Source organism: Nonomuraea sp. NPDC003214 (assembly GCF_053590035.1).
Genome location: NZ_JBSFSX010000007.1, coordinates 336180 through 561348, shown reverse-complemented (window position 1 = coordinate 561348; position 225169 = coordinate 336180). Strand labels below are relative to the sequence as shown.

The window sequence follows — 225169 nt, the reverse complement described above, 5'->3', positions numbered from 1 at the left end:
TCCCCTCAGATGCTCGCGTGCCGTTCGGCGAGCGCGATGAGGGTGCGGGCGAAGGCGCCGGTGCCGCCCTTGGGGGTGTAGCCGTGCGCCTCGCCCTTGTTGAAGGCCGGGCCGGCCATGTCGATGTGCGCCCAGCGGACGCCGTCGGGCACGAACTCCTTGAGGAAGATGCCCGCGGCCAGCATGCTGCCCCAGCGCTCGGGCTGCAGGTTGGCGATGTCGGCGACGGGGGAGTCGAGGCCCTTGCGCAGCTCCTCGGGCAGCGGCATGCCCCAGGCGCCCTCGCCGGCGGCGGTCGCGGCCTCGAGGACGAGCTCGCGCACGGCGTCGTCGTTGGCCATGACGCCGGCGGTGCGCCAGCCGAGGGCGACGATCTGCGCGCCGGTCAGGGTGGCGACGTCGACGATCAGGTCGGGGTTGTCCTCGGCGGCGCGGGCGATGCCGTCCATGAGGACGAGGCGGCCCTCGGCGTCGGTGTCGAGCACCTCGACGGTCTTGCCGCTGTAGCTGTGGATGACGTCGGAGGGGCGCTGGGCGGTGCCGCTCGGCAGGTTCTCCGCCAGGCAGAGGTAGCCGATGGCGTTGACCGGCAGGCCCAGGCGGGCGATGCCGACGAGCGCCCCGAAAACGGCGCCCGCGCCTCCCATGTCGGACTTCATCCAGTCCATGGACGCCGACGGCTTCAGCGACAGGCCGCCGGAGTCGAACGTGATGCCCTTGCCCACGTACGCCAGCGTCTTGGTGGCCTCGGGGTGGGTGTAGGACAGCCGGACGAGCCGCGGCGGGTTGGCCGAGCCCTGGCCGACGCCGACGAGGCCGCCGTAGCCGCCGTCGCGCAGCTGCTTGTCGTCGAGCACCTCGACGCTCAGCCCGTGCTCGGCGCCGGTGCGCTCGGCGATCTCGGCGAACTTGGCCGGCCACAGGTCGGACGGCGGCGTGTTGACCAGGTCGCGCACCAGCGTGACGGCGTCGGCCAGGATCGCGGCGCGCTCACCGGCGGCGGCGTCCTCGCCCGACAGGACGGTCAGCTCGCTCACGGGCTCCTTCTGGCCCTCGCCGGTGCGGTAGCGCGAGAAGCCGTAGGCGCCCAGCAGGCCGCCCAGCGCGACGGCCTCGGCCTCGGCGGCGGAGCCGGCGGGGAGGGCGAGCGCGGCGCGGGCGGTGCCGGCCAGCGAGCGCACGGCGGCGCCGGCGGCGCGGCGCAGCCCTTCGGCGTCAGGGGACTCGCCGAGCCCGACGGCCACCAGCACCGGAGCGGTGACGGAGCCGAACGTGGGCAGTTTGGCCAGCTCGCCCGGCTTGCCGGAGAAGCCCACGGAGGTCAGCGAGGAGGCGAGCTTGCCACCGAAGGCCGCGTCGAGGGATTCGGCGCCTGTGGCGGGGCTGGGACCGCCGGGGCCGGACAGGAACCCGACGATGAGCGCGTCGGTGTCGAACGAGACGGGATCTGCTGAGTTCAGCCGCACAGTGGTCACGTAAACCGATGCTATCCAGGGTTTCCAGGCCCCACAAACAGGGGTTCATCCCATGAATCATGACCAGCGACATGGTGCTATTGTTATTAGCACCATGTTGCTGACGCTCGACCTCAACGACGCCCGTCCCCTGCACGAGCAGGTCGCGGGCGCGATCCGCCGCGCCATCGGCGAGGGCTCCTACGCGCCGGGCGACCGGCTGCCGCCGGCCCGCGACCTCGCCGACGCGCTCGGGATCAACCCCAACACCGTGCTGCGCGCCCTGCGTGAGCTGCGGGAGGAGGGGCTGCTGGAGTTCCGGCGGGGGCGCGGCGTCAGCGTCGCGCGCCACGCCGACGGGCGCGCCCTGCTCCGCGAGCGGGCGCGCGAACTGCTGGACGAGGCCAAGAGGTACGGATACCGCCGGGAGGACGTCATCACGCTGCTGGAGGAGCTCGCATGAACATCCGGATCGCCGCCCTCACGGGGGCGGCCGTCACCGCCGTCCTGATCCTGCTGCCGCTGGCGGCGCGTGACCGGCTGCCCGAGCCGCTGGCCGTGCACTGGGGGCCGGGCTCGGTGCCCGACGGCTCGGCGCCGCTCGCCGTGTTCGTCACCACGCTGCTCGGCACCTGGGCGCTGATGTGGCTGTTCGCCCTGGCGGCGGTGGCCCGCGGCGCCGCCAGGCCGGGCGCGGGCCCGGGGCGGGCGGCTGCCGGGCCGGGGCGGGCGGCTGCCGGGCCGGGGCGGGTGCGGGCTCCGGGGGCGTGGGCGTTGCTCGCCGGCGGCGGGCTGCTAGCGCTGGGCGTGGCCGTCTCCACGGTGCTGGCCAACCTCGACGCGGCGAGCTGGACCGACGCGCGCCTGCCCGCCTGGGCGCCCCTGGCCGTCGCCGTGGTGCCGCTCGCCGCGATGGCGGCCGCCGCCTGGCTCGGCCGGGGCGGCGGGGAGCGGGCGCCCGAGGGGGAGCCGCCGTCGCTGGAGCTGCGCCCCGGCCAGCGCGCGGTGTGGGTGAGCCGGGTGGGCAACCCGTGGCTGCTCGCCGCCACCTGCGCCGCCGCCGCCGCGCTCGCCGTGGCGGGGGTGCTGCGCCTGACCGGCATCGCCTCCGGCGCACCGCTCGACGCGCTGGCGCCCGTGCTGACCGTGGTGCTGATCGCCGGTCTGTTCACCTCGTCGGCGCGCGTGCGGGTGACGGCGGACGGGGTGGCGATCGGGTTCGGCCCGCTGGGTTGGCCGGTGCGCCGCATCTCCCTCGCCAAGATCGACAGCGCCTGGCCGGAGCAGCGCTACCCGAGCCAGGTCGGCGGCTGGGGCGTGCGCGGGCTGCCCGGCGGCGCGACCATCATGCTGCGCGGCGGCGACTGCCTCGTCATCCGCTACCGGTCCGGCGGCGAGCTGGCCGTCAGCATCGACGACGCAGGCCGCGGCGCCGCCCTGATCAACGCGCTCGTCGCCGAAAGGAGCGTCGCGTGAAGCCGCTGCCCGTCTTCCTCGCCGTCGCGTTCGTCCTGTCCTGGGTGGTCGCGCTGCCCCTGTGGCTGGCCGGCGGGCTGGCCTCGCCGCTGGCCCGGCCGCTGGCGCTGCTGATGATGTTCACGCCCGCGATCGGCGTGCTGGCGGCCTGGCTGGTCAGCCGGACGCCGCCGCGCCAGTGGGCCCGCGAGACCGGGCTCACCCTGGGCGAGCGCAAGGGACGCACGGGCCTGCTCGTGCTGGCCGCCTGGCTGGGCGTGCCGCTGCTGGTGCTCGCCGCGGTCGCGATCAGCGCCGGTCTCGGGCTGATCACGCTGGACCTCGACGGGATGAGCCTGTTCCGCGAGCAGTTGCGGGCCACCGGCGTGCCGGTCCCCGAGAACCTGGCGCCCGTCGCCGTCACCCAGGTCGTGGTCGCCGCGCTGGCCGGGCCGCTGCTCAACGTGCTGCCGTCGCTGGGCGAGGAGTGGGGGTGGCGCGGCTACCTGGCGCCGCTGCTGGCGGAGCGGCGCGGGGTGCTGCCCGGGCTGGCGCTGTCGGGCGTCGTCTGGGGGCTGTGGCACGCGCCGCTGACGCTGCTCGGCTACAACTACCCGATGCTCGGCTCGTGGGCCGCCGTCTACTTCGTCGGCTTCTGCGTGCTGGCCGGGGTGCTGCTCGGGTGGCTGCGGCTGCGCTCGGGCAGCGTGTGGCCCGCCGTCGTGGCGCACGGCTCGCTCAACGCGGTCGGGCCTGCGGTCTTCCTGCTCGGCGACGTCGCGTCGCCGCCCGACCTGGTGCTCGCCGGGCCGTCCGGCCTCGTCGGCTGGGTCCTGCTCGCGGCCTGCGCGGCCGTGCTGCTGAAGAAGCTCCCGGTACGGAGCACGCCGGCGGTGTGATCAGCCGAGCGCGGCGCACACCACGAGCGTGACCGCCGTGGCCGTCTCGACCAGGGCGCCGAGCACGTCCCCGGTGACCCCGCCGAGCCGCCGCCGGGCGTGCCGCAGCAGCGCCAGCGCCGCCCCCAGCCCGGCCAGCGCCCCCGCCACGAGCACGACCGGCCCGGGGATCCCGGACCTGGCCAAGGCGGCCCCACCGGCCCACCCGGTCCCGAGGGCCGCGCAGCCTGCCAGGGCGGCCACGGTGACGAGCCAGGCGGTGCGCGCGCGTACCGTGCCCGCGACCAGGACGCCGAGGCCGTCGGGGCGGGCGGCGGGGACGCCCGCCCGGCAGGCCCAGGTGAGCGCCAGCCGGCCGGTCACGCAGGCGGTCACCAGCGCGGGCGCGCCCGCCAGGAACAGCGCCGGACCGCCGCCCGCCGCCGCGGTCCCGGCGGCGGAGAGCGCAGTCCCGGCCCCCGAGAGCGCGGCCGCCTGGATCAGCAGCGTGAACACCAGCGTCACCACGCCGAACGGCCCGATGTCCGACTTTTTCATGATGTCGAGCGCCTGAGACGCCGGCCTGCCGCTGCCGAGCCCGTCGGCCAGGTCCGCCAGCCCGTCCAGGTGCAGGCCGCGCGTCAGGACCGCCAGCAGGCCGAGAGCCAGGGCCGCGCCCATCAGCGGCGGCCCCGGCAGCAGCAGCGCGAGCGACGCCACGACGCCCAGCGCCAGCCCCACCAGCGGGGCCAGCGCCATCGCCCGCCTCGCCACCTCCCGGTCGACGCGCTCCACCCGCACGGGGAACACGCTCAGCGTCCCGACGGCGAACCGCAGCCCGTCCATCAGAGCAGCCCGCCCATCAGACCGGCCCGCGCATCAGAACAGCTCGTCCAGCAGCCGGTAGTAGCGCAGCCTGTCGTCGTCCACCTCGGCCGCTCCGTACGCGCGCAGGAACTCCTCGGCGGCGGGCCCGTCGAGCTCGCGCAGCGCGAGCGCCAGGTCCACGTGCCGGTCGGCCACCCCGAGCGCGCCCACGTCGATCAGGACCGCTTCGCCCGACGGCGAGGCCAGCACGTTGGCCGGGGTGTAGTCGCCGTGCGTGACCACCAGGTCCTCGCGCGCGGGCCGTTCGGCCACCAGCCGTTCGTAGACCTGCGCGGGGGTGAGCCCGGCGGTGTCGTCGTCGAAGTCGCCGTCGTCGACCAGCCCGTCGCGCACCCGCCCGGCAGCTCGCGCCAGCTTGACGTCGAGCCGCTCGTCGAACGGGCACTCCGCGACCGGCACGTCGTGCAGCGCGCGCAGCGCCGCGCCCATGACGGCCCCGGCGTCCGCGGACGGCCTGCGCTCCAGGCTGAGCCATCCGGCGTCGGCCAGCACGAGCGCGTCGCCCTCGAAGGCCACCACGTCCGGCACGCTCATCCACCGCTTGAGCCACAGCAGCCGCTCGTGCTCGGCCCGCGCCCCCGGGCCCTGCTTGACGTAGAAGGCGCCGGTGGGGCCGGTGACGCGCAGCGTCTCGCCGCTGAGGCCCTCGTGGTCGTCGGACCAGATCGCGTCCTCGCCGAAGAGATCGAACATCCGCCCAGGGAGCTGCATAACCGACGATCCTATGGGGCCGACTAGGGTGGCCGGATGCACGTGCTTGAACTCGAAGGCGTAGGCGTCCGGGTCGTCGGCAAGACGTTGCTGGACGGGATCGACTGGCAGGTGGCCTACGGCGACCACTGGGTGATCCTGGGTCCCAACGGCGCCGGGAAGACGACGCTGCTCTCGCTGGCCGCGGCCGTGCGGCATCCGACGACGGGCGCGGTGAACGTCCTGGGCCACCGGCTCGGCCGCGTCGACCTGCGGGAGCTGCGCCGCCACATCGGCCTGGTCGCGGCCAGTCAGCGGCTGATCGACGAGGAGCTGATGGAGGAGGAGGGGGCGACCGCCCACACCGTGGTGCTCACCGGCCACACCGGCACGAGCGCCCCGATCTGGGACAAGTACGGCGACGCGGAGCGGGAGCGGGCGCTGCGCCTGCTGGCCGACCTCGGCTGCAAGGACCTGGCCGAGCGGCCCTTCCGGGTGTGCTCCCAGGGCGAGCGGGCCCGGGTCAGGGTGGCCAGGGCGCTCATGGGTGACCCGGCGGTGCTGCTGCTGGACGAGCCGTTCGCCGGTCTCGACCTGCCGGCCCGCGAGGACCTGATCAGCGCCGTGGAGAACCTGGCCGGGACCCGGCCGGTGCTCACCACCGTCACCGTGACCCACCACCTGGAGGAGGTCCCGGCGACGACCACGCACGCGCTGCTCATGCGCGACGCCCGCGTGCTGGCGGCCGGGCCGGTCGACGACGTCCTCACCCCGGCGAACCTGTCCGACTGCTTCGGCCTGCCGCTGCACGTCGACCGCCTCGACGGCCGCTGGTACGCCCGTTCGGTCCGGCCCTGAGGCTCACAGCGGCAGCGGGCGCCCCGCCACGACCAGGGCGACGTCCTCCGACTCGGCGGCCAGGCGCTCGTTCAGCCGGCCCAGCGCGTCCCTGAAGGCGCGCACGCCGGCCGTCGCGGGCACCACGCCCATGCCGGTCTCGTCCGACACGGCCACGATTCGGCGCGGCGCCTGCCGCCAGGCGCGCACCAGCTCGTCGCAGCGCCGCTCCACCGGCGCGCGGTCGCCCTCCCAGGCCGCGTGCTCGTCGAACACCGCCGCCAGCCAGGTGCCGAGCCCGTCGATCAGCAGCGGCCCCATGGCGGCCCCGATCGCGCCCGTCAGGTCGGTCGTCTCGGCCGTCGCCCAGTGCGCGGGCCTGCGCACCCGGTGGGCGCGCACCCGCGCCGCCCACTCGCCGTCGCCCTCCCCGCCCGGCCCGGTGGCGACATAGGTCACGTACGGCTCGGCGGCCAGGCGCAGCTCGGCCTCGGCCGACTTGCCCGAACGCGACCCGCCCAGCAGCAGCGTCCGCCGGGGCGCGGGGGCGGGCGGCGACGGCGGCACGCGCGTGTCCAGGACGGCGCCGTCGGGCACGGCGCGGGCGCCCCACAGGCGCAGCCGCCTGGCCAGCTCGTCCTCGGACCGGACGCGGTGGTCCAGGCCGACGGCGACCACGTGGGTGCCCTCGTCCACCAGCCCGGCCCGGCGCATCTCTCCCAGCCGCTCAGGGCGCTCCAGGAGGTCGATCAGCACCGCGTCGTAGCGTCCGGGGCCGTCGGGGGGCGGCGGCGCCCCCGCGGGCGCGTACAGGAGGGCTGAGCCGTCCGGGGCGGTGAGCCCGAGGCCGCCCGCGTGCGCGCGGTAGCCGGGCGGCGCGTCCGTCCACGGGTACGCCGCCCTCCCGTCGACCACGAGCCCGAACGGCGCCCGGCGCGAGGGGCGGGTCAGGCACGACGCGCAGGGGCAGCCCGGTTCGGGCCAGCCCGCGTCGCCGGCGGTCCCGGTGAGAAGCAGCTCCACCGGGCCGAGCGTACAAACCCCCGCGAGCCGGCCGTCACACGCCCCGCACGAGTGGCGCCGGTGGGACGGGGGAGGACAGGAGGACGGCCGTGCCGGGCGCGGCGGCGAGCCGGAGTAGGGTTCCAGTGCCGTCGAGAGGCTGCGCCGGCGAACCCGCGGAAAAAGGAGCGTATGGCATGACATGGCGGTGGCGTTATGAAAACGCGCAGGGCGGTGAGGTGACGGATCGCCCTTTGCCGCGAGAGGTTTTCCCGAGCCAGGCCGACGCGGAGTCCTGGCTCGGGGAGAACTGGCGTGAACTCCTCGAATCCGGCGTCGAGCAGGTAGCCCTGCTCGACGAGGACCGGGTCGAGTACACGGGTCTGTCATTGCGCCAGCAATAGCCGCCGGAATGGGAAAAACCCCTTGAGCGCGTACGCCGCTCAAGGGGTTTTCGTTACGCGCGTGACTAGGGGCGCTTGGGCGGGCTGGCGGTCTTGGCCGGGTCGCGCTCCATGATGGGCGCCACCACGTCGTCGATCCGCTTCATCACCTCGGCGTCGAGCTTGACGCCCGCGGCCTTGACGTTGTCGCGCACCTGCTCGGGGCGGGAGGCGCCGACGATGGCGCTGGCCACGTTCGGGTTCTGCAGGACCCAGGCGACCGCGAGCTGCGCCATCGTCAGGCCCAGGTCGGCGGCGATCGGCTTGAGCTCCTGCACGCGGGCCAGCACGTCGTCCTTCATGAACCGGGCGATCATGCCGCTGCCGCCGGCCGTGTCCGTGGCGCGCGAGCCCTCGGGCGGGGCCTGGCCAGGCAGGTACTTGCCGGTGAGCACGCCCTGCGCGATCGGCGACCAGACGATCTGGCTGACGCCCTCACGCTCGCTCAGCGGCACGATCTCCGACTCGATGACCCGCCACAGCATCGAGTACTGCGGCTGGTTGGACACGATCCGGTCGAAGCCCATCTCGTCGGCGATCCTGAGCGCGTCGGCGATCTGGCCGGCGGTCCACTCGCTGACGCCCACGTACAGGACCTTGCCCTGGCGCACCAGGTCGTCGAAGGTCTTGAGCGTCTCCTCCAGCGGCGTCTCGTAGTCGTAGCGGTGCGCCTGGTAGAGGTCGACGTAGTCGGTCTGCAGGCGGCGCAGCGAGCCGTTGATCGACTCGGTGATGTGCTTGCGCGACAGGCCGCGGTCGTTCGGGCCCTCGCCCGTCGGCCAGTAGACCTTGGTGAAGATCTCCAGGGACTCCCTGCGGACGCCCTTGAGCGCCCTGCCGAGCACCTCCTCCGCCTTCGTCCCCGCGTAGACGTCGGCGGTGTCGAACGTGGTGATCCCCTCGTCGAGAGCCGCCTGCACGCACTGCTTGGCGGCGTGCTCCTCGACCTGGGAGCCGTGGGTGAGCCAGTTGCCGTAGCTGATCTCGCTGACCAGGAGACCGCTGCGGCCGAGGTGACGGAATTCCATGCATCCGACCTTAGGGGTTGTCCCGGCATCACGGTCACCAGGGGCGCGGAGGGGAGATCATCCGTCGGTGCGGGGCGATAGGGTCGGCCGGTGCCCAATCTCCTCCGGGCGGCGCTCACCGCCGCCGTCCTGGCGGCGATCGCCGTGCGGCTGCGCCGTCGCGCCCGCCTGCCACGCACCGAGCCGCCCGCCCCCGACGCCCTCCCCGCGCCGCGCCCGCGACGGCGGGGCCTGGGACGGTCGAGCGCGCTCGTGGCGGGCACAGTAGCGGGTACGGTGGCCGTCCTGGCCGCGCTGGCGCTCCTCGGGACGGTCCTGTGGCCGGGGCAGCCCGCGCGCGAGGCGTCCTCGCCCGGCGGCTCTCCCGTACGCGACGCCGCGCCGGAGCGGGCCGAGCCGCCGGCGGAGCTTCTCACGGAGCCGCATGCCCTGCCCTCGCGGGAGGGGAGCGCGGCGCCGCAGCCGTGCGATCCCGGTCACCCGGCGGTGACGGTGCGCCCGCTGGACCCGCAGGTGAAGCGGGCCGTCAACCGGCAGTGGCGGCGCATCGAGCGCTGGCTGAGGACGCACGCGCCGAAGACCTACGCGGGGCTCGGCCGTCCCGGCAGGGCGCGCACGATCGCGGTCGCCGAGGCGCAGACGGGGCTGGAGTTCCCCGACGACCTGAGGGCCTCGCTGCTGCGCCACGACGGCGCGCGGGGCTTCGGGTTCGGCGGCGCGGTCAACCTGCGCGTCCGGGAGATCAGGGACGCCTGGCGGGCCAGGTGCGCGCGCGACGCCGAGGGCCGTCACCGCGGGCTGGTCCCGTTCGGGCTCAGGCCGGGGCGCGGCGGCCACGCGCTCGTCACCGCCGCCAGGCGAGACGGCGCGGCGGGGCGGGAGGCAGTGACGGGGCGAGAGGCCGTGACGGGACGGGAGGCCGCGACAGGGCGAGCGGCCGCGGCCGGTGACCGGCCGTCCTACTACGCGCTGATGCGCGAGGTCGCCGCCGCCCTGGAGACGGGCGCCCCGGTCGACGGCCGCCGCCCGGTCGTCAAGGGCGGCGTCCTGCGGTGGACCCGCGCCCGTTGAGCTACTTCTTGGGCGGCACCGGCTTGCCGCCCGGCAGCAGCTGGGGCGGCGGGAAGCGCAGCTTGCGGATCTGCAGCGCCCGCATCGCGGCGTAGAAGCCCACGCCCTTGAGGCTCTCGTTGGGCAGCTTGGCCGCGACCTCCTTCTTCACCTTCCACGCCACGTAGACGGAGGTGAAGACGACGCCGATCATCATGATCGGCCAGCCGAACACGATCACCGCGTTGAGCACCTGGACGCGGACGGCCGGCGGCCACGGCACCCAGGTCGCCAGCAGGATCAGTAGCGAGAAGGGCAGGAAGTACTGGCTCGGGAGGCGGCGGGAGTCGACCCAGTCGCGGGCGAACTTGCGCGCCGGCCCCTTGTCACGGGCCGGGAAGTAGCGCTCGTCACCTGCCAGCATGCCGCGCCGGGCCCGGTCGCGCTCGGCGGCCTGCTTGGCGCGCATCTGCCGGTAGGCCTCCTTGCGGTCCTTCGGCGCGCTGACCAGCTGGCGCCGCCTGCCTTCGGCATCTCGGCGCTTGGGTGTGGGACGACCCTTACCTTGGGGCTTAGGATCGTCAACGGGGACGGGGGTGTCGTCCACGGAGGTTTGGGAACGGCGTCGCAACACGACGTCAACCCTACCTGGAGTGCAACTTAGTGACGCCCTCGTGCGTTATGCGTAGGGTAATCCCAAGGCGGCTGCGCTGCAGTGGGTGAACGACAGCACGACCTAAGAAGGGGACGGCCGACGCGCATGAGCGTGATGAAGAGACTTTCGATGATCTTCAAGTCCAAGGCCAACAAGGCCCTGGACAAGATGGAGGATCCACGCGAGACCCTCGACTACTCCTACCAGCGGCAGCTGGAGCTGCTGCAGAAGGTGCGTCGTGGCGTGGCGGACGTCGCCACCTCTCGCAAGCGTGTGGAGCTCCAGATCAACGGTCTGGAGCAGCAGGGCAAGAGGCTTGAGGAGCAGGGCCGCAAGGCGCTGTCGGTGGGGCGCGAGGACCTCGCCCGTGAGGCGCTGTCGCGCCGCTCCGGCCTGCAGTCGCAGATCGCCGATCTGCGCGTGCAGCATGACAACCTGCAGGCCGAGGAGGAGAAGCTCACCACGGCCTCCCAGCGGCTGCAGGCCAAGGTGGACTCCTTCCGCACCAAGAAGGAGACCATCAAGGCGACCTACACCGCGGCCGAGGCGCAGACCCGCATCAACGAGGCGTTCTCCGGCATCTCCGAGGAGATGGGCGACGTCGGCCTGGCGATCCAGCGGGCCGAGGACAAGACGGCCCAGATGCAGGCCCGCGCCGGCGCCATCGACGAGCTGCTCGCCTCGGGCGCGCTCGACGACTTCAGCGGCACCCGCGGCGACGACATCCAGGCCGAGCTCGACCGCATGGGCGGCGGCATGGACGTCGAGCTGGAGCTGGCCCGGATGAAGGCCGAGCTCGGCCAGGGCCCGGCCCCGCAGGGCGCCATCGAGCAGGGGCAGCAGCAGCCTCAGCAGCAGCAGCCCAACCAGCAGACGCAGCAGCTGCGCCAGCCAGGGGAGGGCGCATGATCGTCAGGATCATGGGCGAGGGCCAGGTGGAGATCTCGGCCGACGACATCGCCGTGCTCAACGAGCTCGACACCGAGCTCGAGGCGGCCATCGACGCCGACGACCAGAAGGCCTTCCGGGTCAAGCTGCACGCCCTGCTCGACAAGGTGCGCCACGTGGGCAAGGCGCTTCCCGACGACAGCCTTGAGCCGTCAGAGCTGATCCTTCCCCCCGCGGACGCCTCGATCGAGGAAGTCCGGGAGATGCTGGGCGACCAGGGCCTCATCCCGGGCTGAGCCCGTGCGCACCCGGTTCGCGGCCGACCGCGGCCTGACCCGCCGCATGGTCGTGACGATGTTCCTGCTCGGCCTGCTCTACGTGGTGTTCGTCGGCGTCCTCGTCGCCCTGGGCGTGCGGGCGCTGACCGTGCTGGTGATCGCGGGGGTCCTGCTGCTCGCGCAGTACTTCCTGTCCGACCGCATCGCCCTTTACGCGATGCACGGGCGGGAGGTCTCGCCCCAGGAGGCCCCCGAGCTCCACGGCCTGATCGACCGGCTGTGCGCGCTGGCCGACATGCCCAAGCCGCGCGTCGCCATCGCCCAGTCCGACGTTCCCAACGCCTTCGCCACCGGCCGCAACCAGAAGAAGGCGGTCGTGTGCGTGACGACCGGCATCCTGCGCCGCCTGGAGCCACGGGAGCTGGAGGGCGTGCTGGCCCACGAGCTGTCCCACGTCGCGCACCGCGACGTGGCGGTGATGACGATCGCCTCGTTCCTCGGCATCGTCGCCGGGCTCATGACGCGCGTCGCCCTCTACACGGGCCTCGGCGGCCGCCGCCAGAACGGCCAGGGCGGCCTGCCCATCGGCCTGATCGTCATGCTGGTCTCGGTTCTCGTGTACGCGATCAGCTTCGTCCTCACCCGTGCCCTGTCGCGCTACCGTGAGCTGTCGGCCGACCGGGCCGGCGCCCTGCTCACGCAGCAGCCGTCGGCGCTGGCCAGCGCGCTGACCAAGGTGTCCGGCGAGATGGCCAGGATCCCGACCCGCGACCTGCGCGAGGCCGAGCCGTTCAACGCCTTCTACTTCGCCCCGGCGCTCGCCAAGGGGGAGACGCTGGCCAACCTGTTCTCCACGCACCCGCCGCTGGAGCGGCGGCTGGAGCAGCTCGCGCGGATCTCCGCGCAGCTCGGGAGGGGCTGACGACGATGGGCTGGCTCGATGCGATTCTGGGCCGTTCCAAGCCGGCCAAGCCCGACCTGGACGCGCTGTTCGCACTGCCGTCGGCGGCCGTGACGCTGCAGGCGGCCACGGGGCTGGCGCCCACCGGGCTCGGCTCGGTGGCCTTCCGCGCGGCCGAGGGCGGCGCGTTCGCCCGGCTCGAACAGGACGTCAAGGCGCTGCTCGGCGGCCGGGTCGAGGAGTCCGACGACGGCTACGGCTACACCTGGCTGCTGGTGCGGCGCGCGCCCGACCTGCTCGGCGACCTGGTCACCGAGCTGCACGCGGTCAACTCGTCGCTGGAGTCGGCCGGGTTCGGCCCGTCGCTGCTGTGCTCGCTGGTGTCGTTCGCCGATCCCGGCGGCAGGCGGCTGGCCGTCGTCTACCTCTACAAGCGCGGCACCTTCTACCCGTTCGCCCCGCTGGGCGGTGACCGCCGCGACAACGCGCTGGAGCTGCAGGTCAGAGGCGCGCTGGCGGGGGAGCTGCCGCTGGAGGAGGACCTCGGCCGCTGGTTCCCGGTCTGGGGCGCTCCGGGCCTTTGAGTGCGCTCGGTGATGTAATCATCACGTGGAGCGAAGATTGTACGTGCTCGCGGCTTCCGCGTTCATCGTGACCGCCGTGCTGTACTCCGCGTGGATCACCGGCCAGTTCACCACGCCGGCGGTCGACCGCGCGCACGGCTACGTGAGCGAGCTGGCGGCCCGCGACCAGCCGTGGACGCGCCTGTTCCGCACCAGCGACGCGCTGGCGGGGCTGGCCTGCCTGGCCGGGGTGGCGCTGATGCCGAGGGCCGGCCGGGAGTGGCCCGGCTGGCTGGCGCTGGCCGCGTTCGGCGCGCTGACGACCGCCGGGGGGCTGTTCCCGCTGGACTGCGCCGCGCTGAGCTCCCCGGCGTGCGGGCGCGGCCCGCTGACGCCCGCCCACCACGCGCACGTCGTGACCGGTTTCCTCGCCGCCGTCGCCGCGCCGGCCGCGATGGCGCTCCTGGCCGCCCGCTGGCGCACCTGGCCCGCCTGGGTCCTCACCGGCCTGACCGTCGCCTCCACGCTCGTCACCGCCGCCGCCCTGGCCGCCGGGCACCTGGCCGGGCTGGCGCAGCGCTTCCAGCTCCTCGTCGTGGCCGCCTGGCTGGTGTACGCGGCGCTGCGGCTGCTCGTCGCGGACGTGCCCGTCCCGGCGCCCGCCCTGCCGCACGTGGTCCGCCAGGGCCGGGGACCGGCCGTGCTGATCGCCGGGGGCCCCTCGGCGGCCTGGTGCCACTGGGACGGCGTCGCCAGGGAGCTGGCCCGCACCCGTACGGTGATCAGGTTCGACCGGCCGGGGCTGGGGCTCAGCCCCGCCTCCCCGGTGCCGCCCACGCTGCACGGCGAGGCGGCGCGGCTGGCCGCGCTGGCCCCCGAGCACCCAGAACGGGTCACGGTCGTCGCGCACCGGGCCGCCGCCTGGCACGCCGAGGCGTTCGCCCGGCTGCACCCGCTGCGCGTGTCGGCGCTCGTCCTCGTCGACCCCGCGGCGGCGCCCCGGGGCCGGCGGGGCACGTCCTCGCCCGGCAGGGCGCTCGGCCGCTGGCTGCCCGCGCTGGGCGGCACCTGGGGCGCGGCGGCGCTGGCCCGCCTCACCGGCCCGGCGCTGCACCGGCTGCTCTGCGGGACCGCCGACGCCCACGGCCTCTACAGCCAGGGCCGGGTGCTCGCCGCCGCCGCGGGGGAGTGGCTGGCGCGCCGGGACATGGCCGCCGACCTGCGCCTCATCCGCGCCGAGCACGCCTTCCCGGACGTGCCGGTGACCGTGCTCGTCAGCGGGCGCGCCCGCGGCGCCAGGCTGGTGGAGGAGCTGAACGGCAGGCTCGTCCGGCTGCCCGTCACGCGGCTGCGCGTGCACCTGAACGTGCTGCCCGCGATCGCCGACGCCGTCTGAAGGCTAGTGTGGTCGGCATGGCCCTCGGGAAAGGGGCAAGGGTGGACATCACCGTCGTCGGAGAGGGCACGGTCGCGGCCGTGCCGGACGTCATGCGGCTGCAGGCCGGGGTCGAGGTGCGCCGGCAGACGGCCGCCGAGTCCTTCGCCGGGGCCAGGGCCGCCGCGAGCAGGCTCGCCGAGGCGCTGCGCCAGGCCGGGATCGCCGAGCGCGACCTGCGCACCACCGAGCTGTCGCTCGGCCCCGAGTACGAGGCGTACCCGAAGGTGTCGGCCTACCGGGCGGCGCAGGGCGTCGAGGCAGTGATCCGCGACCTGTCGCGGGCCGACGAGGTCATCGACACCGTCGCCCGGGTGGGCGAGGAGGCCAGGCTGCACGGCGTGGTCTTCGAGGTCTCCGACCCGGCCGCCGTGCTCAGGGAGGCCAGGGCGGCGGCGTTCGCCGACGCCCGGGCCAAGGCCGCCCAGTACGCCGAGCTCGCCGGACGCCCCCTGGGCGGGGTCGTCGCGGTGAGCGAGGAGGTGGAGCGGGGGCCGCAGCCGATGCGGCTGGCCGCGGCCGCCGAGCAGGGCTCGGTCAGTCCCGGGCAGCAGGGCCTGACCGTCACCGTGCGGGTGGTGCACGCCTTCGGAGACCAGGCGTCCTAGCCGGGGCTAGGCCAGGGCGAGCATCCGGTCCAGGGCGACGCGCGCCCAGTGGGCGGTGTCGGCGTCGACCGTGATCTGGTTGACGACCTCGCCCAGCGCCAGCGACTCCAGCGCCCACACCAGGTGGGGCAGGTCGATGCGGTTCATCGTCGAGCAGTAGCAGACGGTCCGGTCCAGGAACGAGACGTTCTTGTCCGGGAACATCTGGGCCAGCCGCTTGACAAGGTTGAGCTCGGTGCCCACGGCCCAGCTCGACCCGGCGGGGGCGGCGGCCAGCGTCTTGATGATGTGCTCGGTCGAGCCCACGTGGTCGGCCTTGAGCACCACCTCGTGCCGGCACTCGGGGTGCACCAGCACGTTCACGCCCGGGACGCGCTCGCGTACGTCGTCGACCGACTCGGCCGTGAAGCGGCCGTGGACCGAGCAGTGGCCCTTCCACAGGAGCATGCGCGCCCGCTCGAGCTGCTCGGGGGTGAGGCCGCCGTTGGGGCGGTGCGGGTTCCACACGGCGCAGTCGTCGAGCGACATGCCCATCTCCAGCACCGCCGTGTTGCGGCCCAGGTGCTGGTCGGGCAGGAACAGCACCTTGGAGCCCTGCTCGAAGGCCCAGTCCAGGGCCCGCCTGGCGTTGGACGAGGTGCACACCACGCCGCCGTTACGGCCGCAGAAGGCCTTGATGTCCGCGCTGGAGTTCATGTACGTGACGGGCACGACCTGGTCGGCCAGGCCCGCGTCCTCCAGCGCCTCCCAGCACTCCTCGACCTGGTCGAAGGTGGCCATGTCGGCCATCGAGCAGCCCGCCGCGAGGTCGGGCAGCACCACCCGCTGGGAGCCGGTGGTCAGGATGTCGGCCGACTCGGCCATGAAGTGCACGCCGCAGAACACGATGTACTCGGCCTCGGGCCGGGCGGCGGCCTGCTGCGCCAGCTTGAAGGAGTCGCCGGTCACGTCGGCGAACTGGATGACCTCGTCGCGCTGGTAGTGGTGGCCGAGCACGAAGAGCCGGTCGCCGAGCGCCTGCTTGGCCTTGCGCGCCCGTTCCACCAGGTGCGGGTCGGAGGCGGGCGGCAGCTCGCCCGGACAGTCCACCCCCGTCTCGCTGTGCGGATCGGCGCCCCGGCCGAGGACGAAGAGCGGCAGCCCAGTCTGGGTGGCCATGGCCGTACCCCCTTATCGTCGAACTGACGACTAACTATGACACACGGTATGGGGGCATATATTCCGGGGTCCGGTGGGGGAGGGAATGTGTAGCACCCGGCAGGTGTTGGTAGCGTCATCAGTAGACGTCGGAACAGACAGCCGGGTTAGGGAGTCAGCAGATGACGGTTGAGAGCAGCGAGACCACGACGCAGGGCCTGATCCTGACCGACGCGGCCGCCGCCAAGGTCAAGAGCCTGCTCGAGCAGCAGGGCGAGGAGGGTCTGCAGCTGCGCGTGGCCGTGCAGCCGGGCGGCTGTTCCGGCCTGCGCTACCAGCTCTTCTTCGACGACCGTTCGATGGACGGCGACGTCGTGACGGACTTCGGTGGCGTCAGCGTCGTCACCGACCGGATGAGCGCCCCCTACCTGATGGGCGCCTCCATCGACTTCGTCGACACGATCGAGAAGCAGGGCTTCACCATCGACAACCCGAACGCCACGGGCTCCTGCGCCTGCGGCGACTCCTTCAACTAGTCGGGTGCGCCCGCAGGCCCCGTCCGCCCTGGTGCGTACGGGGCCTTCGCGTGCCCTTGGCCGGGCCCCAGGGGGCCGCACGGTTCGGTAGGGTGTCCGGGCGGTGGCCGCAACCGAGCCACCGGACGAACATCGGCACCACCTCGCCGCCGGGCCGGCGGAGAGCTGAAACGCCTGCGGATCCGGCGCGCGACCCTGACGAGAGTCCTCTCAGGAGGGCGACCGGCGGTGAAGCAGGAACCCTCACGGGCGACCGTGAGGACCCCCCTCGTCCACAGAGGGGGAGGATGTCCATGGCCTGCTGACAACGAGGAAGAAGAATCCCGTGCGCATCGCCGTCACCGGCTCCATCGCCACAGACCACCTGATGACGTTCCCCGGCAGCTTCGGCGATCAGCTCATCGCCGAGCAACTCGACCGGGTGTCACTGTCGTTCCTGGTCGACGATCTGCAGATCCGGCGCGGAGGATGCGCCGCCAACATCGCCTTCGGCATGGCCTGTCTCGGCCTGAAGCCCTATCTCGTGGGCGCCGTCGGCAACGACTTCGCCGACTACCGGTCCTGGCTGGAGCGCCACGGCGTCGACTGCGACTCGGTGCACGTCTCCGAGACCCAGCACACCGCGCGATTCCTGTGCACCACCGACAAGCACCACAACCAGATCGCCTCCTTCTACACCGGGGCGATGGCCGAGGCGCGGCTCATCGAGCTGCAGCCGGTCGCCGACCGGGTGGGCGGGCTCGACCTGGTGCTCGTCGGCCCCAACGACCCCGACGGCATGCTGCGCCACACCGACGAGTGCCGCCACCGCGGCATCCCGTTCGCCGCCGACATCTCCCAGCAGCTCGCCCGCATGGAGGACGAGCAGATCCGCCAGCTCGTCGACGGGGCCGCCTACCTCTTCTCCAACGACTACGAGAAGGGCCTCATCGAGCAGAAGACCGGCTGGAGCGACGAGGAGATCCTCGACCGCGTCGGCGTCCGCGTCACCACGCTCGGGCCCAAGGGCGCCGTCATCGACCGCAAGGGCGAGCCGTCCATCGCCGTCGCCCCCGCCCCCGAGCGCGGAAAGGCCGACCCGACCGGCGTCGGCGACGCCTTCCGGGCCGGCTTCCTCGCGGGCCTGGCCTGGGACCTGTCCCTGGAGCGGTGCGGCCAGATCGGCAACCTGACCGCCACGCACGTGCTGGAGCGCGTCGGCGGCCAGGAGTACGAGCTGGGGCAGCGGGCGTTCATGGAGCGCTTCAGCTCCGCCTACGGCGCCGAGGCGGCCGCCGAGATCGCCCCGCACATCCGCTGCTACCACCCCTGATCCCGCCACCGGGCAGGCCCCGCCCGGCGGCGGGGCCGCTCAGGACCGCGCGTAGACGCGGTGCACGAACTCGGCGAGCTGGTCGTCGGGCAGGTGCCTGGCCAGGTCGGCCTCGGTGATCATGCCGACGATGCGGTTGTCGTGCATCACCGGCAGCCGCTTGATCTGGTGTTCCTCCATGCGCGCCAGCGCCTCTTCCACGGTGGCGTCGGCGGCCACCCACACCAGCCCGGTCGCCAGGTCACCGGCCCGCACCTTGGCGGGGTCGTGGCCCGCCGCCACGCACTTGATGACGATGTCGCGGTCGGTGATGATGCCGCTCACGCGGTCGTCGGTGCACACCGGCAGCGCCCCGACCCCCATGTCCCGCATCATCTGCGAGGCGCGGTCGAGCGTCTCGTGAGCCTGGATGCACTCCGCGCCCGGATTCATGAGGTCGCGAGCAGTCTGATCGGTCATGTCTCTTTCCCCCGGATATCGGTGCTTTCCGGGGGCCCTACCCCGTTCAGGCGTCAGTAGTTACGCCGTACGTGAATCGCCCAGCCCCCCTGCGGAAGCTCGTACGAGCCCACGTGGCGGTGCGACTTGAGCCGGCACCACGCGGGCACGTCGGTGAACGCGGCGGGGTCGTCGGCCAGCACGGCCACCACCGCGTTGAGCGGGATGTGGTTGATCTGCTCGGCGAGCATGATGATCGGGATCGGGCACTTCTTCCCGAGCGCGTCGATCGTCAATGCCGGCTGAGTGGCCTCGGTCATGAGACTCCTGCGTCGTGGCGGATCCGGCTCACCAGCTCGGGCAGCACGGCGAGGAACCTGTCGACCTCGGCCGCCGAAGCGCCCCTGGGCAGTGACACCCGGACATTCCCGTGCGTCAGCACGCCCATCGCTTCCAGGACGTGCGATGGACGAAGCGTACTAGCGGTGCACGAACTGCCGGACGACACGGCGAACCCGGCCTTGTCCAGCTCCGCCAGCAGCGCCTCCCCGTCGACGTACAGGCACGAGAACGTGACGATGTGCGGCGCCCGCTCGACCGGGTCGCCGATCACCTCCACGTCCGGCACGACCTTCGGCACGGTCTCGCGGATCTTGTCGACCAGAGCCGACAGCCTGGAGCGCTCCCGCGACGCCTCGGCCGCCATCGCGCGCAGCGCCGCGGCGGCGGCCACGATGCCCGGCACGTTCTCGAACCCGGGCACCCGGCGGCGCTCGCGCTCGTCCTCCGGCACGAACGAGCGGAACCGCGTGCCCTTGCGCACGGCCAGCACGCCCACCCCGGGCGGCCCGCCCCACTTGTGGGCGCTGGCCGTCAGCACCGACCAGCCCGGCGGCACCGGCATCCGGCCCGCCGTCTGGGCCGCGTCGACCAGCAGCGGCACCCCGTTGCGCCGGCACGCCGCGGCGGCCTCGGCCACCGGCTGGAGCGTGCCGACCTCGTGGTTGGCCGTCTGCAGGCAGGCCAGCGCGGTGTCGGGCCTGGCCACGGCCTCGGTGAAGGCCGCCAGGTCGACCCGGCCCATCAGGTCCACGCCCACCGTCTCGACCGTGCCGCCGTCGCGCTCGTGCAGCGCGGCGGCGTGCAGGACGCTGGAGTGTTCGACGGCACTGGTCACCAGATGTCGGCCGACTCGGCGTCTGCCCTGTATTGTGCCGAGCACGCCGAGATGCACGGCCTGCGTGCCGGACGAGGTGAACGACACCTCGTCGGGGCGCGCGCCCAGCGCCTCGGCCACCTCCGTGCGAGCCTGCTCCAGCAGCAGGTGGGCACGGCGGGCCTGGCCATAGAGTCTCGCGGGGTCGGCCCAGCCGACGTCGATCGCCGCCAGGAGCGCTTCGCGCGCCTGAGGGTGAAGCGGTTCGGTCGAGGCCGCGTCAAAGTACGCCACGAGACCTATCGTCCCATCCGCGGCGCGCCACCGAGGGGGCGCGCGGAAGGGCGAGGCCCTTGCACGCTAATGTGTCTGCAATCAGCTGTGCATCTGGAAATACGAGCGCTCAGGAGAAGACTCCTGGGCTTCATCTGTGGGGTAGGCGATCCGTGAGTCCGACCCGCCGTACGACGCGGCGTTCGTTGGCCCGGCGTAGAGTGCCGCGCGCCGCCGCTTTGGCGTTGCTTCTGGCCTCCGCTACGGCGTGTGCAAATGACGTTCCCGAGGCCGATTGGTCCCGTGGCCTTCTGCCGGAGTCAGTCACCACGCAGGGTGACGTCGTCACGAATCTGTGGAACGGGGCGTGGATCGCCGCGCTGGCCACGGGCGCCGTGGTCATCGCCCTGATCGTGTGGGCGTGCATCTTCCACACCAAGCGCAAGGCCAAGGCCGAGCTTCCGCCGCAGGTGCGTTACAACCTGCCGATCGAGATGCTCTACACCCTGGTCCCGCTCGTCATGGTGTCGGTGTTCTTCTTCTTCACCGCGCGCGACAGCGACACGCTGACCAAGGTGTCCGGCAACCCTGACGTCAAGGTCAAGGTCGAGGCGTTCCAGTGGAGCTGGCGCTTCACCACGACCGTCGAGGGGAAGACCGGCAAGCCGGTGGTCGGCATGCCGGTCAGCGACTACCAGCAGGGGCCGCAGCTCGTGCTGCCGGTGAACTCCACGGTCGAGTTCGACCTGTTCACCGATGACGTCATCCACTCGTTCTGGGTGCCGAACATGATCTTCAAGCGTGACATCATCCCCGGCATCCCGGACGACAACCCGGGACGCAAGTTCGAGATCAAGACGCTGGACAAGCCCGGCGTCTATGCCGGACGGTGCGCCGAGCTGTGCGGCGCCGACCACAGCCGCATGCTCTTCTCGGTGAAGCTCGTCAGCCAGGATGAGTTCAAGTCGTACACCGCGTCCAACCAGGCTGGGAGTGCCCAGTGACCGCCATCCATGAACCACTCGTGACGAGTGCCCCCCGGCCCGTGACGAAGGGTCAGGTGATCGCCAAGTGGCTGTCCTCCACCGATCACAAGATCATCGGACACCTCTACCTGATCACCTCGTTCGTGTTCTTCCTGATCGGCGGCATCATGGCGCTGGTCATGCGGGCCGAGCTGGCGCAGCCGGGGCTGCAGTTCACCAGTAACGAGCAGTTCAACCAGCTGTTCACCATGCACGGCACGATCATGCTGCTGATGTTCGCGACGCCGCTGTTCGCCGGCTTCGCCAACGAGCTGATGCCGCTGCAGATCGGCGCGCCCGACGTGGCGTTCCCGCGCCTCAACATGGTCAGCTACTGGCTCTACCTGTTCGGCAGCATCATCGCCGTCTCCGGGTTCTTCACCCCGGAGGGCGCGGCCGCGTTCGGCTGGTTCGCCTACACGCCGCTGTCCAACGCGATCAGCTCGCCGGGCATCGGCGGTGACCTGTGGATCATGGGTCTGGCGCTGAGCGGCCTGGGCACCATCCTCGGCTCGGTCAACTTCATCACCACGATCATCTGCATGCGGGCGCCCGGCCTGACCATGTTCCGCATGCCGATCTTCACCTGGAACGTGCTGCTGACCAGCATGCTCGTGCTGATGGCCTTCCCGGTGCTGGCCGCCGCGCTGCTCGCCCTGGAGGCCGACCGCAAGTTCGGCACCCACATCTTCTCGTCGGACAACGGCGGGCCGATGCTCTGGCAGCACCTGTTCTGGTTCTTCGGCCATCCAGAGGTCTACATCATCGCCTTGCCGTTCTTCGGCATCGTGACCGAGATCCTGCCGGTCTTCAGCCGTAAGCCGATCTTCGGCTATATCAGCCTGGTGGGCGCCACGATCTCCATCGCCGGCCTCTCCATCACGGTCTGGGCGCACCACATGTTCCCGACCGGGCAGGTGCTCCTCCCGTTCTTCTCGTTCATGACGTTCCTCATCGCGGTGCCGACGGGCGTGAAGTTCTTCAACTGGGTCGGCACGATGTGGCGAGGGCATCTCAGCTTCGAGTCGCCCATGCTGTTCTCCATCGGCTTCCTGGTGACGTTCCTGCTGGGCGGCCTGACGGGCGTCATCCTGGCCTCGCCGCCGCTCGACTTCCACATCAGCGACACGTACTTCGTGGTGGCGCACTTCCACTACGTGGTGTTCGGCACCGTGGTGTTCGCGATGTTCGCCGGGTTCTTCTTCTGGTGGCCCAAGTTCACCGGCAAGATGCTCGACGACAAGCTCGGCAAGCTCCAGTTCTGGCTGCTGTTCGTCGGCTTCCACGCCACGTTCCTCATCCAGCACTGGCTCGGCGTGCTCGGTTTCCCGCGCCGCTACGCCGACTACAGCCCGGCTGACGGCTTCACCGACCTGAACATGATCTCGTCGGTCGGCGCGTTCGTGCTGGGCGCCTCGACGCTGCCGTTCTTCTACAACGTCTGGAAGACCTGGCGCACCGCGCCCAAGGTCACCGTGGACGACCCGTGGGGCTACGGCGGCTCGCTCGAATGGGCGACCTCCTGCCCGCCGCCGCGGCACAACTTCACCTCGCTGCCGCCCATCCGGTCCGAGCGCCCCGCGTTCGACCTGAAGTACCCGCACACGTCCGCGAAGCCCGCCAAGGAGGTTGAGGACTGATGAAGGTCCAGGGTTGGCTGTTCCTCCTGTGCGGCCTGTTCTTCGCCGGCGTCGACGTCGCCTACTGGTTCTGGACCAAGGCGGCCACGGGGCAGGGTGAGCCGGTCGGCACCACCGCGATGGCGATCTCGGTCGGCTTCGCGTTCATGATCGGCTACTACCTGATGTTCACGGCCAAGCGCATCGGCGCCCAGCCGGAGGACAACAAGCAGGCCGACATCAGCGACGGGGCCGGCGAGATCGGCTTTTTCAGCCCCAGCAGCTGGTGGCCGCTGTTCGTCTGCCTGGCGGCGGCCTTCGCCTTCGCCGGGTTCGTCATCGGCCTGTGGATGTTCATCATCGGCGTGTTCCTGGTCATCATGGCGATGATCGGGTTCGTCTTCCAGTACTACCGGGGCCACTTCTCGCACTGAGCGACCCCGCCGGGCGGGCGCCCCTCCTTTTCGGGAGGGACGCCCGCTTTTTGGCGTTCTTTACCGGGGGGCGGATGTGGTGATTCGATCACTCAGGGTAATAAGGGAGGTGAATCTGCTCTACTCGGACGGGGGAGTACTCGTGGGGCGCGTTGCGTATCGAACAGCCGGCCTGCTGGCACTGGCGCTGCTGACGGCCTGCTCGACGAGCAGCGCCGCCGACGAGGAGAAGGCCGCCAAGGCGCCCGACGCCACCGTGACGATGTACCCGCACGACAGGGCCGCCAACGTGCCGACCGACCAGACCGTCGTCGTGGCGGCCCAGGCGGGCACGCTCAAGAGCGTCACCGTGCGCGGCAAGGACGGCGCCCTGCCGGGCACGCTCAGCGCCGACCGCACCCGCTGGCGCAGCACCGCCACCGCCCGTCCCGGCACCACGTACACGATCACCTCCGTCGTCGCCAACGCCGACGGCAAGGAGTCCGAGCAGAAGAGCACGTTCTCCACGGTCAAGGCGGTCAAGACCTTCGACATCGAGCGCATCACCCCGAACCGGGACGACACCGGCCTCACCGTCGGCGTCGGCATGCCCATCATGATCGCCTTCGACCAGCCGATCACCGACCGCGTCTCCGTCGAGCGCAACCTGCTCGTCCGCAGCTCCAAGCCCGTCGAGGGGGCCTGGCACTGGTTCGACGACCGCCACGTCGACTTCCGGCCGCGCGAGTACTGGCCCGCCCGCACCGACGTCCGCGTCGAGGCCAACCTCGCGGGCGTACGGGGCGGCAACGGCCTGTACGGCAAGCGCGACCTGGCGCTCGACTTCAGGATCGGCCGCTCCCAGATCACCGCGGGCAGCACCGACGAGCACGTCCTGCACGTCAGGCGCGACGGCAAGAAGATCCGCGAGATGCCGATGAGCGCCGGGCAGGGCGGCCAGTGGAAGTACTACACGACCTCCGGCATCCACCTGGCCATGTCCCGCGAACCGGTCACCATCATGATCTCGCCCGGCATCGGGCCCGGCTCGCCCGGCTACTACCGGATGACCGTCTACAACACCGTCCGCATCTCCAACAGCGGCGAGTACGTGCACAGCGCGCCCTGGTCGGTGGGCTCGCAGGGCAACTCCAACGTCAGCCACGGCTGCGTGAACATCAGCCCGGACAACGCGGCCTGGTTCATCAAGAACACGCTGATCGGCGACCCCATCATCATCACCGGGTCGCCGCGCAAGCTGGAGCCGACCAACGGGTGGGGGCACTGGCAGGAGAGCTGGAAGCAGTGGCTCAGGTGGAGCTCCCTGAAGGCGGGCCCCACCCTGGCCTTCTCCTGACGCCTCCGGCCGGGCCCCGGCCCCTTGCGCGCCCGTACGAGCCCGCCCCTGACCCTGAGGCGGCAGAAGCCCCCTGAGGGCCCGGACGAGGGTCAGCGGGCGGGGAAGGCGCTGCTGACGGCGATCCAGTTGTCGAGCGTCCGGGCGGCCTGCCCGGAGTCGACGGCCTGCACGGCGCGCGAGTAGGCGTCGATCATGGCGGAGTCGAGGTCGTCGCCGGGCCCGTCGAGGGCCACGAGGGCGGCGGCGGTGTTGAGGAGGACGGCGTCGCGCACCGGCCCGGTCTTGCCGCCGACGAGGTCGTGCACCGCCTGGGCGTTGAAGGCGACGTCGCCGCCGCGCAGGGCGCCGACCTCGGCGCGCGGGATGCCGAGGACCGCCGGGTCGAACGTCGTCCGGGTGGCGGCGCCGTCGTGGACCGTCCAGACCGTCGAGGTGGTGGCGATGGTGAGCTCGTCGAGGCCGTCGTCGCCGCGGAAGACCAGGGCGGACACGCCGCGCTCGGCGAAGACGCCGGCCAGGACCGGCAGCATGTTGGCGTCGTAGACGCCGATGGCCTGCGCGGAGGGGCGGGCCGGGTTGGTGAGCGGGCCGAGGAAGTTGAAGACCGTGGGGACGCCGATCTCCTTGCGCGTCGGCCCGGCGAAGCGGAGCGCGGGGTGGTAGACGGGCGCGAAGCAGAAGGCGATGCCGGCCTCGGCGGCCACCCGGGCGGTCTGCTCGGGGGTGAGGTCGAGGCGGATGCCGAGGTGCTCCAGGACGTCGGCGGCGCCGCAGGAGGAGGAGGCGGCGCGGTTGCCGTGCTTGACGACGCGGGCGCCGGCGGCGGCGGCGACGATGGCGGCCATGGTGGACACGTTGACGGTGTGGGCGCGGTCGCCGCCGGTGCCGACGACGTCGACGACGGGGCCTTCGACGTGGAGCGGGGTGGCGAGGTCGAGCATGGTGCGGGCCAGCCCGACCACCTCGGCCACGGTCTCGCCCTTGGCGCGCAGCGCGATCACGAACCCGGCGATCTGCGAGGGCGTCGCCGAGCCGGACATGATCTCCCGCATGGCCCAGGCGGCCTCGTCGGCCGTGAGGTGCTCGCCGGACAGGAGAGCGGAGAGCAGCGCCGGCCAGGTCGTCCGCGAGTCCACGGTAGGCACCTACTTAGCGTTGAGTCGGCTGGAGGAGCGGCGGCGCATCAGACCGGCCACGGCGTCGGCGAGCGCGATGGGCTCGAGGGGCTGCGGGACGACGGCGTCGGCCTTGGACCATTCGGCCAGCCAGCGGTCGTCGCGCCTGGCGATGATCAGGCAGATGGGAGGGCAGTCGTAGACCTCGTCCTTGGCCTGGCGGGCGACGCCCATGCCGCCGGCGGGCTGGGTCTCGCCGTCGAGCACGGCCACGTCGATCTCGCCGGAGGCGAGCCACTGGTGGACCTTGGGCTCGGTGGCGCACTCCACGATCTCCACGAAGGGGACGTCAGCAGCCGGCCGCCGCCCGATGGCCTGCCGGACCTCTTCACGGGTGGCGGCGTCGTCGCTGTAGACGAGGACCCTCATCGTGTCGTCGGTGCTCACGGTCGCGCTCACTATCGGTCGTAGCGGTATGGTCACCTGGGATCGTACCGGTGGTGTGGTGTGGAAGCCCAGGCTGGCACCTCTTGTGGGTGTTTTGTGGCAATTATCCCAGCTTGGCTCCCGGTTTGTACCCGCTAACGGGGGGTCGTGCGCCGGACCGACCACCGGAGCCGCAATAATGCTGCCCGTGGCGACAGCATCCGCAATAACTTCGACGACGACAGCCCAGCCGTACCGACGACCGAACCTGGTCAGCGTCGGGACGATCGTCTGGCTGTCCTCTGAGCTCATGTTCTTCGCGGCGCTGTTCGCGATGTACTTCACCATCCGGTCGGTGAGCCTCGGCCAAGGTCTCGAGTGGGGTCCCGCGCTCCTGCAGCAGGGCGCCTCGAGCGAGCACGCGGCTCACCTGAACATCCCGTTCGCGACGGCCAACACGATCATCCTGGTTCTGTCGAGTGTGACGTGCCAGCTCGGCGTGTGGGCCGCGGAGAAGGGGCAGGTCGGCAAGCTCCGGTTCTGGTACTTCGTCAGCTTCCTCATGGGCTCCGTCTTCATCGCGGGCCAGCTGTACGAGTACATGGAGCTCGCGAGCGAGGGCGCGACCCTGTCCGCCAACGCCTACACCTCGGTGTTCTACCTCACGACAGGCTTCCACGGCCTGCACGTGACCGGTGGACTGATCGCGTTCCTGTTCATGCTGGGACGTACGTACGCCGCGAAGCGCTTCACGCATGAGCAGGCCACCAGTGCGATCGTCGTGTCCTATTACTGGCACTTCGTGGACGTCGTCTGGATCGGCCTTTTCGCGACCATCTACATCATTCAGTAAGGAACGGGATCTCTGTGACTAGGATCACCGCATGGCGGCGGCATCCGCTCGCGAGATACGCCGTCCTGATCCTGGCGTTGGCGCTGGTCGGGACGGTATATGCCACGTTTGTGCAGGTGAGCAGGCCCGCTGACGCGGCACTCGCGGCGGGCAAGGTCGACGACGTGGCGGAGGGCAAGAGCCTCTTCGAGGCCCACTGCTCCAGCTGCCACGGGCTCAACGCGCAGGGCACGGCGACAGGGCCGACGCTCATCGGCGTGGGCGCCGCGGCGGTCGACTTCCAGATGAGCACCGGCCGCATGCCGGCCTCCGACCCGGGCGCCCAGGTGCCGCGCAAGCCGCTGCCCGACTGGGTCAAGAAGAACCCGGACGCGATCCGGCAGATCTCCGCCTACGTGCAGTCGCTCGGCGGCGGCCCGCAGGTGCCGGGCAAGGAGCAGGTCGACCCCAAGCTCGGTGACGCGGCCAAGGGCGGTGAGCTGTTCCGCGCCAACTGCATCCAGTGCCACAACTGGGCGGGCGCCGGCGGCGCGCTGACGCGCGGCAAGTACGCGCCCAACCTCAACGAGGCCACCCCCGAGCAGATCTACGAGGCCATGGTGACCGGTCCCCAGGCGATGCCGGTCTTCAACGACTCGACGATCACGCCCGAAGAGAAGCGCAACATGATCGCCTACATCACCCAGGTCCGCGAGCAGAAGGATCCCGGAGGTTTCGGCCTCGGGCGCATCGGCCCGGTCACCGAAGGCCTCGTCGTGTGGATCGTGGGCATCCTGGCCCTGGTCCTCGCCTCCATCTGGATCACCGCGAAGAAGCGACAGAAGTCATGACAGACAACGAGCACGAGATCGAGCAGCCGGACGAGCGCGTCCCCAAGCGCGTCATCGGCACCCCCGCGCCGGGCACCTCGCTGCTCGGCGACCAGCCCGAGGCCGGCGCCGCCGCGACGGCCGGCGGCGAGACTCCCGGCGTCACCCTGCAGGACGAGCAGAAGGCGCGCAAGGCGGAGAGGATCGTGTCGCTCTGCTTCCTGATCACCTTCGCCGCCGGCATCGCCTTCCTCATCTTCTACGTGATCCTCCCGGTGGGCAGCCCGGAGGCGACGGGCCTGTCCAACCTGGCGCTCGGCGGCACGCTCACGCTGGCCGTGCTGGGCCTGGCGGTCGGCATCGTGGTCTGGGTCCGCCAGATCATGCCGAAGTACTCCCTGGTCCAGGAGCGCCACGACATGGTCTCCGCCAAGGAGGACCGGGCCGTCGTGGCCGAGACGTTCCTCCAGGGCGCCAACGAGAGCGGCTTCGTCAAGCGCAAGATGCTGCGCCGCACGCTGCTGCTCGGCGCCGCGCCGCTCGGCCTGATCCCGCTGATCCTGCTGCGCGACCTGGACAACAACGACATGCCGGCGTCGCAGTTCCACAACGAGCTGCGCCACACGGTGTGGGGCGAGAAGACCAAGGAGGGCAAGAACCTCCGCCTGGTCGTCGAGGGCACCGGCCAGCCGATCCGCGCGGCCGACTTCAACTCGCCCGGCGGCATCCTGTCGGTGGTGCCCGAGGGCTACGAGCACGACCTGACCGTGCTCGCCAAGGCCACGCTGATCCTGATCAAGTTCCGGCCCGAGGAGATCAAGTCGGGCACGAACAAGAACTGGACGCACGACGGGATCGTGGCCTACTCGAAGATCTGCACGCACGTGGGCTGCCCGGCGGCCCTGTACGAGCAGACGACCCACCACATCCTGTGCCCGTGTCACCAGTCGACCTTCGACGCCGCCGACGGCGCCAAGGTGATCTTCGGTCCGGCCGCGCGGCCGCTGCCGCAGCTGCCGATCTCGGTCGACGACCAGGGCTACCTCATCGCGCAGGGTGACTTCGCGGTGCCGGTCGGTCCCAGCTTCTGGGAGCGTGGCGACGCCGAGGCCGCTGTCCGGGCCAAGGGAGGCCAGGCATGAGTGACGACCTGAACAAGGTGCCCAAGGCCATCGCCGGCACATCCAGCGTCCTGGACGAGCGGCTGGGCGGGGCCAACTTCCTCAAGCGCAACATGCGCAAGATCTTCCCCGACCACTGGTCGTTCCTGCTGGGGGAGATCGCCCTCTACGCGTTCATCATCCTGCTGCTCACCGGTACGTTCCTGACGTTCTGGTTCCAGCCGGGCATGGGGCACGTGATCTACGAGGGTTCGTACGCCCCGCTCAAGGGCGTCATGATGTCGGAGGCCTACGCGTCGGCGCTGAACATCAGCTTCGACGTCCGGGGTGGACTGCTCATGAGGCAGATGCACCACTGGGCGGCCCTGCTCTTCGTCGCGGGCATGATGGTGCACATGCTCCGGGTGTTCTTCACCGGCGCCTACCGCAAGCCGCGTGAGATCAACTGGATCATCGGCATCCTGCTGCTGACGCTGGCCCTCGCCGAGGGCCTGACGGGCTACTCCCTGCCCGACGACCTGCTCTCCGGCGCCGGTCTGCGGATCACCCAGGGTGTGGCGATCTCGCTGCCGCTGGTCGGCACGTACATCTCGTTCTTCCTGTTCGGCGGCGAGTACCCGGGCGAGGACGTCATCGCCCGCTTCTACTCGCTGCACATCCTGCTCATCCCCGGCATCCTGCTGGCGCTCGTCACCGCGCACATGGTGCTCATGTGGGTGCAGAAGCACACGCAGATGCCCGGCAAGGGCCGCACCAACAAGAACGTGGTGGGCGCGCCGTTCTACCCGGCCTTCATGGCCAAGGCGGGCGCGTACTTCCTGTTCACGCTGGCCGTGGTCGCGGGGCTGGGCACGTTCGCGCAGATCAACCCGATCTGGATCTTCGGCCCGTACACACCGGCCGACATCTCGGCGGGTTCGCAGCCCGACTGGTACATGGGCTTCCTCGAAGGCTCGCTGCGCCTGATGCCGGCGTGGGAGATCAACCTGTTCGGCACGGCCCAGGCGGGCACGCTGCCGCTCAGCGTGATCATCCCGGCCCTGGTGCCGCTCGGACTGGTCATGACGGGCCTGGCGCTCTATCCGTTCCTCGAACGGTGGATCACCGGCGACCACCGCGAGCACCACGTGGCCGACCGTCCGCGCAACAACCCGCACCGCACCTCGATCGGCATGTCCGCCATCGTGTTCTACGGCGTGCTGTGGCTGCTGGGCGCCAACGACGAACTGTCGGCGTTCTTCCACATCAACCTGAACATGACCACGTACGTGGGCCGGGCGCTCATCTTCGTGGGGCCGGCGCTGGCCTACATCATCACCTACCGCATCTGCCTGGGCCTGCAGCGTTCCGACGCCGCGGTGATCAGCCACGGTGTGGAGTCGGGTGTGATCAAGCGTCTGCCGCACGGCGAGTTCATCGAGGTCCACACGCCTCCGGCGGAGGACATCGCGGCGCACATGCGCGGCAAGGAAGCCGTCCCGATGCTCCCGGTGGACGAGGACACCTCGGGCATCCCGCCCAAGGGCATGCGCGGGCCGCTCGGCAAGCTGCGCGGCCGCATGTCCAAGGCGTACGGCGGGGAGAAGATCCCGCTGGACGAGGGGCACGAGCACGGCCACGAGGACGAGCACGCGGCGGTGGGCCCGGGCGAGGACAAGTCGCTCACCCACTGACACACCGCCTGACGGAACAGGCCCGGACTTCGCGAGAGGTCCGGGCCTGTCCCGTTTCCGGGGCTCGCGGAGGCTCCGGGAACGCGAAAGCCCCCGCCGCGGGCGGGGGCTCCGGTGAGGTGAGGGGCGGGACGGGTCAGTCGGCCTCGTGCAGGCCGATGGAGAACGCCGCGTCGAGGTCGTGCTTGGAGTAGGCGCGGAAGGCGATGTGGGTCTCCGTCTGGAGCACGCCGGGGACCTTGTTGAGCCGGCCCGGGACGACCTCGGCGATCTGCTCGTAGGCCGCCACGCGGACCATCGCCAGCAGGTCGTAGTCGCCGGTGATGGAGTAGACCTCGCTGACGCCGTCGATCTCGGCGATCTGCGCCGCAACCTCCGGAATCCGGTCGACCTCGGCGTTGATGTGAACGATAGCCGTGACCATGTGCCAACTGTATCGAATCACAGGCCGCGATAGGCCAGGTCGATGCGGGCCTTGTGGCGGGCGGCGCCGTGGGCGGGCAGGCTCCACTGGCCGTCGACCTCCACCAGCCGCACGCCGGGCGACTCCAGCCAGCGCAGGATGCACTCGGTCTCCTCGGCGCTGGCCGCGTGGACGGGCCCGGGGCCGGGGATGACCGCCTCGGCGGTGGCGGTGAGCGAGGCCACGAACGGCTTGGGGTGGGCGCCGCGCGGCATGACGGCGGCGGCGGCGAGCCGCCCGTAGCGCACGACGTGCATCTCCCAGCCGCCGTCGAACGCCGGGCTGGCGGCCACCAGGTGGGGGATGCTGGTGATCGAGGTGAGCCGCTGCATGCGGGCGGCGGCGCGGACGAACGCGGCCAGCCGGTCGCGGTCGACGGAGGCCTCCTCGTAGCGCTGCTCGACCGACAGGCGCTCCATCCGGGCCGAGACGGCGGAGAAGACCGGCGAGGCGTCGAGCGTCATGGCCCGGCGCGCGGTCTCGACGTGGACGGCGTAGTCGGCCTGCGACTGCTTGCCCTCGCACGGCGCGCCGCAGCGGCCCATCTCGTGCAGCACGCAGGCCGAGCGCCGGGTGCGCAGGCTGATCGGCTGGGTGCACTGGCGCAGCGGCACCGCCTCGTGCAGCGCGATGCGGGCCTCGTCGGCGAGCCGGGTGCTGGAGAACGGGCCGAGGTAGGAGGCGCCGTCGTCCTTCAGGTCGCGCACGATCGACAGGCGCGGGAACGGCTCGCCGGTGAGCTTGAGCCAGACGACCTTCTCCGGGAAGCGGGAGCGGCGGTTGTAGCGCGGTTTGGCGCCGCCGATCAGGCGCAGCTCCCTGACCTCGGCCTCCAGCGCGGTGGCGCAGACGATGTGGCGGACCCGCTCGGCGATGCCGATCATCTCGCGGATGCGCGGCCTGGTCTCGCCGGCGGTGAAGTAGGAGCGCACGCGGTTGCGCAGGTTGGTGGACTTGCCGATGTAGAGGACCTCGCCGCGCTCGTCCTCGAACATGTAGACGCCGGGGGCGTGCGGCACCGACTCGGCCAGGTGGCGCTTGCGCTGCTGCTCGGGCGTGGGGGCGCGGACGAACGACTTGAGCTCTTCGAGGGTGTGGACCTGGAAGGAGCCGGCCCGCTCGATGAGGCCGTGGAGCACGTCGACGGTGGCCCTGGCGTCCTGGAGGGCGCGGTGGCACGGCTCGGTGGCGCTGCGGAAGAACCGGGCCAGCGTGGACAGCTTGGCGTTGGGCGTCTCGTCGCGGGTCAGCACCCGGCGGGCCAGGTCGACGGTGTCGACCACCGGGTTGACCGGCGGGGGATAGCCGTGGGCGGCGCAGGCGGCCTTGACGAAGCGGGTGTCGAAGCTCGCGTTGTGGGCGACCAGCGTGGCGCCCTTGATGAACTCCAGGAAGCTCGGCAGCACCGACTCGATGCGCGGCGCGGCCACCACCATGGCGTCGGTGATGCCGGTCAGCACGGAGATGAACGGCGGGATCGGCCCGCCGGGGTCGACCAGGGTGGAGAACTCGCCGAGCACCTCGCCCGCCCGGACCTTGACCGCCCCGATCTCGGTGATCATGTGCTCGGCCGGCGAGCCGCCGGTGGTCTCGAGGTCGAACACCACGAACGTGACGTCGCTCAGCGGGGTGCCGAGCTCGTCGAGAGTGCCTTGTACCGGGTCCACGAACCAAGACCATAGAGACGGGCACCGACAGATACGGATCCGAACGAATAACTATTGCGCTTGATCCTTAGTTAGTCTTCCCTCTATGTCCGGGGCAAGACTCGCCAACCGCTACTCCCTGCTGCGGCCGCTCGGCAGCGGCGGCATGGGCCGGGTGTGGCTGGCCAGGGACGAGATGCTCGACCGCGAGGTGGCGGTCAAGGAGCTGACGCTGCCCGAGGGGCTGTCCCCCGGCGAGCGCGCCGAGCTGGTCACCCGGGCGGTGCGCGAGGCGCAGGCCACCGCGCAGCTGCGCCATCCGGGCATCGTGGCGCTGCACGACGTCGTCGTCGAGCACGAGCGGCCGTGGCTGGTGATGGAGCTGCTGCGCGGCCGCACGCTGGGCGAGGCGGTGCAGGCGCACGGCCCCATGCCGACGGAGTACGTGGCCAGGATCGGCGCCGACATGCTCGACGCGCTGTCGGCCGCGCACGCCCGCGGGCTGCAGCACCGCGACGTCAAGCCGGGCAACGTGTTCCTCACCGACAGCGGCCGGGTGGTGCTCACCGACTTCGGCATCGCGCGGCAGGAGGGCCAGGCGACGCTCACCGAGCAGGGCCTGATGATCGGCTCGCCCGGGTTCATCGCGCCCGAGCGGCTGGAGGGCGAGCCCGGCGGCCCGGCCAGCGACGTGTGGTCGCTCGGCGCGACGCTGTTCCTCGCGGCCACCGGCAGGGCCGCCTACGACGGCACCACCGCCGACCGGATCAGGGCGACGCTGACCCAGCCGGTCCCGGTCGCGCCGCAGCCGCTCGGCCCGCTGCTGGCCGCGATGATGGCGCGCCACCCGGCGGCCCGGCCGGTGGCGCCGCTGATGGCCCAGGCGCTGCGCCGGGTCGCCGCGGGCGAGCCCGCCGCGCTGCCGCCGCAGCACGACGCCACCGTGCCCGGCCACGTCAGGAAGCGGAGCAGGGCCGTGCTGTGGATCGCGTCGGCGGCGGCGCTGGCGATCGCGGCGGCCACCACCATCGTCTTCCTGGTCCTGAAAAATCAGGACAACGGGGTGCCGGCCGCCTTCACCGTGCCGATGGACCTGTGCACGCTGCTCCCCCCGGAGGACGTCGGCCTGCTGATGCGCACCCAGCAGATCCCCAAGGGCGTGCCCGCCTCCGACGAGTACGGCCCCGAGTGCAACTGGACCAAGCCCGGCATCGGCGTCTCGGTGCAGCTCCAGAAGGACTCCGACACCCGCGACCCGTGGAGCATGACCCCCGTCACGGCCCGCAGCCTCTTCGCCAACCAGCAGCGCTACTGGGCCAAGCACGGGAGCTTCGGCTGGGTGTGGAAGGAGATCGGCGTCACCAAGCCGCAGGACGTCACCCGCACCTCCGTCAGGTCGTTCGGCGGCCTGGGCCAGGAGGCGTTCGCGTTCGAGCTGCTGGGGGAGACCGGCCGGATGCACTCGGCCATCGTCTACTTCCGCCTGGCCAACCTCGTGGTCGCCGCCGAGTTCACCAGGGTCGACGACCGCACCACCGACGACCAGATCAAGGAGTCCGCCCTGAGGGCGGCCAGGACGGCCGAGCGGGAGCTTCGCGGTGCGGGGTGACGGCTACGTGCTGGCGGGCCGCTACCGGCTCGTCGAGCGGCTCGGGGAGGGCGGCGCGGGCACGGTGTGGCGGGCCCGCGACGAGATGCTCAACCGGGAGGTCGCGGTCAAGCAGGTCCGCGTCCCGGCCGAGCTGTCGCCGCGCGAGCGCGCCGAGTTCGCCGACCGGGCCATCCACGAGGCCAGGTCCGCCGGGCGGCTGCGCGACCCGGCCATCGTGCTGGTCCACGACGTGGTGCTCACGGGTGAGCAGCCGTGGATCATCCTCGACCTGGTCAGCGGCCGGTCGCTCGACCGGGTGATCAAGGAGGACGGGCCGCTCCCGCCCGAGGCCGTGGCCCGCATCGGCCTGCGCGTGCTGTCGGCGCTGACCGTCGCCCACTCCCACGGCATCGTGCACCAGGACGTCAAACCGGCCAACATCCTGCTCGACGCCGACGGCTCCGCCATGCTCACCGACTTCGGCATCGCCGTCCCGCTCGGCGGGCGCGGCGACCGCTACGGCAGCGCCGGCTCGCCCGGCTACATGGCGCCCGAGCGGCTCAACGAGCAGCCCTCCGGCCCCGCCTCCGACCTGTGGTCGCTCGGCGCCAGCCTCTACACCGCCGTGGAGGGGCGGGCGCCGTTCGAGCGGGCGATGCCCGCCGCCGTCGCCGCCGCGGTGCTGCTGCACGACCCGCCGCCGCCGGTCCGGGCCGGGCGCGAGCTCGGCGGGCTGCTGCTGGCCATGCTCGCCAAGGACCCCGCCGTCCGGCCCGGCGCGGCGCAGGTCCGCGACGGGCTCCAGCGGCTGCTCGGCACGAGTACCAGCCCCGGCGCCGTCCCGCCGCGCGCCCGTCGCCGCCGCTGGTGGCCGGCCGTGGCCGCGCTCGCCGCCGTCGCCGTGCTGGGCGCCGGAGGCTGGTACGGCGTGCGCGCGCTCACCCAGGAGGACACCGGCCGGTTCGCCGCCGCGCCCGCCGCCTGCGGCCTGCTCACCGGCGCCCAGGTGACCGAGGTGATGAAGAGCGAGGTGCGGGGGCAGCAGACCAGACCCGGCGAGTGCGAGTGGCGCCTGAGCAGGGGACCGCGCGAGATCTCCTCGCTCACCGTCAGGGTGTGGGCCGAGCGGCCCGCCGGCGGCCGGGGCGCGCCCGAGGTGGCCGTCCAGCGCTTCGCCATCGAGCGCGCCAGCCGCGCCGGAGCCGCGGGACAGGCGTTCAGCAACCACGTCGGCAAGGTCCGCGACGTGCGGGGCCTGGGGGAGGCCGCGTTCGTCCAGAACTCCTTCCGCTTCTACAGCAACTCCGATCAGCTCGGCACCGGCACCAGCACCGTGCTGCTGCGCACCAGCAACGTGCTCGCCGAGGTGGTCTGGCAGCGCAGGGACATGCCGAAGGACGATCCGGCCGACGAGGAGCCCGCCCGCGCCGCCGCCGCGATGGTCTCGGCCGCGTTGCGGTCCTGAACTGGTGCAAGCATCCTGCAACCGGGCTGACTAGCATGTTTCACCGCACGTCATGGCAAACCCCAGGAGTCCCTCGTGAATCCCGGTAGCGAGCACCAGCCGCCGACCCACCCGCACCCGGTGCCCGGAGGGCAGTTCGAGCCGCCGACCCAGCCGCCGACTCTGCCGCCGATGCCGCCTCCCGTGCCGCTGCCCCCACGGCCGCCGCGGCGCCGCCCGTGGATCCTGCCGGTCGTCGCCGCCACGCTCGTGGTGCTCGTCGGCGCGAGCGCGGGCGCCTACCTGCTGTACGGCCAGCTCACCCGGGGCCAGGGCATCGCCGGGCCGCCCGCCACGGGCCAGCCGTCCACGGCCGGGCTGACCAAGCCCGCCGCCGTGACCGGCCCCGACGTGTGCGCCATGCTGCCCAAGGAGGAGGCCGAGCGCCTCGTGCCCGGCGCGACCGTGTCCAAGGACTCCCGCGACAGCGAATACACGGTCAACTTCTCCTGCAACTGGAACAACCAGCGCATCTCCCACGGCGAGTGGTGGCGCAGCCGCGAGGTCGACGTCAAGGTCCAGCAGCACCGCGGCGACGGCGCCAAGACCGGCCGCGCCATGGCGCAGAACTCCTACGAGGTCGACTACGGCGGCGCCAAGTACGCCGAGACCGCCAAGCCCACGCCGAAGAAGGGCGAGAAGGACTACACCTCCCCGGTCACCGACATCCAGGGCGCCGGCGACGCCGCCTTCGCCCAGTACACCTGGCGCCGCTCCGGCAGCCTGATGTGGTACTCCTACGGCAAGGCGTACGCGCGCGTCCATGACATGACGATCGAGGTCCGCTACCAGGCGAGCCAGCAGCGCAAGGACGCGCAGATCCTCAGCAACGAGACCACCCAGTCCGTCACCGAGTCGAACGCGATCCGCGAGGTCAGCGGCCTGATCAAGCACTTCGCCAAGGGCGTGGCCGACTGGAAGGCGCAGCACCCGGACGTCCTGGCGCAGCCGTACAAGGCGGCGACCGCCTCGCCCAGCGCCGCCGCCACGCCCTCGCCGACGCCGCTGGTCGTCTTCCCGCCCGTCTGCGAGACGGTGACGCCGACGGCCGCCAAGCTCGTGCCCGGCCACACGCCCCGGGCGCGCGGCCTGGAGGTGGGCGACGACACGCAGACCGAGTGCCGCTGGCTCAACCTGGACGTGCCCGCCGGCGACAAGGTGACCAAGATCCGCAGCGTGCTCATCACCGTGCACTCCTTCACCAACCGGGCCGGCGTGGCCGACGAGACCGCCGCCCGGGCGTTCTACACGGGCCAGCTCGGCGGCGACAAGAACCTGGCGCAGTCGTCGCTCGGCGGCATCTCGTGGGGCAAGGTGCGCGACGTGCCCGGCCTGGGCGAGGAGGCGTACAGCGTCTATGTCGGGACCCGTAAGGGCGAGGTGTTCGCGGGCAGCGGCACCGTGACCGTGCGGCGGGGCGCCGTCGTGGTGGAGATCGACTACGCGGGCGCGCAGCGGCCCAAGGGCGAGCCCGCGGCCTCCGGCAACGTCGTGCTGATCCCCGAGAAGGAAGGGCTCGACGGCGCGCTGACCATGGCCAAGGCGTTCATGCAGGCGCTGTCGCAGCAGCCGGTCGGCAGCTGACCCTCACGCGGGGGTGTCGCGCAGGCGTTCCACGCGGATGCCGCGCAGCAGCGCCTCCGACACGGCGACCGCGCACAGCAGGGCGGCCAGCAGGCCGGCGCCCGTGAGCAGCGCCACGGGCGCCGCCGCCACGTCGTGCGCGAGCGGCGGCGTCACCAGCGGCTCGGCGAACTGCGGGATCCGGCCCAGCGCGGCCCCGGCCGCGAGCAGTCCGGCGACCAACCCGGCCAGCGTGCCGGCCGCCGCCGTGATGAGCTGCTCCAGCAGCAGCGCCACGCGCAGCGCCGCCACCTTCGCGCCGGACGCCTCCAGCGCGGCCAGCTCGTAGCCGCGCCGTCTGGCCGCCGTGTGCAGCGCCAGCACGGTGCGGCCGAGCGCGAGCGAGGCGGCGGCCAGCGCGGAGATCAGCAGCAGGACGAGGGCCAGCCCCGGACCCTGCCGGACGAAGGCGGCGGCCACCTCGCTCTCGTAGTGGGTGGAGACCACGGTGAGCCCCTGCTCGCGCAGCGCCCGCTCCAGCGCCGGGACGCCCGCCGCGCGGGTCCACACCTGGTAGACGGCCTGCTCGTGCACCCCGTACGCGATCCGGTCGGCCTGTTCCAGGTCCATCACGACGCCGGGCCCGGTCAGGCCGGGCGCGGCCGAGGCCGTCGCGACCGCCCGCACGCCCGTGGCGAAGGCGTGGTCCAGGCCCGGCACCAGCTTGGCGCCCACGCCGACGACGACGGCGGCCGGCCGGGGATCGTAGGTGGCGGGCCGGAGCGTCTGGTTGTTCTGGAGCGAGACGACGAAGCCGCCGTCGTCACGGTCCGGGTCGCCGTCGACACGCCAGCGCGGGGTGGGGACGCGCTGCCAGCGGCCCTCGTCCCGGAGCTCCAGCCGCGTCACGACGACCTCCATCCGCGGGATCGTCGCCTGCTCGTCCAGCGGGGTGAACTCGGCGTGCACCCGGCGCAGCTCGCACGGCGCGTCACGGCAGGACAGCGGCAGGTTCCACGCGTACGAGCCGCCGCCGGCCGGGCGCAGGACGCCGAGCGGGATGGCGGCGGGCTTGAGCCGGTCCGGGATGCGGAACGTGGCGAACAGCCGCACCTGCCAGCCCTCGGGCGGCACGTCATGGCGGGCCGTGAGCCGGAACCGGTCGCCGCTCACCATCACCCTGGGCGTCCCGGGGCCGGGCAGCGCCGCCGTCGCCTCGGCCAGCCGCACCCCTCCGGCCAGCTCCGGGTCCCAGGTCGCGACGCGGGCCAGCCGTTCCGGGTCCGTGGCGATCAGCTGGGGCGGGCCCGGAACCTTGATCACCGGGGCGGCCGTGCCGCCCGGGTCGGCGGCTTCCACCGCGTCGGCGAACGCGCGCGGCCCGACCGGCTGGACCGTGATCGCCGCCGGGGCGCCGTTGTGGAAGGCGGCGGCCCGCCGGTAGTCGGCGGACGTGGCCGTCCACGCCGACACCGCGAACGTCGCCAGCCCGAACGCCGTGCCGAGCACGATCACGCTCCCCGTGGTGACCGGCCCCCGCGCCACCTGCCGCAACGCCAGGAACGGGCCGAGGCCGCCCCGCCGCCGGGTGAGGCCGAACAGCCGCCGCGCCAGCACCGGCAGCCCGCGCGCGGCCAGCAGCGCCACGCCCAGCGCCATCAGGCCGGGCACGGCCAGCGCGCTGGAGGACTGCCCCGTCGTGTCGCTGATCACCCCGCCCGCCAGCAGCTCGACCAGGCCGAGCGCCGTCACGACCAGCACGACCGCGTCCGGCACCCAGCCGCGGGCGCTGCGGCGCGGCGTGCGCCGCCACTCCTCGGTGACCGGGCGCGTCGCCACCCGCCAGGCCGACACGACCGCCGCCATCAGGCCGCCCGCCGTCGCAGCCAGCCCCGCGTACGCCGCCTGCGCCGGGAACACAGCGGGGATGCCCGGCGGCAGCAGCGCCTCCACCATCGCCCGCGCGGCCAGCAGCCCCGCCGCCAGCCCGAGCGGCACGGCCAGCGCGAGCAGCAGCAGCGGCTCGGCCAGCGCGAACCGCCACACCCGCGCCCGGCCGTGACCGCGCAGCCGGGCCAGCGCGATCTCCGCGCCGCGCGCCCGTACCAGATCGCCCACGGTCTGGAACAGCAGCAGCCAGGCCAGCCCCACGAGCTGCGCCGACACCAGCAGCGTGGGCACGCCGAGCGTCTCCGAGCTCGTCGTCATCGCCCGAAGCGTGACGGGCATCCGTGAGTAGACGATGTCGTCGGTCTCGCGGCCCGCCGTGTCGGCCGCCGCCTGCAGGGCCGTCAGCGCGCCCAGGTCGGAGCCGAGGACGCGCCCCGCGTCGACGGTGACGATGGCGTAGTCGGTCCACCCGCCACGCTGCGCCGGGTCCGCCGTCAGCGCGGCGCCCGCGACGGCCGTCTCCTCGCGCGTCTGCGGCACCGTGAACAGCGGGTCGATCCGCGACGAACCGCTCTCGCCCCCGGGCGTGGTCAGCGTGCGGCCGAACCAGAACGGGTCGCCCGCCGACTCGTGCCCGTAGACGCCGACGACCTTCAGCGGCGCGGGCCGCAGCTCCGTGGTGCCGGGCTCGCGCCTGACCAGCGCCGCCAGCCGCACCTCGGAGCCGACCGCCATCCCCGACGCCCGGCTCGCCATCACCTCGCCCGCCGCCCGGGGGCAGCGGCCCTCGACCGGCCGCAGGCGCTCGCACTGGCCGTCCTGCCACACCAGGGTGTACGAGAGCTCCCTCGACAGGTCGGCGTCGCCGCTGGCGATCTCCATCCCGTACACCGGGGCGGCCGTGAACGACGCCGTCAGCGCGGCGGCCTTCGCCTTGATGCCGCCGGTCCTGGTCGTGTAACGCCAGCCGCGCCCGTCCACCGGCGCCGCCAGCAGCGCGTCACGGACCACCGTGGTGGCGGCCGCCGCCGTGTAGATCGGGCCCACCGCCGCGCAGGCGATCGGCACGACGGCGATGAGCAGCACGACCAGCGAGAGCGTACGGCGTTCCCACAGGCCGCGCAGGATCACGAGCCGGCCCTCCTGAGCACGATGCCGTCGTCCAGCGGCTCGATGTGGGCCATCGAGCCGGGCGGGAGCAGATGGTGGAACTCCGGCGGCACCTGCACCGCGCCCTCCCGGCCGACCACCACCAGGTCCTCGCCGCGCCTGCCCTCCGAGCCGACCCGGCCGTCGCGGATCGTCACCGTACGGCTCAGCGCCTCGCTGACCGCCACGTCGTGCGTCACCACCACCGCCGTCGTGCCGTCGACCTGCGCCGCGTGCTTGATCAGCTCGATCACCCGCGCCCCCGAGGCGGCGTCGAGCTGGCTCGTGGGCTCGTCGGCCAGCAGGAGCGCGGGCGCGTTCGCCAGCGCCACCGCCAGGGCCAGCCGCTGCTGCTCGCCGCCCGACATCCGGTTCGCCGGCCGGTTGCCCGCGTCGTCCAGGCCGACCCGGCGCAGCAGCTCACGCACCCTGCCGCGATCCCGCCTGACCGCCCGCTGGGCGAACGCCACGTTCTGCGCGGCCGGCAGGTAGCCGATCAGGTTGCGGGCCGGGTTCTGCAGCACGGTGCCGATCCGCCGGGCGCGCAGCCGGTCCAGGCGGCGCTGGTCGAGCCGGCCCACCTCCACGCCGTCCAGCCACAGCCGCCCGGCGCTCGGCCGCAACAGCCCCGCCAGCAGCCACAGCAGCGTCGACTTGCCCGCCCCGGACGGGCCCAGCAGCGCCACCGTCTCGCCCGCGTCGATCACCAGGTCCACGTCGCGCAGCGCGACCACCTCGACGTCGCGGGCCCGGTAGATCTGCACGACCCCGTCGCAGCGCACCATGCTCATGGGCCGCCCACCGCCTGCCGGGCCCGGGGCGCGCGGAGCTCGACCACCCGGTCGCACCGCTCGGCCACCTCGGGGTCGTGGGTCGCGATCAGCAGCGCGACGCCGTCACCGGCCGCCGCCAGCAGCTCCTCCAGCACGACCTCCCGGTGCCCGGCGTCCTGCTCGGCCGTCGGCTCGTCGGCCAGCAGCGCCACCGGGCGCAACGCCAGCGCCCTGGCCACCGCCACCCGCTGCTGCTGGCCGCCGGACAGCTCCTCCACCAGGTGATCGGCGAACCTCTCCACCCGCAGCCGCTCCAGCGCCTCCGCCGCCAGCCGCATCGCCTCACGTGGCGACCGACCGGCCGCGCGCAACGCCACCTCGACGTTCTCGGCCGCCGTGAGCAGGCTCAGCACGCCGTACGACTGGAAGACGAGCGCCAGCCCGGCCCGCAGCCCCGGCTGCTCGTCCAGCGGCACGCCGCCCACCAGCACCCGGCCCGCCACCGGCGGCGCCAGCCCGGCGAGCGTCGTGAGGAGGGTCGTCTTGCCCGACCCGGACGGGCCCATGAGCGCGACCCGCTCGCCCTCGCCCAGGTCGAGCGACAGATCCTCGATGACCGTGCGGCCGCCCGCACGGCAGGTGAGAGCGCGGCACGAGATCACCGGTCCGGGCGCCACGCGGAGATCCTCCGCCAGCCGGGGGGCGTACGTCAACAGTTAAAGATCCTGCAACTCCCCTGCAAGCGTGACAAATACGGTTATGTCAGCAAGCAGTACGTGAGCCGCGCGAGCACGCCTGCCCAGCACAGGGGCCTGGGCAGGACCGACGGGGATTCGCGCGGCTCACGACCGGGGCGGCTCGCTGCTTCGCCGCCCGGTGACGCGGTGGGGCCGACCCAGGTCAGGGGGAAGCATCGACTTTGGTCGCTACCGCCCGCCCGCGGCCACCGCATAACCTCGGGAAACGTGAACGGACCCGAGCACGCCCCCGAATACCGGTGGGCCCTGCCGTCCGTGCTGCTCGGCGACGGCGGCGCGGGCCGGCCCGTGCGCCGCTCGACGCGCGACTGGATCGTCGACCTCACGCTCTTCCTCGGCGCCTGCGGCCTCACCCTGATGACCCTCGTCGAGATCCGCGACGCGCCCGAGCCCGTCCAGGCCGTCGAGCAGGCGCTGGGCGTGCTGTCCTGCCTCGCCGTCTGGCTGCGCCGCCGATGGCCGGTCGCGCTCGCGCTGGTCACCACGATCCTGTCCTCCTCGCTGCTGCTCATCGGCGGGGCGGCCGTGGTCGCCCTCTTCACCGTCGCCGTCCACCGGCCGTTCAAGATCTCCGGGCCGGTCGCGCTGCTCGGCGTCATCACCCTGGCGCCCAACGCGATGATCTGGCCCGACGCCGAGCTGGGCTGGCTCGGCACGTTCGTCTTCGGGCTGGCGATCCTGCTGACCGTGTTCGCCTGGGGCATCGTCATCCGGGCCAGGCGGCAGCTCGTCTGGTCCCTCCGGCAGCGCGCCGACGGGGCCGCCGAGGAGGCCAGACGGCTGGAGCGCGAGCGGATCGCCCGCGAGATGCACGACGTGCTCGCGCACCGCCTGTCGATGCTCAGCCTGCACGCCGGCGCGCTCGAGTTCCGTCCCGGCGCGCCGGAGGCCGAGGTCGCCCGCGCCGCCGGCGCCATCCGCCAGGGCGCCCACCAGGCGCTCCAGGACCTGCGCGAGGTCATCGGGGTGCTGCGCCACTCCGGCGCGCCCGCCGACGACCCCGTCCCCGACCGCCCCCAGCCCACCCTCGACGACCTGCCCGCCCTGGTGGCCGAATGCCGCCGCGCCGGCCTCGACGTCCGCCTCGACCTGCACGTGAACCCGCCCGCCGACGTGTCCGCAGAAGCGCCCTCCGACGTACGCGCCGCCGCGCCTGCCGTTGTGTCCACGGACGCGCCCGTTGCCGTGCCCGCCATCGTGCCTGCCGGCGCGCCCCCTGCACGGAACGCCGGACCGGCCGCCGAAGGGCCCGCGCCGTACGGAGGGCAGCGGTTGCCCGAGGCGTTGGGGCGCAACGTCTACCGGATCGTGCAGGAGGCGCTCACCAACGCGCGCAAGCATGCAGGCGGGGCACCGGCCACCGTGACGGTGACGGGTGCGCCGGGGCGTGGGCTGTCGGCCGAGGTACGCAACGCGCTGGGGTCCAGGCACAACGCGCTCGGGTCCCGGCATGCCGCCCGCATCCCGGGGGCCGGTGCCGGGCTCATCGGGCTGGCCGAGCGGGCTGAGCTCGCAGGCGGCCGGTTGGAGCACGGGCCGACGCCGGACGGCGAGTTCGTGGTGCGCGCCTGGCTGCCGTGGCCTTGCCCGGAGGAGAGCGCATGACGGACCCGATCCCGGGCCGGGTCCCCGGGCCGACGTCCCGCCCGGCATCCGGACCGATCCTCGGAGCAACCGCCGAACCGAACTCCGGATCGTTCCTACAGCGGGTTCCAGGGCCGGTCGCTGGACCACCTCCCGGGGCCATGAGCGGGGCGGAGAGCGGGGTGACGACCGGGGCGATGAGCGGGCTGACAGGGGCGACAGGCGGGGCCATGAGCGAGTCAAGGAGTGGGCCGACGGCCGGATCGGCGGCTGGGTCGATCCGGGTGCTGATCGTTGATGATGACGCGCTGGTGCGGGCCGGGCTGGCGATGATCCTGGGCGGCGTGGACGGGATCGAGATCGTGGGCGAGGCGGGCGACGGGGCACAGGTGCCGCCGCTGGTCGCCGAGCACCGGCCCGACGTGGTGCTGATGGACATCCGGATGCCCGGCGTCGACGGGCTGGCCGCGACCGAGGCGCTGCGGGCGACCAAGGCGCCGCCGGAGGTGGTGGTGCTGACCACGTTCCACGCCGACGCGCAGGTGTTGCGGGCGCTGCGCGCGGGTGCCGCCGGGTTCCTGCTCAAGGACATCCCGCCCGTCGAGCTCGTGGCCGCGATCAGGAAGGTGGCCGCGGGGGAGCCGATCCTGTCGCCCGCCGTCACCCGGCAGCTCATCACCCATGTGTCGCACGGCGGCGCTTCCGGACGGGCCGAGCGGGCGCGCGGGCTGCTGGCCCGGCTCAGCGAGCGCGAGCGTGAGGTGGCGCTGGCGGTCGGGCGGGGCAGTTCCAACGCGGAGATCGGCCGCGAGCTGTACATGAGCGTGCCCACGGTCAAGGCGCATGTTTCGCGCATCCTTACCAAACTGGCGCTGAACAACCGGGTCCAGATCGCGCTGCTGGTCTACGACGCGAGCTGACTGGGCTGGGATTCCAGCTTTCCCGGGTTCTGTCGCGACGGAGGAGTCAGGCGGCTACCGGTCCGTGAGGCGTACCGGCCGGAGGCGAGGCTGGGAGCGGGGATTTGGGGGCGGGGCTGAGGCGCCGTGCCGAGGCTGGCGTGTGGGCGTCGGGTCCCCGAGGGTCGTGCCAGGTTCGGGGGTGCCGTGCCAGGCCCGGAGGTGCGGTGCCGGGTCCGTGGGTGCCGGGCGCAGGGGTGCGGGGCCCGGGGTGTTGCGTCCGGCCCGGGAGGGGGGAGGGGGCCGTGTCCGACCCGGGCGGGCCGCGTCTGTCCGACCCGGCGGGGGCCGTGTCCGACTCCGTGCGTGCTGTGGTCGGGCCTGTGCGGGTCGGAGGGCGGTGCGCTGGGCCTGTGGGGGCGGCGTGTGGGGGCGCGAGGGTTGGACGAGCGCTTGTCCCATCATGGGTGGCCGTTACGGACAGGTAGCGGGCAGCCGTACCCTTGTCTGAAAGGGCATGTCATGAAGGGACAGTGGGATGAGTTCAGCGGGTGAAGGCCTGTCTCGCCCGCTTCCCGAGCAGGTGCGGCTCAATGTGGTCGACCTCGCGGCCCAGGTTCTCGGTTCGATGCCCGCTGTGGCGGTGCCGGCGCCGTTGCGCGGCATCGCCAAGTTCGACCCACGTAAGCGCGCCCGGCTGGGCAGTGCGCCGATCGCCGCGCAGTTGGAGAACGACAAGAAGTTCCGTGAGGTGGTCGCCGAGTCGGTGGCCTCCGGCTGGCCGGAGCTGGTGGCCTCGCTGGCCGAGGGCAACGTGCCGCCCGCCGCCGATCCGGTGCTGGTCGCCGCCGCGGCTTATCTCACGCGGCCGCCCGGCTGGGCCGACATGGTGGAGTCGGCCCGCGCGGATCTGGAGCAGTCCGCCGCCGCGGCCGAGGGGTCGGAGCGCGAGGAGGTCGTCTCCCGGCTGCGTGAGCAGCTCGCCGCGCAGAAGAGCGCGGCCAAGGAGGAGGCCGAGCGGCTGCGCGAGCAGCTGAAGGCGGCCCGCGGCGAGAACTCCGAGCTGCGCCGCAAGCTGCACGAGGCCCGCGAGCGCGCGAAGGGCGCGGTGCGGCGGGCCGAGGAGATGGAGCAGGCCGCAGAGGAGGCCAGGCACGCGGCCACGGCCGCCGGCAGCGCGGGGGAGTCGGAGCTGCGGCGGTTGCGTGAGCGCCTGGCCGATGTGGAGAAGCAGCTCGAAGCCTCGCGCCGGGCCGCGCGCGAGGGCCGCAGCGTCGAGGACGCGCGCATCCGGGTGCTGCTCGACGCGTTGCAGGACGCCTCGGCGGGGCTGCGCAGGGAGCTGGCGCTGCCCACCATGATCAGCCGGCCGGCCGACTCGGTCGCGGCGCTCACCGGTGAGCGGCCGGGTGTGCGCGGCGTGCCCGCCCGCGCGCTGGCCGACGACGACCCGCAGCTGCTCGATCAGCTTCTGGCGCTGCCGCAGGTGCATTTGATCATCGACGGCTACAACGTGACCAAGTCCGGCTACGGCACGCTCACGCTCGCCGACCAGCGCGCCCGCCTGATGACCGGGCTCGGCGGGCTGGTCGCGCAGACGCGCGTCGAGGTGACCGTGGTGTTCGACGGCGCCGAGCTCAACTCTCCGGTGCAGGTGGTGGCGCCGCGCGGGGTGCGGGTGCTGTTCAGCGCGCCGGGCGAGATCGCCGACGACCTGATCCGCCAGCTCGTCCGGGCCGAGCCGCCCGGCCGGGCGATCGCCGTGGTCTCCTCCGACCGCGAGGTGGCCGAGTCCGTCAGGCGGATGGGCGCCAGGCCCGTGCCGTCCGCGCTGCTGCTGAGGCGGCTCGGTCGCGCATAGATGACGAATATGGCGTTTAGGTGAGGATTACTCGCCACTTCTGTACTATTTCGCCCCGAGGATGATCCCCTGGGAGGCGACGCTGTGAGGTTGGGCCGGGTGCCGCTGGCCGCGGGTCTGGTGTTCGGACTGGTGATGACCCCCGTCGGAGGGGTGCTGGCCGATCCCAAGCCGACTCTCGCGCAGGCGAGAGCGAAGCTCGACAAGCTCAACGACAAGGCCGACAAGGTCGTGGACCGCTACAACACGGCCACCGAGAAGTACAAAGAGGCCAAGGCGCGCTACAGCCGGCTGAACGACACGTACAAGCGCAAGCTGGCGACCGTCGCGGATCTGCGCGGTGAGGTCGTCAACATGGCCGTCGAGACGTACAAGCTGGGGGGCGACTTCTCGACCCTGCCCAGCATGATGACCAGCGACGATCCGGCCGATCTGCTGTACGGGATGGCGTTACGCGGGCAGCTCGCCCAGGAGCGCACCCAGAAGCTCGCCGCCTTCGACCGGGCCAACCGGGGGCTGAAGACCGACCGTGACCGCGCCGAGGAGGCGCTGGCCGCGGCCGACAAGGAGCGGGACGCCGTCAAGAAGGACCGGGCGGAGATCCTGGACCTCATCAAGGACCAGAAGAAGCTCCTCGACCGGCTGGGCGCGTACAAGGCGGGCAATCCCAACAGCACCGGCCTCAAGTACACGGGTCCCGCCTCGGGCAACGCGGCGGCCGTGCTGCGCTTCGCGTACGCGCAGGTCGGCAAGCCGTACGTGTTCGGCGGCACCGGGCCGGGCGGCTACGACTGCTCGGGGCTCACGCAGGCCGCCTGGCGGGCCGGTGGCGTGTCGCTGCCGCGCACGACCTGGCAGCAGTGGTCGTGGGGCGCCAGTCGCAAGGTGTCGCTCAACGCGCTGGAGCCCGGCGACCTGATCTTCAGCGAGGGCCTCGGGCACGTGAGCATCTACGCGGGCGGCGGCAAGATCGTGCACGCGCCGCAGACGGGTGACGTGGTGAAGGTGGTCACACTCTCGTCGTACGGGCGCCGTCTCGTGGGCGCCGTACGTCCCTGACAAGACGGGGTCGGCCCAAGTGTGAGGAGGGTCACACTTGGGTAACGAAACCCGCTGCTCCGGCGGGGGATGAGGGCCTGACTCCCGGCGTGTCTGATCTTTACTCGCTTACTCAGGCTTTGCCATTACGTGACTTTTCGGCGTAACTTCTGGCGTCGCGGCGTTCCAGCCAGGACGCCCGCCGGTCACCATCGGGTCCCCCGATGTTCGACAGAAAGAACCATCCGCCGGTCACCGCGGCCAGCGCCCCCGAGGCGCGAAGACGCGGCGGTGGCCTGCCGAGTCCGTGCAGCCAGGAGGCACGGAGCCGGGGACCCAGCGATCCCGTACGCGGTGATCAGGGGTGAATCGGCGCGTTCAGCGCCGTAGGGCGACTTCCAGGCCCGAATCCGTCAGCTAACCCGGTAGGCGTTCGTGGAAGCCCCTAGGAGCAATCCTGTCTACCCTCTCGCACAACCCCCGTCTGTCCCGTCTCGCCCTGAGTGGCGCAGCGCTGATCACCGTGACGGCCGGAGGTCTGGTCGTCCACGCCCCGACGGCGCAGGCGGCGACGACGAATGAGTTCGCCACCACTGCGGTGACAAAGACGGAGAAGTCCGTCAAGTCGTCGAAGGTGGCCAAGGTCGCTCGGCAGAAGGCCAAGGCCCGCAAGGCCGTGGCCGTGGCCAAGAAGCAGATCGGCGACCCGTACCGCTACGGCGCCACCGGCCCCGGGTCGTTCGACTGCTCGGGCCTCGTCCAGTACGCCTGGAAGAAGGCCGGGGTGAAGATCCCGCGCGTGACGAACAGCCAGTTCGCGCGCATCAGGAAGAAGGTCTCCTACAAGCACCTGCAGCCGGGTGACCTGATGTTCTTCCGCGGGCTCGGGCACGTGGGCATGTACGTCGGCGACGGCAAGATGGTCCACTCGCCGAGAACGGGCCAGCGCGTGCGCGTCGAGAAGCTGCGCGGCTGGCGCAAGGCGTCGTTCGCCGGCGCGGTGCGTCCCGGTCTGTGACCTGCGCCGAAGGCCCCGTCCCCGCCCCGGGACGGGGCCTTCGGCCTTCCCGGGCTCCGGACCGGGCCGACGCTCAGGAACGGCGGCTACGATCGGGCAGCGTGTCCGACAAGGGGTCCGGCAGCGGACCTGGAAATGGGCCCGGCAGCACGTCCGGTATCACGTCCGGGAGAGCGCCCGGCAGCGCGCCCGGCAGGGTGCTCGTGCGGGGGCGTCGGCGGGTCGTGCCGGTGGTGCTGCTGGTTGTCGCGGCGTTCCTGGCCGGTGGGTCCGGCGCGGTCCCGGGGCCGGGAGGCGCCGCCACCGAGGCGGGGGTGCTCGCCGGCGTGCGGGCGCGCTGGGGCGACGGGCTCGACGTCGTACGCGGTGAGCGGTCGCTCGTCGCCGGGCAGGACGCGCCCCCCGGGCTGCTGGCGGACCTGGCGCGCCGGGCCGACACCGCGGGGCGGCGGGTCGGCGGAGTGCTGGGCGGCGACGTCCGGGCCGTGGTCCTGGTGCCCGCCTCGGCGCGGGAGGCCGCCGCGCTGGCGGGCGTCGCGTCGGTCGACGGGCTGGCGGCGGTGGCCGACCGGGGACGCGTGATCGTGGTGCCCGAGCACTTCGCCCGTCTCACCCCGGTCGGGCGTGACGTCGTGCTGGCCCACGAGCTGACCCACGTGGCCGCCGGGACCGACGGGCTGCCCGTCTGGCTGTACGAGGGCTTCGCCGACTACGTGGCCTACCGGGACGCCGGGCTGCCCGTCGAGGTGGCCGCCGCCGAGCTGGCCGCCGAGGTGCGGGCCGGGCGGACGCCGTCCGATCTGCCGGACGCGGCCGACTTCGTCCCCGGGGCCGAAGCGGGCCGGCTCGCCCGCGCGTACCAGGAAGCCTGGCTGGTGTGTCGCCTCGTCGCCGCGCGCTGGGGTGAGAAGAGCCTGGTGAGGCTCTACCGTGATGCCCAGACGTACGGCGTGGGCCGGGCGCTGGCCTCGCTGGGGCTCTCGGCGGGCACGCTGACCCGGCTGTGGCGCGCGTACGTCCGGGACCGACTGGCGTGAGGGGACGCGACATGGACGACCGGCAGGAACGGCGCGAGACGACCGAACAGGACGTCGGCCCGCCCGCCTCCCGAGCCCTGAAGGGGGCGGACCTCGCCGAGCCGTCGCCCGAGACCGGGGACGAGGACGTGGCCGGGGACGGGCACGCGGCCGGGGACGGGGCCGGCGACGGGGGCGGGCGTGAGGCGAGGCTGCGGCGGGAGGCCGGGGCCGGGCTGGCCGTGCTCGGGGCGGTGATCGCCGGGGTGGTGGCGTTCACGACGCCGTGGACGGCGCTGCCCGCCGGGGCGCCCGAGGTGACGCCCGACCCGGCGCGTGACTTCGGCGCCGCCGAGATCGCCCGCTCGCAGGCGTTCGACGCGGCCACCAGCGTGCCGAGCTACCTGTCGCTGGGCGTCACGCTGGTGTTCGCCGGGCTGCTCGTGGCCACGCCGCTCGGCGCGAGGCTGCTGGGATGGCTGCGGGGCCCGTGGTGGGCGCGGGTGCTGCTGGGCGTGCTCGTGCTCACGGTGATCGAGGAGGCCGTGCGGTGGCCGCTCGGCATGTGGTTCGAGGGCGCGCTGCGCGACTTCGGGCTGTCCACGCAGGACTGGGCGGCCTGGACGGGCGACCGGCTCAAGAGCGTCGGCATCAACGCGGCCCTGCTGGCCGTCATGGTGCTGGCCGTGGTGGCGCTGGCGCGGCGGATCCGGCGCTGGTGGATCCCGGCCGCCGCCGGGGCGTTCGCGCTGACCGTGGGGGCGTCGTTCGTCTACCCGGTGGTGTTCGAGCCGGTGTTCAACGACTTCCACGCCATGCCGGACTCGCCGCTGCGCGCCAACCTGATGGCGATGGCCGAGCGTGACGGGGTGCCGGTGGAGGACGTGCTGGTGGCCGACGCCTCGCGCCGGACGACCGCGCTGAACGCCTACGTCTCGGGGTTCGGCGCGACGCGCCGGATCGTCGTCTACGACACGCTGCTCAAGGCGCCGCCGCGCGAGGTGGAGCTGGTGGTGGCGCACGAGCTCGGCCACGCGAAGAACCGCGACGTGCTGCACGGCACGCTCGTCGGGGCGCTCGGCGCGGCGCTGGGGGCGGTCCTGCTGTTCCTGGTGTTCGGAGCGGCACGGCGGCGTACGGGCGGCGCGCCGATCACCGATCCCCGGGCGGTGGGCGTGGTTCTGGGGCTGATGACGCTGGCGACGTTCCTGTCCGGCCCGGCGCAGAACGTGATCAGCCGCCACATCGAGGCCAGGGCCGACGCGCACGCCCTGGACCTGACGGGCGACCCGGCGACGTTCGTCGCGATGCAGAAACGCCTGGCAACAGCCAATATTTCCGACTTGTCGCCAGATGCGGTGGAATATGTGCTCTATGCCTCCCATCCCACGGCTGCCCAGCGGATCGCCATGGCCCGCTCCTGGGCCGAGCTGAACGGCCGCCCCCAGCCGTGAGCGCACCTCCCCGGGTGGTCGTCGTCACCAACGACTTCCCGCCGCGCCCCGGCGGCATCCAGTCGTTCGTGCACGGCCTGGCCCTGCGCACCCCCGGCGTGGCCGTCTACGCCCCGGCCTGGCCCGGCTGCGCCGAGTTCGACCGGCGGCAGCCGTACCGGGTCGTGCGTCACCCGGGCCGGCTGATGCTGCCGACGCCCGCCGTCGCCCGGCGGGCGGCGCGGCTGGTGGCCGAGCACGGCGCCGACACCGTCGTGTTCGGCGCGGCGGCGCCGCTCGGCCTGCTCGCGCCGCGCCTGCGCGCGGCGGGCGCGCGGCGGATCGTCATGCTCACGCACGGCCACGAGGCGTCCTGGGCGGGCGCGCCTGTGTTCCGCTCGGTGCTGCGCCGCATCGCCGGCCACGCCGACGTGGTCACCTACCTCGGCCCCTACACCCGCGCCCGGCTGGCGCCGGTCGTCCCCGAGGACAAGCTGGTACGGCTGGCCCCGGGCGTGGACGTGACGCAGTTCCGGCCCGACGTGGAGCCCCGGCGGCCCGGCGGCGGGCCGGTGGTGGTGTGCGTGTCCCGGCTGGTGCCGCGCAAAGGGCAGGACCAGCTCATCAGAGCCTGGCCGAGGGTCCTGCGCGAGGTGCCGGGCGCGGTGCTGCTGCTGGTCGGCGGCGGCCCGCACCGGCGCAGGCTGGAACGGCTGGCCGCGGGCAGCCCGTCGATCGTGTTCACCGGCAGCGTCCCGGCCGCCGACCTGCCCGGCTACTACGCGGCCGGCGACGTGTTCGCGATGCCGTGCCGTACCCGGTGGGGCGGGGTCGACGTGGAAGGGCTCGGGATCGTGTTCCTGGAGGCGTCGGCGACGGGGCTGCCGGTGGTGGCGGGCGCGTCCGGAGGCGCGCCCGAGGCGGTGCGGCACGGCGAGACCGGCCTGGTCGTCGACGGCCGCGACACCGGGGAGGTGGCCGCGGCCCTGATCGAGCTGCTGAGCGCGCCCGAGCGGGCGCGGAAGCTGGGCGAGGCCGGCCGCGACTGGATCGCCGCCGAATGGTCGTGGGACCGGGTCGCCGACCGCTTCCGCGCCCTGCTGTGATCATCCCTGCCTGATCATCCCTTCGTGGACCCGAGCGTGAGCCCGGCGACGAACTGCTTGTGCAGGAGCTGGAAGACGATCAGCGTCGGCAGCGCGACCAGCACCGACCCGGCCGCCAGCAGGTTGTAGTCGGTGAAGAACTGGCCGCGCAGGTTGTTCAGCGCCGAGGTGACGGGCAGCTTGTCACCCGACGACATGAGCACCAGCGCCCACAGGAAGTCGTTGTACATCCAGGTGAACTGCAACGTCGCCAGCGCCGCCAGCACCGGGCGGCACAGCGGCAGCGTCAGCTTCCAGTAGCGCCGCCACACGCCCGCCCCGTCCACCAGCGCCGCCTCGGTGATCTCCTCCGGGATCGTGCGCATGAAGTTCGCCATGACGAACACGCAGAACCCGAACTGGAACGCCACATGGATGAGGATGAGCCCCAGGTAGGAGTCGTACAGCGCCTGGGAGTCCGACAGCCACAGCGGCAGCGGGACCAGCGTGTAGAGCGTGTAGAGCGGGGTGATGAGCACCTGCGGCGGCAGCAGGTTGCCCGCGGTGAAGACGATGAGCAGGGTCCGGCGCCCGGGGATCCTGGCCCGGGCGATGGCGAAGGCGGCGAACGAGGCCAGGAAGAGCGTCAGCAGCAGGGCCGGGATCACGATGATCAGCGTGTTGAGGTAGTAGCGGGGCAGCTCGGCCTGGCTCCACGCCTGCCCGTAGTAGTCCAGCGTGAGGCTTTCGGGCAGCGAGAAGTAGCCGAGCCGGGCCGTCTCCTCGTACGGGCGCAGCGAGGCGTACACGGCCAGCGCCAGCGGCAGCAGCCAGCCCAGCGCCACCAGCGCGAGGAAGGCGTGCAGCAGGACGCGCAGCGGCCTGGCCCGCCGCCGGGCCGGGGCGAGGGCCGTCATCGTTCCTCCCTGAACAGCTGCGACAGGTACGTCACGATGAACCCCAGCGAGATCACCAGCAGCACCACCGCGATCGCCGAGCCGAACCCGATCCGGCTGGCCTCGCCCACGATGTTCTCCGTGACCAGCACCGACAGCAGTTCGAGCCCGTTGCGGCCCTTGTTGATCGCGTAGACGATGTCGAACGCGCGCAGCGCCTCGATCACCGTGATCACCAGCACGATCACGTTGACCGGCCGCAGCGTCGGGAACACCACCCGGAAGAACGTCTGCGCCTCATTGGCCCCGTCGATGGCCGCGGCCTCCTTCAGCGCCGGGTCGACGGCCTTCAGCCCCGCCAGGTAGATGATCATCACGTAGCCGACGTGCCGCCAGGCCGCCGCGACCATCACCACCCAGATGTTGACCGACCGGTCGCCCAGCCAGTCGACCGACAGCCCGGTGACCGCGTTCAGCACGCCGTAGTCGGTGGAGTAGACGAGCTGCGCGATGAACCCGACCACGGCCAGCGACAGCACCACCGGCAGGTAGAGCGCGCTCTGGTAGAACCGCGACAGCCGCAGCCGCCGGTCCAGCAGCACCGCGCAGAACAGGCCGAACGGGGTCGCGACCAGCCCGAGGAAGCCCAGCCACAGGACGTTGTTGCGCACGGCCGACCAGAACGGCGGATACTCGCCGGCCAGGTCGCCGTAGTTGCGCCCGCCGACCCACTCGATCGGCCCGAAGCCGTTCCAGTCGGTCGCGGACAGCACCACGGAGGCGAGCGTGGGCCCCCAGACGAGGCCCACGCTGGCGATGACGGCCACCCCCAGCCCGATGACCAGCACGGTCACGTCGCGGGCGGAGTAGCGACGGGTTTTGACGGCCATCAACGGAAGATGTTGGCCTTCTGCTTCTCGATGGACACGAGTAAGGAGTCGATCTCGGCAGGTTTGTCGATGAACGACTGCAGCGACGGGATCATCACGGTGGAGGCGAAGTCGGGCCGGGTGTCACGGTCGAGGAACTGGGCGATGTGCGACGCCTGCGAGACCAGCTCGGCGCCGCGCTTCTGCAGCGCGCTGTAGCCGCTGGTGTCGGCCTTGGAGCTGGCCGCCAGCGTGCCGGGGTCGGCCTCGGTGGCCACGTTCTGCGCGGCCGCCTGGGCGAAGTGCTTGATCAGCGCCTTGGCGCCGTCGACGTTCCTGGCCTTGGCCGAGACCATGTAGCCGTCGATGGGCGCGTCGATCGAGTCGGTGCCGTAGGCCGGGTTGATCTCCGGGAACGTGAAGAAGTCCAGGTCGTCCCGGTCCGCCTCGGGGAACTGCTGGGCGACGAACATGCCGAGCAGGTACATGCCGGTCTTCTTCTCCGCCAGCGACTGCGCCGCCTCCTGCCAGGTGCGGCCCAGCGCGGCCGGCTGGTGGTGCTCCAGCAGCCCGCGCCACGTCTCGAACACCTGCTTCACCCGGGGATCCGTCCACGACTCCTTCCCCGCCATGAGCGCGATGTGGAAGTCGTAGCCGTTCGTGCGCATGTTGATGATGTCGAACGTGCCCATCGCCGGCCAGCCGTCCTTGTCGGCGAACGCGATCGGGACCAGCCCGTCGGCCTTCATCCGCCGCGACAGCGCCGTCAGCTCGTCCAGCGTCCTCGGAGGCTCGTACCCCTTCTCCTCCCACACGCTCTTGCGGTAGAAGACCGCCCACGGATAGTACGTGAACGGCACGAAATACTGCTTGCCGTCGGTGCCCGTCGACGCCGCCTTGAAAGCCGGGGTGTAGTCGGCCCCGATCTCCCGCCACACGTCCGAGATGTCCGTCGCCAGGCCCTGCTCGGCGAAGAACTGCATCCGGTATCCCGCGAACCAGGTGAACACGTCGTCCGGGGTGCCGCGCAGGTAGCGGTTGATGTTCTCCTGGAAGGTGTTGTGGTCCACCGTGTTGACCTTCACCTGGCCGGAGGTGAAGCCCTTCAGCACGGTCTCCAGTGACTTCTTCGGCACCTCGTCCGAGGCGTTGGACCCCAGCGTCACGGCGCCGGCGGCGGCGGTGTTGCCGGTCGTGCTGCCGCCGGGCGCGGGCGCGCCGGAGCCGCACCCGGTCAGGACGGCGGGCACGCCGAACGCTGCGGCGGCCCCTATCAGGAGATTGCGGCGGGAGAGTGGCGGACGTTGGTCCATGATGGTTCCTCCTTGCCGGACCCTCAAGTTCCCCCGAGTTCACTCACCCTTCATCGAAAACGCACCATTTCAAACTGTCAACGTGTGCGTTTCCGCCCCGCGAACACCGAAGAGGCCGCCGAACCCGCTCCCGCGGGCCGACGGCCTCTCAGTTGACCGGCTAGTTGCAGGCGCTCGGGTCGCTCAGCCTGCGCTGGATGTCGACCAGGATGCCCATCATGTCGTTCTGCGTCTTCTGCATGGTCTCGAACCTGCGGTCGACCGCTTCGAACCTGCGCTCCACGGCCTCGAAGCCCGCGTCGACCTTCTCCTCCAGGCGGTCGACTTTGACCTCCAGACGCTCGACCCTGACTTCCAGGCGGTCGACCTTGACCTCCAGGCGCTCGACGCGCTTGTCGAGCAGGGTGACCTTTCCGTCGAGGGTCTTGACCCGGGCGGCGACGCCGTTGATCCTCTCCGTCAGATCCTGCGCGAGTTCCTTGTTGTCCGCTCGGATGTGAATCACCTCATCGTGGATTGCCTGCGCGAATCGAACGCCTGTCTCCTTGATACTCACGGTGGAACTCCCTACCTTCGGAAGGCAGGGACCGGGGATGTTAGGGATCTCCGGTCCCGATGTCATCCAAAGGCTACTCCGCGTGCGCAGGCGACTCCATACGGTTTCTTGGCAATGCTGGAGCCCCAGCCTTACCCGTACAGGGCCTCGATCTCGGGGTCGAAGTCGCGCATCACGAGGTTGCGCTTGACCTTGAGGGTGGGGGTCAGGTGGCCGCTCTCCTCGGTGAGGTCGGCGGCCAGGATCGTGAACTTCTTGATCTGCTCGGCCTTCGACACCATGGCGTTGGCCCGGTCGACCGCGCCCTGCACCTCGGCCAGGATGCGCGGGTCGGTGCGCGGGTCGGCGGGGCGGCCGTTGCCGGACGACCACTGCTCCAGCGCCTCGGGGTCGAGCGTGACGAGCGCGCCGACGAACGGCCTGCCGTCGCCGACGAGCATGGCCTGCGAGATGAGCGGGTGGGCGCGGAGGGAGTCCTCGAGCGGCCCGGGGGCGACGTTCTTGCCCGCGGCCGTCACCAGGATCTCCTTCTTGCGCCCGGTGATGCGCAGGTAGCCGTCGGCGTCGAGCTCGCCGACGTCGCCGGTGTGGTACCAGCCGGCCTCGTCGATCGCCTCGGCGGTGGCCTCGTCGTTGTTCCAGTAGCCGGCGAACACGTTGCGGCCCCGGGCCAGGATCTCGCCGTCGTCGCCGATGCGCAGCGTCACGCCGGGCAGCGGCTTGCCGACCGTGCCGATCTTGTTGGCGCCCGGCATGTTGACCGAGCAGGGGGCCGAGGTCTCGGTGAGCCCGTAGCCCTCGTACACCTCGATGCCGACGCCGCGGAAGAAGTGGCCGAGCCGGTCGCCGAGCGCCGATCCGCCCGACACCGCCGCGGTGAGCCTGCCGCCGGTGGCCGCGCGGAGCTTGCCGTACACGAGCTTGTCGAACAGCGCCCGCCGCAGCCGCAGGCCGAGGGGGGCGCCGCCGGAGCTCTCGGCCTTGCTCCAGGCCACGGCCACGTCGACGGCGCGGGCGAAGATCTTGCCCTTGCCGCCCGCGATGGCCTTCTGCTCGGCGGCGTTATAGACCTTCTCGAAGACGCGCGGCACGCCGAGCAGGAACGTGGGCTTGAAGTCCTGGAGGTCGGGGGCGACGTTCTTCATGTTCGGGGTGTGCGCCATGATCGCGCCCGCCTCGACGAGCACCACCTGGATCATCCGCGCGAAGATGTGCGCCAGCGGCAGGAACAGCAGCGCCGCCGGGTCCCTGGAGGCGAACAGCGGCTCCAGTGGCCCGCGCAGCACGTTGACGGCGGTGAACAGCAGGTTGTCGTGGGTGATCCGGCAGCCCTTGGGCCGGCCGGTGGTGCCCGAGGTGTAGACGATCGTGGCCAGGTCGGCGGCGCACACCAGGGAGCGCCGCTCGTGCACCGCGGCCTCCTCCACGTCGGCGCCCTCGGGGCCGGCGTCGACCCGCCACACGAGCTTGAGGTCGGGCGCGGCCTCGCGCACGGTCTCCTCGTGCGCGTCGAGCTCGACGAAGACGGCCTTGGCGCCGCTGTCGGCGAGGATCCAGCGGACCTGCTCGGCCGAGGAGGTCTCGTACACCGGCACGGTCACCGCGCCGATCGACCAGATCGCGTAGTCGATGAGCGTCCACTCGTAGCGGGTGCGCGACATCAGCGCCACCCGGTCGCCGTGCTCGATGCCGGCCGCGACGAGGCCGCGGGCCCGCGCCACCACCTGGTCGCGGAACTCGCCCGCCGTGACGACCGGCCAGGCGTCGTCCTGCTTGCGGCGCATGACGACCCGGCCGGGCTCCTGCTCGCCCCGCCGGAACACGGTGTCGGGCAGGCAGGCGGCGGCAGGCACATCCACCAGCACCGGGACGCTGTACTCGCGCACGGATCCACTCCTAGTCGGGTGCACGCTTCTGGGTATGCGCTGGACGTTACCGCGACAAGTTACGCGCCGGTAGGTTCGTCATCCAGACGTGATGAAGGGCATTCATCACGCTAGCAGCCGTTGTTCATAGGATCGGCCCATGAGGGTCCACGTGGTCAGTGACGTGCACGGCAGGGCGGACGCGCTGGCGCGGGCGGGCGACGGCGCCGACGCGCTCATCTGTCTCGGCGACCTGATCCTGTTCATCGACTACGACGACCACGCGCAGGGCATCTTCGCCGACCTGTTCGGCGCCGAGCAGGCCGCCCGGTTCATCGCGCTGCGCACGGCCAAGCGGTTCGACGAGGCCAGGGCCATGTCGGCGGCGTTGTGGGCGAGCCTCGACGGCGACCCGCGCGAGCACATCGAGCGCAACGTGCGCGCCCAGTACCGCGACCTGTTCGCCGCCATGCCCGCGCCCGCGTACCTCACCTACGGCAACGTCGACCTCCCGCGCCTGTGGGCCGACTACCTGCGCCCCGGCCACCAGGTGCTCGACGGGGAGACGGCGGAGATCGGCGGGCTGCGCTTCGGGTTCGTCGGCGGCGGGCTCAAGACCCCCTACCGCACCCCGTACGAGATCAGCGACGAGGCGTACGCCGCCAAGGTCGAGGCCCTCGGCGAGGTCGACGTGCTGTGCTGCCACATCCCGCCCGCCGTGCCCGAGCTGCTCTACGACGTGGTCGCCCGGCGCTTCGAGCGGGGGAGCGAGGCCACGCTGGAGCTGATCAGGCGGACCCAGCCGCGCTACGCCCTGTTCGGCCACGTCCACCAGCCGCTCTACCCGCGCCTGCGCATCGGCCGCACCGAATGCGTGAACGTGGGCCATTTCCGGGGAAAGGGCGTTCCGTACATCCTCGAATGGTGAGCGGCCCAGTATCTTGGTCGCATGGCTGATCGCACCAGTTCGAGCATCGTCATCGACGCCGATCGCGCGGGCGTCATGGCGGTCATCGCCGACCTGCCCGCCTACCCCGAATGGGCCGGCCAGGTGAAGAGCGCCGAGGTCCTGTCCACCGGCGCCGACGGCAGGCCCGAGTCCGTGCGGTTCGTCCTCGACGCCGGCATGATCAGCGACACCTACACCCTCGCCTACACCTGGAACGACGACGAGAGCGTGAGCTGGCGGGTGTCGGAGCCCGGCAAGATGGTCTCCCGCCTCGACGGCAGTTATCTGCTCGCCGACACGGGCAGGGGGATCGAGGTGACGTACGAGCTCGCGGTCGACCTCGCCGTCCCGATGATCGGCATGATCAAGCGCAAGGCGGAGAAGGTGATCGTGGACACCGCGCTCAAGGGCCTCAAGAAGCGCGTCGAAGGCCGCTGAGGTGAGCCCCCGCGTCCTGCTGTTCACCGGGAAGGGCGGCGTCGGCAAGACGACGGCCGCCGCGGCCACCGCCACGCTCGCCGCCCGGCGCGGGCTCAAGACGCTGATCGTCTCCACCGACACCGCCCACTCGCTGGCCGACGCGCTCGCCGTCGAGCCGGGCGAGGTCGCGCCCGGCCTGCACCTGCACCAGGTCGACACACAGCGCTCGCTGGAGCGCCACTGGGGCGAGCTCCGCGACTACGCCCGCGGCCTGCTCGCCGAGCTGGGCCTGGACGAGATCACCTCCGAGGAGCTGACCGTGCTGCCCGGCGCGGAGGAGCTCATCGCCCTCATGGAGCTGCGCGAGCACGCCCGCGAGGGCCGCTGGGACGTCATCGTCGTCGACTGCGCGCCCACCGCCGAGACGCTGCGCCTGCTCGCGCTGCCCGAGGCGCTCGACTGGCACGTCAACCGGCTGATGCCGCTCGGCCGCCGGCTGCTGCGGGTCGCCGCGCCGTTCGTGCGCGGGGTCGCCCGCGTCAGCGCGCCCGGCGACGAGGTGGTCGGCGCCGCCGAACGCTTCCACCGCGGCCTGATGGAGGTGCGCGACCTGCTCACCGGCGGCCACGCCTCCGTCCGCCTCGTGCTCACGCCCGAGTCGGTGGTGCTCGCCGAGGCCCGGCGCACCCTGACCTCACTCAACCTGTACGGCTACCGCGTCGACGCCGTCGTCGCCAACCGGGTCTTCCCCGCCGGCGACGCCGACCCGTGGCGCGCCCAGTGGGTGGAGGCCCAGAGCAGGCTGCTGGCCGAGGCCGAGGAGTCGTTCGCGCCGCTGCCCGTGCACGTCGTCCCCTACCTGCCCGCCGAGCCGGTCGGCAAGGAGGCGCTGGCCAGGCTCGGCGAGGCGCTCTACGGCGAGGCCGACCCGTTCGCCCCGCCCGCCGCGCCGCCGCCGCTGCGGCTGTCGGCCGACGAGCTCACGCTGGCGCTGCCCGGCGCCCGCCACGGCGACGTCGACCTGGCCCGCAAGGGCGACGAACTGATCATCACCGCCGGGCCCTACCGGCGCATCCTGGCGCTGCCCGCCGCCCTCGCCCGCCGGAAGATCAGCTCGGCGGTGCTCCGCGACGGCGCGCTCCGGGTACGGTTCACCTCGGAGGCGAAATCCGACGAAGCGCACGCGACGGGATGAGCGCCGCATCAGCCGGGAGGGCCACATGACCGACAACAACGACAGAGATCCCATCGGGACCGTCGCCGAAGAGGCGCGCAAGCTCTTCGACGCGATCCAGGGCCGGGCCACCCGCCAGGTCGGCAAGACCGTGTTCAACTCGTTCACGGGCGGCGGCGGGCGGGAGCAGAAGGACGTCTGGGGCGAGGCCGTGTCCGAGCCCGAAGGCGAGTACGTCTGCAAGGCGTGCCCCTTCTGCCGCGCGATCGCGGCGCAGCGCGAAGGCGCCACGAACCGGGCAGGCGAGGCGGCGGGCGACGTCGCCGGGCACATCATGGCCGCCGGCGGCGAGCTGTTCGCCGCCTTCCGCGAGGCGCTCGACGCGCTGAGCAGGCCCGCCCCCCGCCGGCCGCGCGACGAGCGCGACCGCGACAATGTCGAGCACATAGACCTGGGATAAAAGGGGAAGGCGGGCAATGTTCACGATCGGTGTGGACATCGGCGGCACCAAGGTCGCCGCCGGTGTGGTCGACGACGACGGACAGATCGTCCAGCACGCGCTCAGGCCCACCGCCGCCGACCGGCCCGACCTGGTCGCCGAGACGGTCGCGGACGTGGTGCGCGAGCTCGCGGGCGGCCGCGAGATCGAGGCCGTCGGCGTCGGCGCGGCAGGGTTCGTCGACGAGACCCGGTCGATCGTACGTTTCGCCCCCAACCTCGCCTGGCGCGAGGAGCCCCTGCAGAAGAAGATCAGCGGGCTCGTCGGCCTGCCCGTGGTGATCGAGAACGACGCCAACGCCATGGCCTGGGGCGAGACCAGGTTCGGGGCCGGACGCGGGCAGTCCCACGTGGTCTGCCTGACGATCGGCACCGGCATCGGCGGCGGCATCGTCTTCGACGGCCACCTCTACCGCGGCCACTGGGGCATGGGCGCCGAACTCGGCCACATGCAGGTGGTGCCCGACGGGCGGCTGTGCGGCTGCGGCCGCCACGGCTGCTGGGAGCAGTACGCCAGCGGCAACGCGCTCGTCGCCGAGGCCAGGGAGACCGCCGCCCTGCACCCCGAGCGCGCCCGGACGCTGCTCGGGCTGGCCGGCGGCCGGATCGAGGGCGAGGAGGTGACCGAGGCGGCCCGGATGGGCGACGAGGCCTCGCTCGCCGCCTTCGCCAGCGTCGCCGACTGGCTCGGCCAGGGCATGGCCGACCTCGCCGCCGTCCTCGACCCCGGGTGCTTCATCCTCGGCGGCGGCGTGTCCAGGGCCGCCGACCTGTTCCTCGACCGGGCCCGCGCGGCCTTCGAGGAGCGGCTCACCGGCCGGGGCCACCGGCCCGTCGCCGAGGTGCGGATGGCCGAGCTGGGCGCCTCGGCCGGCGTCGTGGGCGCCGCCGACCTCGCCCGCCGCCGCTGACCGCCGGCGCCCCCGGCGGCGTCGCCGGGCCCGAGTCTGCCGCCATGCCCGGCGTGCCCGGCCGTGACGTTCCCGCTGTACCGGATGTCCGGGTGGTCACGTACAACCTGCATGGGCTCAGGGACGACGGGGCCGCGCTGGAGCGGGTGATCGCGGCGGCCCGCGCCGACGTGATCTGCGTCCAGGAGGTGCCGCGGCTGCCCCACCGGCGGCTGCGCTGGCGCCGCCTGATCGCGCGCCACGGGCTGCGCACGGCCGGCGGGCACGCCAGGCGCGGCGTCGCGGTGCTGGCCGGGCCGCGCGCCCGGGTGCTGCACGCCGAGAGCCACGTGCTCAAGGTCTTCGCCGGGCTGGAGGCCCGCGCCGTGGCCGTGGCCGTCGTCGAGGTCGAGGGGGCGCGGCTGGCGGTCGGCTCGTTCCACCTCGACCTGCACGAGGCCGCCAGGACCTGCCACGCCGCCGAGGCGCTGGAGCTGATCGAGGCGGTCGCCGCCCGCCACGACGCCGAGGTGGTGCTGGGCGGCGACCTCAACGAGCACCCCTGCCGGCCGGCCTGGCGGCTGCTGGCCGCCCGCCTGGCCGACTGCCACGCCGCCGCGCCGCGCGGCGACGGGCTGACCTTCCCCGCCGCCAAGCCACGCCACCGCATCGACGCCCTGTTCGCCGCGCGCGGGCTGCGTGTCGTGTCGTGCGGCGGCGTGGAAGCCGCGAGCCCCGACCTGACCGGGGCCAGCGACCACCTCCCGGTGCTCGCCGAACTGCGAGTCTTCCCCTAACGGGGCATCAGCGGCGTTCAGCCAATAGCATTTGATCCATGACCCGTCGCTCTCAGCGGCGTGCGCTCTCCTTGACCTTGGCGACGTCCGTGGCCCTGTCCGGGGTCACGCCCGCCGCGCATGCCGAGCCCCGCCCCGCCGCCATCGACGCGTGGGAGCGGACGACGAGCGTGCGGCTGGTGGCCGACGGCTCGCTCTCCGACGTGCTGGCCCTGTCCTCCGGCGACGTGTGGGCCGTCGGCCAGCAGCAGATCTGGGACGTGTGGAAGAACCGCGGCACCATCCGCCACTGGAACGGCGAGCGCTGGAGCGAGGCCCCCATCCGCGACACCACCGGGGCGGGCAGCCTGCGTTCGATCTCGGCCGCCTCCTCCGGCGACGTGTGGGCGGCCGGCGACGGCCACGACGGCGTCCCGTTCATCGCCCGCGGCGACACGGGCGGCTTCGACCGCGTCCGGCCGGAGGGGCTGCGCAGCGGCGACTGGCTCGGCGGGATCGACGCGGCGGGCGAGCGGGTCACCGCCGTCGGCAGCCGCGACGACAAGGGCCTCATCGTCACCTGGCACGACAACGAGTGGACGTTCCAGCCGACCAAGGAGAAGGGCGCCCTGTACGCGGTGTCCGGCGGCTTCGCCGTCGGCGACACCGGGCGGGCGCCGCTGATCGTGCACCAGTCCGGCGGCGACTGGAAGAGCATGCCGGTGCCGTCGGTGCCCGGCGGCTACCTGCGTGACATCCACGTCGACAGCGGCAAGCGGGCGCTGGCCGTCGGCGGCGTCTACCACGGCCCCGGCAAGGTCGGCCCGCTCGCCCTGGCCTGGAACGGCAAGCGGTGGAAGCGGCTGTCGCTGCCGGTCAAGGGCGCCCGCCTCTACGGCGTCACCGGCGACGGCAAGGGCCGCTACTGGATCTCGGGCTACGACCCGGCGCGCGCCTCGCAGGCGTTCATGCTGCGCTGTGACAAGCGTTCGTGCGAGGTCCTGCGCGGCGCCGCAGCCGAGGGGCGCAGCAGCGTGCGGCTGCAGGCGGTCGCCTACCTGGCGGGCAGGCAGGCGGTGTGGGCCGTCGGGCACGCCGTCGACGACCAGGAGCGCTACACCGACGTGGTGGAGTCGTTCGGCCCGGGCCAGCCGGACGACCCCGACTCCTGACCCGGCCCTTCCGGGGCGCCGGTCCTCCAGAGCTTCCTAGAGCACCGCGCCGTCGTCCCAGCCGCTGTCGTTCGGCGGGCCGTCGCCCATGCGCACCACCAGCGCCACGAAGCCGCCGATGAACGCCGCCACCGCGGTGAACAGCGCCCAGCCCTCCATGCGCCAGTCGGCCATCGCCGCCACCAGCAGGTAGGCGGGGCCGCCGAACAGCGCCAGCCAGGCCAGCTTGGTCGGCAGGTCGAGCTTGGGCAGCGGGGGAGGAGGCGGCGGCTCGAAGTGGCCCTCGTCCTCCTCGTCGCCCGGCGTGTCGCCCTCGTCACCCCGGTCCAGCGTGTCGCCGTCACGGGACTCGCGGGGCTCCCTGGGCTCGCCGTTCAGGTCGAGGTCGGCGAACTCCTCCGGTGGTTTCACCACCCGCCGCAGCGGTTCGGCGGGGACGTTCTCGCTGTCCGGCCATGGCTGATCAGCCGAGTCGCGCTCGGCCGTGTCGTTGAAGGACGCGACGATCTGCCGCCAGACCTCGTCCTCGTCACTCTGGGGCGTCACCTAGATGGGCCTCTCCACAGCGATCGCGACTTCCCCCTGGGTGCGATCAGTCCCTCTGCAAGGGTACCGAGGCATGTGTCCGGATGAAGTCGAGGCTCCCGGCAAAGATCCTGTCGGCATCGTTGTCAAGCGTCGCAACATGGTAGCTATCGGTAAGCTCCTCGATCGTGGCCTGGGGCACCTTCCGGCGGATGATCGCCACGCTGGCCGGTTTCACCACATGGTCCTCGGTGCTGTGGAAGACCAGCAGCGGCTGCGTCACCCGTTCCAGGTCGGCCTGGACCAGGGACCAGAGCCGGGGCAGCGACGCGGCGGCCTTCACCGGGGTGCGCGCGTAGCCGAGCTCGGTCGCGCCCGGCTTCTTGATGTCGTTGGCCACGCCCGGCACCGAGGCGACGAACCACTTGAGCACCGGCGCCAGCCGCAGCAGCGGCACGTCGTTGGTGATCGACGGGTTGACCACCACGACGCCCCGGACGGCGTCGCCGTGCACCTCGGCCAGCCGCAGCGCCAGGCAGCCGCCCAGCGACAGCCCCGCCACGAACACCTCCGCACAGCGCCCCTGGAGGTCCTTGAACGCCTTCTCCACCTCGGCATACCAGTCCTCCCAGCGGGTGTGGTTCATCTCCTGCCAGGTGGTGCCGTGCCCGGGCTGGCGGGGCAGCGAGACGCTGACGCCGTGCGCGGCCAGGTGCTCGCCCCAGGGGCGCAGCGACTGCGGGCTGCCGGTGAATCCGTGGCACAGCAGCACGCCGACCTGACCTGCGTGATGGTGATAGGGCTCAGCGCCTGGCATGAGCGGCATAACAGCTCCTCCATGCATTTTCATCCCCGAACTGCCCGATCGTCGCACGATCCGGGGCAATTGTGCGAGAGCTGGTGTAGGAGCATCGGGGCCGGGATGGGAAGATGACTGTGCTCGCGCAGAGTGCTCGCAGACAGTCGCATGAGGAAGAGGTGGCCGGGTGTTCTACTGGGTGGTCAAGGCCATCTTGGCGCCGATCCTCCACCTCGTCTTCAGGCCGTGGGCGGAGGGCATCGACAACGTGCCCCGGCAGGGCCCCGCCATCCTGGCCGGAAACCACCTGTCCTTCGCCGACCACTTCTTCGGCCCGCTGCAGCTCAGGCGCAAGGTCATCTCCCTGGGCAAGTCCGACTACTTCACCGGGCGCGGCGTCAAGGGCTTCTTCACCCGGCTGTTCTTCAGCGGCGTCGGCACCGTGCCGATCGACCGGTCCGGCGGCAAGGCCAGCGAGGCGGCGCTCCGCACCGGCCTGCGCGTGCTGCGCGAGGGCAACCTGCTCGGCATCTACCCCGAGGGCACCCGCTCGCCCGACGGCCGCCTCTACAAGGGCAAGACCGGCGTGGCCCGGCTCGCGCTGGAGTCGCGGGCCCCGGTCATCCCGTGGGCCATGGTCAACACGTTCGAGATGATGCCGCCCGGCCGGCCGCTGCCCAAGCTCGGCATCCGGCCCGGCGTCCGGTTCGGCAAGCCGCTCGACTTCTCCCGCTACTACGGGATGGAGGACGACCGGCTGGTGCTGCGCGCGGTCACCGACGAGATCATGTACGCGCTGATGGAGCTGTCGGAGCAGGAGTACGTCGACAAGTACGCCGCCAGCGCCAAGGTCGAGATGGAGCGCGCCGCCCGCGCCGCCCCGGCGGGCTGACGGCCGCCCGCCCAGGTCAGTCGCGCAGGGCCTGCTCGGTCCTGCCCATCGCCTTGGTCATCGTCTCCAGCTCCTCGCGGGTGAGCCGGTCGATCAGATAGGCGCGCACCACTTCCACGTGCCCCGGGGCCACCTGCTCCAGGCAGCGCGTCCCGGCGTCGGTGAGCACGGCCAGCACGCCGCGGTCGTCGGACGGGCAGGTGGTCCGCTCGACCAGCCCCGCCTTCTCCATCTGGGTGATCTGGTACGTCAGCGCGCTCTTGGACACCACCACGCCCCGGGCGAGCTCGGTCATGCGCATGCGCCGGTCGGGCGCGTCGGCCAGCCTGACCAGGATCTCCCACTGCGGATGGGTCAGCCCCGCCGCCGCCTTGAGCTGCTCCTCGATGCGCCGTTCGAGCAGGTGGGCGGTGGAGAGGAACGCGCGCCAGGCCGCCATTTCCGTCGGGTCGAGCCACCGGGTGTCACTCATCAGATCAGTCTACTTGTTGTTCACATTTGAACTTTCGCGGTAGAGTCTCGTTCAAATCTGTACGAACTTCAAGGAGTCAACATGCTTGACCGAGCGCGTAACATCGCACTGCTGCTCGCCCGGGTGGCCACAGGCGTGATCTTCCTCGTCCACGGCTACCAGAAGTTCGCCACCATGGGGATCGCCGGGACCACGCAGTTCTTCGAGTCGATCGGCATCCCGCTCCCCGGCCTCGCCGCCCCGCTCGTCGCCGTGCTGGAGGTCGTCGGCGGCATCGCGCTCATCCTCGGCGTCGGGCTGCCCGTCTTCGGCACGCTCCTCGCGCTCGACATGGTGGGCGCGATCTTCTTCGCCCACCTTCAGGCGGGCTTCGCCGTCGGCGACGGCGGCTACGAGTACGTGCTCGCGCTCGCCGCGGCCAGCCTGGCCATCGGCTTCACCGGCGGCGGCGCGCTGGCCCTGGACCGGATCCTCGGCCTGGACAAGAAGCTGACCGGCAGCCGCGCCGCCTGACCACGACGACGCGGCGCCCGGTCAGGACAGCCCGATCAGGACAGGTGGGCGCGGACCTCGCGGATGTGGTCGGGAGTGGTGCGGCAGCAGCCGCCGATCAGCGCGGCGCCCGCCGCCTGCCACTCCTTGGCCGCCTGGCCGTACTCCAGCGGGTCCGACAGCCCCAGCCAGCGGCGCCCGCCGGCGTCCCACGTCTCGCCCGAGTTGGGGTAGACGACGACCGGCAGCTTGCCGGTCAGCTCGGTGATCAGGCCGGGGATGTGGCGCGGCGCGGTGCAGTTGGCGCCGACGGCGACCACCTGCGGGTTGCCGGTGAACAGCGCCGCCGCCTCCGCGATCGGGGTGCCGTCGCTGATGCGGGCCGCGTCACGGCAGGAGAAGCTCACCCACGCCTTGACCGACGGCGTCTCGGCCAGCAGCCGGGCCAGCGCCCGCGCCTCGGCGTAGGAGGGAATGGTCTCGCAGGCCAGCAGGTCGGCCTGGGAGGCGGCCAGGATCTCCCAGCGCGGCCGGTGCCAGGCCAGCAGGCTGTCCTCGTCCAGGTCGTAGTCGCCGGTGTATTCGGCGCCGTTGGCCAGGAACGCCCCGTATGGGCCGACCGAGGCGGCGACCAGCCCGCCGCCCGCCTCGTCACGGGCCTGCGCGGCCAGCTCGACCGACAGCCCGATCAGCCGCTCGGCCTCGGCCAGGTCCAGCCCCCGGCGCCGGAAGCCGGGGATGGACGCCTGGTAGCTCGCGGTGGTGGCCACGTCGGCGCCGGCGGCGAAGTAGTCGGCGTGCACCTGCCGGACGAGCCCGGGGTCCTCCAGCAGCAGCCGGGCCGACCAGAGCGCGTCGCCGAGGTCGGCGCCGAGCGCTTCGAGATGGGTGGACAGGCCGCCGTCCAGCACGAGTGTGGTCACCCGTCCAGAGTATGGTCCCCGGACGGGTGCGCGGGGCCGCCGCGCCCGCGTGCGCCGGCCCCGCCTTGCCCTTCCCTTGACGTGCCGCTGCCCCGGCTCAGGCGCGCTTCCAGAAGGGCCGGCGCGGCCCCTCACCCCCGGCCCGCCCCTCCGGCCCGGCCCCTCCACCAGGCCCGGCGCCGCCGCCGGTGGCAGGCCCGCCGCCCAGCCCGGGGCCTTCCTCCGGGGTGGGGCGGTCGGGGGCGGTCAGGGCGGTCAGGACCTCGATCGCCCGGCGGCGCAGCGCCTCCGGGTCGGCGCCCGGCCGCTCGGCCGCCTCCAGCTCGCGGGCCAGCGCCGCCAGCTCGGCGTGCCCGCCCAGGTAGGAGGCCAGCGCCGCCAGCCGGGAGCCCAGGTCCGCCAGGTAGAGCACGTCCGGCACGGTCAGCGCCTTGAGCCGGTCCAGCTCGGCGGCGAGCTGCGCACGGACCGTGTCGAGCCCGTGCGGCACCGGCCTGGCCCCCATCGGCGCGCTCCGCGCCGGCCCGGCCGCCATCGGCGCGGCGAACAGCGGCCCGCGCGCCGCCGCCATGACGACCGGGTCGCCCCCGCCGCCGGGGTTGAGCCCGGGAGCGGGCGCGGCCATGGCCCGCATCCCGCGCGGCGCCTCCGCCGCCATCCACGCGAACCCGCCCGTCGGCGCCGGCATCTCCCAGCCGCTCGGCGGCTCGGCCGGCTGGATCGCCCGGTGCTCCGGCGCGCCCTCGGCCACCTGCCTGCTGTCGACGGCCACGTACGCGGTGAAGCGGCACAGCACCCCGTGCTCCAGCGACACGCGGACGATCTCCGGCTCCAGCCCGTGCTCGCCCATCGCGTAGCGGTCCTCCAGCTCGCGCAGGTGCGCGCGGGCCCACACGGCGCGCAGCGCCGGGCTGTCGACGGCCGTCGCCTCGACCCGCTGCTCCCACGGCGCCCCGGCCGCCAGCCCGCGCACGGTCACCGCCGAACCCTCCCGGCACCGCCCGTAGGCCCGCAGCGGAACGCCCGGGAAGATCGAGCCCAGGTGCGTGAGCGTGCCCGGCTCCACGTCCAGGCCCTTCAGCGACAGGTCCGTCACCAGCGGCGCGCCGATCCGGCGGTGGATCTGTTCCATCGCCGCGTCCAGCCGGTCCTCCGACTCCACCAGCTCGCACCGGCCCGCGCCCAGCCCGGCCAGCCTGCCCAGGAACGCGGCGTTCACCGCCCGGTCGATGCCCACCGCGTGCACCCGCATCGCCGACAGCGCGCCACCGGCCCGCTCCAGGATCTGGTCCTCGTTGCCCACCTGGCCGTCGGTCACCAGCACCACGACCCGCTCCCGGCCGCCGTCGCCGCCGCTCAGCAGGTCGATCGCGCGGCGCAGCGGCTCCAGCAGCTCGGTGCCGCCCCGCGCGTCGACCCGCGCCAGATGCTCCACCGCCCGGTAGCGGTTGCGGTCGCCGCCCTCCGCGAGCCCCTCGAACGCCTCCTCCACCACCGAGTCGAACGCCAGCACCGCGAACCGGTCCTGCGCCGTCAGCGTGTCGACGATCCGCGCCGCCGCCCGCCGCGCCGCCACCATCTTCCAGCCGGCCATGCTGCCCGACCGGTCCAGCAGCAGCACCAGGTCACGCGGCGCCCTCGGCGACTCCAGCGCCGGGGGCACCACCGTCAGCGCGAACGTGCCCGCGCCGTCCAGTTGCAGCGCCGTCGAGGCGTCGAACGCCATCCGCAGGATGAAGTCGCGGTCCAGCCGCTCGCCGGGACGCACCCGTACGACACCGCCGGCCTCCTCCACCACGTGCAGGCTGGACGCCAGCTCCCGCAGCTCCAGCCCGCCCGCGTCGACCTTGACCGCCAGCGACAGCCGCACCGGGTCCGGGAAGCCGGGCAGCAGCACCGGGGGACTGATCCTGGACGCGTCCGGCACCGCGTCCGTGTCCGGCGCCACCCCGTCGCCCGCCGCGGGCCCGTCCAGCGGCGTGCCCGGCACGTAACGCGGCGCCACCACCAGCGGGAACCGGAACGTGGCCGCCCCGTCCTCGTACGGCAGCGGCTGGCTCAGCTCCAGCCGCACCGTCACCCGCTCCCCGGGCAGGATGTTGCCCACCCGGATCGTGAACACGTCAGGCCGGTCCTCCTCGGCGATCGCCGCCCGCCGCCCCTCCCGCAGCGCCCGGTCGTAGTCGGCCCGCGCCTGGCCGCGCTCCTTCAGCACGCCCTCCACGACCCGGTCGTCCGCCTCCATCCGGAACGCCGTCACCGCCGCCCGGTCCGGCAGCGGGAACACGTACGTGGCCTCCAGCGTGACGTCGAACGGGTTGCGGAACCCCTGCGCCACCTTCACCCCGGCGACCAGCCCGGACACCTCGGCGGACACGTCCACGCTCTCCAGCGGCAGGTTGCCGCGCCCGGTCCGCAGCGCGCCGATCCCGGCGTCGGGCACCGGCGCGCACCGGGCGGGCTCGAGTGTCGTGATGTTCATGCCAGATTCCTCTCTTCGAGCACCGCGAGCAGCGGTTGCGCCGCCGCCAGCACGGCCTGGATGTCCTCGTCCGACAGAGCCCGTCCCTCCACGAGCAGCGTCACCCGTTCCCCGAGCCTGACCCCCCACAGGGGCGAAGCCTCTCCGGGACCGTGCCCACCGGCAGCCCTCCGGCCACGCACCGCCGGACCCTCCGGCTCCTCCGAAGCGCCCGGCCCGCCCGATCCCCGGGGCCCGCCCGCACCCCCGGACGGCGGCCCCGAGGGTGCCCGTGCGGGGGCTCGCGGTCCTGAGAGGCCCTGCGCCGCAGCCGGGGCGTCCTGGGCGTTCGGCAGGTCCCGGGGCCCGTCCGAGGAGGAGCCGGGGGCCGGGTGGCGGGTCCAGAACCGGGGGCCGGGATCCGGGGTGAGGCGGGCCGCCTCCTCCAGCATGGCGTCCGTGGCTCCGGCGAGGGCCGTCTGGATGTCGGCGATGGACAGCCCGGCCGCCTGGAGGCGCTTGACGGCGACGAGCTGGAGCAGGTGCCTGCGCCCGTAGCGGGCGATCCGGCCCTGGCGGGTGAGGGGCGGGTCGACGAGGCCGATCGTGGTGTACCACCTGATCAGGCGCTCGCCCGGCACCTCGCGGACCCGGCCGTTGAGCGGCTGCGCCCGCGAGCGGAGCTGGTCGGCCGCGCGCTCCGCCAGCTCGCCGATCGTCCACGTCTCGCTCATGCCACCACACTGACACTGTCATTGTTGCACTGTCAAGAACGGGGGGAATGAAGCCCGCTTCCCCGGGGAGAGGGGAGGACATGTCTACGATTTCCGGCCCGATCAAGGGTGACGCGCAGAAGACCACCGCCCAGGCTCTCCAGGGCGCTCTCATCGACCTGATCGACCTGTCCCTGGTCGCCAAGCAGGCGCACTGGAACGTGATCGGCTCCCATTTCCGCCCCATCCACCTGCAGCTGGACGAGCTCACCGACCTGGCGCGCCAGCACACCGACGTCGTCGCCGAACGGCTCGTGGCGCTCGGCGTGAGCCCGGACGGCCGCGCCGCCACCGTCGCGAAGGCGACCAAGCTCCCGCAGCTGGAGCACGGCTGGATCGAGGACGGCAAGGTGGTCGCCACGATCACGGACGTCCTCGACGGCATCAGCAAGCGGATGCGCGAGCGCATCGACGCCACCGAGGAGCCCGACCAGGTGTCGCAGGACATCCTCATCGCCGTGACGCAGGACGTGGAGAAGCAGCGCTGGATGTTCCAGGCCCAGCGCTGACCCTGCCGGGGGGATTCGAGACCGAAGCCCGGAGCCGGAGTCCCGCGCCCCGGGCTTTCGCGTGCCAGTTTGCGTACTGTTCGGACTTGGGGATCCTCCCCATTCACGTCGGTGCGGTGGACTAGCGTGGCATCAAGAGGGAGGCCTGACGATGTCCCGCAAGACTCTCCTCCGCACGGGCCCGATCCGGCAGAGCGGCGCGAGCCCGTACGGCCCGATCACCGAGCCGATCACCGAGCCGAGCCCCGGCGAGCCCGCGGCCCCAGGCGGCACAGGCGGCCTGGGCGGTCAGGCGGGCTCGGGCGGTTCGGCGGGGCCGGGGCGGCCGGCCGTGCCCGGCGGGTTCCGGGGGCGGGTGGTGGCGCGCTCCGGCGGCAAGGTGGCCGGGCTGACGTGGCACGCCGCGCCCGGCGCTGGCGCGTGCTTCCCCGACGGCCCCGGCTGGATCTACGTCTCCAACGCCGCGCTGCCGGTGGTCGGCGGCGCGTCGGCGCTGCGCTTCCGGCCCGACGGCAGCGTGGGCGGCGCCTATCGCATCCTGTCGGGCACCGAGGTCAACCGGGGCGGCGGCGCCACCCCGTGGCACACCTGGCTGTCCTGCGAGCTCGGCCACCGGGGCCGGGTGTTCGAGTGCGACCCGTACGGCATGCGCGCGGGCAGGCCGAGGCTGGCGATGGGACGGTTCGCGCACGGCGGGGCGGCCTGCGACCCCGGGCTCGGCGTCGTCTACCTGACGGAGGCCGAGCGTGACGGCTGCTTCTACCGGTTCCGGCCGGGCGACTGGGGCGACCTGACGGAGGGCACGCTGGAGGTGCTGTGCGGCTCCGGCGCGTGGGAGCGGGTGCCGTCACCGGCCGCGCTGCTCAAGCCGGTCCGCCACCAGGTCGCGGGGGCGCGCCGCTTCGACGGCGGCGACGCCTGCCACTACGCGGACGGCGTCTGCTTCCTCACCACCCGGGGCGGCAGCACCCGAAGCGGCGCCGTTGGCGGGGCGTTGTGGGCGTACGACACGCGGACCGGCGCGGTGGAGTGGGTCTGCGACGGCGTCGGCGCCGTCACGGCCGCGCCCTCCGGTGACCTGTACGTGGCCCGCCGGGGGTCCCGGATCGACGTCGTGACGCCGGACCGGGAGATGGCGCCGTTCCTCACGCTCGACGGCGACGCCGACCTGTCCGGCCTGGCGTTCGCGCCCGGTGGCGACCGCCTCTACTTCTCGGCCACGGCGGCGTCCGGCGAGGCGACCACGTACGAGGTGGCGGGCCCGTTCCGGAGCTGATCAGCTCAGATAGCGCACCAGCATCACCTTGAGCTCCTCGACGAGCTCGGCGGCCCGCTGTGGGGTGGCGTCGCCGGCCAGCGGCATCACGGCCTTGACCATGGCCACCGCCATCGTGCCCATCATCAGCGCCCGCTCCTCGTCCAGCCCGGGGGAGCGGCGGCGCAGCATGGCGGCCACCTGGGCGGCGACGGCCTCGTGCAGCACGCGGGCGGCGGCGGCCAGCTTGTCGCCGGTCGCGCTGCCGTACAGCAGCGACCAGTAGGCGGGGCTGGCGGCCTTGAACGCGACGCTCTCGTCCACGAGCGCGCCGACCAGCGCCTCCAGCGGCACGTCGGGCGTGACCGCCGCGAGCCGGGCCGCCCAGAACTCCTCCCGGTCGGTGGTGTAGCGGGTCACCAGGCCGTCGAGGATCTCCTCCTTGTTGCGGAAGAACTGGTAGAGCGAGCCCGGTGAGAGCCCGGCGCGGGCGGCGACCTGGTTGGTCGTCAGGTCCGGGTAGCCGACGTCGGCGATCACCAGCTCGGCGGCGTCGAGGATCTCCGCCATCCGTTTCAGCCCGCGCGCCTGCCGGCGCACTGCGCGTTCGGTCATGCGGTCTCCCCGTTGACAAATGCGAGCATTTACTTGTATTTCTGGTTCGGCCAATGAAACACGAGTAGTTTACCGAGTTTGGGGGCGGGGAGTGGTGACGACCCAAGGGCGGGACGCGCCGCTGCGCAGGCTGGGGTTCTTCCTGGTCAGGCGGCGGCGCGCGGTGCTCGGGCTGGCCCTGGCGCTGGCCGTGCTGGCCGGGGCGCTGGCGGCGGGCGCGGTGCCCCGGCTGTCGCTGGCGAGGTTCGAGGCGCCGGGATCGGAGTCGGACCGGGCGCGGGCCGAGCTGGCCGCCCGGTTCGGCACCGGCAGCCCGGACCTGATCTTCCTGGTGACCGCGAAACGCGGCACGGTCGACGACGCCGCCGTGGAGGCCGCCGGGCGCGAGCTCGCGGCCCGCGCCGCCGCGCACGACGGAGTGGCCGAGGTCGCCTCGTACTGGGGCCGGGGCAGGCCCGCCACCCTGCGCAGCGCGGACGGCAGGCACGCGCTGATCCTCGTGCGCGTCCCCGGCGACGCCGACCACGTGCGGGCGGGCGTGCTGCCCCGGCTGGTCCCGGCGATCACCGCCGAGCACGAGCTGCTGCGGGTGCGGGCCGGGGGAGGGGAGGAGGTCTTCCGTGCCACGGTGCCGCTGGCCAGGCAGGACTTCGTCCGCGCCGAGCTGGTGATCTTCCCGCTGGCGTTCGCGCTGCTCTGGCTCTACCTGCGCCGGGCCCTGGCCGCGCTGGTGCCGATCCTGGCCGGGGTGTTCGCGATGGCGATCGCGCTGGCGCTGCTGCGCGGGCCGCTGCTGTTCACCGGCATCTCGACGTTCGCGCTCAACCTGACGCTCGCCATGGGGCTCGGGCTGGGCATCGACTACTGCCTGTTCGTGATCGCGCGCTTCCGCGAGGAGGTGGCGCTGGGCCGCGACCGGGCCGAGGCGGTGGCCGGGGCGGTCGAGCACGCGGGGCGGACGGTGCTGTTCAGCGGCCTGACGGTGGCCGCGTCCCTGGCCGTGCTGTTCGCGCTGCCGTTCGACTTCCTCAGGTCGTTCGCGTACTCCGGCATCGCCGTGGTGATCGGCGGGCTGGTGGCGGCGGTGCTCGTGCTGCCGGCGGTGCTGGCCGTCGCGGGCGGCGCGATGCTGCCACGGCGATCCCGGCCCGAGCGGCCGGGCACGTTCTGGCACGCGCTGGCGGTCCGGGTGATGCGGCGCCCGCTGCTGTACGGCGGGGTGGCCACGGCGGTGCTGCTCGTCCTGGCCGCGCCGTTCCTGGGGCTGCGCTTCGGCGTCGCCGACGACCGCATCCTGCCCCCGGACGCCGGGCCCCGCCAGGTGCAGGACGTGATCCGCCAGACCTTCCCCGCCGAGGAGACCGACGCCATCCAGGTCGTCTCCACCGGCGCGGGCGGCGACGTCACCGCCTACGCGGCCGAGCTGTCACGGCTGCCCGGCGTCGCCCAGGTCGACTCGGCCGCCGGCGTCTTCGCCGAGGGGCGGCGGACCGGCGACGGCGATCCGTCCCGGTTCGAGGGGCGCGGGAGCTGGCTGTCGGTGGTGCCCTCGGCCGAGGCGCTCGCCGGCGACCCGGTCCGGCTCGCCGGGGCGGTGCGCGCGGTCGAGCCGCCGTTCGAGGTGCTGGTGGGCGGCTATCCCGCCGAGCTGGCCGACTATCGCGCCTCGGTGGTGGACCGGCTGCCGCTGCTGCTGGCGCTCATGCTCGGCGTGACGCTCGCGGTGCTGGCGCTCATGACGCGCAGCGTGATCCTGCCGGTCAAGGCCACGATCCTGAACGTGCTCAGCCTCGGCGTCATGTTCGGCGCCATCGTCTGGGTCTTCCAGGAGGGCAACCTGTCGGGGTTGCTCGGCTTCACCCCGACAGGGTCGCTCGACCCGAGCATCCCCATCCTCATGCTGTGCGTCGCCTACGGGCTGTCGATGGACTACGAGGTGTTCCTGCTGTCGCGGGTCAAGGAGGAGTACGACAGGACCGGTGACACCGAGCAGGCCGTGGCTGCCGGGCTGCAGCGCGGCGCGCCGCTGATCACGGCGGCGGGCGGCATCCTGGCGCTCAGCTTCGCCGCCTACGCCACCGCGTCGGTGTCGTTCGTGCAGATGCTCGGCGTCGGCATGGCGGTGGCCGTGCTGGTGGACGCGACGGTGATCAGGGCGGTGCTGGTGCCGAGCCTGATGCGGCTGGCCGGGCCGCTCAACTGGTGGCCGCGAGGTCGAGCGACCACATCTCGTCGACCACCTCGACCCCGTTCTCCAGAGCGGGCTCCTGCGAGTCGAGCGTGAACCCGGCGGCCCGGTAGATGCGCCGCGCGCTCTCCAGGCAGGAGCGCGTCCACAGCACCATCCGCCGGCATCCCTCGGCCCTGGCGTGGCGCACGCACTCCTCGACCAGCCGCCGGCCCAGGCCGAGCCCGCGCGCGGACGGCTCGACGAGCAGCAGCCGCAGCTGCGCCGTCGTGGCGTCCTTGCGCACGCAGAACACGCAGCCCGCGGGCGCGCCGCCGGCCTCGGCGATCCACGCCGCGTCGCGCCCCGGGTCGAACTCGCCGACGACCTTCGCCACGGTCCGCTCGAAGTCCATGCCCCAGCCGTACTCCTGCGCGTAGAGCACGCCGTGCCGGTGGACGACCCAGCTCAGGTCGCCCGCGCGGGGCGCCCTGATGACCACCGGCTCGCGCTCGGGCGGCGGGCCGAGCACGTCGCGGATCGTCGCCATCGCCTCGACCAGCCGCCGCTGGCCCTCCTCGGGCAGCCGGGCCAGCAGGCGGCCGATCTCCTCCTGGGAGCGCCGGTCGAGCATGCCGTACGCCTCCGTGCCGGCCGCGCTGAGCCGGATGACCTGCTTGCGCCCGTCGGTGGCCGAGCGCTCGCGGACGATCAGCCCGTCGCTCTCGAAGCGCGTCAGGATGCGGCTGAGGTAGCCCGCGTCCAGGTCGAGCAGGGCCCGCACCTCACCGGTCTCCAGCTTGCCCGCCTGGGCGAGCTCGAACAGCACCCTGCTCTCCGTCAGCGAATAGGGCGAGTGGTGCATGCCGGCCTGGAGGACCCCGATGGCCTGCGTGTAGAAGCGGTTGAACGCCCGTACCTCGAAAGCTCTTGACTCTGTCAGCGAATCCATTGCCTCAGTCAAGCATGAGATGATGGCGGGTGTGAAGAGGCACCTCTACGTCGGCGGCTACGGTCCCGGCATCCTGAGCACCGGCGAAGGGCTGACCCGCCTCGCCTCGCCGTCGTTCCTGGCCCCGCACCCCTCGCTCCCGGTGCTCTACGCGGCCGGCGAGCTCGCCCAGGGCTGGATCACCGCGTTCGGCACCGACGGCGGGCTCTCGCCCTGGGACGAGCGCTCCTCCGAGGGCGACAGCCCCTGCCACCTGGCGGTGCACCCGTCGGGCGAGCTGCTCGCGGTCGCCAACTACGGCGACGGCGTGGCCAGCCTGCACCGCCTCGACGGGCGCGGCGTGTTCGCCGGCGACCCGATCGTGCTGCGGCACCAGGGCTCCGGCCCCGACCCCGAGCGCCAGCAGGGCCCGCACGCCCACCAGTGCGTCTTCCACGACGACGTGCTGCACGTCTCCGACCTGGGCACCGACGAGATCCGCCGCTACTCGCTCGACGGCGCGCCGCTGGAGCCGATCCGGCTGCCGCCCGGCACCGGCCCCCGCCATTTCGCCTTCGCCGGCTCGCGCCTCTACGTGGCGGGCGAGCTCGACGGCACCGTCACCCTGCTGGAGGGCGGGAGGCTCACCACCGTGCCCGCCTCCGCCTCCGGGGAGACCAACTACCCGTCCCACCTGGAGCTCGACGGCGACTTCGTGTACGTGGCCAACCGCGGCCCCAACACGATCGCCGTGCTGCGCGCCGACGACCTGAGCCCGGTCGCGGAGGTGCCCTCGGGCGGCGACTGGCCGCGCCACTTCGCCCTCGACGGCGACCGCCTCTACGTGGCCAACCAGCAGTCGGGCGGCGTCGCCGTCTTCGCCCTGACCGGCGGCGTGCCGGCGCCGACCGGCGAGGTGATCGAGGTCGAGAGCCCGTCCTGCGTGCTCCCCGCGTAGCCCTGGCCTGGCCTGCCGGTCCCGGTCCCGGGTCAGCGCACCGTGATGACGAGCTTGCCCGGCGCGTCGCCCGCGGCCAGGTCGCCCACCGCGGTGGCGGCCTCGGCCAGGGCGTACGTGCGCCCGACGGCCGGTCGCACGGCCCCGGCCTCGATGAGGTCCCGCAGCGTGTCCAGGTCGGCGGTGCGGGTCAGCGAGAGCAGCGGGTCCAGGCGCTGGCGCGTGAACGGATTGATCAGCCGGGCGGCCTGCAGCCGGCCGAGCCCGCCGAACCACCGGCCGCCGCCCTCGCCGCCGACGAGGGCGAGCCGGCCCCGCTCGGCGAGCAGCCCGCGCAGTTCGCGCAGCGGCCGGTTGCCCGCGATGTCGATGATCAGGTCGTACGTCCCGGTGAGCGGCTCGCGGGTGTAGTCGATGACGGCCCCGGCGCCCAGCGACCGGACGAGGCCGGCCTTGGCCGTGCTGCACACGCCGGTGACGTCGGCGCCGCCGGCGACCGCCAGTTGCGTCGCGAAGCTGCCCACTCCGCCGCCGGCGCCGATGACCAGCACCTTCTCGCCGGCCGTGACCCGGCCGACGGCCCGTAACGCGGTCACCCCCGACACGGGCACGGCCGCCGCCTCGGTGAAGCTCAGGTTGGCGGGCTTGCGGGCGAGCTTGCCCGGGCGGGCGACCGCGAACTCCGCGTACGCGCCGGTCGCCGCGCCGTACACCTCGTCGCCGGGGCGTAAGCCGCTCACGCCGGCGCCGACGGACTCCACGACGCCGGCCACGTCCATGCCCGGCACGCGGTTGCGCGGCCGCCGCAGGCCGAAGGCGAGGCGGCCGACGAGCGGCAGCCCGGTCATGAGATGCCACACGCCGTAGTCGACGCCGGCCGCGTGCACCCGGATCAGCACCTCGCGGGCGCCCGGCTCCGGCGTCGGGACCTCGCCGAGGCTCAGCGTGCGCGGCGGGCCGTACTCGTCCTGGACGATCGCCTTCATGGGGAGTCTCCTTCGGTGTCGGGGTACTGGAAGACGTCGTCGAGCCCGACGCGGAACACCCGGGCGATGCGGAACGCCATTTCCAGGGAGGGGGAGTAGCGGCCCTGTTCGATCGCGATGATGGTCTGGCGGGTGACGCCGACCCGGTCGGCCAGCTCGGCCTGGGTCATCTCGCCGTGCGCGAACCGCAGGGCCCGGATCGTGTTGGTGACCTGCGTCGGCTTCACCACGTCTGGAAGCCGCCCTTGCGGTAGGCCATGATCTTGGCGATCGAGCTGAGCACCGAGGACAGCACGAACGCCAGGTAGACGGCGTTGGCGATCCAGAAGTGGCGCAGCTCGGCGACGGCCATGATCAGTGCGGCGAGCGCGCCGATGACGACGAAGGACTGCCCTATGCGCTCGCTGACCTGGTTGATCTCGCGGTCGCGCTCGTCGGTGCGGCCGGCGCCCTTGCCGCCCGCGACGGCCATCGCGATGTTGGCAGCGATCCCGGCGACGACGGCGCCGCCGATGGTCCACAGCAGGGCTCCGGCGTAGGGGACGTCGGCGAACGGGCCGTCGCCGGCCCGGCTCAGGACGATCGCCACGTAGATCGCGTACGCGCCGACGGAGAGCACGATCATCACCCAGGCACGCTTTTCCTCGAAGGCCATGCCCGCTCCTTATGTAAAACAAAGCTGACATTGGTCAAGGTAAAACGCCGCGGACACCATGTCAAAGTTTATTTACACGCTAGGCCGCGCCGCGCCGCGCCGGGGCAGGTGAGGGCGGGGCAGGCTATCGCCGGTCGTCACACGCCAGGGCCACGGCCGCGCGCCAGCGGTCGTAGGCGGCGTCGTCGCGCGCGCCCGGCTCGAAGCGCCGCTCCAGCCGCCACGTCTCGCGCAGCTCCTCCGCCGACCCCCACACCCCCGCGCCCAGCCCCGCCAGGAACGCCGCGCCCAGGGCCGTCGTCTCCCGCACCGCCGGGCGCTCCACCGGAGTGCCGAGCTGGTCGGCCTGGAACTGCATGAGCAGGTCGTTCGCGCTGGCCCCGCCGTCGGCCTTGAGCACCGGGATGCCGTCGCCGCCCATCACGGCCGCCACGTCGCGCACCTCGAACGCGATCGCCTCCAGCGTCGCCCGCACCAGGTGGGCCCGCGTGGTGCCGCGCGTGATGCCGGTGATCAGCCCCCGCGCGTCCGGGTCCCAGTACGGCGCCCCGAGCCCCGTCAGAGCGGGCACGAACACCACGCCGCCGCTGTCGGGCACCGTGCGCGCCACCGCCTCCGACTCCGGCGCGGTGCCGATCAGGCCGAGCCCGTCGCGCAGCCACTGCACCGCCGCGCCGGTCACGAAGATCGACCCCTCCAGCGCGTACGTGCGCTCGCCCGACGGCGCCTGCCAGGCCACCGTCGTCAGCAGCCCGTCCGGCGACCTGACGATCTCCGTGCCGGTGTTGGACAGGATGAACGAGCCCGTCCCGTACGTGCACTTGACCTCGCCGGGCGTGTAGCAGGTCTGCCCGAACAGCGCCGCCTGCTGGTCGCCGGCCACCCCGCTGATCGGCAGGTCCAGGCCGAGGAACGCGGCCGGCTCGGTGCGCCCCAGCTCGCCGAAGTTGGGCACGATCGCCGGCAGCGCGGACTCCGGCACGCCGAACAGCTCGCACAGCTCCGGCTCCCACCCGCCCGACTCCAGCCCGTACAGCAGCGTGCGGGAGGCGTTGGACGGGTCAGTGACGTGGCGCGCGCCCGCCGTGAGCCGGGCGATCAGGTAGGAGTCGACGGTGCCCGCCACCACCCGGCCGGACGTGACGCCCTCCCAGGCGTGTGGGTCGTGCGCGGCCAGCCAGGCCAGCTTGGAGGCGGTGAAGTAGGGGTCGAGGCGCAGGCCGGTCAGCTCGGCGACGCGCGGCTCGTGGCCCTGCTCGCGCAGGCGGGCGCAGATCCCGGCGGTGCGCCGGTCCTGCCAGACGATCGCGCGGCGCGGCGCGGCCAGCGTCTCGCGGTCCCACAGCACCGCGGTCTCGCGCTGGTTGGTGATCCCGACGCACACCGGTGTGGCGGCGGCCCCGCGCAGCGCCTCGGCGCAGGCGCTCAGCGTGGCCTGCCAGATGTCCTCTGGGTTGTGCTCGACCCAGCCGGGCTCCGGGAAGTGCTGGGCGAACTCCTCGTAGCCGCGGGACTCGGCCCGGCCGTCCTCGGACACCACGAGAGCGGTGACGCCCGTGGTGCCGGCGTCGATGGCCAACACGCTCACGAAATCGCCTTTCACTCGGTCCACACGCGTTTGGTCTAGACCAATGCCCGCCTGTATGGGCACAATGCGATTCTGGTCGTGAACCCCGTCGGGAGGAACCCGTTATGCGTATCGGAGTGCTCACCGGAGGTGGCGATTGCCCCGGTCTCAACGCTGTGATCAGGGCTGTCGTCAGGAAGGGAGTGGGCGTCTACGGTCATGAGTTCGTCGGCTTCCGCGACGGCTGGCGGGGCCCGCTCGAAGGCGACACGATGCCGCTCGACATCCAGGCCGTGCGGGGCATCCTGCCCAGGGGTGGCACCATCCTCGGCTCGTCACGGACCAACCCGATCAAGATAGAGGGCGGCGTCGACCGGATCAAGGACAACCTGGCCGCGACCGGCGTCGACGCGCTGATCGCCATCGGCGGCGAGGACACGCTGGGCGTCGCCAAGCAGCTCTACGACCGCGGCGTCAAGGTCGTCGGCGTGCCCAAGACGATCGACAACGACCTGTCCGGCACCGACTACACCTTCGGCTTCGACACCGCCGTCAACATCGCCACCGAGGCCATCGACCGGCTGCACACCACGGCCGAGTCGCACCACCGGGCGCTGATCTGCGAGGTCATGGGCCGCCACGCCGGCTGGATAGCGCTGCACGCCGGCATGGCGGGCGGCGCCAACGTCATCCTCATCCCGGAGAAGCCCTTCGACATCGACCGGGTCTGCGAGTACGTGGAGTCCCGCTTCCGCACCCGCTACTCGCCGATCATCGTCGTCGCCGAGGGCGCCCACCCGATCGAGGGGCAGATGGCGCTGCAGGCGGGCGAGCTCGACGCGTTCGGGCACGTCCGGCTCGGCGGCATCGGCGAGGTGCTGGCCAAGGAGATCGAGAAGCGCACCGGCAAGGAGGCCCGCACGACCGTGCTCGGCCACATCCAGCGCGGCGGCACGCCGACGGCCTACGACCGGGTGCTGGCCACCAGGTTCGGCCTGCAGGCGATCGACGCGGCGCACGAGGGCGACTTCGGCATGATGGTGGCGCTGCGCGGCACCGACATCGTCCGGGTCGGGCTCGACGAGGCCACGGCCGAGCTGAAGACCGTCCCGGCCTCGCGCTACGCCGAGGCGGAGGTGTTCTTCGGCTGATTGAAAGCGGCTTGCAAGCGGGCGGCCGTACCTTCTGGAGCAGCGGGGTTACCGCTACAACCCCCTTCGAGGGTACGGCTTGCGCCGCGGAGAGTCGGCGGCCCACCACGCGTCGCAAGCCGTACCTACGCATAGTTCAACCGCGGGGCGTGCCGAAGAGATCCACCTCCGGCGCGCCCTCGTCGCCTCCCCGCAGAGCCGGGCAGCGGCCCCGACATCGCGTACGCGCGAGGTCAGCAGGGTGCCCCCACAAGCCGACGCAGGGAGTGTGGGGGCACATCGCCGCACAGGCGACTATCTCCGGCGGCTGCGCGGCGCGGCCTGCTGGTGGGGCACCGGCGCGGGGTAGACCGGCTGCGGCCCGGGGGCGGCGGCGGGGTAGCTGAGCTGCTGCTCCTGCGCGGCCTTGCGGCGCAGCTCCAGGCGGGCCAGGAGCTCGGCGTCCTCGTTCAGCTCCTGCTCCGACGGCGCCAGGATGACCATGAGCAGCATGGTCAGCGTGATGAGGCTGATCACGGTCATCAGCGGCACCAGGAAGTCGAGCGCGTCGGCCCCGGAGACGGCCGTGGGCTGCGGGTGGAGCTGGACGATCATCGCGAACATGCCGGTGTAGTGCATGCCCGCCACGGCCAGGCCCATGACGAGCGCCGCGGCGGTGATCCAGACGGTCCGCTTGACCCGCAGCGTGAACCACAGGGCGGTCGTGGCCGCGACGACGGCGATGATCACCGAGGCGATCACGAGGGTGCGGTCGTAGGAGACGTGCGCGGACATGTTCATCGCGTACATGCCGAGGTAGTGCATGCTCGCCACGCCGAGCCCGGTGAGCAGGCCGCCGCCGAGCAGCGCGGGGACGCGGCCCCCGCCGTAGGAGACGAGGAAGAGGCCGGTGCCGACGACGATGATCGCGACCAGGGCCGAGGCGACGGTGAGCGGCACGTCGTAGCGGATCTGGGTGCCCTCCACCTCGAAGCCCATCATGGCGATGAAGTGCATGACCCAGATCCCGGTGCCGCCGATGGAGATGGCCGCGCCGATCAGCCAGCGCATCCGCGAGGCACCTCGCGAGGCGTGGGCCTGGGCGGTGAGCCGCAGTCCGAGCATCGATCCCATGCACGACATCACGTAGGCGAGGACCGGCGTGAGCGGACCGTGGGTGAAATGGTCAACAGCGGACATGTAGTGAGATTCCTTGCATTAGGGGTCTCCGGATTGTGCCAGGAGCGCTGTCCCTTTCGCATGGATATCTCGACTATCTGTCAACTTGACAAGTCGGAAATGTGAGAAGTGCTCATGGATCCCTCGGTGGCCGGTCACGGACTAAACTCGGTGGGTCGCCGCGTTGGTACGAGCGCGCATTCCCTGTCTTCCCCGGAGGTTCCACCATGACGATGTCCGCCCTGGGCGAGCCATGCGTTCTGCTCAAGCTGGGCGAGATCGTCCTCAAGGGCAAGAACCGCGAGCTGTTCGAACGCCGCCTGATCAGCAACATCCGCGACGCGCTCCAGGAGCTCGGGCTCAAGCTCGACGTGCGCCGCCGCCACGGCGTCATCGCGATCTTCCTGCCCGACGGCTCGTCGGCCGAGCAGGCCATGACCGTCGCCGAGCGGGTCGCCGACGTGCCCGGCCTGGTGTGGATCCACCCGGCCTGGCGCGTCGCCAAGGACCCCGACGCGGTGCTCAAGGCCGGTCTCGAGCTCGTCGGCGAGCGCGAGGAGATCGCCCGCAAGCCCGCCTTCGCGGTCCGCTCCCGCCGCCGCGACAAGCGCTTCCCGCTGCGCTCCAACGAGCTCGACCGGCTCGTCGGCGGCGCCATCAACGACGCCTACGGCCTGCCCGTCGACCTGCGCAACCCCGAGCTGACCCTGTTCATCGAGGTCGACCGCGACGAGGTGTTCGTCTTCACCGGCGGCCTGCCCGGCCAGGGCGGCCTGCCCGTCGGCAGCAGCGGCCGGGCGCTGGTGCTCATGTCGGGCGGCATCGACTCGCCGGTCGCCGCCTACCGCATGATGCGGCGCGGCCTGCACGTCGACTTCCTGCACTTCTCCGGCATCCCGTTCACCACCTCCGAGTCGATCTACAAGGCCTACGCGCTGGTCAGGAAGCTCGACCGGTTCCAGGGCAAGTCGCGGCTGTGGGTGGTGCCGTTCGGCAAGGCCCAGCAGTCGATCCGCAACTCCGGCCAGGACCGGCTCGCGGTGATCGCCCAGCGGCGGCTCATGCTCAAGACCGCCGAGGAGGTCGCCCACCGCATCCGCGCCGCCGCCCTCGTCACCGGCGACGCGCTCGGCCAGGTCTCCTCCCAGACGCTGGCCAACATCACCGCCCAGGACCACGCCGTCGAGCTGCCGATCCTGCGCCCGCTCGTCGGCTGGGACAAGACCGAGATCATGGCCGAGGCCCGCCGCATCGGCACGCTGGAGATCTCCGAGCTGCCCGACGAGGACTGCTGCAGCCTGCTCGCCCCCAAGCGGGCCGAGACCCGGGCCAAGATCGAGGACCTCAAGCAGATCGAGAAGCGGCTGGACGCCGAGGAGCTCGCCGTCCAGCTCGCCGACTCGATCCAGGAATACACCCTCTAACCGGGTCAGACCGTCGCCGGGGCCGCCGCCGTCTTGCCCAGCAGCGGCGGCAGGTCCCGCATGACCTGGGCCAGCTCGCCCAGGTCGGCGTCGACGAGCGCCTGCGGCCCGTCGCACAGCGCCTGCTCGGGGTGCGGGTGCACGTCGATGATCACGCCGTCGGCGCCCACCGCCAGGGCCGCCCTGGTCAGCGGCATCACCAGGTCACGCCGGCCGCCCGAGTGCGACGGGTCCACGATCACCGGCAGGTGCGACAGCCGCTGCGCCACCGGCACCGCCGAGACGTCGAGCGTGTTGCGGGTGGCGGTCTCGAACGTCCTGATGCCCCGCTCGCACAGCACCACGTCCAGGTTGCCGCGCTGCGCGACGTACTCGGCCGCCATCAGCCACTCCTCGATCGTGGCGTTCATGCCGCGCTTGAGCATCACCGGCCGCCCCGCCGCGCCCACCGCCTGCAGCAGCGCGAAGTTCTGCGCGTTGCGGGTGCCGACCTGCAGCATGTCGGCGTAGGAGGCGACCAGCTCCACGTCGCGCGCGTCGACGACCTCGGTCACGATCGGCAGGCCGGTCTCCTCGCGCACGTCCGCCAGGATGCGCAGCCCCTTCTCACCCAGCCCCTGGAACGCGTACGGGGACGTGCGCGGCTTGAACGCGCCGCCGCGCAGCAGCGTCGCGCCCGCCGCCTGCGCCATCCGCGCCGCCTGCAGCGTCTGCTCCGGCGTCTCCACCGCGCACGGCCCGGCGATCAGCGTCACCGTGCCCGGCCCGATCGGCACCCCGCCCACCCGCACCGTGGACCGCTCGGGGTGGTTCTCCCTGCTCACCAGCTTGTACGGGGTCGAGACGCGCATCACGTCGCGCACCCCCGCCATCCCGCGCAGGCTGCCCGCGTCGAGCTGCGTCACGTCGCCCACCAGGCCGACGATCGTCCGCGTCACGCCCTTGCTCACGAACGCCTCCACCCCGGCCGCCCGCACGACGGCGACGATCGAGGCGACGTCGTCGCCGGTGGCTTCCTGGCCCATCACGATCACCATGCTGTACTCCTCCGGAAAACGCGAAAGGCCCCGGGTCCTGGTGGACCCGGGGCCTTTCTGCTCGCCTGTCTGCTAGCGCAGCGTCAGGTGGCGAACGGTCCGACCTGTGGGTCCGTCGCCATAAAAAAACACGAACGCGGTGCGCATAGTGCGCCAATGGTAGCGCACTCGACCCGCTGACGAACCGGCGCGCGGCCGGTGGCAGGATGGTCGGGACCGCGAGTCCCGTGAGGAGAGTGATCGTGGAGGAGCCGCGCCTGCCACCGGGCCAGTACGTGCCCCGCGGCCTACCCGTGATCCACTACGGCAGGGTCCCCCCGTTCAAGCCCGCCACGTGGGACCTGCGCGTGTCCGGCGCCACCGCGTCGGGGGAGGAGCACCGCTTCGGCTGGGACGACTTCGACCGGCTGCCGCGCACCGACGTCGTGGCCGACTTCCACTGCGTCACCAAGTTCTCCGTGCCCGGCCAGCGCTGGCGCGGGGTCACCCCGGCCGACCTCATGGCCGCCGCGCCGCCCGACCCCGGCGTGCGCCACGTCATGATCTGGGCCGAGTACGGCTACAGCGCCAACCTCAGGTGGTCCGACTTCACCGCCCCCGGCACGCTGTTCGCCACCGACCTCGACGACGCCCCCCTCACCGCCGAGCACGGCGCCCCGGTGCGCATGGTCGTGCCCCACCTGTACGCGTGGAAGAGCGTCAAATGGGTGCGCGCCGTCGAATACCTCCTGGAGGACCGGCGCGGCTTCTGGGAGGAGCGCGGCTACCACAACGTCGCCGACCCGTGGCGCGAGCAGCGCTACTCCTACCAGGAAGAACCCGGCGAGGGCCCGCCGTAGGGTTTCCGCCCCCACGCGCGACGATGTTGGTTACGGTTTGCGCATGCTGACCACCGCGTGCGTGGTGCTGCCCCTCCTCGCCTTCGTCCTGGGCTACACGCTGGCCCGACGCCGTGCCAGGGAAGAGGGCCGCTCCGGGGCCGAGGCGACCTTCACCACGCTGCACACGGCCGCGCTGGCCGCCCCCGCGCTGCGGACCGGGCTGCACCGCGACTCCGCCCGCAAGGCCGTGCGTCATCTGCGCGCCCTGCTCGGCACCCACTCCGTCGCGATCACCTCGACCGACGCCGCGCTCGCCTGGGACGGCCCGTGCACCGACGAGGTGCTCAGCTACGCGCGCACCACGCTGGCCGCCGGCCGCGCGCAGGTCTTCCCCGGGGAGCCGTACGGGGCGGTCGTGGTGCCGCTGACCGCCGACGGCAAGATCATCGGGGCGCTGGCCGCGTACGACGAGGAGCTGAGCGCCGCCCTGGTGCGCACGGTCACCGAGGTGGGCCGGTGGGTGTCGGGTCAGCTGGAGCTGGCCGAGCTCGACTCCTCGCGGCGGCGCGCGCTGGAGGCCGAGATGCGGGCGCTGCGGGCGCAGATCTCCCCGCACTTCGTCTACAACGCGCTCACCACGATCGCGTCGTTCGTCCGCACCGATCCGGGGCGGGCCCGCGAGCTGCTGCTGGACTTCGCCGACTTCGCCCGCTACGCGCTGCGCCGGGCCGACGACTTCACCACGCTGGCCGACGAGCTCACCTGCGTCGACCGCTACCTGCTTCTGGAACGTGCCAGGTTCGGCGACAAGCTGCGCTTCAGCCTTCAGGTGATGCCCGAGGTGCTGCCCGTCCCCGTGCCGTTCCTGTGCCTGCAGCCGCTGGTGGAGAACGCCATCAAGCACGGAATGCGGGGGCGCGGCGGCACCGGCGAGGTGCGCGTCGTGGCCCGCGACGCGGGTCCGGAGGCGCACATCACGGTCGAGGACGACGGCGTGGGCATGGACCCGGACCGGGCCAGGAAGGTGCTCGACGACGACCCGGGCCGCGAGGGCGCCGGGATCGGCCTGGCCAACGTCGACCTGCGGATGCGCCAGATCTACGGCGACGACTACGGCCTCGTGGTCGAGACCGCGCCCGGCACGGGCACGAAGGTGCGGCTGCGCGTGCCCAAGGCGCAACTCGGCGCGCCCTGATCGGCCCCGAACTGTAATCGATTCTTTACGGAACGTGGCCGAGGGGGTTGTGAGCAAGGCTTTCTTACGGCAGCTTAGAGGGCATGCTACGTGTTCTGGCCGTTGACGACGAGGTCCCCGCGCTGGAGGAGCTGGCCTACCTGCTGCGTCAGGACAGCCGGATCGAGCACGTGCGCACCGCCTGCGACGGTGTCGCGGCGCTGCAGGACATGGTGGCGATGATCGGCGGCGGCGAGCGGCTCGACGCGGTGTTCCTCGACATCCGCATGCCCGGCCTCGACGGGCTCGACCTGGCCCGGCTGGTCGGCGGGTTCCCCAGCCCGCCCAAGCTCGTCTTCGTCACCGCCCATGACGAGTGCGCCGTCCAGGCGTTCGAGCTGGAGGCCGTCGACTACCTGCTCAAGCCGGTGCGGGCCGAGCGGCTGTCGGAGGCGGTGCGCCGGCTGGAGGTCGCCTCCGCGCCGGCCTCGCCCGCCGAGCAGGGGCAGGACGACGTCATCCCCGTCGAGCTGGGCGGGCGCACCCGGTTCGTGCCGCAGCAGGCGGTGCGCTTCGCCGAGGCCAAGGGCGACTACGTGCGCCTGCACACGGTCGACGGCAGCTACCTGGTGCGCATGTCGCTGGCGGCGCTCGAGCGCCGCTGGGCCGAGGCCGGCTTCATCCGCGTGCACCGCAGCACGCTGGTGTCGGCCCGCCACGTCAGCGAGCTGCGCTTCGAGGGCGGGCGCGTGATGCTCACCGTCGGCTCCGAGACGCTCCAGGTCAGCCGCCGCCACACCCGCCAGGTACGCGAGCAGCTCGTCCGCCAGCATCGCGGCGCCGTCACCTGACGGTCCCGCCCGCCTGCGCCCCCCTGCGAGGGGGGCGTGATCGCCATGCGCGGCGTGTGCGGGCGGGCAGGCGTGAACGCGGGCGCGCTGGCATCCTGCCCCGCGCTCGCGTCCCTTGTCATGCCGGGGAGATTTCCCAGGTCACACCGGTCGGGCCGGGCCGTGACGGCGATCCGGTGACAGCTCGGAGGGCCTGTCGGCCGACCGCTCGTCGCACCAGGGTGACCGCTCGTCGATCAGACACGCTCCGTACATCGATGACTACGCACCGCTTACCGAGCTATGAGCCAACGGGGTTTCCCCGGCAAGATCGCGACCGTAGTGTTTCGGCATCGGAAGCCACTCCGGAGCATCGGGGGCGAGCCGCAAGGCTCCCCGCGGATGCGCCGGACTCCCTGGTGACCACCTGGGTCACCGCGGCTGCCGGGCCCTTTACCGGGGGGTAGGGCCCGCCGGCCGACCACGTGAGGGGGTGCCCGCCGTGGCCCCGATCCGGCCACACGGGGGCGGCCGGACGGTGCCGGCGGGCACCCCTGTCACGACGGGTCAAGGGCGTGAGCGGGGGGCGGCCGTGCGCGCCCCGTCAGCCGTCACGCAGCCGCTTGAGCGTCTCGATGTCCTCGCGGTGCTTGTCGGCCTTGCCGGGCGTCTCGATGCAGACCGGCACCCCGGCCACCGCCGGGTGGCGCATCATCTCGCCGAACGCCGCGGCGCCGATCAGCCCGGCCCCGATGTTCTCGTGGCGGTCCTTCTTCGACCCGCACGCGTCCTTGGAGTCGTTGGCGTGGATGAGCTTCAGCCGCCCCGGCGCGAGCTTGTGCAGGAGGTCGAACGTCTCCCGCACCCCGCCCTCGGCCGCCAGGTCGTGACCCGCCGCGAAGGCGTGACAGGTGTCGAAGCACACCCCGGCCCGCGGATGCCAGTCGAGCGCCGCCAGATAGGGCTCCAGGTCCTGCACGGTCGCGCACAGCATCGCCCCCTGCCCGGCCATCGGCTCCAGCAGCAGGTCGGGACCGCCGTCGGGGATCTCGTCGAGCAGCGGCAGCAGATGCTCGCGCAGCTGCCGCATCGCGTCGTCGCGCGGCTGCGTCACCGCCGAGCCGGTGTGCACCACGACCCCCTTGGCGCCGATGTCGACGCCCCGGCGCAGCGTGTGACGGACGATCGCCACCGAGTTGGCCAGCGTCTCCGCGCTGGGTGAGCCGAAGTTCGCCAGATACGGCACGTGGACGAAGGTGTCGACGCCGGACTCGGCCAGCAGCGCGTCCTGGTCGGGACGGCCCTCGGCCAGCGCCCACCCGCGCGGGTTGGTGACGAACACCTGGATCATTTCGGCGCCGATGTCGGCCATGTAGGCGAGCCCGCCCTTGGCCAGGCCGCCCGTGACGGAGACGTGCCCGCCGATCAGAGAGGTAGGGGTCATGATGGCACTCAGTGTATGGCCAGGCCAGGACCCGTCCGGATGCGGCCTTGGAGCATGACACAAAAGTCTTGGCCAACCGCCGCCCCGGTTGGGAGTTCCCGGGGATGGACCGGGCACCACCGCCATGTGTGTACTCGAGTCATGCCCGACGACGCGCTGGCCCGCTTCAACGCCCTGCCTCCCGAGGAGGCGGAGCGCGACCTGCTGGCCTGCTGCGCCTCCCGCGCGTTCGCCGGCCGGGTCGCCGCCGGCCGCCCCTACCCGTCGCCGGACGCCCTGGCCGACGCCGCCGCCCTGGCCGCCCGCGAGCTCGCCTGGGACGACGTGCTGGAGGCGCTGGCCGCCCACCCGAGGATCGGCGAGCGGACCGGCGGCGCCTGGTCGCGGCAGGAGCAGTCCGGCGTCGAGGACGCCCTGCGCGCCGACCTCGCCGAGGCCAACCGCGCCTACGAGCGCCGCTTCGGCCACGTCTACCTGATCTGCGCCACCGGCCTGACCGGCGCCCAGATGCTGGCCAGGCTCCGCGCGCGGCTGCGCGACGACGACGAGACCGAACGCCGGACCGTGCGCGCCGAACTGGCCGCGATCACCCGCCTGCGGGCCGGCAAGCTCCTGGAGGCCGGCCGATGAGCTTCTCGACGCACGTGCTCGACGCGGTCACCGGCCGCCCCGCCGCCGGGATGCGCGTACGGCTGGAGCACGACGGCCGCACCCTCGCCGAGGGCCGCACCGACGCCGACGGCCGGATCACCGGCTGGCAGCCCCGCAACGGCACGAACCGCGTGGTGTTCGACACCGGCGGCCCCTTCTACCCGGAGGTCGTCGTCGCCTTCACCGTGACCGACCCCGCGGAGCACCACCACGTGCCGCTGCTGCTGAGCCCGTACGCCTACTCCACCTACCGAGGGAGCTAGATGGCGATCGTCCTGGGACCCAACCGGTACGGCAAGGCGGAGACCCGGCTCGTGCGCGTCACCAAGGACGGCGGCGTGCACCACCTCAAGGACCTCAACGTCAGCACCGCCCTGTCCGGCGACATGACGGCCGTCCACCTGACCGGCGACAACGCCGCCGTGCTGCCGACCGACACGCAGAAGAACACCGTCTACGCCTTCGCCGCCCGCCACGGCGTCGGCGAGATCGAGGACTTCGCGCTGCTGCTCGCCCGCCACTACGTGAACGCCCGGCCCTCCATCCACCACGCCAGGGTCGAGATCGAGGAGTACGCCTGGGACCGGCTCGGCGACCACTCGTTCGTGCGCGCCGGCGGCGAGAGCCGCACCTGCCTGGTCCACCACGACCGCGACGGCCGCACCAGCGTGGTGTCGGGGCTGAGCGGCCTGGTCGTGCTCAACTCGACCGGCTCGGAGTTCCGCGGCTTCGCCGTCGACGAGTACACCACGCTGCGCCCGGCCGCCGACCGCGTCCTGGCCACCGCCGTCGACGCCCGCTGGCGCCAGCACGGCGGTCGCGCCGACCACGCGACCGTACGCCGCCACCTGCTGGAGGCCTTCGCCGGGACGCACAGCCTCTCGCTCCAGCAGACCCTGTACGCGATGGGGGAGCGGGTGCTCGCCTCCTGCCCGCAGGTGTGCGAGATCAGGCTCGTCATGCCCAACAAGCACCACGTCGCCGTGGACCTGACCCCGTTCGGGCTCGGCAACGACAACGAGGTGTTCCACGCCGCCGACCGACCCTACGGCCTGATCGAGGGCACGGTGCTGCGCGAGGACGCCCCCGACGCCGGATTCGCCTGGGAGTAGCACCGATGGACTTCTTGCGCCCCACCACGTGGGCCGAAGCGCTGGCCGCCAAGGCCGACCTGCCGGACGCCGTGCCGATCCAGGGCGGCACCGACGTCATGGTGGAGATCAACTTCGGCGTGCGCCGGCCCGCCGCGCTGCTCGACCTCACCCGGGTCGCCGAGCTCGCCACGTGGACGAACCAGGACGGGCGCCTGCGCATCGGCGCCGCCGTCCCGTACAGCGTGATCATCGACCGGCTCGGCGGCGAGCTGCCCGGGCTGGCCCAGGCGGCGCGGACCGTCGGCTCGCCGCAGATCCGCAACCGCGGCTCCGTCGGCGGCAACCTGGGCGCCGCCTCGCCCGCCGGCGACAGCCACCCGCCGCTGCTGGCCGCCGGCGCGCTGGTCGAGGCCGAGTCGCGTGACGGCGGCGTCCGCATGATCCCCGCCGACGCCTTCTACACCGGCGTCAAACGCCACGCGCTGCGCCCCGACGAGCTGATCAGGGCCGTGCACCTGGCCCCGGCGACCGGCCCCCAGTACTTCTCCAAGGTCGGCACCCGCAACGCCATGGTGATCGCCGTCTGCTCGTTCGCGATCGCGCTGCACCCCGGCGAGCGCCGCGTCGGCACCGGGCTCGGCTCCGCCGCGCCCACCCCGCGCCGCGCCCTGGAGGCCGAGGAGTTCCTGGCCAAGGAGCTCGACTGGGCCGCGCCGCTCGCCCCCGCGCTGCTGGACCGCTTCGGCGAACTGTGCGCCGCCGCGGCCTCGCCGATCGACGACGTACGCGGCAGCGCCGCCTACCGCCGCCATGCCGTCGCCGTGATGGCCCGCCGCACGCTCGCCTGGGCGTGGCGCGACCACCTGGGAAGGAGGGCCGCCTGATGCGTCTGACCTGCACCGTCAACGGCCGCGAGGAAACCGTCGAGGACGTCTGGGAAGGCGAGAGCCTGCTGTACGTGCTCCGCGAGCGGATGGGCCTGCCCGGCTCCAAGAACGCCTGCGAGCAGGGCGAATGCGGCTCCTGCACCGTCTACCTCGACGGCGTCCCCGTCTGCGCCTGCCTGGTCGCCGCCGGGCAGGCCGAGGGCCGCCGCGTCCGCACCGTCGAAGGGCTCGCCGACGGCGACCGGCTCGACCCCGTCCAGGAGGCGTTCGTCGAGTGCGGCGCCGTGCAGTGCGGCTTCTGCACCCCCGGGCTGATCGTCCAGGCGCACGACCTGCTCGCCCGCGTCGAACGGCCCTCCGACGCCGAGATCCGCGAGGCCCTGGCCGGCAACCTGTGCCGCTGCACCGGCTACGAGAAGATCCTCGACGCCGTACGGCTCGCGGCCGAGCGCAAGGCGTCCGCGTGACCACCCTGCTGATCGAGAACGCCTACCTCGCCCCCGTCGCCGGACCCGAGATCCCGCACGGCTACCTGCGGATCGACGGCGACCGGATCACCGCGCTCGGCCCCATGGACCGGCTGCCCGCCCTCCCGCACGCCGAACGCGTCGACGCCACCGGCTGCCTGGCCACGCCCGGCCTGGTCAACACCCACCACCACCTCTACCAGTGGGCCACCCAGGGCCTCGCCCAGGACGCCACCCTGTTCGACTGGCTCGTGGCGCTCTATCCCGTGTGGGCCGCCATGGACGCCGAGGTCGTGCACGGGGCCGCGCTCGCCGGGCTCGCCCACCTGGCGCTGTCCGGCTGCACCACCTCCAGCGACCACCACTACCTGTTCCCGCACGGCCGCGGCGACCTGCTCGCCGCCGAGATCGCCGCCGCCCGCGACGTCGGCCTGCGCTTCCACCCTGCGCGCGGCTCCATGGACCGCGGCCGCTCGTCGGGCGGGCTGCCGCCCGACGACGTCGTCGAGCCGATCGACCGCATCCTCGCCGCCACCGCCGACGCCGTCGACGCCCACCACGACCCGTCGCCCTCCTCCATGCTGCGGATCGCCGTGGCGCCCTGCTCGCCGTTCTCCGTCAGCGGCGAGCTGATGACCGAGGCCGCCCGGCTGGCCAGGGACAAGGGCGTGCGCCTGCACACCCACCTGGCCGAGACCCTGGACGAGGAGGAGCACTGCCTGGCCCAGTTCGGCGTGCGGCCCGTCGCGTACATGGAGCGGCTCGGCTGGCTCGGGCCCGACGTGTGGGTGGCGCACGCGGTGCACCTCAGCGACGGCGACATCGGCAGGCTCGCCGCCACCAGCACCGGCGTCGCCCACTGCCCCTCGTCCAACGGCCGCCTCGGCGCCGGCGTCGCCCGGGTCGCCGACCTGCTGCGGGGCGGCGCCAACGTCGGGCTCGGCGTCGACGGCAGCGCCTCCTCCGAGCTGACCACGATGGCGGGGGAGATGCGGCAGGCGCTGCTCTTCCAGCGCGCCCGCTTAGGGCCCGACGCCCTCACCGCCCGGCAGGCGCTGGAGCTCGCCACGCTCGGCGGCGCGCGCAACCTCGGCCGCCAGGCCGACCTCGGCACGCTGGAGCCCGGCAAGCTCGCCGACGTGGCGCTGTGGCGGGTCGACGGCCCCTTCACGGCCGCCGTCGGCGACCCGGTGTGCGCGCTCGTCCTCGGCCCACAGCCGCCGCTGGCCCGGCTCCTGGTCGGCGGGCGCACCGTCGTCGCCGGCGGCGAGCTGCGCACGGTCCCGCACGACGCCGCCGGCCGCGCGGGCGTCGCCGCCCACCGCCGCCTCCTGCGCCTCGCGGCGGAGCGCCGATGACGGGCCGATGCCCGCCCGACGCCCGTGGGTGCCCGCCCGATGCCCGCCGGTGCCCGCCCGATGCCCGCTGGTTCCCGCCCTCTGCCCGCCGGCTCCCGCCCGATGCCCGCCGGTTCCCGCCCCGGTTTTCCACAGGGGGCCGGGGCACGCGCACGGGGCCGCGGGCGGGGTGTGATGATGGGGACCGCCGGCCCGCCCGCCCCCGGCAGGGGGGCCGCCCGTGTCCGTCTCGTGTGGGAGTTCGCAGTGGTTGAGCACGTGCTTGTCGCCCCGGACAAGTTCAAGGGTTCGCTGACGGCGGCGGAGGTCGCCGCCGCCGTGTCGTCCGGGCTCGGCGTCCCGGCGGTGCAGCTGCCCGTCGCCGACGGCGGCGACGGCACCGTCGAGGCCGCCGTGGCAGGCGGCTTCACCCGGGTGACCGCCCGCGTCACCGGCCCCACCGGCGAGCCCGTCGACGCCTCCTACGCCAGGCGCGGCGACACCGCCGTCATCGAGCTCGCCGAGGCGTCCGGCCTGCGCCGCCTTCCCGGCGGCCCCGAGCCGCTCACCGCCACCAGCCACGGCACCGGCGAGCTGATCGCCGACGCCGTCAAGCAGGGCGCCACCCGCGTCGTCCTCGGCCTGGGCGGCAGCGCCTGCACCGACGGCGGCGCCGGGATGGTCCAGGCGCTCGGCGCGCGCCTGCTCGACGCCGAGGGGCGCGAGCTGCCGCCGGGCGGCGCGGCCCTGCGCGACCTCGACCGGATCGACATGTCCGGCTTCCTCGACCTCTCGGGCGTCGAGGTGGTCGTGGCGAGCGACGTCGACAACCCGCTGCTCGGCCCGCACGGCGCCGCCGCCGTCTACGGGCCGCAGAAGGGCGCCACGCCCGACCAGGTCGCCCTGCTGGAGAGCGCGCTGTCCCGGCTGGCCGCCGTCGCCACCCGCATCCACGGCCTCGTCGGCGCCGTCGAGCACGACGACGTCCCCCGCCCGATGGGCGTCGCCGGAGCGCCGGGCGCCGGGGCCGCCGGCGGCGTCGGGTTCGCCGCGCTCGCCTTCCTGCGCGCCGACATCCAGCCGGGCATCGACTACCTGCTCGACCTGCTCGGCTTCAACGAGCAGGTCGAGGGCGCCCGCCTGGTGATCACCGGCGAGGGCTCCCTGGACGAGCAGACGCTGCGCGGCAAGGCCCCCGCCGGCGTCGCCCGGGCCGCCGCCCGCGCGGGCGTCCCCGTCGTCGCCGTCTGCGGCCGGCGCACGCTCACCGACGACGACCTGCGGGCCGCCGGCTTCGCCGCCGCCTACGCCCTCACCGACCTGGAGCCCGACCCGGCCCGCTGCATGGCCGCCGCGGCCCCCCTCCTCCAGCAGCTCGCGGCCCGCGTGGCCGCCGCCCACCTACCCTGATGCCCCCACCCGCCCCGCCCCCGGTCCCCCCGCCCCAGGCTGCCCCGACCCCGGCGGCCTCGGTTGGGGCCGCCTCGGTCTCGGCGGCTTCGGTTGGGGCCGCTTCGGTCTCGGCTGCCTCGGTCCGGGCTGCTTCGGCCCCGGTGGCCTCGGTCCGGGCTGCTTCGGCCCCGGTGGCCTCAGCCGGGGCGGCCTCGGGCTCGGTGGCTTCGGTTGGGGCAGCCCCGGGCTCGGCGGACTCGGTCCCGCCCGCCCATGTCCCGCCCGCCCATGTCCCGCCCGCCCATGTCCCGCCCGCCCAGGTGCCGTCCACCCAGGTGCCGTCCGCCTCGGGCTCGGCGGCTTCCGTCCCGGGGCCGGTTGTCTTCGCCTGCGTCAGCTCGGGCGGGGGTGCGTACGAGCTGGTGGTGCGGTCGCGGAGGGGGGTGACGCCCGACGGGGTGCGCCCGGTGGCCGTGGCGGTGCGCGGCGGCCGGATCGAGGCGCTGTGCCCGTACGACGCCGAGCTGACCGCCGCCGAGGACGTCGACCTGCGCGACCTGGCGCTGCTGCCCGGCCTGGTCGACACGCACGTGCACGTGAACGAGCCGGGCCGCACCCACTGGGAGGGGTTCGCCAGTGCCACCAGGGCCGCCGCGGCCGGAGGCGTCACGACGATCGTCGACATGCCGCTCAACTCGCTCCCGCCGACCGTGGACGCCGCCGCGCTGGCCGTGAAGCGGCGCGCCGCCGAGGGCCGGTGCCACGTGGACGTCGGCTTCTGGGGCGGCGCCGTGCCCGGCAACCTCAAGGAGCTGCGGCGGCTGCACGAGGCGGGCGTATACGGGTTCAAGTGCTTCCTGTCGCCGTCGGGCGTGCCGGAGTTCCCGCCGCTCGGGCCGGGCGAGCTGCGGGAGGTCATGGCGGAGATCGCCGGGTTCGGCGGGCTGCTGATCGTGCACGCCGAGGATCCGGCGCTGCTCACGGACTGCGCGGGCCCCTCGTACCGGGAGTTCCTGGCGTCGCGGCCGGGAGTGGCCGAGCGCAGCGCGGTCGAGCTGGTGGTCCGGCTGGCGGCCGAGACGGGCGCGCGGGCGCACGTCCTGCACGTCTCCAGCGCCGAGTGCCTGCCGGTGCTGGAGGCGGCGCGGGCCGCCGGGCTGCCGGTCAGCGCCGAGACCTGCCCCCACTACCTGGCGCTCGACGCCGAACGGGTGCCCGAGGGCGGCACCGCGTACAAGTGCTGCCCGCCCATCCGCTCGGCCGCCAACCGCGACCTGCTGTGGGACGGGCTCGCCCGGGGCGTGCTGAGCTGCGTCGTCTCCGACCACTCGCCCGCCACCGCCGACCTCAAGGTGCCCGACTTCGCCGCAGCGTGGGGCGGCGTCGCCTCGCTGCAGCTCGGGCTGCGCGTCGTGTGGACGGAGGCGGCGCGGCGCGGCCACGAGCTCGCCGACGTGGCCCGGTGGATGGCGGCGGGCCCGGCCGCGCTGGCGGGGCTGCCGGGCAAGGGCGGCATCGTCCCCGGCAACGACGCCGACCTGGTGGCCTTCGACCCCGACGCCGTCGAGCCCGTCGACGCGGCCCGGCTGCACCACCGCCACCCGATCACGCCCTACCACGGCCACGCGCTCAGGGGCGCCGTCCTGACCACCTGGCTGCGCGGCAGGCCCGCCGACGGCGTGCCGCACGGGACCTTGCTGAGGGGAACGTAGATGCCGAGCTTCACCCACCTGCCCGACCTCGCGCTGCGCGGCCACGGCGGAGCGGTCGTCGCCGCCAGCGACGAGGCGTTCGCCGAGAAGGAGGCGCTGATCCGGCCGGGCCGCCCGGAGTTCCGGCCTGCCACGTTCGGCGGCAAGGGGCAGGTCTACGACGGCTGGGAGACCCGCCGCCGCCGCGAGCCCGGCCACGACTGGGCGCTGGTGCGGCTCGGCCTGCCCGGCGTGATCCGCGGCGTGGTCGTCGACACCGCCTGGTTCACCGGCAACCATCCCTCGTCCGCGTCCGTCGAGGCCGCCGAGGTCGCCGGGCATCCTGCGCCCGCCGAGCTGGCCGGGGCGGCGTGGACGGAGATCGTGCCGCGCAGCCCGCTCGGCGGCGACGCCGCGCACCCGTTCGAGGTCACCGGCGAGCGCCGCTGGACGCACGTGCGGCTGAACATCTTCCCCGACGGCGGCGTCGCCCGGCTGCGGGTGCACGGCGAGCCCCGGGCCGACCTGTCGGTGTACGAGGGGCTCGGCCTGGACCTGGCGGCCATGGCCAACGGCGGGCTGGTCACCGCCTGCTCCGACGCGTTCTACTCCGAGCCGCACCACGTCATCGCCCCCGGCCTGCCCCGCCACCAGGCCGAAGGCTGGGAGACCGCGCGCCGCCGCGACGGCGGCAACGACTGGCTGGTCATCCGGCTGGCCGGGCGCGGCCTCATCAGGGTCGCCGAGATCGACACCACCCATCTGCTGCACAACGCGCCCGCCGCCGTCACGCTCACCGGCCTCGACGGCGACCGCGAGGTCGAGCTGCTGCCGACGACCCCGCTGCTGCCCGACACGCCGCACCGCTTCCGGCTGAGCCACACCGAGCCCGTCGAGCGCGTACGCGTCGACATCCACCCCGACGGCGGGCTGGCCAGAGTCCGCCTGCTCGGCACCCTGGCCTGACCTCTCAGCGCCGGGCGCCTAGTGCCAGAGCAGCACTTCGGAGTTGGGCGGGCGCTCGCTGTTGGGGGCCGGGCGCTGGAAACGCACCACGCCGCCGCCGCCCACCGTGCGCACCCGCACCCGGAAGCCCAGCGCCCGCAGCTCGTTGCGGGCGTCGTTGACGTTCTTGCCCATCACCTGCGGCACGATGACGAACTGCTGGTCGTCGCGGGCCTCCTGGTCACCGTTGAACCAGTGCCAGAAGTCCGTCTGGCAGCGCGACACCGTGATCATCGCCGGGATGCCCTGGTCGACCTCCGCCTTGGCCTTGGGCGCCTGCGCGATCACCGTGCACGGCTCGGCGTCGTCGTCGACCTCGGTGACCTGCACCTGGAAGCCCTGCTGGCTGAGGAACGCGGCGGCCTGGTCCTTCGGCATGCCGTCGACGTCGGGCATCACCAGCCCGGCGCTCACGTACAGGTCGATCTTGGCGCCTTCCTTGACCTTCTCGCCCACCTGCGGGGAGGTGCGGATGACGGAGTTGCGCGCGACCTCCAGGTTCTGCAGGCGGCGGACCTTGCCCACGGTCAGGCCGGCGCTGCCGATCGCGTTGCGGGCGTCCTGCTCGGTCAGGCCCTGCACCTTCGGCACCAGCACCCGCTTGGGGCCGAGCGACGGCACCAGCGTGATCGTCTGCCCGGCCTCGACCTCGGTCTTGGCGGCCGGGTCCATCTCCAGGACGAGCCCCTCGGCCACCTCCTCGTCGTGGCGGCCCTCCACGCGGCGCACCTTGAAGCCCAGGTTGCGGGCGTTCTGCTCGGCGACCGCGAGGTTCTTGCCGACGAGGTCGGGCACCACGGCCAGCGTCTTCTGCGAGAAGTAGAGGCCGGTCAGCGCCACGGCGACGACCATCACCGCGGCCAGCCCCACCAGGAACCAGTTGGGCCGGAACCCGCCGCCCTTGCCCCGCCCGCGCGGCGGGGGCGGCGGCGCGGCCGGCACCTCGGCGCGCGGCTGGATCAGCGTGTGCGCGGGAGCGGCGGCGGGCGGCATCGTGGACGGCATCGGGTGCGGCCTGGAGTGGGCGCCGGATGCGCGGCCGGGCTCGCTCAGCCGGGGCAGCGTGCGGTGCGCCTCGACGGCCGCCACCAGCATCGCGGTCGCGTCGGCCGGGCGGTCGTGCGGCTCGCGGGCCGTGGCGTGCGCCACCAGCGCGTCGATCTGCGGCGGCACGTCGTGGATCAGCGACGACGGCGCCGGGACCGTGTCGTGGACGTGCCGGTAGGCCACCGACATGGGCGTCTCGCCGTCGTACGGCTGCCTGCCGGTGACCAGCTCGAACAGCATGATGCCCGCCGCGTAGACGTCGCTGCGCACGTCGGCGCCGCCGGTCGTCACCTGCTCGGGCGACATGTAGCCGATCGTGCCGATCATCACGCCGGTGCGCGTCTGGTTGGTCGCCTCGATCGCCCTGGCCAGGCCGAAGTCCACGACCTTGACCCGGCCGTCGGCGGTCAGCAGCACGTTCTCGGGCTTGACGTCACGGTGGACCATCCCGGCCTGGTGGGCCGCGCCGAGCGCCGCCAGCACCGGGATCATGATCTCCAGCGCCTCGCGGGCCGGCAGCCGGTCGCGCTCGCGCAGGATGTCACGCAGCGTCTTGCCCGGCACGTACTCCATCGACAGATAGACCACGTCGGTGTCGGTGCCCTGGTCGAAGACGTGCACCACGTTGGGGTGGGAGAGGCTGGCCACCGACTTCGCCTCGCCGATGAACCTGCGCACGAACGCCGGGTCGTCGGCGAGCGAGCGGTGCATGACCTTCAGCGCGACGGTCCGGTCCAGCCGGATGTCGAGCGCGAGGTAGACGGTCGCCATGCCGCCCCGGGCGATCCGGGACTCGACGCGGTAGCGTCCATCGAGCAGCCGGCCGACCAACGGGTCGGCAGTCGTCGTGTCCACCCCGCTGAGTTTACGGGCGTTTCGCACCCGGGAGGGCCTGACCATCCGAAACCGATGCCGACCCGTGCCCCGCCCGGCCCCTCACGTGCCGCGCCGTCGCACAGGCCACCCCGGCACCGGCCCCGGAGAGCCGGTGCGCCCCCGGCAGACGGGAAGGACGTCCCGTCAGGGGGTCAGCGGGGAGGACGCTTCGGCGTAGCGGCGGCGCGGGATGCGCCCCGCCTGCCGCGCCATGCGGCCCGCGCGGACCGCCTCGCGCATCGCCGCCGCCATCAGGTCGGGCCGCTGGGCCCGCGTCACGGCGGTGGCCAGGAGCACGGCGTCGCAGCCCAGCTCCATCGCCAGCGCCGCGTCACTGGCCGTGCCGATGCCCGCGTCCAGGATGACCGGGACCCCGGCCGCCTCGACGATCAGCTCGATGTTGTGCGGGTTGCGGATGCCCAGCCCGGAGCCGATCGGCGCGCCCAGCGGCATCACCGCCGCGCACCCGGCCTGCTCCAGCCGGCGGGCGAGCGCCGGGTCGTCGCCGATGTACGGCAGCACGGTGAACCCGTCGGCCACGAGCCGCTCGGCCGCGTCGAACGTCTCGATCGGGTCGGGCAGCAGGGTCCGCTCGTCGGCGATGACCTCCAGCTTGACCCACGAGGTGCCCAGCGCCTCCCGGGCGAGCCGGGCCGTCAGCACCGCGTCGCCCGCGGTGAAGCAGCCCGCCGTGTTGGGCAGCACCTTGATGCCGCGCTCGCGCAGCACGTCCAGCACCGAGCCGCGGGCGGCCGGGTCGAGCCGCCGCATGGCCACCGTCGTCAGCTCGGTGCCCGACGCGGCCAGCGCCTGGTCCAGCACCTCCAGCGACGGCGCGCCGCCGGTGCCCATGATGAGCCGGGAGGAGAACTTCTCCCCAGCGATGATCAGGTCATCCACCTTGCACCGCCGTCAGCACCTCCACGCGGTCGCTGTCGCGCAGCGCCGTCGTCTCCCACGCGCCGCGCGCGACGACCTCGTCGTTCACGGCCACCGCGACGCCGGTGGTGGCGGTGGTCAGGGTCTGTACGGCCTGCGCGACGGTCATGCCGTCAGCCACGTCGTGCGTACTTCCGTTGATCAGCAATTTCATGAAATATCCCGAAATCTAGCGGGTGAGCACAGGGACGCGAGGTCGCCCTCCTCGCCCTGCAGGATCGCGGCCGTGAGCGGGGCCATCAGCACCCCGCCCCGGAAATGCCCCGTGGCCAGCACCAGCCCCGGGGCCGAGCCGGGGCCGATGATCGGCAGGTTGTCCGGCGTGCCCGGCCGCAGCCCCGCCACCACGTCGGCGACCTCCAGCTCCGTCACCCCCGGGACCAGCTCCCTGGCGTCGCGCAGCAGCTCGTACAGCCCGCCGGCGGTCACCCGGGTGTCGAACCCGAGCTCCTCCTGCGTGGCCCCCACCACGAGCTCCCCGTCGCCCCTGGGTACCAGGTAGACCGGCGTGCCGTGCACCATCCCGCGCACGCACCGGCCCAGCAGCGGCTCGGGGGAGCGCAGGCGCATGATCTGCCCCTTGACCGGCCGTACCGGAACGTCGGCCAGCCCGGCGCTCCACGCCCCGGCGGCCAGGACCACCCGCTCGCCGAAGATCTCCTCCCCGGACTCCAGGCGTACGCCGGTCACCCGGCCGCCCTCGCGCGACAGCCCGGCCGCGCGCTCCCGTACCAGCGGGACGCCCCGCCGCTCCAGGGCCACGAGCAGGGCGGCGGTGACGCGGCGCGGGTCCACCCACGCGTCGCCGGGCGCCAGCAGACCGCCGCGCACGGACGGCGCCAGCATCGGCTCCAGCCGCCGGCACTCGCGCCCGGTCAGCCGCTCCACCGGCAGGCCGAGCTTCTCCATGAACGCGGCCAGCTCCCCGAGCGCGGCCAGGTCGTCCCCGCCGAACGCCACGTCCAGCGTCCCGTCGGAGCGCAGATCCAGCACGTCCCGCCCCTCGGCCGGCACCCCGCCGAGCGCCGAGAGCCCCCCGAGCGGGTCAGCCCCCGCGGCGTCGCCGAAGGAGGGAGCCGCGCCGGGCCCGGAGGCGGCGGGACCGTCCTCACCCCCAGCCGCACCCCCGGCCGGACGGCCGGTCGGATGGCCGGTCGGCTCGCCGGCCCGTGGCGCACCGCCGGATCCCGCGGGAGGTCCGTCCAGGGAGGCGCCCCCGGAGGGCGGGGGTGCGCCGGTGGCGGTGGGGCCGCTCGTGCGGGCGCCGGTCCGTCCAGGGGGGAGGGCGGCGTCGACGGTGAGGTCGGCGGCGAAGGCGGGCCAGCGGCGCAGGGCGGCGATGCCGAGCCGGAGCAGCGGCTCCTCGGTGTAGGTCACCTCGCTGACCGGCGCCAGCATCCCGGCCGCGGCGTGGGAGGCGCCCGAGGCGGGGGCCGGGTCGACCACGGTGACGGCGCGGCCCGAGCGGGCCAGGCGCCAGGCGATCGACAGTCCGACGACTCCGCCGCCCACGATCACGTCCATGTCCGCTCCCTTCGCCGGCATGATCCGGATCAGGTGTCTTGCGGTCGAAGGCCCGGTGAAGCCTTCCTCTCAGCCCGGTTACGGCCGGACTCCCGCGCGTCTTACGTCCCCCAGCCTACGGCCTCGGTGCGACGCCGCGGCACCGCCCCCGTTATGGTCATGAACGTGAATCGCGTCGTGGTGGTGGGAGCGGGTCTTGCGGGCGTGCGCAGCGTCGAGGCGCTGCGGGCACGGGGGTTCGGCGGCCGGATCACGTTGATCGGCCAGGAACGGCACCGGCCCTACGATCGGCCGCCGTTGTCGAAGGCGGTGCTGCTCGGCTCGGCCGACTCCAGCTTCGTCGACTCCGACCTGGACGCGCTGGAGGTGGACTTCCGGCCGGGCGTCTCGGCCAAGTCGCTGCGTGCGGGCGTGGTGGAGACGACCGAGGGCGAGCTGGGCTACGACGGCCTGGTCATCGCGACGGGCGCGGAGCCGATCCCGCTGCCGGGTGACGGCCCGCAGCACGTGCTGCGCACGCTGGACGACTCGCTGGAGCTGCGGGCCCGCCTGGTGCCGGGCGCGCGGGTGGTGGTCGCGGGCGCGGGCTGGATCGGCGCGGAGGTGGCCACGGCCGCCCGCCGGGCCGGCTGCGCCGTCACCGTGCTGGAGGCGGGCCGGACCCCGCTGGCGCAGGCGGTCGGCGAGGAGATCGGCGCCCGCACGGAGAGCTGGTACGACGGCATCGACCTGCGGCTGGAGACGATGGTCGCGTCGGTCGACGAGGGCGGCGTGGAGCTGGTCGGCGGCGGGTTCGTGGAGGCGCACGTGGTCGTGGCGGGCATCGGCGTCCGCCCGGCCGTGGAGTGGCTGGCGGGCTCGGACGTCGACCTGCACAACGGCGTGGTCACGGACGAGCGGCTGCGCACGTCGCTGCCCGGCGTGGTGGCGGTGGGCGACTGCGCCGCCTGGTGGTCGCGCCGCTACGGCGCCCGGCTGCGCGTGGAGCACTGGGACACCGCGCTGAGCGCCCCGGAGGTGGCCGCCGCGACGCTGCTGGGCGAGGAGGCCGTGTACGATCCGGTCCCGTACTTCTGGTCGGAGCAGTTCGGCCACATGGTGCAGTACGCCGGCCACCACCCGGCGGGCGAGCGCCTGCTCTACCGGGGCGGGCCGGAGGGCAAGTGGTCGGCCTGCTGGCTGACGGCCGAGGGCGGGCTGGCGGCGGTGCTGGCCGTCGACCGGCCCCGCGACCTCGTGCAGGGCCGCCGGATCATCCAGGAGGGCCGTCGTCTGGACGCGGAACGCCTGGTAGATCCAGATGTACCCCTACGGGATTGTGTTGTTTGAGCAAGCGCGGCATGTGGTAGTTGTGGTTTCGTGACGCTTTCTGTTGCACAGATCGACCGGGAGACCGACCAGCTCGTTGACGAGTGGCTCACTCTCCCCGAAGTGGCCCAGCGCCTCGACCTCTCGATGGGACGGGCCAAGCAACTCCTCAAGGATCACAAGCTGCTCGGCGTGCGCCGCGGCAGCGGCGGGCCACAGGTGCCCGCGGTGTTCCTCGACGGAAAGGACGTGGTGAAAGGCCTTCCGGGCACGCTGACCGTGCTCCGCGACGCCGGGTACGACGATGTGGAGGCGCTGCGCTGGCTGTTCACCCCTGACGACTCGCTGCCGGGGTCGCCCGTCCAGGCGATCAAGGCCGGTCGTCACACCGAGGTCAAGCGCCGTGCCCAAGCCCTCGCTTTCTGACGCCCGCCTCTACCTGTGCACCGACGGGCGGCGTGACAGGGGCGACCTGGCCGATTTCCTCGACGCGGCGCTGGCCGGCGGCGTGGACATCGTCCAGTTGCGGGAGAAGGGCCTGGAGGCGCGCGAGGAGCTCGCGCTCCTGGAGGTCTTCCGCGACGCCTGCGACCGGCACGGCCGGCTGCTGGCGGTCAACGACCGGGCCGACATCGCCTTCGCCGCCCGGCCTGACGTGCTCCATCTGGGGCAGGACGACCTTCCGGTGACGGTCGCGCGAGAAATGCTCGGCGACGACATCGTCATCGGCCGGTCCACCCACTCCGCCGCCGAGGCTTCCGCCGCGGCGGTGGAGGAGGGCGTCGACTATTTCTGCTGTGGGCCGATCTGGCCCACGCCGACCAAGCCGGGCCGGCACGCGCCGGGCCCGTCGCTGCTCCGGCACGCGGCGGCGCTCGGCGGTGACCGGCCCTGGTTCGGCATCGGCGGCATCGACCTGGCCAACCTGGACGAGGTCATGTCCTACGGGGTCCGCCGCGTCGTGGTGGTGCGCGCCATCACCGAGGCCGACGACCCCGGGGCAGCCGCCGCCGAGTTCGCCAAGCGGCTCACGTCCGCCGTGACGTAGCCGCCACGGCGAGCCCGGCCAGCGCGGTGCGGGCTTCGGGCGTGATCGGCGCCTGGTCGAGCGAGGCGAGCGCCTCGCCGAGATAGTCGCCGATCATGTCCTCGCACGCCCGCAGCGCGCCCGTGCCTTCGATGATCTCGCGCAGCGCGGCCACGCCAGGCTCGTCGAGCTCGGGGTCGCCGAGCAGGCGGCGCACCACGCCGGCCTGCTCCGGGGTGGCGGCGGCCAGGGTGCGCGCCACCAGCATCGTCCGCTTGCCCTCACGCAGGTCGTCGCCGGCCGGCTTGCCGGTCTGCGCGGGGTCGCCGAACACGCCGAGGATGTCGTCGCGCAGCTGGAAGGCGATGCCGACCCGGGTGCCGTACGTGGTGCACAGCTCGTCGATCCACGGCTCCAGGCCGCCGGAGGCGAGCGCCAGGCCGAGGCGGAGCGGGTGCTCGACGGAGTACTTGCCGCTCTTGTACAGGGCCACGCGCAGCGCCGAGTCGAAGGTGTTCTCGCCGTGCGCCTGCTCCAGCAGGTCGAGATACTGGCCGCACATGAGCTCGGTGCGCATGTGGTCGTGCACCGGCTGGGCCGCCGCCAGCGCCCGCGCGGGCAGGCCGCTGGTGCGCCACATCTCGCCCGACCAGATCAGCAGCAGGTTGCCGAGCAGGATCGCGGCGCCCTCGCCGAACTGCGTGGCCGAGCCGTGCCAGCCCGACTTCTCGTGCAGCGTCTGGAAGCGCCGGTGGGCGGCCGGCATGCCGCGGCGCAGGTCGCTCTTGTCCATCACGTCGTCGTGCACCAGGGCGCTGGCCTGCAGCAGCTCCAGCGAGGCGGCGGCGGTGAAGATCTCCGGCACGTCGCCGCCTCCGGCAGCTCGCCAGCCCCAGTAGCAGAAGGCCGGGCGCAGTCTCTTGCCGCCCGCCAGCAGCTCGTCGGCGGCGGTGCGCAGCGGCTCCAGGTCGGGGTCGCCGGTGACGGGCAACTGCCGTTCGACGAACTCCCTGATGCGACGGTCCACCTGGGCGCGCAGGTTGTCCATCTTCGCGGCGTCTGTGCTCATGCCTTGAGACTAGTGGCCGGACATATCGGCCATACCGAGCAGGTAGAGAGTCGGGCGCCGCACGGCCACCGGGTAATCTTGTCGCATGGCCCTTGGTCGACCCTCCGTCCTGCCCGATCGCGTCCCCACCGTCCGGGAGCTGCTCGCCTCCGGCGGCCGGTCGTTCTCCTTCGAGTTCTTCCCGCCGAAGACCGACGAGGGCGAGCGCCAGCTGTGGAAGGCGATCAGGGAGCTGGAGTCGCTGCGGCCGACGTTCGTCTCGGTGACCTACGGCGCGGGCGGCACCACCCGTGACCGCACCGTCGACATCGTGGAGCGGGTCGCGCGCGGCACCACGCTGACGCCCGTCGCCCACTTCACCGCCGTCAACCACTCCGTGCGCGAGCTACGCCACCTGGTCGGCCGCTTCGCCGACGCCGGGGTGCGCAACATCCTGGCCGTGCGCGGCGACCCGCCCGGCGACCCGGGCGGCGAGTGGGTCCAGCACCCCGAGGGCGTCCTCTACGCCGAAGAGCTGGTGCGGCTGATCCGCCAGGCCGGCGACTTCTGCGTGGGCGTGGCCGCCTTCCCCTACAAGCACCCGCGCTCGCCGTCCATCGAGTCCGACACCGAGTTCTTCGTGCGCAAGTGCCGCGCCGGGGCCGATTACGCGATCACGCAGATGTTCTTCCAGGCCGACGACTACCTGCGGCTGCGCGACAGGGTGGCGGCCCGGGGCTGCGACACGCCGATCATCCCGTGCGTGATGCCGGTGACGCAGATGAGCACGATCGCCCGCTCCGAGCAGCTGTCCGGCGCGCCGTTCCCGCCCGACGTGGCGGCCCGCTTCGAGGCCGTCGCCGACGACCCGGCCGCCGTGCGCGCGCTCGGCATCGAGCACGGCGCCGAGCTGTGCCAGCGGCTGCTCGACGAGGGCGCCCCCGGCATCCACTTCATCACCTTCAACCGCTCCAGCGCCTCGCGCGAGGTGTTCCAGCGGATCGAGCCGGCGCCCGTCCCGGGCTGATCTCCTGTTGACTGGACGGGTGATCGCAGACTTCTGGCTCGACCCGTCCTGCCCCTACACGTGGCTCACCTCCCGCTGGCTCGTGGAGGTGACCCGGGTGCGGCCGGTCGAGGCACGCTGGCACGTGATGAGCCTGTCGGTGCTCAACGAGGGGCGCGACGACGATCCCGAGGGCGACCCGGAGGGCTACCTGTGGGTGCCCGCCCGGCTGTGCGCCTCCGTGGCCGACCGCTACGGCTCCGACGCGCTCGGCCGCCTCTACACCGCGCTGTGGACCACCGGCGGCGACGACCAGGACTGGCTCGGCGACCTGGCGACGGCCCTGCGGGCCGCCGGCCTGCCGGAGGACCTCGCCGACGCGGCGCTCACCCCCGAGTCCGACGACCTCGTACGGGCCTCGCACGCGCGGGCGATGGCCGCGATCGGCGGCGAGTCGGGCACGCCGGTCGTCGCCGTGACCGCGTCGCCGGGGGAGCGTGTCGCCTTCTTCGGCCCGGTGATCTCCCGCGTCCCCGAGGGCGAGGCGGCCGGGCGGCTGTGGGACGGCGTGCTGCTGGTGGCCGGCACCCCGCACTTCCACGAGCTCAAGGGGCGGCCGAGGGCGAACCCTGTGCTGCGCTGAGCGGCGCCGCCACCCGCCCGCAGGGGGACCGGGCGGGTGACGGCAGGGGACCTGCGATCGGAGAGTAAAAGAGCGTGTGCTCTCTGTAATGTTTCGTGCCCCGTGCCAAGCCTGATAAAACCTCACGTCAGACGAAGGGCAGCGGGAGGGGTCAGGCGGAGGCCGGCGGGAGGGGCCAGGGGGAGGGCGGCGGGAGGGGGAGCGGGCGGGCCGCGATCGCGTACGCCTCGTGGCCGCCGGGGAAGACGAAGCCGGTCAGCAGGTCGGTGAAGCCCATGCTGGCGTAGAGGTGGCGGGCGGCCGTCGGCCGGTCGTGCGTCGACAGGACCGCGGTGCGCTCGGGGCGGCCGGCGCACAGCGTGGTGATCATCGCGCGGCCGATGCCCTTGCCCTGGTAGTCGGGGTGCACGTGGATCTCGGCCAGCTCGAAGGCGTGGCCCATCCAGGCCTCGGCGGCCTCGTCGCCCGCGCGCTCGCGCAGGGCCCGCAGCACGACCTCGTGCCACCACTGGCCCGGCGCGCCGCGGAACCCGTACGCGAACCCGACGACCAGCGGACTGGCCGTACGGGGTGAATCGTGCAATTCTGCGAAATAGCACTGGAAATAGGGATATGTCCCATGATTTCGCATGATTGTGGTGCGGCCGGCGATCTGCTCGGCGGGCGGGCGCATGGCGGCGGTGTAGATGCCGATCACCGTGTCCAGCCGCTCGGCGAACTCGGCGGGCCCCGCACCGCGAAACTCGATCATCGTCGCACCCTACTCCCGTCCGGGCCACGCGCCCGGCACGCCGTCACGCGCCTACTCGACGTCGGCCGGGGTGCCGCCGGTGATGCGCACGAGCTCGTCGAACGTCGTCGGGAACACCGTGTGCGGATGGCCGCCCGCGGCCCACACCACCTCGTGCTTGCCCAGCCAGGTGTCCACCAGTGTGCGCACCGGAGCCGGGTGACCCACGGGCGCCACGCCGCCGATCGGCTGCCCGGTCGCCTCCCGGACGAACTCCGGCGTGGCCCGGCGCACCTTCCGCGCGCCGGCGGTGCGCGCGACGAGCTCCACGTCGACCCGGTGCGCGCCGCTGGTCAGCACCAGCAGCGGCTCGCCGTCGGCGTCGAAGATCAGGCTGTTGGCGATCGCGCCGACCTCGCAGCCGAGCTGGGCCGCCGCGGTGGCGGCGGTGGGCGCCTTCTCCGGCAGGACGACGATCTCGCCGGCCGCTCCCAGGCTCCGGAGCGCGGCTTCCACGCGTATCGCGTTGGCGGGCAACTTCTCAGACATGCGCACACTCTAAACAGGTTGAGCATCACTTGACCGTGTCCAGTGGTGGTATAGGGTCCGTTGATTCGTTTGTTAATGATTTGAGAGGTGATACCGGTGCGGGGTCGACCTGGGATGGCCGCTCTCCTGACGGCGGGGGCCGTCGCACTCGCCGGATGCGGCACGACGACGGTGGCGCACACGTCAGCAGCCGCTCCCTCCGCCGTTCCTGCCGCCGCTGTTCCTGCCGCTGTGCCCCTGGCCGCGGGCGCCGCCGCCTCGGCCCCTGTCACGGCGCCGGACAAGAAGCTCAAGCTGGGCGACAAGGGCAAGGCCGTCGTCTGGCTGCAGCGGCGCCTGCGGGACCTCGGCTACCGCCCCGGCAAGGCCGACGGCCGCTACGGCGGCACCACGCTGGCCGCCGTGTGGGCGTTCCAGAAGGTCAACGGCATCAAGCCGACCAGCACCGTCGGCAAGGCCACCTGGTCCGCCCTGGAGGCGCCCAAGGTCCCGAAGGTGCTGGCCCCCAACGGCAAGCCGACCCGCGCCGAGGTCAACCTGACCACCCAGATCCTGGTCCTGTACGTGCGCGGCGAGGCCAGGCTGATCAGCCACATCTCCTCCGGCAGCGGCATCCCCTACTGCGAGACCACCGTCTGGCAGGGCAAGGAGCAGCGCTTCTGCGGCTCGGCCACCACCCCGACGGGCACGTACAAGACCACCTGGCGCCGCGACGGCTGGCACAAGTCCTACCTCGGCGAGCTGTACAACCCGATCTTCTTCAACGGCGGGATCGCCTTCCACGGCGCGCTGTCGGTGCCGCTCCAGCCCGCCTCGCACGGCTGCGTCCGGCTGCCGATGAACGTGGCCGAGGAGCTGCCCGGCCTGCTCGGCACCGGCGTCCCCGTGCACGTGCGCGGCAAGTTCCGGCGCTGACCCCGGCTTGCTGATCCCCGCATAACGTCCGCGTCACCACATCGGGTGACGTGGGGGTTATGCGGCGCTTGGTGGACTCTCCGGGCCGGCGCCGGGAGGGACCCGGTGACGGCACTGGGGGAGATCCGTGCTGTCCGCTGCCGTCCCGTCCGTCGTCCCGCCCGCCGCGCTGGAACGGCCACCGCGCGCCCGCCGCCGGTTCGCGCTCCCGAGCCTGCTGGTGGCGGGCTTCGTGGCCCAGGTGCTGGTGAGGCTGTGGCTGTCGCGCTACCACGCCGGGCCGGTGGCGAACCCGGACGAGACCGGCTATCTCGCCGGGGCGCGCTGGCTGGCCGGCGGGCCCGCCGCCGACTTCAGCGGCACCACGTTCTACCGGGGCGGCTACCCGCTGCTGCTGGCGCCGATCCACTGGCTGACCTCCGACCCCGCCACCGTCTACCGGCTGGTGGTCGTGGCCGGGTCGGTGGCCGCCGCCACGGCGTTCCCGCTGGCGTACCTGCTGCTGCGGCGGTTCGGGATCGGCCGGCGGGGCGCGCTGGCGCTGGGGTTCGCCGCCGCGCTCGCGCCGCCGGGGCTGCTGTTCTCGGGGCTGGCGCTGGCCGACGCGATCCTGCCCAGCATCGTGCTCGCCTGGCTGCTCGCCGTGCACGACCTGGTCAGGCGCGGTCCCGGCCGGCTAGGGGCATGGGCAGGAGCACGGGCAGGGGTGCTGGCGGGCGCGCTCGCCGCGTACGCCACGGCGGTGCACCTGCGCGGCACGGTCGTCCTGGCCGTCCTCGTCGTGCTCATGGCCGGGCTGGTGCTCGCCCGCCGCGGGTACGGGACCGCCGTGCTCCCCGGGGCGCTGGTGGCCGCGGCGGTGGCGGCGGCCGGGTGGGCGCTCAACGCGGCGGTGTCCGCGGCCCTCTACCCGCGCGGGCCCCGCGACCTCACCGCGCTGCTGGTCTCCCGGCTCACCACGCCGGACGGGCAGGCGTGGGCGCTGTCCGGGGCGGCCGGGCAGCTCTGGTACTTGATCGCCGGAACGTGGGGGCTCGCGGGCGTCGGCCTGGCCGGGGCCGCCGTCGTCGCCGTGCGGCGCGGGCCGCTCGCGGGCCGGGTGACGGCCGCCGCGCTGCTGGCCGTGACGCTGGGCATCGCCTACGCCTCCTCGGCCGCGCTGCCCGACGAGCACCGGGTCGGCAACTACGCCTACGGCCGCTACCTGTCGTGCGTGGCGGTCGCCTGGATGCTGGCCGGGCTGCTCGTGCTGGTGCGCGCCCGGCGGGCGGCGGCGCTGCGGCACGTGGCCGCCTCGGCAGTGCTGCTGGCCGCCACCGGGGGCGTCGCCGCCTGGTACGCGGGGGACCGGCTGCGCCGCTACGCGTACATCGCCTTCGACTTTCCCGAGACGTCCTTCCTCAGCGGCGTACGCGACGCGCTCGACCTGGTCGCGACGTTCCGGGCGGCGCTGATCCTGCTGGCCTGCCTGGCGGCCGCCTGCCTGTTCGCCCGCCGCCGTACCCGGATCGTGGTGGCCACGGCGGTGCTGGCGGCGGTGCACGTGGCCTTCGCCGCCGATCTCGCCCCGAAGGCGCCGCCCGCCCCCGCCACCGGCTGGCTGCACGCGCCGCCGCCCGGCGGCGGGTTCGCGGTCGACACGCGGGTCCACTGGGGGATCTGGGTGCCGCTCACCCACCGCGTGTGGTGGACGGCCCTGGACCTGTACGACGGCCGCAAGCAGGGGCCGCCGCCGGGCGCCTGCAGCGCGCTCGTGCCCGAGGACGCCGGGCCGCCGCCCGCCGGGTGGGTCGCCACCGGCGAGGGCGGAAAGGGTCACGGGTGGACGGCCTGGCGCGACCCGGCGTGCCCCGCGTCACCCAGGAGGTGACTCAGGCGGACATCCTCCCGGGACGGGCGCCGCCCGGCTCGGCCGGGTCCCCGTGGGCCAGGCCGCGCACGGCGACGCCGGCGGCCATGGCCATCACCTCCAGCACCTGATCGCCGACGTCGCCCCTGTTCAGGCTCGCCATCGTGGCGAGCTTGACCGCGCCCACCAGCGAGCCGACGACGGCCGCCGCCTCCACCAGGTCGAGCTCGCCGGCGTAGGCCTCGTGCACCGCCTCGGCGAGCCGCAACTGGCTGTCGAACAGCAGGCGCAGGCCCCGCGCCTGGAGCGCCGGCACGCTCATGATGAGGTCCATGCGCCCCTTGGCCTCGTCCAGGACGTGGCTCGCACCGCCGACCGCGGACTCCATGCCGTCCTGGAGCACCCGCGTCAGCAGCTCGGCCACCGGCTCGCCCGGCCGCCGGTCGGCGACGCGGGCCAGCAGCTCCTCCAGCCGCGCGGCGGAGTCGTAGAAGACCACGTCCTCCTTGCTGGCGAAGTAGCCGAAGAACGTGCGCGTCGACACGTCGGCCGCGGCCGCGATCTCCGCGATCGTCGTCTCCTCGTAGCCCTTCTCGGTGAACATCCGGATCGCGGCGTCGGCCAGCGCCCGGCGTGTGCGCTGCTTCTTGCGCTCCCGCAGTCCTGACATGTGCGAACTGTACTGCATGCGAGTCGGTTTTTCATCTGTTGCAAATTTGCATCCGATGAGCTTTTCTGGAGATCGAGGCGAGAGGAGCCCATCAGATGACCGATCTGACCATGACCACCCGGCGCGAACGCCCCTTCGACCCGCCGGACACCTTCACGCGCATCCGGCAGCAGGCCGCGGTCCACCGGATGACGTACGCCGACGGCCACGAGGGCTGGCTGGTCACCGGCTACGACGAGGCCCGCGCCGTGCTGGCCGACCCGCGCTTCAGCAACCGGCCCGAGCTCATGCACCCGCCGATCGCCCGGCCCGGCTTCAAGCCGGAGGACGCCGGCAGGTTCAGCGTCCCGCCCGGCTTCTTCCTGCGCATGGACCAGCCCGAGCACACCCGCTACCGCAAGCTCCTCACCGGCCAGTTCACGGTCCGCCGGATGAAACTGCTCGAACCGCGCGTCCAGGAGATCGCCGAGTCCTGCCTGGACGCCATGGAGGCCGGGCCGCGCCCCGCCGACCTGGTCGAGGCGTTCGCGCTGCCGATCCCGTCCCTGGTCATCTGCGAGCTGCTGGGCGTGCCGTACGAGGACCGCGAGCAGTTCCAGGACGACTCCCGCATCCTGGTCAACCTGGAGACCAAGGCCGACGACGCGCTCGCCGCGCTCGGCCGGATCTCCGCCTACCTGAGCGGCCTCATCGGGCGCAAGCGCGCGCACCCCGAGGACGACCTGCTCAGCGGCCTGGCCGTGGGCGGCGAGCTGGACGACGCCGAGCTCACCGGCGTCGCGATCCTGCTGCTGATCGCCGGGCACGAGACCACCGCCAACATGCTCGGCCTCGGCACCTACGCCCTGCTCACCAACCCCGACCAGCTCGCCGCCATGCGCGACGACCCGTCGGTGGTCGACAACGGCGTCGAGGAGCTGCTGCGCTACCTCAGCATCATCCACCTGGGCCCGATCCGGGCGGCGCTGGAGGACGTCGAGATCGGCGGGCGGCTCATCGCCAAGGGCGACGCCGTCACCCTCCACCTGCCGGTCGTCAACCGCGACCCCGGCCGCTTCCCCGGCGCCGACACCCTCGACGTCACCAGGCCCGCGGGCGGCCACCTGGCCTTCGGCCACGGCATCCACCAGTGCCTCGGCCAGCAGCTCGCCCGCATCGAGATGCGCATCGGCTACGCGGCCCTGCTGCGCCGCTTCCCCCGTCTGCGCCTGGCCGTGGAGCCGCACGAGGTGCCCATGCGCACGGACATGAGCATCTACGGTGTGCACCGGCTGCCCGTCACCTGGTAGGTCTAGAACATGGAGATCAAAGCCGACACCACGGTCTGCATCGGGGCGGGCATGTGCGCGCTCACCGCGCCCCAGGTGTTCGACCAGAGCGAAGACGACGGCACGGTCATGCTGCTGAAGCCCGAGCCGCCCGCCGACCAGGAGGACGCGGTCCGCCGGGCCGTGACCCTCTGCCCGTCAGGGGCGATCGCGATCGCCTGACGCCGGTGGCCGCCCGTCCTCCACGGGCCGGCGGCCACCGGCGTCGCTGACGGCCGGGACGACCTCGTACACGCGGGTCGTCCCGTACACGTCGCCGGGCCGCCCGCCGCGACGCGTCACCGTGCGCACGTGGCGGAAACGCCCGGTCCCGAGCAGGTACGCCTCCTCGACCGGGTTGAAGTAGATCACCGTGATCGGGCGGGGCCGCCGGTCGGCCGAGGCGATCAGGCCGTCCATCGTGGCCGCGAAGATCTCGCCCCTGAACGGGTTGTTCAGGAACACCACCGTGGCGTCGTCCGGGATGACGTAGTCCAGCACGTCGGAGTTGACGAACTCGACGCCGCCCGCGCGCAGCCGCAGCCGGGTGCCGGCCAGGTTCGCCCGCGCCACCTCGGTCAGCTCCGCCGACAGCTCCACGCCGATCACCCGCCTGAACGGGTAGCGGCTGGCCGCCTCCAGCGCCATCCGGCCCTTGCCCGCGCCCAGGTCCACGAACACGTCGCCGCCGCCCACGTGGTCCCGGGGCAGCGCGCGCCGCAGAGTTCCCCAGTGGGCGGGGGAGTAGTAGACCCGTTCCGGATGGTCGAGCCCGAAATCCGACAGATCGGCGAAGTCAGCCGTGCTGACGCCGAACCGCCGGTCGTACAGCAGCCGCGACAGCCGGTTGCGCACCGAGCGCAGGCTCAGCGGGCCGCCCAGGTGCATCACGTCCTCGCCGAGCTGCAGGCCCGCGTCGAAGGCGAACGCGGCGGGCGCGCCGATCGCCACCGCGCCGATCAGCAGCGGCACCCGCCCCCGCACCGCCCCGGTGAACCTGGCCAGCGAGCTCGTGTCGTACGCGACGGTCATGGAGCCTCTCCTCGGGGGGTGTGAAGTCGGGGCGGATGGCACGTTCCCGGGCGTACGCGCTCCCGGACGTCAGGAGCCGGTCGCGAGCTCCCGGTTCACCCGGGCGGCCACGAGGTGCGCGCGCCGGCCGATCAGCGCCAGCCCGCCCACCAGCAGCAGCGCCTGCGCCAGGACGAACGCCACCCCGGCCGGCTCCGGCAGGTCCAGCGCCGCCTCGGCGGCCACGGCGGCGGCCAGCACCCCCGCCATGACCAGCGCCAGCCCGCGCATCGGCCCCCGCGCCCAGGCGTGCGCCGCGTCCCACGCCTCACGCGAGGCCAGCGTCTCGCGGGTGCGCAACCCGGCCAGGCCGTTACGGGAGTCGGTCGCGCCGGACTCGTCGTGGAACGGGACCAGCAGCAAGGCGAGAGCCGGAAGGGTCAGGATCGCGGTCATCAGAACGGGGCCCATGCCGGTCATGCTAGCCAGGGCCGGGGACGGGCGTCAGGCCTCCCCCAGGCGACGGTTCGGCGGCTCTTGGGACACGCTGATCGAACCTGTGTTCGTGGAACAGGTTGACACCGAGCGTGATCGAAATTATGTTCGACCTAGTGGCGTGAGGCTCGCGGCTCACGTCGTCGGACCTGGTCGTGGGTGCCGCTTCCCCCAAGCGGCACCCGCGGCCAGGCTCCACGGGCGAAGGGCGCGTCCTCGTCGTCGGCGGAGACGAGTGGGCGCGTCCTGGCCGGACGGGGAGAGGGGAAGCTCCTCGTCCGGCCGGCCCGGCGGAAATGTCGGTGCGGTCTGCGATTGTTGACCTCACCGGCTGGACGCCGGGGAGTCGCCCCACGACTCGAAGGAGGCGCGCAAGATGGCACCACGGCACAGAGAAACGCCCGGGCCCCGGCTGTCGCCTGCGGTTCGGGCACACCTGACCGACTCCCGTTCCTGCCTGGCGGAGGCGGCCGCCGCCCGCACCCCGGCCTCGCGCTACGTGTCGGCCCACCTCGCGGCCCTGCGCGCGGCAGCGGCGATCCTCGCCGCCCGCCCCCGGCCCATGGAAGGCCGCCGGCGTCGCCTGCGCAGCGCCTGGGAGCTGCTGCCCGAGGCCGAGCCCCAGCTCGCCGAGTGGGCCGCCTACTTCTCGGTGAGCGCCGCCAAGCGCGCCGCCGCCGAGGCGGGCATGGTCCGCGGCGTCAGCGCCGCCGACGCCGACGAGCTGCTGGCCGAGGCCGACACGTTCGTCTCGACGGTGGAGGACCTCCTGGGCGTCCCCGCCCAGCCTCAGCTCCCCACCGCCGTCCCCCTCGCCGGCTGACACCGTCCCCGCTTCGTAGGCGGGTGTTTGCCCGAGGTGACCCTCACGTCCGCCACGTGAGGGTGCCGCCGCCGCCCGGCCTCACGCCCGTGGCGTAACACCTGCGGCCGGTCCGCGTGCTGTGGCGGCGTTCCGGGCTGCCCCGGCGCGGCAGTCTCGGTTCGGCGTACGCGCACGCCCGGACGGCCCACTCCCGATTCCGATGCGCCGCCCTCACACCCCGCGAGCACGGCCCCGGCCTGGTCTTCCCAGGTGAGCCCCGGCTGGGTCCTCTGGGCGCGGCCCTGGCCCGTTCTTCACGGGCGTGCGCCCAGGGCCTGGTCTTTTCGTGCGCGTTCACGCCCATCCCCTTGGGGGGCGTTGCGCCCGCCCGGCCTTCCCGGGGCGGTTCCAGCGGGGCAGGGGCGGGCCCAGCCCTTCAAGAAGGCGCCCCAAGCGCCCGGGAAGGCGGTTTCCGCGGCCCCAGGAGGGCGCTTGTGGCCCCTTGGGTCACCTTGGGCGGGTTCGTCGCCTGGAGAGCGTTCTCCGGGCCTTAGGGAACGCTCCCGCGCGCCCGCAGGAGCGGTCCCGGACCCGAGGAATGGGTGGGGGTGGGTTGCGAAGCGGCCGACAGTGGGAGAGGCGGGGAATGGTGACCAGATTGGCGTGCTTTGTTGGGTTTGTCCTAAAACGGTCAACATGCCAGTAAATGAGCATGAAAAAGGGGCGCTCCGTGGGTCTCGGGCGCCCCTGGGGGAGTCGGTCGCGGGTCAGAAGGACTCGACGGCGCGCCGGGCCTCGGCGTCGAGGACGCCCCAGCTGATGAGCTCCTCCGTCAGCTCACTCGGCGACTTGTCGTAGATGACCGCAAGGGAGCGCAGGTCCTCCTGGCGGATCGACAGGACCTTGCCGTTGTAGTCGCCACGCTGGCTCTGGATGGTGGCGGCGTAGCGGGCCAGGGCGCCGGCCTTCTCCTTGGGCAGGGTGGCAAGCCGCTCCAGGTCGATGACAAGCTTGGGCGTCGGCCCGAGCGGGCTCGGCGCGGCGCCGCCCGGCAGCAGCTCCGAGACGGGCACCCCGTAGAAGTCGGCAAGCTCGGCAAGCTTCTGCACGGTGACGGCGCGGTCGCCACGCTCGTACGAGCCCACGACCACGGCTTTCCACCTGCCGCGCGACTTCTCTTCGACTCCGTGCAGGGACAGGCCCTGCTGGGTGCGGATGGCGCGGAGTCGTGCACCCAGCGACTTTGCGTACTCAGACGGCATTGTGTGGCCCCCCGGCTCTCGTATCTATAGCTCTCAGTAGATTGTGCTCCCTTGCGGCGAATGCCTGAGCCACCGGGGGTACGGTGCCGGGTCCGGCGCCATGGGGTGGCCGTGGCCCCCGGGCTGCCCCCGGGAACGCCGCGCGGTGTTGGTTACGCTCAGTGACGGTAAAGGGGTGGACGCCTAAGGTCAAGCTGATTGGAAAAAAGATGCCGAATCCGATCCGGTATGGAACGCCACTTAAGCCCCTCATGTCCCGGTGGTAACACTACTTCGTCATAGTTTGCCGAGTAACACGGCCGGTTTCGGCACCGGGGCGAAAGCGGATCAAGGCTGACGGGTCAGGATCATGACCGGCCTGGTCGCCGCCCGTACGATCTTGATGCTGGTGTCGCCGAGGAACACCCGCCTGAGCGGCCCCGAGTCGCTGGAGGCGCAGATGACCAGCTCGCCGGGCAGCCACGTGCCCGCGCGCATGGCCTGGGCGACGTTGCGGCCCTCCAGGATCTCCACCTCCACCTGGGTGCGCCGCCGGTGACCCCGGGCGGCCGACTTCAGGTCGGCGGCGGCCTGGTCGCGCAGCCGGGCCAGCATCTCCTCCTCGGCCCTGGCCGGGCGGCCGCTCCTGAGCACCAGCGTGACCAGGCGCAGCGGCAGGTCCAGCCCGGCGGCGATGGCGGCGGCGCGCTTGACGGCGGCGTCCGCGCCGGGGCCGCGCCGGTAGGCGACGGTGAGGCGCTCCAGCGCGGCGGGCGGCTCGTCGGCGTAGCCGCGCGGGGCCAGCAGCACCGGCACCGGCGAGGCGTGCAGGAGCTGGTCGGCGGTGCTGCCGAGGGCGATGCGGTCCTTGCCGCCGCCGGGCGCCGACCCGATGACGACCACGTCCGCCGAGCGCTTGCGCGCCAGCTCCACCAGCCCGCGCCCGCTGCCCTTGTGCGTGTAGGCGAGGTAGGCGGCCTCCTCGCCGGCCTCCTTGCCGGCCAGCTCGCCGGTCAGCTCGCGCGCCTGGTCGAGGGTGGCTGCGGCCTGCTCGTCGAGGTAGGCGGCCCACGCCCCGGCGTCGGCGCGCGCCGGTCCCGGGGGACCCCAGGCGGGCGGCTTGACGGCGGCGACCGTCAGCCGCGCGCCGGTCTGCCGGGCCAGCAGCACGGCCAGCGTCAGCCCGTCGCGGCCGCGGGCCTCCGGGATGAATCCGGTCAGCACGTTCTCGAACCGCATCAGCGCACCTCGGCGTTCAACCGCGAGTGGCGGTAGCCGTACAGGAAGTAACAGACGAGCCCGGCCAGCATCCACAGGCCGAACGCCGCCCAGGTGACCCCGGCCAGGCCGGCCATCACCAGGACGCACAGGATGACGCCGAGCACCGGCGTCAGAGGGAACAGCGGGGCGCGGAAGCTGCGCGGCAGGTCGGGGCGCCGGTAGCGGAGCACGAGCACGCCGGCGTTGACGATGGCGAAGGCGAACAGCGTGCCGATGCTGGTGGCCTCGGCGAGCTGGCCGAGCGGGACGAGCCCGGCCAGCACCGCGATGAACAGCGTGACGATGAGCGTGTTGGCGACCGGCACCTGGCGGCGCGGGTTGACCCGCTGGAAGATCCGCGGCACGAGCCCGTCGCGGGACATGGCGAACAGGATGCGCGTCTGGCCGTACATGACGGTCAGGACGACGCTGGCGATCGCGATCACCGCGCCGAACGAGACGACGAGCCCCGCCCACGTCGAGCCGGTGGCCAGGTCGGCGATGAGCGCCAGGCTGGCCTCGGTGCTCTCGGGGTCGAAGTCCGTCCACGGCATGGCGCCGATGGCGGCCAGCGCGACGAGCACGTACAGCAGGGTGACGACGGCCAGTGACAGCACGATGGCCAGCGGCAGGTCGCGTTTGGGGTTCTTGGCCTCCTCGCCCGCGGTGGAGGCGGCGTCGAAGCCGATGTAGGAGAAGAACACCTGGGACGCGGCGGCCGTCACCCCGGCGACGCCCATCGGCGCGAACGGGGCGAAGTTGCCCGCCTGGAAGCCGGTGAACGCCACCACGCAGAAGAACACCAGCACGGCGATCTTGATGAGCACGAACACGCTGTTGGCCGTGGCGCTCTCGGAGGAGCCGCGCAGCAGCACCCAGGTGGCCAGCAGCACGATGAGGATCGCGGTGACGTTGACGACGCCGCCGTCCTGGCCGGGCGAGCGGGTGACGGCGTCGGGCAGCGTCCAGCCGGTCAGGCCGTACAGGAAGGCGTTGAGGTACTCGCCCCAGCCGACGGCGACGGCGGCGACGGAGACGGCGTACTCCAGCATGAGGCACCAGCCGCACACCCAGGCCACGAGCTCGCCCATGGTCGCGTACGCGTAGGAGTAGGACGAGCCGGACACCGGGATGGTCCCGGCGAGCTCGGCGTACGACAGCGCGGAGAACAGGGCCGTGATCGCCGCCAGCACGAACGCCAGCACCACCGCCGGTCCGGCCTTGGGCACGGCCTGGCCGAGGATGACGAAGATGCCGGTGCCCAGCGTGGCGCCCACGCTGAAGAGCGTGAGCTGCCACAGCGACATGGTGCGGCGCAGCTCGCCGCCCTCGCCCCGGCCGCCCTCGGCGACGATGCGCTCGGCCGGCTTGGTGCGCAGCAGGCCGCGGATCAGTGACACGGCGGGCCCTCAGATGCCGTCGCGTTCGAGCGGGCAGCTCATGCAGCGCGGCCCGCCCCGGCCCCGGCCGAGCTCGCTGCCCCGGATGGTGATGACCTCGATGCCGTTGTCGCGCAGGTAGTTGTTGGTCGTGGTGTTGCGCTCGTAGGCGATGACGACGCCCGGCTCGACGGCCAGGCCGTTGCAGCCGTCGTCCCACTGCTCGCGCTCGGCGGCGGAGACGTCCTGCGTCGGCGTCAGCACGGTGATCTCCGGCAGGTCCAGCGCGTGCGCGATGGCGGCGTGCATGTCCTGCGGCGGATGGTCGGTGACCAGCAGCTCCTTGTCGTTGCGGCCGGGCTCGATCGTGTAGGCGGGCAGCATGCCGAGCCCGGCGTACTTGGTGAACACGCCCTCGTCCAGCATTGTCATGACGGTGTCGAGGTGCATGAACGCGCGGGCCTTCGGCATGTTGAGCGCCACGATGCGGCGCGCCGAGCCGGCCCTGAAGAGGTTGCGGGCCAGCATCTCCACGGCCTGCGGCTGGGTGCGCTCGCTCATCCCGACGAGCACCGCGCCGCGCCCGATGACGAGCACGTCGCCGCCCTCCAGCGTGGCCGGCGCCACCGCGTGCCCCGGCATCCACACGTGGTAGCCGCCCGGCCCCGGCCGGTCGAAGCCGCCGGCGAACATCGGGTGGAACTGGTAGATCGCCTCCATGTTCACCGTCTCGCGCATCCGCGCCTTCTTCTTCATGGCGTTGATGGACACGCCGTCGTACACCCAGCAGGAGGTGTCGCGGGTGAACAGGTGGTTGGGCAGCGGCGGCAGGATGAAGTCGTCGCGGCCGAGCGTGTGGAAGGCCACCGACCGCGGCTCGCAGCCCAGCGCGGCCAGCTCGCCGCGGGTGATGCCGCCGGTCAGGTACGTGGACAGCGTGCCGGCGTCCATGGCGTCGAGCGCGTTGCGGATGTCGTCGACCGCCACGGGGCCCAGCCACCGCTCGTCCACGACCGCGTCCAGGATGTGCTTGCGCGCCTCGGGGATCTCCACCGTCTCGCCGAGCAGGTCCGACAGCAGGTGCACGACGACGCCCCGGCCGCGCAGCACCTGCTCGAACTCGCGGTGCTCCTCGACCGCCCGCTGCACCCACAGGACGTCGTCGAAGAGGAAGGCGTCCTTGTTGGACGGCGTCAGCCTCTTCAGCGACAGCTCCGGCCGGTGCAACAGGACCTGGTGGAGCCGGCCCACCTCCGAATCGACGTGAAATGTCATTTTCCCTCTATCCCCGGAAACCCCCTGTGTGACCCATCACCTGACGCCTACCCCGCCGTTGCCGCTGGTAGCCGCCTGGTACTGTGTGTGCCGACCAGCATCCTTTAAGGCCCGTCCTGTGAGGCGGGAAAGGTGGTGAATCCCTCATGTCCGAATCCAGGGCCGTGCTCGAAGGCCCGGACATCCATCGGGCGCTCACGCGCATCGCGCACGAGATCCTCGAACGAACCAAGGGCGCCGACGAAGTCGTCCTCCTCGGCATCCCGACCCGCGGCGCCACGCTGGCCCGCCGGCTCGGTGACCGCATCGAGCAGTTCGAGGGGCTGAAGATCCCCGTCGGCTCGATCGACATCACCATGTACCGCGACGACCTGCGCCGCGGCCCCGTCCGCCCGCTCGGCCGCACCGAGGTGCCCGCCGACGGCATCGACGGCCGGACCGTCGTCCTCGTCGACGACGTCCTCTACTCCGGCCGCACCGTCCGCGCCGCCCTCGACGCGCTCAACGACCTGGGCCGGCCGACCGCCGTCCAGCTCGCCACGCTCGTCGACCGCGGCCACCGCGAGCTGCCGATCCGCGCCGACTACGTCGGCAAGAACCTGCCCACGGCCAAGAGCGAGAAGGTCAAGGTCTTCCTGCAGGAGATCGACGGGCGCGACGCGGTCCTGCTCATGAAGGAGGACGCCAGATGAACCGTCATCTCATCTCCGCCGGCGACCTCACCCGCGACGACGCGCTGCTCATCCTCGACACCGCCGAGGAGCTGGCGAGAGTCTCGGAACGTTCCATCAAGAAGCTGCCCACGCTGCGCGGGCGCACGGTGGTCAACCTGTTCTTCGAGGACTCCACCCGCACCAGGATCTCGTTCGAGGCGGCGGCCAAGCGGCTGTCCGCCGACGTGATCAACTTCTCGGCCAAGGGGTCGAGCGTCTCCAAGGGCGAGTCGCTCAAGGACACCGCGCTGACGCTGGAGGCGATGGGCGCCGACGCCGTCGTCATCCGGCACGGCTCGTCCGGCGCGCCGCACCGGCTGGCCAACTGGGTGCACGGCAGCGTGGTCAACGCCGGCGACGGCACCCACGAGCACCCCACCCAGGCGCTGCTCGACGCCTTCTCGATGCGCCGCCGCCTCGGCTCGCTCGACGGGCGCCGCATCACGATCGTCGGCGACGTGCTGCACAGCCGGGTCGCCCGCTCCAACGTGCTGCTGCTGCACACGCTCGGCGCCGAGGTCACGCTGGTGGCCCCGCCGACGCTGCTGCCGGTCTCGGTCGACACCTGGCCGTGCGCGGTCTCCTACGACCTCGACGGCGTGCTGCCCAAGTCCGACGCGGTGATGATGCTGCGCGTGCAGAAGGAGCGGATGAACGCCGCCTACTTCCCCAGCGAGCGCGAATACTCCCGGCGCTACGGCCTCGACCGTGACCGGTTCGCCAAGCTGCCGGAGGAGGCCATCGTCATGCACCCGGGTCCGATGAACCGGGGCATGGAGATCGCCGCCGAGGTGGCCGACTCGCCCCGCTCGACGATCGTCGAGCAGGTCGCCAACGGGGTGACCATCCGCATGGCCGTGCTGTACCTGCTCCTCGGGGGGGAGATCGCGTGATCATTCACAACGTCCGGATTCTCGGCGGCGAGCCGGTCGACATCCGCATAGCCGACGGCGTCGTGGCCGAGGTCGGCACCGGCCTGACCGGCGGCGAGGTGATCGACGGGCAGGGCGCCGTCGCGCTGCCCGGCCTCGTCGACCTGCACACCCACCTGCGCGAGCCGGGCCGCGAGGACGCCGAGACCGTGCTCACCGGCACCCAGTCGGCCGCCCGCGGCGGCTACACCGCCGTGCACGCGATGGCCAACACCTCGCCCGTCGCCGACACCGCCGGCGTCGTGGAGCAGGTCTGGCGGCTCGGCCGCGAGTACGGCCTGTGCGACGTGCACCCGGTCGGCGCCGTCACGGTCGGCCTCGACGGCCGCCAGCTCGCCGAGCTCGGCGCGATGGCCGACTCCGCCGCCCGCGTCCGCGTCTTCTCCGACGACGGCAAGTGCGTCAGCGACGCCGTGCTCATGCGCCGCGCGCTGGAGTACGTCAAGGCGTTCGACGGCGTCGTGGCCCAGCACGCCCAGGAGCCCCGGCTCACCGAGGGCGCCCAGATGAACGAGGGCGTCGTCTCCGGCAGGCTCGGCCTGACCGGCTGGCCGGCGGTCGCCGAGGAGGCGATCATCGCGCGTGACTGCCTGCTGGCCGCGCACGTCGGCTCCCGCCTGCACGTCTGCCACGTCTCCACCGCCGGCTCGGTCGAGATCCTGCGCTGGGCCAAGTCCAAGGGCTGGAACATCACCGCCGAGGTGACCCCGCACCACCTGCTGCTGACCGACGACCTCGTCGAGGAGTCGCCGGCCGGCGCCTACAACCCCATCTACAAGGTCAACCCGCCGCTGCGCACCCGCGCCGACGTCGAGGCGCTGCGCGCGGCGCTGGCCGACGGCACCATCGACGTCGTGGCCACCGACCACGCCCCCCACCCGGTGGAGGACAAGGAGACCGAGTGGTCGGCCGCCGCCATGGGCATGGTCGGCCTGGAGACGGCGCTCAGCGTGGTGCAGGAGGCCATGATCGACACCGGCCTGCTCGACTGGGCGGGCGTCGCCGACCGCATGTCGGCCGCGCCCGCGCGCATCGGCCGCCTGGCGGGCCAGGGCCGCCCGATCGAGCCCGGCTCACCGGCCAACATCACCCTGTACGACCCGTCCGTCCGCACCGAGGTGGACCCCTCAGCGTTCGCGTCCAAGAGCCGCAACACCCCGTACGCGGGCATGACCCTGCCCGGCCGGGTCGTGGCGACGTTCCTGAGGGGCAAGCCCACCGTTCTCGAAGGGAAGCTGGCGTGACCAACGCGGTTCTCGTCCTGGAAGACGGCCGAGTCTTCCACGGAACTCCCTACGGCGCCGAAGGCGAGACCTTCGGCGAGATGGTCTTCAACACCGGCATGACCGGCTACCAGGAGACCCTGACCGACCCCTCCTACCACCGTCAGATCGTGGCCATGACGGCCCCGCACATCGGCAACACCGGCGTCAACGACGAGGACCCCGAGTCGGGCCGCGCCTGGGTCGCCGGCTACGTGGTGCGCGAGCCGTCCCGGGTGGTCTCCAACTGGCGGGCCACCCGCTCGCTCGGCGACTACCTCAAGGACCAGGGCGTCGTCGGCATCGCCATCCCCGGCACCCGGGCGCTCACCCGCCACCTGCGCGAGCGCGGCGCCATGCGGGCCGGCATCTTCTCCGCCCCGTCGGAGCCGGTCGAGGAGCTCGTCGAGCGCGTCCGGCAGTCGCCCCGCATGCAGGGCGCCGACCTGTCCGGCGAGGTCACCACGGCCGAGCCGTACGTGGTGCCGGCCGTCGGCGCGAAGCGGTTCACCGTCGCCGCCGTCGACCTGGGCATCAAGGGCATGACACCACAGCGGATGGCCGAGCGCGGCTGCGAGGTGCACGTGCTGCCCGCCGGAGCCACGTTCGAGCAGATCATGGCCGTCGAGCCCGACGGGGTGTTCCTGTCCAACGGGCCGGGCGACCCCGCCACCGTCGACGTCACCGCGCTGCGGCAGGTCCTGGAGGCCCGGGTGCCGTTCTTCGGCATCTGCTTCGGCAACCAGATCTTCGGCCGCGCCCTGGGCCTTTCCACCTACAAGCTGCGCTACGGCCACCGGGGCGTCAACCAGCCCGTCCAGGACGTGCGCACCGGCAAGGTGGAGATCTCCGCCCACAACCACGGCTTCGCCGTCGAGGCGCCGCTCGACGGCCCGTTCGACACCCCGTACGGGCCGGCCGAGGTCAGCCACGTCAACCTCAACGACCGCTGCGTGGAGGGGCTGCGCCTGCTCGACGGGCGCGCCTTCAGCGTGCAGTACCACCCCGAGGCCGCCGCCGGGCCGCACGACGCGGCCTACCTGTTCGACGAGTTCTGTGAGGTCATGCGTCGTGCCCAAGCGTGAGGACATCAGCTCCGTCCTGGTGATCGGCTCCGGTCCGATCGTCATCGGGCAGGCGTGCGAGTTCGACTACTCCGGCACCCAGGCGTGCCGCGTGCTGCGGGCCGAGGGCTTCCGGGTCATCCTGGTCAACAGCAACCCGGCGACGATCATGACGGACCCGGAGTTCGCCGACGCCACCTACGTCGAGCCCATCACCCCCGAGTTCGTCGAGAAGATCATCGCCAAGGAGCGGCCCGACGCGCTGCTGCCCACGCTCGGCGGCCAGACCGCGCTCAACACCGCGGTCGCGCTGCACGAGGCGGGCGTGCTGGAGCGCTACGACGTCGAGCTGATCGGCGCCGACTTCGACGCCATCCAGGCCGGCGAGAACCGCGAGAAGTTCAAGGAGATCGTCGCCAAGGTCGCCCGCGAGCACGGCCTCAACGCCGAGTCGGCCCGCTCGCTCATCTGCCACACGATGGACGAGGTGCTGGCCGCCGCCGGCGAGCTCGGCTACCCGCTGGTGGTGCGGCCGTCGTTCACGATGGGCGGCGTCGGCTCCGGCTTCGCCTACGACGAGGAGGGCCTGCGGCGCATCGCCGGGGCCGGGCTCGACGCCTCGCCGACCACCGAGGTGCTCCTGGAGGAGTCCATCCTCGGCTGGAAGGAGTACGAGCTGGAGGTGATGCGCGACAAGGCCGACAACGTCGTCATCGTCTGCTCGATCGAGAACATCGACCCGATGGGCGTCCACACCGGCGACAGCGTCACCGTCGCGCCCGCGCTCACCCTGACTGACCGCGAATACCAGAACATGCGCGACGTGGCCATCGCGGTCATCCGCGAGGTCGGCGTCGACACCGGCGGCTGCAACATCCAGTTCGCGGTCGACCCGCGCTCCGGCCGCATGATCGTCATCGAGATGAACCCGCGCGTGTCGCGCTCGTCGGCGCTCGCCTCGAAGGCCACCGGCTTCCCGATCGCCAAGATCGCCGCCAAGCTGGCCATCGGCTACACGCTCGACGAGATCCCCAACGACATCACCAAGGAGACCCCGGCCTCCTTCGAGCCGACCCTCGACTACATCGTGGTCAAGGTGCCGCGCTTCGCCTTCGAGAAGTTCGCCGGCGCCGACCGCACGCTCACCACGCACATGAAGTCCGTGGGCGAGGCGATGGCCATCGGCCGCTCCTTCCCCGAGGCGCTGCAGAAGGCGCTGCGGTCGCTGGAGAAGAAGGACTCGTCCTTCACCTGGGCCGGCGAGGTGCGTCCCAAGGACGAGCTGCTGGAGGAGTGCCGCGTCCCGCACGACGGCCGGCTGCGCACCATGCAGCAGGCGATCAGGGCGGGCGCCACGCCCGAGGAGCTGTTTGAGGCGACCAGCGTCGACCCGTGGTTCCTCGACCAGCTCTTCCTGCTGGACGAGGAGGCCCGCGAGCTCGCCGCGGCCGACGACCTGACCGCCGAGACGCTCCAGCGGGCCAAGCGCCACGGCTTCAGCGACGCGCAGATCGGCGAGATCCGCGGCATCGACGAGGCCCGCGTCCGCGACCTGCGTCACGCGCTCGGCCTGCGGCCCGTCTACAACACCGTCGACACCTGCGCCGCCGAGTTCGCCGCCCGCACGCCCTACCTCTACTCGGCCTACGACGAGGAGAGCGAGGTCCCCTACGGCGAGCGCGAGAAGGTGATCATCCTCGGCTCCGGGCCCAACCGCATCGGGCAGGGCATCGAGTTCGACTACGCGTGCGTGCACGCCTCGTTCGAGCTGGCCAGGGCCGGGTTCGAGACCGTCATGGTCAACTGCAACCCGGAGACCGTCTCGACCGACTACGACACCTCCGACCGGCTCTACTTCGAGCCGCTCACGCTGGAGGACGTCCTGGAGGTCGTGCACGCCGAGCAGCAGACCGGCCCCGTCGCCGGCGTCATCGTGCAGCTCGGCGGCCAGACGCCGCTCGGCCTCGCGCAGGCGCTCAAGGACGCGGGCGTGCCCGTCGTCGGCACCTCGCCGGAGTCGATCCACCTGGCCGAGGAGCGCGGCGCGTTCGGCCGGGTGCTGGCCGAGGCCGGGCTGCCGGCGCCCAAGCACGGCACCGCCACCACGGTCGCCGAGGCGCTGGCCGTCGCCGAGGAGATCGGCTACCCGGTGCTCGTGCGGCCCTCGTACGTGCTCGGCGGCGCCGGCATGGCCATCGTCTACGACGACGAGACGCTCACCACCTACATGGCGGCCCAGGAGGGCGGCCACCCGGTGCTGGTCGACAAGTTCCTCGACGAGGCCATCGAGATCGACGTCGACGCCCTCTACGACGGCTCCGAGCTCTACCTGGGCGGCGTCATGGAGCACATCGAGGAGGCCGGCATCCACTCCGGCGACTCGGCGTGCGCGCTGCCGCCCATCACGCTCGGCAGCCACGACATCAAGCGCATCCGCGCCGCCACCGAGGCCATCGCCGCCGGGGTGGGCGTGCGGGGGCTGCTCAACGTCCAGTACGCGATGTCGGCCGGGGTCCTGTACGTCCTGGAGGCCAACCCGCGCGCCAGCCGTACGGTGCCGTTCGTGTCCAAGGCGACCGCGGTGCCGCTGGCCAAGGCGGCGGCCCGGGTCATGCTCGGCGCCACGCTCGCCGAGCTGCGCGCCGAGGGCATGCTGCCGACCGGCGGCGACGGCGGCACGCTGCCGCTGGACGCCTCGATCGCGGTCAAGGAGGCGGTGCTGCCGTTCAACCGCTTCCGCGGCGTCGACATCGTGCTCGGGCCGGAGATGCGCTCGACGGGCGAGGTCATGGGCATCGACGCGTTCTTCGGCACGGCTTTCGCCAAGTCGCAGGCCGCGGCGTACGGTGAGCTTCCGACGAAGGGACGCGCGTTCGTATCCGTCGCCAACCGCGACAAGCGTGCGATGATCTTCCCGGTGAAGGCGCTCGCCGACCTCGGGTTCGAGATCCTCGCCACCGAGGGCACGGCCGAGGTGCTGCGCCGCAACGGCGTCCATGCCAAGATCGTGCGAAAGCACAGCGAGGGGACCGGTCCCGGAGGTGAGCCCACGATCGTGCAGTGCATCCTGGACGGCGAGATCGACCTGATCGTCAACACGCCGTTCGGCAGCCCCGGCCAGTCCGGGCCGCGCCTCGACGGCTACGAGATCCGCACCGCGGCGGTGCTGCGCGGCGTGCCGTGCATCACCACCGTCTCCGGGCTCGCCGCCGCCGCGGCGGGCATCCAGGCGATCGTGCGGGGCGACGTCGGCGTACGGTCCCTCCAGGAGCACGCGCAGGCACTACGGGGCTAGCTCCCCCAGGAGGTGAAGCAGACTGGCCGGCACTCCGGTGCAGGTGACGGGCACGGTGCTGACGACGCGCCGGGTCGACGCCTACCATGCGCTGACCGTGGTGGCGCCCGGCATCGCCGAGCGCTACCGCCCCGGCCACTTCGTCTCCGTCGCGGCCGGGGGCGCCGGCACGTCCATGGTGACGCGGCGCGCCCTGTCCATCCACGACGTCAAGTCTGATTACGGTGGCACGGTGGAGCTGGTCTTCACCGTGCGCGGCCCCGGCACGGCGTGGCTCGCCGAGCGGCGCGCCCGCGACACGCTGGACCTGGTCGGCCCGCTGGGCAGGCCGTTCCCGCTGCCGCGCGATCCGGTGCACTGCGTGCTGGTCGGCGCCGAGTACGGCTCGGCCGTGCTGTTCCCGCTGGCCGACGCGCTGCTGGAGCGCGGCTGCCGGGTCGACTTCGTGCTCGGCGCGGCCAGCGCGGACCGGGTGTTCGGCGCGATGCGGGCCCGGCGGATGGCCGAGACGACCACGCTGACGACCGAGGACGGCTCGCTCGGCGTGCGCGGCCGGGTCACCGACGCGCTGCCGTCGGTGATCGCCGACACGCACGCCGACGCCGTCTACGCGTGCGGGCCGATGGAGTCGCTGCGGGCGGTGACCGCGGTGGCGATGGAGTTCGACATCCCGGTGCAGGTGGCGGTGGAGGAGGCGATGGCGTGCGGCATCGGCGTCTGCATGACGTGCGTGCTGCCGGTCATCGGCGACGACGGCGTCACCCGGATGGTCCGGGCGTGTGCGGAGGGGCCGGTGTTCCGGGGGGAACGGGTGCGCTTCGAGGACGTGGGAACGATCCCGTTCGACGCTCTCGGCGCCCCGGGGGGCGGTGCTCGCCATGCCGGCTGAGGGGTAACGATATGTCGGTTGATATGCGTACGTTCCTGGCGCATGTGGAGCTGGCGAACCCCGTCACCACGGCCGCCGGCTGCGCCGCCTCCGGGCGTGAGCTGGCCCAGTTCTTCGACCTGCACCGGCTGGGCGCGCTCACCACGCGCTCGATCACGATGGCGCCGCGCGCCGGCCGCCCCACGCCCCGGATGGCCGAGACGCCCTCCGGCATGCTCAACGCCGTCGGCCTCCAGGGGCCCGGCATCGACGCCTTCCTCGAACGCGAGCTGCCCTGGCTGGCCCAGCGCGGCATCAAGACCATCGTCTCCATCGGCGGCGGCACCGTGGCGGAGTATTCGGAGCTGGCCCGCAGGCTGGCCGACGCGCCCGGCGTCACCGCCCTGGAGGTCAACCTGTCGTGCCCCAACATGGAGGACCGGGGCCGCGTCTTCGCCCGCGAGGGCAGCGCCGCCGCCGAGGTGATCGCCTCGGTCCGGTCCATCATGCGCTACGACGTGCCCGTGGTGGCCAAGCTGGCCCCCGACGTGGCCGACATCGTCGCCGTCGCCCGCGCCAGCGTCGACGCCGGGGCCGACGCCCTGTCCATGATCAACAACCCGCTGGGCATGGCCATCGACACCGAGACGCTGCGGCCCTCGCTGGCCGCCGTCACCGGCGGGCTGTCCGGCCCCGCCGTCCTGCCCCTGGCCGTGCGCTGCGTGTGGCAGGTGCACGCCGCCCTGCCCGGCGTCCCCATCGTGGGCGTCGGGGGCGTCATGACGGGTCAGGACGCCTTCCAGCTCATCCTGGCGGGCGCCTGCGCCGTGGGCGTCGGCACCGCCCTGTTCCACGACCCGTACGCGTGCCTGCGCATCGAGCGCGAGCTCGAGGACCTGCTCCGGGCGCGCGGCTTCCAGCGGCTGGCCGACGCCGTCGGCCTGGCCCACCGTCCGCCGGGCAGCGCGCCCCGGCACCTGCTCGTCGACTCCGAGGAGAGCACGCCTTGACTCCCGCTCCCATAGCCGTCGCCCTCGACGCCCCCGACCTGGAGACCGCCGCCAGGTGGGCCGGGCTGGTGACCCCGCACGTCAGCACCGTCAAGGTGGGCCTGGAGCTCTACATGCGCTACGGGCCCGACGTGATCGCCTCCGTGCGCGGGGCCAGCGGGGTGCGGGTCTTCCTCGACCTCAAGCTCCACGACATCCCCAACACCGTCTCGGGCGCCGCCAGGGCCGTCTCCCGGCTGCGGCCCGCCATCCTCACCGTGCACGCCGCCGGCGGGCCCGCCATGATCAGGGCCGCCGTCGAGGCCGCCCCCCACACGCAGATCGCCGCCGTCACCGTGCTGACCTCCCTGTCGGAGGACGACCTGGCCCGCATCGGGCTGGCCGGGCCCGCCGACGACGCCGTCCGCCGCCTGGCCGCGCTCTCCGTCGAGGCCGGCGCCACCGCGCTGGTCTGCTCCCCGCACGAGGTCGCCGCCGTACGCGCCGAGGTGGGGGAGGGCGTCACGCTCATCACCCCCGGCGTCCGGCCCGCGGGCTCGGCCACCCAGGACCAGGTCCGGGTGGCGACCCCCGAGCAGGCGCTCGCCGACGGGGCCGACCTCCTGGTCATCGGCCGCCCGATCACCGGCTCCCCGGACCCGGGCGCGGCGGCCGCCGCCATCGCCGCCTCCCTGCGCCGCTCCGGCCCTTCCTGACAGCCGCGGACGCTCCGGGCGCCGGGCGCGTGTCAGTGCCCGGCTCCGGACCCTCCGCGGGACGGCTCGCCCCGCGTCGCCGTGACGCCCGTGCGAGGGCACGCCGGAGGAAGATCCCGAAACGCCCCCCACGGGTTTCGGACACAGGTCAACCCGGCTTTCGGACACAGTGCGCCCGCCCTGTTGTGATCATCGTAGCGCCCCCGGGCAGCACCGCGCGCACGGCCGAGAAGCGGGAAGTGAGGGCGATTTGATCAGCAGAAAGTGATTTTACCATCACCCAAAGTGATGAAGTCGACTTTGTGGCGAGAGAAACCGCTCTTGACGTTGCTTAGGGGGCGATGACCAGCTAGTTTCCCTTCCCGTCCGAGTACATCGACAGAAATTCGAGGTGACCCGGCGTGGCTCTTCCTCCCCTGACCCCTGAGCAGCGCGCCGCAGCCCTGGAGAAGGCTGCCAAGGCCCGTAAAGAGCGTGCCGAGGTCAAGAACCGGCTCAAGCATGGCGCGGTTTCTCTGGCTGAGGTGCTCAAGGATGGGCAGACCGACGACGTCATCGGCAAGATGAAGGTGTCGGCACTGTTGGAATCGCTCCCCGGCGTGGGCAAGGTCCGCGCCAAGCAGCTCATGGAGCGGCTCGCCATCGCCGAGTCCCGCCGCGTGCGGGGTCTCGGCGCGAACCAGAGGGCCTCCCTCGAGCGCGAGTTCGGTGGCAACGAGAGCTAATCTCGGTTCCACACGAAAACGCTGGTTCAACGGGGGGTAGGAAGTGACCGACAGGTCCTGGTCCGGCAGTGTAAGGGCCCACGAGGCAGTCGGAGCGGGCGCAAGAGTCGGCGGCTTCCTCCCCTCGCGCGAAAGGCGGCTGACGGTCCTGTCAGGGCCGTCAGGCGTCGGCAAGTCCACGGTCGTCGCCGAGCTCCGGCGGGCACACCCCGAGGTGTGGCTGTCGGTCTCGGTGACCACCAGAAGCCCCCGGCCCGGCGAGGTGCACGGGGTGCACTACTTCTTCGTCGACGGCGAGGAGTTCGACCGGCTCGTCGCGGCCGGAGAGCTGCTGGAGTGGGCGGAGTTCGCGGGCAACCGCTACGGCACGCCGCGCCAGGCCGTGCTCGAAAGGCTCGCGGCGGGCGTGCCCACCCTGCTGGAGATCGACCTGGAGGGCGCCCGGCAGGTGCGGCGCAGCATGCCGGAGTCGCTGCTGGTCTTCCTGGCCCCGCCCACGTGGGAGGAGCTGGAGAAGCGGCTGCGCGGCCGGGGCACCGAGCCCGAGGACGTCATCGCCAGGCGGCTGGCGGCCGGCCGGGTCGAGATGGCGGCCGAGGAGGAGTTCGACCTCACGCTGGTGAACACGGATGTCAAAGACGTGTGCCACCGGCTGATAGCCTTGATGACCGACCCTCAGGGGGTCATCACAACCACCAAGCGAGAGGTCTGACAATCGTGGCAGGAGTCGCCCCGGTCGCCGAGGGCATCACCAACCCTCCGATCGACGCGCTGCTCGACATCGTCGACAGCAAGTACTCTCTGGTGATCATGGGCGCCAAGCGGGCCCGCCAGATCAACGCCTACTACTCCCAGCTCGGCGAGGGCCTGCTGGAGTACGTCGGCCCGCTCGTCGAGACGCACGCCCAGGAGAAGCCGCTGTCCATCGCGCTGCGCGAGGTCTCCGAGGGCCTGCTCAACGCCGAGCCCATCGAAGGCGCGGCCTGACCGCTCGATGAAGGTCGTCCTGGGCGTCGCCGGCGGCATCGCCGCGTACAAGGCGTGCGAGCTGCTGCGCCTGTTCACCGAGTCGGGGCACGAGGTCCGGGTGGTCCCCACCCGTGACGCCCTGCGGTTCGTGGGCGAGCCCACCTGGGCCGCCCTGTCGGGCAACCCGGTGACGACCGACGTGTGGGAGAGCGTCCACGAGGTGCCCCACGTGCGCATCGGCCAGGCGGCCGACCTCGTCGTGGTCGCCCCCGCCACGGCCGACCTGCTCGCCAAGGCCGCCCACGGGCTGGCCGGCGACCTGCTCACCAACACGCTGCTGACCGCGCGCTGCCCGGTGGTGTTCGCGCCCGCGATGCACACCGAGATGTGGCAGCACCCGGCCACCCGCGCCAACGTCGCCACCCTGCGCGAGCGGGGCGCGATCGTGATCGACCCGGCCGTCGGCCGGCTCACCGGCGCCGACACCGGGCCCGGCCGCCTGCCCGACCCCGCCGAGATCTTCCAGGTGTGCCTGCGCGTGCTGCGCGGCGCGCCGCGCGACCTGGCCGGGCGCAAGGTCGTCGTCTCCGCCGGGGGCACCCGCGAGGCCCTCGACCCGGTCCGCTTCATCGGCAACCGCTCCTCCGGCCTCCAGGGTTACGCGCTGGCCCGCACCGCCGCCGCCCGGGGCGCCGAGGTGACCGTGGTGGCCGCCAACGTCGCGCTGCCCGACCCGGCCGGTGCCGCCGTGGTGCGGGTGGAGACCACCGCCGAGCTGCGGGAGGCCGTCCTGGCCGCCGCCGCCTCCGCCGACGTGGTGGTCATGGCCGCCGCCGTCGCCGACTTCCGGCCCGCCGACCGGCAGGACGTGAAGATCAAGAAGACCGACGGCGAGCCCGACCCGATCCGGCTGGTGAAGAACCCCGACATCCTGGCCGAGCTGGGCCGCGAGCGCGGCGCGTACCCGAAGGTGATCGTCGGCTTCGCGGCCGAGACCCACGACGTGCTCGCCAACGGGCAGGCCAAGCTCGCCCGCAAGGGCTGCGACCTGCTGGTCGTCAACCAGGTCGGCGAGCACCTGGCCTTCGGCACGCCCGACAACGCCGCCACCGTGCTCGTCGCCGGCGGCGACCCCGTCGAGGTGCCCCGGGGCCCCAAGGAGGACGTGGCCGACGCCGTCTGGGACGCCGTCGCCGCCCGCCTGTCCTGAATCCCGTACGGGCAGCTAACCGCTCGGATGGATTACCTGATCACCTGTTGCGGGATCTCCCTATAGCTACGGATACTGGGCCAAAGGGGGACGGGATGCCAATAAGTGCTGCTGTCAGGGACCGATGCAGGACGGTTCTCGGCCATCGTGGCGCGATCCGCTACGTCTTCCCGGCGCTGTCCGTCGGGCCGCCGGGGGCCGCCAACTTCCTCGTCGTCGTCACCGACCTGGCCGTCTCGGTGCTCGCCACCCGGATGCTCAGGAGCGACCGCCCGGTCTCGGTGCACGCCACGTTCCCGCGCAACACGCGGCTCGGGCCCATCCGTCACGGCCCGTCACCGGTCATCGAGCTCGGCGACATGCTCTTCGAGTTCGACGACGAGTACGCGGCCGTGGTCGCCGCCGCCGACGCCGAGGTGTTCGCGCCGGAGACGCTGCCGCTCGACCCCCTGCCCCATCTCTGAACGTGCCCCGATCGGCCCCGCCCTCCTTCCAGAGTGCCGGATCGCGGGGCGGGTTTCGCTACCTGACGCCAGGTAGGGCTAGACTTCGGCGAGGCTCAGGTGTGCCCAGCACCCCGAGTCCCCAGCCGTCAGCAGCCGCTGCATGAGGAGCCACTGAGTTGTCACGTCGCCTGTTCACCTCCGAGTCGGTCACCGAGGGCCACCCGGACAAGATCGCCGACCAGATCAGTGACGCGATTCTCGACACCATGCTCAAGGACGACCCGCGGAGCCGGGTCGCCGTCGAGACGATGATCACTACCGGCCAGGTTCACGTCGCAGGCGAGGTCACGACCGAGACCTACGTCGACATCCCCGGCGTCATCCGGGAGAAGATCCTGGAGATCGGCTACGACGCCTCCCACAAGGGCTTCGACGGCGCCTCGTGCGGCGTGTCGGTGTCCATCGGCGCGCAGTCGCCCGACATCGCCCAGGGCGTCGACGACGCCTACGAGCACCGCGTCGGCGGCGACGCCGACGAGCTCGACCGCCAGGGCGCCGGCGACCAGGGCCTCATGTTCGGCTACGCCTGCCGCGAGACCCCCGAGCTGATGCCGCTGCCCATCACGCTCGCCCACCGCCTCGCCCAGCGCCTGTCCGAGGTCCGCAAGTCCGGCACCGTGCCCTACCTGCGCCCCGACGGCAAGACCCAGGTCACCATCGAGTACGACGGCGACCGCCCGGTCCGCCTCGACACCGTGGTCGTCTCCACGCAGCACGCCGCCGAGATCGACCTCAAGGAGATGCTGACCCCCGACATCAAGGAGCACGTGGTCGACCCCGTGCTCGCCGGCCTCGAGATCGAGACCGAGGGCTACCGCCTGCTCGTCAACCCGACCGGGCGCTTCGAGATCGGCGGCCCCATGGGCGACGCCGGCCTCACCGGCCGCAAGATCATCATCGACACCTACGGCGGCATGGCCCGCCACGGCGGCGGCGCCTTCTCGGGCAAGGACCCGTCCAAGGTCGACCGCTCGGCCGCCTACGCCATGCGCTGGGTCGCCAAGAACGTCGTCGCGGCCGGCCTCGCCGACCGCTGCGAGGTCCAGGTCGCCTACGCCATCGGCAAGGCCCAGCCGGTCGGCCTGTTCGTCGAGTGCTTCGGCACCGAGAAGCTGCCGGTCGAGAAGATCCAGGCCGCCGTGCTCGAGGTCTTCGACCTCCGCCCGGCCGCGATCATCCGCGACCTCGACCTGCTGCGTCCTATTTACTCCGAGACCGCCGCCTACGGGCACTTCGGACGCGAGGGCTTCTCCTGGGAGTCCACCGACCGCGCCGAGGCGCTCCGCACCGCCGCGGGCCTCTGACCTGACGCCGCCGATGCCGCGCCCCCAGGAGGGGGTGCGGCATCTTCGCGTGTCCCGGGCGGCGCCGTCACGCTTATGGAGCCGGGCGCCTCTGAGGACCGCGCGGCGTCCGTACGCTGCTGCTCGGGTCCTCGTGGACGGGGTGTCCTGCGGTGGCGGACGCCCTTCCGCGGCGTTCTCCGCGGCCGGTGGCGGGAGCGTCCGCGGGCGGGCGTGGGGCGGGGCCCGAGTCTGGTAGACGTAGTGGGTGACGACCTCCGACGACGCCCTCCTGCCGCTCGACGCCGTGCGGCCCGCGGCGTCGGCGAAGGGCGCCGTCGTGCCCGCCCCGGAGCTGCCGGTGGCCAGGGTGGCCGTGGACAACCCGCTGCCCCACCTCGACCGGCCGTTCGACTACCTGGTGCCCGCCTCGATGCACGAGAGCGCCCAGCCGGGAGTGCGGGTGCGGGTGCGGTTCGCCGGCAAGCTCGTCGACGGGTTCCTGCTGGAACGGGCCGGCGAGAGCGAGCACGCCGGGCGGCTGACGCCCCTCGAACGCGTCGTCTCGCCCGAGCGCGTGCTCACCCCCGAGGTGGCCGGGCTCGCCAGGGCCGTGGCCGACCGCTACGCGGGCACCCTGGCCGACGTGCTGCGCCTGGCCGTCCCGCCCCGCCACGCCAGGACGGAGACGGTCACCCGGGCCGCCGCGGCCCCTGCGGAGCCCCCCAAGGCCCCCTCCGGCCCGGCGGAGCGCTCCACGCCCCCTGACCTCCCCTCCGTCCCGGCGGACCGCGTACGGCAGCCACCGACCGCGGCAGCGGCCCTGCCGGCGGAGACCCCGACCTCCGAGCCTCCAGGCCCCGAGGCGGCGACCCCCGAGCCCCCGACCCCCGAGGCCCCGGCGTCCCCGGCTGTGGCGTCCGCGAACCCGGCGTCCTCGGCTGCGGCGTCCACGGCCCCGGCGTCCGAGACCGCCACGCCCGAGGATCCGCAGGGGGCGACCCCCGGGGCCGCTCAGCATGCCTCGCGCCAGGTCGGCGGGCCCGGCCTCGGTGCCTCCCTTCAGGGCGGTGGCTCGCCGGACGGGACGGTTGCGGCTCGGGTCGGTGAGGGCGTGCCTCAGGGGGACGGCGCGGGGATCGTCGGCGGGGTTCAGGTCGGTGAGGACGGTGGCCGGGGGGAAGGCGCGGTCCGGGATCCCGGTGGGGCGTGGGGGGCGTACCCGATGGGGGCGTCGTTCCTGGACGCGTTGCGGCACGGGAGGGCGCCCAGGGCGGTGTGGTCGGCGCTGCCCGGGGCGCGGGGATGGGCGGGGCCCGTCGCTGAGGCGGTGCGGGCGACGCTGGACGGCGGCCGGGGCGCGCTCGTGGTCGTGCCCGACGGGAAGGACGTGGCGCTGCTCGACGCCGAGCTGGGCCGGATGCTGGGCGCCGGGCGGCATGTCGCGCTGACCGCCGACCTCGGCCCGGCCGAGCGCTACCGGCGGTGGCTGGCGGTGCTGCGCGGGCAGGTGCGGGCGGTCGTGGGGACGCGGGCGGCGATGTTCGCGCCCGTGGAGCGGCTGGGGCTGGTGGCGATCTGGGACGACGGCGACGACTTGCACGCCGAGCGGCTCGCGCCGTACCCGCACGCGCGGGAGGTGCTGGGGCTGAGGGCGCACCGGACCGGCGCGGCGATGCTGATCGGCGCCTACGCGCGCACCGCCGAGGCCACCCAGTTGCTCGCCTCCCGCTGGGCCAGGCCGATCGTGGCCGACCGCCGGACGATCAGGAGCCTCGCCCCGCACGTCCGCCCGGCGGGGGAGGACGCCGAGCTGGCCAAGGACCAGGCGGCGCGCGCGGCCCGGCTGCCCAGCGTGGCCTGGCGGGCGCTGCGCCAGGGGCTGGAGAGCGGGCCCGTCCTCGTGCAGGTGCCCAGGCGCGGCTACCTGCCGGCGCTGGCCTGCCGCCACTGCCGCGCCCCGGCCCGCTGCTCGCACCCGCCGACCCGCACGGGCTTCCCGGCCTCGACGGGGCCGGCGGCTCACGCGGGCGCGGCGGCGTACGCGGGCGCCCCCGGAGGGTTCGTGTCGCGGGGCCAGGGGGTGCTGGGCGGGCCCGGTGGGTCCGGGACAGCCGGCTCCCCGGTCCATGACGCCGCGGAAGGGGCGGCCGGCGTGGGGGAGGCGATGCGGCTCGCCGTGCCCGGGGGTCCGGCGTACGAGGGTGAGGGGCGTGCGGGCGCGGCGTTCGGGGGTGAGGGGCGTGCGGGCGCGGCGTTCGGGGGTGAGGGGCGTGCGGGCGCGGCGTACGAGGGCGAGGGGCGTGCGGGCGCGGGGGACGGGCTGTGCCGTGGGCCGCTGGCGCTCAGGGGCGGGCACGCGGCCCCGTACTGCCGCTGGTGCGGACGGGTGGACGCGGCGTGGAAGTGCGAGCACTGCGGGAGCCCGAGGCTGCGGGCGGTGGTCGTGGGCGCGCGGCGGACGGCGGAGGAGCTGGGCCGGGCCTTCCCGTCGGTGCCGGTGCGCACGTCGGGGCGTGACGGGGTGCTGGCGAGCGTGCCGGGGAGCCGGGCGCTGGTCGTGGCGACGCCGGGGGCCGAGCCGGTGGCCGAGGGCGGCTACGCGGCGGTGGTGCTGCTCGACGGGTGGGCGCTGCTGGGCCGCGCGGACCTGCGGGCGGGGGAGGAGGCGGTGCGCCGCTGGATGAACGCCGCCGCGCTGCTGCGCCCGCGCGGCGAGCTGGTGGTGCTGGCCGACGCGGGGCTGCCGGCGGTGCAGGCGCTGCTGCGCTGGGACGCGGTCACGCACGCCGAGCGGGAGCTGGCCGAGCGGGTGGAGCTCGGGTTCCCGCCCGCGGTGCGGATGGCGACGCTCACGGGCACGGCGGCGGCGGTGCGGCAGATGGTGGCCGAGGCGCGCCTGCCCGCCGACGCGCAGGTGCTCGGGCCGGTGCCGATCGACGACTCGGGCCAGGAACGCGCCATGATCCGGGTGCCGCGCGGGAGCGGTGCGGCGCTGGCCGCGGCGCTCAAAGGGGCCAGTGGGGTGCGCGCGGCCAGAAAGACACCAGATGTCGTGAGGGTAAGTGTCGACCCGCTCGACCTGATTTAGGCTGTTTCCCCGATTCGCTCATCTGTAAGCCAGCCGTTAGCGTGCCCTCTGTGTCGATCGAATGGGTGAACCTGGCCATCGACGATCTGCGTGCTTGGGGGCGCGGGCGGGGCGTCGAGGTGGACGCGGACGAGATCCGCCTGCTCTGCGATTACGCCAGCGACTACCTGAACGTCAACGAGCTGGGCGACTTCGTCCCCGCCACGTTCGACGAGCTGTTGCTGTCCATCTACCCGCGCAAGGTGATCGCGCCTCCGGAGAGCGCGCCGGAGACGGTGGCCGCCGCCCGCACGCTGGTCAACTACCTGCAGGAGTCGGGCGCGGTCAGCGGTGAGACGGCGGCGCTGATGCGTGAGCGGCTGAGCGACATCGCCACCCGCATGCCGGGGGCGCTGGCCGACACCGCCAACTTCGGCATGGCCAAGAGCCTGTTCAGCTCGATCGGGCCGGAGTCGCTGGAGCAGTCGATCGCCATCCCGTCGGGCGAGGTGCCCGACCTGGGGGAGGCACCCTGCGACTGCCCCGGCTGCACGCCCAGGCCGGCCGTCCGGCTGCCCTCGCCCGAGGCGCTGGAGGCGGAGCTGCGCGACGTCCCGCTGCTGGCCGCGCTCGACCGGGGCGAGGCGCCCTACCTGAGCGAGGTGGCCGAGGGGGAGCCGCTGCCGCGCTGGGCGGCGGTCGTCGCCCACCTCGTCGAGCGTGACACCGGCGGCCAGGTCACCGGCCACCCGCAGGTCGACGAGGAGCTCTACGACCTGCTCGACATGCTCTACCGGCTCCAGTCGCCCGCGCCCGCCGCCGTGGCCGGCGACTACCTGGCCGACCTGGCCGAGGACACCGCCGTCGACGTGCCCGCCGTGCTGGAGCGGCTGGCCTGGTGCGGCCTGCTGCGCCTGGAGGACGGCACGGTCGCGCTCACCCCGGCCGCCGTGTGGGCGCTGCGCGAGCACTACCTCGCGCTCGGGCTCGACGCGCCGCAGGCTCCCGACCTGGCCGAGGCCGACGCGCGGGGGCTCATCGAGGGGCTGCTCGACGGCGTGCCGACCGAGCTGGCCGAGGACGACATCAGCCGCTGGCTGGCCGCCCGCCCGGCGGGCGAGGCCGCGGCCCAGCTGCTCGCCGCCGCCTCCGGCGCGCCCGCCGTGGCGCGCGGGATCGCGGTCACGATCGTGGACCGGCTCGGCGCCGAGGCCGCCGGCGAGGTGCGGCCCTGGCTCGACGACCAGGAGCTGCGCCCGCACGCGATCCACTGGCTCACCGCGCGCGGCCTGCCCGCCCCGGCGCTCAGCCAGGAGGAGCTGCTGTGGGTCAGCGTCGACATGCTCGCGCTGGCGACCCCGGCGGCCGCCGACGACCCCGAGATGTTCGCCGAGAACATCGCCGCCTCCGGCCCGCCGGCCCACCTCATCGAGGAGATGTGGCGGGTCGACCACCCTGACGTCGTCGAGGTCCTGGAGCTGCTCGGACGCTCGCTGCCCGACGGCACGGCGGCCAAGGCGGCCCGCAAGGCGGCGTTCAAGGCGCGCTCCCGGGGCATCCGATGAGTACGCCTCTGTGACTCCTGTGCAGTAAGTTTCGTGGGTGGCAAACAACGTCTTCGACCTCGCCGAGCTGCGCAAGCTGATCGATGAGCAGGCCGCCGTGCCGCCACGGCCGCCGCAGGAGAAGACCCCCGCGCAGCACGAGGCGCTCACGTTCCCGCCTGTCACGCTGGCCGGCGACGCCGAGCTCGCGCGGGTGGTCCCGACGGTCCCGCTCGTCGCCGACGCCATCCGCCTCGCCACCTGGACGGGCGAGCGCCCGGTGTCGCCGGACGGGCTGCTGCCGGAGGCCGACCGGGCGGCGGCCGTGGCCGCGCTCGGCCTGGAGCCGTCGCGGCTGCGGCTGGTCTGGATCGTCGCGGTCAACACCGGCCTGCTGCGCATCGCGCGCGGCCGGGCGTCGCGCGGCCCGCTGCCGGCGCGGCTGACGGTGGAGGCGACGCTGGAGTTCTGGGACGGCGTCGTCATGGACGTGCTCGACCGCGCCGACGAGGGCCTGACCGGCTCCACCGTGGTCGACGGCCACCTCGCCGAGATGCTCGCCACGATCTACTCCGTACGGTCCGGCGTCGCGATCGCCAACCTGGCCCGGGGCATCCTGCAGTCGCACGAGGTGGCCTGCGCGCCCGGCGACGCGGAGATGCGCAGGCTCGCCGCGGCGCTCCCGGCCGAGCTGCTGGAGGCGCTGTCGCTGCTGTCCTACTGCGGTCTGGTCGAGCAGACGTCGGCCGGGCGCACCGCGCTCACCCCGCTGGGCGTCTGGGCGATCCGCCGCGACCTGCTGCGCGAGGGCCACGACGCGCCCACGGCCGCCGAGGTCGAGGTGTTCGCCGACCTGTCGGCCGCCGAGCTGGTCGAGGCCCTGGTCAAGGGCTCGGCCACGCAGAGCGCCGTCGCCGGGTGGCTGGAGCGCCGCCCGCCCGAGGAGGCCGCCCGCGAGCTCATCGCGATCGCCGCCGAGGGCGACGCCGGCCGGCGCGGCGCGGTGGGCGCCGTCCTGGAGGAGCTCGGGCCCGAGGCCGAGGCCCCGATGCGCGAGGCGCTCGCCCTGCCGCTCATGCGCCGCTACGCCGCCTCCTGGCTGCACATCCGCGACCTTCAGGCGCCGCCGCTCAGCCCCGAGGACCACACCTGGATCGCGGTCGACTCGCTGGCCGCGCTCATGCACATGTCGGGGCCCGTCGCCGGCCGGCTCGACACGCCGGAGCCGGGCGAGGACCTGGTCAAGCTCATCACCGCGATGCCGGCCGTCGGCCACCCCGACACCGTGGCCGTCCTCGACATGCTCGCCGGCGCGCACGACGACCAGGCGGTCGTCAAGGCGGCGCGCAAAGCGGCGATGAAGGCGCGCTCCCTCGCGCACACTAAAATGGACTGATCCACCTACGAAACGGAGTGACCCCCTTGGCGATCCAGGCGATCCGGCTGTTCGGAGACCCGGTGCTGCGCACCCCGGCTGCGCCGGTGACCGACTTCGACAAGGAGCTCCGCAAGCTGGTCAAGGACCTCACCGACACGATGATGGACGCGCCGGGCGCCGGCCTGGCCGCGCCGCAGATCGGCGTGGGCCTGCGCGTGTTCACCTATTACGTCGACGACCAGCTCGGCCACCTGATCAACCCCGACCTCGACCTGTCCGACGACCTGGACGAGGAGGGCGAGGAGGGCTGCCTGTCGTTCCCCGGCCTGTCGTTCCCGACGCCGCGCGCCATCCGCGCCGTCGCCCGGGGCTTCAACATGCACGGCGAGCCGGTCACGCTGGAGGGCACCGACCTGATGGCGCGCTGCTTCCAGCACGAGACCGACCACCTCGACGGCATCCTGTTCATCGACCGGATGGACGCCAAGCAGCGCAAGCTCGCGATGAAGGCCATCCGCGAGGCCGAGTGGAGCGGCCTGGCGGCGCCCACGGTCAAGTTCTCCCCGCACGCCACCGGCGGAAAGGCGCTGTGACGATGCGCCTGGTCTTCGCGGGCACGCCCGAGACTGCGCTGCCGTCGCTGCGCACCCTGATCGACTCGCCCCGCCACGAGGTGGCCGCCGTCGTCACCCGGCCCGACGCCCAGTCCGGCCGGGGCCGCAAGGTCCACCCGTCGCCCGTGGCCGAGCTGGCGGAGGAGGCGGGCATCGAGGTGCTGCGGCCCGCCAAGGCCGGCGACCCGGAGTTCCTGGAGCGGCTGCGGGAGCTGGAGCCCGACTGCTGCCCCGTCGTCGCCTACGGCGCGCTGCTGCCCCAGTCGGCGCTCGACGTGCCCCGCCACGGCTGGATCAACCTGCACTTCTCGATCCTGCCCGCGTGGCGCGGCGCCGCCCCCGTGCAGCACGCCGTCCTGCACGGCGACGAGATCACCGGCGCGACCACGTTCCGGATCGTCAAGGAGCTCGACGCCGGGCCCGTCTACGGTGTCGTCACCGAGGAGATCCGCGCCGGCGACACCAGCGGTGCGCTGCTGGAGCGGCTGTCGGTGTCCGGGGCCGGGCTGCTGGCCGCGACGCTCGACGGCGTCGAGGACGGCACCCTGGAGGCCCGCCCGCAGCCGCACGACGGGGTGACCCTCGCCCCCAAGATCAGCGTGGCCGACGCCCGGGTCGACTGGGCCAAGCCCGCCCTGCACGCCGACCGGCTCATCCGCGGCTGCACCCCCAACCCGGGGGCGTGGAGCGAGTTCCGCGGGCAGCGGGTCAAGCTCGGCCCCGTCCGGCTCGCCGAGGCCGCCGAGCGGCTCGCGCCCGGCGAGATCCTCGTCGCGGGCAAGAACACGGTGCTGGTCGGCACCGCCACCGGCCCGGTCGAGCTGGGCGAGGTCCAGCCGCAGGGCAAGCGGCTGATGAGCGCGGGCGAGTGGGCCCGCGGCACCCGCCCGGAGAGCGGCGAGCGGTTTGGGTGAGCACGCCGGCCGGCCCGCGCGGCCGCGCCGCGAGGGAAAGCCGGAAAGCATGAAAGCACGGGGGAACCGGCCGCACGGCGACAGCCGCGGCGGCCAGCCGACCGGCCGCGACGGCGGCCGTGGCGGGGGCGGGGGGCGGCGGCCGCCGCGCGACCAGGCGCGCAACGCCGCCTACGACGTGCTGCGCGCCGTCGACGAGCGCGACTCCTACGCCAACCTGCTGCTGCCCCGCATGCTGCGCGAGCGCGGCATCGGCGGGCGCGACGCGGCGCTGGCCACCGAGCTGGCCTACGGCACGCTGCGCGGCCTCGGCACGTACGACGCGATCATCGAGGTGTGCAGCGACCGCGCGCCCGACCCGGAGGTGCGTGACGCGCTGCGGCTCGGCGCGCACCAGCTGCTGAAGATGCGCGTCCCGCCGCACGCGGCCGTCGGCACCACCGTCGATCTCGTACGGCTGCGCGTCGGCCCGGGGGCGGCCAAGTTCGCCAACGCCGTCGCGCGCAAGATCGCGTCCAGGTCGCTGGAGGAGTGGGTGCCGATCGTGGCGCCCGACGCCGGTGACGACCCGGCCGGGCACCTGGCCGTGGCGCACAGCCATCCCCGGTGGATCGTCAGCGCGTTCCGTGACGCGCTCGGCCCCGCCGCGCACGAGACCGCCGACCTGCTCGAGGCCGACAACGCGCGGCCGCTGGTGACGCTGGTGGCCAGGCCGGGCCGCAGCTCGGTCGAGGAGCTGCGGGAGTCGGGGGCCGAGCCGGGCCGCTACTCGCCCTACGCCGCCTACCTGCCCGAGGGCGACCCGGGCCGGATCGAGGCCGTCCACGACACGCGGGCGGCGGTGCAGGACGAGGCGAGCCAGCTCGTCGCGCTGGCCCTCACGCGGGTGCCGCTCGACGGCGGCGAGGAGCTGTGGCTCGACCTGTGCGCCGGGCCGGGCGGCAAGGCGGGCCTGCTCGACGCGATCGCCCGTCACGGCGACGTCGAAGGCACCGAGGCCGGCGGCGCGGTGATGCCGCATCCGGGCGGGGCCCGGCTGCTGGCCGGTGACGTGCAGTATCACCGGGCCCGGCTCGTCTGGGAGACGACCAGGGACGCCGCGGTGATCACCGCTGACGGCACCGAGCCGGCGTGGCGGCCCGGGGTGTTCGACCGGGTGATGCTCGACGCGCCCTGCACGGGGCTCGGCGCGCTGCGGCGCCGCCCGGAGGCGCGGTGGCGGCGCGACCCGGCGAGCATCGCGGAGCTGGGCAGGCTGCAGCGGCGGCTGCTGGGCACCGCGCTCGACGCGGTGCGTCCCGGCGGGGTCGTCGCGTACGTGACGTGCTCGCCGCACCTGGCGGAGACGCGGGTGGTCGTGGGCGACGTCGCAGGCGGCAGGGACGACGTGGAGACGCTCGACGCGCGCGCCTACCTGCCGGAGGTGGGCGGGCTCGGCGACGGGCCGTACGCGCAGTTCTGGCCGCACCGGCACGGCACCGACGCGATGTTCCTGGCGCTGCTGCGCCGGGCGGGGTGAGCCGCCCCGCCGGGCGCGGGGCGGGCGGTCCGGCCAGGCGGGGCGTGGCTAGACTCTGACCATCATGGCCGTACAGATCTCGCCCAGCATCCTGTCCGCCGACTTCGCCCGGCTCGCCGACGAGGCGGCCGCCGTGCCGAACGCCGACTGGCTGCACGTGGATGTCATGGACAACCACTTCGTGCCCAACCTGACCCTCGGGCTGCCCGTGGTCGAGTCGCTGCTCAAGGCGACCTCGCTGCCGCTCGACTGCCATCTCATGATCGAGGACCCCGATCGGTGGGCCCCCGGCTACGCCGAGGCGGGGGCGGGGAGCGTGACCATCCACGCGGAGGCGTCCTCGGCGCCGGTGCGGACGCTGCGGGAGATCCGCTCGCTCGGCGCCCGCGCGGGGCTGGCGCTCAACCCGGCCACGGCGGTGGAGCCGTACGAGGATCTCGTCGGCGAGGTCGACATGCTGCTGCTGATGACGGTGGAGCCGGGGTTCGGCGGGCAGAAGTTCCTCGACATGGTGCTGCCGAAGGTGCGGCGGGCGCGGTCGATCATCGAGCGGCACGGCGGGCAGGTGTGGCTGCAGGTCGACGGCGGTGTGTCCGAGAGCACGATCGAGCGGTGCGCGGAGGCGGGCGCCGACGTGTTCGTGGCGGGCAACGCCGTCTACGGCTCCGCCGACCGGGTCGCGGCCGTCGACTCCCTGCGTTCGCTGGCGGCGGGCGCCGCCTCGTAGGACCGCCAGACGCCGACGGCCGGGCGGCACGCAGTGTGCCGCCCGGCCGTCGATCAGCGGGTGTCAGGCCTGGAGGGCCGGGTCGAGGACGATGTCCTCGCCGCGGACGCCGGGCTCCTCGGGGAAGTGGCAGGCGGTCAGGTGGCCGTCGCGGTTGCCCGACAGCTGCACCAGCGGCGGCTCCTCCGTGGCGCACTTGTCCTGCGCCTTCCAGCAGCGGGTGCGGAAGCGGCAGCCCGTCGGCGGGTTGATGGGGGAGGGCACGTCGCCCGCCAGGCGGATGCGCTCGCGCGGCGGCGCCCCGAGGTCGGCCTCCGGCACGGCCGACAGCAGGGCGTGCGTGTAGGGGTGGCGGGGGCGCTCGTAGAGGGAGTCGCGGTCGGCGATCTCCACCACCTTGCCCAGGTACATCACGGCGACCCGCTGCGAGAAGTGCCGCACCACGGCCAGGTCGTGCGCGATGAACAGGAACGCGATGCCCAGGTCGCGCTGGAGCTGCTGCAGCAGGTTGATGACCTGCGCCTGGATCGAGACGTCCAGCGCGGAGACCGGCTCGTCGGCGATGATCAGCTTGGGGTTGAGCGCGAGCGCGCGGGCCACGCCGATGCGCTGGCGCTGGCCGCCGGAGAACTCGTGCGGGAAGCGGTTGTAGTGCTCGGGGTTGAGCCCGACGATCTCCAGCAGCTCCCGGGCCTTGGCCTCGCGGCCGCCCTCCGGGTTGATGTCGTTGATGTCCATCGGGCCGCGGATGATCGAGCCGACCGTGTGCCGCGGGTTCAGCGACGAGTAGGGGTCCTGGAAGATCATCTGGATCTCGGACCTGATCGGCTTGAGCTCGCGCCGGTTGGCGTGGCTGATGTCCCGGCCCCGGTAGCTGATGGTGCCGCCGGTCGGCTCCAGCAGCCGGGCGGCCAGCCGCCCGGTGGTGGACTTGCCGCAGCCGGACTCGCCCACCAGGCCGAGCGTCTCACCCTCGTGCACGGTCAGGTCGATGCCGTCCACCGCGTGGACCGCGCCGATCTGCCGCTTGATCAGCGAGCCGCCTCTGACGGGGAAGTGCTTCACCACGCCGGACAGCTCCAGCAACTTCTCCGTCACGACGCCTCCTTACCGGGTAGTCTCCTGAGTTCGGCCTTCTGCTTGATCGGCAGATAGCAGGCGTCGCCGTGGCCGCGGTGCGGCGACAGCTCGGGCCGCTCACCCGTGCACACGCCCGGCCCGAGCAGCTTCGCATAGTCGCAGCGCGGGTGGAACGGGCAGCCGGGCGGGACGTTGATCAGGCTGGGCGGGGTGCCGCGCACGGGTTCGAGCGGCACGTCCACCGGGTGGGTCAGGCTGGGCATCGAGCCGAGCAGCCCCCACGTGTAGGGGTGGCGGGTCTCGCGCAGCACCTCCTGCTTGGTGCCCCGCTCGACGGCGCGGCCGGCGTACATGACGAGCACGTCGTGCGCGGTGCTGGCCACCACGCCGAGGTCGTGCGTGATCATGATGATCGCGGTGCCGGTCTGCTCCTGGAGGTCGCGCAGCAGGTCGAGGATCTGCGCCTGGACGGTCACGTCCAGCGCGGTGGTCGGCTCGTCGGCGATGAGCAGGCCGGGGTCGCACACCAGCGCCATGGCGATCATGGCGCGCTGGCGCATGCCGCCGGAGAACTGGTGCGGATACTCGTCGACGCGGATCTTGGGCTGCGGGATGCCGACCCGGTCGAGCATCTCGATGGCCCGGTCGCGCGCCACCGACTTGGAGACGCCCTTGTGCTTGCGGTAGACCTCGGCGATCTGCTGGCCGACCGTGTGGAACGGCGACAGCGAGGTCAGCGGGTCCTGGAAGATCATCGCCATCTTGTTGCCGCGGAGCTTCTCCAGCTCGCGCTGCGGCGCGCCGATCAGTTCGCGGCCGTCGAGCTTGATGCTGCCCGAGAGCTTGGCGGTGTCCGGGTTGTGCAGGCCGAGGATGGCCAGGTTCGTCACCGACTTGCCCGAGCCGGACTCGCCCACGATGCCGAGGGTGCTGCCCCGGTCGACCTCGAACGACAGCCCGTCGACGGCGTGCACGACGCCGTCCTCGGTGTGGAAGTCGACGGTGAGGTCGTTGACTTCGAGAAACATCAGCTCAGCCTCACGCGGGGGTCGATGACGGCGTACAGGGAGTCCACGATCACGTTCATCACCACGATCGCACCCGCCGCGAGCAGGACCGTGGCCATCAGCGTCGGCAGGTCGGAGTAGTCCACGGCGCGGACGGCGAGGCGGCCGATGCCCTGGAGGCCGAACGTGGTCTCGGTGATGATCGCGCCGCCGATGAGCGTGCCGAGGTCGACGCCGAAGATCGTGATCACGGGCGTCAGCGCGCCGCGCAGGGCGAAGCGCAGCACCACGCTGCGGCCCGACATGCCCTTGGCGCGGGCGGTGCGCACGTAGTCCTCGTTCAGGTTCTCCACCATGGTGGAGCGGGTGATCCTGGTGTAGTTCGCGGTGAAGATGAGCGCGAGCACCAGCCAGGGCAGCAGCAGGCCGCTGAACCAGCCGACGGGGTCCTCGGTGATCGGTATGTACTTCGGCTGCCGGAAGACCTGCATCTGGTAGACGAAGAAGTACATGGCCAGGGTGCCGACGAAGTAGATCTGCACCGAGGCGCCGATCAGCGACGAGACGCTGGCGATCTTGTCGAGGGGCTTGCCCTGACGCAGCGCGGCGACGATGCCGGTGGCCACGCCGAAGATCAGGAAGATCACCGCGGCGCCGATGGTCAGCGCGATCGTGACGGGCATCCGGTCGATGATCGTCTCGAACACCGGGGCGCGGTTGACGAACGAGAAGCCCAGGCAGGGAGCCGGGCAGTGACCGAGGCCCCCGTAGTCGCGGCCGACGAAGATGCCCGCGAGCCAGCTGACGAACTGGACCATGAGCGGCTTGTCGATGCCGAGGTTCTGCCGGGCCTGCTCAAGCGTCTCGGGCGGGCAGACCTTGCCGCAGGCCAGCCGGGCCGGGTCGGCGGGGATCGCGTAGAACAGGAAGAAGGTCACCGCTGAGATGATCAGCAGGATGACCAGCGCGCCCAGTACGCGGCGGGTGAGGAATCGAAGCACGGGATGATCTCCAAGAGGGTGCTCCGGGCGCCCGGTCGGGCGCCCGGAGCGGTGTCGCTACGGCTTCACGAAGATGGTGTTCGGCGAGACGATCCACATCTGCGGGTCGATCTCGGCGCCGCCCACCTTGGAGCCGTGGAGCGTGGTGGCGATCCGGTTCTCGGCCACGACCAGCGGCGTGTACTTCTCCTGGATCTCCTTGTCGAGCGCCATCCACGCGGCGTTGGCCGCGTCGATGTCGGGGTTCTCGGAGATCTCCTTCATCTTCGCCGTGAGCTCCGGCGTGTTCAGGTGCGACATGTTCTGGCCGCCGTCGGAGACCGGGCCGAAGATGATCGGCATGACGGTCGAGCCGGACGGCCAGTCGGCGCCCCAGCCGCCCCAGTACAGGTCGAACTCGTTCTTGGTCTGGCTGATCGAGTCGTAGTACGTCTTGCGGTCCAGCGGCTTGGCCACGACCTTGATGCCGGCCTTCTCCAGGGCGTTCTTGATCACGACGGTGACCTGCTCCTGGACCGGGGTCTGGTTGTAGGCGTAGACGATCGTCGGGTTCGGGTTGTCCGACTCGGCGATGAGCTGCTTGGCCTTCTCGATGTCACCCTCGGGCTTGGTGGTCTTGCCGAACAGGTCGTACGGCTTGTAACCGACCGTGGTGTTCTCGTTCAGGATGGTCGTCGGCAGAGCCGCGGCCTGCGGGCCGCCGATGGTCTGCTGGATCTGCTTGGACGGCCAGGCGTAGTTGACGGCCTGACGCAGCTTCTGGTCCTTCACCCGGTCGAGGTTGAAGTAGTAGTAGTTGCCGTACGGCGAGGGGCTGACCATGCGGCGGTCGGCCAGGCTCGCGTCGTTCAGCACCTGCTGGAGCCGCTCCGGCGGGACGGCCGCGTAGAAGGTGAACGCCTGCTGGTCAGGACCGACGTCGGCGATGAACCGGTCGGTGATCTGCAGGGCCTCCTGGCCGAACTCGAGCTTCCACACGTCCGGGTACGCGCCGCGGATCGGGTCGGTGGCCGGGTCCCAGTGCGGGTTGCGGGCCAGCTCCATCGACTTGTCGACGACGTGCGACTTGATGATGTACGGGCCGGAGGAGAAGGGCTCCTTGTCGTACTTCTCCTTGGTGTCCTTGGCCTTGGGCACGATGGCGTAGCCGCCCATGGCGAAGGCGTAGTTGGCGTCGGCGTGCGGCGCCTTGAACTTGAAGACGATCGTCTTGTCGTCCGGCGTCTCGATGTTCTCGAGCTGCTTGCCGTCGTACGGGCCGGAGTAGGCCTTCTTATAGTCGTCCTGGGTCAGCCACTGCTGGATGTAGCTGGGGCCGAAGGTGACGTAGTCGGCGAACATGCGCTCGATCGTCCACCGCACGTCGGCGGAGGTGATCGCGCTGCCGTCCTGCCACTTCACCCCGTCCTTGAGGGTGAAGGTCCACGTCTTGCCGCCGTCGGAGACCTGGCCGGCGTCGGTGGCGAGGTCGCCCACGAGCTTGTACTCGCCCTTGGCCACGCGCTTGTAGCCGGTGAGGCCGCGGTGGATGAGCAGGCCGAAGTTGGTGGCCGTGTTGACGTAGCTCTGCGCGGGGTCGAGGTGGGCGAAGTCGTCACGGTCGATCATCGTGACGGTGCCGCCCTTGACGACGCCCTCGGGGGCGATGGCCGGGCCCTTGGAGTCCTCGGCGGTGCCGAGGGTGATCACCGCGGGCTTGTACGGCTCCTGCGCCGGGGCCGAGGAACCGGCGGTGGGCGCGCCCGCCGGGGCGCCCTGGTTCCCCGGCGCGCAGGCGCCGACCAGGGTCAGCGTCGCGGCGGCGAGCACCGCGAGAGCCGACCGTCTACGGTAGTTCATTTCTCTCCTCTAACGCTTGATCTTGGGGTCGAAGGCGTCGCGGACGGAGTCGCCGAGCAGGTTGAAGGCGACCACGAAGATCAACAGGGCGACGCCGGGGAAGATGAGGTACGTGATGTCGTTCTGGTACACCTGCGTGGCCCGCAGGAACATGCGGCCCCAGTCGGGGACGAGCTCGCCCATGCCGACGCCCAGGAACGACAGGCCCGCCTCCGCCGTCACCATGGCCGGGAGCAGGAGGGTCGACTGGATGAGGATCGGCGTCCACAGGTTGGGCAGCAGCTCCTTGAACACGATGCGGCCGGGGGAGGCGCCGGTCACCCTGGCCGCCTCCACGTACTCGCGCTCACGCATCGACAGCACGTAGCCGCGCAGCAGCCGGGCCAGGCCGGCCCAGCCGAACGCCGAGAGCATGATGGTGAGCGTCACCGCCCGCAGCCACACCGGGGTCTCCTCGTCCGCCGGGACCAGCAGGCTCTCCACCACGGGGGTGAACGCGATGATGAAGATGGTCTGCGGGAACGACAGCGTGAGGTCGATGAGGCGGCCGACGAAGTAGTCGGTCTTGCCGCCCGCGTAGCCGGCCACGATGCCGACGACGATGCCGAGCGTGGTGGTGATGAGCGTGGCGGCCACGGCGATCCCGAGCGAGGTGCGGATGCCGTACACGAGCTGCATGAACACGTCGCGGCCGAGGCTGGGTTCGAGGCCGAACCAGAACTCGGAGCTGATGCCGCCGTTCGGCTGGATCGGGTAGCCGTAGTCGTTGAGCAGTCCCGGCATGTCCTGGCCGTACAGCGTGTACGGGTCCTTGCCGTAGACCATCGAGATCACGGGGGCCAGCAGGGCGACCAGGAAGAAGAAGATCACGATGATCGCCGAGATGACGCCGGTGCGGTCGCGCTTGAAGCGCATCCACATGAGCTGGCCGGGTGAACGGCCAACGGCACCGGAAGTCTCGGTCACGGACGTCGCGTCGATCGCGTCTTCTGTGGACGTCGGTGTCGTCATCTGGTCGGGGCTCCCCATGCACGTACAAGATTCCGGAAATTCCGGGCCATCGAGCACGTTCTCAGGGATCCTTGCGCAGCGCAATGACCTGCAGAGATTTCGCTGCGTAATCACGGATTTGCGACACAATCTTGAAAACATTGTGACATGTCGGCATCTGGTGGGTAAGCAGTTGCTTATGGAGGATCACGGACTGTTCGGCCCCGGATCCGTGACGTGGCGGGTCATGGGGGAGCCGATCCTGCTGGTCGGCGGATTCCGCGCGCTGCTCATGCAGGGCCTGCACCCGCGCACGATGCGCGGCGTGCTGCAGAACTCCGCCCTCATGGACCCCGACGAGGCGTGGGCGCGCTTCGCGCGCACGACCGAGTTCGTCCGCGTGCGCACGTACGGCACCCGCGCGGAGGTCGAGCGGGCCGGACGCCGGGTGCGCGGCATCCACGCCCGGCTGGACGCCTACGACCCCGACGCCGGCGTCCGCTACCGCCTCGACGAGCCCGAGGGGCTGCGCTGGGTGCACGTCGGCGAGGTCGACTCCTACCTGTCGGTCGCCCGCCGGGCCGGGGTGCGCCTGACCGACGCCGATGCCGACACGTTCGTGGCCGAGTGGCGGCGCGCCGCCGAGGTCGTCGGCCTGGACCCGGACACCGTCCCCGGCACGGTCGCCGAGCTGAACGCCTACATCGACGAGCGGCGGCCCGGCCTCAGGTTCGTGCCCGAGGCCGCCCACCCGCTCGGGCTCTCGCTGCGCACGCCGCTGCCCCCGCCGCTCACCGCGCTGCGCCCGGTGCTGCCCGCCGTGACGTTCCTGGCCTTCGCCACGCTGCCGCGCTGGGCCAGGCGGCTGTACGGCCTGCCCGCCACGCCGGTCGGCGACCTGTGGGCCACCGCCACCCTGCGCGCCCTGCACACCGGGCTCGGCCTCGTCCCGGCCAGGGTCCGCTACGCCCCGGACGCCAAGCGCGCCCGCCGTCTCACCGCCGCGTGACGTCAGGCGGAGTAGGGGTCGCATGTCGCTTTTCGGGCATGGCAAACTGGTAGGTGAACAGAGCTAGCGTGCTCCGGGGTCGGTGAAAGTCCGAACCGGCGGTGACAGTCCGCGACCCGGCCGATGCCATCGGCCGGTTGACCCGGTGAAATTCCGGGACCGACGGTGAAAGTCCGGATGGGAGGAAGCGCGCGGGTGCCCGGTTTTCGTCGCCGGGCGCCACCAGTGGTGCGTGCGCGCACCGCTTGTCCCCCCGGGGCCCGCCGTGGCTTGGAGCTACTGGCGAGTAGGAGGCCGGGGGTGGACCACACCGCCCACGACGGCGATGACGCCGTCCACATGGCGCGCGCGATCGAGCTGGCCGCACTCGGGCACGGCCGCACCAGCCCCAACCCCGTGGTGGGATGCGTCGTGCTCGACGCCTCCGGCCGGGTGGCGGGCGAGGGGTCCCACCCGTACGCGGGCGGCCCGCACGCCGAGGTCGTTGCGCTGCGCGAGGCGGGCGAGCGGGCCCGCGGCGGCACCGCGTACGTGACGCTGGAACCCTGCGACCACACCGGGCGGACCGGGCCGTGCAGCCGGGCGCTGCTGGAGGCCGGCCTGGCCCGCGTGGTCGTCGCCGTGCCCGACCCCACCCCGCGGGCGGCCGGCGGCGCCGCCCGGCTGCGCGCCGCCGGGGTCGCCGTCGAGACCGGGCTCCTCGCCGCCGAGGCCGAACGGGTCAACGCCGAGTGGCTGACCTTCGCCAGGCTCGGCCGGCCGCACGTCACCTGGAAGTACGCCGCCACCCTCGACGGGCGATCCGCCGCCGCCGACGGCACCAGCCAGTGGATCACCTCGCCCGAGGCGCGCGCCGACGTGCACCGGATGCGCGCCCGCAGCGACGCGATCGTCGCGGGCGTCGGCACCGTGCTGGCCGACGACCCCCGCCTGACAGCCCGTCCCCCCGGCCGTCCCCCCGGCCGCCCTCCTGGCAGCCCCGGCGACGGCTCGCCGGACCGGACCCCGCTGCGGGTCGTCGTCGACCCCTCCGGCCGCACCCCGCCCGGCGCGCGGGTGCTCGACGGCGAGGCGCCGACGCTCGTCGCCGTCGCCGAGGGCGTGACCACCCCGCGGGGCGCCGGCCTGCTGCCCCTGCCCCGCCACGGCGCCGGGCTGGACCTGGCGGCGCTGCTCAAGGAACTCGCCGCGCGCGACGTCGTCAGCGTGTTCCTGGAAGGCGGGCCCACCCTGGCGGGAGCGTTCCTCGCCCAGGGCCTCGTCGACCGCGTCGTGGCGTACGTGGCGCCGGCCCTCCTCGGAGCGGGGGCCGCGGCGCTGGGCGAGGCGGGGGTGGCCACGATCGCGCGGGCGCACCGCATGAGCTTCGAGGAGATTTCCCGCATCGGGCCGGACCTGAAGATCGTCGCCCGGCCGCAGCTCGCAGAGAACAGCAGGGAGAAGTGATGTTCACCGGAATCATCGAGGAGAAGGGCGAGGTCGTCGCCCTGGAACGGGCCGGCGACGCCGCCAGGCTGACCGTGCGCGGCGCGCTCGTCACCTCCGACGCGCGCCACGGCGACTCCATCGCCGTCAACGGCGTCTGCCTGACGGTCGTCGACGTCAAGGACGACGTCTTCACCGTCGACGTGGTCAAGGAATCGCTCGACCGAAGCTCCCTCGGCGTCCTCACCGAGGGCTCGGCGGTCAACCTCGAACGCGCCGTCCGCGCCGACCAGCGGCTCGGCGGCCACATCGTGCAGGGCCACGTCGACGGCACCGCCGCGCTGCTGTCCAGGAGCCCCGGCGACAACTGGGACGACCTGCGCTTCTCGCTCCCCGAGCCGCTCAGCCGTTACGTGGCCGAGAAGGGCTCGATCGCCATCGACGGAATCAGCCTCACGGTCACGACTGTTGACGACGGAAGCTTCGGCGTGAGCCTCATCCCCGCCACGCTCCGGCTGACGACCATGGGCGAGCGCCAGGTGGGCGACCTGGTGAACATCGAGGTCGACGTGATCGCCAAGTATGTGGAAAGGCTGGTGGCCAGACAGTGAACTGGGCTGAAGCCGGATTCGAGGTGTTCGGCACACACGTGCTCTGGACGGACCTGGTCGGCAACGTCGCCGCGCTGTCCACCGTCCTGCTGGCGATGCGCAGATCCATGTGGACCTGGCCGGTGCAGTTCACCGGCTCGGTGCTGCTGCTCATCGCCTCGGTCAACGCCGGGTTCGCCGGCAACGCGCTCAAGCAGGTGCTGTTCGGCGCGCTGGCGGTCTACGGCTGGTGGGCCTGGCGGCGCGGCACCGAGGGCGGCAAGCAGCTCGCCGTCCGCCCGGCCACCGCCCGCGAGCGCGGCACGCTGGCCGGCGTCATGCTCGCCGGCACCGTCGTCGTCGGGCTGCTGTTCTTCGTCACCGGGCTGTCGTGGGGCGCGGCCAAGCCGCTGCCCGAGGGCGCGTTCCTGGTCGCCGCCGACGCCTACATCTTCGTCGGCAGCGCCGTGGCCACCTGGGCGCAGGGCAGGGCGCTGGTCGACTTCTGGATCGTCTGGGTCGCCGTCGACCTCGTCGGCGTCCCGCTGGCCTTCAGCACCGGGCTGTACGTCACGGGCGCCGTCTACGGCGTGTTCTTCGTGCTGGTGATGATCGGTTTCGTCAAATGGTTGCGTGAATACCGGCTCGCGGCCGGTCCCGAACTGGCGGTGGCGTCATGAGCGAGATCAGGTTCGACCCGGTGGAGCGGGCCGTGGAGGACATCCGCGCCGGCAAGGCCGTCGTGGTCGTCGACGACGAGAACCGGGAGAACGAGGGCGACATCATCTTCGCCGCCTCCCGGGCGACCCCCGAGCTGCTGACCTTCACCATCCGTCACACCAGCGGCGTCATCTGCGTGCCGATGGAGGGCAAGGAGCTCGACCGGCTCGGCCTGCCCCTCATGGTGTTCCAGAACCGCGAACGGCTGCGGACCGCGTACACGATCAGCGTCGACGCCCGCGACGGCGTCACCACCGGCATCTCCGCCGCCGACCGCGCCCGCACCATCCGCACCCTGGCCGACTCCGCGACCGAGCCGAACGAGCTGGTCAGGCCCGGCCACATCTTCCCGCTGCGCTACCACGAGGGCGGCGTGCTGGCCCGGCGCGGCCACACCGAGGCGGCCGTCGACCTGGCCAGGCTCGCCGGGCTCAGCCCCGCCGGCGTGCTGGCCGAGGTCGTCAACGACGACGGCACCATGGCCAGGCTGCCCGAGCTGCGCGTCTTCGCCGACGAGCACGACCTGGCGCTCATCTCCATCGAGCAGCTCGTCGACCACCGCCGCCGCACCGAGAGCATGGTCACCCGGGTCGCCGAGACGAGCCTGCCCAACACGTACGGGCTGTGGAAGGCGTACGGCTACGCCAGCGCGCTCGACGGCGGCGAGCACGTCGCGCTCGTGCTCGGCGACCTCGGCGACGGCGAGAACGTGCTGGTGCGCGCCCACTCCGAGTGCCTGACCGGCGACGTGTTCGGCTCGCTGCGCTGCGACTGCGGCGTGCAGCTCGGCAACGCCATGTCGGCCGTCGCCGAGGAGGGCGCCGGGGTGATCGTCTACCTGCGCGGCCACGAGGGGCGCGGCATCGGCCTGCTGGCCAAGCTCAAGGCCTACAGCCTCCAGGACGGCGGCGTCGACACCGTGGACGCCAACGTCGAGCTGGGGCTGCCGGTCGACGCGCGCGAGTTCTCCAACGCCGCCCAGATCCTCGCCGACCTCGGCGTGAAATCGGTGCGGCTGCTCACCAACAACCCGGCCAAGCTGCGCGGCATGGACGGCTACGGCATCAAGGTGCTGGGCCGCGAGCCGATGCCGGTGGCCATGAACCCCCACAACGAGCGCTACCTGACGGCCAAGCGCGACAGGCTCGGCCACGACATCTCGGAGGCGTCATGAGCGGCGAAGGACGGCCGGCGGCAGGGGCCGCGCCCGACGCGGCGGGGCTGACCGTCGGCGTGGTGGCGGCGAGCTGGCATGCCAAGATCACCGACCAGCTCGTGGCCAGGGCGGTCCAGGCGTGCGACGACTCCGGCGCCACCGCCACCGTCGTGCGCGTGCCCGGCTCGCTGGAGATCCCCGTGGTCGCCCAGGCGCTGGCCCGCCGCTGCGACGCCGTCGTGGCGCTCGGCGCGGTCATCCGGGGCGAGACGGCCCACTTCGAGTACGTCTGCGACTCGGTCACGGCGGGGCTGACCCGGATCTCGCTCGACGAGCGGACCCCCGTCGGCAACGGCGTGCTCACCTGCGAGACGCTCGACCAGGCGCTGGACCGGTCCGGGCTGCCCGGCAGCAAGGAGGACAAGGGGTACGAGTCGGCGATCGCCGCGCTGGAGACCGCACTCCTCCTGAGGGACCTGCACTGACCTGCGGTAGGTTTCCCTCGTGTCTGAGCCCGTGCCGCCTCCGCCCCTGCCCGTCACCTGGCGTCCCCGCCGGGGCAGGATCGTCGCCTACGGATTCGCCACGCTCGTCGTGATCGGGGCGGTCGTCATGGCGATCCTCATCGCCGATCCGTTCAAGCTGCCCGACCGGATCGCGATCGTGCTGTTCGGGTGCGCGGTGGCGTTCGTCCTCCACCTGCTGGGCCGGGTGCGGGTGGAGGCCGACGACGAGGGCGTCACGCTGGTCAACGCGGTGCGCTCGCACCGCTACACCTGGCCCGAGGTGATCGACGTGACGCTGCTGCCCGGCGAGCCCTGGCCGAGGGTCGACTTCTCCGACGGGCGCACGATCGGCGCCATGGGAATCCAGGGCTCGGAGAAGGCGATGGCCCGCCGCGCCACCGCCGAGCTCGCCGCGCTCATCCACGAGCGCGGCGAGGCGCGCGAGGACTGATCGGCGTAGCCTGAAGGCGTGCTGCGCCGGACAATCAGGCCCCTGGACCTCACGTCGCCGGACGAGCTCGCCGCGCTGCTCGACCGGCACGACTACCTGGCCGACGACGGCCTGGCCACCGCCGCGTTCCTGGCGCTGCGGATGGGCCGGCCGCTGTTCCTGGAGGGCGAGGCCGGGGTCGGCAAGACCGAGCTGGCCAAGACCCTGGCCGCGCTGCTCGACGCGCCGCTGATCCGGCTGCAGTGCTACGAGGGGCTCGACGCCTCCCAGGCGCTCTACGACTGGGACTTCGCCCGCCAGCTCCTGCACCTCAAGACCGCCGAGGCGGCCGGCGTGGCCGACGCCGCCCGGCTCGAAGGGGAGATCTACGACCGGCGCTTCCTCATCGCGCGGCCGCTGCTGAAGGCGCTGGAGACGCAGCCGAGCGTGCTGCTGGTCGACGAGATCGACCGGGCCGACGACGAGTTCGAGGCGTTCCTGCTGGAGGTGCTGTCCGACTTCACCATCTCCATCCCCGAGCTGGGCACCGTCAGGGCCGCCAGCCCGCCCGTCGTCGTGGTCACCTCCAACCGCACCCGCGAGGTCCACGACGCGCTCAAGCGCCGCTGCCTCTACCACTGGCTGGAGCATCCCGGCTTCGACCGGGAGGTGGCGATCCTGCTGCGCCGGCTGCCCGGCTGCACCGAGACGCTGGCCGCCCAGGTGGCCCGCGCCGCCCGGCGGCTGCGCGAGGCCGGCCTGGTCAAGCCGCCCGGCGTGGCCGAGACGCTCGACTGGACCGAGGCGCTGCTCACGCTAGGCGCCCGCGAGCTCGACCCGGGCCGCGCCGCCGCCGCGCTCGGCGCGGCGCTGAAATACCGCGAGGACGTCGAGCGCGTCCTGGGCGAGGGGCTGCTCGCCCATGAATGACCTGGCGGCCACCGTCACGGCCTTCGCCCGCACGCTGCGGGCCGCCGGCGTGGCCGCCGACCAGGAGCGGGTCCAGGCCATGCTGCGCGCCCTGGACCACCTCGACCTGACCTCGCCCGGCGACGTCTACTGGGCCGGGCGGCTGACGCTCTGCGCCGGACCCGACGACCTGCCCCGCTACGACCGGTGCTTCGCCGCGTTCTTCGGCGGCGTCCGGGCCGAGCCTGGCCGGACCGCGACCACCTCCGTCACCCGCCACACCGCCGCCGAGGACGGCGGGCGCCAGGGCGAGGGGGAGGCCGCGCCCGCCACCGCCAGCCGGGCCGAGATCCTGCGCCACCGCGACGTGGCCCGCCTCACCGAGGCCGAGCGCGCCGAGGTGCACCGGCTGCTCGCCCTGCTCAGCGGCCGCCGCCCGGTCCGCCGCTCGCGCCGCCACGAGCGCGCCCGGCGCGGCGGCCTCGACCGGCGGCGCACCGTGCGCGAGGCGCTGAAGACGGGGGAGCCCGCCCGGCTGCTGCGGCGCAGGCACACCGTCAGGCCGCGCCGGGTGGTGCTGTTCGTGGACGTCAGCGGCTCCATGAGCCCCTACGCCGAGACGCTGCTGCGCTTCGCCCACGCCCTGGTCAGGACCGGGCCACGGGTCACCGCCGTCTACTCCGTCGGCACCCGGCTCACCTGCGTCACCGCCGAGCTGCGCCACCGCGACCCCGGCACGGCGCTCGACGCGGTGTCGCGGGCCATCCCCGACTGGAGCGGCGGCACCCGGCTGGGGGAGGAGCTGCGCGAGTTCCTGATTCGGCGCAGCGCCCGCGGCGCGATCGTGGTCATCGCCTCCGACGGGTGGGAGCGCGGCGACCCGGCGCTGCTCGGCGCCCAGATGGCCCGGCTGTCCCGCCAGGCCCACCGGGTGATCTGGGTAAACCCGCACAAAGGGTACGAGGACTACCAGCCGCTGACCGGAGGCATGCGGGCCGCCCTGCCGTACCTGGACGACCTGGTGGCCGGGCACAGCCTGGCCGCCTACGAGGCACTCAGCGAAAGGCTCGCCCATGCGTGACGTGCTGCCGGAGATCATGCGCTGGTGGGAATCGGGGCTGCGGTTCGGGCTCGCGACGGTCGTGAGCACGTTCAGCAGCGCGCCCCGGCCGCCCGGGGCCGCGATGGCGGTGCGCGGCGACGAGGTGGTCGGCAGCGTCTCCGGCGGCTGCGTCGAGGGCGCGGTCTTCGAGCTCGCCGCCGAGATCGACACCCCCGTCCTGCAGAGGTACGGGGTCAGCGACGACGACGCGTTCGCCGTCGGGCTCACCTGCGGCGGCATCATCGACGTCCTCGTCGAGCCGATCTCCCTGGAGACCTTCCCCGAGCTGGGGGAGGTCGCCGCGTCCGTCGCCGCGCACGAGCCCGTGGCCGTCGCCACCGTCGTGGCGGGCCCCGGCCGCATCGGCGCCCGCCGCGTCGTCTGGCCGGACCGCTCGGCCGGCACGCTCGGGCCGCGCCGGCTCGACGAGGCCGTGGACGACGACGCCCGCGGCATGCTCGCCCAGGGCCTGACCGCCATCCGCCACTACGGCGGCGAGGGGGAGCGGCGGCTGGACGACCTGTCGGTGTTCGTGCACGCCTTCGCGCCGCCGCCGCGAATGCTGGTGTTCGGCGCGATCGACTTCGCCGCGGCCGTCGCCCGGGTCGGCAAGTTCCTCGGCTACCACGTCACCGTCTGTGACGCCCGGCCCGTCTTCGCCACCCCCAAGCGCTTCCCGGAGGCCGACGAGGTCGTGGTCAGGTGGCCGCACGACTACCTCGCCTCCGTCGCGGTGGACGAGCGCACGGTCGTCTGCGTGCTCACCCACGACCCCAAGTTCGACGTGCCGCTGCTGGAGGTGGCGCTGCGCACGGAGGCGGGCTACGTGGGCGCGATGGGCTCGCGCCGCACCCACGAGGACCGGCTGGCGCGGCTGCGCGAGGCCGGGCTGACCGAGGCCGAGCTGGCCCGGCTGCGCTCGCCCATCGGCCTCGACCTGGGCGCCCGCACCCCGGAGGAGACCGCCGTGTCGATCGCCGCCGAGCTCATCCAGCTCCGCTGGGGCGGCTCCGGCAGGCCGCTCACCCACACCGAGGGCCGCATTCACCACGAGACCACTTCCGGCGGGGCGCCATGACGTACACGAAGGTGGCCGGGCTGCTGCTCGCGGCCGGGCAGGGGGCGCGGCTGGGCCGGCCCAAGGCGCTGCTGGAGCACGCCGGCGAGCGGCTGGTCGACCGGGGCGTCCGGCTGCTGGAGGAGGGCGGCTGCCACCCGGTCGTCGTCGTGCTCGGCGCCGCCACGGTGCAGGTGCGCCGGGCCGTCACCGTGCGCAACCCCGGCTGGGCGAGCGGCATGGGCTCCTCGCTGCGCACCGGCCTGGCCGCGCTGCCCGAGGAGGCGGAGGCGGTGGTGGTCGCGCTGGTCGACCAGCCGTTCGTGCGGCCGGAGGCGGTGCGCGCGCTCATCGCCTCGGGCGCGCCCGTCGCGGTCGCCACCTACGACGGCCGCCGCCGCAACCCGGTGCTGATCGCCCGCCCGCACTTCGCCGGGGTGGCCGAGCTGGCCCGGGGCGACGTGGGCGCCAGGCCCTTCCTGAAGGCCCACCCCGAGCTGGTCGCCGAGGTGCCCTGCCCCGGCGACCCGGCCGACATCGACACGCCTGAGGACCTGCGGCTACTGCAGGCGGAGTGAGGCGATCGCGGCCCGGTGGTCGCTGCCCGTCGCCGGGGCCACGCCCGCCTTCGTCGCCGTCATGCCGCGGAACAGGATGTGGTCGGGCCTGGTGATGGGGAACTCGGCGGGCCAGGTGAAGCCGAACCCGTCGCCGGCCACCTCCTGCGCGTCGGTCAGCGGCGGCGTCAGGCCGCGCATGCCCCGGTCGGTGGTGGCCGTGTTGAGGTCGCCCAGCAGCAGGATCCGCTCGCTGCGGTCGGCGTCGATGAGCTTGCGCGCCTGGGCCAGCGAGGCGTCGCGCGAGGCCGTGTGGCCCGGCCTGGCCGAGGCCAGGTGCATCACGTAGACGGTGACCTTCCCCTTCGGCGTCGACACCACCGCACGCAGCGCGCGGGGCCAGCCCATGCCCACGTCCAGCGGGCGCTTGTCGGTGATCGGGTAGCGGCTCCACAGGCCGACCGTGCTGACCGGGTAGCGGTGCTTGAACATCTTGTTGAGCTGCTTGGCCGCCGGGCCGCCCGGCGTGAGCTCCTGGGCGGCCAGCAGGTCGAGGCCGTCGGCGACGGCCCGCACCGCCTCTCCCGAGGCGTCGTTGCGCACGCCCACGTTGACGGTGCCGACGGCCAGGTCGCTCGGCCCGCCCGGCGGCGTGCGCACCAGCGTCGAGCCGAACATCGCCGCCCACACCACGCCCGGCACCAGGGCCGCCGCCGTCGCCACCCCCGACCGGGCCACGAGGGCGGCCAGCAGCAGCACGGGCACGGCCAGCCCGATCCACGGCAGCACGCTCTCCATCACGGGGGTGAACCCGCCCAGCACGGGGATCAACCGGTGTCCTGCCAGAGCCGCGGCGACCACGACCGACACGACGACGACGCCGTTCCTCAACATTCTGACCAAGCTAGCGGCTCGCCGCTGCGATAGCCTTTCGCCATCGCAACGGAACATCATTCGGTAGGTGGGGAGTCGGGCATGCGCATCGGGATGGCACTGAACTACTCGGGCGGTTTCAAGGAGACGGTCGCCGAGCTGGCCGACTACGAGAAGGCCGGGCTCGACATCGTCTTCGTGGCCGAGGCCTACAGTTTCGACGCCGTCAGCCAGATGGGCTACATCGCGGCCAGGACCGAGCGGCTGGAGATCGCCTCCGGCATCCTGCCCATCTACTCGCGCACGCCCACGCTGCTGGCGATGACGGCCGCGGGCATGGACTACGTCTCCGACGGCCGCTTCACGCTCGGCCTGGGCGCCTCCGGCCCGCAGGTCATCGAGGGCTTCCACGGCGTCCCCTACACCGCGCCGCTGGGCCGTACCCGCGAGGTCATCGAGATCTGCCGCCAGGTGTGGCGGCGCGAGCGCGTCCAGTACGACGGCAAGCACTACACGCTGCCGCTGCCCGCCGACCGCGGCACCGGCCTGGGCAAGCCGCTCAAGCTCATCAACCACCCGGTACGCCCCCGCATCCCGATCGTGGTCGCCGCCATCGGCCCTAAGAACGTCGAGCTGACCGCCGAGCTCGCCGAGGGCTGGGAGCCGATCTTCTACATGCCGGAGAAGGCCGCCGACGTGTGGGGCCCCTCGCTGGCCGCCGGTAAGGCCAGGCGTGACCCGGAGCTGGGCGAGCTGGACGTGATCGCGCAGGCGTCGCTGGCGATCGGCGACGACGTGGCCGGGCTGCTGGAGTTCGGCCGCCCGATGGCCGCTCTGTACATCGGCGGCATGGGCGCCAAGGGCAAGAACTTCTACAACGACCTGGCCCGGCGCTACGGCTACGAGAAGGAGGCCGAGCGGATCCAGGACCTCTACCTCGACGGCAAGAAGGACGAGGCGGCGGCGCTGGTGCCGCAGGAGCTGCTGGAGAAGATGTCGCTGATCGGCGACGAGGGCTTCGTGCGCGACCGGGTGGCCGCGATGAAGGAGTCGGGCGTGACGACGCTCAACGTCGCCCCGCTGGGCCGCACGCACGAGGACCGGGTGCGGCTGATCGAGACGATCAAGGAGATCGCCGGCTGAAAGTTTTCCGACAAGGGGCTCGTTCTTGGAATAAAGGCGAATGAGCCCCTTGTTAGGGACGTCCGTGAGGTTTTCGGTCATCATCGTGCGGCTCGTGGAGCGGCTGCACATCGATCTGTGCCGCGTGCTGGGCTCGCTCTGTCGCTGATCGCGCATTCCCGCGCTCGATCGCCAGACACCCCTTCCCACCTCCGGAGTTCTGTTTTCCGTGAAGAGATTCAGCTTTTCCCTGCAGTTGCTGCTGGGCCTCGTGTTCGGCGTGGCCCTCGGGTTCGTCGCCAGGATTTGGGACGTCGCCTGGCTCGCCGAGACGCTGACCCAGGTCGGCGCGCTCTTCGTCCAGCTCCTCAAGCTCGCGGTGCCGCCGCTGGTGTTCACCGCCGTCCTCGTCAGCGTCGCCAACCTGCGTAACGTCAATGGCGCCGCCCGGCTGGCCTCCAAGACGCTGCTGTGGTTCCTCGTCACCGCCGCCGTCTCCGTGGCCTTCGCCATCGGCCTCGGCCTGCTCGTCAACCCCGGCCGCGGCGTCACCCTCGACACCGGCGCCGCCAAGGCCCCCGAGAACACCGGCTCCTGGCTCGACTTCGTCACCGGCATCGTGCCGACCAACGTCGTCACCGCCTTCACCGAGGTCAACGTCCTGCAGATCGTGTTCCTCGGCGTGGTGGTCGGCGCCGCCGCGCTGGCCGTCGGCGAGAAGGCCGAGCCCCTGCTCAACCTCGGCCGCTCGGTGCTCGAGCTGGTCCAGAAGGCCCTGTGGTGGGTCATCCGGCTCGCCCCCATCGGCACCGCCGGGCTCATCGGCAAGGCCGTCTCCACCTACGGCTGGGACCTGCTCGCCCCGCTCGCCAAGTTCAGCGCCGCCGTCTACATCGGCTGCTTCATCGTGCTGCTGGCCGTCTACCCGACGCTGCTCGCCGTCTGGGGCAAGGTCAGCCCGATCCGCTTCTTCCGCAACGCCTGGCCCGCCATCGAGCTGGCCTTCGTCTCCCGCTCCTCCGTCGGCACCCTGCCGCTGACCCAGCGCGTCACCGTCGAGCGCAACGGCGTCGACGCCGACTACGCCTCCTTCGCCGTGCCGTTCGGCGCCACCACCAAGATGGACGGCTGCGCCTCCGTCTACCCGGCGCTGGCCGCGATCTTCGTGGCCCAGGTGTTCGGCGTGCCGCTCGGGCTGGGGGAGTACCTGCTGATCGCGTTCGTCTCGGTCGTCGGCTCCGCCGCCACCGCCGGGCTCACGGGCGCCATCGTCATGCTCACGCTCACGCTCAGCACGCTGGGCCTGCCGCTGGAGGGCGTCGGGCTGCTGCTGGCCATCGACCCGATCCTGGACATGATCCGCACCGCCACCAACGTGACGGGGCAGATGGTCGTCCCGGTGCTGGTCGCGCGCTCGGAGGGCCGCCTGGACGAGGCCGTCTTCAACGCCCCGTCCCAGCCTCTCACCGGCGCCCCCGCCGCCACGCGCTCGCCGGAGCCGGTCCCGGCCTGACCTGACATCGACGCCCGAGGGCGGGGAGCCACCCCGGCTCCCCGCCCTCTTGCTGCGTCCGGACGGCGGATCTTCCCGCGCGCACGGCCGGATGTGCGGCGGGCGGGGGCTGTGGGGCCTATGGTTGGTCCGAAACTGCAGTGGTGAGTTGTGAGTATTGGCGGAGATATGTCCGACGCGACGCCGTCCCTGGTCGCAGGCCGGTACCGGCTTGACGAGCTCATCGGCAGCGGGCCGATGGGAGAGCTGTGGCGCGGCTACGACACCCGCGCCGACTGGACCGTGGCGGTCAAGGTCCTGGGCGCCAGGGCCAAGGGCGCGGCCACCCGCCAGGTGCTGCGCGAGCACGCCCAGGCCGTCGCCCGGGTCATCCACCCGAACGTGGCCATGGTGCTCGACGTGGGCGACCACGAGGGGGCGCCGTTCCTGGTGATGGAGTTCCTCACCGGGCCCAGCCTGGACGAGGAAGTGGCCGCGCGCGGGCCGCTGAAGGTCGTGGAGGTGTGCGACCTGATCGGCCAGGCCGCCGCCGGGCTGGACGCCGCGCACCGGGCCGGCGTGGTGCACGGGCACGTCCGCCCGCACAGCTTCCGGCAGGCGGGCAGCGGAGTGCTGAAGGTCGTCGGGTTCGGCCTGGGCGAGCAGGCGCCCGGCGACGGCGACCCGCACTACCGGGCCCCCGAGGGGGAGGGCGGGCCGCCCGCGGACCTGTACGCGCTCGGCGTGGTCTGCTACGAGCTGCTCACCGGCCACAAGCCCGCCGGGCAGCCGCCGGGCGCGCTGCGCCAGGGCGTGCCCGCGGAGCTCGACCGGCTGGTGATGTCCCTGCTGTCCGCCGACCCCGGCCGCCGTCCCGCCAGCGGCGAGTCACTACGCCGGGCGCTGGCCGCCGTCGCCAGGCCGCGCGCCACCGTGCCGTCGCCCACGACCGAGGTGCACGCGCGGCCCCCGCTCCAGGCCCCCGCCCCGCGGGCCGGTGACACGGCCGTCTTCGACGCGGCCGAGCTCGCGCCCCCGCCACCGGGCGGCGGGGGCGGCGGCAACCGGCGGCTGTACGTCCAGTTCGGCGCCGCCCTGGCCGCGATCGTCGCCATCACCGTCGTGATGATCCTCTGGGGCGCCTCCGGGGACGAGCAGCCGGTCGCCGAGAACACCCCCGCCCCGTCGGTCGCCGTGACCAGCACGCCCGACACCACGCCCGAGCCCATGCCCACCGTCGAACCTTTCCCCACCACCACCCCCGAGCCCGCACGCGAGCCCACCTCGCTGCGGGAGACCGACGGGGCGAACCCCAAGGGCACCGTCGGCGTCGGCGTGCCGCCGGGCGGCTGGGAGGGCTACCTCAGGCAGTTCGGCTCCGCGCTGACCGCCCAGATGCGGCTGAACGGCATCGACCCCCACGTCGCCGGCAAGGCCCAGGAGAAGCTCGCCAAGGCCGCACGCAAGTTCGCCGAGGGGCACGAGGACTCCGGGCGCGACCACGTCCGCGGCGTCCTGCGCGACCTCCTGCGCGCCCAGGAGAAGGGCGAGATCGCCAAGGAGGGGCCGCTGCCGGAGTGGCTGAGCGAATGGCGTGTGGAGTAGGCGCCCGAGGCGATGTTCGATACGCGTACATTGGCGAAATGACGGTCAATCATCAGGAACGGCGGGCCCGGCTCGCGGCGATGCTGCCCGCGCACGGGGTCGAGGCCATGCTGGTCACCTCGGCGGTCAACGTCCGCTACCTCACCGGGCTGGCCAGCTCCAACGCCGCCGTCCTGATCAGGGCGGACGGCTCGGCCCTGCTCGTCACCGACAACCGCTACATCGACAAGACCCACAGCCTCGACGTCGAGGCCGTGGAGGCGTCCGACGTGGCCGGCGAGCTCGCCGCCCCCGGCGTCGGCATCGAGGCCGCCAGCATGAGCGTGGCGACCTACCACCGGCTCGGCGCCGGGCTCGTCCCGCTGGAGCCCCTGGTAGAACGGCTCAGGGCGGTCAAGGACGACGACGAGCTGGAGCTCCTGCGCACCGCCTGCGCCATCACCGACCAGGCGTTCGCCGACATCATCCGCACCATCGGGCCCGGCGTCACCGAACGCGACCTGGCCCGCCTCCTCGACGCCCGGATGATCGAGCTGGGCGCCGACAAGCCCGCCTTCGAGACCATCGTCGCCGCCGGCGAGAACGGCGCCGTCCCCCACCACGCCCCCACCGACAGGGAGCTGCGCTCGGGCGACCTCGTCACCATGGACTTCGGCGCCCTCTACCAGGGCTACCACGCCGACATGACCCGTACGGTCAGCCTCGGCGAGCCCGCCGCCTGGCAGCGGGAGATCTACGAGCTGGTGGCCCAGGCGCAGCGGGCCGGCAGCCTGGCGGTGCTCCCCGGGGCCGAGGCCAAGCAGGTGGACGCCGCCTCACGCGACATCATCAAGGCCGCCGGTCACGGCGACCACTTCCGTCACGGCCTCGGCCACGGCGTCGGCCTGGAGATCCACGAGGAGCCGTTCCTCGGCCCTTCGCGTACCGGTAGACTTGAGGACCGAGTTCCGATCACCGTCGAGCCGGGGGTCTATCTCCCGGGCCGGGGCGGCGTTCGCATCGAGGACACAGTCGTGACACGCGGGGGCGGCGCGGAACTTTTCACCAAGACGACCAAGGAGCTGCTCGTTCTGTAGAGCGGCCGCACGCGGGAGATGACGAGTGGCGACGACCAACGACCTCAAGAACGGCATGGTGCTGAAGCTCGACGGTGGTGAGCTGTGGGCCGTCGTGGAGTTCCAGCACGTCAAGCCGGGCAAGGGCGGCGCGTTCGTGCGCACCAAGCTCAAGAACGTGCTGTCCGGCAAGGTCGTCGACAAGACCTTCAACGCCGGCGTCAAGGTCGACGTGGCCAACGTCGACAAGCGCGAGATGCAGTATTCCTACCGTGACGGCGACGACTTCGTGTTCATGGACACCGAGACCTACGACATGGTCAACGTGCCCAGCCGCACCGTCGGCGACGCCGCCAACTACATGCTGGAGAACACGCTCGCCACGGTGGCCTTCAACGAGGGCTCCGCGCTCTACGTGGACCTGCCCGCCGCCGTCGAGCTGACCGTCGCCGAGACCGAGCCCGGCCTGCAGGGCGACCGCTCCACCGGCGGCACCAAGCCCGCCACCCTGGAGACCGGCGCCGAGATCAAGGTGCCGCTGTTCATCACCACCGGCGAGCGGGTCAAGGTCGACACCCGCAGCGGCGAGTACCTCGGCCGGGCCTGAGGTGTCGGCACGAGGAAAAGCACGCAGGCGCGCCCTCGACATCCTCTTCGAGGCCGAACTGCGCACGGAGGACCCGCTCAAGATCCTCGCCGAGCGGGTGGAGCGGGGCGACCCGCCGGTCAACGAATACACCTCGGCCATCGTCGAGGGCGTCGCCCGGCACCACGCCCGCATCGACGAGCTCATCACGACCTACTCCGAGGGCTGGACCCTCGAACGCATGCCCGCCGTCGACCGCAACCTGCTGCGCGGCGGCACGTACGAGCTGCTGTGGATGCCCGACGTCCCCGAGGGCGTCGTCATCAGCGAGTGGGTCCACCTGGCCGGTGAGCTGTCGACGGACGAGTCGCCGCAGTTCATCAACGGGCTGCTGGCCCGCTTCAAGCAGCTCAAGCCCAGCCTGACCCTCTAGCGCGGGGCCGCCCCGGCGAAGACGGCGAGGGCCGCGTCCGGCCCGGAGGCCGGCCGCGGCCCGCGTGATCAGTGGCCGGAAGCCACGGCCCGCTCCTGGGCCAGGCGCTCCTCGCCCGACAGGTCGTTGAGCGGCTTCTCCTTCAGAAACAGCACCGCCACCAGGGCCAGCGCCGTCAGCGGCACCCCGATGAGGAACAGGTCGGCGGTGGCCGTCGCGTACACGTCCTGGATGATCGCCACCACCTGCGGCGGCAGCGTGGAGATGTCCGGGACCGCGCCCTCGCCCCCGCCGCCACCGGCGGCCAGCGGGCCGAGCCGCTCCTTCATCTGCGACGTCACCTGGCTCGCCAGCACCGCGCCCAGCGCGCTGACGCCGATCGTGCCGCCCATGCTGCGGAAGAACGACAGCGCCGAGGTGGTGACGCCCAGGTCGTGCGCGGGGACGTCGTTCTGCGCCGCCAGGACCAGGTTCTGCATGAGCATGCCGACGCCGATGCCGAGCACCGCCATGTAGACGCCGAGCAGCACCGTGCTGGTCTTGCCGTCGATGGTGCTGAGCAGGGCCATCCCGGCGAGCATCGTGACGCCGCCCGCCACCAGGAAGCCCTTCCAACGGCCCCACCTGGTGATGAGCTGGCCCGCGACGGTCGAGGAGATCAGCAGGCCGAACACCATCGGCAGGCTCATCAGGCCCGCCACGGTCGGCGACTTGCCGAGCGCCACCTGGAAGTACTGCGACAGGAACACGGTGCCGCCGAACATCGCCACACCCACCAGCACGCTCGCCACGGTGGTGAGGGTGACGGTGCGGTTGCGGAACAGGTACAGCGGGATGATCGGCTCAGGCGCCCGCGACTCCACCCAGACGGCCAGCGCCAGGACGATCAGGCCGCCGCCCACGAGGCCCACGGTCCACCAGGAGCCCCAGGCGAACTGGTGGCCGGCCAGCGACGACCAGATGAGCAGCGTGGAGACGCCCACCGTGATGAGCAGCGCGCCCAGGTAGTCGACCTTCACGTCCTTGCGCACCACCGGCAGGTTCAGCGTGCGCTGCAGCAGGATGATGGCCACGATCGTGAACGGCACGCCGAACAGGAAGCACCAGCGCCAGCCGAGCCAGGAGGTGTCGACGAGCACGCCGCCGATCAGCGGCCCGGCGACCGTGCCGATGCCGAACACGGCGCCGAAGATGCCGGCGTAGCGGCCCAGCTCGCGCGGCGGGATCATGGCCGCCATCACGACCATCGACAGGGCCGTCATGCCGCCCGCGCCGATGCCCTGGACGACCCGGCTGACGATGAGGATCTCCACGTTCGGCGTCAGGCCCGCGATGAGCGAGCCGGCGACGAACAGTCCCAGGGAGAGCTGGATGAGCAGCTTCTTGCTGTAGAGGTCGGACATCTTCCCCCAGAGCGGCACCGTGGCCGTCATGGCCAGCAGCTCGGAGGTGACGATCCAGGTGTAGACGGTCTGGGAGCCGTTCAGGTCGGTGATGATGCGGGGCAGGGCGTTGGCCACGACGGTCGAGGCCAGGATGGACACGAACATGCCCACCATCAGCCCTGACAGAGCCTGCAGGACCTTGCGCCGGGATGTGCGCTCGGCGGGCGCGGCCTCGGGTCCGGGCTGCGCGCTGGTCGTTGTCATGTTTCCTCTCAGGCAGGGACACGCGGCGCCCCGGTCGGGCGCCGCGCGGTCGGGCGATGGTTCAGGGAAGGTCTTGGGAGGGTCTTCGGGGCGGGTCAGGGCGTGGACAGGCCCTCGGCCAGCCGGGTGAACGCCTCGTCGAGCAGCACCGTCAGCGTGGGGACCCCGTCACCGGCGCTCCAGCGCATCATCATGGCCCGGAAGGCCGCCATGGAGACGGCCGTGACGAGGTGGGCGTAGCCCTCGTCGCCGGCCCGCTCGGCGAGCAGGCCCGTCAGCACCAGCTCGGTCTCGACGCCGCCGGAGACGAGGTGCGGCAGGAGCGACGGGTTCTGCTCCAGCACCCTCAGCCGGAGCAGCCACCACTCGCGCTGGTCCTGCACCTGCTCGGCCTGCTCGCGCAGCACCAGGTGCAGCGCGTCGAGGGCGGGCACGTCGCCGGGGACGCCGGCCAGCCGCTCCTTGAGCTCGGCGCCGACCATCCGGTTGCGGCCGATGAGGGCGTCTTCCTTGGACGGGAAGTAGTTGAAGAACGTGCGCGAGGAGACGTCCACGGCCTCCGCTATGTCCTCCACCGTGACCCCCGCGAGGCCGCGCTCGGCGACCAGCGTCAGGGCGGCGCGCTCCAGCGCCGCGCGGGTCTCGAGCTTCTTGCGGTCCCTCCGGCTGAGCTCGTCGTTGCTGTCCACGGTGGTCACAACGAACAGGGTAGGGAAGAAATTTCAGGATCTGCAATCTTTCATGATGCGAAGTACGGCAGATCACACAGGGTACGCATTCCCGACGAAGGCCCGGTTGGCGCGTCCGAGGGAAAGCGCCTGCCGTCCGGGGGCGCGGAGGGCGGCGCGCACGGCGTAGGCTGGGCTGGTCGGTGGAAAGAGGGAGGCTCGACGTTGCGTGCTGAAGGCGTCACGAGGACCCCGGCGGTGCGGACCGCCGTCGTCTGGGACGCGCTACGGGCGGTGCTGGCCGAGCTGGCCGCCGCCACCGGACGCGAGGCCCTCGACATCGTCGACGCCGGGGGCGGCACCGGCGGGTTCGCCGTGCCGCTGGCCGCGCTGGGCCACACCGTGACCGTCGTCGACCCGAGCCCCGACTCGCTGGCCGCGCTGGAGCGCCGGGCCAAGGAGCGTGACGTGGAGGTGCGCGGCCTGCAGGGCGACGCCGCCGACCTGGGCGACCTGCTCAGCCGCGACAGCGCCGACCTGGTGCTGTCGCACAGCGTGCTCGAGTACGTGGACGACCCGGTCGGCGCGCTGTCGGCGATGGCCGGGCTGCTGCGCGAGGGCGGCGCGGTGAGCGTGCTGGCCGCCAACCCCGTCGCCAGCGCCATCCACCGGGCGCTGGCCGGGCAGTTCGACGAGGCCAGGGCCGTGCTGGCCGACCCGATGGGCAGCTGGGGCGACCGCGACCCCACGCCCCGCCGCTTCACCGGCGAGACCCTGACCGGGCTGCTGACCTCGGCCGGGTTCCGGCCGGGCGCGGTGCACGGGGTGCGCGTCTTCGCCGACCTGGTGCCCAGCCGGCTGGTCGACGGCGAGGCCGGCGCCGCCGAGGCGCTGGCGGCGCTGGAGCAGGCCGCCTCCGCCCACCCGGTGCTGCGCGACATCGCGACCCAGCTGCACGTGCTGGGCCACAAGGCCTCGGCGTAGAACGCCTGTTCGGATAGACTCGGCGGCGTGTCTCGCAAGCAGATCACCGGCATCGGCCCCGCTCCGCGGACCGGGGGCGACGACAGCGGCTGCCCGATCCTGCATGTCGACATGGACGCCTTCTTCGCCAGCGTCGAGCTGCTGGAGCGGCCGGAGCTGCGCGGCCTGCCGGTGATCGTGGGCTCGCCCGCGGGCCGGGGCGTGGTGCTCAGCGCCACCTACGAGGCCAGGGCGCGGGGCGTGCACTCGGCGATGCCGATGAGCCGGGCGCGCCGGCTGTGCCCGCAGGCCACGATCATCCCGCCCAGCCACGGCAAGTACGCCGAGGTCTCCAGAGGCGTGATGGAGATCTTCCACGCGATCACGCCGCTCGTCGAGCCGATCGCCTCCGACGAGGCGTTCCTCGACGTGGCAGGGGCCCGGCGCCGGCTGGGCTCGCCCGCGGAGATCGCGGCCGGGATCAGGGCCGAGGTGCTGGAGCGCTACGGCATCACCTGCTCGGTGGGCGTCGCGGGCAGCAAATTCATCGCCAAACTCGCCTCAAAGCAGTGCAAGCCCGACGGCATGCTCGTGGTGCCGCCCGACGACGTCGTGGCCTTCCTGCACCCGCTGCCCGTCTCGGCGCTGTGGGGCGTGGGCGAGCGCACCGAGCAGTCGCTCGTGCGCCTCGGCATCCGCACCGTCGGCGACCTGGCCAGAGTGCCGGTGTCCACGCTGCAGCGCGAGCTCGGCCAGGCGGTCGGCGGCCACCTGGCGGCGCTGGCGTGGGGGCGCGACGAGCGGCCGGTGACCGCGCACGTCCCCGACAAGAGCATCGGCAACGAGGAGACCTTCGCCGCGGACGTCGACGACCCCGACGTGATCAGGCGTGAGCTGCTGAGACTGTCCGAACGTGTCGCGGCCAGGATGCGTAAGGCCGGACACGTGGGCAGGACTGTAAGTGTGAAGCTGCGCCGAGCCGACTTCTCCACGATCAGCCGGTCCCGGACTCTCAAGGAGCCGACCGACGTCGCCCAGGAGATTTACGCCACAGCGTGCGAGCTGTTCCAGGCGGCAGGTCTGGAACGGGTGCGGCTGCGCCTCGTGGGGGTCCGGATGGAGGGCCTGCGCCCGGCCGATTCGGCCTCACGCCAGCTCAGCCTGGGTGAGCGGGAGACCGGCTGGCGCGAGGCCGAGCAGGCCATGGACCGGGCCGTACGCAGATTCGGCCCCGATGCGGTGCTCCCGGCTTCGCTTGTCCGGGGCAGACTTGATGAAATGGAGGCGTGAGGAGATGTCACGACTTCCGGGGAGGAGGGCGATATGGCGCAGAATGAAGCCATGACGTCACCTCCGGTTTGGTCTGCGTTGGACGTTTGCTTTCGCCTACGTCTACAGCCTCGTATTCTGGGGATAACCGACCGCGAGGTTCGGACACCCCGTGTCGTCCGTTGCCGTCTTCCCCGTCCAGGGGCCGTCCTTGGGAGGCGCCGTGCCGCTCTCTGAGCACGAGCAGCGCTTGCTCGACCAGATCGAGCAGGCCCTCTACGCCGAGGACCCGAAGTGGGCCAACACCGTAAGGATCAGTGACCCGCGCAGCCATTACAAGCGTCGCCTGATCAAAGCCTCCGTCGGCTTTGCTCTCGGCGTCGTCCTGCTGATGGTCGGCGTTGTGATCAACCTGATCCCGCTCGGCGTCGGCGGTTTCGTGGTCATGCTCGCCGCGTGTCTGTGGGGTCTGTCCAGTTGGAAACGCATGAACGGGTTCGGCGGCGACTCCGCCCCGGCGCCCGGCGCCCCCGCTCCGGGCAAACAGGCCCGCCGGGGAAACCGGGGGACCTTCATGGAACGCATGGAGGAGCGCTGGCGCCGTCGCCACGACGAGCGCTGAGCCTCAACAGCCCGTGAAACGGTCGTGCGGCCGCCCCCAGCCAGGGGAGCGGCCGCACGACCGTTTCGTCACGCGCCCTTCTGCGACGCCGTCCGGCGCAGCCTGATGTTCTCCAGCCGGTCAAACCCGTCCAGCAGGCCCTCGCCCAGGCCGCGCAGCCGGCGCATCGTCGAGGGCGGCATCAGCACCGCCCGCACCCGCCTGGCCCGCGACACGGTCGCCGCCAGCGCCTGGCGCACCCGGCGCAGATCCTTGCCCATCGGCGCGATCTCGCCCGGCTCCCTGGCGTACAGCACCCGCTCCACCGTCGAGGCGATCGCCGCGATCGACGCCGCCGCCTCCGCGTCGAACTCGTACTGCTCCGTCAGCCGCCGTGCCAGCGCGCGCGGCGTCTCGCTCGCCCCGCGCGCCATCCCGTAGTCGCACAGCGCGTCGTCCAGCTCCGCCCAGGCGGCCGCGACCGCCGGATGGCGGCTCGCCACCACCCGGGCCGTCACCTCGTCCGACGGCTCGCTCACCTTCCAGCCGAGCGCGCGCACCCGCCTGCTGCGGGTGAACAGCCGCACCGCGGCCGGGACGAGCAGCACCAGCAGGAGCACGCCCGCGCCGATGCCGATCTGCGCGATCAGCGGGGTCGACTCCTCCGGCGGCACCCCGCCGTTGGCCAGCAGCGCCGCCTCACGGTCGAGCTGACGCGGGTTCTGGCGGTTCTGCGGGCCCAGCGCCTCGCTGTCGGGGCTGCCCGACGAGCCCGGCGTCGGCTCATCTGCGCTGCCCGTCGAGCGGGTCTGCGGGATCGTGTACGCGGGCACCCGGGCGCTGCCCTGCCCCGCCGACCCCGCCGGCGTCGGCTCGAACGGCAGCCAGCCCACGCCCTCGAAGTACAGCTCCGGCCAGGCGTGCGAGTCGTTGGTCGCCACCGTCCACTGGCCGCCGATCTGCGTGCCGCCCGTGTAGCCGATCGCCACCCGTGAAGGGATGCCGACGACCCGCGCCAGCAGCGCCATCGAGGCCGCGAACTGCTCGCAGTAGCCCGCCCGGCTGGCCAGCAGGAAGTCCTGCAGCGCCGAGTTGCTGTGCCCCTGCGTCTCCAGGCTGTAGACGAACCCGCCGGTCCTGGTGAAGAACTGCTGCAGCTTCACCGCCCGCTGGTAGCCCGTCTCGGCGCCCCTGGTCTCCTGGCGGGCCAGCTCCCTGATCTCCTCCGGCAGGTTCTCCGGCAGCTGCAGGTAGCGCGGGTCGGCCGCCTCGCCGCCCGGCGGCAGCGAGTCGAGCACCTCGGCGGTGACCTGCGGCTCGCCCGACAGCACCTGGTACTCGAGCCCGGCCGCCTCGTCGACGGTGGAGAAGACCATCAGCGTGCTGACGTCCGCGCGCCAGTCGCCGTCCACCTGGATCGCTCTCGGCGGGTACGGCAGCGGCAGGAACGACAGCTTGGAGATCTCCTCGCTCATCGTGATCTGCGTGCTGACGTCCGCCACCTTCACCTCACGCCCGAGGCCGGGCGGCGGGGGCAGCGGGCCGTTGTCCGTCCGGTTCTCCGGAGCGCCCTGCGGCTGCGTCATCCCGAACTGCTCGCCGTCGAACGTGTCGAGCGCGTAGATGCGCAGGTAGCGCGGCCTGCTGTCGTTGTTCGTGTAGGTCAGCACGGTGCGCCGCTCCGGCAGCTCCAGCCGCCCCTTCAGGTCCGCGATCGGGTCCGGGATGCTGATCGAGTTGCCCCGCCCGGAGCCGCTGCCGCCCACGCCGAAGGTGAAGAAGGAGACCGGCTCCATCGCGGGCAGCGCCGCCGGCACCACCACCGCCAGCGCGATCGCCGCGAAGCCGATGCGCTTGCCCGACAGGCGCAGCCCGCTGGTGTCGGCCTGCCCGCCCGCCCGCGGCGTCTGCTGGGCCGCGCGGGTCCGGCGCACCAGCACCGCCCGGCCCCAGTGCCCCACCCGCTCGCGCCCGTCGGCGATCAGCAGGCTGGTGAAGCCGAGCGCCGCCAGGATGAACGCCGGCCAGCTGATCGGGTCGGCCAGGATCGTGGCCGGCACCGTGGCCAGCGCCAGCAGCGGCAGCCCCGCCAGCGCCGCCCGCCGCAGCCGGGAGGCGAACAGGTCGACGATGATCGCGATCACGCCCACGCCGCCGGAGGTCAGCAGGGAGATGGGCTCGTTGGCGGGCACCGGCGCGGCGTAGCGCTGGATGTCGGCCCAGCCGGTGGTCAGCAGGTCGGCCAGCTCCAGCACCGACTCCTTGGTCGGCACCACCAGCGCCCAGGCCTCCTCGGCGGTGAAGGACACCGTCAGGTACAGGCCCAGCGCGGCCACGCTCACCAGCGCCGCCGCCCACGACGGCAGCGACAGCCGCCCGCTCACCAGGCTCGCCGCCATCACCGCCAGCACCGCGCCCAGCGACGCCCAGAACCAGGAGCCGCCGTCGAAGAGCGGGTAGAGCAGGATCGCCGCGGCGAACGTCGCCACGGCGGACGCCACAGAAAGCCTCATGCCGAACCTCCGCTGAGCACGTACCTGCCGCGGCTGCCGGCGTCCTGCCAGACCGAGGCGATCGAGACGCCCGCGGGCAGCCGGACGATCCGCCAGCCGTACCCGGCCAGCACCGTCTGCACGGCGTCGTAGTTCTCCGTCTGCCCGCCGTCCCAGGTGCCCACGTCGAGCAGCACCGCCACCGCGGTGATGCCGCTGTGCCGCAGCCGGGCCAGCTCGCGGGCCTCCTCGGGGTCGAGCGAGCCGAGCACGGCCACGATCAGCCCGTCGCCGCCGCCCTGCCGCAGCGCCGAGACGCCCATCTCCAGCGACCTGGCCGAGCTGCCGCGCACCATCGCCAGCGTGTCCAGCAGCGACCAGCTCAGCCCGGTGTCCGTCAGGTGCTCGGCGCCCTGGTCGGTGACCAGCCGCAGGCCCAGCCCCTCACGCGCCAGGTGCACGCCGATCGAGGCCGCCGCCGAGACCGCCACCTCGAAGGAGGAGCGCGGGCCCTCGCCGCGGTGGGCGAAGCGGCGGGTGTCGAGCAGGAGCGCGCCGCGGCTCTGCCACTGCTGCTCCTCGCGCCGCACCATCAGCTCGCCGTGGCGGGCGGTCGAGCGCCAGTGCACCCGGCGCAGGTCGTCGCCCTGCCGGTACTCGCGCGGCGCGACGTCGTCGTCGCCCGCCGCCGCCACGCTGCGGGTGCGGCTGTCGCCGCCGCCGGTCCACTCGCCCGACAGCCGTACGTGCGGCAGCGCCACCACCTGCGGCGTCACCACCAGCGTGTCGGTGATCGTGAACGCCCGGGTCAGCTCCACCAGGCCGAACGGGTCGGCGATCCGCACGGACAGCGGCCCGATCGGGTAGCGGCCGCGCAGGTCCGAGCGCACCTTGTAGTCGATCTCCCGCACGCCGCGGGCCTCCACCCGGTCCAGCACGAACCGGGGCCGCACGCCCAGCGCGTACGGGACGGTGTCCTCGATCAGCAGCAGCCCGGTCGGCAGCCTGGTCACGTTCTCCAGGCGCAGCGTCACGGTGGCCTCGCCGCCCGCCTCCGCCCTGGCCGGGTCCAGCCGCCTGGCGCAGCTCAGCCGGTAGCGCGTGCGCGCCACCACCAGGGCGGCCAGCAGCGGCAGCGCCGTCACCAGCACGCCGATCCTGAACAGGTCGTCCTCGCCCAGCAGGAACGCCATCACCAGCGCGGCGATCCCCGAGGCCAGGAACGAGCGTCCCCGCGAGGTGAGCGCCCGCAGTCCGGCTCTCACGACGCCCGGGTCTCCGGCACCGGCACGCGCCTGACCAGCTCCGCCACCACCTGCTCCGGCAGTCTGCGCTGGCCCTGCGCCTCCACGCTCGGCAGCAGCCGGTGCGCCAGCACGGGTACGGCCAGCTCCTGGAGGTCGTCCGGGATGACGTAGTCGCGGCCCGACAGCGCCGCGTTCGCCCTGGCCGCGCGGACGAGCTGCAGCGTCGACCGGGGGGAGGCGCCCAGCCGCAGGTCCGGCGAGTGGCGGGTGGCCACGACCAGGTCGATGGCGTACTTCTTGACCGGCTGCGACACGTACACCCCGCGCACGGCCGCGATCAGCGCGCGCACCTCCGCCTCGGTCGCGACCGGCTGCAGCTTGTCCAGCGGGGAGGTGCCGCCGTGCACGTCGAGCATCTCCAGCTCGGCCGTCGGCTCCGGATATCCCATCGCCACCCTGGCGGTGAACCGGTCGCGCTGCGCCTCCGGCAGGGGATAGGTGCCCTCCATCTCGATCGGGTTCTGCGTCGCGATCACCATGAACGGCGCGTCCAGCTCGTACGTCCTGCCGTCGACGGTGACCTGGCGCTCCTCCATGCACTCCAGCAAGGCCGACTGCGTCTTCGGCGAGGCGCGGTTGATCTCGTCGCCGACCACGATGTTGGCGAACACCGGCCCGGGCTTGAACTCGAACTCCCGGGTCTGCTGGTTGTAAGCGCTCACACCGGTGATGTCGCTGGGCAACAGGTCGGGGGTGAACTGCACCCGGCGCACGGGACAGTCGATGGACCGCGCCAGGGCCTTGGCCAGCATGGTCTTGCCGACTCCCGGGACGTCCTCGATCAACAGGTGGCCCTCGGCGAGCAGGACGGTCAGCGTCAGGCGGACGGCGTCGCTCTTCCCCTCGATCACGGACTCGATGGCCTGCCGGATCCGGTGCGCGGTGGAGACAAGCTCGCCGAGCTGGGGAGGGACGTCATGGGTTACTGCCACCAGGCCTCCATGGAGGTGCGACGGCCTGCCCCGCCCAAGGGTGCCTTTGCGGGAGACATGCCATTGTTTTCCATTATCTGTACGACCCTACGACTCTGTGGGTTCCGGAGCGACTTTTGCGGATATTCCAGAGAAGCCAGAGGTTGTTCATGTTCATGTCGCATTGCCGTGCGAATGCCGTGACACCGCCCCCCACGCGGCGCGCCACTTTCCCCCACCGCCGCCCCCTCTAGCGGCTCCGCCGGTTATTCGCCGGGCTTTTCCCGCTTCGACACGCCCACGGGCCGCCGTGCGGCCGCCCCCGCCCCCCACCCGACCCCATCGCGCTGACCTGCGATAACGCGTGGAAAACGACGGATGAACCGGGTTCGAATCAGTTGACGGTGGGGAGAAGTGGAGTATGGTGGTGCGCAGTGGAGGGCCCGGTGCACCAGCGCCGAGCGCTTCACGAGGCACGGGAGGTGGGGCCGATGTTCCTCGGCACCCATCAACCGCGTCTGGACGACAAGGGACGGCTGTTCCTGCCGGCTAAGTACCGTGAGGAGCTGGCGGAGGGTCTTGTGATCACCAAAGGCCAGGAGCGATGCCTCTACGTCTTTCCCGTGGAGGAGTTCCAGCGCATAACCGAGGCTCTCAGCACCGCCCCGGTCACCGCCAAGGCGGTGCGCGACTACAGCCGCGTCTTCTTCGCCAGCGCGTCCGACGAGAAACCAGACAAGCAGGGACGCATCACGATCCCGCAGGGGCTGCGGCAGTACGCCGGCCTGCAGCGTGACTGCGTGGTCATCGGTGCCAACACCCGGCTGGAGATCTGGGACGCGCAGGCCTGGGACACCTACCTCAACGCGCAGGAGCAGGCGTTCGCCGACCTGTCGGAGGAGGTGCTGCCAGGGATTCTCTAGAAGTCACGGTCGAGCCGTCGGAGATGTCGTTCGGCGAGGTCTCCACCCGCAACCACTGCCGGCCAGCTGATGCACCTTCCCCGGTGTCAGATGGCAGGCGTCCACGAAGAGGGTGCGGATGGGGACCTGGCCGGACGGCACCGGGGTGGGGACCCTTTGCAGGACGGACACATCGACCGGCCGCGTCATCCGCGAGCCAGGACGCGAGAGGGGGGTTTGGAGATGCACGACGACGCAGCCAAGGGCGGTCACGTTCCGGTCATGCTCGAGCGCGTACTGGAGCTGCTCGCTCCGGCGCTCACCGGCCCGGACCCCGTCGTCGTCGACGCCAACCTCGGCCTCGGCGGCCACGCGGAGGCACTGCTCGCCGCACACCCCGCGCTGCACCTCATCGGCATCGACCGCGACCCGTTCGCGATCGGCCACGCCACGCGCAGGCTCGCCCCCTACTCAGGGCGCACCACGCTCGTCCACGCCTCGTCCGACGAGATGGCCGCCGTGCTGGCCCGCGCCGGGCGCACCACGGTCGACGGGGTGCTGTTCGACCTGGGCGTCTCCTCGCCCCAGCTCGACGAGGCCGAGCGCGGTTTCGCCTATTCCTACGACGCCCCGCTCGACATGCGCATGGACACCGACCAGGAGCTCACCGCCGAGGTCGTGGTCAACACCTACCCCGCCGCCGAGCTGACCCGCATCCTGCGCGTCTACGGCGAGGAGAGGTTCGCCCCGCGTGTCGCGGGCCTGATCATCAAGGAACGGGCCAAAGACCCCATAACGTCGACGAAGCGGCTGGCCGACATCGTCCGCGAGGCGATTCCGGCCGCCACCCGGCGCACCGGGGGCAACCCCGCCAAACGAACGTTCCAGGCGCTGCGCATCGAGGTCAACGCGGAACTGGCCGCCCTGGAGGCGGCCCTGCCCGCGGCCCTCGACGCGCTGGCGCTCGGCGGGAGAGTCGTCGTGCTCTCCTACCACTCCCTGGAGGACCGGCTCACCAAGCAGGTCCTCACGGCGCGAACCAAGGACACCAGCCCGCCCGGGCTGCCCGTCCCGCTGCCGGCTCACCAGCCGCGGTTCCGCCTCCTGACGAGGGGAGCCGAGCTCCCGAGCGAAGAAGAGCTGACCCGCAACCCGCGGGCGGCTTCGGCCCGGCTCAGGGCCGCAGAGAGGATCCGTGTTGACGACCAGGACTGAGCAGGAGACCAGGCGGGGCGCGCCCGCCCGCGGCACTGTGCCCACGACCGGTCCCGCGGCCGGGAGCACGCCCGCGGCCGCGGCCGGACCGAAGACCGGCAGGCGCCGGCCCGACGTCCCGCACCCGGCCAAGCCCGTCCCCGAGACCGACCCGCGCCCGGCCCGCGGCGCCCGCCCGTCGCCCGACACCAGATCCCGCACCCCCCGCCCGGCCGCCGACCGCGCGGGCCGCCCGGGCCCTGACGCTTCCGGGCGTCCGGGACGTACGGGCGCCGAGCGCCCTGGGCGGACGGCCGCCGACGCGGAGCGCTCCGGCGCGGCGCGCACGGCACGCACGGCGTCCGACGGCGCGCAGCGTACGGGGCGGACGGCGGCCGAGCGGTCCGCCGGCGCGGCCTCCGAGCGCGCCGGCCGCACCAGGACCGAGGCCGCCCCGCGGTCTGCCGCCGGCGCCACCCGCACCCGGCCCGGCACCGACCCCCGCACGCGCAGGCCCCGCCCCGACCGCGGACGCGGCGTCGCCGGCGGGCTGGACGGGCAGGCGCGCCCCGCCGTCCGGCGACGCCCGGCACGGCGGCAGCGCGCCCCGTTCGTGCTGCTCGTCGTCGGGCTGCTCTGCGGCGGCCTGGTGAGCCTGCTGCTGCTCAACACCGTGCTGGCCCAGGACTCCATCACCGCCTCGACCCTCGTGGACGAGATCGCCAGCGAGCGGCAGCACAACGAGGACCTCAAGCGCAAGAACGAGCAGAGCAAGCTGCCCACGGAGATCGCCAGGCAGGCCGAGGAGCTCGGCATGCGCCCGGCGTGGGACAGCGTCGACCCCTACACCGCCGAGCCCGGCCAGGCGGTCCAGGGGCGGTGAGCGGCACCAGCGGCAGGGGTCAAGGTCCCGGTCGCGGCCCAGGCGGCGCCGGCTCTCACGGAGGGCCCGGCGCCGCTCGTCGTACGCCGGGCGGCCCGGGACGGGCGGGACGCAACACCTCCGCCCGCCCCGCGCCGCCGGACGAGCCCCGCGAACGGCCCGACCCGTTCGACCTCCCCTTCACCCGCGACTTCACCCCCGACGAGCCCGGCGACGACACCCCGCCGTCCCGGGGCGACGCCTCCAGGGGGCGCCCCCGCCGCGACGGCGAGGGGCCGTCCCGGAGTGACCCCCCGGGCGGCCGCTCCCGAGGTGACGGGGACGGGCCGTCCCGGGACGGCGCCTCCCGGGGCCGCCCCCGCCGCGACGGCGAGGGGCCGTCCCGGGGTGACGTCCCGGAAGGTCGCTCCCGGGGTGAGCGGGACGGGTCGCATCGGGGTGACGCCCCGGGCGGCCGGTCCCGTCGTGGCGGGGAGGGACGGAACGGCGGAGCCGGTGACGGCCCGAGGGGGCGGTCGCGGGGTGACGACGGCGAGGGCCCGCGCGACGGGGCCCGCCGAAGGCCCTCCGGGGGGCGCTCCCGTGATGGTGGTGAGGACGGGCCGGGCGGCAGGTTCCGGCAGGACGAGGGGCCGGGGACGCGTGGGCGTGCCCGGCAGGATGGTGGCGATGTGGCCCGCGGGCGGGCAGGTGACGGTGGCGAGCGGCCGAGGAGCCGCGGACCCCAGGGCGACGACCGGCCGAGGGGCCGGGGCGACAGGCAGGACGCGCCGGGCAGGCGCCCCACCACGGGCGGCCGCCGCCCGTTCCCGGACGAGCGCCGCCCCGGCCCGGACGACCGCCGCGCCCCCCAGGACGACCGGCGGGCCGACGGGGGCGGGCGCAGGCCGAGCCCGGCGGAGCGGGGACGGGAGGCCCCCGGGAGCGCCAGGCGGACGTCGCGTGACGCCGGCCAGAGCCCCAGGGGACGCACGCGCGACGGCTCCGACGGGCACCGGGGCCGCGACGGCGGGGAGGGCTACCGCAGCGCCCGCGAGGACGGCGGCCGCCGTCCGCCGCCCCGGGGGCCGCGCCAGGGCGGCGGGCGGCCGCCCGTGCCGCCGAGGCCGCCGCTGGTGCTGCGCCTGGGCAACCCGCGCCGGCGGATCAACATCGGCCTGATCGGCATGACGTTCGTGCTGTCGATCTTCGCCGGCCGCCTGATCCAGATGCAGGGCCTCGACTCCAAGGTGTACGAGGCGGCGGCGGTGGACCAGCGGCAGCAGACGGAGGAGATCCAGGCCAAGCGCGGCTCCATCACCGACGTGAACGGCCACGACCTGGCCGTGACGGTCGAGGCGCGGGAGATCGCCATCGACCCGACGAAGGTGCCCGAGGAGGTGCGCGGGAAGGTGGCCGCGCTGCTGGCGCGCCATCTGGGCAAGGACGAGCGCGAGCTGGCCGCCAAGCTGGCCCGCGTCGACACCCGCTACCAGCTCCTGGCCAGGGACGTGGAGCCGGTCGTGGCCACCCGCCTGCTGAAGGAGCCCATCCCGTCGCTGACGGCCACGGAGACGTACCGGCGGGTCTACCCGGGCGGCGACCTGGCGGGCAGCCTGATCGGCTTCGTCGGCGACGAGAAGAGCGGCCTGGCGGGCATGGAGCAGGCCCGTGACTCGGTGCTGGCGGGGCGTGACGGCGAGGTGCGGATGGAGACGGGCCGTGACGGCCTGCGCATCCCGATGACCAGCAGCCAGCGCACGCCGCCGGTCGACGGCCGTGACGTGCGGCTGACCATCGACCGCGACATCCAGTGGGCGGCCCAGAAGGCGATCGCCGAGCAGACGAGGAAGTCGGGCGCGAGCAGCGGCACCGTGATCGTCATGGACGTCCGCACGGCGCAGATCATCGCCATGGCCAACGCCCCCGAGCTCGACCTGGCCAACTGGCGCAAGGCGCCCGAGTCGCACTACGTCAACCGCGCCGCGGCCGAGGTGTTCGAGCCGGGCAGCACGAACAAGGTGATCACCGCCGCCGCCGCGCTGGAGGCGGGGGTGGTCGAGCCGGGCACGGTGTTCCACGTCAAGGACAACATCCAGTGCGCCGACCGGGTGCTGCGCGACGCGCACCCGCACCCGCCGCAGAACATGACCTTCCAGCAGGCGGTGGCCGAGTCGAGCAACGTGGCCACGGTCATGGCCGCGCGCAAGGTCGGCAGCCAGGGCCTGTACGAGATGCTCAAGGCGTTCGGGTTCGGCACGCGGCCGGGCGGCGGGGTGCCGGGCGCGGAGGCCGGGCTGCTGCCCGACTACAAGACCTGGTCGGGCAGCCAGAGCTGCACGGTCGCCTACGGGCAGGGCGTCTCGGTCACGGCGCTGCAGATGGCCAGCGTCTACCAGACGATCGCCAACGGCGGCGTCAAGATCGAGCCGCAGATCGTCGCCGGCACGACGGACGCGGCGGGCAGGTTCGTCCCCGCTCCTCCTGGTAAGCAGACCAGGGTGACCAGCGAGGAGACCGCCAAGGAGATCAGCACCATGCTCGAAGCCGCGGTGAGCGCGGAGGGCACCGGCGAGCTCGCCGCCATCCCGGGCTACCGGGTGGCGGGCAAGACCGGCACGGCCAACCGCTACGATGCCGAACTCGGCCGCTACGACGGCTACACCGCCTCGTTCGTGGGCTTCACGCCCGCCGACGCGCCCCGGCTGGTGGTGCTGTCGGTGCTGCAGAACCCCAAGAACGGCCACTTCGGCGGGCAGCTGGCCGCGCCGGTGTTCAAGGATGTGATGACGTTCGCCATCAAGAGCAGGAAGATTCCTCCCACAGGCTCCGCCGCCTCCCCGGTGCGGACACGCGCGGGACAGTGACGGGGAAAGGTACGCTGCCGCCGTGCGTCCCCCGTCGTCTATGCGTCCAACGAGCAGTCCGCCCCGCCCGCTGACCGGGCTGGCGACCATGCTCGACGCCGGTTCAGGCACCGCGCGCTCGCCGCGCGCCGCGCTGACCGGCGTCACCATCGACTCCCGCCAGGTGCGGCGCGGAGATCTGTACGTCGCCCTGCCGGGCGCCAGCGCCCACGGCGCGGACTTCGCCGCCGAGGCGCTGGCCCGCGGCGCCGTGGCGGTGCTGACCGATCCCGGCGGCCGTGACGCGGCCGTCGCCACCGGCCTGCCGGTGCTGATCGTGCCCGACCCGCGCGCCGTGCTGGGCCAGGTCTCGGCCTGGGTCTACGGCCGGCCCGCCGACGGCATCACCGTCCTCGGCGTGACCGGCACCAGCGGCAAGTCGACCACCACGTTCCTGCTGGAGGCCGGGCTGCGCGCGGCCGGGCACACGGCCGGCCTGGTCGGCGGCGTGGAGATCCACGCCGGCGAGCTGCGCTTCGAGGCCAGGCTGACCACGCCGGAGGCCTCCGAGCTGCACGGCCTGTTCGCGCTCATGCGCGAGCAGGGCGTCACGGCGGCCGCCATGGAGGTCTCCAGCCACGCGCTGGCGCTGGGCCGGGTCGACGGCGTCTTCTACGACGTGGCGCTGTTCACCAACCTGTCGCAGGACCACCTCGACTTCCACAAGGACTTCGACGACTACTTCGCCACCAAGGCCAAGCTGTTCCAGCCGGAGCTGAGCCGCTGCGGCGTCACCAACCTCGACGACGCCTACGGCCGCGAGCTGCTGAACGTGGCCAAGGTGCCGATGACGACGTTCTCGGCGCTGGGCGACCCGGAGGCCGACTGGCGGGCGCTGGACGTCCGGCTGGGCGCCGACGGCAGCGAGTTCCTGGTGGCCGGTCCGGGCGGCGTGGAGGCGCGGGCGCGGATCTCGCTGCCGGGCCCGTTCAACGTCGCCAACGCGCTCGGCGCGATCGTCACGCTCGTCGAGTCCGGGGCGCCGCTGCCCGACGCCGTGCGCGGCGTCGGCACGCTGACGGGCGTGCCGGGCCGCATGGAGCGGGTCACCGGCTCCGGCGACGCGTTCCAGGCCGTCGTCGACTACTCGCACAAGCCCGCCGCGGTCGAGTCGGTGCTGCGCTCGCTGCGCGAGGTCACCGACGGCACGCTCACGGTCGTGCTCGGCTGCGGCGGCGACCGCGACTCGGGCAAGCGGCCGCTCATGGGCGAGGCCGCGGCCCGGCTGGCCGATGTGGCGGTCTTCACGAGCGACAATCCCCGTTCCGAGGACCCGCTGCACATCCTGGCCGCCATGATGGAGGGGGCGCTCCGCGTTCCCCGGCACGAGCGCGCCCATGTGATCATTGAGCCCGACCGCGCCGCGGCCATCGACCTGGCGGTCGGCCGGGCCGGGCGCGGTGACGTGATAGTCGTGGCCGGCAAGGGCCACGAGCAGGGCCAGTACGTTTCAGGCGAGGTGATCCCCTTCGACGACAGGGAGGTGGTCGCCGCCGCGATCGACGCACGCAAGGAAAGCAGGAAGCACGCATGATCCCGTTGCCTCTGGCCAGGATCGCCGAGATCACCTCGGGCGCCCTGTCGGGCATGGCCGACCCCCGCGCGGTGGTGCGGGGTCCCGTCGTCATCGACTCGAGGGAAGCCGCGCCGGGATCGCTGTTCGTCGCCTACAAGGGCGCCCGGGTCGACGGCCACGACTTCGCCGCGCAGGCGCTGCGGGCCGGCGCCGTCGCGGTGCTCGCCGGCCGCCCCGTGGAGGGGCCCGCGATCATCGTGCCCGACGCCACGGCCGCGCTCGCCGAGCTGGCCACGGCGCAGGCCGCCGCGCTGCCCTCGGCGACCGTGATCGGCGTGACCGGCTCGGCCGGCAAGACCACCACCAAGGACCTGCTGGCCAGGCTCACCGCCCGCATCGGCCCGACGATCGCGCCCGCCGGCAACCACAACAACGAGATCGGCCACCCGCTCACCGTCCTCAAGGCCGACGCCACCACCCGCTACCTGGTGCTGGAGCTGAGCGCCCGCAGCATCGGCAACATCGCCGACCTGGCGCGCATCGCGCCGCCGCGGATCGGCGTGGTGCTCAACGTCGGCACCGCCCACCTCGGCGTGTTCGGCGGCAAGGAGGCCATCGCCAAGGCCAAGGGCGAGCTCGTCGAGGCGCTGCCGGGCGACGGCGTCGCCGTGCTCAACGCCGACGACCCGCTGGTGCGCGCGATGGCCTCGCGCACGCAGGCGCGCGTCACCCTGTTCGGCCGCTCCGAGGACGCGGTCGTGCGGGCCGAGGAGATCACCGTGGACGAGCGCGGGCGCGCCGCGTTCACGCTGCGCACCCCCTCGGGCGCGGCTCCCGTCAGGCTCAAGCTGTACGGCGGCCACGCGGTGGACAACGCGCTGGCCGCGGCCGCGGCGGGCTACGAGCTGGGCCTGCCGGTCGCCACCATCGCCGAGGAGCTGTCGCAGGCCGAGCCGCGCAGCCGGTGGCGGATGGAGGTCACCGACCGGCCCGACGGCGTCACGGTCGTCAACGACGCCTACAACGCCAACCCCGACTCGATGCGGGCCGCGTTCGAGGCGCTGGCCGCGCTCGGCCGGGGCCGCCGCCGGTTCGCCGTCATCGCCGCCCTGCGCGAGCTGGGTGACGAGAGCCAGGAGCTCAACACCGAGCTCGGCCGGCTGGCAGGGGGCAGCGGCCTGGCGGGCCTGGTCGTGGCCGGGGCCGACGCCGGGCCGGTGCTCGAAGGCGCGCACGAGGCCGCCAGGCGGCTGGCCGAGGCGGGCGGGCCCCCGGGAGCGGGCGGGCCGCCGCTCATCACGCACGTGCCCGACGCGCAGGCGGCGGCGGCCGAGCTGGGCCGGTGGCTGCGGCCCGGCGACGTCGTGCTCGTCAAGGGCCCCCGGGCCATGGGTCTCGAACGCACGGCCGAGCTGCTGCTCGGGGGTGCCGCCCAGTGACCGACATCATCATCGCCGGCGCGGTGGGGCTGATCCTCTCCATGCTCGGCACCCCCCTCGCCATCCGGCTGTTCTCCAGACGCGGCTACGGCCAGGAGATCCGCGAGGAGGGCCCGTCCGGCCACCACGGCAAGCGTGGCACCCCCACCATGGGCGGCACGGTCATCGTGCTGGCCTCGCTGCTCGCCTACGGCGCCTCCCACCTGGCCACGCTGGCCAAGCCGACGATCTCGGGACTGCTGGTGCTGTTCCTGATGACCGGGCTCGGCGCCGTCGGCTTCCTCGACGACTTCATCAAGATCTACAAGCAGCGCTCCCTGGGCCTGCGCAGCGGCGCCAAGGCGCTCGGCCAGCTCATCATCGGCGCGATCTTCGCGGTGCTGGTCACGCAGAACCCCAACATCTACGACATCACGCCCGCCGAGCCAAGGCTGTCGTTCCTGCGTGACTTCGGCCCGTCGATCGGCATCGTCGGGTTCACCATCTGGGTCCTCATCATGATCGTCGGGTTCTCCAACGCGGTGAACCTCACCGACGGCCTCGACGGCCTGGCCAGCGGCGCCACCGGCGTCGTCCTCGGCGCGTACGTGCTGATCGGCAACTGGCAGCTGCGCAACAACTGCATCGACCAGCTCGGCCCCAACTGCTACTGGGTGCGCGACCCGCTCGACCTGGCCGTGGTGGCCGCCTCCGTGCTCGGCGCCCTGGTCGGCTTCCTGTGGTGGAACGCGCCCCCCGCCAAGATCTTCATGGGCGACACCGGCTCGCTCGCGCTCGGCGGCGTGCTGGCCGGCCTGGCCATCGCCACCCGCACCCAGCTCCTGCTCATCATCCTGGCCGGGCTCTGCGTCGTCATCACGATGTCGGTGATCATCCAGGTGGGCTTCTTCAAGATGACCGGCAAACGGGTGTTCCGGATGGCGCCGCTGCAGCACCACTTCGAGCTCAAGGGCTGGGCCGAGACCACGATCGTGGTGCGCTTCTGGCTGGTCGCCGGGCTGTGCGCGGCGCTCGGGCTCGGCCTGTTCTACTTCGAATGGATGCCGCGCTGATGAGCCTCACCTGCGTCGCCGGGCTCGGCGTCTCCGGCACCGCCGCCGCCCGCGTGCTGGCCGCGCGGGGCGAGCGGGTCGTCGTCGTGGAGTCGGCCGAGGGGGAGCGGCAGCTCGCCGCCGCGGCCGAGCTGTCCGGGCACGGCGTCGAGGTCAGGTTCGGGCCGCTGGAGCTGCCCGAGGGCGTCACCCGGCTGGTCACCACCGGCTGGGCGCCGCACCACCCGCTCATCGCCGCCGCCCTCGACGCGGGCGTCGAGGTGGTCGGCGAGGTGGAGCTGGCCTGGCGGCTGCGGCCCGGCCGGGCCGCCCCCTGGCTGGCGCTGACCGGCACCAACGGCAAGACCACCGCCGTGCGTATGCTCACCTCCATCCTGCTCGCCGCCGGGCGAAAGGCCGCCGCCGTCGGCAACGTGGGCGTGCCCGTGGTGGAGGCCGTGGGCGAGCCGTACGACGCGCTCGCCGTCGAGCTGTCGAGCTTCCAGCTCCACTGGTCCTCCACGCTGGCCCCGCACGCCGCCGCGATCCTCAACCTGGCGCCCGACCACCTCGACTGGCACGGGTCCATGGAGGCGTACGCGGCCGACAAGGGCCGGCTGTACGAGCGGGCCGGCACCGTGATCTACAACGCCGACGACCCCGAGGTCGCCCGGCTGGCCGCCCCCTACCCGGGCGCCGTCGGCTTCACGCTGCGCGTGCCCAGGCCCGGCCAGGTCGGCGTGGTCGAGGACCTGCTCGTCGACCGGGCGTTCGTCGCCGACCCGGCCGAGTCGGCCGAGGAGCTCGCCACGCTGGCCGACGTGCGCCCGCTCGCGCCGCACAACGTCGCCAACGCGCTGGCCGCCGCCGCGCTGGCCCGCACCCTCGGCGTCTCCTCGGAGGCCGTACGGCAGGGCCTGCGCGACTTCACGCCCGACCCGCACCGCCTGGCCCACGTGGCCCGCGTCGGCGAGGTCGACTACGTCGACGACTCCAAGGCCACCAACCCGCACGCCGCCGCCGCCGCGCTCTCGTCCTACCCGTCGATCGTGTGGGTGGCCGGCGGCCAGCTCAAGGGCGCCGACGTGGACGAGCTCGTCCGGCAGGCGGCCCCCAGGCTGCGCGGCGCGGTGCTGCTCGGCGCCGACCGGGCCCGGATCGCCGAAGCTCTCGCGCGACACGCGCCGAATGTCCCCGTCGTGGACATCTCCGGCCAAGACACTGGTGTGATGGACCGAGTCGTCACCGAAGCCTCCCGGCTGGCCTCCCCCGGAGACACCGTGCTGCTGTCCCCGGCGGGCGCGTCGCTGGACATGTTCGCCAACTATCCGGCGCGAGGGGAGGCCTTCGCGCGTGCCGTACGCGGGCTAGAGGCGGCCACGTGAGCGCGCCGGCCTCCGAGAAGGAGCAGCGCTCGCGCGCCACGCAGGAGCCGTCAGGCTGGGCCCGCGAGCAGCTCGTCTCGCTGCGGGAGCTGCTGGGCAAGCCGCTCACCACCTACTACCTGATCATCGGGTGCGTGACGCTGCTGCTCGCGCTCGGGCTGATGATGGTGCTGTCGGCCTCCAGCATCGAGGCGATGCACAAGACCGGCAGCCCGTTCTCCTGGTTCATCAGGCAGTCGATGTCGGCCGCGCTGGGCGTGCTGGTCATGTGGCTGTGCACGCGGCTGCCGTACAAGGTGTTCCGGTGGGCGGGCTACCCGCTGATGGCGCTGTCGATCATCGCGCTGATCCTGGTGCTCGCCTTCGGCCGGTCGGAGCTGGGCGCGCAGCGCTGGCTCGACCTCGGCCCGATCTTCCTGCAGCCGTCGGAGCCCGCCAAGCTCGGGCTGGCGCTGTGGGGCGCCGACCTGCTGGCGCGCCGGGCCCGCGCCGGGCGCATCGAGTGGCGGCACATGCTCATCCCGCTCATGCCCGGCACCGCGATCCTGGCCACGATGGTCATGCTCGGCAGCGACCTCGGCACCACGATCGTGCTCCTCATGATCTTCCTGGCGCTGCTGTGGGTGGTGGGGGCGCCGGTCAAGCTGTTCGGCGGCATCCTGGCGCTGGCCATGCTCGCCGCGATCATCATGATCCGGGTGGAGCCGTACCGGATGGCCCGCGTCGGCTCCTTCCTCGACCCGTGGGCCGACGCGCAGGGCGCCGGCTACCAGGCGGTGCAGGGGCAGATCGCGATGGGCTCCGGCGGCTGGTTCGGGCTCGGGCTGGGCAACAGCCGGCAGAAGTGGTCGTGGCTGCCCCACGGCGAGAGCGACTTCATCTTCGCCATCATCGGCGAGGAGCTGGGGCTCATGGGCACGCTGCTGGTCGTGGCGCTGTTCGGCCTGCTCGGCTACGCCGGGCTGCGCGTGGCCACCCGTGTCAACGACGCCTTCGTCCGGCTCGTGTCGGTCGCCGTGGTGGCCTGGATCGTCGGCCAGGGGCTCGTCAACATGGGCGCCGTGCTCGGCGTGCTGCCCATCACCGGCATCCCGCTGCCGCTGGTCTCCTACGGCGGCTCGGCGCTGCTGCCGACGCTGGCCGCGCTGGGCATGCTGCTGTCGTTCGCCAAACGGGAGCCCGGAGCGCGCGAGGCCTTGGCCGCACGTGGCCCCGGACCGGCCGCCCGGGGCCTAAGCTGGCTTGGCCTGGGGCGTACGAGCAGACGCCGAGACAGACGTTAGGGAGTGACCGACATGAGGGTGGTCCTCGCCGGTGGCGGGACGGCCGGGCACATCGAGCCGGCTCTCGCCCTGGCCGACGCGCTACGCCGCCTCGATCCGGGTGTCGGCGTCACCTGCGTGGGCACCGACAGAGGGCTGGAGACGCGCCTGGTCCCGGCCCGCGGCTACGAGCTGGAGCTGGTCCCCGCCGTGCCGCTGCCCCGGGCGATCACCCCGCAGCTGCTCACCGTCCCCGGCAGGCTCGCCGGGGCGGTCAACGCCATGGCCGCCGTCCTCGACCGGGTCGGGGCCGACGTCCTGGTCGGCTTCGGCGGCTACGTGGCCACCCCCGCCTACCTGGCCGCCAAGCGGCGCGGCGTGCCCATCGTCGTGCACGAGGCCAACCCGCGCCCCGGCCTGGCCAACCGGCTCGGCGCCCGGCTGACCGACCACGTCTTCACCGGCTTCCCCGACAGCTCGATCGGCAAGGCCGAGTTCATCGGCACCCCGCTGCGCCGCGAGATCGTCGAGCTCGACCGGCTGTCCACCGGCGACAAGGCGCGCTCGTGGTTCGGGCTGCAGACCGACCGGCCCACGCTGCTGGTGTTCGGCGGCTCCCAGGGCGCCCGCTCGATCAACGAGGCCGCGCTGGCCGCCGCCCCCGCGCTGCGCCGCGCCGGGGTCCAGGTGCTGCACGTCATCGGCCCCAAGAACACCGTCGACCACGAGCCGCCGCCCGGCGACCCGCAGTACGTCCTGCTCCCGTACGTGGACCGCATGGACCTCGCCTACGCCGCCGCCGACCTGGCGGTGTGCCGCAGCGGGGCGCTCACCTGCGCCGAGCTGACCGCGGTCGGGCTCCCCGCCGCGTACGTGCCGCTGCCCCACGGCAACGGCGAGCAGCGGCTCAACGCCGAGCGCGTCACCGCGGGCGGCGGCGGGCTGCTCGTCGACGACGCCGAGCTGACCGCCGAATGGATCGTCCACCACGTGCTGCCCGTCCTCCACGACCCCGAGCGGGTCGCCGCCATGTCGGAGGCCGCCTCCAGACTGGGGAGGAAGGACGCCGACCTCATACTCGCCAGGAAAGTGTTGGAGATAGCCCGATGAGCCTCGTCAAGCTGGTCGATCCCGTAGCCGCAGAAGACCTGGGCCGGGTGCACTTCATCGGCATCGGTGGCGCGGGCATGTCGGGCATCGCGCGCATCCTGCTCAAGCGCGGCGTGCGCGTGTCCGGCAGCGACGCCCGCAGCGGCGAGCAGGTCACCGAGCTGCGCGAGCTGGGCGCCACCGTGCACATCGGCCACGCCGCCTCCCACATCCGCGACGTCGACACCGTCGTCGTCTCCACCGCCATCCGCGACTCCAACCCCGAGCTGGGCGAGGCGCTCAAGCAGCGGCTGCGGGTCATCCCGAGGGCAGCCGCGCTGGCCTCCGTCATGGCCGGGCGCACCGGCGTGGCCATCGCCGGCACCCACGGCAAGACCACCACCACCTCGATGCTCACCGTCGCCCTGCAGAAGTGCGGGGCCGACCCGTCCTACTGCGTGGGCGGGCAGCTCGTCACCACCGGGCTCGGCGCCGACGAGGGGTCCGGGCAGGTGTTCGTGGCCGAGGCCGACGAGAGCGACGGCTCGTTCCTCATGCTGGCGCCCGAGATCGCCGTGGTGACCAACGTCGAGGCCGACCATCTGGACAACTACGGCGACCCGCGCGCCGTGCACGACAGCTTCGCCCGGTTCGCCGAGCGGATCGGCTCGCTGCTGGTCTCCTGCGCCGACGACCCCGGCGCGGCCGAGGTGGCCGCCCAGGCGCGGGCGCGCGGGCTGCGCGTGGTGACCTACGGCGAGCAGGGTGACTACCGGATCTCCGGCGTGCGGCCCGACGGGTTCGGCACCGTGTTCACCGTCGAGGGCCCCGGCGGGCGCGGCGGCGAGGTGCGGCTGGCCGTTCCCGGCGCCCACAACGCGCTCAACGCCACCGCGGTCATCGCCGTGGCCGACGAGCTGGGCCTGCCCTTCGAGGAGATCAGGGACGGCCTGGCGGCCTTCACCGGGGCCAAGCGGCGCTTCGAGGCCAAGGGGGAGGCGGGCGGCGTGGCCGTGTTCGACAGCTACGCCCACCACCCGACCGAGCTGGCCGCCGACCTGCGGGCCGCCCGCGACGTGGTCGCCTCCTACTCCGGCCACGGCCGGGTCATCGCGATCTTCCAGCCGCACCTCTACTCGCGCACCCGCTTCTTCGCCGACGAGTTCGGCGCCGCGCTCGGCCTGGCCGACGAGGCGATCGTGCTCGACGTCTACGGGGCCCGCGAGGACCCCGAGCCGGGCGTGTCGGGCGCGCTGGTCGCCGGGCGGGTGCCGCTGCCCGCCGAGCGGGTCGCCTACGCGCCCGACCGCGCCTCGGTGCCCGCGCTGGTGGCCGCGCGGGCGCGGGCCGGCGACGTCGTCCTGACGATGGGCGCGGGCGACGTGACCGAGCTCGGCCCGCAGATCGTCGCCCGCCTGTCGGGCGGCTGACACGGCTGACACGCGGGCGTGGCGCCACGGCGTCCCCCGGGCCGGCGGCGTAGGTTCGGGGGTCACAGGGTGACGCGGGGAGGGCGATGAAGGCGCGGAAGGTGTTCCTGGTGCTGCTCACCGCCGGAGTGGTGGGGACGGCGGCGTGGCTGATCTTCTTCTCGCCGGTGCTGGGCGTGCGATCGGTGGAGATCGTGGGAAATGTCACAGTGCCCGCCGACCGGATCAGGCAGGCGGCCCAGGTCCCCGACCTGCACCCGCTGGCGACCGTCGACCTGGCCGGCGTCCAGGCCCGGGTGCAGGCCATCAGGCAGGTGGCCGGCGCCAAGGTCGACCGGGTCTGGCCGGGCACCCTGCGCATCGAGGTCGCCGAGCGCGAGCCGGTCGCCCAGGTGCCCGCCGGGAGCCAGGTCGCGCTGATCGACAAGCTCGGCGTGGTCATCGAGGTGCAGGACGTCGCGCCGCCGCTGCTGCCCGTGCTGAAGGTCGCCGCGCCGGCGGCGGGCGACCCGGCCACCATGGCGGCGCTCAAGGTCGTCGAGGGGCTGCCGGGGGAGCTGGCCGGGCGGGTGCGCCAGGTGGCCGCCACGACGGCCGAGGACGTCACGCTGACGCTCTCCGACGGCCGCACGGTCATCTGGGGCGGCGTCGACCGCCCGGAGGCCAAGGCGCGCATCCTGGCGAGCATGCTGCGGCGCGAGGCCGAGGTCTACGACGTGAGCTCGCCCGACGTGGTGACGCTCAGGTGACGATCGGCCCTCATGGTCACCCGGGCGGCCAAACTCGGGGCCGCGGCACCGCCGAGCCTGTCCGTCGCGGGCCTCCCGCCGTGAGAGCCTGTACCCCGGGTAACGGCGGTGGAGGCCCCCGACCAGGCGTGACCACGGAGCGAAACGGACAGCCCGCGACACGCCGGACGTGCTTGCGGCGCGGTTAGTTGACCCGCGCGGAGCGTAACTCCTACTGTCCGTATCAATCTCAGGTTGACATAAATCTAAATCTCAACTTGAGGTTGAGAGTTACCCGAACTGACAAGACGCGGAGAAATCCGCACCGAAATGGCAAGTCAACGAGCGGAAAGGCCCCTCGTCGTGGCAGCACCGCAGAACTACCTCGCGGTCATCAAGGTCGTCGGCATCGGCGGCGGCGGAGTGAACGCCGTCAACCGGATGATCGAAGAGGGACTCAAGGGCGTCGAGTTCATCGCGATAAACACCGACGCCCAGGCGCTGCTGATGAGTGACGCCGACGTCAAACTGGACGTGGGCCGCGAGCTCACGCGCGGCCTCGGCGCGGGGGCGAACCCCGACGTCGGCCGCAAGGCGGCAGAGGACCACCGGGAGGAGATCGAGGAGGTCCTCAAGGGGGCCGACATGGTCTTCGTCACGGCCGGCGAGGGCGGCGGCACCGGCACCGGCGGCGCGCCCGTCGTGGCCAACATCGCCAGATCGCTGGGCGCGCTGACGATAGGCGTAGTCACCCGGCCGTTCAGCTTCGAGGGCCGCCGCCGCGCCATGCAGGCCGAGGCGGGCATCGAGACGCTGCGCGACGAGGTCGACACCCTCATCGTCATCCCCAACGACCGGCTGCTGTCGATCTCCGACAGGCAGGTCAGCGTCCTGGACGCCTTCAAGGCGGCCGACCAGGTGCTGCTCTCCGGTGTGCAGGGCATCACCGACCTGATCACCACGCCCGGCCTGATCAACCTCGACTTCGCCGACGTCAAGTCGGTCATGTCGGGCGCGGGCTCGGCGCTCATGGGCATCGGCCACGCGCGCGGCGACGACCGCTCGGTCGCGGCGGCCGAGATGGCCGTCTCCAGCCCGCTGCTGGAGGCCAGCATCGACGGCGCCCACGGCGTGCTGCTGTCGATCGCGGGCGGCTCCGACCTCGGCCTGTTCGAGATCAACGAGGCGGCGCAGCTCGTCTCCATGGCGGCCGCGCCCGACGCCAACATCATCTTCGGCACGGTCATCGACGACGCGCTCGGCGACGAGGTGCGGGTCACCGTGATCGCCGCGGGCTTCGACGACCTGCCGCCGGCCGAGAAGCCGCTGCCGCGCCCGCAGGCGCGTCCCGCCGCCCAGGCGCCGGCGCAGCCCGCCGCGCCGCCCGTGCCGCCGCCCGCGCGCTCCAGCACGCCACCGGCCGCCGTCAAGCCCGAGCCCAGGCCGGAGCTCCGCCCGGAGCCGCGCGCCGAGTTCAGGCCCGAGCCGCGTCCCGAGCCCCGCGCCGAGTTCCGCCCGGAGTCGCGTCCCGAGCAGCGTGCCGACTTCAGGCCCGAGCCGCGCCCCGAGCCCCGCGCCGAGTCGCGTCCGGAGCAGCGTGCCGACTTCCGGCCCGAGTCGCGCCCCGAGCCGCCCCGTACGGACTTCAGGCCGGAGCCCCGGCCCGAGCCCCGCCCGGAGCCGGCCCGGCCTGCCGAGAGCGCCCAGGAGCCGGCCGCCGGCCAGGACGACCAGCCCGGCCCGGTCTCCATCCCGCGGCCCACCCCGGAGCCCGCCAACCCGCCCACGCCCATCACCTCCCGCATGTCGGAGCCCGCCAAACGTCGGCCGGTGGTCTTCGAGGAGCAGGAGGAGGAGCTCGACGTCCCCGACTTCCTCAAGTAGCACCGCAGGCCCCCGCCGCTCCCTCGTCCGTCCCAGGGGAGCGGCGCCGCTGTGCCAGGGGCCTGTGGCCCTCTTCTCGTACGTGACCGCGGACCGTTCCCACCAGGGGGGCGGGGCCGTGGCGGGGAGCCGGGTGCGGGAGGATGGGGGCGCACAGGAAGGAGAGGCGTGCGAAGGGAAGAGATCGCCTCGGGCCTCACCGAGGTCGAAGGACGCATCGGGGAGGCGTGCCGGGCGGCGCGGCGTGACCGGGGCGAAGTGACGTTGATCGCCGTGACCAAGACCTACCCGGCCGACGACGTGCGCATCCTGGCCGAGCTGGGCCTGCGCGACGTGGCGGAGAACCGGGACCAGGAGGCGGCGCCCAAGGCGCGTGAGTGCGCCGGGCTCCCGCTGACCTGGCACTTCGTCGGTCAGCTGCAGACCAACAAGGTCCGTTCCGTCGTCGGCTACGCCGACGTGATCCACTCCGTCGACCGGCTCCGGCTGGTCGAGGCGATCAGCCGCGAGGCCGTCCGGCAGGGCCGCGAGGTCGGCTGCCTGGTCCAGGTGGCGCTCGACGACGATCCGGCCAGGGGCGGCGCCCGTCCCGCCGAGGTGCCCGAGCTCGCGGCGCAGATCGCCGCCGCGCCGGGCCTGTGGCTCGGCGGCGTCATGGCCGTGGCGCCGCTGGGGGAGGACCCGGGAGCGGCGTTCGCGCGGCTGCGCGAAGTGGCGCTGGCCGTACAGGACCGGCATCCACGTGCCACGATGATTTCGGCGGGTATGAGCGACGATCTGGCCGAGGCCGTCGCGCACGGCGCCACACATGTGCGGATCGGTACGGCGTTGCTCGGCCGCCGCAAGCTCTTCGTCAGGTAATGTCCCCTCAAGTGGGTCTTCAAGGCCCGCGATCCGGTAGAGGTCGATCAGCGGTGAGCTCCAAGGGGGTACGGCTACCGCCTCGGGCCCGGCGACAGGCCCGAGCGAGTGCGACCATGAGCAGGAGGACGACTTAGCGATGGCCGGCGCGATGCGCAAGATGGCGGTCTACCTCGGTCTCGTGGAGGACGACCGCTACGAGAGGTACGAGCCCTACACGGATGAGTACACCTACGAGGACGACGGGCCGCGAACCGGCGAGGAACGTCCCGTAACGGTCCAGGACCGTGAGGAGGAGGCCGAGCCCGGGGTCCCCGCGCCGAGGCCCGCCACGACCGTCCTGGAGCGCCGTACGACCGATCTGGCCCGCATCACGACCCTCCACCCCCGGACGTACAACGAGGCCCGGACCATCGGCGAGCACTTCCGCGACGGCACGCCGGTCATCATGAACCTGACGGAAATGGTTGACAGCGACGCAAAGCGGCTGGTCGATTTCGCGGCAGGTCTGGTCTTCGGGCTACATGGCAGCATTGAACGTGTTACCAACAAGGTGTTCCTGTTGTCCCCTGCCAATGTCGAGGTGACCGCCGAGGACAAGGCTCGAATCGCGGAACGCGGGTTCTTCAACCAGAGTTAGAGTCTCTGTATGCCTATCGGATCCAACCAGGTCTCCCCGAGACCGGGCGGACACATCGGAAGTGGAGGGACGGCCGGACCGTGGGGATCGTAAGCCAGATCTTGGTCGTCGTCCTGTCTCTTTATCTGGTGCTGCTCATCGGCCGGATGATCTTCGAGACAGTGCAGGCTTTCGCCCGGCAGTGGCGGCCTTCAGGGGTCGTCCTCGTGCTCGCCGAAGCCACATACACCGCAACCGACCCGCCTCTCAAGTTCCTCCGCCGTTTCATTCCCCCGCTCCGGTTGGGTACGGTGGCCTTTGACCTAAGCTTCACTGTCCTCTTCATCATCGTCCTGCTGCTGATCAACATCGTAGGATCGTTCGGCGGCCGATGAGTGGGGGCCGCGGGGCACAGGTCGTGATCCAACTCGTGTCCGCGCTGAAGTGATTCGGGTTACCGTCCCTCCGGACAGACTCCAAAGCGCGCCAAGGAGACCAAAAGATGCCGCTTACGCCCGCTGATGTGCGGAACAAGCAGTTCAGCACGACCCGGTTGCGACCGGGCTACGACGAGGAAGAGGTCGACGCGTTCCTCGACGAGGTCGAGGCCGAGCTTGACCGCCTCATCCAGGAGAACGAGGAGCTGCGCGCCAAGCTGGCCGAGTGCCTGCGCGGCAAGGTGCCTGGGGGCATGAACATGCCCATGGCCTCCGCGCCGGTCCAGGAGCAGCCCAAGCCGGAGATGATGCAGCCGCCGCAGCCGGAGCCCATGCGGGCCCCCGAGCCGCAGCCGCAGCCCCAGCCGGTTCCCGTGGCCATGAACATGCCTCCCGCCGAGGACAACATGGACACCGCGGCCCGCGTTCTCGCCCTCGCCCAGCAGACCGCCGACCAGGCGATCGCCGACGCCCGCCGCGAGGCCGACGAGACCGTCACCCGCGCCCGCCGCGAGGCCGACGAGATCCTCACCAAGGCCCGCCGCCAGGCCGAGCAGGTCATCGGCGACGCCCGCGCCCGCGCCGAGACGCTCGAGCGCGACGCCCAGGAGCGCCACCGTCAGGCCATGGGCTCCCTCGTCCAGACCCGCGACGAGCTCGAGCGCAAGGTCGAGGAGCTGCGCAGCTTCGAACGCGAATACCGCAGCCGCCTCAAGCTCTACCTGGAGAACCAGCTCGCCGAGCTCAACGTCTCCGCGGAGGGCAGCGGCGGGTTCCCGGTCATGTCGGGCGGTCCCGGCGCTCCCGCCATGTCGCACGCCGTGCCTCAGGGTGGTCAGCAGCCTCTGCCCGGTGGCCAGAACCCGTTCGGCGGCGAGGCTCCGCAGGGCGCCTTCCCCGGCGGTGACGGTCCCCACAACGACCGCCGGTAAAGTAACGGGTCGACCGGACCCGTCACTCGAAAGAGCCCCTAGTGATCCTTATCAGTGCTGGTTTGGTGCTCGCGGCGGTCGTGCTGCTGATCGCGGGCTTCGTACTGGCCAAGCCGTTCCTGATCATGTGGTCCATCGTGGTCAGCGTGCTGTCGGCGCTGTTCCTGGTGATCGGAGCGCTGCTGCGGCGTCACGAGCTGTTCCCCGGTGGTGGGCAGGCCGCTGCGCCGGCCACCCCCCCTCCGGCAGGGCTCGTGCCCCCCGGGGCGCCGCACACCCGCACCGGCCCGATGACGACCTCGGCAGGGACCTCGATGGGGACCCCGATGGGGACACAACAGCCGTCCGGTCCGCACCCGTACCAGCGGACTCCGGCGATGCCCGCACCTGTGCCCGCGCCCGCGGCCCGGCCCGCGCAGGCACCCGCGACGCACCGCCCCGCGACGGCCGGAGGGATCTCCCCGGACGCGATCGTGCTGGTCATTCCCGGACGCAGGCGCTACCACGTGCCGGGATGCCGCCAGCTCGCCGGACGGGATCACGAGGAGCTCACGTACGAAGAGGCGCGGGAGGAGGGCTTCACGCCCTGCACCGCCTGCCTCCCGGACGCCGCGCTCGGCGGACGGCAGCTGCCGCCTGCCGCCGACCCCGAGCCCGCGGTCTCCGCCGCACATCTGGCCGAACCCGCCGAACCCACGCGCGACCTGCGTTCCCCGGTCGCCCCGCCGAAGTCCGGTCCCCAGGCTTCCACCCCCGCCCCGTCCGGTTCATCCGCGTCGCCGGGCTCGTCAGCATCGCCCGCTTCGCCTGATGAGCGTGCGACCGGGTCGCGTGCCGACGCCGCAGCCGCCTCGCCCGCCGAGGGCCGCCCCGCGCCTGCCGACGGCCCGTCCGCCTCGCCCGCCTCGCCCGCCGAGGACGGTGAGAGCGCGTCCGGCTGGTTCGCCCGCCCGGCCGCCAAGCCTGACGACACCCCCTCCGGCTCCCGTCCCAGCGGCAGCGCCACGGCCTCCGACGAGGACGAGACGGAGACCAGGACTTCCCTCCCGCTGCCCGGCGCCAAGCCGGGGCGGCCCGCCACCGACCACGCCGCCGAACGCGCATCCGGCCCGGCGGACCGCGATCCCGACACCCAGCCGCAGCCGCGCGTCACTGCCGACGGCACGCCGGTCCCGCAGCCTCCCGCCGCCGCCCCGGGCCGCACGGAGCGGCCCAGCGCGTCGGGCGGCCCGTCCTCTTCCGGCCCGTCCTCTTCCGGCCCGTCCGCTTCCAGTACGTCCCGCCAGGCTGAGGCGGCCTCCGAGATGACGCCGCCCAGCGGGGTCAGGCGACCCGCCGCCGGCGGCGCCCGGCCCGGCTCCCCAGCGGGTGACGCGCCGGACCGCCCGGCGTCGTCCGCGGAATCGGCCCGCCCCAGCGGCCCCCTGCCCTCCGGCACGAGCTCCAAGAACGCCACCCCGGCCGACGGCCCCTCGACAGGCAACGCGAAGACCGCCGCCCCGGCGGGCGCTTCCAAGGGTGCGGCCCCGGCCGGCGCCCCCAAGGGCGCTGCTCCGGCTGGCACGTCCAAGGGTGCCGCCCCGGCTGGCACGTCCAAGGGCGCCGCCCCGGTCGATGCCCCCAAGGGCGCAGCCCCGGCGGGCACTTCCAAGGGCGCTGCCCCGGCCGACGCCCCCAAGGGGCCAAGCTCGGCCGGTGACTCCAAGGAGACCGGCCCGACGGGCGGTTCCCAGGGGACCGCTCCCACGGGCGCCTCCGCGCCCAAGGGTGCCGCTGCCAAGGGCGGGGCCGCTTCGGACAGTGGGGCCGGGAAGGGGGCCGCGGAGGGCGGTGCCTCCGGCGCGGGCAAGGGGAAGACGCAGCCTCGGACAGCCGAGGAAGAGGCGGCCGGGACGGCGGGGGAGTCCGCTGGTCCGGGGCGCCCGGTTTCGTCGGCGGAGTCCGCCAAGGGAAGTGCCGCGGGCAAGGGCCGCGAGGCCGCCGCTGCCCAGGGCAAGAACGGCGGCGGGACGGTGAAGGTCATCGTCGGGACCCGGCGCTACCACAGCACCGCGTGCCCGCTGATCCAGGGCGCCGGCGACTCGGGCGTGGAGACCATGACGCAGGCGCAGGCCGAGGCGTCCGGGCTGACGAGCTGCTCGGTCTGCCAGAACGAGCGCGAGACCGTCGGCTGACGTCGACGACACCGCCCCGCGTCCGAGAGGGCGCACGGCGGGTTGAGCTGTGCGCGAAGCCGGGCGTGCGAGGCGATGTACGGGCGGCAGGATGGGCGCATGAGGCTCACCAAGTACGGACATGCCTGCGTACGGCTGGAGAAGGATTCGCGGGCACTGGTCATCGACCCAGGAATGATCATGCCGGACCCCGCCGCCCTCGCCGGGGCGGAGGCGGTGCTGGTCACGCACGAGCACTGGGACCACTTCGACGCCGATCGGTTGCGGGCGGCGGTCGAGGAGAAGCCGGACCTCGTCATCTACACCTGTGAGGCCGTGGCGCGGAAGCTGCCGGAGCTCGCCGACCGGGTGCAGGTCGTGCGGGACGGTGACGTGGTGAAGGCGGCCGGGTTCGAGGTGGCGGTCGTGGGGGAGCGGCACCATGTGAGCCACCCCGACGTGCCGCCGGTGGGCAACGTCGGGTTCCTGGTCGACGGGGAGGTGTTCCACCCGGGTGACGCGCTCACCGTGGTGGACGTGCCGACGCTGCTGGTGCCGGGGCAGGCGCCGTGGATGACGGTGCCCGACCTGATCGGCTACCTGCGGGCGATGCGGCCGCGCAGGGCGTTCGCGGTGCATGACGGGCTGCTCAACGCGTGGGGGCTGAAGGTGCTCGACGGCGTGCTGGAGAGCGAGCGGGACGGCCTGGGCGCGGACATCCGGCGCCTGCCCGTGGGCGGCACCGTGGACCTCTGACCCCCGGCTCCCTACCGCTCCACGCCCGCACGGACCTCAGGCGGGAGCCGGCCCCATGGGCAGGGCGCGGCCTTGGGGGAGGCGGCGGCAGGCAAGGGGCAGGGTGCAGCCTCGGGGGAGGGCGCGGCAGGCAAGGGGCAGGGCGCGGCCTTGGGGGAGGGCACGGCCCCAGAGGAGCGCGCGGCCTCGGGGGAGGGCGCGGGGAGGCGAACGGGCGCTGGGCCCAGCCCTGCGGCGGCCCGGGTCGGCCGGCAAGGCAGGCGTTCCCCCGGGCGGTGGTGGGCCAGGCCTGCCACCGCCCGGGGGAACGCGGGACGTCTCAGGCGCGGCGGAGCTGGAAGGTGAGCCCCAGGTCGGCGTCGGTGTGCTCGGGCAGGCCGGGCTCGGCGCCCTCGGTGACCGAGGAGGCCAGCACCTCGTCGGCGACCGAGCCGCCGCCCGAGCGCAGCGCCTGCGCCAGGTCCGGGCCCGAGGCCGTCCACCACAGGTCGATGCGGTCGGTGATGGACAGGCCGCTCGACTTGCGCGCGTCCTGCACCAGGCGGATGACCTCGCGCAGCAGCCCGGCGCGGCGCAGCTCGTCGGTCAGCTCCAGGTCGAGCGCGACCGTCTCGCCGGTGCCGGTGTCGACGGCGCCGGTCTCCACCGCCCAGCCGGAGCGCGGCTGCTCGGTGACGATCACCTCGTCCGGTCCGAGTTCGACCTGGCCGAGCTCGCCCGCGTCCACGGTCACCGCGGCGCCGGAGCGCAGCCCTCGGGCCAGCGCGGTGGCGTCGGCGGCGGCCACGGCGGCGGCCACGAGCTTGGTCTGCGACCCGAACCGCTTGCCGAGCGCCCGGAAGTTCGGCTTGACCGTGTAGGACACGAGATCGGCGCTGAAGCCGGACATGTCCTCCAGGGTCTGGACGTTCAGCTCGTCGGCGACCAGGTCGCGCAGCTCGCCGGGCAGCGACGGCCAGCCCTGCGCGCCGACGAGGGCGCGGCCGAGCGGCTGACGCGTCTTGACGCCGGAGGAGGCGCGGGCCGAGCGGCCCAGCTCCACCAGCCGCCGCACCAGCGCCATCCGCTCCGACAGCGCCGGGTCGAGCAGGTCCTCGCGCACGGCCGGCCAGGAGGCCAGGTGCACCGAGGAGGGCGCGTCCTCGCCGCGCAGCACGTCCCACAGGTAGTCGGTGACGAACGGCGTCATCGGCGCCATCAGCCGCGTGACCGTCTCCAGGCACTCGTACAGGGTGGCGAACGCCTCCCGCGACCCCTGCCAGAACCGGCGGCGCGAGCGGCGCACGTACCAGTTGGACAGGTCGTCGAGGAACTCGGCCAGCCTGCGCCCGGCCCGCTGGGTGTCGTACTCGTCCAGCGCCGCCGTGACCTCGGCCACCGTGCGGTGCAGCTCGGCCAGCGCCCACCGGTCGAGCAGCGGGCGCTCGGCGGCCGGCGGGGCGTCGGCGAGCATGGCGGGCGACCACGACTCGGCGTTGGCGTACAGGGTGAAGAACGAGGCGGTGTTCCAGTAGGTCAGCAGGACCTTGCGGACGATCTCCTCCAGCGCGTTGTGGCCGACCCGGCGGGCCGCCCACGGCGAGCCGGAGCAGGCCATGAACCAGCGCAGCGCGTCGGCGCCGTGCTGGTCCATCAGCGGCATCGGCTCCAGGATGTTGCCCAGGTGCTTGCTCATCTTGCGCCCGTCCTCGGCCAGGATGAGCCCCAGGCAGAGCACGTTCTCGTACGAGGACTGCCCGAACACCAGCGTGCCCACGGCCATCAGCGAGTAGAACCAGCCGCGCGTCTGGTCGGTGGCCTCGCAGATGAACTGCGCCGGGTAGACGCCCTCGGGCTTGCCGGGGCGGCCCCACTGGGCGAACGGCATCGAGCCGGAGTCGTACCAGGCGTCGATGACGTCGGGCACCCGGCGGGCCTCGGCCGAGCACGTCGGGCAGGGGAAGGCCACGTCGTCGACGAACGGCCGGTGCGGGTCGAGGGCCGACAGGTCCTGCCCGGCCAGCTCGCCCAGCTCGGCCAGCGAGCCGACGCAGGTCACGTGGCTCTCGTCGGCGGAGCACACCCACAGCGGCAGCGGCGTGCCCCAGTAGCGCGAGCGCGACAGCGCCCAGTCGACGTTGTTGCGCAGCCACTCGCCGAAGCGGCCCCACTTGACCGTGTCGGGATACCAGTTGGTGCGGGCGTTCTCGGCCAGCATCTGGTCCTTGACCGCGGTGGTGCGGATGTACCAGGACGGGAGCGCGTAGTAGAGCAGCGGCGTGTGGCAGCGCCAGCAGTGCGGGTAGCTGTGGTCGAAGTGGCCGCCGCGGAACAGCAGCCCGCGCCCGCGCAGGTCGTCGGTCAGCCGCTCGTCGGCGTCCTTGAAGAACACGCCGCCGACCATCGGCACGTCGTCCAGGAAGCGCCCGTCGGGGCCGATCGGGTTGACGACCGGCATGTCGTAGCGCTTGATGACGGCCATGTCGTCGGCGCCGAAGGCGGGCGCCTGGTGGACCAGGCCGGTGCCGTCCTCGACGGTGACGTAGTCGCCGAGCACCACGTAGTGGGCGTCGGGGATGTCGACCAGCTCGAACGGCCGCTCGTACGTGGTGCGCTCCAGCTCGCGGCCGGTGAAGCGAGCCAGCTCCGTGGCGTCCTCGCCGAGCACGGCGGTCAGCAGCGGCTCGGCCACGACCAGCACCTCGCCGTCGGCGGTGCGGGCGGCGACGTACGTGACGTCCGGGTGCACGGCGACGGCGGTGTTGGACACCAGCGTCCACGGCGTGGTGGTCCAGATCAGCAGCGAGGCGCCCAGCTCGGCCAGCGGGCCGGAGGTCGCGGGCATGCGGACGTAGACCGACGGGCTGGTGACGGTCTCGTAGCCGCCGGGCTGGCCCAGCTCGTGGTCGGACAGTCCGGTGCCGCAGCGCGGGCAGTAGGGCGTGATGCGGAAGTCGCGGAACAGCAGCCCCTTGTCGAAGACGACCTTGAGCGACCACCACACGGCCTCGACGTAGGCCGGGTCCATGGTCCGGTAGGCCGTCGACAGGTCGATCCAGTAGCCCATCCGCTCGGTGAGCTGCTCGAACGCGTCGACGTGGCGCAGCACGGACTCGCGGCACTTGGCGTTGAACTCGGCGATGCCGTAGGCCTCGATGTCGCGCTTGCCGGACAGGCCGAGCTCTTTCTCGATGCCGACCTCGACGGGCAGGCCGTGGCAGTCCCAGCCGGCCTTGCGGGGGACGCTGAAGCCGCGCATCGACTTGTAGCGCGGGAACAGGTCCTTGAACACGCGCGCCTCGACGTGGTGCACGCCGGGCAGGCCGTTGGCGGTGGGCGGGCCCTCGTAGAAGACCCAGGACGGGTTGCCCTCGTTCTGCTGGATCGAGCGCTCGAAGATCTTCCCGTCCCGCCAGCGGTCCAGGACCTCGCGCTCGAGCGCGGGCAGGTCGACCTGCGCGGGAAGAGAGCGGAATGATGGCGAAGACATTTCGGGTGGGACCTCCACGCGTCGACTGGACGGACCGGCGTGAAGGGACGAAGCCGCACGGGCTCCGCGGTACCACCCTTCTTGGCCCCTGAGGGGCCCTCTTCGTTTGGCTGCTGCCGGGTCTAGTGAGCTCGAGGCGAGCCGTTCTTCCGGCGGCTCCGGGGTGATATCCCTCACACGAGGGCCCCATCAACGCCTTGCAGCTTCACACCTTAACGCAGAGCGGAGGCCGGTCGCTTCCGCCTTTCCCCGTGCCGGGGAAGTGCCTGCAAGCGACAAAGTTGTGGGAATGGAGTCCACTGAGCAGGAGTGAGAACTGCGGGGCGGGATAGTACGGCAGAGGTAAACCGTCCGGCGGGTCGTTTGCCGTTCCGTTATCGGAGACCTAAGCTGCCCGCACCATTCACGGCCTTGATCAGCATGGAGGCAGCCATGGTGGCAGTCACGCAGACCACCGCAACACCGTCGATGTGGTCGAAACAGGAGCTGGCCGAGGTACGCGGCAGGCTGCAGACGGAGATCGACGAGCTCAACGCCGACATCCGCCGCCACGAGACGGAGATCGCCTCGGGTGACGTCACCCAGGGAGCGGGCGACGACCAGGCGGACGCCGGCGCCAAGACGTACGAGCGGGAACGCGAGATCGCCCTTACCCTGAATGCACGCGACCTGGTCGCGCAGAACGAACGTGCGATCGCCAGGATCGACGCAGGGACCTATGGAGTGTGCGAATCGTGCCACAAGCCGATCGGCAAGGAACGCCTTCAGGCGTTCCCGAGGGCGACGCTGTGCGTGGCCTGCAAGCAGAAGGAGGAACGCCGGTAGCAGGCGGGCGCCGGGGCCGCCTGATCGCGGTCCTGGCCTGCCTGGCGGCCGTCCTGTACGTGTCCGACCTCGTCACCAAGACGGTGGTGCTGCGGACGCTGGAGGGCGAGCCGCCGCTGGTCGTCATCCCGGGAGTCCTGCAGTTCCGGGTGATCTTCAACTCCGGGGCCGCCTTCAGCATCGGCACCGGGATGACGTTCGTCTTCACCTTCATCGCCGCCGGCGTGGTCGTCGCGATCATCCGCACGGCGCGCAAGCTCCGCAGCATGCCCTGGGCGATCACGCTCGGGCTGCTGCTGGGCGGCGCGCTCGGCAACCTCACCGACCGGCTGTTGCGCTACCCTTCCGGTTTCGGCAGGTCCACCCAGTTCCAGGGGCACGTGGTCGACTTCGTCGAGGTGCTGCCCGGCAACTTCCCGGTGATCGACTACTTCCCGGTGTTCAACGTCGCCGACTCGGCGATCGTGTGCGGCGGCATCGTGGCGGTCGTCCTGGCCTGGCGTGGCTACCAGATCGACGGAACGAGGGAGGGCAAGAGTGGCCGAGCAGCGTAGCCTGCCCGTGCCCGACGGGCTGGAGGGCGAGCGGCTCGACGCCGCGCTCTCCCGGCTGTTCGGATTCTCGCGCACCCGCGCGGCCGAGCTCATCGGCGCCGGGGAGGTCATGGTCGACGGCCGCGAGCCGGCCAAGTCCGACCGGGTCCACGCCGGAGCCTGGCTGGAGGTGACGCTGCCGCCTCCGGTGGCGACCCCGATGCCGGTGGCCGAGCCCGTCCCCGGCATGACGATCGTGTACGAGGACGACGACATCGTCGTGGTCAACAAGCCGATCGGCGTCGCCGCCCACCCGACCGTCGGCTGGACCGGCCCGACCGTGATCGGCGGCCTGCTCGGCGCCGGCCACACGATCGCCACCAGCGGCGCGGCCGAGCGGCAGGGCATCGTGCACCGCCTCGACGCCAACACCACCGGCGCGATGGCCGTGGCCAAGAGCGAGCACGCCTACTCCTTCCTCAAGCGCGCCTTCAAGGAGCGCACCGTCGACAAGCGCTACCACGCGCTGGTCCAGGGGCATCCCGACCCGTTCCGGGGCACCGTCGACGCGCCGATCGACCGCCACCCCTCGGGTGACGGCAGGTTCGCGGTGGTCGCGGGCGGCAAGCTGTCCATCACCCACTACGACACGATCGAGGCGTTCCGGGCGGCCTCGCTGCTCGACATCAAGCTGGAGACCGGCCGCACCCACCAGATCCGGGTGCACATGTCCGCGCTGCGCCACCCGTGCGTCGGCGACCTCATGTACGGCGCCGACCCGACGATCGCCGCCCGGCTGGGCGTCACCCGGCAGTGGCTGCACGCGGTGTCGCTCGGGTTCGAGCACCCCTCCAGCGGCGAGTGGATGTCGTTCACCACCGACTACCCGGACGACCTGCGCCACGCGCTCGACGTCGTGCGCGCCGAGTCGTAGCCGGTCAGGTCTTCTCCGCCTTTTTCGCGTTCTTGGCGGACTTCGCGGAGTTGCCGGAGTTGCCGGAGTTGCCGGAGTCGCCGGGCTTCTCGAGCGGGGCCTGCGCCTGGTCGCCGCCGTCCGGCTCCGGGTCCACCTGACCGGGCTTGGTCGGCGACGGGCCGTCCGGCTCGTCCGTGCCTTCGGGGTTCTCCGGCTCCTGGGGGTCGGCGGAGTCGCTGGGCTTGGGGGACTTCGTGGGCTTCGGGTCGGGCTTGCGGTCCGACGGGCGTTCCGACGGTCTCGCCTGCTCGCCGGTCTCCTCGTCGCGCGGTGTCGCGTACGTGGGGTCGGAGCCGGTGGGCGGCAGGCCGGAGCGCGGGGACGACGACGGCGCGTCGGCGGGGGAGGAGGGCTCGGCGGGCCCGGCGGAGCTGGGCGTGCTCACCACGGCCGGCACGGCGGGCGGTCTGGCCGTCTCCGGCGGCCGGTTCGACCACCACGCCCACCCGCCCGTCACCAGCGCCACCAGCAGCGACCCGACCCCCAGCGCGAGCAGCGGCGGCCGGGTACGCCCCGGCGGCGGCTCGGCCTGCGGCGCCGGGACCGGCACCGGGACGGGCCCCGTCGGCTCCGGCGGGCTGCCCGCGATGATCGCCGTCAGCCGCGCCTCCGCCTCCTCCAGCGACATCCGCTCCGCCGGGTCCTTGCGCAGCAGCCCGAGCAGCACCGGCGCCAGCACCCCCGCCCGCGCCAGCGGAGCCGGCTCCGCGTGCATGACCGCGCCCAGCGTGGCCAGCGCGTTCGAGCGGTGAAAGGGGGAGTGGCCCTCCACCGCGACGTACATCGTCACGCCCAGCGACCACAGGTCCGACTCCGGGCGCGCCTGCCCGCCCGCCGCCCGCTCCGGCGCCATGAACGCCGGGGTGCCGATCAGCATCCCGGTGCGGGTGACCGGGGCCTCGTCCTCGGTGGTCGCGATGCCGAAATCCGTCAGCACCGCCCGGCCGTCCTCGGTCAGCAGCACGTTGTCGGGCTTGACGTCACGGTGCAGCACCCCGGCCGTGTGCGCGGCCCGCAGCGCCTCCAGCAGTTGCAGCCCCAGGTGCGCGGCCTCGGCGGGGGACATCGGGCCGTCGTCGCGCACCAGCTCGCCCAGCGTGCGGGAGCGGACGAGCTGCATCACGATCCACGGGTGCCCGTGCTCCTCCAGCACGTCATAGACCGCCGCCACGCACGGATGGGCCACCCGCCCGGCCGCCCGCGCCTCGCGGAACGTCCGGGTGGTGAACACCTCGCGTTCCGGCCCTGTCAGCTCGGGGGGCGGGAGCACCTCCTTCAGGGCCACGTCCCTGCCGAGCACCTCGTCGTGCGCCTGCCACACGGTGCCCATGCCGCCACGGCCGATCGTCCGCACCAGCCGGTAGCGGCCCCCAACAATCCCCGCAGAATCGGACATGCGGGCCGCCTACCCGAGAAAGAGCCTGACAACCCCGGTTGTGGCAGCCGCCGCGATCAGCACCACGAGGAACGGCGCCCGCAGCACCAGCGCCACCACCGCCGCCACCAGCCCCGCCGTCCTGGCCAGGTCGAAGGCCAGCGCCCCGTCGGCCGTGAACGTCTGCACGGCGATCAGCGCCGACAGCAGCGCCACCGGCACCAGCTCGGCGAAGCGCCGCACCGCCGGATGGTCCAGCACCTGACGCGGCGCCGCCAGCCCGGCCAGCTTGAGCGCGTAACAGCCCAGGCACACCGCCGCGATCGCCCACCACAGCGTCATCGCGCCATCACCACCAGCACCGCGAACGCCGACAGCAGCACCGGCACCCCCGGCGGCAGGAACGGCGTCGCCAGCAGCGCGATCCCCGCCCCGGCCGCCGCCAGCAGCCGCAGCTCGCCGCTGCCCGCCAGGCGCGGCCACAGGATCGCCAGGAACGTCGCCGGCCCCACCACGTCCAGCCCCAGCATGCCCGGATCGCCCAGCGCCGACGTGCCGAGCGCCCCGGCCAGTGTCGTGATGTTCCACGTCACGTACAGGGTGGCGAACGTCGTCACGAAGCCCGTACGGGACGCCTCCGGCGACGGCTGGGCCAGCGCCACGGCCGTGGTCTCGTCGATGACGCCGTGCGCGACCACCAGCCTGCGCGGCCCCCGTACCCCCAGCAGGTCGGCCAGGCGCAGCCCGTACAGCGTGTTGCGGCCGCCCAGCAGCAGCGCCCCCGACGCGGCGGCGACCAGGTCGCCGCCCGCCCCCACCGCGCCCGTGAGCGCGAACTGCGAGGCCCCGGTGAAGGCCAGCAGGCTGAGCACGCACGCCTGCGGCACGCTCAGGCCCGCGGTGATCGCCGCCGCGCCGAAGGCGACGCCCGACAGGCCCACGGCCAGGCCCACCCCCAGGCCGTCCCGGATCGCGGCCGAGCGATATGTCGTTCTTTCCATGTCATACGAGGGTATGGGCAGGTCAGCCGTGTTTCTTGTACGTTCCTGCGGCCCGCTGGTACGCCGCGGGCGGCACGCCCACGATCCGCTTGAAGTGCCGGGTGAGGTGCGCCTGGTCAGTGAAGCCCACGTCGGCGGCCACCCGCGCCGCCGGGATGCCCGACCGCAGCAGCCGGCGCGCCTGCCGCACCCGCAGCGACGTCAGATAGGCGTGCGGCGGCAGCCCCGTCGCCGCCTTGAACGCCCGCAGCAGCGGGAACGGCCTGGCCCCCACCGCTAGCGCCAGGTCCTCCAGCGCCGGCGGGTCCACCAGCCGCTCGCGCAGCACGCCCATCGCCTCCCGCACCGCCCGCAGCCCCTCCGGCGCCAGCGCCACCGCCGGCCGCCCCGCCGCGTGCCGGGTCAGCAGCCCCGCGAACAGCGTCCGCGTCAGCGTCGAGGCCGCCAGCCGGTCGCCCACCTCCGCGGCCCGGTGCGCCGCCGCCAGCGCCGCCGCCATCTCCCGGTCGCCCACCACCTGCTGCGGGAAGTACGGCGTCCCGTATGTCACGCCCAGCTCCGCCGCGACCTCCGCGACCGCCTCCACCGTCGGGTAGAGCATCCGGTACGACCAGCCGTCCTCCACGCCCGCCTGGCCGGTGTGCATCGAGTCGGGATTGACCAGCACGATCTCACCCGCCGCCGCCCGGTGCAGCGTGCCCCGGTAGTCGAACTCCTCCACCCCGGACGTGATCACGCCGATCGCGTAACCGTCGTGCACGTGCCGCGAGAAGCGGTGGGTGACGTACCGGGCCTTGAGCAGGTCGACCTCCGGCACCGCCGGATGCCGCCAGAACCGCGCCTGCTCCTTCACCTCGGCACCGGGCGGAACGTGCGCAGGAACGCCTCGACGTAGTGCTTGTCGCGCTCCCACCGGCTGTGGGACGTCTCCCAGTAGAGGGCGAACGGGCGGTCGTCGGCGGTGCGGAAACCCCGGTTCACCACGTGCAGCAGGTCGCCGTCACGCGGCCTTACGAACTCCCAGTCGGCCGCCGGGACCCCCAGGTACGTCAGCGGCCTGATGCCGATCCGCCGGTAGCCCGGGAACTCGCCCTTGTCCCTGATCTCCCGCTCCAGCGCCCGCCAGTGCGCCTCCGGGGTGCTGTGGCGCACCTCGGGCACGGTCCACTCGACGACCATCTTCCCGGCGGTGCCGGGGCCGGACAGGGTGACGCTGTCGCGCGTGGGACTCTTGGCGGCCCGCCAGCCGCGCGGCAGGGCGATGGAGAACCCGCCGGCGGCGTTGCGGTACGTCCGCCACCCGGCGGGCGGGCGCGCGGACCCGGTGGCCGTGGGCTCCCCGGAGGCCGAGGCGGTCGGCTCGGCCGAGCTGCCGGTCGGGGTGCTGGTCGGGGCACCCGTGGGGTCGCCTGCCGGGCTGCCTGTCGGGTTGTCCGCCGAGATGCCGGTCGAGGCGCCGGTCGGCGTGGCCTGGGCGGCGACGTCCGTGCCCGGCGACCTCAGCTCCAGGGCCACCAGCACGCCGCCCGCGCCCAGGGCCGCCGCTGCCACCACGGCCACGCCGATGCCCGCCCACCGCCGTCCCTGGGGCACGGGGACGGTGTCCCCGCCCGGCACGCCCCCGGTCGGCATCCCGCCGTGCTGACCGGCCGTCTCCTCGCGCCACGCCCCTCCCTGGGCGGGCGCCCCACTGTGGGACGCACCACGACCGGCCCCACCGCCCTGAAGGGGCGCGCCACTCCAGGAGGACGCGCCGCCAGGGGCAGGTGAGCCGCCCTGGGAGGACCCGCCGCCCTGAGAGGGCGCGCCGCCGTGGGCGAGCACGCCGCCCTGGCCGGGTGTGCCGTCATAGGCGGGCACGCCCCCATGATCGGGTGTGCCGTCATAGGCGGGCGCGCCCCCATGCGGGGGCGCACCTGCCGGGGAGGGCGTGACCCCCGGGTACGCCCCTCCGGCCGGTTGCCCGGGGACGGGGCCCGGGTGGGGAGGCCGGGCGGCGATCGACTCCAGGAGCCGGGCCGCCTCGGCGGCGGGCATGCGGGTGGCCGGGTCGCGGGACAGCAGCCCGGTGATGACGGGCGCGAGGGGCCCGGCGTGGGCCGGCGGCACCAGCGGGTCGCGCAGGATCGCCGCCACGGTGGCCGCCCACGTGTCGCGCCGGTACGGCGGCGCGCCCTCCACCGCCGCGTACAGCGTCGCCCCCAGCGACCACAGGTCCGACTCGGGCCGCGCGGCCTCGCCGTTGAGGCGCTCCGGCGGCATGTACGCGGGCGTGCCCACCAGCCCGCCGGTCGCGGTCAGCCCGGCGTCGGTCTCCACGGCGGCGATGCCGAAGTCGGTCAGCACCACCCGGCCGCCGTCGGCCAGCAGCACGTTCTCGGGCTTGACGTCGCGGTGCAGCACCCCGGTGGCGTGCGCGGCGCGCAGCGCGTCGAGGACGCGGGCGCCGATCGCCGCCACCCGCGCCGCCGGCAGCGGCCCGCCGTCGCGGATCGTCTCGGCGAGCGAGCGGGAGCGGACGAGCTGCATGACGATCCACGGCCGCCCGTCCTCCTCGACGACGTCGTGGACGACGATCACCGAGGGGTGGTCCAGCCGCCCCGCCGCCCGCGCCTCCCGGATGGTGCGCCGGTTGAGCGCGGCCCGCTGGGCGTCGCCGACGCCCGTGTAGCGGACCTCCTTGATCGCGACGGTGCGGTCGAGGAGCTGGTCGTGGGCGCGCCAGACCACGCCCATCCCGCCCTCGCCGATGGGCTCGATGAGGCGGTAGCGGTTGCCGACCTGCCTGTCCATCGCCCGCAGCCTACTGGTCGGGTTTGAACGTCGCGCAGAACGTCTCGAAGAAGTGGTAGTCCTTCTTCCAGCGGCTGTTGAGGTTGTGCCAGTAGATCGCGTAGCCGCGGCCGTTCTCGGTGACGAAGCCGCGGTTGCGGACCCGGGTCAGGCCCGTGTTGGTGCGCCAGGTGAAGTCCCAGTCGGCGGCGGCCTTCTGGTAGTCGACCTTCTTGATGCCGATGAGCTTGTAGCCGCCGAAGCCGTAGCGGGCCGTCTTCTCCTGCTTCTTCCAGTCCTTGTACGGGTCGGAGCCCGGGTTGGGGGACCGGTCGACCGACACGAAGGCGTTGGACGCGGCGCCGGGGCCGCGGAAGAAGACCTGGTTGCCCTCGCGCTTGAACTCCTCCCAGCCCTTGGGCAGCGCCATGGTGAAGTCGAGCTTCTTGTCCTTGTAGAGCTTCCAGCCGTCGGGCAGGGCGGAGGCGGGGTCCTCCTCCTTCTCCGCGGTCTCGGACGGGGTGGGGGCGGTGCTCGGCGGCTCGGACGACGGCCGCGCCGGCGACCCGGTGCCGCCGGGCGTGGCGGCGGTGCTCGCGGCGGCCGTCTGCTGCTCCTCCGGCGTGTCGCCGGCGGTGGAACGCAGGCCGAGATAGCCGCCTACGGCCGCGATCAGCACGACGGCGACGACGGCGACCACCACGGGCACGGCCTGCCGTTTGCCGTCGCCGCTCAGCCGCGTCGGGTCGCCGGTCACCGGGTCGGCGGTCGCGGGCCCGAACCGGTCGGCGGCCTCGGCGAACAGCGACTCGCTCTCCGGGCGGCGCTCCTCGACCTCGCGCGGGGCGCGGCCGGCGCCGCCCGCCTCGGGGAAGCCGCCGTCGCGGTCGTCGTGGCGGGCGCGGGTCTCGGCCGCGCGGGAGCCGCCCTGGGGACGGTTGGCGCCGGGCTCGGGGAATCGCGCCCCGGTCTCGGCGAAGGGCGCGGGACGGGACGGCCGCGCGGGCGGGACGGGCCGCGCGGGCTGCGCGGGCCGGACGGGCGCCAGGTTCGGGTCCGTCGGCATGTCGTCCTCGATCGCGGGCTGAACCCGCGTCGCAGGCTGCACCCGGGTCGCCGGCTGCACCCGCGTGGGCGGGTCGGCGCGGGGGACCGCCCGGGGCTCGCCGCCGCCGGACTGGCTGATCCGCCGCAGCATCCGCGCGGTCTCCTCGTACGTGAGCCGCTGCACCGGCTCCTTGGCCAGCAGGCCCGCGATCACCGGCGCCAGCGGCCCCGCGTGCGGGGCGGGGTCGGGCTCGTCGGTGAGCACCGCGTGCATGGTGGCCAGGGCCATCCCGCGCTCGTGCGGGGAGCGTCCCTCCACGGCGGTGTAGAGCGTCGCGCCGAGCGCCCACAGGTCGGACTCGCGCCGCGCGGGCAGGCCCTTGAGCCGCTCCGGCGCGATGAACGCCGGGGTGCCCGCCAGGCCCGTCACGGTCAGCTGCGTCTCGGTCTCCAGCGTGGCGATGCCGAAGTCGGTCAGCACCACCCGGCCGTCGTCGGCCAGCAGCACGTTCTCGGGTTTGACGTCGCGGTGGAGCACGCCGGACTCGTGCGCGCGGTGCAGGGCGTCGAGCACCGCCAGGCCGATCTCCGCCACGCGGGCGGGGGGCAGCGGGCCGTCCTGCTTGATCACGGTGCCGAGCGAGCGCGACTGGACGAGCTGCATGACGATCCAGGGCCGGCCGTCCTCCTCGATCACGTCGTGCACGACGATCACGTTCGGATGCTCGAACCTGGCGGCGGCCCGCGCCTCGCGCATCGTCCGCCGGTTCAGCAGTTGCACCTCGTCACCCAGGGCGGCGGCGTACCTGACTTCCTTGACGGCGACGGTGCGGTCAAGGAGCTCGTCATGGGCGCGCCACACGATGCCCATGCCGCCCTTGCCGATGGGCTCCTGCAGGTGGTACCGGCCGGCGATGCGGCGTCCGTCCTGCTTGCGATCCGACATCAACGGCCTCAAACCCTCCCTCTCGGCCAAGAAATACTCCCATAGGCACGGATCAACGGCGACTCGCCGGAAGGCCAGTCCACCATTCGGGAACGATGTCCCGGCAGGTGGATGACGGGTGTAAGGTTCAGACATGACTTGTCGCTACGCGTTTACCGAGCCGGCTCCGGGAGGGCCGGTCGTCAGCTAGCGACCACCTGGAGTCGGCACAAGGCAGAGACGCCGCGTCTCTGCCTTTTTGGTTTTTCCGCCGGTTCCGGGAGAGCCGGCCGATTGGGGAGCCGAGATGTCATCGACCTTGGAACGGCACGTGGTCACGCTGGGCGGGCTGCGGGTGGGCGAGGGCCCCGCCGTGGTGATCAGCGACCGGGTGAGCCTGCGTGAGCGCGGCGGGCGCGGCGCGGACGCCGCCGAACGGCTGCGCGACGGGGTGACGCTGGCCGAGCCCGCCGGAGCCGCCGACCTGCCCGCGATCGCGGCGCGGGCCAGAGGCGTGGTGATCGGGTCGGCGTGGACGCGCGACATCCCGCTGATCCGGGCGGTGGCCGCGCTGGGGCTGCCGGTCGTGGTGGAGCGCCGGCCGTCGGCGACGCTGGAGGAGTGGCTGGGGGTGGCCGGTTACGTGGCCGCCGAGGGCAATGACCAGGTCATCCTGTGCGAGAGCGCCGACCTGGGGCTGATGCGTGCCGCCCGGGAGGCGTCCGGCCTGCCGGTGCTTGCCGACTTGTCCGGAAATATCAGCACGAGCCCCGACCCTGCTCCGGGCGGTGGCGCGCAGGGCGTGCGGCTCGGCGCGGAGCTGAGCGCGGCGGCCGTGGCGGCGGGGGCCGACGGGCTCGTCGTCGGCGGCTCCGCCGAGGAGCACGCCCTGGCCGAGGAGGCCGTGACGCTCGTCGGCGCGCTGCTGCGCCCCGAGGCGCCCGGCACGCTCGCCGACTGCCGCCAGGCCATCGACCGGGTCGACGCCGCGCTGGCCACCCTCCTGGAGCGCCGCGCCGAGCTGGCGGGCATCGTGCAGCGCCTCAAGCCGGTCGGCGGCTTCGCCGGCCGCGACCCGGCCCGCGAGCGCGCCCTGGTGGCCCGGATGGCGCAGCGCGCCCCGGAGCTCGGCGAGGCCCGCCTGGCCCCCGTCATGAACGCCGTCATCGAGGCCGGACTCCACCTCGCCGAAGAGCGCGCCCGCCGGTGACCATCCCCGGGCGGGTCAGGGGGTGGCGAGGCGGAAGTTGTTCATCGGGCGGCCGGGCCCGGCGGCGATGCGCTCGTTGACCAGCTCGGCGAAGCGGCGGTAGCCGTCGGCGGTGGGATGGAAGCTGCGCGCGTTGACGGTCAGCTCGCCGAGGTCCACGACCAGCCCGTTCAGATACGGGCGCGGCTGCCCCACCTCGTGCCCGTCGAAGGCGTCGTAGGCGTCCACGTACTCGACGCTCCCCGGCGCGCCGAACGCGGTGATCAGCTGCTCGAACTCCCGCGCCACCGCCCCCACGGCGTCGTTGAGCAGCCGGGTGACGCCGTTGAGCCAGCGCTGGTCGGCGGCGGAGAGGTTGGTGACGGTCTTCGACGGCGCGGCGGGGAACGGCCTCGGGTAGCCGAGCACGATCACCCGCGCCTCCGGCGCCCGCGCCCGGATCTCGGCCAGCACCTGGCGCAGCCGGGGCCGCAACTCGTCGATGCGCTGCCGCACCCGGGCGTCCTGGTCGACGCAGGCCGACGACCACGGCAGTTTGGCGATGCACTCGGTGAGCACGGGGGCGAACCCGGCGTCGTTGCCGCCGATGCTCAGCGTCACCAGGCTCGTCCCGGCGCTGACGCGGCTGACCTGGGGCGCGTGGCCGTGCTGGCCGCGCAGGAGCTGGCCGGCGGTGGCGCCGCTGCACGCCCAGAAGCCCGCCTCGCCGCCGAACGCGTGCGCGCCCGCGACCTGCGGCGCGTAGGAGCCCTCGGAGCGGTGGCAGCGCGCCGCGCCTTCACCGGCGGGCGCCCCCGCGCCGTCGTAGACGCCCTCGCCGGAGGAGTAGGAGTCGCCGAGCGCCACGTAGCCGCCGCTCAGCGCCACCTCCACGGGCGTCAGCCGGGTCAGCTCCGGCAGCCGCCCGCGCGGCTCGGCCGGGGCGCAGCCGACGTCGAGAACGGCGCAGCCGAGCATGGTGTGCAGCCCGAGCGGCACCACCGACAGCGCCAGCGCCGCGCCCGCCACCACGGCCACACCGATCCGGGCGGCCAGGGCGAGCCTGACCTTCCCCGCCGGCCCGGCGATCCGGGCGAACCCGGCTGACCCGCGTATCGCGGTCTTCAGCCCCGCCCACCGCTCCGTGCGCGTCCTCGCCCCGTCCAGCGCTGCCTCCCCCCGGTGACGGCCATTCCGCCACCGAGCCTAGAACACCGGATGATCAGGCGCGGGCGCTCGCCCCGGCTCCCTGCGCCCGCGCCGAGAGGTCCTGCCAGTCGGCCCAGGTCCTGAGCCGGTCGGCGTAGGCGCGCTCGATCATCGGCTGGAAGCCCAGCCCGAACAGCACCCGCAGCGGCGGGTTGTCCAGGTCGACGAGCGTGAGCAGCGCCTGGGCCGCGGCGGCCGGGTCACCGGCGGGCTGGCTCCCTGCGGCGGCGCCGAGCCGCTGCCGCAGCTCGTCGTAGGCCGGGTCCATCCGGGCCATGTGGCCGTTGGCCAGCGGGTCCGGGTTCTTGCCGTCGCGGGTGGCGAAGCCGCCGGGCTCGATCACGGTCACCTTGACGCCGAACCCGGCGACCTCGCCGGCCAGGGCCTCGTTGAGCCCCTCCAGCGCCCACTTGGAGGCGTGGTAGGCGCCGCCGAGCGGCATGGCGATGACCCCGGCCGCCGACGAGAGCTGGACGATGTGCCCGGAACGCTGCTCGCGCAGGTACGGCAGCGCGGCCTGGACCACCCACACGGCGCCGAACAGGTTCGTCTCCATCTGGTCGCGCAGCTCCCGCTCGGTCAGCTCCTCGACCGCGCCGATCTGGGCGTACCCGGCGTTGTTCACGATGACGTCCAGGCGGCCGAACCGCTCCTGGGCGCGCCTGACGCTCTCGAAGACGGCGGCCCTGTCGGTCACGTCCAGGGCGAGGGGGAGCACCGCGTCACCGTAGGCGTCCGCCAGCGCCTCCAGGCTCCTGGGGTCACGGGCGGCCGCGGCCACCCGGTCGCCGCGCGACAGCGCCGCCTCGGCGAACTCACGGCCCAGGCCGCGGGACGTGCCGGTGATGAACCAGACCTTGCTCATGGCGTTCTCCCGTTCATGCTCAGTCGTCAGGGGTGCGTGCCGTGCGGCACGCTGACGCCCATGAGTCGCCGGCCCCCTGGCGGCTGTGACAGCCGCGGTGGTGTGACGCGTGTCACCGGTCACGGCTGTCACGCCGGGGCCCCGGCCGGCGCCTTGTGCATGAGACACAGCGGGACGGACAGGAGCCGGAGATGGACGAGCACAGCGACCCGACGACGGACCAGGCGACCGCTGCGTTCCTCACCCATCGCAACCTGCTGTTCACGGTCGCGTACGAGATGCTCGGCTCGGCGGCCGACGCCGAGGACGTCCTCCAGGAGACCTGGCTGCGGTGGATGAGGATCGACCTGGAGCAGGTGCGCGACGAGCGCGCCTACCTGGTGCGGATCACGACCAGGCGGGCGCTCGACCGGCTGCGCACGCTGAAGCGGCGCAAGGAGGCGTACGTCGGTCCGTGGCTGCCCGAGCCGCTGCTCACCACGCCCGACGTGGCCGAGGACGTGGAGCTCGCCGAGAGCCTGTCGATGGCGCTCATGCTCGTCCTGGAGACGCTGTCGCCGACCGAACGGGCCGTGTTCGTGCTGCGCGAGGTGTTCGACGTCGCGTACGACGAGATCGCGGAGGCCGTCGGCAAGACCCCCGCCACCGTCCGCCAGATCGCGCACCGGGCCCGCAGGCACGTCGAGGCCCGCCGCCCCCGCGAGACGGTCTCACCGGACGAGACCCGCGCGGTGATGGAGTCGTTCCTGCGCGCCCTGGAGACCGGTGACACGCAGGGACTGCTCGACGTGCTCGCCCCCGACGTCGTCCTGATGAGCGACGGCGGCGGCGTCCGCCAGGCCGCGCCCAGGCCGATCAGCGGAGCCGGCAAGGTGGCCCGCTACATCGCCGGCGGCATCGGCAAGGCCCGGGTCACGCTCACCGGCGAGCCCACAGTGATCAACGGCGCCCCCGGCCTGGTCGTGCGCGTGGACGGCGAGACGGACGGCGTCATCGCCCTCCAGGTCGAGGACGGGCGCATCGCCGGCCTGTACTACGTCCGCAACCCGCACAAGCTGACCCGCATCGAGTCGGAGGTCCAGCTCACCCTGCGCTGAACCCCGCTCAGTCGGCCACGGCCGGATCGGCGGGCGCCGCGGCGCGCCCCCGCCGCCTGAGCGCCGCCCAGCCCGCCGCGATCGCCGCCGCCACCACCGGCAGCAGGAAGAACGCCACCCGCTGGTCGTCGTCGGCGAACGGCATCAGCACGACGACCAGCGCCAGGAACGCCAGCGTCAGCCAGTTGGTGTACGGGCTGCCCGGCATCGGGAACGCCGAGCGGTGCCCGGTGGCGCGCAGCCGGAGCTGGCAGTAGACCAGCGTGCCCCAGGTGGTGATCACGCCGAGGGAGGCGGCGGCGGTGGCGATGTTGAACGCCCGCGCGGGCAGGAAGTAGAACAGCGCCGCGGTGATCACCACGAGGTTCATCGCGTCGGCCGCCCACGGCACCCCCAGCCCGGCGAAGACGGTCACGAACGGCGAGGTGCCCGCCTCGTACGCGGTCCACGGCAGCACCATCGCCAGCAGCAGCACCGAGCCCACGTAGAAGATCGCGATGCGCCACACGACGCCGTTGACGGCCTTCGGGATGACCTCGCGCGGCCTGGCGGTCTCGCCCGCGGCGATCCCGACGAGCTCGATGGAGGCGTACGCGAACACCACCGACTGCAGGCTCATCAGCACCATCGGGAACCCGGCCGGCAGGAAGCCGCCGTGCGCCACCAGGTTGCCCGGCCCGGCCTGCCCGACGGCGAACACCACCAGCACCAGCCCGACCACCAGGAACGTGACGATGGCCAGCACCTTCAGCAGCGCGAACCAGAACTCCAGCTCGCCGAAGAGCCGGACCGACAGCAGGTTGACGACGAGCACGAACGCCAGCGCCAGCAGCGCGGTCGCCCACTGGGGGAACGCCGGCGCCCAGTAGTGCACGTACGCGGCGATCGCGGTCAGCTCGGCGATGCCGGTGAACGCCCAGTTCAGCCAGTACATCCAGCCGCTGGCGAAGGCGGCCCACGGCCCGACGAACTCGCCCGCGTACTCGACGAACGACCCCGAGGCGGGCCGGTAGAGCACGAGCTCGCCCAGCGCCCGCATGACGAAGAACGCGGCGACGCCGGCGGCGGCGTACGACAGCACGAGCGCGGGGCCCGAGGCGGCCAGCCGGCCGCCCGCGCCGAGGAACAGTCCCACGCCGATCGCCCCGCCGATCGCGATCATCTGCACCTGGCGGTTGCCCAGCGCGGGCCTGTATCCCTCGTCCGTCTCGGCAGGCACCCGGTGTCTCCTTCGTCACGGTCCGTGACGGCGACGATATCGGCGCGGCGGCTCCGGGCGGGGTGCGGCACGCCGCGCCCGGAGTGTCGGCGGGGACCACTAGAGTCGGAGCGCACAACCACATTCAGACCGGGGAGGCGCCGCTCCATGTCGTCCAGCGACTCGTTCGTCCATCTGCATGTGCACACCGAATACTCCATGCTCGACGGTGCCGCGCGCCTCAAGCAGATGTTCAAGCAGGTCGGCGACCTGGGCATGCCGGCGATCGCGATCACCGACCACGGCAACATGCACGGCGCCTACGACTTCTTCAAGCAGGCGACCGGCGCCGGCATCAAGCCGATCATCGGCATCGAGGCCTACGTGGCGCCCGAGCTGCGCCACAACAAGAAGCCGGTGCTGTGGGGCGAGCCGCACCAGAAGAAGGACGACGTCTCCGCGGGCGGCTACTACACCCACATGACGATCTGGGCGCGCAACAAGACCGGCCTGCACAACCTGATGCGGCTGTCCTCGCGCGCCTACACCGAGGGGTTCGTCCGCAAGTGGGCGCGGATGGACGCCGAGATCCTCGCCGAGCACTCCGAGGGCCTGATGGCGACCACGGGGTGCCCGTCGGGCGAGGTGCAGACGCGCCTGCGCCTCGGCCAGTACGACGAGGCGGTCAAGGCCGCCGCCAAATACCAGGAGATCTTCGGCAAGGACAACTTCTACCTGGAGATCATGGACCACGGCCTCGACATCGAGCGCCGCGTCCGCGACGGGCTGACCCGCATCAGCAAGGAGCTGGGCATCCCGCCGCTGGTCACCAACGACTCGCACTACACCTACGAGTCCGACGCCGCCTCGCACGACGCCCTGCTGTGCATCCAGACGGGCAAGCAGCTCTCCGACCCCGACCGGTTCCGCTTCGACGGCAGCGGCTACTACATCAAGACCGCCGACGAGATGCGCGCCGTCGACTCCTCCGACCTGTGGGCCGAGGGCTGCCGCAACACGCTGCTCGTGGCCGAGAAGGTCGACCCGTCCGGGTTCTTCGAGTTCAAGAACCTGATGCCCACCTACCCGATCCCCGACGGCATGACGGAGAGCGAGTTCTTCCGCAAGACCGTCTGGGAGGGCATGGACCGGCGCTGGCCGGAGGGCTACGACGACGAGCACCGCAGGCAGGCCGAGTACGAGATCGGCATCATCGAGCAGATGGGCTTCCCGAGCTACTTCCTCGTGGTCGCCGACTTCATCATGTGGGCCAAGGAGAACGGCATCCCGGTCGGCCCCGGCCGAGGCTCGGCCGCCGGGTCGCTGGTGGCGTACGCGATGGGCATCACCGACCTCGACCCGCTGCCGCACGGCCTGATCTTCGAGCGGTTCCTCAACCCCGAGCGCGTCTCCATGCCCGACGTCGACATCGACTTCGACGAGCGCAGGCGCGGCGACGTCATCCGCTACGTGACGGAGAAGTGGGGCGCCGACAAGGTCGCCATGATCGCCACGTTCGGCACCATCAAGGCGAAGGCCGCCATCAAGGACGCCGGCCGCGTCCTGGGCTACCCCTACGCGCTCGGCGACAAGGTGTCCAAGGCGTTCCCGCCCGCCGTCATGGGCAAGGACATCCCGCTGGCGGGCATCTTCGACAAGGACCACCCGCGCTACAACGAGGCGGGCGAGCTGCGCAGGCTCTACGAGGAGGACGTCGACGTCAAGGCGACGATGGACCTCGGCAAGGGCCTGGAGGGGCTGATCCGGCAGACCGGCGTGCACGCCGCCGGCGTGATCATGTCGGCCGAGGTGCTGACCGACCACATCCCGATCATGCGCCGCGACTCCGACGGCGCGATCATCACGCAGTTCGACTACCCGACCTGCGAGACGCTCGGCCTGCTCAAGATGGACTTCCTGGGCCTGCGCAACCTCACCATCATGGACGACTGCCTCAAGATGATCGAGGCGACCACGGGTGAGAAGGTCGACCTGCTCGGGCTGCCGCTCGACGACCGCAAGAGCTACGAGCTGCTGTCCAAGGGCGACACGCTGGGCGTGTTCCAGCTCGACGGCGGCGGCATGCGCTCGCTGCTGCGGCTCATGCGCCCCGACAACTTCGAGGACATCTCCGCCGCCCTCGCGCTCTACCGGCCCGGCCCGATGGGCGCCAACTCGCACACCAACTACGCCCTGCGCAAGAACGGCCAGCAGGAGATCACGCCGATCCACCCGGCGCTCGAGGAGCCGCTGCGCGACATCCTCGACACCACCTACGGCCTGATCATCTACCAGGAGCAGGTCATGGCCATCGCCCAGCGGGTGGCCGGCTACTCGCTCGGCAGCGCCGACCTGCTGCGCCGCGCGATGGGCAAGAAGAAGAAGTCGGAGCTGGACAAGCAGTACGCCTCCTTCGAAAAGGGCATGAAGGACAACGGCTACCCCGACGCCGCCATCAAGGCGCTCTGGGACATCCTGCTGCCGTTCTCCGACTACGCCTTCAACAAGGCGCACACCGCCGCCTACGGCCTCATCGCTTACTGGACGGCCTACCTCAAGGCCAACCACCCGGCCGCCTACATGGCCGCGCTGCTCTCGTCGGTCAAGGACGACAAGGACAAGTCGGCCCTCTACCTCAACGAGTGCCGCCGCATGGGCATCAAGGTGTTCCCGCCGGACGTCAACGACTCCGACTTCGACTTCACCCCGCGCGGCACCGACATCCGCTTCGGCCTGTCGGCCGTGCGCAACGTGGGCGGCAACGTCGTCGACGGCATCCTCACCGCCCGCAAGGAGAAGGGCCGCTTCGCCGACTTCAAGGAGTTCCTGCGCAAGGTCCCGGCGATCGTCTGCAACAAGCGCGTCATCGAGTCGCTGATCAAGGCGGGCGCCTTCGACTCCCTCGGCCACGTCCGCAAGGGCCTGGTCATGGTGCACGAACAGGCCGTCGACGCGATCATCGACATCAAGAAGAACGAGGCCATCGGCCAGGACTCCCTGTTCGGCGCCATCGACGGCGGCGAGGACCAGACCTTCGACGTGCAGATCCCCGTCGGCGAATGGGACAAGAACACGCTGCTGCAGTTCGAGCGGGAGATGCTCGGCCTGTACGTGTCGGACCACCCGCTGTTCGGCGTCGAGCACATCCTCGCCTCGGGCGCCGACTGCTCCATCGCCGCCGTCCAGGACGAGAGCCGGGCCGACGGCCAGGTCGTCACCCTCGGCGGCATCCTCAGCGGCGTCCAGCGCAAGGTCACCAAGAAGGGCGACACCTGGGTGCTCACCCAGCTGGAGGACCTCGAAGGCGCCATCGAGGTGATGATCTTCCCGTCGGCCTACCAGCTGTGCTCGACGATCCTGGCCGAGGACGCGATCGTCTTCGTCAAGGGGCGCATCGACAAGCGGGAGGACGTCGCCAAGATCATCGCCATGGAGGTGACGGCCCCCGACCTGACCCAGGAGGCGGGCGGGCCTCTGCTGGTGAGCCTGCCGCTGACCCGCTGCACGCCGCCGGTGGTGAGCCGGCTGAAGGAGATCCTCACCACGCACCCGGGCACCTCCGAGGTCCACCTGCAGGTGCACAACGGCCCCAAGACCACCGTCATGCGGGTCGACGACCGGCTCCGCGTGGCGCCCTCCCCGGCCCTGATGGGCGACCTGAAGGAACTCCTGGGCCCCGCCTGCCTGGGCGCCTGACCCCCTCAGGACCGCTTCCCTGCGGACGGCCTCCTCGGGCCGCTTCCCCAGGGGCCGGTCCGAGGGAGTCGTCCGGGTAGAGAGCCGCACGTCAGGCAGCACCGTCCGCCAGGAAAGGGGAAGTCCCGTGACCAGCGAGATCACCGCCGAGAGGGTCGCCGAGATCGCCGCCCGCTACCGGCGCAGGGCCGACGCGTTCGAGCGCAAGGTCGTCGCCGTGCGGCCCGGGCAGTGGGACGGCCCGTCCCCGTGCGCCAAGTGGACGGTCCTGGACGTGCTGCGGCACATCATCGACATGCACGCGGTGATGCTGCGGCCGTTCGACCGCGGCCTCAGCCCGGCCCCGCCGGCCGCCGAGGACCCGGTGGCCGCCTACCGCGCCGCCCGCGCCGACGTGGAGGCGATCCTGGCCGATCCCGCGCTCGCCGGCCGGCTCTGCGACACGCCCGCCGGCAGGCTGACCGCGGCCGAGCACATCGACCAGGTGGTCAGCGCCGACCTGCCGCTGCACGGCTGGGACCTCGCGGTCGCCACCTCCCAGGACGCCACGATCGACCCCGAGGACGTCGAACAGGGCTGGGCCGCCATGCGGGCGCTGCCTGCCGACCTCGTGGCGAAGTTCCGCGAACCGGGCGCCTTCGGCCCCGGTGTCGAGGTGTTCGGCCCCGAAGTGCCGGTGGGCGACGACGCCTCCACCCAGGACCGCCTCCTCGCCTTCATCGGCCGCGACCCCCACTGGCACCCCTGACCGGGCACCCCGGACCAGGCGGCCCTGGCCACGCGGTCCTGACCGGGCGGCGCTGGGTGGGTGGTTTCTGGTCAGCGGCCGGGATGGGCCGTCCTGAGCAGGGGGCCCTTCGCCGGTGGGTGCCGCTGGGCGGGTAGTTCTAGCTGGTCAGGGGTGGCGGGTGGTGGCGGTCAGGTAGATGCGCCGGGCGGCGATCTCGTCCTCGTACGCCTCCCGTACCGTGATCTCGCCGATCGTGAACCCGGCGGCCCGGGCCGCCGACTCCAGCTCGCCCGGCGTGAACTCGGCCCAGTAGACGCGCAGCCCGGTGCCGAGGGGGTCGTCGATGACGTCGTCGCCGTCGCCCTGCTTGGCCACGACGAGGAGTTCGCCGCCGGGCCGCAGGGCTCGAGCCCACGCCGCGAGGGTGCCGGGCAGCTCGCGTTTCGGCTGGTCGTGCAGCGAGTAGTACGAGACCAGCCCGTCGAGCCCGCCGGTCACGTCGCGCTGGTCCATCACCGCGAACCGGCACCCGGGCTGCTCGCGCGCGGCCAGTTCGACGCAGCGCGGCGACAGGTCGACGCCCAGCACGTCCAGGCCGTGCCCGGCGAGCAGCGCGGTCACGTGCCCGCAGGGCCCGCAGCCGGCGTCGCAGACCCGCCCGCCCGGGCCGACACGCCCGGCGAACGCCGCCAGGACCTCGCGGTCGTAAGGCTTGCCGGCCAGCTCGTGGCGGAACAGCTCCAGGTAGCGGTCGGCGCGGGCGTCCCACACGTGGGCGACGGCGGCGGCGCTGCCCGGCGGGGGAGAGAGCGTTTCGGACATTCCGGCATCCTAGGAGATGGCAACCCTTGCCGTCGCGGCCCCCGAGGGGGTGCGGGAGGATCGCAGGATGAGCGAGCTGCACTACCTGACCGCGACCGAGATGGCCCGCCTCGTCAGGACCCGCCAGGTGAGCGCCGTCGAGCTGCTCCAGGCGCACCTGGACCGCATCGAGCAGGCGAACCCGCAGGTCAACGCGATCGTCACGCTGGCCGCCGAGCAGGCGCTGGATGCGGCCAAGGCGGCCGACGCGGCGGAGCCGGTGGGGCCGCTGCACGGGGTGCCGGTCGCGCACAAGGACCTGGCCGACACGGCCGGGATCCGCACCACGTACGGCTCGCCGCTGTACGCGGGTCACGTGCCGGACCAGGACGCGCTCGTCGTCCGGCGGTTGAAGGAGGCGGGCGCCGTCTCGCTCGGCAAGACGAACACGCCCGAGTTCGGCACCGGCTCCCACACGGTCAACGAGGTCTTCGGGGTGACGCGCAACCCGTACGACCTGAGCCGGTCGGCCGGGGGGAGCAGCGGGGGCGCGGCGGCGGCGCTCGCCTGCGGGATGACGCCGCTGGCGGACGGCTCCGACATGGGCGGGTCGCTGCGCAACCCGGCGTCGTTCTGCAACGTGGTGGGGCTGCGGCCGACGCCGGGCCGGGTGCCGAGCCCGTCCGAGATCGCCGCCTGGTACACGCTGTCGGTGCCGGGGCCGATGGCCAGGACGGTCGACGACCTCACCCTGATGATGTCGGTCATTTCGGGATTCGATCGGCGGTCACCGTACGCGATCAGGGAGCCCTTCACCCCCGACCCCGAGGAGGGCGTCGCCGGGCTGCGGGTGGCGTGGAGCCCGGACCTGGGCGGGCTGCCGGTCGACGCCGCGACGGCGGCGGTCACCGCGAGCGCGCCCGCCGTGCTCGAACGCCTCGGCGCGCGGGTGGAGCAG

Annotated in this window: 212 protein-coding genes and 3 riboswitches (1 of these 215 running past the window's edge); of the genes, 139 read left to right on the top strand and 73 right to left on the bottom strand. The window is 72.9% G+C overall.

The genetic code is table 11. The features are described from left to right. Window positions 1-5: 5 nt before the first annotated feature. Window positions 6-1475 carry a leucyl aminopeptidase gene (locus tag ACWDXC_RS24655; protein ID WP_449985732.1) on the bottom strand — a complete coding sequence of 490 codons (1470 nt, stop codon included), beginning with the start codon at window positions 1473-1475 and terminating at the stop codon, window positions 6-8. A gap of 94 nt (window positions 1476-1569) precedes the next feature. On the opposite strand from ACWDXC_RS24655, the gene ACWDXC_RS24650 reads away from it, so the two are divergent. From ACWDXC_RS24650 to ACWDXC_RS24640, 3 genes are read left to right on the top strand one after another with little or no spacing between them, the layout of a single operon-like run. Then, window positions 1570-1917, top strand: coding sequence for a GntR family transcriptional regulator (locus ACWDXC_RS24650; RefSeq protein ID WP_364172579.1), 348 nt, complete (start codon window positions 1570-1572; stop codon window positions 1915-1917). Then, entirely contained in the window at window positions 1914-2930 is a 1017-nt protein-coding gene (locus ACWDXC_RS24645) for a hypothetical protein (RefSeq protein ID WP_449985729.1), read from the top strand. Before ACWDXC_RS24650 ends, ACWDXC_RS24645 begins: the two co-directional genes overlap by 4 nt. Continuing rightward, the gene (locus tag ACWDXC_RS24640; RefSeq protein WP_449985726.1) at window positions 2927-3808 is read left to right on the top strand and encodes a CPBP family intramembrane glutamic endopeptidase; all 882 of its coding nucleotides are present in this window, start codon (window positions 2927-2929) and stop codon (window positions 3806-3808) included. The genes ACWDXC_RS24645 and ACWDXC_RS24640 overlap by 4 nt, the downstream gene beginning before the upstream one ends. Here ACWDXC_RS24640 and ACWDXC_RS24635 read toward each other — a convergent pair whose 3' ends face one another. Together ACWDXC_RS24635 and ACWDXC_RS24630 are read right to left on the bottom strand one after the other, a co-directional pair. Next, window positions 3809-4633, bottom strand: coding sequence for an adenosylcobinamide-GDP ribazoletransferase (locus tag ACWDXC_RS24635; RefSeq protein WP_449985723.1), 825 nt, complete (start codon window positions 4631-4633; stop codon window positions 3809-3811). A gap of 33 nt (window positions 4634-4666) precedes the next feature. Next, a complete protein-coding gene (locus tag ACWDXC_RS24630) occupies window positions 4667-5368 on the bottom strand; it encodes an aminoglycoside 3'-phosphotransferase (RefSeq protein WP_449985720.1) in 702 nt (233 codons plus the stop codon). Window positions 5369-5422: 54 nt separating this feature from the next. Between ACWDXC_RS24630 and ACWDXC_RS24625 the strand changes: the two genes are divergently transcribed. Beyond that, the gene (locus ACWDXC_RS24625) at window positions 5423-6223 is read left to right on the top strand and encodes an ABC transporter ATP-binding protein (protein WP_364172564.1); all 801 of its coding nucleotides are present in this window, start codon (window positions 5423-5425) and stop codon (window positions 6221-6223) included. Window positions 6224-6226: 3 nt separating this feature from the next. Here ACWDXC_RS24625 and ACWDXC_RS24620 read toward each other — a convergent pair whose 3' ends face one another. Next, window positions 6227-7225 carry a bifunctional adenosylcobinamide kinase/adenosylcobinamide-phosphate guanylyltransferase gene (locus tag ACWDXC_RS24620; RefSeq protein WP_449985717.1) on the bottom strand — a complete coding sequence of 333 codons (999 nt, stop codon included), beginning with the start codon at window positions 7223-7225 and terminating at the stop codon, window positions 6227-6229. Window positions 7226-7401: 176 nt separating this feature from the next. On the opposite strand from ACWDXC_RS24620, the gene ACWDXC_RS24615 reads away from it, so the two are divergent. Beyond that, a complete protein-coding gene (locus ACWDXC_RS24615) occupies window positions 7402-7608 on the top strand; it encodes a hypothetical protein (RefSeq protein ID WP_357586467.1) in 207 nt (68 codons plus the stop codon). A gap of 65 nt (window positions 7609-7673) precedes the next feature. Here the strand turns inward: ACWDXC_RS24615 and ACWDXC_RS24610 are convergent, their stop codons facing one another. Continuing rightward, window positions 7674-8675 carry an aldo/keto reductase family protein gene (locus tag ACWDXC_RS24610; protein ID WP_449985714.1) on the bottom strand — a complete coding sequence of 334 codons (1002 nt, stop codon included), beginning with the start codon at window positions 8673-8675 and terminating at the stop codon, window positions 7674-7676. Between the two features lie 90 nt (window positions 8676-8765). Here ACWDXC_RS24610 and ACWDXC_RS24605 point away from each other — a divergent pair, with 90 nt between their 5' ends. Next, window positions 8766-9746: a hypothetical protein gene (locus ACWDXC_RS24605; RefSeq protein WP_449985711.1), complete on the top strand. Its 981-nt coding sequence runs from the start codon at window positions 8766-8768 to the stop codon at window positions 9744-9746. 1 nt (window position 9747) lies between these two features. On the opposite strand, the gene ACWDXC_RS24600 is transcribed toward ACWDXC_RS24605, so the two are convergent. After that, entirely contained in the window at window positions 9748-10332 is a 585-nt protein-coding gene (locus ACWDXC_RS24600; protein WP_364172555.1) for a DUF3043 domain-containing protein, read from the bottom strand. 153 nt (window positions 10333-10485) lie between these two features. Here ACWDXC_RS24600 and ACWDXC_RS24595 point away from each other — a divergent pair, with 153 nt between their 5' ends. The 6 genes from ACWDXC_RS24595 to ACWDXC_RS24570 are packed head-to-tail and all read left to right on the top strand — an operon-like array spanning window position 10486 to window position 15053. After that, window positions 10486-11289 (top strand): PspA/IM30 family protein, encoded by an 804-nt coding sequence (locus tag ACWDXC_RS24595; protein WP_449985707.1) that lies wholly within the window; start codon window positions 10486-10488, stop codon window positions 11287-11289. Further along, window positions 11286-11564, top strand: coding sequence for a PspA-associated protein PspAA (pspAA, locus tag ACWDXC_RS24590; RefSeq protein WP_219519616.1), 279 nt, complete (start codon window positions 11286-11288; stop codon window positions 11562-11564). The genes ACWDXC_RS24595 and pspAA overlap by 4 nt, the downstream gene beginning before the upstream one ends. A 4-nt stretch (window positions 11565-11568) precedes the next feature. After that, complete coding sequence (htpX, locus tag ACWDXC_RS24585) at window positions 11569-12468, top strand: zinc metalloprotease HtpX (RefSeq protein WP_364172551.1); 900 nt, start codon at window positions 11569-11571, stop codon at window positions 12466-12468. A gap of 5 nt (window positions 12469-12473) precedes the next feature. Continuing rightward, the gene (pspAB, locus tag ACWDXC_RS24580; RefSeq protein WP_219519620.1) at window positions 12474-13031 is read left to right on the top strand and encodes a PspA-associated protein PspAB; all 558 of its coding nucleotides are present in this window, start codon (window positions 12474-12476) and stop codon (window positions 13029-13031) included. Between the two features lie 25 nt (window positions 13032-13056). After that, window positions 13057-14406, top strand: a complete 1350-nt coding sequence (locus tag ACWDXC_RS24575; RefSeq protein WP_449985703.1) for an alpha/beta fold hydrolase — start codon at window positions 13057-13059, stop codon at window positions 14404-14406. A 41-nt stretch (window positions 14407-14447) separates the two neighbouring features. Beyond that, complete coding sequence (locus tag ACWDXC_RS24570) at window positions 14448-15053, top strand: SIMPL domain-containing protein (RefSeq protein WP_219519630.1); 606 nt, start codon at window positions 14448-14450, stop codon at window positions 15051-15053. Window positions 15054-15059: 6 nt separating this feature from the next. Here ACWDXC_RS24570 and nadA read toward each other — a convergent pair whose 3' ends face one another. Further along, window positions 15060-16211 carry a quinolinate synthase NadA gene (nadA, locus tag ACWDXC_RS24565; protein WP_219520059.1) on the bottom strand — a complete coding sequence of 384 codons (1152 nt, stop codon included), beginning with the start codon at window positions 16209-16211 and terminating at the stop codon, window positions 15060-15062. A gap of 161 nt (window positions 16212-16372) precedes the next feature. Here nadA and erpA point away from each other — a divergent pair, with 161 nt between their 5' ends. Together erpA and ACWDXC_RS24555 are read left to right on the top strand one after the other, a co-directional pair. Then, window positions 16373-16726, top strand: a complete 354-nt coding sequence (gene erpA, locus ACWDXC_RS24560; protein WP_049566397.1) for an iron-sulfur cluster insertion protein ErpA — start codon at window positions 16373-16375, stop codon at window positions 16724-16726. A 325-nt stretch (window positions 16727-17051) separates the two neighbouring features. Next, complete coding sequence (locus ACWDXC_RS24555; protein ID WP_219511133.1) at window positions 17052-18038, top strand: carbohydrate kinase family protein; 987 nt, start codon at window positions 17052-17054, stop codon at window positions 18036-18038. Between the two features lie 39 nt (window positions 18039-18077). Here the strand turns inward: ACWDXC_RS24555 and ACWDXC_RS24550 are convergent, their stop codons facing one another. From ACWDXC_RS24550 to ACWDXC_RS24540, 3 genes are read right to left on the bottom strand one after another with little or no spacing between them, the layout of a single operon-like run. Further along, window positions 18078-18497 (bottom strand): CBS domain-containing protein, encoded by a 420-nt coding sequence (locus tag ACWDXC_RS24550; protein WP_219511134.1) that lies wholly within the window; start codon window positions 18495-18497, stop codon window positions 18078-18080. Window positions 18498-18550: 53 nt separating this feature from the next. After that, window positions 18551-18796 (bottom strand): sulfurtransferase TusA family protein, encoded by a 246-nt coding sequence (locus tag ACWDXC_RS24545; RefSeq protein ID WP_049566388.1) that lies wholly within the window; start codon window positions 18794-18796, stop codon window positions 18551-18553. Next, window positions 18793-19926 carry a cysteine desulfurase family protein gene (locus ACWDXC_RS24540; RefSeq protein ID WP_219511136.1) on the bottom strand — a complete coding sequence of 378 codons (1134 nt, stop codon included), beginning with the start codon at window positions 19924-19926 and terminating at the stop codon, window positions 18793-18795. The genes ACWDXC_RS24545 and ACWDXC_RS24540 overlap by 4 nt, the downstream gene beginning before the upstream one ends. A gap of 71 nt (window positions 19927-19997) precedes the next feature. On the opposite strand from ACWDXC_RS24540, the gene ctaC reads away from it, so the two are divergent. The 4 genes from ctaC to ACWDXC_RS24520 all read left to right on the top strand — a co-directional run bounded on the left by ctaC (window position 19998) and on the right by ACWDXC_RS24520 (window position 24319). Continuing rightward, window positions 19998-20909 carry an aa3-type cytochrome oxidase subunit II gene (gene ctaC, locus ACWDXC_RS24535; protein ID WP_449985697.1) on the top strand — a complete coding sequence of 304 codons (912 nt, stop codon included), beginning with the start codon at window positions 19998-20000 and terminating at the stop codon, window positions 20907-20909. Next, entirely contained in the window at window positions 20906-22570 is a 1665-nt protein-coding gene (gene ctaD, locus ACWDXC_RS24530; RefSeq protein ID WP_219511140.1) for an aa3-type cytochrome oxidase subunit I, read from the top strand. The genes ctaC and ctaD overlap by 4 nt, the downstream gene beginning before the upstream one ends. Then, entirely contained in the window at window positions 22570-22983 is a 414-nt protein-coding gene (locus ACWDXC_RS24525; RefSeq protein WP_219511142.1) for a cytochrome c oxidase subunit 4, read from the top strand. Before ctaD ends, ACWDXC_RS24525 begins: the two co-directional genes overlap by 1 nt. Before the next feature lie 142 nt (window positions 22984-23125). Next, complete coding sequence (locus ACWDXC_RS24520; RefSeq protein ID WP_449985695.1) at window positions 23126-24319, top strand: L,D-transpeptidase; 1194 nt, start codon at window positions 23126-23128, stop codon at window positions 24317-24319. A 92-nt stretch (window positions 24320-24411) separates the two neighbouring features. Here the strand turns inward: ACWDXC_RS24520 and trpD are convergent, their stop codons facing one another. Both trpD and ACWDXC_RS24510 read right to left on the bottom strand, forming a co-directional pair. Beyond that, window positions 24412-25458 carry an anthranilate phosphoribosyltransferase gene (trpD, locus tag ACWDXC_RS24515; protein ID WP_357586479.1) on the bottom strand — a complete coding sequence of 349 codons (1047 nt, stop codon included), beginning with the start codon at window positions 25456-25458 and terminating at the stop codon, window positions 24412-24414. Window positions 25459-25467: 9 nt separating this feature from the next. Continuing rightward, the gene (locus tag ACWDXC_RS24510; protein ID WP_219511207.1) at window positions 25468-25866 is read right to left on the bottom strand and encodes a response regulator transcription factor; all 399 of its coding nucleotides are present in this window, start codon (window positions 25864-25866) and stop codon (window positions 25468-25470) included. Between the two features lie 196 nt (window positions 25867-26062). Here ACWDXC_RS24510 and ctaE point away from each other — a divergent pair, with 196 nt between their 5' ends. From ctaE to qcrB, 4 genes are read left to right on the top strand one after another with little or no spacing between them, the layout of a single operon-like run. Next, window positions 26063-26716, top strand: a complete 654-nt coding sequence (ctaE, locus tag ACWDXC_RS24505) for an aa3-type cytochrome oxidase subunit III (protein ID WP_219511148.1) — start codon at window positions 26063-26065, stop codon at window positions 26714-26716. Window positions 26717-26730: 14 nt separating this feature from the next. Then, window positions 26731-27546: a cytochrome bc1 complex diheme cytochrome c subunit gene (qcrC, locus tag ACWDXC_RS24500; RefSeq protein WP_219511150.1), complete on the top strand. Its 816-nt coding sequence runs from the start codon at window positions 26731-26733 to the stop codon at window positions 27544-27546. Beyond that, the gene (qcrA, locus tag ACWDXC_RS24495; RefSeq protein ID WP_449985691.1) at window positions 27543-28667 is read left to right on the top strand and encodes a cytochrome bc1 complex Rieske iron-sulfur subunit; all 1125 of its coding nucleotides are present in this window, start codon (window positions 27543-27545) and stop codon (window positions 28665-28667) included. The genes qcrC and qcrA overlap by 4 nt, the downstream gene beginning before the upstream one ends. Beyond that, entirely contained in the window at window positions 28664-30319 is a 1656-nt protein-coding gene (gene qcrB, locus ACWDXC_RS24490) for a cytochrome bc1 complex cytochrome b subunit (protein ID WP_219511153.1), read from the top strand. Before qcrA ends, qcrB begins: the two co-directional genes overlap by 4 nt. 136 nt (window positions 30320-30455) lie before the next feature. Here qcrB and ACWDXC_RS24485 read toward each other — a convergent pair whose 3' ends face one another. Together ACWDXC_RS24485 and ACWDXC_RS24480 are read right to left on the bottom strand one after the other, a co-directional pair. Next, entirely contained in the window at window positions 30456-30743 is a 288-nt protein-coding gene (locus ACWDXC_RS24485) for an Lrp/AsnC family transcriptional regulator (protein ID WP_219511155.1), read from the bottom strand. A 17-nt stretch (window positions 30744-30760) separates the two neighbouring features. After that, a complete protein-coding gene (locus ACWDXC_RS24480) occupies window positions 30761-32449 on the bottom strand; it encodes a DEDD exonuclease domain-containing protein (protein WP_449985688.1) in 1689 nt (562 codons plus the stop codon). Between the two features lie 85 nt (window positions 32450-32534). Here ACWDXC_RS24480 and ACWDXC_RS24475 point away from each other — a divergent pair, with 85 nt between their 5' ends. From ACWDXC_RS24475 to ACWDXC_RS24465, 3 genes are all read left to right on the top strand, one after another. Then, entirely contained in the window at window positions 32535-34037 is a 1503-nt protein-coding gene (locus ACWDXC_RS24475) for a serine/threonine-protein kinase (protein WP_449985686.1), read from the top strand. Next, window positions 34027-35484, top strand: a complete 1458-nt coding sequence (locus ACWDXC_RS24470; RefSeq protein WP_449985683.1) for a protein kinase domain-containing protein — start codon at window positions 34027-34029, stop codon at window positions 35482-35484. Before ACWDXC_RS24475 ends, ACWDXC_RS24470 begins: the two co-directional genes overlap by 11 nt. Window positions 35485-35559: 75 nt before the next feature. Continuing rightward, a complete protein-coding gene (locus ACWDXC_RS24465) occupies window positions 35560-37107 on the top strand; it encodes a hypothetical protein (protein ID WP_449985680.1) in 1548 nt (515 codons plus the stop codon). Window positions 37108-37110: 3 nt separating this feature from the next. Here ACWDXC_RS24465 and ACWDXC_RS24460 read toward each other — a convergent pair whose 3' ends face one another. From ACWDXC_RS24460 to ACWDXC_RS24450, 3 genes are read right to left on the bottom strand one after another with little or no spacing between them, the layout of a single operon-like run. Continuing rightward, window positions 37111-40107 carry an FtsX-like permease family protein gene (locus ACWDXC_RS24460; RefSeq protein ID WP_449985677.1) on the bottom strand — a complete coding sequence of 999 codons (2997 nt, stop codon included), beginning with the start codon at window positions 40105-40107 and terminating at the stop codon, window positions 37111-37113. Then, entirely contained in the window at window positions 40104-40916 is an 813-nt protein-coding gene (locus ACWDXC_RS24455; protein WP_449985675.1) for an ABC transporter ATP-binding protein, read from the bottom strand. Before ACWDXC_RS24455 ends, ACWDXC_RS24460 begins: the two co-directional genes overlap by 4 nt. Continuing rightward, on the bottom strand, window positions 40913-41611 hold the full coding sequence (locus tag ACWDXC_RS24450) for an ATP-binding cassette domain-containing protein (protein WP_449985672.1): 699 nt from the start codon (window positions 41609-41611) through the stop codon (window positions 40913-40915). The genes ACWDXC_RS24455 and ACWDXC_RS24450 overlap by 4 nt, the downstream gene beginning before the upstream one ends. A gap of 252 nt (window positions 41612-41863) precedes the next feature. On the opposite strand from ACWDXC_RS24450, the gene ACWDXC_RS24445 reads away from it, so the two are divergent. The 8 genes from ACWDXC_RS24445 to ACWDXC_RS24410 all read left to right on the top strand — a co-directional run bounded on the left by ACWDXC_RS24445 (window position 41864) and on the right by ACWDXC_RS24410 (window position 51611). Further along, window positions 41864-43261: an ATP-binding protein gene (locus ACWDXC_RS24445; RefSeq protein ID WP_449985669.1), complete on the top strand. Its 1398-nt coding sequence runs from the start codon at window positions 41864-41866 to the stop codon at window positions 43259-43261. A 209-nt stretch (window positions 43262-43470) separates the two neighbouring features. After that, window positions 43471-44160 (top strand): response regulator, encoded by a 690-nt coding sequence (locus ACWDXC_RS24440; protein ID WP_449985666.1) that lies wholly within the window; start codon window positions 43471-43473, stop codon window positions 44158-44160. A 607-nt stretch (window positions 44161-44767) separates the two neighbouring features. Beyond that, on the top strand, window positions 44768-46000 hold the full coding sequence (locus ACWDXC_RS24435; RefSeq protein WP_246646282.1) for an NYN domain-containing protein: 1233 nt from the start codon (window positions 44768-44770) through the stop codon (window positions 45998-46000). 84 nt (window positions 46001-46084) lie between these two features. Further along, window positions 46085-47059, top strand: a complete 975-nt coding sequence (locus ACWDXC_RS24430; RefSeq protein WP_449985662.1) for an NlpC/P60 family protein — start codon at window positions 46085-46087, stop codon at window positions 47057-47059. A 266-nt stretch (window positions 47060-47325) separates the two neighbouring features. Continuing rightward, a riboswitch (cyclic di-AMP (ydaO/yuaA leader) is annotated at window positions 47326-47485 on the top strand. A gap of 76 nt (window positions 47486-47561) precedes the next feature. After that, window positions 47562-48056, top strand: coding sequence for a C40 family peptidase (locus ACWDXC_RS24425; RefSeq protein WP_449985659.1), 495 nt, complete (start codon window positions 47562-47564; stop codon window positions 48054-48056). 203 nt (window positions 48057-48259) lie between these two features. Next, window positions 48260-49093, top strand: coding sequence for a hypothetical protein (locus tag ACWDXC_RS24420; protein WP_449985657.1), 834 nt, complete (start codon window positions 48260-48262; stop codon window positions 49091-49093). Window positions 49094-49104: 11 nt separating this feature from the next. Then, the gene (locus ACWDXC_RS24415; RefSeq protein ID WP_449985654.1) at window positions 49105-50526 is read left to right on the top strand and encodes a M48 family metallopeptidase; all 1422 of its coding nucleotides are present in this window, start codon (window positions 49105-49107) and stop codon (window positions 50524-50526) included. Further along, window positions 50523-51611 (top strand): glycosyltransferase family 4 protein, encoded by a 1089-nt coding sequence (locus tag ACWDXC_RS24410; protein WP_449985651.1) that lies wholly within the window; start codon window positions 50523-50525, stop codon window positions 51609-51611. Before ACWDXC_RS24415 ends, ACWDXC_RS24410 begins: the two co-directional genes overlap by 4 nt. A 14-nt stretch (window positions 51612-51625) precedes the next feature. Here the strand turns inward: ACWDXC_RS24410 and ACWDXC_RS24405 are convergent, their stop codons facing one another. The 5 genes from ACWDXC_RS24405 to ACWDXC_RS24385 form a co-directional block, all read right to left on the bottom strand. Continuing rightward, window positions 51626-52507, bottom strand: coding sequence for a carbohydrate ABC transporter permease (locus ACWDXC_RS24405; RefSeq protein WP_449985648.1), 882 nt, complete (start codon window positions 52505-52507; stop codon window positions 51626-51628). Beyond that, the gene (locus ACWDXC_RS24400) at window positions 52504-53376 is read right to left on the bottom strand and encodes a carbohydrate ABC transporter permease (protein ID WP_219511184.1); all 873 of its coding nucleotides are present in this window, start codon (window positions 53374-53376) and stop codon (window positions 52504-52506) included. The genes ACWDXC_RS24405 and ACWDXC_RS24400 overlap by 4 nt, the downstream gene beginning before the upstream one ends. Further along, on the bottom strand, window positions 53376-54668 hold the full coding sequence (locus tag ACWDXC_RS24395) for an ABC transporter substrate-binding protein (protein ID WP_449985646.1): 1293 nt from the start codon (window positions 54666-54668) through the stop codon (window positions 53376-53378). Before ACWDXC_RS24395 ends, ACWDXC_RS24400 begins: the two co-directional genes overlap by 1 nt. A 160-nt stretch (window positions 54669-54828) precedes the next feature. Then, complete coding sequence (locus ACWDXC_RS24390) at window positions 54829-55224, bottom strand: coiled-coil domain-containing protein (RefSeq protein ID WP_449985643.1); 396 nt, start codon at window positions 55222-55224, stop codon at window positions 54829-54831. Window positions 55225-55355: 131 nt separating this feature from the next. Next, window positions 55356-57110 carry an AMP-dependent synthetase/ligase gene (locus ACWDXC_RS24385; protein ID WP_449985641.1) on the bottom strand — a complete coding sequence of 585 codons (1755 nt, stop codon included), beginning with the start codon at window positions 57108-57110 and terminating at the stop codon, window positions 55356-55358. A gap of 139 nt (window positions 57111-57249) precedes the next feature. Here ACWDXC_RS24385 and ACWDXC_RS24380 point away from each other — a divergent pair, with 139 nt between their 5' ends. From ACWDXC_RS24380 to ACWDXC_RS24350, 7 genes are all read left to right on the top strand, one after another. Beyond that, on the top strand, window positions 57250-58017 hold the full coding sequence (locus tag ACWDXC_RS24380; RefSeq protein ID WP_449985639.1) for a metallophosphoesterase family protein: 768 nt from the start codon (window positions 57250-57252) through the stop codon (window positions 58015-58017). 21 nt (window positions 58018-58038) lie between these two features. After that, window positions 58039-58476, top strand: a complete 438-nt coding sequence (locus ACWDXC_RS24375; RefSeq protein WP_364172469.1) for an SRPBCC family protein — start codon at window positions 58039-58041, stop codon at window positions 58474-58476. A 1-nt stretch (window position 58477) separates the two neighbouring features. Beyond that, the gene (locus tag ACWDXC_RS24370) at window positions 58478-59653 is read left to right on the top strand and encodes an ArsA family ATPase (RefSeq protein WP_357586514.1); all 1176 of its coding nucleotides are present in this window, start codon (window positions 58478-58480) and stop codon (window positions 59651-59653) included. A gap of 25 nt (window positions 59654-59678) precedes the next feature. Next, window positions 59679-60092 (top strand): hypothetical protein, encoded by a 414-nt coding sequence (locus tag ACWDXC_RS24365; RefSeq protein ID WP_364172466.1) that lies wholly within the window; start codon window positions 59679-59681, stop codon window positions 60090-60092. A 16-nt stretch (window positions 60093-60108) separates the two neighbouring features. Then, the gene (locus tag ACWDXC_RS24360) at window positions 60109-61041 is read left to right on the top strand and encodes an ROK family glucokinase (RefSeq protein ID WP_449985635.1); all 933 of its coding nucleotides are present in this window, start codon (window positions 60109-60111) and stop codon (window positions 61039-61041) included. 92 nt (window positions 61042-61133) lie between these two features. After that, the gene (locus ACWDXC_RS24355; protein WP_449985633.1) at window positions 61134-61817 is read left to right on the top strand and encodes an endonuclease/exonuclease/phosphatase family protein; all 684 of its coding nucleotides are present in this window, start codon (window positions 61134-61136) and stop codon (window positions 61815-61817) included. 38 nt (window positions 61818-61855) lie between these two features. Further along, a complete protein-coding gene (locus ACWDXC_RS24350; RefSeq protein ID WP_449985630.1) occupies window positions 61856-62968 on the top strand; it encodes a hypothetical protein in 1113 nt (370 codons plus the stop codon). A 36-nt stretch (window positions 62969-63004) separates the two neighbouring features. On the opposite strand, the gene ACWDXC_RS24345 is transcribed toward ACWDXC_RS24350, so the two are convergent. Next, complete coding sequence (locus tag ACWDXC_RS24345; protein ID WP_449985627.1) at window positions 63005-63514, bottom strand: hypothetical protein; 510 nt, start codon at window positions 63512-63514, stop codon at window positions 63005-63007. Between the two features lie 46 nt (window positions 63515-63560). Continuing rightward, window positions 63561-64319 carry an alpha/beta hydrolase gene (locus ACWDXC_RS24340; protein WP_449985624.1) on the bottom strand — a complete coding sequence of 253 codons (759 nt, stop codon included), beginning with the start codon at window positions 64317-64319 and terminating at the stop codon, window positions 63561-63563. Window positions 64320-64479: 160 nt separating this feature from the next. Here ACWDXC_RS24340 and ACWDXC_RS24335 point away from each other — a divergent pair, with 160 nt between their 5' ends. Next, window positions 64480-65184, top strand: a complete 705-nt coding sequence (locus ACWDXC_RS24335; RefSeq protein ID WP_449985621.1) for a lysophospholipid acyltransferase family protein — start codon at window positions 64480-64482, stop codon at window positions 65182-65184. A 16-nt stretch (window positions 65185-65200) separates the two neighbouring features. Here the strand turns inward: ACWDXC_RS24335 and ACWDXC_RS24330 are convergent, their stop codons facing one another. Further along, window positions 65201-65656, bottom strand: coding sequence for a MarR family winged helix-turn-helix transcriptional regulator (locus ACWDXC_RS24330; RefSeq protein ID WP_449985618.1), 456 nt, complete (start codon window positions 65654-65656; stop codon window positions 65201-65203). Window positions 65657-65737: 81 nt separating this feature from the next. Between ACWDXC_RS24330 and ACWDXC_RS24325 the strand changes: the two genes are divergently transcribed. Beyond that, entirely contained in the window at window positions 65738-66169 is a 432-nt protein-coding gene (locus tag ACWDXC_RS24325; RefSeq protein ID WP_364172453.1) for a DoxX family protein, read from the top strand. A 35-nt stretch (window positions 66170-66204) separates the two neighbouring features. Here ACWDXC_RS24325 and mmuM read toward each other — a convergent pair whose 3' ends face one another. The 3 genes from mmuM to ACWDXC_RS24310 form a co-directional block, all read right to left on the bottom strand. Next, on the bottom strand, window positions 66205-67071 hold the full coding sequence (mmuM, locus tag ACWDXC_RS24320; RefSeq protein ID WP_449985614.1) for a homocysteine S-methyltransferase: 867 nt from the start codon (window positions 67069-67071) through the stop codon (window positions 66205-66207). A 97-nt stretch (window positions 67072-67168) separates the two neighbouring features. After that, on the bottom strand, window positions 67169-69553 hold the full coding sequence (locus ACWDXC_RS24315; RefSeq protein WP_449985611.1) for a VIT domain-containing protein: 2385 nt from the start codon (window positions 69551-69553) through the stop codon (window positions 67169-67171). Beyond that, entirely contained in the window at window positions 69550-70266 is a 717-nt protein-coding gene (locus ACWDXC_RS24310; RefSeq protein ID WP_449985608.1) for a helix-turn-helix domain-containing protein, read from the bottom strand. Before ACWDXC_RS24310 ends, ACWDXC_RS24315 begins: the two co-directional genes overlap by 4 nt. An 80-nt stretch (window positions 70267-70346) precedes the next feature. On the opposite strand from ACWDXC_RS24310, the gene ACWDXC_RS24305 reads away from it, so the two are divergent. Then, the gene (locus ACWDXC_RS24305; protein WP_449985606.1) at window positions 70347-70814 is read left to right on the top strand and encodes a Dps family protein; all 468 of its coding nucleotides are present in this window, start codon (window positions 70347-70349) and stop codon (window positions 70812-70814) included. 151 nt (window positions 70815-70965) lie between these two features. After that, window positions 70966-72090, top strand: coding sequence for an alkaline phosphatase PhoX (locus ACWDXC_RS24300; RefSeq protein ID WP_449985603.1), 1125 nt, complete (start codon window positions 70966-70968; stop codon window positions 72088-72090). Here ACWDXC_RS24300 and ACWDXC_RS24295 read toward each other — a convergent pair whose 3' ends face one another. Next, complete coding sequence (locus ACWDXC_RS24295) at window positions 72091-72684, bottom strand: TetR family transcriptional regulator (RefSeq protein ID WP_449985601.1); 594 nt, start codon at window positions 72682-72684, stop codon at window positions 72091-72093. Window positions 72685-72778: 94 nt separating this feature from the next. Between ACWDXC_RS24295 and ACWDXC_RS24290 the strand changes: the two genes are divergently transcribed. Beyond that, window positions 72779-74968 (top strand): MMPL family transporter, encoded by a 2190-nt coding sequence (locus tag ACWDXC_RS24290; protein ID WP_449985598.1) that lies wholly within the window; start codon window positions 72779-72781, stop codon window positions 74966-74968. Here the strand turns inward: ACWDXC_RS24290 and ACWDXC_RS24285 are convergent. After that, entirely contained in the window at window positions 74880-75803 is a 924-nt protein-coding gene (locus ACWDXC_RS24285; RefSeq protein ID WP_449985595.1) for a bifunctional helix-turn-helix transcriptional regulator/GNAT family N-acetyltransferase, read from the bottom strand. The genes ACWDXC_RS24290 and ACWDXC_RS24285 overlap by 89 nt on opposite strands. Window positions 75804-75834: 31 nt before the next feature. Here ACWDXC_RS24285 and ACWDXC_RS24280 point away from each other — a divergent pair, with 31 nt between their 5' ends. After that, entirely contained in the window at window positions 75835-76740 is a 906-nt protein-coding gene (locus ACWDXC_RS24280) for a lactonase family protein (RefSeq protein WP_449985593.1), read from the top strand. A gap of 32 nt (window positions 76741-76772) precedes the next feature. On the opposite strand, the gene ACWDXC_RS24275 is transcribed toward ACWDXC_RS24280, so the two are convergent. From ACWDXC_RS24275 to glpK, 4 genes are all read right to left on the bottom strand, one after another. After that, window positions 76773-77726, bottom strand: coding sequence for an NAD(P)-dependent alcohol dehydrogenase (locus ACWDXC_RS24275; protein ID WP_449985590.1), 954 nt, complete (start codon window positions 77724-77726; stop codon window positions 76773-76775). Next, on the bottom strand, window positions 77723-77956 hold the full coding sequence (locus ACWDXC_RS24270; protein WP_449985587.1) for a helix-turn-helix transcriptional regulator: 234 nt from the start codon (window positions 77954-77956) through the stop codon (window positions 77723-77725). The genes ACWDXC_RS24275 and ACWDXC_RS24270 overlap by 4 nt, the downstream gene beginning before the upstream one ends. After that, window positions 77950-78381 carry a hypothetical protein gene (locus ACWDXC_RS24265; RefSeq protein WP_449985584.1) on the bottom strand — a complete coding sequence of 144 codons (432 nt, stop codon included), beginning with the start codon at window positions 78379-78381 and terminating at the stop codon, window positions 77950-77952. Before ACWDXC_RS24265 ends, ACWDXC_RS24270 begins: the two co-directional genes overlap by 7 nt. Before the next feature lie 124 nt (window positions 78382-78505). Then, a complete protein-coding gene (glpK, locus tag ACWDXC_RS24260) occupies window positions 78506-79969 on the bottom strand; it encodes a glycerol kinase GlpK (RefSeq protein ID WP_449985581.1) in 1464 nt (487 codons plus the stop codon). A gap of 104 nt (window positions 79970-80073) precedes the next feature. Between glpK and ACWDXC_RS24255 the strand changes: the two genes are divergently transcribed. After that, complete coding sequence (locus ACWDXC_RS24255) at window positions 80074-81099, top strand: 6-phosphofructokinase (RefSeq protein ID WP_219514207.1); 1026 nt, start codon at window positions 80074-80076, stop codon at window positions 81097-81099. A 294-nt stretch (window positions 81100-81393) separates the two neighbouring features. Here the strand turns inward: ACWDXC_RS24255 and ACWDXC_RS24250 are convergent, their stop codons facing one another. Then, a complete protein-coding gene (locus ACWDXC_RS24250) occupies window positions 81394-82278 on the bottom strand; it encodes an MHYT domain-containing protein (protein WP_449985579.1) in 885 nt (294 codons plus the stop codon). Window positions 82279-82484: 206 nt separating this feature from the next. On the opposite strand from ACWDXC_RS24250, the gene thiI reads away from it, so the two are divergent. Beyond that, window positions 82485-83681, top strand: coding sequence for a tRNA uracil 4-sulfurtransferase ThiI (gene thiI, locus ACWDXC_RS24245; protein WP_219514211.1), 1197 nt, complete (start codon window positions 82485-82487; stop codon window positions 83679-83681). Window positions 83682-83686: 5 nt separating this feature from the next. On the opposite strand, the gene aroF is transcribed toward thiI, so the two are convergent. Next, window positions 83687-84718, bottom strand: coding sequence for a 3-deoxy-7-phosphoheptulonate synthase (aroF, locus tag ACWDXC_RS24240; RefSeq protein WP_219514213.1), 1032 nt, complete (start codon window positions 84716-84718; stop codon window positions 83687-83689). A gap of 242 nt (window positions 84719-84960) precedes the next feature. Between aroF and ACWDXC_RS24235 the strand changes: the two genes are divergently transcribed. The 3 genes from ACWDXC_RS24235 to ACWDXC_RS24225 all read left to right on the top strand — a co-directional run bounded on the left by ACWDXC_RS24235 (window position 84961) and on the right by ACWDXC_RS24225 (window position 87564). Continuing rightward, window positions 84961-85557, top strand: coding sequence for a molybdopterin-dependent oxidoreductase (locus ACWDXC_RS24235; RefSeq protein ID WP_308126112.1), 597 nt, complete (start codon window positions 84961-84963; stop codon window positions 85555-85557). Window positions 85558-85600: 43 nt separating this feature from the next. After that, entirely contained in the window at window positions 85601-86734 is a 1134-nt protein-coding gene (locus ACWDXC_RS24230) for a histidine kinase (protein WP_449985574.1), read from the top strand. A gap of 83 nt (window positions 86735-86817) precedes the next feature. Continuing rightward, complete coding sequence (locus ACWDXC_RS24225; RefSeq protein ID WP_449985571.1) at window positions 86818-87564, top strand: LytR/AlgR family response regulator transcription factor; 747 nt, start codon at window positions 86818-86820, stop codon at window positions 87562-87564. 583 nt (window positions 87565-88147) lie between these two features. Here ACWDXC_RS24225 and ACWDXC_RS24220 read toward each other — a convergent pair. Next, the gene (locus ACWDXC_RS24220) at window positions 88148-88987 is read right to left on the bottom strand and encodes a deoxyribonuclease IV (protein WP_449985568.1); all 840 of its coding nucleotides are present in this window, start codon (window positions 88985-88987) and stop codon (window positions 88148-88150) included. Between the two features lie 141 nt (window positions 88988-89128). Here ACWDXC_RS24220 and uraD point away from each other — a divergent pair, with 141 nt between their 5' ends. The 9 genes from uraD (at window position 89129) to alc (ending at window position 97472) form a co-directional block, all read left to right on the top strand. Continuing rightward, window positions 89129-89617, top strand: coding sequence for a 2-oxo-4-hydroxy-4-carboxy-5-ureidoimidazoline decarboxylase (uraD, locus tag ACWDXC_RS24215; RefSeq protein WP_219514229.1), 489 nt, complete (start codon window positions 89129-89131; stop codon window positions 89615-89617). Continuing rightward, complete coding sequence (gene uraH, locus ACWDXC_RS24210) at window positions 89614-89901, top strand: hydroxyisourate hydrolase (RefSeq protein WP_449985566.1); 288 nt, start codon at window positions 89614-89616, stop codon at window positions 89899-89901. The genes uraD and uraH overlap by 4 nt, the downstream gene beginning before the upstream one ends. Beyond that, window positions 89902-90750, top strand: coding sequence for a factor-independent urate hydroxylase (gene pucL / locus ACWDXC_RS24205; RefSeq protein ID WP_375071755.1), 849 nt, complete (start codon window positions 89902-89904; stop codon window positions 90748-90750). 5 nt (window positions 90751-90755) lie between these two features. Then, window positions 90756-91616 (top strand): FAD binding domain-containing protein, encoded by an 861-nt coding sequence (locus tag ACWDXC_RS24200; protein WP_449985563.1) that lies wholly within the window; start codon window positions 90756-90758, stop codon window positions 91614-91616. Continuing rightward, a complete protein-coding gene (locus tag ACWDXC_RS24195) occupies window positions 91616-92086 on the top strand; it encodes a (2Fe-2S)-binding protein (RefSeq protein ID WP_219514257.1) in 471 nt (156 codons plus the stop codon). The genes ACWDXC_RS24200 and ACWDXC_RS24195 overlap by 1 nt, the downstream gene beginning before the upstream one ends. Then, window positions 92083-93444 (top strand): 8-oxoguanine deaminase, encoded by a 1362-nt coding sequence (locus tag ACWDXC_RS24190; protein WP_449985560.1) that lies wholly within the window; start codon window positions 92083-92085, stop codon window positions 93442-93444. Before ACWDXC_RS24195 ends, ACWDXC_RS24190 begins: the two co-directional genes overlap by 4 nt. Window positions 93445-93690: 246 nt before the next feature. Next, on the top strand, window positions 93691-94833 hold the full coding sequence (locus ACWDXC_RS24185) for a glycerate kinase (protein ID WP_449985557.1): 1143 nt from the start codon (window positions 93691-93693) through the stop codon (window positions 94831-94833). 401 nt (window positions 94834-95234) lie between these two features. Beyond that, a complete protein-coding gene (allB, locus tag ACWDXC_RS24180; RefSeq protein ID WP_449985821.1) occupies window positions 95235-96527 on the top strand; it encodes an allantoinase AllB in 1293 nt (430 codons plus the stop codon). Next, window positions 96528-97472 carry an allantoicase gene (alc, locus tag ACWDXC_RS24175; protein WP_364172390.1) on the top strand — a complete coding sequence of 315 codons (945 nt, stop codon included), beginning with the start codon at window positions 96528-96530 and terminating at the stop codon, window positions 97470-97472. 18 nt (window positions 97473-97490) lie between these two features. Here alc and pknB read toward each other — a convergent pair whose 3' ends face one another. The 4 genes from pknB to ACWDXC_RS24155 all read right to left on the bottom strand — a co-directional run bounded on the left by pknB (window position 97491) and on the right by ACWDXC_RS24155 (window position 101897). Then, window positions 97491-99413, bottom strand: coding sequence for a Stk1 family PASTA domain-containing Ser/Thr kinase (pknB, locus tag ACWDXC_RS24170; protein ID WP_364172387.1), 1923 nt, complete (start codon window positions 99411-99413; stop codon window positions 97491-97493). Window positions 99414-99578: 165 nt separating this feature from the next. Continuing rightward, entirely contained in the window at window positions 99579-100334 is a 756-nt protein-coding gene (locus tag ACWDXC_RS24165; protein ID WP_219507194.1) for a thiazole synthase, read from the bottom strand. Continuing rightward, window positions 100327-100527 (bottom strand): sulfur carrier protein ThiS, encoded by a 201-nt coding sequence (thiS, locus tag ACWDXC_RS24160; RefSeq protein ID WP_219507196.1) that lies wholly within the window; start codon window positions 100525-100527, stop codon window positions 100327-100329. Before thiS ends, ACWDXC_RS24165 begins: the two co-directional genes overlap by 8 nt. Beyond that, window positions 100524-101897, bottom strand: coding sequence for an FAD-dependent oxidoreductase (locus ACWDXC_RS24155; RefSeq protein ID WP_449985552.1), 1374 nt, complete (start codon window positions 101895-101897; stop codon window positions 100524-100526). The genes thiS and ACWDXC_RS24155 overlap by 4 nt, the downstream gene beginning before the upstream one ends. Continuing rightward, window positions 101887-102003, bottom strand: a riboswitch (TPP riboswitch). Its footprint overlaps the gene before it by 11 nt. Window positions 102004-102056: 53 nt before the next feature. Between ACWDXC_RS24155 and ACWDXC_RS24150 the strand changes: the two genes are divergently transcribed. The 3 genes from ACWDXC_RS24150 to thiE are packed head-to-tail and all read left to right on the top strand — an operon-like array spanning window position 102057 to window position 104253. After that, window positions 102057-103226, top strand: coding sequence for an NAD(P)/FAD-dependent oxidoreductase (locus ACWDXC_RS24150; protein WP_449985549.1), 1170 nt, complete (start codon window positions 102057-102059; stop codon window positions 103224-103226). Window positions 103227-103256: 30 nt separating this feature from the next. Further along, window positions 103257-103631, top strand: a complete 375-nt coding sequence (locus ACWDXC_RS24145; protein ID WP_219507199.1) for an Rv2175c family DNA-binding protein — start codon at window positions 103257-103259, stop codon at window positions 103629-103631. Further along, complete coding sequence (gene thiE / locus ACWDXC_RS24140) at window positions 103609-104253, top strand: thiamine phosphate synthase (RefSeq protein ID WP_449985546.1); 645 nt, start codon at window positions 103609-103611, stop codon at window positions 104251-104253. The genes ACWDXC_RS24145 and thiE overlap by 23 nt, the downstream gene beginning before the upstream one ends. On the opposite strand, the gene ACWDXC_RS24135 is transcribed toward thiE, so the two are convergent. Further along, complete coding sequence (locus ACWDXC_RS24135; RefSeq protein ID WP_449985544.1) at window positions 104234-105301, bottom strand: polyprenyl synthetase family protein; 1068 nt, start codon at window positions 105299-105301, stop codon at window positions 104234-104236. The two genes, thiE and ACWDXC_RS24135, sit on opposite strands and share 20 nt — an antisense overlap. Before the next feature lie 85 nt (window positions 105302-105386). Here ACWDXC_RS24135 and metF point away from each other — a divergent pair, with 85 nt between their 5' ends. Next, a complete protein-coding gene (metF, locus tag ACWDXC_RS24130) occupies window positions 105387-106307 on the top strand; it encodes a methylenetetrahydrofolate reductase [NAD(P)H] (RefSeq protein WP_219507204.1) in 921 nt (306 codons plus the stop codon). 19 nt (window positions 106308-106326) lie between these two features. Beyond that, entirely contained in the window at window positions 106327-106929 is a 603-nt protein-coding gene (locus ACWDXC_RS24125) for a mycothiol-dependent nitroreductase Rv2466c family protein (RefSeq protein ID WP_449985541.1), read from the top strand. Window positions 106930-107080: 151 nt separating this feature from the next. Here ACWDXC_RS24125 and ACWDXC_RS24120 read toward each other — a convergent pair whose 3' ends face one another. Then, window positions 107081-107680, bottom strand: coding sequence for a GNAT family N-acetyltransferase (locus ACWDXC_RS24120; RefSeq protein WP_449985539.1), 600 nt, complete (start codon window positions 107678-107680; stop codon window positions 107081-107083). 51 nt (window positions 107681-107731) lie between these two features. Next, window positions 107732-108208 carry a YbaK/EbsC family protein gene (locus ACWDXC_RS24115; RefSeq protein ID WP_364172369.1) on the bottom strand — a complete coding sequence of 159 codons (477 nt, stop codon included), beginning with the start codon at window positions 108206-108208 and terminating at the stop codon, window positions 107732-107734. Window positions 108209-108439: 231 nt separating this feature from the next. Here ACWDXC_RS24115 and ACWDXC_RS24110 point away from each other — a divergent pair, with 231 nt between their 5' ends. Together ACWDXC_RS24110 and ACWDXC_RS24105 are read left to right on the top strand one after the other, a co-directional pair. Beyond that, window positions 108440-109123, top strand: coding sequence for a L,D-transpeptidase family protein (locus ACWDXC_RS24110; RefSeq protein ID WP_449985535.1), 684 nt, complete (start codon window positions 108440-108442; stop codon window positions 109121-109123). A 127-nt stretch (window positions 109124-109250) separates the two neighbouring features. After that, entirely contained in the window at window positions 109251-110993 is a 1743-nt protein-coding gene (locus ACWDXC_RS24105; protein ID WP_449985532.1) for a hypothetical protein, read from the top strand. A 1-nt stretch (window position 110994) separates the two neighbouring features. On the opposite strand, the gene ACWDXC_RS24100 is transcribed toward ACWDXC_RS24105, so the two are convergent. Then, window positions 110995-111642 (bottom strand): TetR/AcrR family transcriptional regulator, encoded by a 648-nt coding sequence (locus tag ACWDXC_RS24100; RefSeq protein WP_449985529.1) that lies wholly within the window; start codon window positions 111640-111642, stop codon window positions 110995-110997. Between the two features lie 95 nt (window positions 111643-111737). Between ACWDXC_RS24100 and ACWDXC_RS24095 the strand changes: the two genes are divergently transcribed. Continuing rightward, window positions 111738-112931 (top strand): cytochrome P450, encoded by a 1194-nt coding sequence (locus tag ACWDXC_RS24095; protein ID WP_449985527.1) that lies wholly within the window; start codon window positions 111738-111740, stop codon window positions 112929-112931. 9 nt (window positions 112932-112940) lie between these two features. After that, window positions 112941-113132 (top strand): ferredoxin, encoded by a 192-nt coding sequence (locus ACWDXC_RS24090; RefSeq protein ID WP_219507217.1) that lies wholly within the window; start codon window positions 112941-112943, stop codon window positions 113130-113132. Here the strand turns inward: ACWDXC_RS24090 and ACWDXC_RS24085 are convergent. Next, the gene (locus ACWDXC_RS24085) at window positions 113109-113981 is read right to left on the bottom strand and encodes a class I SAM-dependent methyltransferase (protein ID WP_246645234.1); all 873 of its coding nucleotides are present in this window, start codon (window positions 113979-113981) and stop codon (window positions 113109-113111) included. The genes ACWDXC_RS24090 and ACWDXC_RS24085 overlap by 24 nt on opposite strands. Window positions 113982-114050: 69 nt before the next feature. Further along, window positions 114051-114431 carry an SdpI family protein gene (locus ACWDXC_RS24080; protein WP_449985523.1) on the bottom strand — a complete coding sequence of 127 codons (381 nt, stop codon included), beginning with the start codon at window positions 114429-114431 and terminating at the stop codon, window positions 114051-114053. 400 nt (window positions 114432-114831) lie between these two features. Here ACWDXC_RS24080 and ACWDXC_RS24075 point away from each other — a divergent pair, with 400 nt between their 5' ends. Further along, window positions 114832-115278: an SAV_6107 family HEPN domain-containing protein gene (locus tag ACWDXC_RS24075; RefSeq protein WP_449985520.1), complete on the top strand. Its 447-nt coding sequence runs from the start codon at window positions 114832-114834 to the stop codon at window positions 115276-115278. Between the two features lie 749 nt (window positions 115279-116027). Here the strand turns inward: ACWDXC_RS24075 and bldD are convergent. From bldD to ACWDXC_RS24055, 4 genes are all read right to left on the bottom strand, one after another. Next, window positions 116028-116522: a transcriptional regulator BldD gene (bldD, locus tag ACWDXC_RS24070; RefSeq protein WP_026214021.1), complete on the bottom strand. Its 495-nt coding sequence runs from the start codon at window positions 116520-116522 to the stop codon at window positions 116028-116030. Window positions 116523-116849: 327 nt separating this feature from the next. After that, window positions 116850-117740, bottom strand: a complete 891-nt coding sequence (locus ACWDXC_RS24065; protein WP_449985518.1) for a universal stress protein — start codon at window positions 117738-117740, stop codon at window positions 116850-116852. Then, window positions 117740-119161 carry an amino acid permease gene (locus tag ACWDXC_RS24060; RefSeq protein WP_364172352.1) on the bottom strand — a complete coding sequence of 474 codons (1422 nt, stop codon included), beginning with the start codon at window positions 119159-119161 and terminating at the stop codon, window positions 117740-117742. Before ACWDXC_RS24060 ends, ACWDXC_RS24065 begins: the two co-directional genes overlap by 1 nt. A gap of 9 nt (window positions 119162-119170) precedes the next feature. After that, window positions 119171-120415 (bottom strand): arginine deiminase, encoded by a 1245-nt coding sequence (locus ACWDXC_RS24055; protein ID WP_219507223.1) that lies wholly within the window; start codon window positions 120413-120415, stop codon window positions 119171-119173. Window positions 120416-120561: 146 nt separating this feature from the next. On the opposite strand from ACWDXC_RS24055, the gene pyrR reads away from it, so the two are divergent. The 21 genes from pyrR to rpe all read left to right on the top strand — a co-directional run bounded on the left by pyrR (window position 120562) and on the right by rpe (window position 144713). Further along, window positions 120562-121107, top strand: a complete 546-nt coding sequence (gene pyrR, locus ACWDXC_RS24050) for a bifunctional pyr operon transcriptional regulator/uracil phosphoribosyltransferase PyrR (protein ID WP_219507225.1) — start codon at window positions 120562-120564, stop codon at window positions 121105-121107. Continuing rightward, on the top strand, window positions 121104-122021 hold the full coding sequence (locus ACWDXC_RS24045) for an aspartate carbamoyltransferase catalytic subunit (protein WP_219507227.1): 918 nt from the start codon (window positions 121104-121106) through the stop codon (window positions 122019-122021). The genes pyrR and ACWDXC_RS24045 overlap by 4 nt, the downstream gene beginning before the upstream one ends. Further along, entirely contained in the window at window positions 122018-123304 is a 1287-nt protein-coding gene (locus tag ACWDXC_RS24040; protein ID WP_449985513.1) for a dihydroorotase, read from the top strand. The genes ACWDXC_RS24045 and ACWDXC_RS24040 overlap by 4 nt, the downstream gene beginning before the upstream one ends. Next, window positions 123301-124407: a glutamine-hydrolyzing carbamoyl-phosphate synthase small subunit gene (carA, locus tag ACWDXC_RS24035; RefSeq protein ID WP_219507230.1), complete on the top strand. Its 1107-nt coding sequence runs from the start codon at window positions 123301-123303 to the stop codon at window positions 124405-124407. The genes ACWDXC_RS24040 and carA overlap by 4 nt, the downstream gene beginning before the upstream one ends. Beyond that, on the top strand, window positions 124394-127681 hold the full coding sequence (gene carB, locus ACWDXC_RS24030; protein ID WP_219507231.1) for a carbamoyl-phosphate synthase large subunit: 3288 nt from the start codon (window positions 124394-124396) through the stop codon (window positions 127679-127681). Before carA ends, carB begins: the two co-directional genes overlap by 14 nt. A 22-nt stretch (window positions 127682-127703) precedes the next feature. After that, window positions 127704-128570 (top strand): dihydroorotate dehydrogenase electron transfer subunit, encoded by an 867-nt coding sequence (locus ACWDXC_RS24025; RefSeq protein ID WP_246645242.1) that lies wholly within the window; start codon window positions 127704-127706, stop codon window positions 128568-128570. 11 nt (window positions 128571-128581) lie between these two features. After that, the gene (locus tag ACWDXC_RS24020; RefSeq protein ID WP_219507234.1) at window positions 128582-129559 is read left to right on the top strand and encodes a dihydroorotate dehydrogenase; all 978 of its coding nucleotides are present in this window, start codon (window positions 128582-128584) and stop codon (window positions 129557-129559) included. After that, entirely contained in the window at window positions 129556-130254 is a 699-nt protein-coding gene (gene pyrF / locus ACWDXC_RS24015; protein ID WP_219507235.1) for an orotidine-5'-phosphate decarboxylase, read from the top strand. Before ACWDXC_RS24020 ends, pyrF begins: the two co-directional genes overlap by 4 nt. 401 nt (window positions 130255-130655) lie before the next feature. After that, the gene (gene mihF, locus ACWDXC_RS24010) at window positions 130656-130979 is read left to right on the top strand and encodes an integration host factor, actinobacterial type (RefSeq protein WP_020541698.1); all 324 of its coding nucleotides are present in this window, start codon (window positions 130656-130658) and stop codon (window positions 130977-130979) included. Window positions 130980-131118: 139 nt separating this feature from the next. After that, complete coding sequence (gmk, locus tag ACWDXC_RS24005) at window positions 131119-131691, top strand: guanylate kinase (protein WP_246645243.1); 573 nt, start codon at window positions 131119-131121, stop codon at window positions 131689-131691. A 5-nt stretch (window positions 131692-131696) separates the two neighbouring features. Beyond that, window positions 131697-131966 carry a DNA-directed RNA polymerase subunit omega gene (gene rpoZ, locus ACWDXC_RS24000; protein ID WP_219507237.1) on the top strand — a complete coding sequence of 90 codons (270 nt, stop codon included), beginning with the start codon at window positions 131697-131699 and terminating at the stop codon, window positions 131964-131966. Between the two features lie 7 nt (window positions 131967-131973). Beyond that, window positions 131974-133158: a bifunctional phosphopantothenoylcysteine decarboxylase/phosphopantothenate--cysteine ligase CoaBC gene (gene coaBC / locus ACWDXC_RS23995; protein ID WP_364172343.1), complete on the top strand. Its 1185-nt coding sequence runs from the start codon at window positions 131974-131976 to the stop codon at window positions 133156-133158. Window positions 133159-133253: 95 nt separating this feature from the next. Continuing rightward, on the top strand, window positions 133254-133622 hold the full coding sequence (locus ACWDXC_RS23990; RefSeq protein WP_219507239.1) for a hypothetical protein: 369 nt from the start codon (window positions 133254-133256) through the stop codon (window positions 133620-133622). A 158-nt stretch (window positions 133623-133780) separates the two neighbouring features. Further along, window positions 133781-134968 carry a methionine adenosyltransferase gene (gene metK / locus ACWDXC_RS23985; RefSeq protein WP_219507240.1) on the top strand — a complete coding sequence of 396 codons (1188 nt, stop codon included), beginning with the start codon at window positions 133781-133783 and terminating at the stop codon, window positions 134966-134968. Window positions 134969-135215: 247 nt separating this feature from the next. After that, window positions 135216-138038 (top strand): primosomal protein N', encoded by a 2823-nt coding sequence (locus ACWDXC_RS23980; protein WP_449985505.1) that lies wholly within the window; start codon window positions 135216-135218, stop codon window positions 138036-138038. A gap of 50 nt (window positions 138039-138088) precedes the next feature. Next, window positions 138089-139582 carry a hypothetical protein gene (locus tag ACWDXC_RS23975; protein ID WP_449985502.1) on the top strand — a complete coding sequence of 498 codons (1494 nt, stop codon included), beginning with the start codon at window positions 138089-138091 and terminating at the stop codon, window positions 139580-139582. Window positions 139583-139619: 37 nt separating this feature from the next. Next, complete coding sequence (locus tag ACWDXC_RS23970; RefSeq protein WP_364172336.1) at window positions 139620-140957, top strand: hypothetical protein; 1338 nt, start codon at window positions 139620-139622, stop codon at window positions 140955-140957. Between the two features lie 26 nt (window positions 140958-140983). Continuing rightward, a complete protein-coding gene (def, locus tag ACWDXC_RS23965) occupies window positions 140984-141532 on the top strand; it encodes a peptide deformylase (RefSeq protein ID WP_219507245.1) in 549 nt (182 codons plus the stop codon). Window positions 141533-141534: 2 nt separating this feature from the next. Next, window positions 141535-142467: a methionyl-tRNA formyltransferase gene (gene fmt, locus ACWDXC_RS23960; RefSeq protein WP_449985499.1), complete on the top strand. Its 933-nt coding sequence runs from the start codon at window positions 141535-141537 to the stop codon at window positions 142465-142467. 49 nt (window positions 142468-142516) lie between these two features. Then, window positions 142517-143986 (top strand): RsmB/NOP family class I SAM-dependent RNA methyltransferase, encoded by a 1470-nt coding sequence (locus tag ACWDXC_RS23955; RefSeq protein ID WP_449985496.1) that lies wholly within the window; start codon window positions 142517-142519, stop codon window positions 143984-143986. Between the two features lie 64 nt (window positions 143987-144050). Then, window positions 144051-144713, top strand: a complete 663-nt coding sequence (rpe, locus tag ACWDXC_RS23950; RefSeq protein ID WP_357586579.1) for a ribulose-phosphate 3-epimerase — start codon at window positions 144051-144053, stop codon at window positions 144711-144713. A gap of 63 nt (window positions 144714-144776) precedes the next feature. Here the strand turns inward: rpe and ACWDXC_RS23945 are convergent, their stop codons facing one another. From ACWDXC_RS23945 to ACWDXC_RS23925, 5 genes are read right to left on the bottom strand one after another with little or no spacing between them, the layout of a single operon-like run. Continuing rightward, window positions 144777-145811, bottom strand: coding sequence for an ABC transporter ATP-binding protein (locus ACWDXC_RS23945; protein WP_219507250.1), 1035 nt, complete (start codon window positions 145809-145811; stop codon window positions 144777-144779). Beyond that, complete coding sequence (locus ACWDXC_RS23940) at window positions 145808-146821, bottom strand: ABC transporter ATP-binding protein (protein ID WP_219507251.1); 1014 nt, start codon at window positions 146819-146821, stop codon at window positions 145808-145810. Before ACWDXC_RS23940 ends, ACWDXC_RS23945 begins: the two co-directional genes overlap by 4 nt. Continuing rightward, entirely contained in the window at window positions 146821-147801 is a 981-nt protein-coding gene (locus tag ACWDXC_RS23935; protein ID WP_219507252.1) for an ABC transporter permease, read from the bottom strand. The genes ACWDXC_RS23940 and ACWDXC_RS23935 overlap by 1 nt, the downstream gene beginning before the upstream one ends. Before the next feature lie 57 nt (window positions 147802-147858). Next, a complete protein-coding gene (locus ACWDXC_RS23930) occupies window positions 147859-149640 on the bottom strand; it encodes an ABC transporter substrate-binding protein (protein ID WP_449985491.1) in 1782 nt (593 codons plus the stop codon). Window positions 149641-149649: 9 nt separating this feature from the next. Further along, complete coding sequence (locus tag ACWDXC_RS23925; RefSeq protein WP_219507254.1) at window positions 149650-150651, bottom strand: ABC transporter permease; 1002 nt, start codon at window positions 150649-150651, stop codon at window positions 149650-149652. Window positions 150652-150829: 178 nt separating this feature from the next. Here ACWDXC_RS23925 and ACWDXC_RS23920 point away from each other — a divergent pair, with 178 nt between their 5' ends. The 11 genes from ACWDXC_RS23920 (at window position 150830) to ACWDXC_RS23870 (ending at window position 160112) form a co-directional block, all read left to right on the top strand. Beyond that, window positions 150830-151639 carry an oxygenase MpaB family protein gene (locus tag ACWDXC_RS23920; protein ID WP_449985488.1) on the top strand — a complete coding sequence of 270 codons (810 nt, stop codon included), beginning with the start codon at window positions 150830-150832 and terminating at the stop codon, window positions 151637-151639. A gap of 64 nt (window positions 151640-151703) precedes the next feature. Continuing rightward, window positions 151704-151834: riboswitch (FMN riboswitch) on the top strand. A 105-nt stretch (window positions 151835-151939) separates the two neighbouring features. Then, window positions 151940-153085 (top strand): bifunctional diaminohydroxyphosphoribosylaminopyrimidine deaminase/5-amino-6-(5-phosphoribosylamino)uracil reductase RibD, encoded by a 1146-nt coding sequence (gene ribD, locus ACWDXC_RS23915; protein WP_449985485.1) that lies wholly within the window; start codon window positions 151940-151942, stop codon window positions 153083-153085. Further along, a complete protein-coding gene (locus ACWDXC_RS23910; RefSeq protein ID WP_449985482.1) occupies window positions 153085-153675 on the top strand; it encodes a riboflavin synthase in 591 nt (196 codons plus the stop codon). The genes ribD and ACWDXC_RS23910 overlap by 1 nt, the downstream gene beginning before the upstream one ends. Then, window positions 153672-154334, top strand: coding sequence for a nicotinamide mononucleotide transporter family protein (locus tag ACWDXC_RS23905; RefSeq protein WP_449985479.1), 663 nt, complete (start codon window positions 153672-153674; stop codon window positions 154332-154334). Before ACWDXC_RS23910 ends, ACWDXC_RS23905 begins: the two co-directional genes overlap by 4 nt. Next, on the top strand, window positions 154331-155548 hold the full coding sequence (locus ACWDXC_RS23900) for a bifunctional 3,4-dihydroxy-2-butanone-4-phosphate synthase/GTP cyclohydrolase II (RefSeq protein WP_219507258.1): 1218 nt from the start codon (window positions 154331-154333) through the stop codon (window positions 155546-155548). The genes ACWDXC_RS23905 and ACWDXC_RS23900 overlap by 4 nt, the downstream gene beginning before the upstream one ends. Continuing rightward, entirely contained in the window at window positions 155545-156015 is a 471-nt protein-coding gene (gene ribH / locus ACWDXC_RS23895) for a 6,7-dimethyl-8-ribityllumazine synthase (RefSeq protein ID WP_449985477.1), read from the top strand. The genes ACWDXC_RS23900 and ribH overlap by 4 nt, the downstream gene beginning before the upstream one ends. Before the next feature lie 19 nt (window positions 156016-156034). Then, window positions 156035-156487 carry a PH domain-containing protein gene (locus ACWDXC_RS23890; RefSeq protein ID WP_219507260.1) on the top strand — a complete coding sequence of 151 codons (453 nt, stop codon included), beginning with the start codon at window positions 156035-156037 and terminating at the stop codon, window positions 156485-156487. An 18-nt stretch (window positions 156488-156505) separates the two neighbouring features. Then, a complete protein-coding gene (locus tag ACWDXC_RS23885) occupies window positions 156506-157396 on the top strand; it encodes an AAA family ATPase (protein WP_449985475.1) in 891 nt (296 codons plus the stop codon). Next, window positions 157389-158456 carry a vWA domain-containing protein gene (locus ACWDXC_RS23880; RefSeq protein WP_449985473.1) on the top strand — a complete coding sequence of 356 codons (1068 nt, stop codon included), beginning with the start codon at window positions 157389-157391 and terminating at the stop codon, window positions 158454-158456. Before ACWDXC_RS23885 ends, ACWDXC_RS23880 begins: the two co-directional genes overlap by 8 nt. After that, a complete protein-coding gene (locus ACWDXC_RS23875; RefSeq protein WP_449985470.1) occupies window positions 158449-159555 on the top strand; it encodes an XdhC family protein in 1107 nt (368 codons plus the stop codon). The genes ACWDXC_RS23880 and ACWDXC_RS23875 overlap by 8 nt, the downstream gene beginning before the upstream one ends. Further along, window positions 159552-160112 carry a nucleotidyltransferase family protein gene (locus ACWDXC_RS23870; protein ID WP_449985467.1) on the top strand — a complete coding sequence of 187 codons (561 nt, stop codon included), beginning with the start codon at window positions 159552-159554 and terminating at the stop codon, window positions 160110-160112. Before ACWDXC_RS23875 ends, ACWDXC_RS23870 begins: the two co-directional genes overlap by 4 nt. Here ACWDXC_RS23870 and ACWDXC_RS23865 read toward each other — a convergent pair. Beyond that, window positions 160095-160985, bottom strand: coding sequence for an endonuclease/exonuclease/phosphatase family protein (locus tag ACWDXC_RS23865; protein WP_357586589.1), 891 nt, complete (start codon window positions 160983-160985; stop codon window positions 160095-160097). The genes ACWDXC_RS23870 and ACWDXC_RS23865 overlap by 18 nt on opposite strands. 81 nt (window positions 160986-161066) lie before the next feature. Between ACWDXC_RS23865 and ACWDXC_RS23860 the strand changes: the two genes are divergently transcribed. From ACWDXC_RS23860 to nusB, 7 genes are all read left to right on the top strand, one after another. After that, window positions 161067-162107 carry an LLM class F420-dependent oxidoreductase gene (locus tag ACWDXC_RS23860; RefSeq protein ID WP_219507266.1) on the top strand — a complete coding sequence of 347 codons (1041 nt, stop codon included), beginning with the start codon at window positions 161067-161069 and terminating at the stop codon, window positions 162105-162107. A 40-nt stretch (window positions 162108-162147) separates the two neighbouring features. After that, entirely contained in the window at window positions 162148-162255 is a 108-nt protein-coding gene (locus ACWDXC_RS23855; protein WP_364172309.1) for a putative leader peptide, read from the top strand. A 60-nt stretch (window positions 162256-162315) separates the two neighbouring features. Beyond that, window positions 162316-163599 (top strand): dicarboxylate/amino acid:cation symporter, encoded by a 1284-nt coding sequence (locus ACWDXC_RS23850; protein ID WP_449985464.1) that lies wholly within the window; start codon window positions 162316-162318, stop codon window positions 163597-163599. Between the two features lie 168 nt (window positions 163600-163767). Then, window positions 163768-165183 (top strand): protein kinase domain-containing protein, encoded by a 1416-nt coding sequence (locus ACWDXC_RS23845; protein WP_449985461.1) that lies wholly within the window; start codon window positions 163768-163770, stop codon window positions 165181-165183. 38 nt (window positions 165184-165221) lie between these two features. Next, window positions 165222-166259, top strand: a complete 1038-nt coding sequence (locus ACWDXC_RS23840) for a M24 family metallopeptidase (RefSeq protein ID WP_449985458.1) — start codon at window positions 165222-165224, stop codon at window positions 166257-166259. Between the two features lie 25 nt (window positions 166260-166284). After that, window positions 166285-166845, top strand: coding sequence for an elongation factor P (gene efp, locus ACWDXC_RS23835; protein WP_449985455.1), 561 nt, complete (start codon window positions 166285-166287; stop codon window positions 166843-166845). 1 nt (window position 166846) lies between these two features. Further along, the gene (gene nusB / locus ACWDXC_RS23830; protein WP_219507271.1) at window positions 166847-167257 is read left to right on the top strand and encodes a transcription antitermination factor NusB; all 411 of its coding nucleotides are present in this window, start codon (window positions 166847-166849) and stop codon (window positions 167255-167257) included. Between the two features lie 68 nt (window positions 167258-167325). On the opposite strand, the gene ACWDXC_RS23825 is transcribed toward nusB, so the two are convergent. Further along, window positions 167326-168906 carry an MDR family MFS transporter gene (locus ACWDXC_RS23825; RefSeq protein WP_449985452.1) on the bottom strand — a complete coding sequence of 527 codons (1581 nt, stop codon included), beginning with the start codon at window positions 168904-168906 and terminating at the stop codon, window positions 167326-167328. Between the two features lie 95 nt (window positions 168907-169001). Next, window positions 169002-169604 carry an acyl-CoA-like ligand-binding transcription factor gene (locus ACWDXC_RS23820; RefSeq protein ID WP_449985449.1) on the bottom strand — a complete coding sequence of 201 codons (603 nt, stop codon included), beginning with the start codon at window positions 169602-169604 and terminating at the stop codon, window positions 169002-169004. Between the two features lie 195 nt (window positions 169605-169799). On the opposite strand from ACWDXC_RS23820, the gene ACWDXC_RS23815 reads away from it, so the two are divergent. From ACWDXC_RS23815 to ACWDXC_RS23805, 3 genes are all read left to right on the top strand, one after another. Then, window positions 169800-170558, top strand: coding sequence for a methyltransferase domain-containing protein (locus ACWDXC_RS23815; RefSeq protein ID WP_219507275.1), 759 nt, complete (start codon window positions 169800-169802; stop codon window positions 170556-170558). A 27-nt stretch (window positions 170559-170585) separates the two neighbouring features. After that, window positions 170586-171827: a DNA polymerase IV gene (gene dinB / locus ACWDXC_RS23810; RefSeq protein ID WP_219507277.1), complete on the top strand. Its 1242-nt coding sequence runs from the start codon at window positions 170586-170588 to the stop codon at window positions 171825-171827. Window positions 171828-172029: 202 nt separating this feature from the next. Further along, complete coding sequence (locus ACWDXC_RS23805) at window positions 172030-172428, top strand: DUF3040 domain-containing protein (protein WP_219507278.1); 399 nt, start codon at window positions 172030-172032, stop codon at window positions 172426-172428. Window positions 172429-172496: 68 nt separating this feature from the next. Here the strand turns inward: ACWDXC_RS23805 and ACWDXC_RS23800 are convergent, their stop codons facing one another. The 3 genes from ACWDXC_RS23800 to ACWDXC_RS23790 are packed head-to-tail and all read right to left on the bottom strand — an operon-like array spanning window position 172497 to window position 177138. After that, the gene (locus ACWDXC_RS23800) at window positions 172497-174920 is read right to left on the bottom strand and encodes a transglutaminase family protein (RefSeq protein WP_449985444.1); all 2424 of its coding nucleotides are present in this window, start codon (window positions 174918-174920) and stop codon (window positions 172497-172499) included. After that, window positions 174917-176164: a DUF58 domain-containing protein gene (locus tag ACWDXC_RS23795; RefSeq protein ID WP_219507281.1), complete on the bottom strand. Its 1248-nt coding sequence runs from the start codon at window positions 176162-176164 to the stop codon at window positions 174917-174919. The genes ACWDXC_RS23800 and ACWDXC_RS23795 overlap by 4 nt, the downstream gene beginning before the upstream one ends. Further along, window positions 176161-177138: an AAA family ATPase gene (locus ACWDXC_RS23790; protein ID WP_364172291.1), complete on the bottom strand. Its 978-nt coding sequence runs from the start codon at window positions 177136-177138 to the stop codon at window positions 176161-176163. Before ACWDXC_RS23790 ends, ACWDXC_RS23795 begins: the two co-directional genes overlap by 4 nt. 470 nt (window positions 177139-177608) lie before the next feature. On the opposite strand from ACWDXC_RS23790, the gene mraZ reads away from it, so the two are divergent. From mraZ to ACWDXC_RS23695, 19 genes are all read left to right on the top strand, one after another. After that, window positions 177609-178040, top strand: coding sequence for a division/cell wall cluster transcriptional repressor MraZ (gene mraZ / locus ACWDXC_RS23785; RefSeq protein ID WP_219507284.1), 432 nt, complete (start codon window positions 177609-177611; stop codon window positions 178038-178040). 222 nt (window positions 178041-178262) lie between these two features. Beyond that, a complete protein-coding gene (rsmH, locus tag ACWDXC_RS23780) occupies window positions 178263-179234 on the top strand; it encodes a 16S rRNA (cytosine(1402)-N(4))-methyltransferase RsmH (protein ID WP_449985439.1) in 972 nt (323 codons plus the stop codon). Then, entirely contained in the window at window positions 179218-180096 is an 879-nt protein-coding gene (locus ACWDXC_RS23775; RefSeq protein WP_449985436.1) for a hypothetical protein, read from the top strand. Before rsmH ends, ACWDXC_RS23775 begins: the two co-directional genes overlap by 17 nt. A 1115-nt stretch (window positions 180097-181211) precedes the next feature. Next, window positions 181212-182942: a peptidoglycan D,D-transpeptidase FtsI family protein gene (locus tag ACWDXC_RS23770; RefSeq protein WP_449985819.1), complete on the top strand. Its 1731-nt coding sequence runs from the start codon at window positions 181212-181214 to the stop codon at window positions 182940-182942. A gap of 40 nt (window positions 182943-182982) precedes the next feature. Next, window positions 182983-184515, top strand: a complete 1533-nt coding sequence (locus ACWDXC_RS23765) for a UDP-N-acetylmuramoyl-L-alanyl-D-glutamate--2,6-diaminopimelate ligase (RefSeq protein ID WP_449985433.1) — start codon at window positions 182983-182985, stop codon at window positions 184513-184515. After that, on the top strand, window positions 184512-185936 hold the full coding sequence (locus ACWDXC_RS23760) for a UDP-N-acetylmuramoyl-tripeptide--D-alanyl-D-alanine ligase (RefSeq protein WP_219502298.1): 1425 nt from the start codon (window positions 184512-184514) through the stop codon (window positions 185934-185936). Before ACWDXC_RS23765 ends, ACWDXC_RS23760 begins: the two co-directional genes overlap by 4 nt. Continuing rightward, window positions 185933-186988, top strand: a complete 1056-nt coding sequence (mraY, locus tag ACWDXC_RS23755; RefSeq protein ID WP_219502300.1) for a phospho-N-acetylmuramoyl-pentapeptide-transferase — start codon at window positions 185933-185935, stop codon at window positions 186986-186988. The genes ACWDXC_RS23760 and mraY overlap by 4 nt, the downstream gene beginning before the upstream one ends. Then, the gene (gene murD, locus ACWDXC_RS23750) at window positions 186973-188352 is read left to right on the top strand and encodes a UDP-N-acetylmuramoyl-L-alanine--D-glutamate ligase (RefSeq protein WP_449985430.1); all 1380 of its coding nucleotides are present in this window, start codon (window positions 186973-186975) and stop codon (window positions 188350-188352) included. The genes mraY and murD overlap by 16 nt, the downstream gene beginning before the upstream one ends. Further along, window positions 188349-189635, top strand: a complete 1287-nt coding sequence (gene ftsW, locus ACWDXC_RS23745; protein ID WP_449985427.1) for a putative lipid II flippase FtsW — start codon at window positions 188349-188351, stop codon at window positions 189633-189635. The genes murD and ftsW overlap by 4 nt, the downstream gene beginning before the upstream one ends. 12 nt (window positions 189636-189647) lie before the next feature. Further along, window positions 189648-190724 carry an undecaprenyldiphospho-muramoylpentapeptide beta-N-acetylglucosaminyltransferase gene (gene murG, locus ACWDXC_RS23740; protein ID WP_449985424.1) on the top strand — a complete coding sequence of 359 codons (1077 nt, stop codon included), beginning with the start codon at window positions 189648-189650 and terminating at the stop codon, window positions 190722-190724. Continuing rightward, window positions 190721-192133, top strand: coding sequence for a UDP-N-acetylmuramate--L-alanine ligase (murC, locus tag ACWDXC_RS23735; RefSeq protein WP_364172276.1), 1413 nt, complete (start codon window positions 190721-190723; stop codon window positions 192131-192133). Before murG ends, murC begins: the two co-directional genes overlap by 4 nt. Window positions 192134-192219: 86 nt before the next feature. Next, window positions 192220-192882 (top strand): cell division protein FtsQ/DivIB, encoded by a 663-nt coding sequence (locus ACWDXC_RS23730; RefSeq protein WP_449985421.1) that lies wholly within the window; start codon window positions 192220-192222, stop codon window positions 192880-192882. A 342-nt stretch (window positions 192883-193224) separates the two neighbouring features. Continuing rightward, on the top strand, window positions 193225-194745 hold the full coding sequence (ftsZ, locus tag ACWDXC_RS23725) for a cell division protein FtsZ (protein ID WP_449985419.1): 1521 nt from the start codon (window positions 193225-193227) through the stop codon (window positions 194743-194745). A gap of 168 nt (window positions 194746-194913) precedes the next feature. Then, window positions 194914-195606, top strand: a complete 693-nt coding sequence (locus ACWDXC_RS23720) for a YggS family pyridoxal phosphate-dependent enzyme (RefSeq protein WP_449985416.1) — start codon at window positions 194914-194916, stop codon at window positions 195604-195606. A gap of 139 nt (window positions 195607-195745) precedes the next feature. Further along, on the top strand, window positions 195746-196246 hold the full coding sequence (locus tag ACWDXC_RS23715; protein WP_049564089.1) for a cell division protein SepF: 501 nt from the start codon (window positions 195746-195748) through the stop codon (window positions 196244-196246). 80 nt (window positions 196247-196326) lie between these two features. Continuing rightward, window positions 196327-196620 (top strand): YggT family protein, encoded by a 294-nt coding sequence (locus ACWDXC_RS23710; protein WP_049564087.1) that lies wholly within the window; start codon window positions 196327-196329, stop codon window positions 196618-196620. Window positions 196621-196727: 107 nt separating this feature from the next. Next, entirely contained in the window at window positions 196728-197594 is an 867-nt protein-coding gene (locus tag ACWDXC_RS23705) for a DivIVA domain-containing protein (RefSeq protein ID WP_219502314.1), read from the top strand. A 62-nt stretch (window positions 197595-197656) separates the two neighbouring features. Further along, a complete protein-coding gene (locus tag ACWDXC_RS23700) occupies window positions 197657-199768 on the top strand; it encodes a hypothetical protein (protein WP_449985411.1) in 2112 nt (703 codons plus the stop codon). Between the two features lie 99 nt (window positions 199769-199867). Further along, a complete protein-coding gene (locus ACWDXC_RS23695; RefSeq protein ID WP_449985409.1) occupies window positions 199868-200503 on the top strand; it encodes an MBL fold metallo-hydrolase in 636 nt (211 codons plus the stop codon). A gap of 319 nt (window positions 200504-200822) precedes the next feature. Here ACWDXC_RS23695 and ileS read toward each other — a convergent pair whose 3' ends face one another. Continuing rightward, complete coding sequence (ileS, locus tag ACWDXC_RS23690) at window positions 200823-203972, bottom strand: isoleucine--tRNA ligase (RefSeq protein ID WP_449985407.1); 3150 nt, start codon at window positions 203970-203972, stop codon at window positions 200823-200825. Between the two features lie 432 nt (window positions 203973-204404). On the opposite strand from ileS, the gene ACWDXC_RS23685 reads away from it, so the two are divergent. The 3 genes from ACWDXC_RS23685 to ACWDXC_RS23675 are packed head-to-tail and all read left to right on the top strand — an operon-like array spanning window position 204405 to window position 206264. Continuing rightward, complete coding sequence (locus tag ACWDXC_RS23685; RefSeq protein ID WP_449985404.1) at window positions 204405-204797, top strand: TraR/DksA family transcriptional regulator; 393 nt, start codon at window positions 204405-204407, stop codon at window positions 204795-204797. Further along, complete coding sequence (lspA, locus tag ACWDXC_RS23680; RefSeq protein WP_308125667.1) at window positions 204761-205351, top strand: signal peptidase II; 591 nt, start codon at window positions 204761-204763, stop codon at window positions 205349-205351. The genes ACWDXC_RS23685 and lspA overlap by 37 nt, the downstream gene beginning before the upstream one ends. Beyond that, window positions 205335-206264, top strand: coding sequence for an RluA family pseudouridine synthase (locus tag ACWDXC_RS23675; RefSeq protein ID WP_449985401.1), 930 nt, complete (start codon window positions 205335-205337; stop codon window positions 206262-206264). The genes lspA and ACWDXC_RS23675 overlap by 17 nt, the downstream gene beginning before the upstream one ends. A 4-nt stretch (window positions 206265-206268) precedes the next feature. Here the strand turns inward: ACWDXC_RS23675 and ACWDXC_RS23670 are convergent, their stop codons facing one another. Genes ACWDXC_RS23670 through ACWDXC_RS23645 form a run of 6 tightly spaced genes read right to left on the bottom strand, consistent with a single transcriptional unit; the run spans window position 206269 to window position 213447 of the window. Continuing rightward, entirely contained in the window at window positions 206269-207702 is a 1434-nt protein-coding gene (locus ACWDXC_RS23670) for a protein kinase domain-containing protein (protein WP_449985399.1), read from the bottom strand. A gap of 9 nt (window positions 207703-207711) precedes the next feature. Beyond that, complete coding sequence (locus tag ACWDXC_RS23665) at window positions 207712-208023, bottom strand: AzlD domain-containing protein (RefSeq protein ID WP_219502330.1); 312 nt, start codon at window positions 208021-208023, stop codon at window positions 207712-207714. Then, complete coding sequence (locus ACWDXC_RS23660; RefSeq protein WP_364172255.1) at window positions 208020-208682, bottom strand: AzlC family ABC transporter permease; 663 nt, start codon at window positions 208680-208682, stop codon at window positions 208020-208022. Before ACWDXC_RS23660 ends, ACWDXC_RS23665 begins: the two co-directional genes overlap by 4 nt. A 22-nt stretch (window positions 208683-208704) precedes the next feature. Continuing rightward, on the bottom strand, window positions 208705-209535 hold the full coding sequence (locus ACWDXC_RS23655; RefSeq protein ID WP_449985395.1) for an AraC family ligand binding domain-containing protein: 831 nt from the start codon (window positions 209533-209535) through the stop codon (window positions 208705-208707). After that, window positions 209532-211475, bottom strand: coding sequence for a protein kinase domain-containing protein (locus ACWDXC_RS23650; protein ID WP_449985393.1), 1944 nt, complete (start codon window positions 211473-211475; stop codon window positions 209532-209534). Before ACWDXC_RS23650 ends, ACWDXC_RS23655 begins: the two co-directional genes overlap by 4 nt. Window positions 211476-211485: 10 nt before the next feature. Then, on the bottom strand, window positions 211486-213447 hold the full coding sequence (locus ACWDXC_RS23645; protein ID WP_449985390.1) for a protein kinase domain-containing protein: 1962 nt from the start codon (window positions 213445-213447) through the stop codon (window positions 211486-211488). A 286-nt stretch (window positions 213448-213733) separates the two neighbouring features. Here ACWDXC_RS23645 and ACWDXC_RS23640 point away from each other — a divergent pair, with 286 nt between their 5' ends. Next, the gene (locus ACWDXC_RS23640; protein WP_449985388.1) at window positions 213734-214636 is read left to right on the top strand and encodes a chorismate mutase; all 903 of its coding nucleotides are present in this window, start codon (window positions 213734-213736) and stop codon (window positions 214634-214636) included. Between the two features lie 15 nt (window positions 214637-214651). Here ACWDXC_RS23640 and ACWDXC_RS23635 read toward each other — a convergent pair whose 3' ends face one another. Together ACWDXC_RS23635 and ACWDXC_RS23630 are read right to left on the bottom strand one after the other, a co-directional pair. Continuing rightward, window positions 214652-215653 carry an SGNH/GDSL hydrolase family protein gene (locus tag ACWDXC_RS23635; RefSeq protein WP_449985386.1) on the bottom strand — a complete coding sequence of 334 codons (1002 nt, stop codon included), beginning with the start codon at window positions 215651-215653 and terminating at the stop codon, window positions 214652-214654. A 184-nt stretch (window positions 215654-215837) separates the two neighbouring features. Continuing rightward, the gene (locus ACWDXC_RS23630) at window positions 215838-216689 is read right to left on the bottom strand and encodes an SDR family NAD(P)-dependent oxidoreductase (RefSeq protein WP_449985383.1); all 852 of its coding nucleotides are present in this window, start codon (window positions 216687-216689) and stop codon (window positions 215838-215840) included. A gap of 191 nt (window positions 216690-216880) precedes the next feature. Here ACWDXC_RS23630 and ACWDXC_RS23625 point away from each other — a divergent pair, with 191 nt between their 5' ends. Further along, window positions 216881-217786, top strand: a complete 906-nt coding sequence (locus ACWDXC_RS23625; protein ID WP_449985381.1) for an RNA polymerase sigma-70 factor — start codon at window positions 216881-216883, stop codon at window positions 217784-217786. Window positions 217787-217793: 7 nt separating this feature from the next. Here ACWDXC_RS23625 and ACWDXC_RS23620 read toward each other — a convergent pair whose 3' ends face one another. Next, window positions 217794-219005, bottom strand: coding sequence for an amino acid permease (locus ACWDXC_RS23620; RefSeq protein WP_449985378.1), 1212 nt, complete (start codon window positions 219003-219005; stop codon window positions 217794-217796). Window positions 219006-219152: 147 nt separating this feature from the next. On the opposite strand from ACWDXC_RS23620, the gene dnaE reads away from it, so the two are divergent. Together dnaE and ACWDXC_RS23610 are read left to right on the top strand one after the other, a co-directional pair. Further along, window positions 219153-222680, top strand: a complete 3528-nt coding sequence (gene dnaE / locus ACWDXC_RS23615; RefSeq protein ID WP_449985375.1) for a DNA polymerase III subunit alpha — start codon at window positions 219153-219155, stop codon at window positions 222678-222680. A 127-nt stretch (window positions 222681-222807) separates the two neighbouring features. Continuing rightward, entirely contained in the window at window positions 222808-223428 is a 621-nt protein-coding gene (locus tag ACWDXC_RS23610; RefSeq protein ID WP_449985373.1) for a TIGR03086 family metal-binding protein, read from the top strand. Between the two features lie 147 nt (window positions 223429-223575). On the opposite strand, the gene ACWDXC_RS23605 is transcribed toward ACWDXC_RS23610, so the two are convergent. Further along, complete coding sequence (locus tag ACWDXC_RS23605; RefSeq protein WP_449985370.1) at window positions 223576-224232, bottom strand: class I SAM-dependent methyltransferase; 657 nt, start codon at window positions 224230-224232, stop codon at window positions 223576-223578. Between the two features lie 67 nt (window positions 224233-224299). Between ACWDXC_RS23605 and ACWDXC_RS23600 the strand changes: the two genes are divergently transcribed. Beyond that, on the top strand, window positions 224300-225169 hold the 5' portion of the coding sequence (locus ACWDXC_RS23600; protein WP_449985367.1) for an amidase. Its footprint extends 501 nt past the window's final position; the window shows 870 of its 1371 coding nt (coding positions 1-870); it begins with the start codon at window positions 224300-224302; its stop codon lies off the right edge, out of view.

What these genes read in the sequence shown, in the direction of transcription:
- ACWDXC_RS24650 (WP_364172579.1), top strand. Translation starts at nt 1,570, where the DNA reads ATGTTGCTGACGCTCGACCTCAACGACGCCCGTCCCCTGCACGAGCAG.
- ACWDXC_RS24645 (WP_449985729.1), top strand. Translation starts at nt 1,914, where the DNA reads ATGAACATCCGGATCGCCGCCCTCACGGGGGCGGCCGTCACCGCCGTC.
- ACWDXC_RS24635 (WP_449985723.1), bottom strand. Translation starts at nt 4,633, where the DNA reads ATGGACGGGCTGCGGTTCGCCGTCGGGACGCTGAGCGTGTTCCCCGTG.
- ACWDXC_RS24630 (WP_449985720.1), bottom strand. Translation starts at nt 5,368, where the DNA reads ATGTTCGATCTCTTCGGCGAGGACGCGATCTGGTCCGACGACCACGAG.
- ACWDXC_RS24625 (WP_364172564.1), top strand. Translation starts at nt 5,423, where the DNA reads ATGCACGTGCTTGAACTCGAAGGCGTAGGCGTCCGGGTCGTCGGCAAG.
- ACWDXC_RS24615 (WP_357586467.1), top strand. Translation starts at nt 7,402, where the DNA reads ATGACATGGCGGTGGCGTTATGAAAACGCGCAGGGCGGTGAGGTGACG.
- ACWDXC_RS24610 (WP_449985714.1), bottom strand. Translation starts at nt 8,675, where the DNA reads ATGGAATTCCGTCACCTCGGCCGCAGCGGTCTCCTGGTCAGCGAGATC.
- ACWDXC_RS24595 (WP_449985707.1), top strand. Translation starts at nt 10,486, where the DNA reads ATGAGCGTGATGAAGAGACTTTCGATGATCTTCAAGTCCAAGGCCAAC.
- pspAA (WP_219519616.1), top strand. Translation starts at nt 11,286, where the DNA reads ATGATCGTCAGGATCATGGGCGAGGGCCAGGTGGAGATCTCGGCCGAC.
- pspAB (WP_219519620.1), top strand. Translation starts at nt 12,474, where the DNA reads ATGGGCTGGCTCGATGCGATTCTGGGCCGTTCCAAGCCGGCCAAGCCC.
- nadA (WP_219520059.1), bottom strand. Translation starts at nt 16,211, where the DNA reads ATGGCCACCCAGACTGGGCTGCCGCTCTTCGTCCTCGGCCGGGGCGCC.
- erpA (WP_049566397.1), top strand. Translation starts at nt 16,373, where the DNA reads ATGACGGTTGAGAGCAGCGAGACCACGACGCAGGGCCTGATCCTGACC.
- ACWDXC_RS24550 (WP_219511134.1), bottom strand. Translation starts at nt 18,497, where the DNA reads ATGACCGATCAGACTGCTCGCGACCTCATGAATCCGGGCGCGGAGTGC.
- ACWDXC_RS24545 (WP_049566388.1), bottom strand. Translation starts at nt 18,796, where the DNA reads ATGACCGAGGCCACTCAGCCGGCATTGACGATCGACGCGCTCGGGAAG.
- ACWDXC_RS24525 (WP_219511142.1), top strand. Translation starts at nt 22,570, where the DNA reads ATGAAGGTCCAGGGTTGGCTGTTCCTCCTGTGCGGCCTGTTCTTCGCC.
- ACWDXC_RS24510 (WP_219511207.1), bottom strand. Translation starts at nt 25,866, where the DNA reads ATGAGGGTCCTCGTCTACAGCGACGACGCCGCCACCCGTGAAGAGGTC.
- ctaE (WP_219511148.1), top strand. Translation starts at nt 26,063, where the DNA reads ATGCTGCCCGTGGCGACAGCATCCGCAATAACTTCGACGACGACAGCC.
- qcrA (WP_449985691.1), top strand. Translation starts at nt 27,543, where the DNA reads ATGACAGACAACGAGCACGAGATCGAGCAGCCGGACGAGCGCGTCCCC.
- qcrB (WP_219511153.1), top strand. Translation starts at nt 28,664, where the DNA reads ATGAGTGACGACCTGAACAAGGTGCCCAAGGCCATCGCCGGCACATCC.
- ACWDXC_RS24485 (WP_219511155.1), bottom strand. Translation starts at nt 30,743, where the DNA reads ATGGTCACGGCTATCGTTCACATCAACGCCGAGGTCGACCGGATTCCG.
- ACWDXC_RS24475 (WP_449985686.1), top strand. Translation starts at nt 32,535, where the DNA reads ATGTCCGGGGCAAGACTCGCCAACCGCTACTCCCTGCTGCGGCCGCTC.
- ACWDXC_RS24455 (WP_449985675.1), bottom strand. Translation starts at nt 40,916, where the DNA reads ATGAGCATGGTGCGCTGCGACGGGGTCGTGCAGATCTACCGGGCCCGC.
- ACWDXC_RS24440 (WP_449985666.1), top strand. Translation starts at nt 43,471, where the DNA reads ATGAGCGAGTCAAGGAGTGGGCCGACGGCCGGATCGGCGGCTGGGTCG.
- ACWDXC_RS24435 (WP_246646282.1), top strand. Translation starts at nt 44,768, where the DNA reads ATGCCCGCTGTGGCGGTGCCGGCGCCGTTGCGCGGCATCGCCAAGTTC.
- ACWDXC_RS24415 (WP_449985654.1), top strand. Translation starts at nt 49,105, where the DNA reads ATGGACGACCGGCAGGAACGGCGCGAGACGACCGAACAGGACGTCGGC.
- ACWDXC_RS24405 (WP_449985648.1), bottom strand. Translation starts at nt 52,507, where the DNA reads ATGACGGCCCTCGCCCCGGCCCGGCGGCGGGCCAGGCCGCTGCGCGTC.
- ACWDXC_RS24400 (WP_219511184.1), bottom strand. Translation starts at nt 53,376, where the DNA reads ATGGCCGTCAAAACCCGTCGCTACTCCGCCCGCGACGTGACCGTGCTG.
- ACWDXC_RS24395 (WP_449985646.1), bottom strand. Translation starts at nt 54,668, where the DNA reads ATGGACCAACGTCCGCCACTCTCCCGCCGCAATCTCCTGATAGGGGCC.
- ACWDXC_RS24380 (WP_449985639.1), top strand. Translation starts at nt 57,250, where the DNA reads ATGAGGGTCCACGTGGTCAGTGACGTGCACGGCAGGGCGGACGCGCTG.
- ACWDXC_RS24375 (WP_364172469.1), top strand. Translation starts at nt 58,039, where the DNA reads ATGGCTGATCGCACCAGTTCGAGCATCGTCATCGACGCCGATCGCGCG.
- ACWDXC_RS24365 (WP_364172466.1), top strand. Translation starts at nt 59,679, where the DNA reads ATGACCGACAACAACGACAGAGATCCCATCGGGACCGTCGCCGAAGAG.
- ACWDXC_RS24360 (WP_449985635.1), top strand. Translation starts at nt 60,109, where the DNA reads ATGTTCACGATCGGTGTGGACATCGGCGGCACCAAGGTCGCCGCCGGT.
- ACWDXC_RS24350 (WP_449985630.1), top strand. Translation starts at nt 61,856, where the DNA reads ATGACCCGTCGCTCTCAGCGGCGTGCGCTCTCCTTGACCTTGGCGACG.
- ACWDXC_RS24340 (WP_449985624.1), bottom strand. Translation starts at nt 64,319, where the DNA reads ATGCCGCTCATGCCAGGCGCTGAGCCCTATCACCATCACGCAGGTCAG.
- ACWDXC_RS24330 (WP_449985618.1), bottom strand. Translation starts at nt 65,656, where the DNA reads ATGAGTGACACCCGGTGGCTCGACCCGACGGAAATGGCGGCCTGGCGC.
- ACWDXC_RS24325 (WP_364172453.1), top strand. Translation starts at nt 65,738, where the DNA reads ATGCTTGACCGAGCGCGTAACATCGCACTGCTGCTCGCCCGGGTGGCC.
- ACWDXC_RS24315 (WP_449985611.1), bottom strand. Translation starts at nt 69,553, where the DNA reads ATGAACATCACGACACTCGAGCCCGCCCGGTGCGCGCCGGTGCCCGAC.
- ACWDXC_RS24310 (WP_449985608.1), bottom strand. Translation starts at nt 70,266, where the DNA reads ATGAGCGAGACGTGGACGATCGGCGAGCTGGCGGAGCGCGCGGCCGAC.
- ACWDXC_RS24305 (WP_449985606.1), top strand. Translation starts at nt 70,347, where the DNA reads ATGTCTACGATTTCCGGCCCGATCAAGGGTGACGCGCAGAAGACCACC.
- ACWDXC_RS24300 (WP_449985603.1), top strand. Translation starts at nt 70,966, where the DNA reads ATGTCCCGCAAGACTCTCCTCCGCACGGGCCCGATCCGGCAGAGCGGC.
- ACWDXC_RS24295 (WP_449985601.1), bottom strand. Translation starts at nt 72,684, where the DNA reads ATGACCGAACGCGCAGTGCGCCGGCAGGCGCGCGGGCTGAAACGGATG.
- ACWDXC_RS24285 (WP_449985595.1), bottom strand. Translation starts at nt 75,803, where the DNA reads ATGGATTCGCTGACAGAGTCAAGAGCTTTCGAGGTACGGGCGTTCAAC.
- ACWDXC_RS24275 (WP_449985590.1), bottom strand. Translation starts at nt 77,726, where the DNA reads ATGAAGGCGATCGTCCAGGACGAGTACGGCCCGCCGCGCACGCTGAGC.
- ACWDXC_RS24265 (WP_449985584.1), bottom strand. Translation starts at nt 78,381, where the DNA reads ATGGCCTTCGAGGAAAAGCGTGCCTGGGTGATGATCGTGCTCTCCGTC.
- ACWDXC_RS24255 (WP_219514207.1), top strand. Translation starts at nt 80,074, where the DNA reads ATGCGTATCGGAGTGCTCACCGGAGGTGGCGATTGCCCCGGTCTCAAC.
- ACWDXC_RS24250 (WP_449985579.1), bottom strand. Translation starts at nt 82,278, where the DNA reads ATGTCCGCTGTTGACCATTTCACCCACGGTCCGCTCACGCCGGTCCTC.
- thiI (WP_219514211.1), top strand. Translation starts at nt 82,485, where the DNA reads ATGACGATGTCCGCCCTGGGCGAGCCATGCGTTCTGCTCAAGCTGGGC.
- aroF (WP_219514213.1), bottom strand. Translation starts at nt 84,718, where the DNA reads ATGGTGATCGTGATGGGCCAGGAAGCCACCGGCGACGACGTCGCCTCG.
- ACWDXC_RS24230 (WP_449985574.1), top strand. Translation starts at nt 85,601, where the DNA reads ATGCTGACCACCGCGTGCGTGGTGCTGCCCCTCCTCGCCTTCGTCCTG.
- ACWDXC_RS24225 (WP_449985571.1), top strand. Translation starts at nt 86,818, where the DNA reads ATGCTACGTGTTCTGGCCGTTGACGACGAGGTCCCCGCGCTGGAGGAG.
- ACWDXC_RS24220 (WP_449985568.1), bottom strand. Translation starts at nt 88,987, where the DNA reads ATGACCCCTACCTCTCTGATCGGCGGGCACGTCTCCGTCACGGGCGGC.
- uraD (WP_219514229.1), top strand. Translation starts at nt 89,129, where the DNA reads ATGCCCGACGACGCGCTGGCCCGCTTCAACGCCCTGCCTCCCGAGGAG.
- uraH (WP_449985566.1), top strand. Translation starts at nt 89,614, where the DNA reads ATGAGCTTCTCGACGCACGTGCTCGACGCGGTCACCGGCCGCCCCGCC.
- pucL (WP_375071755.1), top strand. Translation starts at nt 89,902, where the DNA reads ATGGCGATCGTCCTGGGACCCAACCGGTACGGCAAGGCGGAGACCCGG.
- ACWDXC_RS24200 (WP_449985563.1), top strand. Translation starts at nt 90,756, where the DNA reads ATGGACTTCTTGCGCCCCACCACGTGGGCCGAAGCGCTGGCCGCCAAG.
- ACWDXC_RS24195 (WP_219514257.1), top strand. Translation starts at nt 91,616, where the DNA reads ATGCGTCTGACCTGCACCGTCAACGGCCGCGAGGAAACCGTCGAGGAC.
- alc (WP_364172390.1), top strand. Translation starts at nt 96,528, where the DNA reads ATGCCGAGCTTCACCCACCTGCCCGACCTCGCGCTGCGCGGCCACGGC.
- thiS (WP_219507196.1), bottom strand. Translation starts at nt 100,527, where the DNA reads ATGAAATTGCTGATCAACGGAAGTACGCACGACGTGGCTGACGGCATG.
- ACWDXC_RS24155 (WP_449985552.1), bottom strand. Translation starts at nt 101,897, where the DNA reads ATGGACGTGATCGTGGGCGGCGGAGTCGTCGGACTGTCGATCGCCTGG.
- ACWDXC_RS24150 (WP_449985549.1), top strand. Translation starts at nt 102,057, where the DNA reads ATGAACGTGAATCGCGTCGTGGTGGTGGGAGCGGGTCTTGCGGGCGTG.
- ACWDXC_RS24135 (WP_449985544.1), bottom strand. Translation starts at nt 105,301, where the DNA reads ATGAGCACAGACGCCGCGAAGATGGACAACCTGCGCGCCCAGGTGGAC.
- metF (WP_219507204.1), top strand. Translation starts at nt 105,387, where the DNA reads ATGGCCCTTGGTCGACCCTCCGTCCTGCCCGATCGCGTCCCCACCGTC.
- ACWDXC_RS24120 (WP_449985539.1), bottom strand. Translation starts at nt 107,680, where the DNA reads ATGATCGAGTTTCGCGGTGCGGGGCCCGCCGAGTTCGCCGAGCGGCTG.
- ACWDXC_RS24115 (WP_364172369.1), bottom strand. Translation starts at nt 108,208, where the DNA reads ATGTCTGAGAAGTTGCCCGCCAACGCGATACGCGTGGAAGCCGCGCTC.
- ACWDXC_RS24100 (WP_449985529.1), bottom strand. Translation starts at nt 111,642, where the DNA reads ATGTCAGGACTGCGGGAGCGCAAGAAGCAGCGCACACGCCGGGCGCTG.
- ACWDXC_RS24095 (WP_449985527.1), top strand. Translation starts at nt 111,738, where the DNA reads ATGACCGATCTGACCATGACCACCCGGCGCGAACGCCCCTTCGACCCG.
- ACWDXC_RS24090 (WP_219507217.1), top strand. Translation starts at nt 112,941, where the DNA reads ATGGAGATCAAAGCCGACACCACGGTCTGCATCGGGGCGGGCATGTGC.
- ACWDXC_RS24085 (WP_246645234.1), bottom strand. Translation starts at nt 113,981, where the DNA reads ATGACCGTCGCGTACGACACGAGCTCGCTGGCCAGGTTCACCGGGGCG.
- ACWDXC_RS24080 (WP_449985523.1), bottom strand. Translation starts at nt 114,431, where the DNA reads ATGGGCCCCGTTCTGATGACCGCGATCCTGACCCTTCCGGCTCTCGCC.
- ACWDXC_RS24075 (WP_449985520.1), top strand. Translation starts at nt 114,832, where the DNA reads ATGGCACCACGGCACAGAGAAACGCCCGGGCCCCGGCTGTCGCCTGCG.
- bldD (WP_026214021.1), bottom strand. Translation starts at nt 116,522, where the DNA reads ATGCCGTCTGAGTACGCAAAGTCGCTGGGTGCACGACTCCGCGCCATC.
- ACWDXC_RS24065 (WP_449985518.1), bottom strand. Translation starts at nt 117,740, where the DNA reads ATGCGGTTCGAGAACGTGCTGACCGGATTCATCCCGGAGGCCCGCGGC.
- ACWDXC_RS24055 (WP_219507223.1), bottom strand. Translation starts at nt 120,415, where the DNA reads ATGACATTTCACGTCGATTCGGAGGTGGGCCGGCTCCACCAGGTCCTG.
- pyrR (WP_219507225.1), top strand. Translation starts at nt 120,562, where the DNA reads ATGTCCGAATCCAGGGCCGTGCTCGAAGGCCCGGACATCCATCGGGCG.
- ACWDXC_RS24045 (WP_219507227.1), top strand. Translation starts at nt 121,104, where the DNA reads ATGAACCGTCATCTCATCTCCGCCGGCGACCTCACCCGCGACGACGCG.
- ACWDXC_RS24020 (WP_219507234.1), top strand. Translation starts at nt 128,582, where the DNA reads ATGTCGGTTGATATGCGTACGTTCCTGGCGCATGTGGAGCTGGCGAAC.
- coaBC (WP_364172343.1), top strand. Translation starts at nt 131,974, where the DNA reads ATGAAGGTCGTCCTGGGCGTCGCCGGCGGCATCGCCGCGTACAAGGCG.
- ACWDXC_RS23990 (WP_219507239.1), top strand. Translation starts at nt 133,254, where the DNA reads ATGCCAATAAGTGCTGCTGTCAGGGACCGATGCAGGACGGTTCTCGGC.
- fmt (WP_449985499.1), top strand. Translation starts at nt 141,535, where the DNA reads ATGCGCCTGGTCTTCGCGGGCACGCCCGAGACTGCGCTGCCGTCGCTG.
- ACWDXC_RS23955 (WP_449985496.1), top strand. Translation starts at nt 142,517, where the DNA reads ATGAAAGCACGGGGGAACCGGCCGCACGGCGACAGCCGCGGCGGCCAG.
- rpe (WP_357586579.1), top strand. Translation starts at nt 144,051, where the DNA reads ATGGCCGTACAGATCTCGCCCAGCATCCTGTCCGCCGACTTCGCCCGG.
- ACWDXC_RS23940 (WP_219507251.1), bottom strand. Translation starts at nt 146,821, where the DNA reads ATGTTTCTCGAAGTCAACGACCTCACCGTCGACTTCCACACCGAGGAC.
- ACWDXC_RS23930 (WP_449985491.1), bottom strand. Translation starts at nt 149,640, where the DNA reads ATGAACTACCGTAGACGGTCGGCTCTCGCGGTGCTCGCCGCCGCGACG.
- ACWDXC_RS23925 (WP_219507254.1), bottom strand. Translation starts at nt 150,651, where the DNA reads ATGACGACACCGACGTCCACAGAAGACGCGATCGACGCGACGTCCGTG.
- ACWDXC_RS23920 (WP_449985488.1), top strand. Translation starts at nt 150,830, where the DNA reads ATGGAGGATCACGGACTGTTCGGCCCCGGATCCGTGACGTGGCGGGTC.
- ACWDXC_RS23910 (WP_449985482.1), top strand. Translation starts at nt 153,085, where the DNA reads ATGTTCACCGGAATCATCGAGGAGAAGGGCGAGGTCGTCGCCCTGGAA.
- ACWDXC_RS23900 (WP_219507258.1), top strand. Translation starts at nt 154,331, where the DNA reads ATGAGCGAGATCAGGTTCGACCCGGTGGAGCGGGCCGTGGAGGACATC.
- ribH (WP_449985477.1), top strand. Translation starts at nt 155,545, where the DNA reads ATGAGCGGCGAAGGACGGCCGGCGGCAGGGGCCGCGCCCGACGCGGCG.
- ACWDXC_RS23880 (WP_449985473.1), top strand. Translation starts at nt 157,389, where the DNA reads ATGAATGACCTGGCGGCCACCGTCACGGCCTTCGCCCGCACGCTGCGG.
- ACWDXC_RS23875 (WP_449985470.1), top strand. Translation starts at nt 158,449, where the DNA reads ATGCGTGACGTGCTGCCGGAGATCATGCGCTGGTGGGAATCGGGGCTG.
- ACWDXC_RS23870 (WP_449985467.1), top strand. Translation starts at nt 159,552, where the DNA reads ATGACGTACACGAAGGTGGCCGGGCTGCTGCTCGCGGCCGGGCAGGGG.
- ACWDXC_RS23865 (WP_357586589.1), bottom strand. Translation starts at nt 160,985, where the DNA reads ATGTTGAGGAACGGCGTCGTCGTCGTGTCGGTCGTGGTCGCCGCGGCT.
- ACWDXC_RS23860 (WP_219507266.1), top strand. Translation starts at nt 161,067, where the DNA reads ATGCGCATCGGGATGGCACTGAACTACTCGGGCGGTTTCAAGGAGACG.
- ACWDXC_RS23855 (WP_364172309.1), top strand. Translation starts at nt 162,148, where the DNA reads ATGAGCCCCTTGTTAGGGACGTCCGTGAGGTTTTCGGTCATCATCGTG.
- ACWDXC_RS23845 (WP_449985461.1), top strand. Translation starts at nt 163,768, where the DNA reads ATGTCCGACGCGACGCCGTCCCTGGTCGCAGGCCGGTACCGGCTTGAC.
- ACWDXC_RS23840 (WP_449985458.1), top strand. Translation starts at nt 165,222, where the DNA reads ATGACGGTCAATCATCAGGAACGGCGGGCCCGGCTCGCGGCGATGCTG.
- ACWDXC_RS23825 (WP_449985452.1), bottom strand. Translation starts at nt 168,906, where the DNA reads ATGACAACGACCAGCGCGCAGCCCGGACCCGAGGCCGCGCCCGCCGAG.
- ACWDXC_RS23800 (WP_449985444.1), bottom strand. Translation starts at nt 174,920, where the DNA reads ATGAGGCTTTCTGTGGCGTCCGCCGTGGCGACGTTCGCCGCGGCGATC.
- mraZ (WP_219507284.1), top strand. Translation starts at nt 177,609, where the DNA reads ATGTTCCTCGGCACCCATCAACCGCGTCTGGACGACAAGGGACGGCTG.
- rsmH (WP_449985439.1), top strand. Translation starts at nt 178,263, where the DNA reads ATGCACGACGACGCAGCCAAGGGCGGTCACGTTCCGGTCATGCTCGAG.
- ACWDXC_RS23765 (WP_449985433.1), top strand. Translation starts at nt 182,983, where the DNA reads ATGCGTCCAACGAGCAGTCCGCCCCGCCCGCTGACCGGGCTGGCGACC.
- ACWDXC_RS23760 (WP_219502298.1), top strand. Translation starts at nt 184,512, where the DNA reads ATGATCCCGTTGCCTCTGGCCAGGATCGCCGAGATCACCTCGGGCGCC.
- murD (WP_449985430.1), top strand. Translation starts at nt 186,973, where the DNA reads ATGGATGCCGCGCTGATGAGCCTCACCTGCGTCGCCGGGCTCGGCGTC.
- murG (WP_449985424.1), top strand. Translation starts at nt 189,648, where the DNA reads ATGAGGGTGGTCCTCGCCGGTGGCGGGACGGCCGGGCACATCGAGCCG.
- murC (WP_364172276.1), top strand. Translation starts at nt 190,721, where the DNA reads ATGAGCCTCGTCAAGCTGGTCGATCCCGTAGCCGCAGAAGACCTGGGC.
- ACWDXC_RS23730 (WP_449985421.1), top strand. Translation starts at nt 192,220, where the DNA reads ATGAAGGCGCGGAAGGTGTTCCTGGTGCTGCTCACCGCCGGAGTGGTG.
- ACWDXC_RS23715 (WP_049564089.1), top strand. Translation starts at nt 195,746, where the DNA reads ATGGCCGGCGCGATGCGCAAGATGGCGGTCTACCTCGGTCTCGTGGAG.
- ACWDXC_RS23705 (WP_219502314.1), top strand. Translation starts at nt 196,728, where the DNA reads ATGCCGCTTACGCCCGCTGATGTGCGGAACAAGCAGTTCAGCACGACC.
- ACWDXC_RS23695 (WP_449985409.1), top strand. Translation starts at nt 199,868, where the DNA reads ATGAGGCTCACCAAGTACGGACATGCCTGCGTACGGCTGGAGAAGGAT.
- ileS (WP_449985407.1), bottom strand. Translation starts at nt 203,972, where the DNA reads ATGTCTTCGCCATCATTCCGCTCTCTTCCCGCGCAGGTCGACCTGCCC.
- ACWDXC_RS23685 (WP_449985404.1), top strand. Translation starts at nt 204,405, where the DNA reads ATGGTGGCAGTCACGCAGACCACCGCAACACCGTCGATGTGGTCGAAA.
- ACWDXC_RS23670 (WP_449985399.1), bottom strand. Translation starts at nt 207,702, where the DNA reads ATGTCCGATTCTGCGGGGATTGTTGGGGGCCGCTACCGGCTGGTGCGG.
- ACWDXC_RS23665 (WP_219502330.1), bottom strand. Translation starts at nt 208,023, where the DNA reads ATGACGCTGTGGTGGGCGATCGCGGCGGTGTGCCTGGGCTGTTACGCG.
- ACWDXC_RS23660 (WP_364172255.1), bottom strand. Translation starts at nt 208,682, where the DNA reads ATGGAAAGAACGACATATCGCTCGGCCGCGATCCGGGACGGCCTGGGG.
- ACWDXC_RS23650 (WP_449985393.1), bottom strand. Translation starts at nt 211,475, where the DNA reads ATGGACAGGCAGGTCGGCAACCGCTACCGCCTCATCGAGCCCATCGGC.
- ACWDXC_RS23645 (WP_449985390.1), bottom strand. Translation starts at nt 213,447, where the DNA reads ATGTCGGATCGCAAGCAGGACGGACGCCGCATCGCCGGCCGGTACCAC.
- ACWDXC_RS23640 (WP_449985388.1), top strand. Translation starts at nt 213,734, where the DNA reads ATGTCATCGACCTTGGAACGGCACGTGGTCACGCTGGGCGGGCTGCGG.
- ACWDXC_RS23630 (WP_449985383.1), bottom strand. Translation starts at nt 216,689, where the DNA reads ATGAGCAAGGTCTGGTTCATCACCGGCACGTCCCGCGGCCTGGGCCGT.
- ACWDXC_RS23625 (WP_449985381.1), top strand. Translation starts at nt 216,881, where the DNA reads ATGGACGAGCACAGCGACCCGACGACGGACCAGGCGACCGCTGCGTTC.
- dnaE (WP_449985375.1), top strand. Translation starts at nt 219,153, where the DNA reads ATGTCGTCCAGCGACTCGTTCGTCCATCTGCATGTGCACACCGAATAC.
- ACWDXC_RS23605 (WP_449985370.1), bottom strand. Translation starts at nt 224,232, where the DNA reads ATGTCCGAAACGCTCTCTCCCCCGCCGGGCAGCGCCGCCGCCGTCGCC.